The organism is Parvimonas oralis (genome assembly GCF_047608425.1).
Lineage (GTDB): Bacteria > Bacillota > Clostridia > Tissierellales > Peptoniphilaceae > Parvimonas.
Map to the genome: position 1 here is coordinate 1 of NZ_JBLKRS010000001.1, position 230,686 is coordinate 230,686.

Here is a 230,686-nt window from a genome sequence, read left to right on the forward strand (position 1 = left end):
GTTGCAGAAATGCAAGAGAGATTCGATACAGAAAATGTCGTAGATAGGTCAGAGGTGTAAAGGTGGCAACATCAAAGCTAACTGATACTAATAAATCGAAAGCTTGACCAGAAATATATACTCTTTAGTTGGAAGGGTATTAAACAGAAATATATTGAAAAGAAGAAGAAAAGTAAACAAGTATGGCTGTAAGGCTTAAGAGGCTACTCTGTTCCCATCTCGAACACAGAAGTTCATGACCTAACAGCAATCTGAGATTGCGTCGTAGGTCAGATGCTAAGAAACTCCATTTGTGAAACAAATGGTAAGTTTCGACAGTGAAAGCTCAGAGCTTAACGGCAAAGAAAAGTAAATAAATAAGTATGGCTGTGATGGCTAGGAGGATACACCTGTTCCCATCTCGAACACAGAAGTTAAGCTCTTAAACGTCGAAGGTACTAGTACATCTCGTATTGGGAGAATAGAAAACAGCCAAACTCCTAGGTAGCTCAATGGTGGAGCACCCGGCTGTTAACCGGTAGGTTGTGGGTTCGAGCCCCACCCTGGGAGCCAATTGTGCCGGGGTGGCGGAACTGGCAGACGCACAGGACTTAAAATCCTGCGATGTTAACTCATCGTACCGGTTCGATTCCGGTCCTCGGCACCAGTTGTTTTTTTATATCGCGGGATGGAGCAGTTTGGTAGCTCGTCGGGCTCATAACCCGAAGGTCGTAGGTTCAAATCCTGCTCCCGCAACCATAAGAATAATCGAAAGATTATTCTTTTTTTGTGTTTAAATTGGCTTAAACTTAATAAATATTTTATATACTATAATTGCTCAAGATTTGATTTTAAAGCATATTTGTGTTAAAATAAAACGGTAAGGAGGCAAATATGAAAGAGAATTATCAATTATTGTTAGACAATATAATAAAAGAAAATGAAAAAAATAATTATGCACCAACTCTTTTACTACATTCATGTTGTGGACCTTGTAGCAGTTATTGTCTTGAGTATTTGTCTAATTATTTTAGAATTACAATTTTCTATTATAATCCTAACATATATCCTAAGGAAGAATATTTTTTCAGGGTTGAAGAGCAAAGAAAATTGATTGAAAAAATTAATGGAAAATATCCAATAAATATGCTTGTAGGTAAGTATGATGTTGACAGATTTTATAAAATTGTAAAAGGGATGGAAAAAATGAAAGAAGGTTCCATTCGTTGCCATAATTGTTATGAATTACGATTAAGAGAAGCTGCATTATTAGCAAAATCTGAAAAATTTGACTATTTTACGACAACTTTAACAATAAGTCCACATAAAAATTCACAAATTTTAAATGAAATTGGTCAAAAAATTGCCGAAGAAATTGGAGTAAAACATCTTCCATCTGATTTTAAAAAGAGAAATGGATATAAAAGAAGTGTTGAACTTTCTTTGATGTTTGGGATGTATAGACAAGATTACTGTGGATGTATTTTTTCTAAGTTGGAAAGAGAAGAATTTAAAAAGTTAAAAGAAAGCTCATAGCCTTCTTTTCTTATGTTCTTGTAGTTAAATGGATATAACAGTCCCCTCCTAAGGGACCGTTGTGGGTTCGATTCCCGCCAAGAACGCCAAAAAGTACATTTATTAATGTACTTTTTCTTTATAAAAATATAGTAGAATAATATATAAATATTTATTTAGGAGAAAGAATGAAAAATTTTTTTAATTTTATTTTTAGTAGGATTTTTTTCATATTTTGTATGGTCTTAATTCAACTATTATTTTTAACAGTATTTTTGATATATTTTAATAGATATTTTATTTATTTATACAGTTTAAACTTAATTGTTGGAATGATTTTTACATTTATAATTATAAATGATAATATTAATCCAGCTTTTAAAATAGCATGGATATTAATTGTAGTAGTTATTCCATTTTTAGGTGGAATAATTTATCTGACTTTTGGAGAAAAAAGGCTTTTAAAATCTGTAAAAAAGAGACTTTATGGTTTTTCTATCAAATTTAAAGATTCTATGGATTTGTCAAAAGACTATGATGTAGAAAACTTAAATGATTCCGATATGAATGTCTATAGACAGGCTAAATATATCAACAGTGCAACTGGCAGTCCAATATTCTTTAATACTGAAACTAAATATTATGGTTCAGGGGAAGATAGTTTTGAAGATTATTTAAATGACTTAAAATCTGCAGAAAAATTTATTTTTATGGAATATTTTATTATTTCAGAAGGTTTTTTCTTAAATACTGTTTTAAAAATTTTGAAAGAAAAAGTTAATACAGGTGTTGAAGTTAGAATTATTGTTGATGATGTCGGAAGTATTTTGACTTTATCTAACAAAAAGTTAGCGGAGATTAGAAATTCAGGAATACAAGTTGTAGAATTTAATAAAGTAAAAGGTATTATTTTGCCAAAACATAATAATAGGACACATAGAAAAATGACAATTATAGATGGGAAAATAGCTTATACAGGAGGAATAAATATTGCAGATGAATATATAAATGTTATTGAAAAATATGGTTATTGGAAAGATTCTGTTTTAAGACTTGAAGGTCATGCGGTTTGGCAATTTATAAATATGTTTATTTCTCTTTGGGATTATTCAACAGGTGAAAACACTGATATTTCAATTTTATACGATAGAAATGATATTCAGAAGAATTCTACAATTAAAGAGGAACTAGGGGTTGTAATTCCTTTTTCTGAAACGCCAGTTATGGAATCCACTAGTGAAAATATGTATTTGAATATGATTAGACGTGCAAATAGATATATCTATATAACAACACCTTATCTAATTATAACTTGGGAAATGGAAAAAGCATTAATTAGTGCTGCAAAAACAGGGGTAGATGTTAGAATTATAACACCACATATTCCAGATAAGAAATATGTTCATTTACTTACAAGATCTTTTTATAAAAATCTTGTTGATAATGGAGTAAAGATATATGAATTTGAAAAGGGATTTATCCATGCAAAGAATTTTCTTTGTGACGATGGATTTGTTGTTATTGGAAGTATAAATTTGGATTATAGGAGTCTTTATCTTCACTTTGAATGTGCTGTTTGGACATTTGGAACTCTAATAGTAAATGATGTAAAGGCAGATTTTGAAAATACTTTAAAAGAATCTATAGAAATAACACCTGAATGGATAAAATCAAGAAAATTAATTACGAGAATTTTGCAATCATTATTAAAATTATTTGCGCCATTAATGTAAAACGGACTTTTGCTTTTTAGTAAAAGTTCTTTTTTATTTTTTAAAATTTATATAATATATTTTTAAAGTTGTATTTATTAACAACATTATGATAAAATAATAGTCTAGAATATTATAAAAATGGAGATATTTATGAGAAATATTATGCTCACAATTAGTTATGACGGGAGTTTGTTTTTTGGTTTTCAAAAGCAAGAAAATGTTGTAACTGTTCAGGGAGAGATAGAGAATGCCCTAAAGAAAATTACCGGAGAAAATATTAATATTATATCAGCAGGAAGAACGGATAGAGGAGTTCATTCTTTAAGACATATAATAAATTTTCATACTGAAAGTAATGTAGGAGTTTTGAATTTTAAAACAGCTTTAAATCATTTTTTACCTATTGGGGTTAGAGTTTTGGATTCTAAAGAAGTTTCTGAGGATTTTCATTCAAGATTTGATGCTACAATGAAAACATATAAATATATTTTAAATTTAGACGAGGTTATGGATCCTATTTACTATAATTATAAGGCTAATTTTCCGTATCCTTTAGATATTGAAAAGATGCAAAGGGCGAAAGAGCATTTCATTGGAAAAAAGAGCTTCAAGGCATTTATGGGACCTAGAACAGGTAATACTAATCCTGTTAGAGAGATTAAGTCCTTTGAAATATATAAAGAAAATAATGATTTGATTTTTTTGATTAAGGGACAAAGTTTTATCAGAAATCAAGTTCGAATAATGGTCGGAACTCTGGTCGATATTGGCAGAGGATTGATTGAAGAAGATGAGCTTGAAAAAATTTTAGATAGTGAAGACAGAACTAGGGCGGGAATAACTTTAAGTCCAAATGGTCTTTATTTAATGGAGATTTTATATGATAAATTTTAGGGATTTAGATTTTCTAGTTGAAAGTTTAAGAAAAGTAGATACTGGGAAAAATCATATTTTGATAACCGGGAATATCAAGGTGGGAAAAAGTACCCTTTTAAGAGCTTTTATTAAAAAATATTACCAAAATTCAAAGATTGACGGTATTATGACAGAGCTTGTTATTACTGATAAATTTAGAATAGAACTTTTTAGATATGGAACGGAAGAAAGATTTATCATTGGGGAAAGGGAAAAAGAAATGAAATTTTATGATGAATTTTTCTTAAAAAAAAGTTATGAATTTATGGAAGATTTTAAAGATACTGATATTCTAGTTTTTGATGAGATAGGGAATAAGGAGTTACATTTGGATGAATATTGCAATAAATTACTTTCTCTTTTCGAAAAAAATAGAATTTTTGCAGTACTTAAGAAAGGTGGGAATCCAATAGTTAAAAATTTGGATAAATTGAAAAATTTTGTAATTTTTGATTTGGATAATTTTTATGAATAGAGATGAATATTTTATGAAATTCGCTTTAAAAGAGGCGAAAAAGGCGTATGATAAGGGAGAAGTGCCAATCGGTTGTGTAATTGTTAAAGATGATAGGATAATCGCTAGAGGACATAATCAGGTTTTGAACAGAAAAAGCGGAATCTATCATGCAGAAATTATAGCGATTAAAAAAGCAGGAAAAAAACTTGGTGATTTTAGACTTGAGGGTACAGAGATTTTTATAACACTTGAGCCATGTTGTATGTGTGCGGGAGCAATTATAAATAGTAGGATAAAAAGAGTTGTGATTGGAGCTATGGATATAAAAAGAGGTTTTTGTGGTTCAATAGAGAATGTTTTAGATAGACAAGAACTTAATCATAAGTCAATTATAGAAACTGGAGTTTTAGAGAATGAATGTTTAGATATTTTACAAGAATTTTTTAAAAATTTGAGGAGTGAAAAGAAAAAATAAATGAAATTAGTAGTTTGTTTAGATGAAAATAATGGAATAAGGTTTTTTCATAAAAGACAAAGTCAAGATGAGTTACAGAGAAAAAATCTTTTTGAATTAATTGGAAATTCAAAACTTTTTGTAAGTGAATATAGCTATGATTTATATAAGGATTTTGAATTTAATTTTGAAATTATTGATGAAAAAACAAAAATTATAGAAAATTCTGTTTTTTTATATGAAGGGGATTTTTTAGAAAAATTTTTATCATTAGTAGATGAAATTATAGTCTATTTTTGGAATAGAAATTATCCTTTTGATGAAGTTTTTGAGGAATTTTTAAAAGACTGTTGGAAAGAAAAAGAAGTCTTTGAGTTTAAAGGAAAGAGCCATGATAAAATTACGAGAAAAATATTCGTAAAGGAGAACAAAGATGAATAATAAGTTAAGAATTGATAAGAAAAATATTCGTATTTTTGGATCTTTGTTACTTATTGTGCTAACATTGTTTATTTCATTTTTTACTTATAGATATATTGAAAATAAGAATAAGAATAGTAATATAATTGGTCTTGATATAAATAATTTACCGGAATATAAAGGAAAGCCTTATGTAGTAATAAATAATAATGAGCCAAATTTTGAAAAAAGTGAATTAGTTCCAAAATCTTTTGAAAAATATTCTGAGCTTGACTATCTAAAGAGATGTGGAGTTGCAGATTCAATAATAGGTAAGGATTTAATGCCAACTTCAAAGAGAGAAAGTATTTCTTCTGTAAAGCCTTCAGGATGGAAATCTATAAAATATAATGGAATCGATGGTGGAAACTTATATAATCGTTGCCATCTGATTGGTTTTCAGCTTGCAGGAGAAAATGCAAATAAGAGAAATTTAATAACCGGGACAAGATATTTGAATACTAAAGGGATGTTACCTTTTGAAAATATGGTTGCAGATTATGTAAAGGAAACTAATAACCACGTTAGATACAGAGTAACACCGATTTTTGTAGGTAACGAACTTGTCGCAAGAGGAGTTCAAATTGAAGCGATTTCTATTGAAGATAACGGGAAAGCAATTAAATTTAATGTATATTGTTTTAATGTTCAGCCAAATATAGAAATAGATTATAAAACAGGAAATTCAAGGAGAAAGTAAATTATGAAAAATTTTAAAAAATATTCAATTTTTATGATATTTTTATTATTGTTATCTTCTTGTGGAAATCAAAAAATTTCACTTCCAAAATCTAAAGATTTAGAGTATATTAAAGTAATTGAAGTTGACAAAAAAACAAAAAATGAAAAAGAAGTAATAAAGATTGAAAAAGATGATGATATAAAGAATTTTATAGATACTGTATCGTCAGCTACAAAGACTAAAAAAGAATCTATTTCAGACGAACCTACAAATATTGATAAATATTTTAAAGTAAGTTTTTATCATAAAGAAGCTAAAAATAGCCCATCAATAATGTATATTTATAAATTCAATGATTATAGTGAAGATAAATATTATTATTTTGAACAACCATATACAGGAGTATTTAGAATAAAAAAAGATAAAGTAAATAAGATAAATTGGTTAAATAATTAATGTTGATTTTTTGTCTAAAAATGTGATAAAATTAATTTGGAAAAGTTTTCAATTATTACAATTAAAACTTTTTAATATTTGATAAGGAGGTATTATAGAATGATTGAGTTTAAAAATGTATCAAAAGTTTTTTCTAAAGGTGTAAAAGCCGTAGATAATGTCAGCTTTACTATTGAAGAGGGAGAAATTTTTGGATTTCTAGGACCTAACGGAGCCGGTAAGAGTACAAGTCTAAAGATGATGGTTGGAATTTTGGAACAAACTGAAGGGAAAATCACAGTTAATGGAGTTGATACTCTAGAAAATTCTATAAAGGTTAAGGAAATGATTAGTTATGTTCCTGATAATCCGGATATTTATACTAAGATGACAGGAATAAAATATTTGAACTTTATTGCTGATATTTATGGGATAGATGAAAAAATTAGAAAAGAAAAAATTGAAGAGTATAATCAGAAATTAGCTTTAGGAGATGCAATTTACAGTACTATAGACAGCTATTCTCACGGTATGCGTCAAAAATTAGTTTTGATTGGAGCGTTGATTACTTCTCCTAAGGTTTTAATTCTTGATGAACCAATGGTTGGATTGGATGTAAAGACATCCTTTAATTTAAAAAATATTTTAAGAGAATTTGCAGATAGCGGAAATACTGTAATTTTTTCAACACATGTTATGGAAGTTGCAGAAAAAATTTGTGATAAATTAGTTATAATAAATAAAGGAAAAATTGCATTTTGTGGTAAATTATCTGAATTGAAAACAGAAGAACATTCAAATGAAGATTTAGAAAAAATATTCTTGGAGTTGACAGACAATGAAAAAATCTAAATTATGGACTTTAATAAAATATTTTGTTTCAATTGATTTTTTTGCAATTTTATCTATAAGACAAAATATAAAAACCAAAGGAAAAAGGGCAGCAAGTTTTCAAGGTGCAATGGGGATTATTTTCTTTGCTATAATGTTTATATGGGGAGCTCCTAAACTTGGAAAATTCCTTGCTAACAATTTTCAAACTGAATTTGGAAAAGCGACCTTAACTACTTTTTCTGTAGGTATATTTATAGTAACATTATTTTTATCTTTAGCAACGGCGTTTGTTTTTATAGAAAAAAACAATGAAACAGAAATATTATTATCTTTACCAATATCCGGTAGTGATATATTTTTATCTAGAATATACTCTCTAGCAATAACATTTTTCATATCTTTCTTTTTGATTTTTGTTATTGCATTTGGAGTAACAGGATATACACTTGGAAAGGGAATAGATTTTTATATTTTTACTTTTTTAGGTCTAATATTACTTAATTTGGAGGCAATCTTATTAACAGGAGTTATAATATTAATTTTTGGTAAATTGCTTAGAACAAGTAAGATATTCAACAGATTTCTAAAATTGATTTACGGATTATTTACAATAGGATTATTTGTAGTATATATGATATTTACTCAAGCTGCTTCAAATCCTGCTTTAGGAATCAACTTAGGAAAAATTGTTGTAGATTTTGACAAAAAGCTTTCATCAATATTTTTCTTTGTAGTTTGGATGAAGAAAATATTGATTTCTGATAGTATCATTATATCTATTACAAATTTAGGAATAGGCTTAATTATTTGTATAGTCCTTTCATTCTTATTGAAATATTTTGCAGATAGAAATTATCTTGAAATTTTAAGAAGTGTAAATGTAGTTTCAAAAGAAAGTAAAGCAGTTATTGAAAAGAGAAAAAAACAAGGTGTTGCTCATTCAAGACAATATAAATTAGTTGTTTTATTCAAAAAAGAATTTAACGAAATTATAACAACGCCGACATATTTTATGCAGGTAATTATGATAGACTTAATGGTTCTAATTGGAGGCGGTATTGCTGTATATTATGGACTAAAGTTCAAATCACAATTAACATTTGCTATTAATTATTTAGTATCTACTACATCAATAGGTTATTTACTTATTGCCGGATTTGGAGTAGGAGCAGGTTTAGGACTTTTTTGTGGACTTTCTTCACTTACAACAAGTTCTGTTTCCAGAGAAGGAAAATCTTTTTGGGTAATAGCTACTGCACCGATAGGAATTAATACACATATAATCTCAAGAATTTTTGCTTGCCAAGTATTACATTTTATTTCTGCTTTAATAATTATAGCATTGTCAATGATTTTATATATTTTCAATCCTCTTGTATATGTTGCCGTTATATTTGGAATGTTTTTAACTTTATTTACAAGTGGAAGTTTAAATATGATTTTAGGACTGATTAATCCATATTTTGATTGGAAAACACCAAAAGAAGCATTAAATGGTGGTGCAGGCGGAATGAATGTATTTGTTTCTATTTTAATTAATTATGGCTTATACGGATTAATCATTTTTACAACTATTAAGATGTTTAAATGGAACTACGATGTACCATATATTGTTTTAGCGGATGTGATTATAATTTTGTTGACAGCAATAATATCTTATTTGATAGACAGAAAATTATTTAGGAGATTATTAAAGAGATTATAAATAAAAATTTCATGATAATTCACGATAGGATTAGAATTAAATTTTATATAAAAAAACAGAGTGATTTAATCGCTCTGTTTTTTTGACTTTTTAGATATTTTAACTGTTTCTTTTAGTAAATTATTCTTTAGTTCCCATAAATCTTTGGAAAGATCAACCTTATAAATATGAGGATTATCAAATCTTTTAAATTCATCCCAAAGACTTTCAACTTCACTCGCACAATATTTTCTTATTTCTTCAATATCCGGAAGTTTGTAAATTAATTCTCCGTTTTTGAAAATTTGTTTTAACATAGGTCTTAGGATATAATCATCGTAAGTAGTTGTCTTCCAAGTGTAAATAGGGTGGAAAATTGAAATAGGTTTACTTTCATCAATTTTTTCATCAAATAATGTAATCAAATCAGCTTCTGCTTTATTTGTTTTTCTATCATATATTCTATATAGATTTTTAACTCCGGGTGTTGTAATTTTATCAACATTTTCTGAGACTTTTATCTTTGGAATAATCTTTCCGTCTTCTTCTATTGCTACTAATTTATAAACTCCACCAAAGACTGGATGAGTTTTTGAAGTTATAAGTCTTTCTCCGATTCCAAAGGAATTAATTTCCGCTCCTTGATGTAATAAATCTCTAATAGTATATTCATCAAGTGAGTTTGAAACTACTATTTGTGCATCTTCATATCCTGCATCATCCAACATTTTTCTAGCTTGTTTAGAAAGATATGCCAAATCTCCACTGTCAAGTCTGATTCCTTTTGGTCTTATTCCCATGGGTTTAAGAACTTCATCAAAAGTCTTTATTGCATTTGGCACACCTGATTGTAAGGTATTATAGGTATCGACAAGTAATACACAATTATTTGGGAAAGATTTTGCAAAGGCTTTAAAAGCATCCAATTCAGTATCAAACATTTGTACCCAAGAGTGAGCCATTGTTCCAAGAACCGGAATATTAAATAATTTTCCTGTTAAAACATTTGAAGTACCATCAATACCTGCAATATATGAAGCCTTTGCTCCATATACGGAAGCATCAATTCCTTGTGCACGTCTTGCACCGAATTCCATAACAGCTCTACCTTTTGCTGCTCTTTTAATTCTATTTGACTTTGTTGCGATTAAACTTTCGTGATTTATTATCAATAGAGCTATTGTTTCTATTAATTGTGCTTGAACAGCAGGTCCTCTTACAGTCATTATAGGTTCATTAGGGAAGATTACACTTCCTTCAGGAACTGACCAAATATCGCATTCAAACTTAAAGTTTTCTAAAAAATTTAAAAACTTATCATCAAAAGTATTCAAAGATTTAAAATATTCTATATCTTCCTTATTGAATTTCATTGAATTAAGAATTTCAGTTAAATGTTCTAAACCCGAAAAAATCGCATAACTTGCGTTGTCAGGATTATTTCTATAAAAAATATCAAAATATGTAATTTTATCATCCATATTTTCATTAAAATATCCTTGAGCCATAGTGTATTCATAAAAATCTGAAAGAATAGAAATATTGAATTCATTAAAATTTCTGTTCATAAAAAACCTCCATAGAAATTCTATTTATTTAATAAATATTCAAGGTCATGATCAAGAATAAAAATTCTATCATGTATTTGTTTTTGCCATTCTGTATCAAAATTACCTTCACTATTTACAAAAAAGTTGGAATCCATATAACGAATAATAATATATAGACTATTTTTTTGATCAAAACCGTTTCCCCAAGAAAAATCAATTCCATTTCCGGTATTTCTTGTAACAATTGCCTCAATTAGAGGTAAAGTAATTTCGTTACAAGGAATTCTCATATCAGGAATATTCCAGAATGTTTTTTTCTCCTTTTTGTATATTAAAAGGTTTGAAATTGTACCATTTGATGCACATTGTACTCTACGAATTTCATTAATATTTATGCTATGCTTTGCTCCGGAGATAACACCATTAGAAATACGAATAGCTTTTTCTCTCAAACTACGAGCTAAATCTATATCCAAAGTATCAAGATTATTTGGAAAATCTTTTGTAAGTTTGTATGCAGCATGAGCTAGAAGTATAGACTTAGTTTCTAAAATATTATGACAATCATTTATAATTGTAGTGTCTGATGTAAAATCAATCGGAGCTGACTTATCTTTCTTTTCAAATAATAAATTATAATTTGAATTAGAATTACAATAGCTAAGTGCTATTATATAGGAAATTTTATCAAATGAAATATCAAAACTCTTCTTTTCTTTTTTTGCATCTTCATAAGATACTCCATCTTTTCTTACAGTTAAAACACTTCCGTCTTTCCGAGTAAATTTCATATGTTGCTTTTCAAATAAAGTTTTCATAAATCCCCCTTAAATTTATTTATTATAACAATTTCTATTATAACACTTTTAATAATTTTTTTCTATTTATTTATATTATATCACATTTACATCAAATGGAAATAAAAACTATTCTTATTTATGGATTATTTTTTATTTTTGTGATACAATATTAATAATTAGAATTATTCTAATGAAATTTTAATTTTAAAAATTTCTCAAATGGGGGTACTATATGAAAAATATTTCAAAAAAAGTTTTTGGTTTAATTTTGGCAGGAACTGTGTTGATTACAGGTTGTACTGCGAAAACCGAAAAAAAAGATAATGGAGAGAATACAAAGAGTAAATTAAAGGTTGTAACTACAATTTTTCCTGAATATGATATAACAAGAGCAATTGCAAAGGATAAAATTGATTTGGAATTGATGGTAAAACCGGGAGTTGATGTTCATTCATTTAATCCGACTCCACAAGATATAAAAACAGTTGAAAATGCTGATATGTTTATCTATGGTGGAACAGATCATGATAAATGGGTTGAAACTTTGACTAAAAGTATAGATATGAAAAATAAAAAAGTCGTTAAGTTGGTTGACGGTATTAAACAGCTTGAAGAAGAAACAGTTGATGGAATGAAACATGAACATAATCATGATGAAAAAGAGCATGACCACGACCATGAACACGAAAAAGAAGAGAAACACAATCATAAAGATGAAGAAAAACATAGTCATAAAGATGAAAAGAATCATAATCATAAGCATAACGAAAAAGAAGAAAAAGAAGAACATGATAAGCATCATGAAAAAGAATTGGATCCACATTATTGGACATCACCTAAAAATGCGATTTTAATGGCGAAAAGTATAACTGATGCATTGGTTGAAAAAGATCCTGCTAATGCTGAGTTTTATAAAGAAAATGCTAAAAATTATATCAAGCAACTTGAAGATGTTGATAAAGAATTACACGATGTTGTAGATAAAGCAAAGACTAAAAAAGTTGTTATTGCAGATAGATTTCCTTTTAGATATTTATTTGCTGACTTAGGCTTAGAATATAGAGCGCTATTTTCAGCTTGTAGTGTTGAGGCAACAGCAAGTGCAGGACAAATAAAACAAATGGTTGATTATATAAAAGAAAATAAAATTCCGGTAGTATATCGTATCGAAATGGGTAAAGGTGAAATGGCTGAAACTGTTGCAAAAGATTCCGGAGCAAAGGTTAAACTTTTACATTCAATTCATACTGTAACTAAGGATGAGTTTGATAAGGGTATAACTTATATAGATCTTATGAAAAAGAATGTTGAAGCATTAAGAGAAGGACTTAATTAATGAGAGAAAAAATTTTAGTTTGTGAAAATTTAGAAATTTTTTACAAAAATAATAAAATAATTGATAATTTAAGTTTTTCCGTTGATGAGGGAGATTTCTTCCTCATCTTAGGAAAAAATGGAGTAGGAAAATCTACTCTAATGAAAGGAATTTTAGGCTTAAAAAATATTTCTTCAGGAGAAATAAAGAAAAATTTTAAAATTTGTGGATATATGTCTCAAGAAATTTTATTAAAAAAAGAATTCCCATCAACAATATGGGAATTTGTTTTATCTTCAAGAGCCGTTTATTCAAAATTTTTCTATACTTCAAAAGATAGGGAAATAGTTAAGGAGAATTTAAAAAAATTAAATATTTGGGATATTAAAGATAAGAGTATAAGCTCTCTTTCCATAGGACAAAGACAGAGAGTTTTACTTTGTAGATGTCTTTGTATATCTGAAAAAATTATATTTTTGGACGAGCCTACAAATTCTTTGGATATCAATGTTAGAAAAATGTTATATGATATTTTGGAAAAACTAAATAAAGAAGGACTTACTATTGTTATGATAAGTCATGATGAAGAGGCTTTTAAATATTCAAACAGAGCTTTGGTTTTAGGAAAAGAAAATAAAGTCATCGAAAATGTTTTGGAAAAATTTGAAAAGGGGGAAATTAAATTTGATTAGTATAATTTCAGAAATGTTAAGTTATCCCTTTATGGTAAAGGCAATAATCGTTGGACTTTTAATTTCAATAAGCTCTGCTCTACTTGGAATAACTTTAGTTTTAAAGAGATATGCAATGATAGGAGTAGGACTTTCAAATGTTTCCTTTGCCGCTCTATCAATCGCTCTTTCTTTTGATATTTCTCCAATGGAATTTTCTATGCCGATAGTAATTGTAGCGGGAATTATCCTTTTAAAATATGGAGAAAAATATAATATAAGTAGTGATACTGCGATTGCTCTTTTAAGCTGTGTTTCCGTTTCTATTGGGGTAACTTTTACTGCTGTAACCAAAGGACTAAATGTTGATGTATGTAATTACTTATTCGGAAGTATATTGATAATGAAAAGAAGTGATATGTACATCAGTTTTGTATTGGGAATTGTGGTTTTAATTTCATATATTTTATTGTATAATAAAATATATACTATTACTATTGATGAAGATTTTGCAAAGGCTAGTGGATTAAATGTAAATCTATACAATACTTTAGTTACAATTCTAATTTCTGTTACCATAGTTATTGGAATGAAATTTATGGGAAGTATGTTAATTTCATGTTTAATTATATTTCCTGCAATGACTTCTATGAGAATTTTTAAAAGCTATAAAATTGTAGTTATTTCATCAGTTATAATTTCAGTAATGGCATTATTTATAGGAATAACTCTATCATATATCTATTCTACACCGACAGGTGCGAGTGTGGTATTAGTTAATTTAGTTTTATTTATTTTATCCTGCATAGTAAGGAGGTTTATAAGTGAATAAAAAAATATTGAGTTTAGTATTATCTTGTCTATTATTATGTTCTTGTTCAAAATCTGACAGTAATAAATTTGTTACAAACAAAGAGAATAAAAATGATTTAAAAAGTGCTTTAAAGGATGACCCGGAAAATGCCGGAACCGATAAAGATAAAAAATCTACTGAAACTGATAAAAATCAAAATCCTGACGATTATAAAATAGAAAGACATAAAAATCAAGATAATTCTAATAATGAATACAAACAACCTGAAAAAAAAGATGAACTTACAAAAGACCAACTTAATGAAAAAAGAGATGCAGATTCAAAGGACGGAATAATAAATATTTCCGATGGAATATTTTTGGCTCTTGTAAATGATATTTATGTAAATAAAGATGAATATATAGGTAAAAAAGTTAGAATTTCAGGGCAAAATGTAAGATTTGAAGATAAAGATACAGGAGAGGTTATCTATGCTATTTTAAGAGAGGGACCGGGTTGTTGTTATAATGACAGCGTAATCGGATTTGAATATATTACTGATGGAAAATATCCTGAAAAGGATAAATGGTATGAAATGATTGGTGAAGTAATAGTAGATAAATATAAATCCGGAAAAGTTGTCAAACTCAAACTAATTGAGATAAAAGAAGTAGAACCGAAAGGAAAATTAATTCATTTTCAAAACTAATTGGGGATAATATCTCCAATTTTTTTGTAAATTGGGTATAAATATCAAAACAAAAAAATTAGATATAAAAAGCAATTTATGATATAATAATTATAGATTTATGCCTTATGATAAAGCTGTAATTATTTCATCATAATTACATTATTTTAATTATCAAAAAGAGATTATGATATAATAACAACAATGAATAAGTTTCTAAATAAGTTGTTATTTAAGAAAAAAACAAAAAGGATAAAAATATGGTATTAGATAATTTATATTTAATAGTTGCAATTACTGAAAAAAGTAATGCAATAGGTAAGGATAATAATTTATTGTATTTTCTAAAAGAAGATATGAATTTTTTTAAAGAAAAAACTTGTGGAAATTCTATAATTTGTGGGAGAAAAACTTTTGAAGGTTTTAAAATTAAACCTCTCCCAAAAAGAAAAAATATTGTTTTGACAAATAGTGATTTTTCTTTTGACGGAGTAATGACATTTAAAAATATAGAAGATTTGATTAATTTCATAAAAGAAAATCCAAGTGAAAAGTTTTTTGTTTGTGGAGGAATGAGTATTTATAAGCAATTAATTGGTTTTTGCTCAAGAATGTATATTACAAAATATGAAGAAAAAGAAATAATAGATGCGGATAGTCATTTTCCTGATATTGATGAAAGTATGTGGAAGATTACTGAAAAAAATGAAGGTAAAAATGAAAATCCAAAATTGACTTTCTATAATTATGAAAGGATTTAAAATATGAAAAATGAAGATATAAATATAAAAAAGGGTAGAAAAAAACAGAATAAAGCAAAAAAATGGTTTTGGAATATATTATTTGTAATATGTTTGGGAGTCTTTGCTTATTCTGCAGGACATATAATAAAAGATTATTATGGTTCATATAAGGCAGGGAAAGATTTAAACAGTTTAAAGGAAACTGTTTTTAAGGCGCCGTCGGCAAATTCAGGCGAAAAAGAAAAAAATACCGAAAAAGTTGTAAACTTGGAAGAATTAAAAAAATTAAATTCCGATTCGATAGGTTGGCTTGAAATTCCGGGAACAAATATAGATGAGCCTTTAGTTCAAGGCAAAGACAATGATTACTATTTATGGAGAGATTTTAAGAAAAACACTTATCCTGTAACAGGAACTTTATTTTTAGATATGTATAATAAGGCTGATTTTTCTGAAAGAATTACTTATATATTTGGACATAATATTTGGGATAAAACTAAATTTTATGACTTAAGAAAATTTGAAGATCAATCATTTTTAGAAAGTCATAAGACATTTTATGTTTATACAGAAAAAGGAAAGTTAGAATATGAAGTACTGGGAATTGACTTGGTGGATCCTGACACTTCACTTTATGAACTAAGTTCAAAGAGAAATGAAGATGTAAAGGCGATGAAAAAAGAATTGGCTAAACATATTCCAAAAGCTGAAGTTGATAAGATTGATGAAAATACAAAACTTCTAATGCTTGTAACTTGTAAGACACCGGATGATAATACTGCGAGAAGAATTTTGTTTGCAAAATTAAAAGAGAAGTAAATTTTTAAGGAGATTTTACATCTCCTTTGTTTTTTGTGAAAAATTGTAAATTTTAAGGATTTATAGTATAATTTGTATTGACATTAGAGTTTTTGGTCTTAATATAAAGGAGAATTATGGACAAGATAAGTATTATTGTACCTGTATATAATGTAGAAAAATATGTAAAAAAATGTTTGGAGTCAATTGCAAATCAAACATATAAGAATATAGAGATTATAATAGTAAATGATGGAGCGACAGACAATAGTGAAAATATATGTAGAGAATTTGTTCAAAGTGAAAACAGAGCAAAACTTTATACTAAAGAAAATGGCGGATTATCAAGTGCAAGAAATCATGGAATGAGGTTTGCAACTGGAAAATATGTATTATTTATAGATTCTGACGATTACATTGCAGAGGGAATGGTTGAAGAACTTTATAAAAATATAAAAAAAGAAGATGCTGATGTATCTGTTTGTGGAGTTTATAATGTCTATTCAGACAATCAATCTCCACAATGTAAGGAAGAAATTTATTTTTGTTGTGGAAAAGAAAGATTTTTAAAAGAGTATTTTATCGGAGAAAAAATTCCCGGAACTATCTGTAATAAACTCATATCCTATGAAATCGCAAGTAAGATTTTATTTCCAGTTGGAAAAATTTATGAGGATGCTTTTTATCAGTTTGAGCTTGTAAAATATGCTAAAAATTATGTTGTAACTACAAAGCCTTATTATTATTATTTTCATAGAGAAAATAGCATTACAACAAAGCCATATACTGTAAAAAATATGAATTGTATAGAGATTTATTCCAATTTTTATGACTATATAAATAGAGAAATTCCTTCTCTTTCAGAATATGCTTTTTTCAGGCTTTCCTACGCTCATTTTATGGTTTTTGATAAAATGTTATTGAGTAAAAAATATAAAGATATTTCAGAATATAATGAAGTTTTAGGATTTTTAAAGAAAAATTTTTGGAGAATTTACAAAAATAAAAATTTCAGAAAAGGTAGAAGAATTGCCGTGTTAATGCTAAAATTAAATATTAAATTATATAGATTTTTACTTTTAAAAGATTTAAAGAAAAAAGGGGTAAATGCTTAATGGAAAAAAAATATCTTTCTATGGATGAAATAAAATCCGTAGAACTTGAAATTTTAAAATATGTTCATAATTTTTGTGTTAAAAATGATATAAAATATTTTATAAATTATGGTACATTAATTGGAGCAGTAAGACATAAGGGATTTATTCCTTGGGATGATGATATAGATATTTGTATGTTTAGAAAAGACTATGAAAAGTTTATAGATTTATTTTCAAAAGATGATGGAATTTATAAGATTTTGTCTTTAGAAACTGATGACAAATACTATAATAATTTTATTAAAATTGTAAATTCAAAGACTAAAATTGAAGACGAAAGAAATTATAAAACTTATAATTCAGGAATTTTTATTGACATTTTTCCAATGGACTTTTTTGATGATTTAAGTTTAGTTGAAAAAACATATAAATTGGAAAGTTTTAAACTTCTATCTTTTTCAAAAAAAGAAAATATTCAGTATGGAGACAGCAAACTGAAAGATTTTATAAGATTGTTTTTCTGGACAATATTAAAACCTGCATCTCCAAGATTTTTTGCGAAAAAAATCAAAAAAGCTGTTGAAAGTTATTTCAAAGAAAATGGAAAGTATTTAGGAGTTGTAGGTTGTTCAAAGTGGAAATATGATGATGTGTTTGACTATAATCCGTTTGACGAACTGATAGAGATTGACTTTGAAGATTGTCATTTTTTTGCACCGAAGAAATATGATGAGATTTTGAGAAAATACTATGGGGATTATATGGAATTTCCACCTGCTGAAAAGAGAGTATATCCTCATGAAATTAAGGCTTATTATATAGATTAGGAGAATTAAGATGAAAGAAAGACTCACAGTTGATGAGCTAAAAAAATATGAATTAAATATTTTAAAGTTTATTGATTATGTTTGTAAAAAATATAATATAAAATATTTTGTAAGTTATGGAACTTTACTTGGAGCAGTTAGACATAAAGGCTTTATTCCTTGGGATGATGACATTGATGTTGCAATGTTTAGAGAAGATTATGAGAGATTTCAAAGAGCTGTTATTGAAGAAAATAATGAAAGATATACAATTCTATCCAAGGATAATAGTGATTGGTATTTTCAAAACTTTTTTGTAGTAATAGATAAACATACTCTTTTGGAAGATAGTGTAAAGAGAAATAGAAGAGATAGTAATGTTTTTGTTGATATATTTCCTATTGATAAATTTAATGACTTAAATTTTGTGAAAAAAGCTCATTTGATGGTAACTTTAAAACATATTTGTTTCATAAAGAAAAAATATATAATTCATAAAGATAGCAGAATAAAAGATTTTTGTAGAGTTGTCTTTTGGTATTTGTTGGCATTTGTAAATCCAAGATATTTCACAAAGAAAATTGATAAACTTGTTGAAAGATATTCTGATGATAATGGTATTTATGAGGCAGCTGTAGGAGTTGATAAAACAGGAATGAAGGAAGTTTTTGAAACAGGAACTTATGAAGAGCTGATAGAATTACCTTTTGAAGATATGATGGTACCAGCTCCTAAAAATTATGATAAGATTTTAACTCAATTTTATGGAGATTATATGCAAAAGCCTTCAGATGCGGAAATTGAATATAAATCACATCTATTAGATGCTTACAGAATAAAATAAGGGAGAAATAATTTTAGATATGGCAAAAAATATAAAGGTTAATGCTTTAACGAGTATTTTAGTTAGAGTTTTTAATATTCTGTTTCCTCTGATTACGGGACCATACCTTGCTAGAATTTTGAGTAAGGAGGCTTATGGGGAATTTAACGCTGCAAATTCTATATTAAATTTGTTTATTCCATTTGCTGCATTTGGAATTTATAGTTATGGAATTCGTTCGATAAGTAGAGTTAAAAATAATATGAAAGAAATAAGTAAAAATTTTACTGTTCTTTTTTCTATAAATGTAATTAGTTCTTTGAGTATTGGGATGTTGTATATTGGATATATGCTTTTAAATGTAAATTCCAATATGTATATGTTATATATCGCACTTAGTATTCAGATTTTTACACAATTTGTAACTATAGAGTGGATGAATGAGGCTTTTGAAAATTACGGTTTTATACTTTTTAAGACATTATTTATCCGTGTACTAATGCTTGTTTCGATTTTTGCATTTGTACGAAAAGCTGATGATATTGTTAATTATGCTTTTATTTTATCAATTACAAATCTTATAAATTATTTAATAAGTTTTTATTTTATAAAAAGAAAAGTAAAATTTGTAAAAATTGAATTACAAGATATCTTAGTTCATATAAAACCGTTGATTGGAATGTTGCTTTTAGCTAATTCATATATGTTATATACTGCATTAGATAGAGCTTTCCTTTCATTACTAGATGCAAAGATTTCAGTTTCATATTATACTTTTGCTTTGTCGATAGCTCAACTTATTACAAGCGTAGTTTATTCTATAATAGTAGTAAGTATTCCAAGGCTTTCATATTATCATGGAAATAGCGATGAAAAAAATTATTCAGAATTATTAAATCAAGTTGCCAAGACTTTTTTATTCTTGGTAATTCCTATGGGGATAGGATTAAGCTGTGTTGCCAATGAAGTAATGCTGATATATGCAGGTGAAAAATATTTAGAAGCTGGTTTTATTTTAAAACTGTTTTCTCTTAGAATAGTTATGTGGGCTTTGGATCAACTTCTTGCAAATCAAGTTTTATTTGTAAGGGGATATGAAAAAAATATAACTGCATTCTATTTTATAGGTGGATTTATGAACTTAATTTTAAATATAGTTTTATTTAAATTGAAAGTTGTTCAACCTGAATACTTTGTCTATACAACTTTATTTTCTGAAATTGTGGTATTGATAATTCAAGTTTACTTTATAACTAAGAGAAATATAATTTCTATAAATGGAATATTAAAATCTTATGTGAAATATGTATTATGTTCTATTCCGTTTTTTGCAATAACTTATGGAATAAATCATATTTTAAAATATTCATTGACATTGAATTTACAATTTTTTATAAGAGTTTTAGCCATTATTGTATCTTGCGTTCTATACTATTTTATAATTATGTTAATTACAAAGGACAAAATTTTATTTATTACAATTGATGGAATAAAAAGTAAATTCACAGTTAGAAAATATAAATTCAAAGCAAAAAATCATAATTCAGAGTAATAATTTTAAAGTTCTAAAATTAAATTTTTAGAACTTTTTTCTTGTTCATTTTTCTATTATATGATATAATTTATGAACAAGTTAATTAAGGAGGTATTTATGCTGACAATACAACAATTTGATATTTTAAATCTATTTTATAAAAATAAAAATAAAAAATTTACCCAAAGAGAAATATCAGATATTACAAAATTTTCTTTAGGAAAAGTTAATGAAACTTTAAAAGAATTAAAAAATAATGAATTTATAGATAAAGATTTAAATATTACTGATAAAGGGTTTGTGGCATTAGAGCCATATAAAGTTGATAATGCAATTATAATGGCTGCGGGAATGAGTTCAAGATTTGCTCCTCTTTGTTATGAGAATCCAAAAGGTCTTTTAAATGTTAAGGGAGAAAAATTAATTGAAAGAGAAATATTGCAACTAAAAGAAGCAGGAATTGAAGATATTACCTTAGTTGTAGGATATATGAAGGAAAAGATGTTTTATTTAGCTGAAAAATTTGGCATAAATATAGTAGTTAATGAAGATTATTACAGATTTAATAATACTTCTTCTCTAATTTTGGTTACTGAAAAATTAAAAAATACTTATATATGTTCTTCAGATAATTATTTTCCAAAAAATCCTTTTGAAAAATATGTTTATAGAGCATATTATTCAGCTGTTTATCAAGAAGGAGAAAGTGATGAATATTTTGCGGAATGTGATAAAAAGGGCAGAATAAAAGGAATAACAATTGGTGGAAAAGACGATTGGATAATGTTGGGACATGTATTTTTCGATAGAGAATTTAGTGATAAATTTGTAAAATTGTTAAAAGCAGAATATCACGAACCAATAGTTCGTGAGAATTTATGGGAAACTTTTTATATGCGTCATCTAAAAGAGCTTGATAATATGTATATCAGAAAATATGATGTAGAAGACATAAAAGAATTTGACTCTTTAGACGAATTAAGACTTTTTGACGAAAAATATGTTACTAATTCGGATTCTAAAATATTTCAAAATGTTTGTGGTGTTCTAAAATGTAATGAAGAAGAAATAAAGGATATTAAACCTATAAAGATGGGAATGACTAACACTTCTTTCAAATTTAGTTATAATGGGAATTCGTATGTTTATAGACATCCGGGTCCCGGAACAGAGTTAATTATAAATAGAAAAAGTGAGTTTGACTCAATGAAAATTGCAAAAGAGTTAGGTTTAGATGATACTTATATTTATATGGACGCAAATAGCGGATGGAAAATTTCGAAATTTATCGAAGATGTAAAAATTCTTGATTATGACGATAAAAAGAATGTAAAAAGGGCAATCTCTATGCTTAAGAAATTGCATACAAGTGGTAAAGAAACAGATTATAAATTTAATATCTTTGATGAAATTGAAAACTTTAAAATTAAAATAAAAAATTCACATCGTGATGATTTTGAAGATATTAATGTAATGAATGATAAAATTTATAGATTAAAATCCTTTATTGAAAAAGATGGTTTAAAAGAATGTCTTTGTCATTGCGATAGCTATGATTTGAATTTTTTAATGGACAATAGAGATGAAATGTACTTAATTGATTGGGAATATTCTGCAATGTCAGATCCCGCAGGAGATATTGGTTGTTTTATTACTTGCTCAACATACTCTTTTGATGAGGCTATGGATGTAATAAAAGAATATTTTGACGGAAATCCATCAGTTGAAGAATTAAGACATTATATTGCCTATGTCGCAGTAAGCTCATTTTATTGGTTCTTATGGGCAATTAATCAAGAAATTCAAGGAAAGAGCATTGGTGAATATTTATATATTTGGTATAACCATACTAAAGAATATGCTGACTATGCTTTGAAATTATATGAACAAGGAGAAAGTGATGAATAATCTATCTATTGAAAAAATTATTTATGAAGAAACAGAAAAAAGATTAGAAATAATGTCTAAAGAAGATTATGAATTTCCTAAAAAAATTACGAAAACAGATTGGATTCTTATTTGGGGAATTGTAATAATTTCTATATTTTTAGTTATATTATGCATGATAGGAGTAATTGAATAATGAGTGGAAAATTAAATTATATTCAACAGGAGACGGTAACAGGAGTTGTTCCTATGATGAATTCGGAAAGAAAGTATTCTTTCTTAGATTTATTTTTAACTACAAGCGGTTTTGCAATTGCAACTTGGTGTTATACGCAAGGAGCTTATGTTGCACAATTTTTAGGATTCAAACAGATGATTATAAATATTTTCTGTTTTAATCTAATATTTGTTATGATAGAATGTTTACCGGTTTTGTTTGCTGTGCGTTATGGAATAGATTTGTGGATATGGTTGAGAAGTGTTTTAGGAGAAAAAGGTGTTGCAATTTTATCGACAGTTATAAGTTTTGCCAACTTCGGTTGGTATGCGGTTGCGGCAAATCTCTTTGCATCATCTATGATTAATCTTGCATTAAGTTTTGGTGTTGAATTAAATCCTGTAATTTTTAAACCGTTACTTGGAACGGTATGTGTTGTTCTTGGAACTTTAATTGCGCTTGGAGGTCCTGAGGTTATTAAGTGGACAAACAGATTTTTAGTTATGGCTTTGCTTATAGTTGGAGTTATAATAGTTGCGATTTGTCTTTTTGCAGTTCCTCTTTCTGATATATTAAAAGTTAAACCTGTTTTAGCCGAAGGAACTACAAAATTACAAAACTTTATGTTATCTGCAGAAGGAAATATTGCATTTGCGTTTTCTTGGTCAACACAGGCTCTTGTACTGCCAAGACTTGCAAAATCTGAAAAAAGCGGATATTGGGCAACAAGTTTATCCTATGGAGCTGTAGCACCTTTCTTCGTAGCTACAGGAGGGGTTATGGCGTTGGCGATGTTTGTAAGAACAGGTGTATATGAAAGTGATCCTACAAAAATGTTATCTACTTTGGCAACTCCCGGATTTGCATTATTAAGTTTACTTTTAGTTGCTTTTGCTAATATTGGAACACAGGGAACAGGTTCTTATGTAAATTGTATGATAATAAAGAGCGGTATGCCTAAACTTAGCTACAAAAAATTAGTTATTATAGCCATGATTTATGTTAGCGGATTGACTATTTGGGGCGGAGTTGAAGAATATTTCGGTTCATTTATTTCATTGGCTGCATATATTCAAGGACCTATAATTGGAATGATAGTTGTAGATTATTTAATTGTAAGGAAAAGAATGTTATCTCTAAAATCCGCCTTTTTTATTAAGGGGCACGATGCATATAAGTTTACAAACGGATTTAACTTGGTGGGTCTTGGAGTTGTGATAATAACTTTTGCATTAGCAATGTTATTCGTTTATAATCCAATGACAGGAATGATTAAAAGCAATCTGTTCTTAGTTACAACAGGTAGTGGTTTTACGGCAATTTTTGGAGGACTTTTATATTGGATTGCAAGTTTAACTCCTTTAAAATGTTATATGTTAAAAGATAGAAATGATTTGGAAATACTATAGAATATTTTAAAGACAACTGTAAAAAAAGTTGTCTTTTTTGTCGGTTTTTTGGGTATTCAATAGTTGTTGTTATTGAAAAAAAGTATTGTTTATGTTATCATAAGTTGTTAGTGGGTGATGATTTTGAATGAAAAAATAATTGATATAAAAGATTTAAGATATGAATATATAGGAGAAGATGATAAAAAAAGTATTGCTTTAGACGGAGTTAGTTTTTCTGTAAATAAAGGAGAATTGATTTCTATTTTGGGACATAATGGAAGTGGGAAATCTACTTTAGCAAAACTTTTAAATGCACAGATTATTCCAACAGATGGGGAAATTGAAATTTTTGGAATTAATACAAAAGATGAAAATAGAATTTGGGATATTAGACAAAAATGTGCAATGGTTTTTCAAAATCCTGATAATCAACTTGTTGCGACTGTTGTTGAGGAGGATGTTGCTTTCGGCCCTGAAAATTTAGGTATTCCTTCAGAAGAAATAAGACAAAGAGTTGATGATGCTTTAAAAATTGTAGAGATGCAGGAGTATAAAAAACATTCTCCGCATATGCTTTCAGGGGGACAAAAGCAAAGAGTTGCAATAGCAGGTATTCTTTCAATGAAACCTGAAGTAATAATTTTTGATGAATCGACTGCAATGCTTGATCCTGTCGGAAGAAAAGATATTATGGATACTATTTTAAAATTAAATAGAGAAGAAAATAAAACTATTCTATATATAACTCATTATATGGAAGAGGCTGTTCTTGCTGATAGAGTTATCGTTTTAAATGAGGGAAAGATTGAGTTTGATGACAGTCCTAAAAAAGTTTTTTCAAATGTTGAAACTTTAAGGGAATTAGGACTTTCAGTACCACAGGTTACAGAGCTTGCTTATCTTTTAAAGAATGAAGGGATTGAAATTCCTTCTGATATTTTAACTAATGATGAAATGATAGAATTTTTGGAGAGAAAATTAAAATAATGGATATAAATTTTAAAAATGTAAGTTTTGTCTATGGAGAAAAAACTCCTTTTGAAAAACTTGCTTTGGATAATATAGATTTAACTATAAAAAAGGGTGAATTTGTTGGTATTATAGGGCATACAGGAAGTGGAAAGTCAACATTAATTCAACATTTTAATGGAATTTTAAAGCCGACAAGCGGAGATGTTTTTATAGGGGATATGAATACTAAAGATAAGACACTTGCTAAAAGTGGTTTGAGATATAAGATTGGATTGGTTTTTCAATATCCTGAATATCAACTTTTTGAAGAGACAATTGAAAAGGATATTGCTTTTGGTCCTAAAAATATGGGGCTTAGTGAAGCTGAAGTTACAGAAAGAGTAAAAGAAGCTATGGAGCTTGTTGGTCTTGACTATGAAGCTAAAAAGGATAAATCTCCTTTTGAAATTTCAGGAGGACAAAAGAGAAGGGTTGCGATAGCAGGAATTTTGGCTATGAAACCTGATATTCTGATTTTAGATGAACCAACTGCAGGACTTGATCCTAAAGGTAGAGATGAATTGTTTTTTCAAATTAAAAGACTTTACGAAAAAAATAATATTACAATAGTTTTGATTTCTCATAGCATGGAGGATGTTGCAAAACTTGTAAATAGAATAATTATAATGAAAAACGGACAGATTCATTTAGATAAGAGTACAAAAGAAGCTTTTAGTGATGTTGATGATTTGAAAAAAGTTGGACTTAATGTTCCGCAAATTACAGAACTTATGGATATTTTAAGAAAAAAGGGACATCATTTTAGTAAAAATATTTTAACAGTTGACGAGGCTTTTAGCGAAATAAAAAGAGAATTGAGGAAAAATTAATGGTAAAAAATATATCAATAGGTAGATTTTTTCCGGGAGACAGTATTGTTCACAGATTGGATCCCAGACTTAAACTATATTTTATTTTTATGTTTATACTTTCTATATTTTTTATAAAAAGTTTTCTTGTTTTTATACCACTTGCGATTTTTTTGTTTTCAATTATAAAAATAGCAAAGTTACCGATTTTAATGGTTTTAAAAGGTTTAAGGGGAATTTTTTATATTGTTTTATTTACAGTAATTTTAAATTTACTTTTAACACCTGGAGAGGTTTTATTTAGAATATGGATTATAAATATAACCAAAGAAGGAATTAAATTAAGTGCTTTTATGAGTGTTAGAATAATACTTTTGGTTATAGGAACAAGTCTTTTAACTCTTACTACAAGTCCTATTGTGCTTACAGATGCTTTGGAATATGTTATGAAACCTTTTGAAAAAATAAAGTTCCCTGCACATTCCGTTGCAATGATGATGACAATAGCTCTTAGATTTATACCGACAATTTTAGATGAGATGGATAAAATTACAAAGGCACAAACTGCAAGAGGAGCAGATTTCGAAACAGGAAGTATTGTAACAAGAGCTAAAAGTTTGATTCCTTTACTTGTTCCACTTTTTGTAAATGCTCTAAAACGTGCAGATGAACTTGCTGTTGCTATGGAGGCTAGATGTTATAGAGGTGGAGAAGGTAGAACCAGAATGAATGTTCTAAAATATACGAGAACAGATTATTTAGTTATGGCTTTTCTAACTGTAGTTTTTGGGCTTGTGATAGCATCAAGATATTTCTTGAATATTTGGATTTTTAAATAGAAATAAAGGAAAGAAAAATGAGTTTTGATGGAATTTTTACAAAAGCGGTTGTAGATGAAATATATCCGCTTTTATTAAATGGAAAAATAAATAAAATAAACCAACCGGATAAAAATGAAATAAATATACAGATTTACAACAAGGATAATTATAAATTACTACTTTCTTGTGCGAATAATCTTTCAAGAATTCATTTGAGTGAAAAAAGCAAAAAGAATCCGATAACAGCATATAATTTTTGTATGTTACTCAGGAAACATTTAGTTGGAGGTACTATTAAAAATATATATCAACATAAAATGGATAGGGTTGTTTGCTTTGAAATTGAAAACTTAAATGAATTAAAAGAACTTAGTAAAAAACTTTTAATCATTGAAATAATGGGGAAACATTCAAATATAATTCTTGTTGATAAGGAGAGCAATAAAATTATTGATGCAATTAAGCATATAGACTCCAGACAAAGTAGTATAAGAGAGGTTTTTCCTAATAAGGATTACTTTTTTGTAAAGGACGAAAAAGAGAATATTTTAGATGAAAATTATAAATTACCTTCTGAAATTTTGAAAAATTCAGAGCCAATTTCAATGAAAAAGTTCTTTTACTCAAATTATTTAGGATTTTCTCCAATTATTTCATACGAATTATTACATAATTCAAATGTTGATTCGGATATGAGTTCTTCTAACTTAAACGAAGAAAGTATAAAAAGAATTGATGAAAATTTTGTAAAATTAGTAGAAAATATAAAAAACAAAAATTATTTTCCGATTTTTATTAAAGATGAAATAAATAACAATAAAGATTTTTATTGTTTTGATTTGAATTTATATGAAAACAAAGAAAAAATAGATAGTTTATCCGAATTAGTAGAAAATTTTTATCATAATAATTCCTTAAGGGATAGGATAAATCAAAAGGCATCTGGATTTAAAAAGATTTTAACTACAAAGTTAAATAGACTCACAAATAAATATATTGCAATGAATGATGAACTTTTGAATAATAAAAGTAAAGAAGATTTAAAAATTTTTGCTGATTTACTTTCCATAAATATCTATAAGATAGAAAAAGGAATGAAAAAAATATCTGTAGAAAATATTTATGATAATATGAAAGAGATTGAAATTTCACTTGATGAAAGGAAATCTCCAAGAGAAAATATTGAAGCATATTACAAAAAATATAAAAAATTAAAAACTGCCGATGAAATAATAAAGGCTGAATTGCCGAAAATTGAAGAAGAAATAAAGTATATAAAACAAATTTTAGAAACTATTGAAATTATAACAGAATTAAACGAGCTTTCTGAAATTGAAGAGGAACTTATTTCTTTGGGTTATATTAGGAAAAGTAAGAAAAATAAACAAAAACTTGAAAAGTCAAAGCCCTATGTCTTTGAAACCGAGTCAGGAGCATTGATTTATGTTGGAAAGAATAATTTACAAAATGAAAATTTAACATTAAAATTTGCAAATAAAAATGATATATTTTTTCATGCACAAGATGTTCCGGGAAGCCATGTAATCTTAAGAGGTACAAACTTAACAGAAGATGACTATAAAATTGCAGGATTTTTAGCAGGATATTATAGTTATTTTAAAAATGAAGGATATGCAAATGTAGATTACACAGAAAAAAAACATATCCGAAAAGCAAAGGGAACAGGACTTGGAATGGTCTATTATGATAATTACAAAACACTATTTATAGACTTTAAAGATAAATTGTATGATAAATATAAAAAATAGAATGGTAAAAAACCATTCTATTTTTTGTTTTTCTATTTTTTTAAAACTATTAACCAACCTTCTTTGTCAAGTTTATCAAAAGATAAAATTTCATGATTATGTTCTTGACAATATAAAGGTAAAGTTCCTACAGCTTCTGGACATGTAAATTCCAATTCAATAATTTGCCCAACCTGAGCATCACTCAAAGCTTTTTTAAGCTCTACAAGTGGAAGAGGTCAATCAAGTCCATGTGTATTTACTTTTATTACGTCCATCTTAACTCCTTTGCTTAGTAACTAAAAATATTCTTGCACTTATCCAAATTCCTATCATTAAAAATATAAATGCAAACCAACCTTTCATAGATAGTTGAGCAGTGAAAACAAATCCATTTGAAATGATACATCCTTGTCCCCAAATAGCTCCAAGTGCCATTAATGCACTACCTATAATTGTGTAAAGTATTGTTTTTTTATTCGGCATAATGATTGAAAATTCTTTACTAATAAAAGATGTAAAGAAAGAGCCGAGTATAATTCCTAAAACAAACATACTTCCCCAGCCAAGACCTTGGCCATCAACGCCTCATCCTATGCCTGCAGTTTCAATTGGACAAATTTTATCTGCCCAAGTTAAAATTGGAGTTGAAATTCCAAAACTACCAACACGTCCTGTAAGGCTACTAAAATAGAAAGCAAATCCCATTAAAAGTCCTATTAAAACAACAGTAAGTTCTTTTGACCACATTTTTTCACAAAATACATGGCGAAGACCTGTAGATCTACTAGGTAACTTAAATTTTAATTTATGTGATTTATAATGTCTGAACATTAGGAAGTATAATACTAAAACTATAATTGCACATAATATAATTGGTGAAAAAGGTAATTTATCTAAAAATTCATCCGGTAAAGTCAATTTTCCTGATTCAAAATACTTTGAAATTGGCTTTAATGGTCCTTTTACAGCAATATAAGATGTGATTGTGAAGGTTACAAGAGAAATTAATCCAATAACTCTACCATCACCGCTTTTTATAAGAGTGCTTGTTAAACATCCATTACACATAATTGCACCAAAGCCGAATACAAAGCTACCAAGCGCAATTCCGATTACTGGAAATTCCGCAAAGAATGTCATAGGAACAAGATCAAAATAACGTAGTATATGATATATCAAAGCATTAGTAAAAATAATTGCTAAGAGTAAAACTAGGTTATAATATCTCTTTTCAAGATAAATATCACGAATAGTTCCTGTTGGACAAAATCTTGATCTCTTTAATAAAAAGCCAAAAAGAAAACCAAAAAGTAATCCTGTATAAATCATATTATCCTCCTTTTTTAAATATCGTCAAGTACAATTTTAACAAATTTCTGCTAAAAGGTCAATTAAATTTACTTATGGATTTACTACTTTACTTAAGTGAAATTTAGGTATATTTTACGTCATATAAACAAAAAAATATATTAAATTATCATAATAAGTCCTAATAATAAAATAATTAATACTTTGTTATTAATTGAATATATATTAATTAAGTTTTGAATTTTATTTTGTATTTTTACAGAAAAAATAGGGGTAAAGTAAAAAAAATGAGCACAAAGCCCATTTAATTTATAAAATTATATTAAAAGATTATTTCATTACATCCTTAATCACTTTTCCACTTTTTACTTCAACTATAGTTTTACTTTTATCTGTTGGCTGTAAAATTTTAACTACTATGTCGTCGTTAATATTTTTGGAAATCGTCAAAGCTGTTCCGGTAACTTCTCTTTCTCATAATTCACGAATATTATCATTAGCTCTGCCATCATTTTTAGAATCAATCATTCCTGATACATCTGAAGCAGCTTGTTCAACTAATTCAATATTAACTGTATTATTCTTTTCATCAAATGTAGCTTTCGCAAAATGTTCATTGGAATTATTAAATTCTTGTAAATATTTATTAATTTTTGCAATAGATTCACTTGAAAGAGTTTCATTTTCTGAATTTTTAATTTTTTCATTTAATTCTTTATTTTCTTTTTCCAGAGAATTATTTTTACCTTGTAACTCGTTGTTTTTCTTTTCCAAAGAATCTTTTTGCTCTTGTAACTGTTTAACAACTTTATTTTCTTCATTATTTTTATTAGAACAACTAACTAACATAATACTTATTAATAGCATAATAACAATTTTTTTCATAATAAAATCTCCCCAGTAAATTATTTCATTATATCCTTAATTACATTTCCGTCTTTTACTTCAACTATGGTTTTAGTTTTATCTAATGGTTGTAATATTTTTACTGTAACATTAATATTTTTTAAATTATTTGATGCTTCTATGGCAGTTCCAGTAATTTCTGTTTCCCATAAATCAAGAACATTTTTATTAACTTTTCCATTATTTTTATACCCAATCATTCTGGAAACATCTGATGCAGCTTGTTCAAGTAGTTGGATATTAAAAGAATTAGTTTTTTCATTGAATGTAGCAGTAGCAAACATTGTACTATTTGTATATTTAGCAGTGAAATCCTCTATATATTTGTTAATTTTAGATAATCTTTCATATTCCTTTTGAATTTCTTCCAGTTTTTTTACTTTGTCTTCCAATTCGACGTTCTTTTGTTCTAAGTTCTCTACTTTTGTTTGTAGTTCTTTTTCTTTTTGGAAATTAGAACATCCGGATAAAAATAGACAGGTAAAAACTAAAGCTAAAAATTTTTTCTTCATAATAAAATCTCCTTTAATAAATAAAAGTTCTCCTTTTCTATATTATAAACTTAAATGTAAACAAAGGCAAATATTATTAATAATATTTAGTGTAAGTATAATAGATTACATAATTTTTTAAAAATGGTATAATATAAATAGTAATATATTGATTATATAATTAAAGATACATAATATAATTAAAAGGAGAAAATAAAATAATGTTAAAATTTAACAAAATATTAGGCTATTATCGCTCGGGTGCAGTTGCTTTTTTACTTGAAGATGGGAGATATGCAATGACAAATGTTCACCATTATTCTAAAGCTTCAGGTGGTAGGGTTGAAATATCATCTACTAGTATATGTTTTCTTAGAGGAAAAGAAATTACAAATAATATTCCTGATGGTTATGAAGATAAAATTAGAGAAATTTTAAATAATCCGAATACAAAACTTAGTTTTGAATATGTAGGTGGACCTATCATAAGTCCTATTACAGTAAAAGAATATTTAAAAGATTCAAATATGAAAGATAAAGTAAAATTTAGGAGATAATTATGGATAAATTCAAAATATTATCAATGACAACGACAAAAAATAACATTGATTTAGATAAATATAAAAAAGCAGTTTTAGAAAATTTAAAAAATGAATTTAAAAATGCAAATGCAGAATTTGTTGAAAGATTAAATAAATATATAAAAACACAAGAATTTAAAGAAGATGTGCAACGTGATTATGACAACGGAGCGACAGTGAGTGCTTGTATTTACAATATATATATGTATGTTTAAAAAGGTATTATTTACTAATATAGTACCTTTTTTTATTGGACTATATACAGCTTTAATTTAACTACAAAGGCACTTTAAAAGGTGACTTTTTTAGTACATTTTTAAATTGATAATTGTAAACTTAGACAAGTTTGATCATTTGTCTTTTTTATTGTCCGTAATAACTTTAAACTACTTGGACTATGCACCTTAAACATTGAAGGTAAAGAATTTGCTTTTAACGAACGTGGAGCGTTGATAAAGGATAAAATTACTAGTAAAGATGGTGTTATAGAATAAAATAAGGGAGCCTTGTTGCTCCCTTTTTTTATTGTTTAGGTTGCCATTGGTGTGCCATTTTATATAATTTTATATAAAGTTATATAATGTTATGTAAAAACAGAATAAAAAAGTTCTTGAAAATAAGCCATTTTATAAACTTATATAACAAGAACTAATGTTTGGTGGAGATGGTGGGTGTCGAACCCACGTCCGAAAAAGCATTCATATCACTTTCTCCGAATACAGTCAATTTTTAACTTCCCAATAACCTATAAATTAACAAAATCAGTTAAAGGTATCTTATAAATACAATTACAAATCTAAGAACTTTTGTAAAGGTTGCCCACGAATTTAATGATAGAGTTTAGACTTTTGTGGGGAAAGAATAGACTCCAAATAGCTGACTAGGCAGCTAATGCAAAATTATTATTTTCTGCGTTTATATTTAATTTACCACTTTTTATGTTGATTGGATACAACAATTCGCTTATGATACTGCAACTTCCCCGTCGAAGCCAGTTCATCCCCATAATTAATAAAAGTAGCTTTATAAAGCTACTTTTATTATACCCAGATTTTATAATTATGTCAAATTTGAAATACATTTATTTATTTAATTTTTTAAACATTTTTGAAATTAATACAAAAATTATAATTACTGAAATAATTGCAAGGATAAGTAAAATTATTGTTAGTGTATCTTGATATAATCTTTTATATTTTTTGAAAAATTCAAAAACTCTAAAAATAAAAAATAAGATTATTCCTATATTTATCACTAAGAAATATTTGGTATTTCTTGTTATCAGTATTATTATAAATATAAATATAAAAATTAGAGAAATAACTAGCAAAAAGTTTTTAAATATTGTTGGATTGTGCATATATGGTTGATCGGAAGGATAACTACCTGCTGATAATTCTAAGGTTATTAGATAAAATAAAAATATTAAAAAACTAAATATTGAGTAAATTTTTTCTTTTAGTAATTTCATAGTATCCCCCTTTTTATATAAATATTAACAATTTACAACTTTATTATAAGATTTTAAAGTTTTTTTGTAAAGTATTTTTTATGAAAAATATATTTTTAAAGAAAATTATTAAATTTTCGTAACAAAGTATTGTAAAATTTTTTTGTTCGATTTATAATTTATTAATATAAAAATAATATAAATGTTTAAGGAGAAAAAGATGTTAAAATCAATGACCGGTTATGGTAGAAGTGAGTTCGTTGATGAAAATTATGATTTGTCTTTTGAGATGAAAGCTGTAAATCATAAATTTTTAGATATTCAAGTTAAACTACCATATTTTTTAAATTTTTGTGAAGAAGATATAAAAAAAGTTGTAAGAAAAAAATTGTCAAGAGGACGAGTTGATATTTTTATAAGAGGAAAACAAAAGTTTTCTGAAAGTAATTCTGCTTTAGATGTTAATTATGATTTAGCTTCTGCTTATTTTGAGGCTTATAAAAACATTTCTGAAAAACTTGGAATTGAAAGTTCTGTAAGTATAGGGCATATTGTTAGAAATGAGAATGTAGTTGATGTTAAAACTTCTGAAATAGACGAAGATTATTTGAAAAAGAATGTTTTAGAGTCTGTTGAAAAGGCGGTTGATGAGCTTGTTTCAATGAGAATTGTTGAGGGAGAAAATCTTAATAAGGATTTGTTGGACAATCTTTTGGCTTTTGAAAATTATTTAGAGAATATCAAAGAAAGAAAAGAAGATGTTTTAAATAATCAAATTGATAGATTAAAATTAAAACTTAATGAATTTTCCGGAGAATTGTCTGAAAGTGAACTTAATAGATTAAATCTTGAAGTAATTTTTTATACTGATAAACTTGATATAAGTGAAGAAATTACAAGACTTCATTCACATATTCAAAATTTTAAGAAGTTTTTAAATTTAGAAAGTCAAGTTGGTAAAAAAATTGAATTTTTATTACAAGAGATGAATAGAGAAATCAATACAATAGCAAGTAAATCAAATAATTATGCAATTTCAACTTATGTTATTGAAATGAAGGTTATTATAGAGAAACTTAGAGAACAAATTCAAAATGTTGAATAGTTTTGGAGGTAATATGAAAAAGGGATTTTTGATGGTTGTTTCAGGTCCGTCAGGAGTTGGGAAAGGTACTATTTGTGATATTTTATTAAGAGATAATAAAGATATTAAGTATTCAATTTCTGCAACGAGTAGAAATAAAAGACCTAATGAAGAACATGGAAAAAACTATTTTTTCGTCTCAAATGATGAGTTTGAAAAGATGATAGCAGATAAAAAACTTTTAGAGTACGCAAGAGTTCATGGGAATTATTATGGAACTCCTAAGGATTTTGTTTTAAATTCTATTAATCAAGGGGATGTCGTAATTTTAGAGATTGACGTTCAAGGTGCACTTCAAGTTAAGAAAAATTATCCTGATGCAGTTTTGGTTTTTGTTTTGCCACCAGATTTTGAAGAGTTAAAGAGAAGACTTGTGGAACGTGGAACGGAAGATGAAGAAACTGTAAATTTAAGAATGAATAATGCAAAAAAAGAAGTTGAATTTTTAAATGAATATAATTATTCCATAGTGAATGATTTTATAGATGAAAGTGTAGATAAAATGAAGGCGATTATTGAAGCCGAAAGATTAAAGATTAAGAAATAGGAGGAATGAAAGATGATAAATCCATCATTTAAAGAATTAGAAAAAATTGATAAGAGTAGATATGCTCTTGTTGTAATGACAAGTAAAAGAGCTAGAAGAATTGTAAACGGATCTAAAAATTTAATGGAAACAGATGCACAAAAACCAATTACTCAAGCACTTCAAGAAATAGTAGCTCAAAAGGTAACTAAAAAAGAAAAGGAAGATTAAGATGAAAAAAAATATTTTAGTTGGAGTAACTTCTGGAATTGCAATTTACAAGTCTTTAGACTTAGTAAGTATGCTAGTTAAGGCAGGATATGAAGTTAATGTTGTTATGACTGAAAACGCAACTAAACTTATAAATCCTTTGATTTTTGAAACAATGAGTCAAAATAAGGTTTATAGTGATGTTTTTGAAAGAGATATGGATAGTGAGGTTAAGCATATAAAACTTGCAAAAAATGCAGATTGTTTTGTTATTGCGCCACTTACTGCAAATACTATGGCTAAAATTGTTCACGGAATTGCAGATAATTTGATTACAAATATAGTACTTGCACATACTAAAAAAATGATTTTAGTGCCATCTATGAATGTTAATATGTACGAAAATCCTGTAACTCAAAAAAATATTGAAACTCTAAAAGAAAGACATATTGTTTTAAGTCCTGATTATGGTCGTCTTGCTTGTGGTGATTATGGAAAAGGAAAATTTCCTACAACAGAAAGAATTTTTGAGGAAATTGAAAGTTATTTTGTAAAAAAAGATTTGCTTGGGAAAAAGGTGTTAATAGGAAATGGTGCAACAGTTGAAGATATTGATCCGGTTAGATACATTTCAAATTACAGTAGTGGAAAAATGGGAAATGAATTGGCTTTATGTGCTAGAAGACGTGGAGCTGATGTAAAAGTAGTATGCGGAAAAGTTAATAGTGATTACAGAAAATTTGGAATTGAATATATTGATGTAAAAACTAATAAAGATATGTATAACTCAATAAAAGAAAATTTTGACGAAGCAGATATTTTAATTATGCCTGCTGCACCAGTTGATTTTAAGGTTAAAAACAAAAAAGATTTTAAAATCAAAAAGACAGAAAATTTTGAAAATATTGAGCTTGAAAATAATATTGATATTTTAAAAAGTATTTCAGAATATAAAAAATCACAATTTGTTGTAGGCTTTGCAGCCGAAACAAATTCAGTTAAAGATTATGCAATTTCAAAGATGAATAATAAAAATTTGGATATGATAGTTGCAAATGATGTTTCATTAAAAGATAGAGGATTTGGTTCTGATTTTAATAAGGTTACTATTATTACTAAAGATAGTGAGCTTGAAACAGAAGTTTTAACTAAGAGAGAAATTGCAGATAAAATCTTAGATGCTATTTTGGAGAAAATATGTTAGCAGAAGTTGTTGTTAAGTCTTTTTTACTATCAAGGGCTGAAAATATTTTTACTTATAAAATACCTAAAAATCTTGAAGAAGAAATACAAATAGGTAAGAGGGTAATTGTTCCTTTTGGTAAAGGAAATAAGGGAACAGTTGGACTTGTTATAAATATTTTAAATGAAAAAGATGTTGAAACAGATATAAAGTTCAAAGAAATTAATATGCTTATAGATAAAAAGGAAATTGTAAGTAAAACACAGATAAAACTTGCAAAGTTTATGAGTGAAAAATACATTACAAATCTTTCTTATTGTCTAAATTGTGTTTTACCTCCCGGAGATTGGAGTAAAATTGAAGAATTTTTTGTTTTAAATAAAGAAAAATCCAATGAATTTTCAACTGTTGAGGCTGAATTTTTTTCAAAGAGAAAAAATATTTTGGAAATTAGAGAATTTTATAATGATGATAATAGAGTAAATTATCTAATTGAAAACGAAATTTTAGTAAAAAAGTATAAATATAACAACTCAGAAAATAAATTTTTAGAAAAATTTGTTAAACTAAATGAAGATTTTGATTTTTCAAAAATTAGAAAAAATGCAGTAAAACAATCAGAACTTTTGAATTTTTTAAAGGGAAAAGACTTTGTAAGTGTTAAAGAATTAAGAGAAAATAATTTTACAAAAACTGTAATAGATTCTTTAATTTCAATGGAAGCACTTTTTTTAACTGAAAATAAAATTTATACAAATTCCGTTGAAGGAATAAAGAATTATGAAAAATTAAAGCTAAATAAAGAACAACAGGAAGTTTTAGATAGTATTTTAAATTCTGAAAATGATAAATTTTTAATTCACGGAATAACAGGAAGTGGAAAGACTGAAATATACTTGCAACTTGTTGAAAAGATGTTAGAACATGGAAAAAGCAGTATAATTTTAGTTCCTGAAATTAGTCTTACACCACAGACCATAGAGAGATTTTCAGGACGTTTTGGGAATGATATTGCAATTATTCATTCCAGACTTACAATGATTGAAAAATTAAATCAATGGAAACAAATTCAAGACAAGGATATAAAAATTGTAGTTGGTGCTAGATCTGCAATTTTTTCTCCTATTAAAAACTTGGGACTTGTAATAATTGATGAAGAGCATGAATCAAGTTATATTAGTGATCAAAATCCAAAATATTACACTCATGAAGTTGCAGAGTATTTAGTTGGATTGACTGGAGCAAAACTCGTATTAGGTTCTGCAACTCCGTCAGTAAATATTTATGAGAGGACAAATAGTGATGATATAAAGCTCTTGGAGTTAAAAAACAGAGCTACCAAAAATTCCTTACCCGAAGTTGAAATTGTTGATATGCGTGAGGAACTTTTACTTGGAAATAAAAGTATTTTAAGCAATAGCCTTTATGAAGCAATTCAAAAAACTTTGGATAGAAAAGAACAGGTAATTTTATTTTTAAATAAGCGTGGAAGAAGCTCTTTTGTTTTTTGTAGAAGTTGTGGTTATGTTCAAAAATGCGATTATTGTGATATTTCTATGACCTATCACAAAGATAATAGAAAAGATGTTTGTATTTGTCATATGTGCGGAAGAACTAAGCCAAAACCTAAAATATGTCCAAATTGTTTTAAACAATCCATAAAAGAATTCGGCTTTGGAACTGAAGCATTGGAAGAATATATTAAAAATACTTTTAAAGATGCTAAAGTTTGTAGAATAGACGCAGATACTTCAAAGGAAAAAGGAGTCTATGAAGAAGTTTATCAAAAGATGAAAAATAAGGAAATTGATATTTTAATCGGTACTCAGATGATTTCAAAAGGACTCGACTTTCCAAATGTAACTTTGGTAGGAGTTGTACTTGCTGATATAAGTTTAAATATACCATCATTTAGATCTGCTGAAAAAACTTTTCAGCTTTTGACACAGGTTGCAGGTCGTTCAGGTCGTGGAGAAAAAGAAGGAAAAGTTATAATACAGACATATAAACCAAGTCATTACAGCATTGTTAATTCTTCTGATCATAATTATGAAGAGTTTTTTAAAGAGGAAATTAATTTTAGAAGAAGTTTTCTGTATCCTCCAAAGGCTCATATTGTGAATTTTCAATTTAGAAGTAAAAGTGTTGAAAATTGTATGGAAGAATTAAAGAAGATAAGAGATTTAATTTTTGATAAATTTAAAAAAGAAATAAATTTAAAAAATATAATTATTCTAGGACCTAATCCAGATGCGATAAAATGGGTAAATATGGTGTATAGATATAATTTGACTATAAAAGTTCTAGAAGACTATGAGGTCTTTAGACAATTTTTAACAGAATTAATTTTTAATAAAAAGTATTCATTTAATACTGAAAAAAATGGGAAATTAATTTTGACGATAGATTAAGGAGGAAAAATGGCATTAAGAAATGTTAGAATTGACGACGATCCTGTTCTTAGAAAAAAGGCAAGGAAAGTTGAAGTTATTGACGATAAAATAAAAGATCTGCTTGAAGATATGGCAGAAACAATGTATAATTCAGACGGAGTTGGACTTGCATGTCCTCAAATTGGAATTTTAAAAAGACTTGTAACAATAGATGTCGGAGATGAACATGGATTACTTAAAATGGTAAATCCTGAAATTTTAGAAAGTTCCGGAGAACAAGTTGGACCTGAAGGCTGTCTTTCAATTCCTGATGTTAGAGGTTTTGTAAAGAGACCTGAAAAAGTAAAATTCAAATATACAGATATAGATGGAAATGAACAAATTATTGATGCAACAGGATTATTAGCTGTTTGCATTTGTCACGAAATAGATCACTTAAATGGAATTTTATTTACAGATTTAACTTTAGAAGGAGAAGAAGCTGAAATGTATGAAAAATTGTATTATGGTGAGGCAGAATAATGAAAAAAATAATTTTTATGGGAACTCCGGATTTCGCAGTCCCACCTTTAGAAACTTTGAATGAAAATTTTGAAGTTTCTTTAGTTGTTTCTCAAAAAGACAAACTTAGAAACAGAAAAAAATTATTACCAACTCCCGTAAAGCAAAGAGCATTGGAGCTTGGACTTGAAGTTGTAACTCCTGATAGTGTAAAGAGTGATGAATTTTTTGAAATTGTAAAAAAAATAAATCCTGATTTTATTGTCGTGGTAGCATTTGGACAGATAATTGATAAAAGATTAATCGACTTTATGCAAGGAAAAATTTTAAATATTCACGCTTCAATTTTACCTGAATTAAGAGGCTCTGCACCAATAAATTGGGCTATTGTAAACGGTCTAAAAAAGACAGGTGTTAGTATTATGTCTATAGATGTTGGACTTGATACGGGAGATGTTTTAGATATCGAAGAAACTGAAATTTCTGATTTAGATAATGCTGAAACTCTTTATGAAAGACTTTCAAAAATGGGTTCGAGTTTGATTGTTAAAACTATCAATGACTTTGAAAATAAATATGAAAATAGAGTTAAACAGGGAGATATTTTTTCTTATGCTCCAATGATAAAAAAGGAAATGGGAAAACTTAATTTTAACGATACTTCAATAAATATTTTCAACAAAATAAGAGGTTTTTACAATTGGCCTAGTACATTTTGCGAATATTTGGGAGAAAATATAAAAATTCATAGAGCTGAAATTTCTAAAGAAAATCCGAATGAAAATGTCGGAACAATTTTTAAAGTTTCAGATGATGCAATTTTTGTTAAAACTATAGACGGAAGTATAAAACTTTTAGAAATTCAATTTTCTGGTAAAAAGAGAGTTTTAGTTAAAGACTATCTTCGTGGCAATTCTATTAAAGTTGGAGAAATTTTAAAATAATGAGAAAATTTGCAGTTGAAATTCTTTGTGAAATCAAAGATGAAAATTCAAATTCAACAAATTTATTAAATAAAAAAACAAAAAATATTTCTGATTTAGATAGCAAATTTTTAAGAGAAATTGTATATGGAACTTTGGAAAATAGAATTTATCTTGATTATATAATTAAGAAACTATGTAAACTAAGAATTAAAAAGTTCAATCCATATATATTAAATATTCTAAGAATTTCTATCTATCAGATTATTTTTATGGATAAAATTCCTGAGTTTGCAATAATAAATGAGGCTGTTAATCTTACAAAAGTTTTTAAACTTAAAAAATTTTCTTCTTTTGTTAATGGATCTTTAAGAAACTTTTTAAGAAATAAAGAAGACTTTATAAAGATTGAAGCTGACTGCGTAGAGGAAGCTATCTCTGTAAAATATTCTGCAAATATTAATATTGTAAAAATATTAATTGGAGATTATGGTAGAGAAGAAACTATAAAAATTCTTGAAAATTCAATGTTCAAACCTCATTTTGCAATAAGAATTTCATCTTTTGAAAAGACGGAAGAAAAAGTTGTTAAAGATTTGGAAAAAGACGGATATAAGCTTAAAAAATCTGAAATTTCAAAACTTACTTATTTTGTAGAAAATCCTACTAACATATTGGAGACTGAAAGTTTTAAAAGAGGAGATTTTACAGTTCAAGATGTTGGTAGTATTTTAACAGGAGAAGTTTTAGCACCAAAAGAAAATTCAAAAGTTTTAGATATTTGTTCTGCACCGGGTGGAAAAACTTGTCATCTAGCTTTTCAGATGAAAAATAGTGGAGAAATCTTTGCGAACGATATTGTAAAGAGTAAATTAAAAAAGATAGAAGAAAATTGTAAAAGACTTAATATAAAAAATGTAAAATTACTAAATTTTGACGCTTCAATTTACAAAGAGGAATATAAAGAACAATTTGACTATATACTCTGTGATGTAATTTGTTCAGGAATTGGAGTTATGGATAGAAAACCTGAAATAAAATTATTCAGAAGTCAAGAAACTATTGATGAAATAATTGAATTACAGAGAAAAATTTTTGATAATGCAGTAGAATATCTAAAAGATAAAGGAGAGATAGTTTACAGCACTTGCTCTGTTTTGAAATGTGAAAATGAAGAAAATGTCAAATATTTTTTAGAAAAACATAAAAATTTAAAAATAAAAGATGTTGAATTTTTGGGTAAATCAGAAAAATTTATAAAATTATTACCTGAAAAACAAAAACATAATGGATTTTTTATAATAAAATTTGTTAAAGAGAATTAAGGGATTGAAGAGTAGTCTTCAATCTTTTTTTATAAGAAAATCGACTTGAGCAAAAATTAGTAAAGCGGAAGGAAATGAGCCAAGATGATGAACTATTTAAGGATAAAATAAGTCAAAAGAGAAATAACCTTAAAAATCTTGTACTATTTTATAGTGGATTAAAAAATATAGTTAGAAAAATGAATATTCAGCTTGATTGAATGACAAATATGGGGGGAAAGTGGTATAATAAAATGAATGAAAAATTGACAAATTAGAATTTTATGAGGAGTTTATATGGAGTTTAATAGTTTGATTCCTGAATTATCAGTTTTTGATATTGTTCAGACTAAAAATTTTTATGAAGAATTAGGATTTAAAATAGAGTACGAACGACCGGAAGTGAAATTTGTTTTTATGTCTTTTCAAGATAGTCAGTTTATGTTTGAACAAATTCATGATGATGGCTGGAATACAGGGGAACTAATCTATCCTTTAGGAAGAGGAATAAATTTTTCAATATCAGTTGATGATATTGAGAAACTATATGAATTAGTGAAAAACAAACAATTAGAGATTTACAGAGAACTGATTAGAAGTGTATATAGGGTTAACGGAATTGAAGAAATACAAATGGAGTTCCTGATTCAAGATCCTAATGGATATTTATTGAGGTTTACAAACTGATGACTCTTGATTTGAAGGGTAGGTAAACTCAGACTTGTCGCGCTAAAACAATTAAATAAAATGACAAAAAGAAAGTGCGGATATTCAACTTAAATCGAAATAATATAAAATTACGAGGAGATTATAAGATGAACAATTATATAAAATTAAATGAAGATAGATGGAATAATGTAAAAAATGACTATACTGAGCCATTGACACATGAAGAATTAGAAGAAGTTAGAAATAATCCAATTTCTGTTGCATTAACTGTTGGGAAAAAAGTTCCAAAAGAATGGTTTGAAAAAGCAAACGGAAAAAAGATATTAGGTTTAGCTTGTGGTGGTGGACAGCAGGGTCCAGTTTTTGCTATAAAAGGTTATGATGTAACCATAATGGATTTTTCTAAATCACAATTACAAAGAGATGATATGGTTGCTAAAAGAGAAGGCTTAAAAATCAACACAGTTCAAGGCGATATGACAAAACCATTTCCATTTGAAAATGAAACTTTTGATATTATTTTTAATCCGGTTTCAAATGTATATATAGAAGATTTAGAAAACATGTATAAAGAAGCCTCTCGAGTATTGAAGAAGGGGGGATTGTTAATGGTCGGATTTATGAATCCTTGGATATACATGTATGATGCTGACATCGTATGGGACAAACCCGATGAGGAATTACTTTTAAAGTTTTCAATACCTTTTAATTCAAAAGAGCTTGAAGAGGAAGGCAAGATAACCATAAATTCAGAATATGGATATGAATTTAGCCATACCTTAGAAACTCAGATTAGAGGACAACTTAAAAATGGTTTCGCTATGATAGATTTTTATGAATCATGTGATAAAAGAAATAGATTATCACGTTATGGAAATGACTATATAGCTACACTCTGCATTAAACTATAATATTATAGAACATACTTCAGGAGAATAGCCCGTTTTATTTTCCGTAAGGGTTAAAATCTAAATCTCAGTTTGTCGAAGTAAAACTATTAAATAATATCCTTAATAGAAAAGAAAATATCGGATACTTCAATAAAAATGAACTGAAACAATATAATATAAGCTGACAACAATAATGCTTGAAGTTATGTAGAAAAATGAACGAAAAGAGATAGTTTTGATTAAAAATACTTAAAAAGTAGCAATAGGAGTGATAAATTTGAATTTTATATTTAAAAAATTAAAAAAATTTATATTTTTAAGAATTTTTTTCCATTTTGTTTACATATTGGCAATAGCGAGTTTGCCGACTGTTATAAAATATATGATTGATGATAGTTACAGTAATGGAATTTATGATATTGTTAAATTAACAGGTATATTTGTTCTTCTTATTGTTATTGGAATGGGGGCACAATATATAAGTCAAAGAAGTGCTTGGAGGCTTGAAAAAGAATTTAATCTGTATTTTAGAGAAAATTTGTTTTCTGTAATAATCTGTAAAGAACCTACTGATTTTAATAAAAACAGTATAGGAGATTATAATTCAAGATTAAATAATGATATTGCTTCCTGTGCTGAATATTTAGAATATACTATGATGATATTTGAATCTTTGATTTCTTTTATTATTTATGCAATTTATATCTTTATATTAAATTATAAAATTGCAATTATAATATATTTAGTTGCTTTGATTGTCTTGTATTTACCAAATTTAACAGCCAATAAATTTTCAAAAAAGAAGAAAAAGTTGCTTGACGATACAGCTTTTTACAATTCAAAAATTATAGACTTATTAAGCGGTTATGCATTTATAAATTGTTTTACATACAAAAATATAAATAAGAATTACGAAATTTCTCTTAGTAAATTGGAAGAAAGCAGATATAATTTTGGGAAATTTAAAGCTTTTGTAAATGTTTTAAATGGGCTGGTTATGTATATGATTAATATTTCTTCATTTGGAATTATGGCGTTTTTATTATATAAAGGAGAAATTACAGCCGGAGTTGCTACTGCTACTATTGCATATATTCAAAACTTTATGTTTCCACTTCGTACTGTGATTGATGCAATAAGTCTTCGTAAATCAGTAGAAACTGTTATGAAGAATATACTTTTGGAAATTTCAGAAAATAAAAATTTGAAAGTGGAAAATGTAAAATTTACTAATAATATAAAATGCGATAAAGTAAGTTTTAAATATGATGATTATATAATTAAAAATTTTTCTTATACTTTTGAGAAAAATAAAAAATATGCAATTATCGGAGAAAGCGGAAAGGGAAAATCTACACTTTTAAATCTTATAAATGGAAATCTTTCTTGTACAGACGGTCGTATTACAATAGATGATATAGAAGTTTCTTATAGATTTTGTAATCAGTTGATAATGTATTTAACTCAAAAATCTCATATATTTTCTGAAAATTTTTGGGACAATGTAAGTATCTTTGACAGTTTTGATAAAACTATTTTGGAAATGGATAATAGATATATTCCGCGAAATAAAGTTGATATTTTATTAAAATCAAAAAACAACAACGAATTAAGTGGAGGAGAAAAACAATTAGTAAATTATTTGAGAGCAATTTTATCCGGTAAAGAAATATTACTTTTAGATGAGCCTTTCTCCGCAATGGATAAAAATATGGAAAAGTATGTTTGTAGTAAGTTATTGGAAATGGAAGATAAGACAATAATTATGATTACTCATAATGTGGAAAAAGACTTCTTGGATAAATTTGATAATATAATTTATATTTAAGATTATATAAAAATTATATAATAAACTTAAATTATTCGTACTTGAGATTATGATACAATAATTGATGAATTGTTTTGGAGAAAATTTATGGAATTTAATAAGGATAAATGGATAAAAGACGGTAAGATTCTAAATATGCCAAAAAAACAGAAAGATAAATATGAACTTTTTGTTTATTTAGCTTCTATTTGTTTTGACAAAAGAAAATATACGGAAAAAGAGATTAATGAAATTTTAAAGAAATATTATGCAGATTATTGTTATTTGAGAAGATATATGGTTGACTTTAAACTTTTAAAAAGGACTGATGATGGAAGTGAGTATTTCTTTGATAAGTCGGTATTGGATTTAATTTAGTAGGATGGTTATGATAGATATTAGAGAAATTTCTGTTAATGAAACAAATGTGTTTTGGGATAAACATATCAAGTATTTAATAGAAGATGAAATTGTTACAGATAAGGAAGAAATAGAATATTTTTCAAGTAGTGAGTATATAGATTTTTTAGAAAATCGTATGAATAATGATAAGGATAGACATTATATTGCATATTTTTTTGAAAATGATATAGAAATTGGAGCAGTTCAATTTACAATTTATAATAACAAAGATGGAAAATATTTCGGAGAATGTTTTATAATGGATTTTTGGATATATCCTGAGTTTAGAAATAAATCAAAAGGTTTGGAATGTTTTAAAAAATTGGAAAAATATACAAAACCACTTGGAGCAACACATTATGTTTTAAATTCAATGAAAGATAATTCAATCCGTTTTTGGAAAAATTTAGGATTTGTAGAAAATGGAGTTGATGAATGGGGTATGAAATTGTTTAGATTGTATTAAAGTTTACAATATAATTTATATTTAATCTATGATACAGTACTTATAATAAATAAAAAGGGGAGATAGAATGTAGAGATTATTAAATTTTTAAGATTAAAATTTAATATATGTGAGGTAAAGGATGAAAAATTTTAGAAATAAACTATTATGCTTAAAAGGTTATTACTTTTTTTCGGCTTTAGTTTTTTATGCTCCTGTAGCTCTTTTTATTAGAACTTCAAGAGGAGTAAGTATATCGGAATTTTTTATTTTACAAGCAATTTTATCCTTTTGTATTTTCATTTTTGAAATACCTTTTGGAATGATTACGGATAAAATAGGCTATAAAAATTCTATCATTATTTCACATTTCTCTATGTTGTTAGCAAGAATTATACTTTTGTTTTCTTTTTGCTTTGAGTTTTTTGTGCTTGAATCGATACTTGAGGCAGTTAGTATGGCGTTTGAGTCCGGAACTATGTCAGGTTATGAGTATGAAATCATAGGAGAAGAAAATTTTGTGGAAAAAACTTCTGTGCTTGGAAATTATTCGACTATCGGTTTTATAATTTCTACAATTAGTTTTTATTTTGTTAATAACTATTTTGGGCAGAATTTTTTAATAATTTTTACAATTATTTCTACTTTTATTTCTTTATTATTTACTTTGTTTTTTGAAAAGGAAAATAACGTTGAAAAATACGATAATAAATTTAGCTTTAAAAGTATTTTAAATACAAATCTAATTGTATTTATGATATTTAATGGAATAATAAGTATAACTTTTATTTTAATAAATTTCTTTTATGTCGTTATTTTGCAGAATATAAAATTAAGTGAAAATTATATGACTTTTATTATTTTATTATATTCTGCGGTTGGACTTTTAAGTCCAAAGATTATAAAAATTTTTGGAGAAATTAAACTAAAGAGGAATTTGTTTATATTTTTAAGTGCAAGTTCTATTTTATTTATATCGTTGATTTCAATTAAAAGCATTTTTGTAATAATACCAATGTGTTGTTTACCAATGTTAATAGGTGTTATTGAAACGTATTTTTTAAAAGTGGAAAATCAATATGTTGATAATTTAAACGAGAAAAATCGTGCTACAATTTTGTCTACATTCAGTATGGGGGCAAATTTTGTAGATGTAGGGTTTTTGTTAGTATCTTCAAAATTATCTGAAACAAGTTTGGATTATAGCTTTATTTTTATAAGTATATTACTTTTAATATTTAGTCTATTTTTTATTACGACTAAATTTACAAAAGAAAATTAATAGAGAAATGTTAAAGGAGCTTTTTATAAAGCTCCTTTGTCCTTTTTGTAGTTTATTCCTTGATATGAATTTCTTTGTTTTAGAATTTTACTAATTTCTCCAATTGTTTTAATTTTATCTTTTGACCAAAGGGGAGCAACAAGTTTTTCTTTGTCGCCATCTCCTGTGAGCCTATGAATTATTATATCTTTGTCTAAATTTTCTATTGCTATAATTAAAGCATCTATATATTCATTCCAAGTTATTACTTTGAAGCTATTTTTTAGATATTCTTTATATAGTTCACAATCGTTCTGAATATAAAGGCTGTGAATTTTAATGCCCCAAGGTTTTTGAGTATTTACATAATCAATAGTATTTTTATAATCTTTTGCTGTTTCATTTGGAAGACCGAAAATTATATGAAATATAGTTTTTATATTTAATTCTTCTAATTTCTTTACACAATTTTCAAAAGTTTCCGTACTGTAACCGATATTCATATTATTTCTTGTATTTTCATTCGAGCTTTGTAGTCCAAGTTCAATCCAGACTTCAATTTTTTTGTTAAGATCTGCAAGTAAATTATAAATATCTTTATTAAAACAATCAGCTCTTGTAGCAATGGATAGCACTTTAACATTTGGAAAATTTATTGCCTCATAGTACATTTTCCTTAGTTGTTCTACAGGTAAAAATGTATTTGTATAACTTTGAAAATAGGCTATGTATCCGCCATTCTTATCTTTTTCTTTTAAAAAGCTGATTTGGGCATTTAATTGTTCAGTTATTGACTTTCTTTTTGTTGTAAATTCTCCGCTTCCACTTTCGGAACAGAATTTACAGCCACTTTTTCCATTTTTTCTATTTGGACAAGAAAACCCTCCATCAATGGAGAGTTTTAAAAGTTTTGAACCGAATTTTTTCTTTAGATAAGAACTTAAATCATTATATCTTTGCATATTATCTCTTTCTTAATTGTTCTTTTTGTTCTAAAACATGACGTTTTAATTCGTCTAAATATTCTATTTCATCATTTGAGAAATCAACATTTTTCAAAAATCTTCCTGCACCTTTTATTACCATTAATTCAGGATTTTCCGGATTTAATACTTCTAAATGTGTTCTATCTGTTATTAATTCAACAAGTCCTGGAATTTGAGAAGTGCCTCCTGTTAAAATTAAACCTTTTTCAGAAATATCAGCAATTAATTCAGGCGGAGTTTTTTCTAAAGTTTCTGTTATTGCATTTAAAATTTTGTTTAAAGTCATCCCGATTGCATGAGAAATATCTGAATCATTTACAAAAATATGCATTGGAAGTCCATTCATTACATTTCTTCCTTTAATTTCATACATTGAACCGTCATTTGTAGGATATGCTCTTGCTGCTGATAACTTGATAAGTTCTGCAGTGTTTTCTCCAATCAACATATTATACCTTGTACGAATAAAGTCTGCTATTGCTTGATCAATAGAATTTCCACCGATATTTAAACTTTTTGCAATTATTATTTCTCCATTTGAAATTACAGAAATATCAGTTTTTCCTGCTCCGATATCTACAACCATAGTACCTGATGTCTCATTTACATTAATTCCACAGCCTATTGCAGCAGTTATAGTTTCTTCTAAAAGGACAACATTATTTGCTCCTGCAAGTTTTACTGCTTGAGTAATGGCTCTTTTTTGTACTTGTGTCAATTCACTTGCAATACAAACTAGTACATTTGGTCTAAAGAAATTCTTTCCGATAGATTTCTTAATGGCTCTTTTTATAATGGCTTCAGTTACATTAAAATCTACAATATTCCCAGCTATTACCGGTCTTTTTGCAACTACATTACCGGGAGTACGTCCTAATAATTTTTTTGCGGTTTCTCCATAAGATAATATTTTATTTTTATATGTATCCATAGTAACGACTGATGGTTCATTCACAACGATACCTTTATTTTCAACGAAAGTAACTACCTTTGATGTTCCAAAATCAATGGCAAGAGTTTTTCTAAAATATTTCATAAAAATCTCCTAAAATTTTTCTATATATTTTCCTTAAAAAATTACCCATAATAAAAACAAGGATAATTCTATTTTTAAATTTAATTTAAACATAATTTCCTTGATTAATCAATCTAAACGAAATTAATCTATTATAATTTTACACTAAAAATTACAGATAGTAAAGGGAAAATTGCATATTAAAAAAATTTGATAAAATTTATATGTTGTAGTAAAATAAGAATAATAAAATTAAAATTAATATGGAGGACTTTTATGTTTAGAATGAAAAACAAACTTAATAATTTATATAATGCAAATAAAGAAGTTAAGTTTGCCATTGTTGGAGCAGGAAAAATGGGAAAAGGACTTGTTAATCAGCTTTCAAGAATTAAAGGGCTTACAAGTTCTGTTGTAATTGATGAAAAACCTGAAAAAGCTATGGAAGCTCTTATTTCATCTGGAGTTAGAAAGTCGGATATTACTACAAGTGATAATATAAAAATAATTGAAAATTCTATAAAAAATGGGATGTATGTCGTTTCTGACGATTATTCCATTGCTTGTAAATTACAGGACATTAAAGGTATTGTTGATGCAACTGGCAATCCTCCTTTTGGAGCAATTTTAGCAACAGAAACTATTGAAAATAGAAAGCATATGATTATGCTAAATGTTGAATGTGATGCGGTTATCGGACCTTATTTATATAATTTAGCTAAAAAGAAAAATGTAATTTATACAGGCTCTGCAGGAGATGAACCGGGAGCAATTATGGAACTTGCTGATTTTGCTTTAGGAGCGGGATTTAAACTACTTGCGGTAGGAAAAGGAAAAAATAATCCTCTTAATCATTATATTACTGAAGATGATGTTAGGGAAGAAGCAATTTCAAAAGGACTTTATCCTAAAATACTTGCAGGTTTCATTGACGGAACAAATACTATGATTGAACTTACAAGTGCTGCAAATGCTTTAGGTTTTACTCCTGACGTTATCGGATGTCATGGTCCAAACGCTACACCTAAAGAACTTGGTAAAATATTCTCTTTAAAGGAACAGGGAGGAATTTTAAATAATTATAAGACTGTAGATTTTGCTTTTGGGGTAGCTCCGGGTGTTTTCGCTATCGTTACAAGTGATAGTGATGAAGTTCACGATTTAATGAAATATTTAAAAATGGGTGACGGACCGAATTATGCGATTTATAGACCTTATCATTTAACAAGTTTGGAAACTCCAATTACAATTTATAATGCAATTGTTGAAAAAGAATCAACTATTGTTCCTGCTTGTGGACAAGTTTCTGATACAATTACAGTTGCAAAGAGGGACTTAAAAGCAGGAGAAATTTTGGATGGAATTGGCGGGAAATCCGTTTTTGGAAAGATAACAAGCCATGCGTATCAAAAAAGGAAAAATCTTTTACCTATTGCTATGATTACCAAGAAAACGAAGTTAAAAGTTGATGTAAAAAAAGATGAGCTTATAACTCTTGATATGGTGGAATTAGATGAAAATCATATTATAACAAAACTTAGAAGAAAACAAGATAAATTAGGTCTTTAGGAGAAAATATGGAAATTATTTCTAAATATAAAAATAAAATTGCAATCGTAATTTCTGTTGTTGCAGTTTTTCTGTTTGTTATATTTTTAAGTTTGAAATTCTCAGGTAATGCTAATAAAGAAGTTACTTTTGATTTTTCAAAACCCTATAATAAAATAGAATTTGTAAAAGATGAAATGTTTGTTTTTGAGAAAAACAAATTTTCTCGATACAATAAAAACGGGAAATTGAAAATAGAAAAAGAAATTGTGAATAATGGTAAAATTAGAATTTCAAATGACGTAATTTATTCACTTATGCCTAATGAATTAATTATGTATAGTAAGAATTTTGATGAGATAAAAAAAATATCATTAGAAAAAGAGAGTTTAGATTTTTTTGTTGAAAATAATAAATTAATATTGGTAAATAATGCAAGTTTTAGAATTTTTGATGAAAATTTGACGGAAATATATTCGAATGATGATGTTCAAAATCCGGGATATGTAAAATTTTCAAAAAGTAATAATAATTTTGTATATTCTGATTATTTAAAATCTGAAAATGTTATTAAATCAAGGTTTCATATATTAAATGTAAAAGATAAATCGTCTATTTGTGATTTTACATTTTTTAATGAGTTTATAATAGATTTTGGATTTGTAAATGATTCAGATGATAAACTCTATGTGGTAACAAATGAAAAATTATATCTTTTTGAAAAAAATATCATTAAAAATCAATATTATATTAAAAATTTAAAGAATATTATTTATAGTTCAGGAAAAATATATTTATATTCTGAGGATTTGAAAGTTTTTAATGCTAAGGATTTAAAACTTGAAAAAACTATAGATACTGGAAATGACTATGTAAAAATGTATAATTTGACTGGAGAGATTCTTTTGGTGAAAAAAACGGGGTATGTATTAGTGGACAAATCTAGTTTTAGTATGAAAGAATTTTCTGAAGATATAATAGATTCAATAAAGAGCGAAGATTCAGTCTATTTGATATTAAAAGATAGATATAAAAAGATAAAATAGGAGGGATATTTTGAACGAAAAATATTTATTAATGACTTTTAATTCAGTTAATCATACAATGCAATTGGAAAAAGAACTTAAAAATTTAGAAAAGAAATTTAAAACAATTCCTACGCCAAGGGAAGTAAGCCGTTCTTGCGGTTTGGCTATTTTACTTGATCCAAATGAGCTTGAAACAGTTAAATCTTTAAAAAAGGCTGGAAAAAATGTTGATTATCTTTGGTTTTTTGAAAAGACACAAGATAGAGGAAATGTTGTAACGGAGATAAATATTAATGAATAAATTTTTTGAAAATTTGATTTATTCGGACTCGCTCAGAAGTTTAATTATAAAAATAGTTTTATCGGTCATAGTTTTTTTGGTTGCAAAAATTATTATTTATATTTTTACAAAGGCTTTGACGAATTTAGTTAAAACATATAAAAAGAATGATTTTAGTAATTCGAAAAAAGTAAATTCTATTGTTTCCATCTCATCAAGTGTATTGAAATATATAATTTATTTTATTGTAATAGTTATAATTTTAAGTATTTTTGATGTAAATACTTTATCTTTGATAGCTACTGCCGGAGTTGGTGGTATTATCATTGCCTTTGGAGTTCAAAGTATTATTAAAGATTTATTCAGTGGAGTTTTTATTTTATTGGATGATCAATATAATATTGGAGATGATGTAATAATAAATGGAATTTCAGGAAATGTTATTGCTATAAATATGAGAAATACTCAGATACAAGGTTATGATGGAAGTGTAAATACCATTTCAAACGGAAGTATAACAACTGTTACAAATTTAAGTAAAAATAATCAAAGATCTGTTGTTACTTTTTGTTTTCCAACTGATGTAGATGTTGAAAAAGTTAAGAAAATCATAAATGATTTTTCTCCAGAATTTTCAAAAAAATATAAAAGTGTAATTAAAGATCCGGTATTTTTTGGAGTTACTGAAACTGAAAAATATTATGTAAAGATTGCTATTGCAATTTGGAGTAAACACTCTACGCAATGGCAAAACGAAAAAAATTTAAGAGAAGAATTGTATAAAAAATTTAAAGAAAAAAATATTGAATTTTTGAAACTTGAAAAGGGTGATAAAATTGTATAAATACAAAGTATCGGACATTGTAGTGCTAAAAAAAGAACATCCCTGTGGCACAAATAGATGGGAGATTTTAAAAACGGGAATTGAAATAAAATTGAAATGTCTAGGTTGTGAAAGGGAAGTTTGGATTAAAAGAATTGATTTTGAAAAAAGACTAAGAAAAGTTGAAATCGACGGAAAACTTTTCAAAGTTGCAAATCTATAAAGGAGGTAATTATGGATTTTTTAGAATTGGCAAAAAAGAGATATTCAGTAAGAGATTTTTCAAGTAAAAAGGTTGAAAAAGAAAAGATTTTAAAAATTTTAGAAGCTGGAAAAATTGCACCAACTGCAAAAAATAGCCAACCGATAAAAATATACTATTGTACTGATGATGAAAAATTAAAACTTTTAAATGAGTCATCTCCTTGTGAATATAATTCACAACTTATGTTTGTTATAACATACAATTTGGATGAATGTTGGAACTATGAAGATGGAGTTTCAAGTGGAGTTGTTGATTCTGCAATTGTTGCAACACATATGGTTCTTGAAGCTGAAGATTTAGGATTAGGTTCAGTTATTATCAAAGCATTTAAATCTGAAATAGTTAAGGAAAAATTTGATATTCCTGAACAAAACAAAGTAGAATTACTTTTATTCATGGGATATAAATCTGATAATGCTATGCCTTCACCAATGCATGAAACTTATAAATCAGACGAAGAATTATTTGAGGAATTAAAAATAAGATAATCGGAAAGGAAAATATATGGATAAAATATTGAATGATTTATTTTCTTTTCAAGATATCGAATATAAAAATTTTAATGCTAAACTTATTCCAACAGTAGATAAAGACTTAATAATTGGAGTTAGAACTCCTGATTTAAGAAATTATGCAAAAAAATTATTTAAAGAAGATGAAAAAAGAACTTTTGAATTTTTAAATAATATTCCGCATAAATACTATGAAGAAAATAATTTACATGGATGTTTAATTGAGCAAATAAAAGATTTTGATTTAGCAATGGAATATACAGAAAAATTTATTCCTTTTATTGATAATTGGGCAACTTGCGACTTATTTTCTCCGAAAGTTTTTAAGAAATATCCAAATGAGACATATAGATATATTTTAGATTGGATTAAAGATAAAAAAACTTATGTTATAAGATATGGGGTAGGTCTTTTGCTTTCAAATTATTTGGATGAAAATTTTAAAGAAGAACATTTGAAGATTGTTTCAAAAATAAAGTCCGAAGAGTATTATGTAAATATGATGATTGCATGGTATTTTGCAACTGCCCTTGCTAAACAACAAAAGTATGCTATAAAGTTTATAGAAGATAAAACACTTGATGATTGGACTCATAATAAAGCCATTCAAAAGGCAATAGAAAGCAGAAGAATTACCGAAGAAGAAAAAGCATATCTAAGAAGTTTAAAAGTAAAAATAGTGAAGTAGAATGAAAAGAGAGAACAGCTCTTTTTCATTTAATTTAAAAATATACTTTAAAATTTGTACCTACATTATAGGGTAGTACAATCTAAAAATTGTTAAACTATATCTAGAAAGGGGAAATCAAATGAGTATAATAAAATCTTTTAATAGTACGATAGATTATATAGAAACTGTTTTAGAAGATGAAATTGATGAAAAGAAAATAACTCATTTATCCGGATATTCTTATGCGATGTTTAGTCGATTATTTTCTATTCTGACTGAAACAACACTTTCAGAATATTTGAGAGGAAGAAAATTAACAGAGGCTGCGATTGCTTTAAGAGATACGGATGAAAAAGTAATTGAAATTGCATTTAGATTTGGATATGAGTCATCAGACTCTTTTGGAACAGCTTTCAAGAATTTTCATGGATTTACTCCTTCTGAAGTAAGAAATGGAAAACCATTCAAATTGGTTTCCAGAATTCAATTAGCTTTAACAGTTAAAGGAGGAAGAAGTATGAATGTTACAATTCAAAAGAAAGGTTCATTTACAGTTGCAGGTTTCAATGAAGAAAATATTAATTCATCATTATGTCCAAAAGTTTGGAATAAATTATATGAAAAATATAGCCATGAAGAACTTGCAAGTCTAGGAGATGGAGAAAGTGTAGGTATTTGTCATGACGTAGAAAGTCCAAATGTAATAAATTACATGGCAGGATATATTGTTACGGATGTAGATAAAGCAAAAAGTATGGGACTTGATATCCTAGAAGTAGAAGAGGCTGAATATGCTATTGTTGAACTAAAAGGAGTAGTTCCTGAATGTATTCACAATGGTTGGAAGTATGTAATGGAAGTGTTTTTTCCGGAACATGGATATGTTCATTCGGGAACTCCTGACTTTGAATATTACTATGAAGGGGATATGGATAGTAAAGATTATAAAATGGAATTATGGATTCCAATTGTAAAAGCATAATATATTAAAAATAAATTAGAGCCATTGGCTCTTTTTTGTACCCTTGATCTCACATAAATTTTATCATAACACTTCCCAATTTTTTTATTGATAATTTATACGCAATAAAAATATGTTATAATATAGTTATTAAATTATGTTATAGATTTTAAAAATATTTATTTGGGAGGTTTGTATTTATATATGAATAATTTTTTTGAAGCATTGATAGGAGAAAAATCAGAAAGCAAAAATATATTTTCTCCTCTAATTGGAGAATGGGAAATTGAATGGGTTGATGGAAAAGGAACTGAAAAAGAAAGGCATGTAATAGGAGAATGGTTGTTTTCAGAGATATTGAATGGTCAAGGAATTCAAGATGTTTTCATTTGTCCTTCAAGAGTAGAAAGAGCTGTAAATCCACAACCGGATGCTGAATATGGTACAACTATAAGAATATATAACCCTAAAAAGAAAAAATGGGATATTTGCTATTCTTGTTTAGGAAAAATGGTTTGTTTGGAAGCAGAAAAAATAGATGATAAAATTGTACTAGTGAATAAAGAGAAAACAGAGGGTCTTAATCAATGGATATTTTCAAATATTACTCTCGATACATTTCATTGGGAAAGCAAGACGTCTTTTGATAATGGCAAGAGTTGGGTTACAAATGGTGAAGTATTTGCAAAGAGAAAATATTGAATATATAGATTGAATTTAATATGAAAGGTAGTGTAAAAAATTTTTTTATCTTAACACACTACCTTTTTTGTTGGACTTGACGAAAATATCTCAATAGTATAAAATTAACCGTAATTATATTTTCATTATTGAAAGTGTAGTTAATTCTATTTTTAAAATTTTTTAAAATTAGAAATGAAGTATTTTATTGTTGTCGTTGGAGGCAGTACATGATGTATTTATTTAAAGGTAAATATAAAAAACATTTTATTTTATATTTTGTTGTATGTATTTTTCTTGCATTATTAATAGTTGGAGACTCTTTTTTATTGCAATTTATTGTTGCAAATTCTTTCAATGGTTCTAAAAATTTTAGTACTATTGTATTTTTTGTTGCCATTTTTATTATTTTACAAGCTTTTGGTTATTTTTTACAAGGTTATATGAGTGAAAAAATAATTAAATTGATTAGTTCAAATTTGAGTGAAAATATATTTATAAATATATTTGATACTAAAGGGTTAACAAATACAGATGATGATATTTCACAAGAAATAGTAGCATTGACTACACAATTAGAAACTTTTGAGGTCAGTTATTTAAATACAATTTTATGGGGGGAATATTTATTTTGTCAATTTTTACTAGCAGTTATTGCAAGTTTAATAATAAAACCGGTATTTGTTATAATTATCTTAATTTTGAGTGTCCCTTCTTTATCTGTAGCTATTCTTTCAAAGAAAGCAATTTCTGAATGTAGAAAAGATGTTATTTTAAATCAAGAAAAATTTATTTCTAGTACTGTTGATTTTATTCAAGGGAGTAGAAATATAATATATTTTAATTCTAAAGATGAGATATATAAAAAATTTATTAGAAATAAAGAAAATATGTTAAAATCACAATTAAAAGGTGCTAAAGTTAATGCAAAAACGGATATGTTTAATAAATTTTCCAGTGCAATATTGTATTATGGAATATGGTTAGTCGGTTCATATTTTATAATAATCGGAAATATGAATTTAGCACAGATTATAGCATTTACACAATTAGTTAGCAGTATATCATTTCCTTTGCATATGGTTTTGGGGCTAACGAGTGATTATTATAACGGAAAGGAAGTTAAAAAATATTTAGAAAAATATATAAATTTCAATTTTGAAAGAAGAAAAAATAGCAATGAGATTGAATTTAAAGAAATTGCTATAAAAAATTTAAACTTTTCTGTAAATGATGTAAAACTTTTAAATAATGTCAATTTGTCTTTACAATTTAACAGAAAGTATGTATTATTGGGAGAATCCGGATCAGGAAAATCAACTTTCGTAAATTTATTATTTAATAATAAATCTGATTTTACAGGCGAAATTCTTATTGATGATATAGACATAAGAAAAATAGATAGAAGTCAATTATTCGATAACATTGGATATTTTCCACAAAAAAATTATATTTTTAATAATAGTATTAGAGAAAACTTAACTGTTTTTAATAATAAGATTAAAGATGAAGACTTAATTTTAGCTATAAGAAATGTAGGATTGTCAGAATGGTTTTTAAATAAAAGTTTAGATGATGTAATTAGTGAGAATTCATTTAATTTATCCGGTGGAGAAAGGCAGAGATTTTTACTTGCTAGACTATTGTTAAGAAGATATAAATTTTTGATATTGGATGAGATATTTACAGGATTAGACAAAGAGAATATATTATATATTGAAGAATTGCTGTCAAAATTAGATATAGGATTTTTAGTGATAACTCACAATAGCAAAAATTTGTTAAATTTTGTAGATGATATTTTAGAAATAAGAAAAAATAATATATTAAAAATAAATTAGAGCCATTGGCTCTTTTTTGTTGGACTTGACGAAAATATCTTAATAGTATAAAATTAACTGTAATTATATTTTTATTATTGAATTTAATTAACTCTATTTTTAAATAAAAAAGATTATATTTTATTGTTGTCGTTGGGGGAGAGATGGAAAATTTAAGCACAGTAGTCGAAAGATTAAAAAAACTGCAACAAAATTTATCAGAAATTGGTGATTCACTTTGACATTTCAAAGTTAGAGGAAGATTACAGAGATTTTGAGACTCAAACTTTCGAAGAAGATTTTTGGAATGATTCTAAAAAGGCAAAGTTAATTTTAGATAATATGAAAAATTTAAAATGTAAAATTGAAACTTTTACTTGTCTAAGTCAAAAAATTGTAGATTCTATAGAATTTTTAGAAATTTTATCTGACGAAGAATTTATGGAATATGAAAAAGAAGCGTTAAAAAATATTTATAATATCGAAAAGGAATATTTATCTTTAAAGTTAAATACCTTAATGGTTGGAGAATATGATTCAAACAATGCTATTTTAGAAATTCATGCTGGAGCTGGTGGTACAGATGCTCAGGATTGGACTGAAATGTTACAACGTCTTTATACAAGATGGATTAACAGTAAAGGTTTTTCATTTTCAATTTTGGATTATAATTCTGATACTGAAGGAGGAATTAAATCTGTTACTTTAAAAGTTGATGGCAAAAATGCTTATGGATTTTTAAAAGGGGAAAAAGGAGTTCATAGACTTGTTAGAATTTCTCCTTATGATTCGTCTAATAAAAGGCATACAAGTTTTGCAAGTGTAGATGTTTTTCCGGAGATTGAAGAAATTACCGATATTGAAATAAATCCTAAAGATTTACGGATTGATACTTATAGATCCGGAGGAGCAGGAGGACAACATGTAAATAAAACAGATTCTGCAGTTAGAATAACACATATTCCAACGGGAGTAACTGTTTCTTGTCAATCCGAAAGAAGCCAAATGTTTAATAGAGATACGGCTATGAGACAGCTTATTGCAAAACTTTTGATTATAAAGCAGGAAGAAAATAGAGAAAAAATAGAAGATATTCAAGGAAAGTATTCCCAAATTGCATGGGGTTCACAGATAAGATCTTATGTTTTTCAACCCTATACACTTGTCAAAGATCATCGTACAGGTTATGAAACAGGAAATGTCGAGTCTGTTATGAATGGGAATATTGACGAGTTTATCAACCAATATTTATGTGAGTTAGTTAAAAAAAGCAGGTGATTTTATGAAAAGAGAAACAGCAACTAGAATCGTTGCACTTGTATTGGCTTTAATGATGGTAGTTGGAGTAATACCGGCAATTATAGGGCTATTTAAGTAATGCAAGTTGTAAATATAAATTATAGTAAATCTAAAGAAGTTTTTGAAGTAGTTTTTGAAGATGAAACAAAACTTCTTTTGAATTATAATATTTTTGAAAAGTATAAAGTTTCAGTTGATATGTATTTTTCAGAAGATGAAATTTTAGAAATGAAGTATTTTTCAGATATTGAAAGAGCAAAGTCAAGAGCAATTAATTATATTTCTGGAAAATTGAAAACAAAATATGAAGTGAGATTAAAACTTAAAGAGAATGGCTTTGCAGAAGATATTATAGACGAAGTTTTGGATATTTTAGAAAAAGAGGAATATCTAAATGATAAAGTCTATTGTGAGATATTTATTGAAGATAAAAAAAAATTAAATGGATATGGGAAAAATAAAATCAAATCTTTATTAATTCAAAAAGGAATTTCTAAGAATATTTTTGAAGATTTTTTGAATGAGTTTGAATACGATGAAGAATTTGATAATGCTCTTAAAATGGGTATAAAAAAGTTGAATCTACTGTCAAATGAAGAAGATAATTTTAAAAAAAAGCAAAAGATTATAAATTATTTGACTTATAGAGGTTTCGGTTTTGATGTAATAAATGATGTTTTAAGGGAAATTTTATGATGACTTATGTTTATATGTTGGAGTGTAAGGACGGAAGTTTTTATACAGGTTATACTACTGATTTAAGAGCCAGATATGAGAAACATAATTCAGGTTGCGGTGCAAAATATACGAGAGGGAGAACTCCTGTAAAACTCGTTTATTTTGAAATTTTTGAAACAAAGTCTGAAGCACTTAAGAGAGAAATTAAGATAAAAAAGATGAATAGGTTAAGAAAAGAAAAATTAGTATTAAATTTTAATAAAAGCAAATTTTCTACTTATATGGAAGGTGATGTTTTATGATTAATGAAAATTTATATAATCAATATAATGATTTAAGAGAAAATTTAGCGGAATTATTACTTTTAAAAGAAGAAATTATTTCAATTAGAAATGATTTGGTTTTAGAAGATGAGGAAAAGTTTAAACTTTTATATAAAAAAAATATGGAAAGCCTTATAAAAATTCAAAAAACACTTGAAAGAGATGTTATGAATCTTTTTAGGGCAGGAGAAATTTTAAAAACACTTGAATTTGCTGATAATTTTGTAGATGTGAGTCAAGTTTATACAATTATAAATTTGGAAAATAGAAACAGCAAAAAATTTAATTCAAATGAGGTTAAAAATTTTGTAGGATTGTTTGATGAGCTTGACACTGATGAAAACAATACTTGTAATGATGTTTTTAAGGCCATTGCAAAGGAAATTTCTCCACAAATAAATAGTAAAAATTGGGATAAAGAACTTTGGAAAAAAACGCTAAAAGCTAAAGCTGATGACAGCAAAAGAACGATGAATAAAATTTTTAAGACGATTGAAGAAGAAAGATTGATAAAAAATCCGATAGATTTTAATGTTGATGAGTATTCAGAAAATATTCGAATTTTGGAAAATAATTTGGAATTTTTACAAAGAGAAGTGAAAAATCTTGGAGAGTCTTGTAAAGATACTCTTGATGAAAAAAAAGTAGAAAAAATGCAGAGATTATTGAAAAAAGTTGAAACTAAAAAGGCAGATATAAATCATTCAATTGAAATTTTAACAAAAATAAAAAATGGTTTGATGGACGGTTTTATTGCATCTTTACCTACAAATAAAAATGGAATGTTAAATTAGGAGGAGAATATGGAATTAAAGTATGAAATTACAGAGGAATTAGGTATCTTATCCGAAAATGAAAAAGGATGGAGGAAAGAGTTAAATTTAGTAAGCTGGAATGAAAGAGAAGCTAAGTATGATATAAGAGATTGGAATCCGACTCATGAGAGAATGTCTAAAGGGATAACTCTTACAAAGGAAGAAGCAAAAGCTCTTTATGAAATCTTAAAGGAAGAATTTGGAGAATAGTGTGAAAAAACTTTTTGGAAAATTTATTATAGGATTATCAAAATTTTTAGATAAAATTTTAGGAGCAGTAGTAAACGGTTTATCTTATATTGTAAATTTATTGAGCAGTATTTCAGTATTTTTAGTATTGATAGGAATCGGATTTCTAACTTTAGGTTCGTTTTTGCTACCTTTAGTGCTTATATTTTTGCTTTCCAGTCCGTTTTTTTGGCTAATTATATTCGTGTTTTTCATAGTTCCATTTTTAGGAAAGAAATTTATTTCTTTTCTAAGATATATTAATTATTCATTATGTGAATATTTGAATGATTATGGGAATTTTTTGTTAGGAAACAACAAGGGTTATTCATCATTTAAAGAATATAAAAGAAAATATGAAAGAGCTCAAGAAGAACAATATGAAAGAGAAAGAGAAGAAAGACAAAGAAGAGAACAGGAAGAATGGGAAAGAAGATTTAAAGCTTTTAATGAATATTTTTCAAATCAAGGCGGATACTATGGGGGATACCAAGGATATCAGGGCTATGGCTATCAAAATGCAGGTACAACTTACGATCCATATAGCGATTTTAAAAACAAATTTGAAAATGCTTGTAGGGTTTTAGAGTTTAATACTTATGATATAGATTTTTATCAAGTTAAGTTACAATATAGGAAACTTGCTAAAAAATATCATCCGGATTTGAATAGAGATAGAGATACCACAGAAAAATTTCAAGAAATTAATTCAGCTTTTGAATTTTTAACAGAAGAAAATATAAAAAGATATAATCAGATGAAAAGATAGCAGAAGATAATCGCTATCTTTTTTTAATTTTAAAAATGTGGTAAAATATATATATAATAAAATATTTGGAGGTAGTTATGAATATAGTAGATCGTTTTGTGGAATATGCAAAAATGGACACTCAATCAAATCCTAAGTCTGAAACTGTTCCTTCAACAGAGAAACAAAAAAACTTGGGAAATTTACTTGTGAAACAATTAAAGGAAATGGGAATTGAAAATGCCCATATTGATGAAAAGGGTTACGTTTATGCACATTTAAAATCAAATGTAGAAAAAAATCTTAAAAAAGTCGGTTTTATTGCACATATGGATACTGCAACAGAACTTACCGGAGCAAATGTAAATCCGCAATTTGTTGATTACAAGGGTGGAGATATAAAATTAAATGATGAATTTACTATGTCCGTAAAAGAATTTCCTTGTTTAAATGAAGTTGTAGGAGAAAGACTTATAACAACTGATGGAAATACTTTATTGGGTGCTGATGATAAGTCAGGAATTGCAATTATTATGGATGCAATTCAAAAAATTATATCAAATAATTTACCACATGGAGATATTTCAATAGGCTTTACTCCTGATGAAGAAATTGGACGTGGAGCTGACCATTTTGATGTTAAGAAATTTGGTGCAGATTTTGCTTATACAATTGACGGTGGACCTATTGGAGAACTTGAATATGAAAGTTTCAATGCTTGTAGTGCAGTTGTAGATATTAAAGGAAAAAATGTTCATCCGGGTTCAGCAAAGGATATTATGAGAAATTCACTTATGGTTGCTCATAATCTTTTATCAATGTTACCTGCAAATGAAAGACCTGAACATACTGAAGGATATGACGGTTTCTATCATTTATTGGAAATGAACGGAGATACTGAAAATACTCATATGGAATTTATCATAAGAGATTTTGATAGAGAAAAATTTGAATATAAAAAAGAATATATGAAAAAAATAGTTGAAGTTTTGAATTTCAGATATGATAATTCAATTACTTTAGAACTTAAAGATTCATATTACAATATGAGAGAAAAATTGGAAGATAGAAAAGATATAATCGACCTTGCTTATAATTCAATGGTTGAAATCGGAATTACTCCAAAAATTCAAGCAATTAGAGGAGGTACTGACGGCTCAAGACTATCTTATATGGGACTTCCTTGTCCGAATATTTTTGCAGGTGGATTTAACTTCCATGGCAGATTTGAATTTGTTCCTGTTTCATATATGGAAAAAGGATCAGAATTATTAGTTAAAATTGTAGAAAATATCGTAAAAGGAGAATAATATGAATTTAAAACCGGAAAGAGTTTTTCACTATTTTAGAGAACTTTCAGATATTCCTCGTGAATCACATAATGAAAAGGCAGTATCTGATTACATCTATAATTTTGGTAAAAAATTAGGACTTGAAACAAAGCAAGATGATATTCTTAATGTCTATATAAGAAAACCTGCTACAAAAGGTTATGAAAACAAACCGGGAATAATCCTACAAGGACATATGGATATGGTTTGTGAAAAAGCTACAAGTTCAAAACATAATTTTGCAACAGATAAAATCGAATGGGTAATTAAAGATGATTTACTTTTTGCAAATAATACTACTCTTGGAGCAGATGATGGAATTGCAGTTGCAATGGCAATGGCAATTTTGGAAGATGAAACTCTAGTTCATCCTGAACTTGAAGTGCTTATTACAGTTACAGAAGAAACTACAATGGCAGGAGCTTTAGGACTTGAAAAAGGTCTATTAAAAGGAAAATACTTTTTTAATATCGACTCTGAAGAAGAAGGTATTTTGACTCTTGGTTCCGCTGGTGGTACTTTATTTAAAACAAATTTGGAATTAAAATTTGAAAATAAGGAAGTAGAGCTTGTTAAACTTCATTTTGACGGATATCTAGGCGGACATTCAGGAATGGAAATTGGCAAGAATAGAAGAAATATGATTAAAACAATTGCTGAATTTATAAAAGAGAGCGGACTTTCAATCTCCAGTGTAAACTGTGGAAATAAAGATAATGCAATTCCTAGAGTTGGAGAAATTGTAATTGAAAATTCACCAAAATTGGATGAATTAATTGCTAAATTTACAGAAAAATACAATGGGGAAGAACAACTTACAATAGATAAAAAAGAAGTTTTCATTGGGAAGGTTTTGACAAATGCATTAAGAGATACATTAGTTGAAATTTTAGAAGAATTGCCAACAGGTGTTAATACAAAGGATGAAACTGGAATTATAAGTTCATCAAACCTTGCAATAGTTCAAACTACAGAAAATGAAATTATAATCCGCGACTCTATTCGTTCATCTTCATTGAGTATTTTAGCAGATATGAAGTCATCTTTTAGTAAAATCGGAGAAAAATTTGGCTTGAATTATGAATTTTCAGGTGGTTATCCTTCATGGGAAAAGAAAGAAAATTCAACACTACAAAAATATGCAAACAAAGTTTATAAAGAGTTAACTGGAAAAGAATTTGAAAATATTATAGTTCATGCAGGACTTGAATGTGGAGCAATTTATGAAAAATATCCAAATCTTGAATTGATTTCATTTGGACCTGACATCAGAGGAGCACATACTCCACAAGAGAATCTTTCAATTCCTTCAACAGAAAGAGTTTATGACTTTACACTAAAATTAATTGAAGAAATTGCAAAAAATTAATTTTAAATATTTAATCAAAAAAATCAGCTAATAACTTAGCTGGTTTTTTGTTGATATTTTAAGGTTTATTTAATATAATTAATATATAATAAATAAAATATTTTATATGGGGGTCTTTATGAGTGATATTGAATTTAAGTTTGCGAGTAAGTCAATCAAAAATGGAGAAAGTACAAAGTTATGTTCAATTTTAAATGTGACACCAGATTCTTTTTCAGATGGTGGAAAATACTTTGATTTGGAAAATGCTGTTAAGAGAGCAAAAGAGCTTGTTTCAAAAGGGGCATATATGCTTGACATAGGCGGAGAGTCCACAAGACCTGGAAGTAAATTAATTTCCGTAGAAGAAGAGATTGAAAGAATTGTTCCGATTATCAAAGCGATTAAGTCTGAAATGGATGTTGTTATTTCCGTAGATACTTGGAAATCTGAAGTTGCTAAGGCAGCAATAGATGCAGGTGCGGATATTATTAACGATATTACAGGTTTACTCGGTGATGAAAAAATGGTTGATGTCATTGCAAATTCAAATGTTGGATATATTATGATGTTTAATCCCGTAATCATAAGGCCAGAACATGAAGGTTCTAAAATTTTTCCAAAGTTTGGCAAAAATGCTTTTATAACGGATAAAGATTTGGAATATTTACAAAGTTTAGATATTTTAGACATGATGGAAGAATGTTTTAATAAAACTTTAAAGATTGCCATTTCAAAGGGGATAGATAAATCAAGAATTTGTTTAGATCCCGGTATCGGTTTTGCTCTTACAAAAAGAGAAAACTTAGAATTGATTAAGGGAATAGATAGAATTCATGATATGGGATATTTATCCTTTTTAGGAGTTTCCAGAAAGAGATTTGTAGTAAATATTTTAACTGAAAATAATATTGACTCAGATATAAAAACAGAAGAAGGACTTTCTAATGTAGATTTGGCATCTGCATATTTAAGTGCGATTGCATCTTTTAAAGGTGTAAATATACTAAGAGCTCATGATTTTGATAAACATTTTTCAGCAATTTTAATTGGAGATGCAATTAGAATGGCAGATAAAAGCGAAGATATTAATTTTGAAGCATATAAAAAATAGGAGGACTTATGAGTAAAGTTTGGATTGCTTTAGGTAGTAATATGGGAGAAGGTCGGAAAAATCTTGATTTAGCAATTAAGATGATGAACGAAAGAGGAGTTTTAGTTGAAAAAGTTTCAACTTATATAGAAACTGAGCCTTATGGTTATACAGAACAGGATAACTTTGTAAATGCAGTTTGTATAGCTGAGACAAAGCTTAGTCCTAGAGAGCTTTTAGAAGTTCTTTTGAAAATAGAGCTTGATATGGGACGAGTTAGAATAATCAAATGGGGGCCAAGAATTATTGACTTAGATATTTTATTCTATGAAGATTTAATAATTGATGAAGAAGATTTAAAAGTTCCACATATTGAAATACAAAAAAGATCTTTTGTTTTAGAGCCTATGAATGAGATAAGTCCGGATAAAATTCATCCTGTATTTAAAAAGACTGTTCATCAATTATTGTTGGATTTAAACTCTTGTGATATTTAGAATTTAGGCTATTATTCTTGAAAAAATAGAGTTTTTATGTTAATATTATGTAAGATAAAAGATAATTAAGGAGGTTTTTTATGACGCCACATAATAGAGCTATAGAAGGAGAAATTGCAGAAACTGTCTTAATGCCAGGAGATCCTTTAAGAGCGAAGTTTATTGCAGAAAATTTTTTAGAAGATGTTACATTATTTAATGATGTAAGAGGAATGTTAGGTTATACAGGAACTTATAAGGGTAAAAAAGTTTCAGTAATGGGAAGCGGAATGGGTGTTCCATCAATTGGAATTTATTCTTATGAATTAATCCATTTTTATGGAGTTAAGAATTTAATCAGAATCGGTTCTTGTGGAGCTTATAGCGATAAACTTAAATTATATGATGTAGTTGTAGGAATGGCTGCTTCAACAGATTCAAATTTTGCTCATCAATATAAATTAGATGGAATATATTCAGCAAACTGTTCTTGGGAACTTTTAAGAAAAACTTATGAAGTATCAAAAGAACAAAATATTGATATCAATGTAGGCAATATTTTCTGTTCAGACATTTTTTATAATGCTTCACCTGAAGATTGGAAAAAATGGGCACAAATGGGAGTTCTAGCAGTAGATATGGAAAGTTATGCTCTTTATTGTAATGCTAATTATGCAGGGGTTAATGCAATTACAATATTAACTGTTTCAGACTCATTCCATTTTAAAGAAATTACAACACCGGAAGAAAGACAAAACAGTTTTACAACTATGATGAAATTAGCATTGGAGATAGCATAATGGAATTAAATAGATATATGGATCATACTGCATTAAAGGCAGATACTACTTATGAAATGATAGACAAACTTTGTGAAGAGGCTAAAAAATATGACTTTTTCTCTGTTTGTGTAAATGGTTGTCATGTAAAAAGATGTGCTGAAAACTTAAAAGGTTCAAATACTAAAGTTTGTACTGTTGTAGGATTTCCACTAGGAGCAATGACAACAGAAAGTAAAGTTTTTGAAACTGAAAATGCAATCAAAAATGGTGCAAATGAAATTGATATGGTAATCAATATAGGAGCATTAAAATCAAATGATTTAGACTTTGTATTTAATGATATAAAGGCGCTTGTAGATGCCACAAGAGGAAAAGCACTTTTAAAAGTTATTATAGAAACTTGTCTTTTAACTGATGAAGAAATTGTAAAAGTTTCTGAACTTTGTGTTAAGGCAGGAGCAGAATTTGTAAAAACTTCAACAGGATTTAGCACTTCAGGTGCAAATGAACATGTTGTTGCACTTATGAAAAAAACTGTAGGAGAAAATGCTAAAGTTAAAGCTAGTGGAGGAATTAGAGATAAGGCTACTGCTTTAAAAATGATTGAATTAGGTGCTGACAGATTGGGTGTAAGTGCAAGTGTGAAAATAATTTCAGAATAATTTGTGGAAGTTGGAAACAACTTCCTTTTTTTTTATAATTACGATTTTTTAAATACATTTGATTGTTATTATCTTTTGGAGGGTATATTTTTTATAAAATCAGAAAGGGGATGATTTTTATGAAAAAAGTTGTAATACCTTTTATTATAGTTTGTTTTATAGTGATTGGAATTGCAATAAGATTTATGGGAAATGGTAAAAAAGGAGAGAAAGTTATGGAAAAACCAAAAGTTGATTTAAGTTCAATTAAAAATAAGGGAGAAATTTATTTAGCAGGAGGTTGTTTCTGGGGTGTTGAAGGATATTTTTCAAAAATAGAAGGCATTGCAGATACAACTGTTGGATATGCAAATGGAAATGGTTCAGAAACTAGTTATGAGAAAATTAAAAGTACTGATCACGCAGAAACGGTGCATATAGTTTATGATAAAGATAAAATTTCACTTGAAGAAATTTTGCAACATTATTTTAGAATAATTGAGCCTACAAGTGTTAATAGACAAGGAAATGATAGTGGAAGACAATATAGAACAGGTGTGTATTTTACTGATGAAAATGACAAATCAGTTATAGAAAAATTTATTGATGGACAGAGGGCAAATTTTGATAAACCTATAACCGTAGAAGTTGAAAAACTTAAAAATTTTGTAGTTGCCGAAGAATATCATCAAGATTATTTAAAGAAACATCCAAACGGATATTGTCATATTGACTTAGGTCTTGCTGATAAGCCTCTTGAAAGAAAAGACGGAAAATATAAAAAACCAAGTGAAGAAGAATTAAAAAATAAATTGAGTGACTTAGAATATAATGTTACTCAAAATGGAGCAACTGAAAGACCATTTTCAAGCAAATATGATAAATTTGACAAAAAGGGAATATATGTTGATATTGTTACAGGAGAACCACTTTTTTCTTCAAGAGATAAATATGACGCCGGCTGTGGTTGGCCAAGTTTTACAAAGCCAATAGATGATAATATAAACTTCAAAAAAGATGATAGTCACGGTCTTAAGAGAATTGAAGTAAAAAGTAAAGGAGGAGATTCTCATTTAGGTCATGTTTTTGATGATGGCCCAAAAGATAAGGGTGGAAAGAGATATTGTATTAATGGAGCTTCCTTAAGATTTATTCCTTTAGAAGACATGGAAAAAGAAGGATATGGAAAATATATTGATAAAGTTAAATAAAAATATTTTTGAGATTTAGTTGGGAAAAGGTATATAATTATGTTATTTTAATTTTATACCTTTTTTGTTTTAAAATAATATGCTTCTAAAATATTAATATTATGCAAATTGTTGAAAAAATAGACGATTTTAATCTTGTTTATCAATGATAAAATTGTAGCAAAAACTTAAAAGTTTTCCCAAAACATATTGACTTATAAATTAATAAAAGGTATAATACAAGTGACTAATTTTATAGGAGGTATTATATGAACTTATTATCTAGTTTCGTATTACTAGACGGTTCAAATCTTGTTGATACTATCAACAAAATAAACGATTTTATCGCTGGTAATATACTTATGTATGGTTTGTTATTTGCGGGATTATTCCTTTCATTTATTTTGGGCTTCCCACAAATCACAAAATTAGGAAAGGCTTTTAAATTAGTTTTTGGAGGACTTTTCAAAAAGAAAGAAGGACCTAAAGAAGAAGGTTCAATGTCTTCATTCCAAGCATTGGCAACAGCAGTAGCCGCTCAAGTAGGAACAGGTAATGTTGCAGGGGTTGCAACTGCTATTACTGCAGGTGGACCTGGAGCAATTTTCTGGATGTGGTTATCAGCATTCTTTGGAATGGGAACAATTTTCGTAGAAGCAGTTTTAGCTCAAAAGTACAGATCTAAAATTGATGGCGAATTTGTAGGAGGACCTGCATATTACATATCAAAAGGTCTTAAGAAAACCGGAGTATTTGCTAAAATTTTAGCCGGATTTTTTGCTATCGCTATAGTATTAGCTTTAGGATTTATGGGTAATGCCGTTCAATCAAACTCAATAGCATCAGGTATTAGAGGTATTCAAGGACTTGAAAATATTAATCCAGCTATTATCGGTGTTGTTATTGCTATTTTAGCAGCTTTAATTTTCATCGGTGGTATTGACAGAATTGCAAAATTTGCTGAACTTGTAGTTCCTGTAATGGCAGTAGTTTACATTTTAGGAAGTATAGTTATATTGGTTATGTTTGCAGGTGAAATTGGACCTACTTTTGCATGGATTTTCAAGAGTGCATTTAATGGAACTGCAGTAGCCGGTGGTATCGCTGGGGCAGCAGTTAAAGTTGCTGTTCAAAAAGGGGTTGCAAGAGGTTTATTCTCTAACGAAGCCGGTATGGGTTCTACACCTCATGCTCACGCAGTTGCAAATGTAAAACACCCTGCTGAACAAGGTTTAACAGCTATTATTGGTGTATTCATTGATACAGTATTAGTATGTTCTGCAACAGCACTTGCAATATTAGTAACAGGTGCTTACAATGTTAAGGGAGCTGACGGAAAATTCTTAGCTGGAGCACAATTAACTCAACAAGCATTCAGAACTGCATTTGGTTCAGGTGGAGCTATTTTCTTAGCAGTATGTTTATCATTCTTTGCATTTACTACTATCGTTGGTTGGTATTATTTCGGAGAATCAAATATTAAATATTTATTCGGTAAAGCAGGACTTTTACCATATAGAGCTATAGTTCTTATTTGTATCGTAGCCGGTTCTCTTGGAGAAGTTGCTATTGTTTGGTCATTAGCAGATATCTTCAACAGCTTAATGGTATTACCAAACTTAATTGCTATTCTTTGGTTATCATTTGAAGCTAGAGCTATTATGAAAGATTACAATCAATGTCTATTAAATAATGATATACATTATGATTATGAAGTAAAATAGTAGATTTGATTAAGATTTAAGGAGAGATTTTATCTCTCCTTTTTTTATTATAAAAATTAAGTCTTAAAATTTTGTAACAGTTTTGTAATAATTTTGTAATTTTTGTTGCTTATTTTTAGCTATTTATTGATGTTGTATGAAAAATATGATAAAATTATTAACATCAGATGGTAAATTTAAAATATTTATTAGGAGGTATTTATGAAAATAAGCAAGAAAATTTTAATTTTTTCGATGTTATTATTAAGTGTACTGATTATTAAAAATTCATACAGTAATGAAAAAAAAGTTGAAGCTGCAGAGTATAAAAATAAAATTTTTTATGGAGACGATGGAAAACCTGCAAATTGGTGGTATAACGATGGAGAAGATTGGTATTTTTTCCAAGAAGGAAAGAAATATAATGGCTATGGAAAAGATGCATCAGGAAAGAAATACTTTGATAATGGAAAATATGCAAATTGGTGGTCTGATGACGGAGAAGATTGGTACTTTTTTCAAAACGGTGTAAAGCATACAGGGTATGGGAAAGATGCATCAGGAAAGAAATACTTTGACAATGGAAAATATGCGAATTGGTGGTGTAATGATGGTAAAGATTGGTATTTTTTCCAAGAAGGAAAGAAACATAATGGATATGGGAAAGATGCATCAGGAAAGAAATATTTTGACAATGGAAAATATGCAAACTGGTGGTCTGATGATAGCAAAGGATGGTATTTTTTCCAAAACGGTGTAAAGTATACAGGCTATGGAGAAGATGCATCAGGAAAGAAATATTTTGACAATGGAAAATATGCAAATTGGTGGTATAATGACGGAAAAGACTGGTATTTTTTCCAAGAAGGAAAGAAATATACAGGCTATGGAAAAGATGCATCAGGAAAGAAATACTTTGATAATGGAAAATATGCAAATTGGTGGTCTGATGACGGAGAAGATTGGTACTTTTTCCAAGATGGAAAAAAATTTACCGGACGAGCAAAAGATGAGTCAGGATATAGAGATTTTATAAATGGAAAATATGCAAAAACAGAAAATGGCTATATAGATGGAGTATTTTATACTAAAAATGGTGAATTAGCTAATGGATGGTATGATGACGGATATGATTGGTACTTTTTCCAAGATGGAAAAAAATATAGCGGATATGGAATAGATGGCAATGGAAAAAGATATTTTTATGAAGGAAAATATACAAATGGTTGGTATGAAATTTCTAAAGTATGGTACTTTTTCCAAGATGGAGTTAAACATACTGGTTATGGAATAGATGGTAATGGAAGAAAATACTTCTATAACGGAAAATATACTAATGGATGGTATGATGATGGATATGATTGGTACTTTTTTCAAGATGGAGAAAAATTTACCGGACGAGCAAAAGATGAGTCAGGATATAGAGATTTTGTAAATGGAAAATATAAGAGAAAAACATATCAATCCGAGTTTATAGATAAGATTTCTCCTGGAGTTTTAAAATCTATTAAGGGTAAAGGATTATTCCCTTCAATAGCAGTTGCTCAAGCTTGTTTGGAAACAGGTTATGGAACTGACAGTTTATCTCCTCCACCTATCTATAATCTTTTTGGAATAAAAGCTGCTAAAGATACTCCTCCTTCAAGATATTATGAAATAAGAACTGCGGAATATAAAAACGGCAAAAAATATTATATAATAGCTAAATTTATGAAATTTACTGGATATGATGAAGCATTTGAATATTATGCAAAGTTATTTACAAAAAACAAATGGCTTACTGAATATTATTCAGGTGTTTTAGCTGCGAAAACTCCTGAAGAAGCTGCAAGGGCATTAACAGGAACTTATGCTACTGATCCAGGATATGGACAAAAGTTACTCAATATTATTGATAAACATGGATTAAGAGAATTAGATAAGCAAATTTTTCCGAACGGAGTAAAACCTTAGATGAAAAAAATTAAGAACGAATTTATTGGGCTTTCATCAGGCTTTATCTGGGCAGTAAATGGTATGGTACTATCTCTGCTTATGAAAAGCGAACTGATTAAAAACTATAATGGGAAAATTATATTTTTTCTACCTTTAGTTTTTGCGGGATTTAACGATTTATTTGCAGGATTATTTGTTCTTGGATACAATGGAATTTTAAGGAAATTGAAAATGATATTACCCGCTTTAAAAACAAATACCGGAAAATGGGTTTGCTTTGCGGGATTAATTGGAGGGCCTGTTGGACAATGCTCATATATTATGGGCATTTCTCTAGCAGGTCCTGCTTATGCGATTCCAATTTCCGCATTATGTCCAATGTTTGGAACAATTTTATCTTTCATATTTTTGAAAGAAAAAATAAATTTAAAAACATTTATATGTATTGTATGTTGTATTGTAGGAACATTTATTCTTTCATATACAAAACCTACAGGAAATTATCCATATTTTTATCTTGGAGTTTTATTTTCTTTACTTGCAAGTTTTAGTTGGGGAATTGAAGCCACTATTGTAAGTTTTGCAACTAAAGAGGAACTTGAGGAAGAAATTATTTTAAATATTAGGGAATTAATTTCTGGATTAAGTATATTATTTATAGTTTTACCTGTATCAGGTTTATTTGGTGGTTTTATTACAACAATACAAAGTTTGAATGTAATAAAATATCTGCTTTTTGCAGGATTTTTTGCTGGATTAAGTTACTTGCTTTATTATAAAGCAATGAAATTAAATGGAGTTCCAAAAGGAATGGCTCTAAATAGCACTTTTAGTTTATGGAGTGTTGTATTATCAGTAATATTTTTATCTACACCACTTACTGTAACTTTATTGATAGGTGTTGCTATTGTAACCATATCAGTAATTGCTTTATCATTTAGTGGTTAGAGATTATGCAAAAATAGATAAATTATTTTAATAATTTGATGATAAAGTATTTATTTAAAACTGAAAATGTAGTATAATAAATATATATGAAAAATAAAAGGAGGAAATTTGTATGCATCCAATGTTACAAAAAAGTGTAGACTCAGGTTATATGAAAGAAGAACATGGTCTATATATCGAAGAAGCTATTGCTAAAGGAGAAACTTTAATTATTTCAGGACATAGATCTGCCGGAATAAGACCATTTATGGCAGCTATAATGGCTGTTGCTAAAGGTTCACATAAGACTGCTCAAGTTAAAGATGAAGCTGGAATCGAAGCTGCAAGTGATGTAGATTATATTTTAATTCCTGCACTTACAGAAGAAAACTGTGAATCAATGGTTCAAGCTGCTTTCAATAAAAAAGGTATGGGAACTATTACTTTCAAAGAAACTGAACTTAAATATTCAATGATGAAAATTATGAAAGTTCAAGCTAAAGAAGTTGGTGATTTAGGTAAAGTTGTTCATTTAATTGAATGTAGAAAATTAGATGGTATTCCACATTTAATTAACTTTAGTAAAATGACTTATGATGAAAAAGGAAAAGTTAAGAGAGAAGATTTACTAAGCTGTGAAGATTACGAATAAGATTAAGAAGCAAGAATTTGATTCTTGCTTTTTTTGTGCAAAAAATACTTTATGAGAAAATTCTAAAATAATCTTAATTGAAAAAATATGTATTTTATGTTATCATATTTGATAGTATTGGAGGATTTTTTGTGATTATTTTTGGATTAGACCCCGGAATTGCAATTGTTGGGTACGGAATTATAGAGGCTATCGGAAATAGAGTGAGACTTATTGATTATGGAGTAATTGAAACAAAAGCAGGTATTCCACTTCCTGATAGACTTAAAATTATTGATGAAGAATTGAATAAATTAATTGATTTGCATAATGTTGATGAACTTGCAATCGAAGAGTTATTCTTTAATAAAAATGTTAAAACTGTAATCAATGTTGCACAGGCAAGGGGGGTTGAAATATTATCTTTTATAAAGAAAAATATTTTAGCTTATGAATATACTCCTTTACAAGTTAAGCAGGCTATTACAGGCTATGGTAGGGCGGATAAAAAGCAAATGCAGGAGAGTATTAAGATGATTTTTAAACTTAAATCTGTTCCTAAACCTGATGATGCTGCAGATGCGTTGGCTATTGCACTTTGCCATTTTTTTAGCTTAAAATTTAAAGAACAATTTAGAATGAAATAGGTGTTTTATGTACGAATATATTAGTGGAGAACTTAAATTTATTTATAATGATTATATTGTTATAGATAATGGTGGAATAGGTTATAAGATTTTTACTTCCAACAATACATTATTTAATGTATCAGTTGGAGATTTTTATACAATTTATACAGATTACATAGTTAAAGAAGATTATGTTGCTCTTTTCGGTTTTAAAACAATGGATGAGCTTTCAATGTTTAAATTACTTGTAAGCGTAAATAGCATTGGTCCAAAGGTTGCATGTGGAATATTATCCTCGATGTCTGTTGATAGTTTGAAATTGACTATTGTAAATGGAGATGCAGTTGCTCTTTCTACAGCCAAAGGTGTGGGCAAGAAAACAGCACAAAAAATAATCTTGGAATTAAAGGACAAAATTTCAATTGATAGTATCAGTAGTAAAGATATTACAGGAATGGAAACAACTGTAGATAGTGGAAAAGACTTGGAAAAGAGAGAACTTATTTCAGATGCTTTAATAAATTTAGGATTTATGAAAAATGATATTGAGAGATTTCTTTCAAGTATAAATATTGATGAAATGGAAATAGAAGATATAATTAAACTTAGTATGAAAAAATTATAGGTGTTAGTATGTTTGAAGATTATGAAGATAGAATTATAGGTACGGGTTTTTCAAGAGAAGATATTGAAATAGAGACCAGTTTAAGACCGAAATGGATTGATGAATATATTGGTCAAGAAAAAGCAAAAGAAAGACTTAAAATTTTTATTGAGGCTGCAAAAACAAGAAATGAGCCTCTTGACCATAGTTTGCTTTATGGTCCTCCAGGACTTGGAAAAACAACTCTTGCAAATATCATTGCAAATGAAATGGGCGTTAATATCAGAGTTACTTCAGGTCCAGCCATAGAAAAGCCAAGCGACCTTGCAAGTATTTTGACAAATTTAAGTAAAGATGATGTTTTGTTTATAGATGAAATTCACAGAATAAATAGAAGTGTTGAAGAAATTTTATATCCTGCAATGGAAGACTATGCACTTGATATAATAATTGGAAAGGGTCCAAGTGCGAGAAGCCTTAGAATTGACCTTGAAAAATTTACTTTGATAGGGGCAACGACAAGAACAGGACAACTTACAGGGCCACTTCGTGACAGATTTGGAATTATGTTGAGTCTTGAATTATACAGTATTGAAAACTTACAAAAGATAATTACAAGATCTGCAGGAATTTTGGGAATTGAAATTGAACCTGATGGAGCGCTAGAAATCGCAAGACGTTCCAGAGGAACACCTAGAATTGCAAACAGACTTTTAAAAAGAGTTAGAGACTTTGCTCAGGTTAAGAGAAATGGAAAAATTGATTTACAAACCAGTAAAGACGGACTTGATATTTTAGAAGTGGATTCTCTTGGACTTGACACAATAGACAGAAAAATAATAACTACAATAATAGATAATTTCTCAGGAGGTCCTGTTGGAATTGATACAATAGCTGCTTCCACAGGCGAGGAGAGAATTACAATTGAGGATGTCTATGAACCTTACTTGCTACAAATAGGATTTTTAAGTAGAACAAGTAGAGGAAGAATTGTAACTGAAAAAGCATATAAGCATTTTGGAAGGATAAAAAAGTAACGATTATTTGATTGTTACTTTTTTGTGTTTAAGAAGATGTAAATAAATTTATTTTAAAAATGGTTGTTTACTTTAAAAAAATTTGAAAAATATTGAAAAACAATATATAATATAAGCTTGTAGATGTATTTTATAATTTAATAAAAGGAAGAGTGTTAATGAATAGTTTAAAAACTGATGATTTTGATTTTGAGCTTGATGAGTCTTTGATTGCTCAGTTTCCGCTTAAGGATAGATCAAGTTCAAAACTTTTAGTTGTAAATAGAGAAAATTTTGATTTAGAACATAAAAATTTTAAAAATATTGTTGATTATATAAAAAAAGATGATGTTTTAGTAATCAATGATACTAAAGTTATTCCTGCAAGACTTTTTGGAGCAAGACCCGGTAAAGACGAGGCTATTGAAGTTTTGCTTTTGAAAAAGCACGAGGATAATACTTGGGAAACTTTGGTTAAGCCCGGAAAGAAAATGAAAATAGGCTCAAAAGTTGAGTTTGGGAATGGAAAATTACTTGGAGAAGTTGTAGGTATAAGTGAGGAGGGAGAGAGATTTGTAAAATTTTCTTATGATGGAATTTTTGAAGAAATTTTGGACGAACTTGGAACAATGCCACTTCCTCCATATATTCACGAAAAATTGGAAGAAAAAGACAGATACCAAACTGTTTATGCAAAGCATAATGGCTCGGCTGCAGCACCGACTGCAGGACTTCATTTTACAGATGAGCTTTTAAAAGAGCTTAAAGAAAAGGGAGTTAAGATTGCAAGAGTTACTCTTCATGTCGGACTTGGAACTTTTAGACCTGTTAAGGTTGATAATGTTTTGGAACATAAGATGCATGATGAATATTACGAAATTTCAGAAGAAAGTGTTGAAGTAATTAATTCTGCAAAGGAAAAAGGAAATAGAATTTTTGCGGTTGGAACAACAAGTGTAAGAACTTTGGAAACAGTTTATAAAAAATATGGAAAACTTGTAGCTTGTAAGGGGAATACAGATATTTTCATATATCCGGGTTTTGAGTTTAAGGTTGTTGATTGCCTTATTACAAATTTTCATTTGCCAAAATCAACATTAATTATGCTTGTCAGTGCTTTTGCATCAAAAGAGATAATAATGAATGCATATAATGAAGCTACGAAAAATAAATACAGATTTTTCAGTTTTGGCGACGCAATGCTTATTAAAAAGGAGAAATAATGGAATTAAAATACGAATTGATAAAAAAGTCTTCGGATTGTAATGCAAGACTTGGAAAAATATATACAAATAGGGGTGTTATCGAAACTCCGATTTTTATGCCCGTAGGAACGAGAGCGACTGTTAAGGCGATGAATGTTGATGAGTTAAAAGAGATAGGCTCACAGATAATTTTAGGAAATACTTACCATTTGTATTTAAAACCAGGTCAAGAAATTATTAGAATGGCTGGTGGACTTCATAAGTTTATGAATTGGGACAAACCGATTTTAACAGATAGTGGCGGTTTTCAAGTTTTCAGTCTTGGAGATATTAGAAAGATAACTGAAGAGGGTGTAGAGTTCAGATCTCATATTGATGGTTCAAAGCATTTTATTTCTCCTGAAAAATCAATGGAAATTCAAAATGATTTAGGTTCTGATATTATGATGGCTTTTGACGAATGTGCACCATATCCTGCAAGTTATGATTATGTAAAAAATTCTATGGAAAGAACTTTACGTTGGTTAAAGAGATGTAAGGATTATCATAAAAATACAGATAATCAGGCACTTTTTGGAATTATTCAAGGTGGAATGTTCAAAGATTTAAGAAGAGAGTCTGCACTTGCTACAATAGATATGGATTTACCGGGATATGCTATTGGTGGACTTAGTGTAGGAGAACCTAAAGAAATTATGGTTGAATATCTAAATTATACAACACAATTTATGCCTGAAAATAAGCCTAGATATTTAATGGGAGTAGGAACTCCGGATTATTTATTTGAAGCTGTTGAAGCGGGGATTGATATGGCTGACTGTGTTCTTCCTACAAGAATTGCAAGAAATGGAACTGCAATGACTTCAAAGGGTAAACTAGTTATAAAAAATGCAAAATACGCAAAGGACTTTGCTCCACTTGATGATGAATGTGATTGCTATGCTTGTAAAAATCACACAAGAGCTTATATAAGACATTTGATAAATGTTGATGAAATATTAGGGGCAAGACTTCTTTCAATCCATAATTTAAGATTTTTACTTAAAACAATGGAAAATATAAGACAAGCAATTAGAGAAGATAGATTTTTAGAATATAAAAAAGAATTCTATAAAAAGTATGGATATGAGGATTAGAAATGAATAAATTTTTAAAATTATTGTTAATTTTAGCGATTACACCTATAATTTTGGCAACAGCAGGTTTTGCTGTACTACCGTCATCAGTTTTTGCTTATATTAAAGACGGTAAAGAAGTTTTTATAGGCTCCTTTATGATTTATACATTTGCTTTGGTAAATGTAGTATTATCATTCTTTGGAATAACATATTTAAGAAGAGTTAGAAAGAAATTTAATGATGAAAATTACCCAACAGGAGTAACTGTTGTAGCTTTTGTAAATCTGCTTATTTCTATTATGTGTAATTACTTTACATTTTCAGTTTTAAAACTTATGTTAAGAAATTCAAAAATGGAAATTCCTTTTTATGTAATTAGATTAGTTTTCACTTTAATTGCAATTTTGACTACAATATATGGAATTTATTTAAGAAGAGTAAATAAAGAAAGTGAATTTGCAATAAGAAATAAATGGACAATGAATAATGATATAGTTTTCGGATTTGCAAATAAATTTTCAGGAATTGTCTTTATTGCAGGTGGAATATTTCTTTCAATAGTATCTTGGATTATTGGAAATCAAAGTAAATTATATATAACAACTTTATTTACTCTAATAATTTGTGCAATATCATCAAACTATATAAGTAGAACAATAGGTATGAAATACAAAATGATGTATAAGGAAAAAGACAAGAAAATATAAATAAAAAAAGAAGTCGTTTAAGCGACTTCTTTTAATTTATATCTTTTTATGAATATTCCTAGTAGTGTATAAAATACTATGAATACAACTTGTGATGCAACAAATAGTAAAAATTTTTCAAAATTTATTTCTTCTAAAAACTTTACAAAATAATATTGTGGCATAAATTTAGAAACATTAATTAGGGCTTGTGGTAAGAATTTCATTGGTAAAAATACTCCTGATGAAAATGCCATTATTAATGTGAAAGCTGAATTTACACCGTTTACTACTTTTACATCTTTAGAGATTGATACAAATAATTGTCCAAGTGAAATTGCAGTAAATGAAAATATAAATACTGCTAAACTCATATATACTAAATCAATTTTAGCTATTGATTCATTCACTCTTGAAATTGAAACAACTAAATAAAAACTTGATATTAATATAGATATTATTATCTGAGCTAAAAATTGTTGTAAAGTTTGAGATTTTTGACTATAAGGGGACAAAGCCATTCTTTTTAAAAGGCTTTCTTTTTTAAATTCAGCATCAATATTTATAATTATTGAAATTATACTCATAAAAACTATATAACTTAGGATTAAAAAAGTAGTTTTAAAGGCTTCTTTTCCTTTTTCTTGATTATATAATTTAGTATCTATTATCTTTACATCAATCTCTTTCTTTAATGTATTTATTACCTCTTGTTGATCAACATTTGAATTTATTGCAGACAATGTGTAATTGAGATAACTTTTTAAATCTATTTTTAAAAAGGTTATATATGAAGTTTTTGTTGGTGCTAAAATTGAAATTGCTTTTTTATTATTTAACAAATTTTGTTTAAAATCTTTATTAATTACCATATAAGCTATAATTTTATCCTCAACAATTTGTTTTCTTGCTTCACTTTCTGTAATTTTTTCTTCTTTTACATTATGTTTTTCTTTTAGATAATTTATTAAGGCTTTTGATTCTTCGCTTTTATCTTCATCATTTATCATTAAGTCCAGCTTCATAGGTTTAAATTCGACATTATTATCTTTTGAGCTGGTAAATATAATCAACATAACCATAAAAATTATGAAAGAAAATAAAACTGCTTTTATATTTTTTATAAATATTTTCATATAATTTTTAAATATCATTATACTTATGCCTCCTCAAATATATTAATGCAATTCCAAATAGAACTATAGTAAATGGAATTATAAATTTAGCCATTGTAATTAAGTAGCTATTGTCATTTGCGATATTTACACCTAATAGTGCATTTTCCATATAGAATGTTGGATTTATCTTTTTTATTATAGGGAAAGCTGAAGTTATAGCATTTGTAACACTTGAGCCCATCATTCCTGAAGTATAATTCATTAGAAGAATACATCCAAGTCCAACCATTGTTTTAGTTTCGGTTTTTGCCTTTAAAGCAACTGCAAGGAACATTCCCATAGTTATTCCAAAAATCATAATTAAAAGTATAGTGATAATTGAAGCAAAATAGTTTGTTATTAAGGTTATCCCAAATACTAGTTTCAAATAAATAATCAATATTGTAGTATTTAAACCTGAGAGTATAAGTGAAGATAATATCCCATTTATTAAATAAGTTAATTTTTTTATTGGAGAAACTAACATTCTTACCGCAAAATCAGACGAATCATATAATATATTATCTATATAGATAACGCCATCAAACATAGTATATAGACTTGTCAAGATAATTATTGAAAAAAGTATGGGTTCGACACCTGTAACACCATGGTTCTTATCTTCTATAAAGTCTTTATCTATATTTTTTATAATTTCTTCCTGATTAATTTTAGTTTCATACATTTGTTTTATTTGGTCAAGGATATTTTTAACAACCATAACTTCTGAATTAGATGATATTATTTTTAAAGATAAATCATCTTCTATAAAGGCTTTATATTCTTTGTTTTTTAGGTCTGTTTGAACATCTTCTTTTACTTCTTTAAGATTAAGATATGGTATTTGTTTTAAAATGTATTCATGGGGATTGTTTTTGTTAATTCCAACATTTACTTTATCGAAATTTTTGCCCATATTAGGAATTATAAGACAAAAAAACGTAGCTAAAATTATAGGGAAAAAAGTATTCCAAAATAAACCTAGTTTATCTCTTGTTAAATTTAACAAATTTACTTTTAAAGCAGATATAATTCCCATTATTCTCTAAGCTCCTTTCCAGTCATTTCTAAGAAAATATCTTCCAGTTTTGGTTTCTTTGAAAAAATTTCTTCATAAACTACATTATTTTCATCAAGTAGGTAGATTAATTTTTTAATATTTCCTGTATCAGTTGAATAGTTAAAAGTTACTTGATTTTCCTTTGTTTCAATATCAATTACTTCGTCTTGTTTTTCCAAAATAGAAATAATTTCGGGTTTTATAAAACCTACAACTGTAATCTTTTCTTTTACACTTACTCCATTAATTAAAGTTTGCATATCTCCGGTTAAGATATTTTTTCCATTATCCATAATAGAAATTTTATTGCAAAGATATTCAGCTTCATCTAAATAGTGAGTAGTATAAAGAATTGATGATCCATTTTCAGCTAAATTTTTAATTCCGTCTAAGATAAACTTTCTGCTTTGAGCATCTACTGCAACTGTTGGCTCGTCTAAAATTACAAGTTCAGGCTTATGTGAAATACCACAAGCGATATTTAAACGTCTTTTAAGACCACCTGATAGCTTCTTTTCCAACATTTTTTCGTGACTTTGAAGTCCTGTAAATTCAATAGCTTCATTTACAAGTCTTTTTCTTTCGTTTTTATTAGATACATATAGACCACAAAAATAGTCGATATTTTCTTTTACAGTTAAATTATTAAAAACTGCAAGTTCTTGAGGAACAATTCCAATTTTTTTCTTAATTTCATATTCATTTGAAATATCTTTTTTGCCAAAAACTTCAATAGTACCGCTGTCATATTTCAAAAGCGATAGCATACACATAATTGAGGTTGTCTTTCCACAACCGTTTGGACCTATTAGCCCAAGTACATCTCCTTTTTCAAGAGATAAATTAAAATGGTCTAAAACAATTTTTTCTTTAAATTTTTTTATTAAATCTTCTATTTTTATAATCATAATTATCACCTCACCAATATTATATCAACAAATTTTTTAAAAAATTAGTGTATTATGTAATTTTATCAATATGACAAATGTAATTTTTTGAAAAATATGGTAAAATAGTTATAATAGTTTTTAAATGATTATTGTTTTATTTATTTTAAATTAGATGGAGATATTATGGTATTTTTAAAGTATTTTTTATTAAATTTTTTGTTTTTATTTTCAGAAAAAATGAGTTTTGCTAATGTTGCAATTTTTAGCTTGATTTCATTAATCTTTGTGCTTATAGTTGAAATTAATGAAAATATATATTATAGTTTAGCTTTGTCAGTAATTTTCTTGATAATAATTTACTATTTTCCGGAGTTTAGATTTTTTATGTTCTCTTTCGTTTATGCAATTTATAGCAAGTCAATATACAATATTCCAATATTTTTTGTATTTTTAATTACAAAAGAAGTTGACTTTTTAACATTGTCTTTACTAATTGTTTGTCTATCTCAATATGATAGGGAGCTATATGAAAGAAAAGTTTTTTACCATAGAGAATTTTTAAATTTTTATAAGACAAATTATAAATTACAAAAGAACTTAAAAAGTATGTATCTTGAAGAAGAAAAAAAGAATTATGAGAGCATCTTAAAAGAAAGAGAAAAAATTTCAAAAGAATTGCATAATTCAATAGGACATACAATTTCAGCTTCTATTTTGGAACTTAGAGCATTGGAATTAATATGTGATGATGAAGAGATAAAAACTTCAGTTATAAGAATTAGGGAGAATTTATCAGGTGGATTAGTTGATATAAGAAAAATAATTCATAATATGTATAAATCTGCTTTTGACTTAGAAAGCTCTATTGAAAAAATTATAGATGTTCCAAATGTAAAGTCAAAATTAATATATAGAGTTAAAACAAAGATGAATGAAAATTTAAGTTTTGACATTTTAAGCATTGTAAAAGAGGCTTTTGCTAATTTTACCAGACATTCAAACGGAGATAGTTTTACCGTAAGAATAATAGAAAATGAAAATTCATATATCATTACGATTTTTGATAATGGAACAAATATTAATATAGAAAAAAATGACGGTCTTGGTATTTTATCAATGGAAGAAATAGCAAAAAAATATAATGGGCTATTCAATGTTATTACAGATGATGGATTTAAGATAAATATTGCAATAGATAAGGGAGAGAATAATGAAAATTTTAATGGTTGATGATGATTTATTAGTATTAAATGCTTTAAGTACCATATTGGGAAAAAGTGGTTATGAAATTGTACTTGCAACAACGGATTCTAAAAAAGCAATTGAGACTTATAAAGAAAATAAAATTGATGTAGTCATTTTGGATATCAGAATGAAAGATGTAAATGGGGTTGATGTTGCAATAGAAATTTTAGATTTTGACAAAGATGCTAAGATAATGCTACTAACAACTTTTAACGATAGGGATGATATAATTAGAGCCTTGAATAAGGGAGTTTTGGGAGTTATTTTAAAGGACAATGTTGCATCGCTAATTCCTGCAATAGAATCTGTAAGTCTTGGAAATAAAATTTTAGATAATGAACTGAATTTAAAAAATCTTTTTAATACTACAAAAAAAGATTTTGAACTCTTAACACAAAAAGAAATTGAGATTTTAGAACAAATTGCAAAGGGATTATCTAATAAAGAAATTTCTGAAAAATTATTTTTAAGTGAGGGAACAGTGAGAAATTATATTTCAGGAATTTTAGAAAAGTTAGAACTTAGAGATAGAACTCAACTTGCAATATATTATTATACGAAGTAAATAAACAAGCACACAAAAAGCCAACATTTTGTTGGCTTTTTGTCTTGAAACAAGGAGGTTTCAGATTTTTGTTATATAAAACATATAGTAAATTGCAAATTAATCATTATGTTTTGAATAATCTAATTCTTTTTCTGAATGAGCAACAACAACTGAGCAAGTTATATCTCCTAGTATATTAATTGCTGTTCTAATCATATCAAAAATTCTGTCAATTCCTGCTACCAATGCGATTCCTTCAATAGGAAGGCCAACACTTTGCAGAACCATTGTAAGCATAATTACTCCTGCTCCTGGGACTCCAGCTGTTCCAACCGAGGCAAGTGTTGTAGTAAGTACAATTACAAATTGTTGTTGCATTGATAAATTTATTCCATAAACCTGTGCTATAAATAGTGCACATACACCTTGATATATTGCAGTTCCATCCATATTTATAGTTGCACCTAAAGGCAGAACGAAACTTGCGATTGGTTTTGAAACACCCATTTCTTCTTCTGCAGTTTCCATAGAAACAGGAAGTGTTCCTGCAGATGAAGCGGTTGAAAATGCTACAAAAAATGGAGTTGACACTTTTTTAAAAAAAGTTCTAACTTTCATCTTTGTAAAGATTTTTATAGATGATGAATACACTAAAAGTGCATGAATTATACTAGCTAAATAAACTATAAAAATTACTTTAATTAAAGGTATTATAACTTTTGGACCATTATTTGCAATAACCGGAGTAATTAAACCTAATACCCCAATTGGAGCTAGTTTCATTATTCCATTTGTAATGGAAATCATAGCATTTGAAATTCCGTCAAAAAATGCAAATACAGGTCTTGATTTTGCTTCTCCTAAAGAGAGAAGTCCACTGCCAAGTATTAATGCAAATACTATAATTTGTAACATATTCCCATCGACGATTGATTTCATAGGATTTGAAGGAATTATATTGATTAGAGTATCTACAAAGTTAGGTGCTTCATTTACTTTTACTTCTTTTAAAGTTGTAGGTAGGGTGAACCCTGAACCGGGTTTTAAAATATTAGTAAATGCTAAACCTAGAATAATGGCAAAGGTAGTTGTTAAAAAATAAAATATAAAAGTTTTTAAACCAATTTTTCCAAGTTTTTTTATATCCTTTAATTCAGCAACTCCGACAACCAAAGATGAAAATACTAAAGGAACTATTACCAATTTAATTAAATTAAGAAATATTGTCCCTATAGGTTTTAGATAAGTATCAGCAACCTTTGGGTTTGATTGTAAACACAGACCTAAAGCTACACCAATGAAAAGTGCGATTATAATCTGTAAGGGTAACGAGATTTTCTTTCTTGTTTTCATGGTTATTCCTCCTATAAATAATTTATCACTATAATACAATGCACTTATATTATAACATATATTAAATCAAAATAAAATATATTTATTAATAAAATTTTCGTGATAAATTGTTTTCCTGTAATTTTTAATGAAATTTTTATAAAAAAACCAGCATATTTTTTAAAATATATAAAATTGTATAAAAATTTTTACCAAAATATTTTAATGAATATTACCTTATCTTTTTAAGCATTATAGATTAGTAAAAATATTTTATAAATACTTATTTTTAATTGAATAAATTTACAAATTTTGTTATAATACATATTAAGTGGAGGTGTATTAATTATGACAAAGAGTAAATTTGAAAACGGCAGTATTAAGATATCAAATGATATTTTCTATATGATTGCTGCAATGGCAACTAAAGAAGTTGAAGGGGTAAAATCAATTGTTGGTATTCCTGTTGAAGCTGAAAAAATTAATGCAAAAAATTCTAAGAAGGGAATTGAAATAGAATTTTTAGAAAATGGAATTCAAGTTTGTGTTAGAATTTCTGTAGAATATGGACAAAAATTTGAAGAAATAGTTAAAAAAATTCAAGAAAATATAAAATTAAAAATAGAAGTGATGACAAGTATTAAGGTTTTAGGTGTGAATATTTGTATTGAGTCTATTGAAAAGTAGAGTGTTTGTATGACTAGAAGTGAAGCACGTGAGTGGTGTATGAAGCTGATTTATCAACTTAGCATACAGAACAGTTTTAAATCTGATGAAATAGAAAGTTTTATAGAATATTTTGATTTACCTAGTAATGAGCTAAAATATATTAGGAAAAATTGCAAATCTATAATAGATCATATTGATGAAATTGATAATATAATAAAAGAAAATTTAGAAGGATGTTGGAATTACAATAGAATAGCTAAAATAGATTTGGCAATTCTTAGAGTTGCAGTTAATGAAATTTATTATTTAGACGATATTCCTGAAAGTGTTGCAATTAATGAAGCTATAGAAATTGCAAATAAGTATTCTACTGATGCTTCATATAAATTTGTAAATGGAATTTTAGGGACTATAGTTAGAGCAAAAAATAAATAATTCATTTTAGGAGGTAGTTATAATGTTAATTAATACTTTATTGTTAATTGTATTTGTTGGTATTGTTTTTTCAGGATTAGCGGTTTCAACTTATTTAGTTGGAACTGAAGGGACAAAAAGATGGATAGTTTATCCGGTTTTTAGTGCTATTTGTATTGGTATATTTTTGTTTTTTAAATATACAATGCATATAAACTTTCTACCATGGAGAAATGCATATTTGATTATTACATTCTATGTTCCTGTAGTTTGTACTCTAATGGCATTTATAGCTATTCCTAAAACATCTTTAAAAGCATTAAAAGAAAGTATATTTCCTGCAGTAAGTATATTTACAATTGGTGGTATTCTTTTAATGTTATTCTAAAATAGGAGAATTTTGATGACAACATTTAAGGTTAAAGAAGTTAGTAAGTACATTGCAAATGTACTTAGGAGGGATTCTTTTTTATCCAATATCAGTGTTGAAGGCGAAGTATCTAATTTTAAAAAATCGGGCGGACATAGTTATTTTAGTATAAAAGATGATGAAGCTATGCTTAAATGTGTAGTTTTTAAAACTGTACCGATTGCACAAAACTTAAATCTTACTGACGGACAAAAGGTTGTCGTAACAGGGACTGTTATGACTTATGAAAAAGGAAGCTACTATCAGATTCTTTGTAAAAATGTTGAAGAGGTTGGACGTGGAAATTTATATGAGCAATTTTTAGCTCTTAAAGAAAAACTTTCAAAAGAAGGCCTTTTTAATGTTGAATTTAAAAAGCCCATTCCTAGATTTCCAAAAAATATCGGAGTTGTTACAGCTAAAAACGGTGCTGCAATTCGTGATATTTTAAATACTTTGAGAAGAAGATACAGGATTGCAAATATATATTTTTATCCTGCAAAAGTTCAAGGAATTGGAGCAAGTGAAGAAATAGCTGAAGGTGTAAGATATTTAGATTCACTTGATTTTATTGATACAATTATAGTTGGTAGAGGTGGTGGTTCTTTTGAAGATTTGAATGCGTTTAATGATGAAAATCTCGTTAGAACCATTTTTAATTGTAAAAAACCTATTATATCAGCAGTAGGACATGAGATAGATACTATGCTTACGGATTTTGTTGCAGATAGAAGGGCAGCTACTCCTACAGCGGGAGCAGAGCTTTCATCTGTAAGTATGGATGAGTTAAAAGAATTTTTAAATCAAGCTGAGAAAAAACTTAATAAAAATATTTTAGAAGAAATTTCTGCTGAAAAAATCCAGTTAGAACATTTCAAAAAAGAATTGGAATATTACAATCCGGTTAATAGAATAACTACATTGAAAGAAAATCTTGATAATTTACGAAAATCTTTAGATGAAAAAATTACATCAGTTTTTAAATATAATAAACAATTACTTGATTTTAAAAGACAGTCTTTGGAGATTATAAATCCTACAAGTATTTTAGATAGAGGTTATAGCATAATTTATAACGAAAAAAATGAAATTGTAAAGGATATTAAGAATGTAAATGTAGGAGATTCTTTGAAACTTAAAGTTTCTAATGGAGAGATTATTTCCGATGTTAAGGAGATTATAGATGGCAATTAAGTTGGAAAATTATGATAAGGGAATTGAAGAACTTATAAAAATAGTAAATGCTTTAGAAAAAGAACAATTAAGTCTTGAAAAAAGTATTGAATTATATAAAAAGGGAATGAAACTTCATAAAGAATTAGTTGAAATTTTAGAAAAAGAAGAAGGCAGATTATTCTTATTTGATGAAAAAGCAGAAGATGAAGACCAAAAATTTGTAGAAAAAACATTAGAAGATGGACAAGTGAGTTTAGAGTTATAATGAGAGATTTTAAAGAATTAATTCTTAATGATAAAAGCATAATTGAGGCAAGATTAAATAAAGTTTATTCAGATAATAATGAGTTTGAAAAAATGTGTGCTTATTCTTTTTCCGTTGGTGGAAAGAGAATAAGAGCAATTTTGCTTTTAGAGGCTTTTAAAATTTATCGTGATATTTCGGATATAGCGATAGACTTTTCGATTGCTATTGAGCTTATTCATAACTATTCATTGGTGCATGATGATTTACCTGAAATGGATAATGATAAATTCAGAAGAGGCGTTTTATCTGTCTATGGTAAATATGGACAGTCAAATGCGGTTTTAGTTGGAGATGAACTTTTAAATAATGCAAATTTAATTATGTTTAAAGCTATTAAACAACTTGAAAATATTGATGAAATAAAAAACGCTATTTCTGCGAGTGAAATAATTTTAAATTCAAGCGGAATAAATGGAATGATTTACGGACAATTCTTAGATCTTGAGAATAATATAGAAAATTTAAGTGACATTGAAAAGATAAATGCTTTAAAAACTGGCGAGCTTTTTAAGGCATCAATTCTAGCAGGTGCAAAACTCGCAGGAGCAAGTGATAAAGATTTGAAGCATTTAGAAATCTATGCTAAAAATTTAGGACTTGTTTTCCAACTTCAAGATGATTTATTTGACTATGATGAGGATATTAGACTAAAGAAAAAAACTTTTGCAACAGTTTTAGGAAAGAGTGAAGTTGAAAAGAAAATTCAAGAATTAAATGGAATTTCTTTTCAAGAGATTAATAAAATTTCAGGACAAAAAGAGTTTTTTGTGGATTTTATAGATTATATGGCAAAAAGGACTTACTAATGGAAAGAGTGGATATTTGTATAGTAAATCTTGGTCTTGCAAAGTCAAGAACTCATGCTAAAAGGATTATTACAGAAAGAAGAGCCTTTTATGACGGAAAAGTTATAGAAAAAGTTTCTATGATTATTGAAAATCCGAGCTTAATAACTATAAATTCAACTTTTGAAGATAGTTATGTTGGAAGAGGAGCTATAAAATTAGACTCTGCAATTAAAAACTTTAAGCTTGATTTGAATAATTTGGTTTGTATGGATATTGGAGCATCAACCGGTGGATTTACACAAATTATGTTAAATGAAAATGCGAAAAAAGTATATGCTATAGATGTAGGTACAGACCAACTTGCAAAGAGTTTACTAAATGATGATAGAGTAGTAAGTTTGGAAAATACAAATTTTAGATATTTAGATTTTGAGGAAATTGGAGAAAAAGTTGATTTTGTTTCAATAGATGTTTCCTTTATTTCTTTAAGATACATTTTTGAAAATTTGTATAAATTTTTAAAAGAAGATAGTAAAATTGTGGCATTAATAAAACCACAATTTGAATGTGAAGGAAAAAGTTTAAATAAAAAGGGCATAGTTAAATCTGAAAAAGTTATAGAAAATGTAATTGATAAAGTAAGACTATATGCTCTTGGGAATAAACTTGAAATAATTTCCATAATTGATTCTCCGATACTTGGAGGAGATGGAAATAAGGAAAAATTAGCACTTATTAAAAGGATTTTTTAAGAGGTTTTATGAAAAAATATACAAGACAGAGAATTATTTTAGATTTAGTTGAAAATAATGAAATAAAAACACAGGAAGAGCTTTCAGAATGTTTGGAAAAAAAGGGAATTCGTTCCACACAAGCCACAGTTTCTAGAGATATAAAGGAATTAAAAATTTTAAAGGTACAAACTAAGAATGGCGAATATAAGTATAAGGTTGTTGATTCCATTTATGATTCTTTAGATGAAAGATTAAATAAAATATGTAAACTTGCAATTTTATCTATAAAGCATAATGGGGATATAGTTCTTGTAAAGACAATTCCACATACTGCCGGTATTTGCGGTTCATATATAGAAAATGCCAAGATAAAAATGGTTAGCGGAATTGTAACGGGAAATGATACTATTTTTATTGCAGTAGATGACAAAGAGTATTTAGATTCTGTTGTTGAGGATATAAGAAAACTTGTAAGGTAGGGATTTTATGTTATCTGAATTATATATAAGAAATTTAGCAATTGTTGATGAAATAAAAATTTCCTTTACTGAAGGACTTAATATTTTAACAGGAGAAACGGGAACCGGTAAATCTATTATTATCGGTGCTATTTCTTTGCTTTGTGGAGGAAGAGCAAATACTTCATCTATTGGTAAACGTAGTGATAATGCTTATGTTGAAGGAGTTTTTTTTCTTTCTGATTATGATGAAAAAATTTTAAGAGATAAATTTGAATTGCTGGATTTAGATATAGAAATTGAAGATAATATGTTGATTATTTCAAGAACAATAAGCAAAAATGGAAGATCAGTTTCAAAGATAAATAATAAAACTGTAAATAATTCTATTTTATCAGATATTATGTTAAATATTTTAAATGTATGTGGGCAACACGACAGTTATACTCTATTTAACAGAACTGATTTTGTTGGAATTTTGGACAGTTTTTGTGATGATAATTTTAGAAATAAACTTAAAGAATTAGAAACACTCTATGGACAAATAAAAAAGACAAGTTACAACTTAAAAAAATTAAAGAATAGAGTAAGTAATTTTGATGAAAATGTTGAAGAAATAAAAGCAGAAATTGAAGAGCTTAACAGTTTGGAATTAGAAACTTTGGATGAAGAATATATCGAAAATGAAATTGATAAGTTTAATAACAGCCAAACAATTTTAGGATGTTGTGGAAACTTAGTTGAGCTTTTTGACGGAGAAAATTCAGAAGTAAATGCATTTTCTATTTTAAATGAGATAAATAGAAATATTTTGCTATTGGAAGAAAATGATAAGAATGTAAAATTAAGTGAAGATTTTGAAAATATTTCTTTTGGATTAAAGGAAATTTTTAGTAAAATCCAAGGTTACTATTCTAATATTTATATTGATGAAGAAAGTTTGGATATTTTACAGGAAAAATTTAATCTTTTAAATGATTTTAAAAGAAAGCATAAAACAGATAAAAAAGGGCTAATAAAATATAAAAATTCATTAGAAGAAGATTTGTATTTACTTGAACATTCAAAAGATTTGTTATATGAGGAAAATAATAAACTTAAAAATTTAAGTGAAGATTATAAAAAACTTGCTACAGAAATTTCTAATTTAAGAAAAGAAGTCGCAAAGAGGATAGAAAAATTAATTGAAAAAGAACTTTTAGATTTGGATTTAAAGAATTCAATCTTTAAAATAGATATTAAAACTAATAATAAAATTACCAATAATGGTTTTGATGAAGTTACTTTTTTAATTTCTACAAATAAGGGCGAAAAGCTTCAAGAAATTTATAAAATAGCTTCAGGTGGAGAGCTTAGCAGAATTATGTTAGGTTTTAAAAAAGTTTTATCCGATAGAGATAAGATAGCAACTCTTGTTTTCGATGAAATTGATACGGGTATAAGTGGAGTAACTGCTCAAATTGTTGGAGAAAAACTTGCAGAAATTTCAAAAAATCATCAACTTCTTGTAATTTCTCATTTGCCACAAATTTCTGTATTATCCGATACTCATTTTATAATAAGCAAAGAAACTGTTGGAGATGTAACTTTATCAAAAGTTTTGTGTGCAAATTATGATGAAAAAGTTATGGAAATTTCAAGACTTATAGGTGGAGCAAATATTAATGAAACAACTATAAGACAATCTAAGGAAATGATTGAAATTGCAAATGAAAAAAAGGAAAGATTAAGATGTATAGAAAAGTAAAATCAGAAGAAATTTTTGAAGGTAAAATCTTAAATTTAAAACTTGAATACTTTGAAAAAGATGATAAAATTTTAAAAAGAGAAATTGTAGAGCATAAGGATGCTGTTGCAATTTTTCCTATAGATGAAGATGGATATATATATTTAGTTAAACAATACAGATTTCCAATTCAGGAATATTTTTTAGAAATACCTGCAGGACTTGTAGAAGCAGGAGAAAATTATAAAGAGACAGCTCTTCGAGAACTACAGGAAGAAATTGGATTTAGTTCAAATAATTTGGAGAAAATTTTTGAAGGCTATACAAGTGTAGGATTTTGTAATGAAAAAATAGTAATCTATAGAGCTGATAGCTTATTTTTTTCAAAATTACCTGAAGATGAGGATGAAAATTTGAGTATAGTTAAAATTCATTTTGACGATTTAAAAAGGATGTATTTTAATGGAGAAATAAAAGATTTTAAAACAGCTATAGCTATTTTAAATGAAATAAATAGGGGGTAGTATGGACTTTTTAATGGAACATTTAATGGTCGGAATTGCAGTAATGTTTGTAATTATAGTTTGTAGAGTTTTTCAAGCAAATGTTGCTTTAGCTTTGGGAGACGACACACCGAAATTAAATGGATCAACCAGCTTAAATCCTGTAAATCATATTGATTTAATGGGTTTTATTTGTTTTTTGGTTTTTAAATTCGGTTGGGCAAAACCTTTAGAAGTAAATGTATCTAAGTTTAAAAATAGATTTTGGGGTAAAATAATTTATTCTTTATCCAATGCTTTTATGTGCTTTTTAATAGCACTAATTTCAGCAATGATATATATACTTATAGGTTCTAATAGTGGCTTATTATTTATACTTTTTAGAGATATATTTACAATCAGTATAGTTTTTGGAATTATAGGATTGATGCCTTTGCCACCATTTGACGGTGCAATTTTCATAAGTGCTTTTTTATCAAGAGAAGTAGAATATGAATATTTTAAACTTTCAAATTATACTACTCTTATTTTACTTGCATTGATACTTACAAGAACTTTTGGAACATTTTTATCACCAATAGTTAGTACAGTTGGACAATTTATAATTAGAATTGCATATATGTTGGTGATGTAATGCAATTAATAGTAAATTTAGATACCTATTCAGGACCTTTGGATTTGTTGCTTGACTTAATTTCAAAACAAAAAGTTGATATTTATGATATTGAAATTAGCCAAATTACAAAACATTATCTTGAAGTAATAGAAAATTCTATTCACAGTGAAGATACAGATATTTCTGCTTTTTTGCTAATGTCGAGTACATTAGTCGAAATAAAATCCAGAAGTTTGATTCCAAAAAATACTGATGAAGATGACGATGAAATAGTTACAAAAGAGCAGTTAATTGAAAGACTTATTGAATATAGAAAGTTTAAAAAAGTTGGAGAGTACTTTAAAAACTTGGAAGCGGAAGGAAGTAAAGCATATTCAAAAATGCAGTCCGATATAACTGAATATATGGTAGAAGATAAGGAAATTATTTTAAATACGGATGTTGATGTTTTAGTTAATTTAATGGAAAATATTATAAATCAGTATCAAAACAAAAGTGATGATAATTCTTTTGATAAAATCATAGAAAAGGACTTATTTCCGATAGAAAAATATATTTCAATGATAAAGGACAAAATCTATGAAAAAAAAGAACTTTATTTTGAGGATTTAATTTTTCAAAATGGAACAAAAAGTGAGCTTATAACAATTTTTATATCTATTTTAGAGCTTGTAAAAAATAATGTTATTAAGATTTTTCAGGATAAAGATAAAAATATTAAACTTAATTTAGTGGGTGATGAAGTTGAATAGTAGAGAATATAAACAAGTTATTGAACAGTTATTGTTCGTTTACGGAGATCCTTTAAAGATTGATGATATCGCAAAAGTTTTAGATATTCCTGTAAAAGATGCTACTGTTTTAGCTGATGAACTTGTGGAAGAGTTTGAATTTCAAAAAAGAGGTCTTATTATTCAAAAAATTTCCAATCATTATCAGATAAAAACGAGAAAAGAATATCACGATATTATTTCTAAACTTTTTGAAAAAGTTACGATGAAACATTTAACTAATTCAACTTTAGAAACTTTGGCTATTATTGCTTATAAGCAACCAATTACAAGACAGGAAATTGAAGAGATAAGAGGAGTTAAATGTAACAGCTCTATTGAAACTTTGATTTCAAAGGACTTCATAGCAGAGGCTGGTAGGCTTGATAGAATTGGTAAACCTATTATTTATAAGACAACTTTAAATTTTTTAAATCAATTTAATTTAAAATCTTTAAAAGATTTACCTGATATTGAAAAATTTATTTCAGATGAAGAAAAAAATCAAATAGTTGAAGATGAAAATAATGTGGAAATAGAAAATGAGAATAAATAAATTTATTGCAAATTCTGGATATTGTTCAAGAAGAAATGCTGATTTGCTTTTAGAACAGAAAAAAGTCCTTGTAAATGGAAAAATAGCAACCAAAGGAATTGATATTTCAGAAACTGATGAAATTTTAATTGATGGTAAAAAAATCAGATTAGAAGAAGCTAAAAAATATTATCTTTTAAATAAGCCTGTTGGATATTCCAGTACAGCTAAAGCTCAATTTCAAGAAAAAATTGTTTTGGATTTAATAGATTCTAAAGAGAGAATTTATCCTGTAGGACGTTTGGATAAGGACAGCTTTGGACTTTTACTTTTAACAAATGACGGGGACTTAGCTTTTAAGCTGACTCATCCAAGTCATAATGTTGAAAAAGAGTATATAGTAAAGGTTGATAAAACTTTAAAAGAAAGTGATTTAAAAAAATTATCTTCTGGGATAATGCTTGAGGGAAGATTTACAAGAGAAGCAAGATTTGAAATTTTTGACTTTAAAAATAATATTGTAAAAGTTTTTCTAAAAGAAGGAAGAAATAGACAGATAAGAAAAATGTTTAAAACTTTAGGTTATAATGTTATTTCACTGGAAAGAGTTGCCTTTGGTAAAATTAAACTTGGAAAATTAAAATTAGGAAGTTATAGAGAACTTTGTAAAGAGGAGATAGAATATTTAAGGAGTTTATAATGATAGGTTTAAAAAATGCCACTCCTGAAGAATTTGAAGAACTATATGTCAAATATGGAATAGGTGGAAGTATGGATTTATCCATTCCAACTTTTTATTTCAGTTTAGTTATGGAAGAAGATATAATCGGATATGTAAAATTAACTTTTAGATATGAAGATTATTACTTGGAAGAAATAAAATATGATGAAGGAATGGAAAGATTTAATAGATTTTTCATAAAATGTATTGCTTATAAAGTATATACCAAGAAAAAGAAGAGTTTCTATTCTAGATTATTTTTTAAAGGAATTTCAGGAGTAACTAAAATAGAAGATGATTTATACATTTATGATGTTGAAGAAATTTTAGAACAAGGAAAGTGTTGTAGTGGCTGTAATAAATAATACAAAAAATTTAATAGAATTTTTTATGCGTAATTATGTCAAAGATGTTAAAATCGCAGTTGATATGACAGTTGGAAATGGATTTGACTCTAAAAATATTTTAGAAATTTTAAAACCGGAAAAACTATATTGCTTTGATATACAACAAGAAGCTTTGGATAATTCTAAAAAATTACTTGAGCAATATTCTAATTATGAATTGATTTTAGAAAATCATAAAAATTTTGATAAATTTGTAAAAGAAAACATTGATTTTGCAATATATAATTTGGGTTATTTACCTAAAGGGGATAAGTTTATAACAACAAATGCAATTGATGTAGAAGAAAGTTTGAAAAAATTACTGGAAAAATTAAATTCTAAAGGAACTATTTTTATAACTTTTTACATAGGTCATTTATCCGGGCAAATGGAGAGTTTGGAATTATCAAAGTTTTTGGAAAGTTTGAACCAAAAAGAATATACAATTCTTAAATTCACATTTGAAAATCAAAAAAATAATCCACCTTATGTGGTGATGATACAAAAAAATTAAAAAAACAATTTTATATTGACTAATACTTAAAAATACATTATAATATATTGGTATCTTGGAGAGCTGTCCGAGTGGTCGAAGGAGCACGATTGGAAATCGTGTAAACGTCAAAAGCGTTTCGAGGGTTCAAATCCCTCGCTCTCCGCCAGGCACTAGGCGGGGTGTTAGCAGTACCTTGTAACCTGTAATCTGCTATAGCAGGGCTGAATTCCCAAGTTAGATTTTCAAGGGGTGTAGCCGACTTTTGTAAGTGGTGTTGACAAGTGGGTCCTTACGCAATAGAGCTTTACGAATCTGGTCAGGTCTTGACGGAAGCAGCCATAAGTAAAGTACTCTATGTGCCGTAAGATTGCTTACTTAGAGCTAACTGCAAAGGCACCGTGCATTTCTTGTTAAGCGACCTTGGGTGTGCTTACATATTAAAGAGTTATCTGTAAAGATAGCTCTTTTTTTGTGAGAATCTATTTGATTTATGTTTAATTTATGATAAAATATAGTCAAGAGGTATAGCTATGATAGTAAAGGATAGTATTAAGGAATTAGTAGGTCTTAAGACCGAAATATCAGAAATAGAATATTCCAAGCATGGATTGAAACGGCATCTAGAAAAAAGAAAGCATTATGATGTTTTAAAATATTTAAACCATATTAAAGAGATAATAGAAAATCCGGATTATGTTGGACTTAATACAAATGGAAATAAAATGGCTTTAGAATATGTAAAATGTTATAAAAAGAATATTCTACTTGTTTTGAAGATTAATAAAACTAAGGATAAGTTTTTTATTATAAGTATGTACAGCATAAATGATTATAAATTAAATAGTAGAAAATTTAGTGGAAGGCTAAAAAAGGTTGACAAAAAGTAAAAAATTGGGTATACTATAGTTAAGTAAAGAGGTAGTTGAGGGCAGAAATGGTTCCTGCCGCACCTTCAACAAGGTATCTGAGATGTTGGATACACCGACCAACCGACTACTTAATTGAACTTTATGAGAGTTGGAGAAGTCTAACTCTTTTTTTGTAGGCAAATAATTTTAAACCATAGTTTAGTTTTTGAACTTTGTATTTTGAAAATTGTTTTATAAGTTGTAGAAACTACATATTAAAATTAGGAGGTAAATATGAAAAATATTAAACTTTATAATGTATTTTTTCCAATTTGGTTTTTACTGTTGTTTCCTGTAACTTGGCTTATTGCTATGCCTGTAAATTTTGTTATAGACTCAATTGTAATCCTATTATCTTTAAAATTTTTAAAGATAGATGATGCTTTTCAAAAGTATAAAAAAGTAATTCTAAAAGTATTTTTATTTGGATTTTTTGCAGATTTTGTTGGTGCAATTTTCTTGTTTTTAATGGTAACCTTGGTTGGAATGGGATATAAGACTTCCGGATTTTTTAAATGGATTAACAATAGTATTATTGAGATTATGATGGAAAATCCTTTTGGAAATATATATGCATTTGTATTAATGACAATAGCAATTGCAATATCCGGATTATGTATCTATTACTTAAACTTAAAGGTAAGTTTTAAAAATGTAGATATGGAAGAAAAAGACAAGAAAAAATTAGCATTATATATGGCAATCTTTACAGCTCCATATTTATTCTACACTCCAACAGCAATAGTTCACAAGTTTTTGGGTTAGTGCTTAAAAATAAAATATAAACATTTCCAAACAGAGTTAGACAATCTAACTCTGTTTTTGAATTTTAGATATAAATTTATAAACATTGACAAAAAGTATTAATAGCTTTATAATCTAATTGTTTTGTAATAAAAGGTTTTCTTTAAGAATATTATCAATTTGTTATTGGATGATATTTATCCAATAAAAAAACTCACTTTCGTGAGTTGACCTAAACGACTTAGGTTAGCTATCGTCAAAGCAATAGCGTTTTGAATAAATTTTTATTTGAACTCGTAATGTAATCTACATAGGTACTAATATGCCATAATATATCAAAATAAAACATTTAAGTTTAGCGATGATGCTTTATTATATAACGAGTATATGGAAGAAAATATAACAAATAGGAGCTATCAGCGCTATATCTTTATTAAAAATATCGTAAAAATTAAATAATCAAGTCTAAAAGTAGGACTTATGAGATGTAGAAATATTTAGTGTTTATATATCGACCTTTCTAGTGCTAAGATATTATATGCATATTTGTTAGAAATTTCAAACTTATCATTCAAATTGATTGAGTTTACAAGTAATTTAAATTTTACATTATGTTTACTTTTTAAGAAATCATGGATATATTAAATAAGTTCAATAAAACCGCAATAAAGATTCTAAATAGTTATGAAGAAGATAAAAAGATAATTGTATTGATTGAGATAAAATGGTATGAACTTGGAAAGTCAAATATTATTAATGATAAATACTTTATGAATATGTTTTTATTAAAGTGTAGAAATACATCTTAAAAGTGAAGAATATATGTACTAGTAATATTTAATATAAATAACATTTATTATAGAAATGGGCAAACTCATCATAGAACATTTCAAAATTTTTTCTTATGGAAAAAGAAATAAAAGAATTGAAATAAATATTAGACTATTTAGTGAGCTTATAAACTAAGGAGATAGAATAGTGTGGGAAAGTATTCTTTAGAATATGATGAAGGCATTGAGTATATAGAAACGAAGAATCAATTCATATTTACTATGTCGAGATGGTAAAATTGAACAAAGTTATAGTGGAAATAGAAAGATTTTTTATAATCAAAGTATAGTATACGTACTTATAAATAAGATAATATAATATGAACAAATCGTTAACAACTGTGGACTATTGTCAGAACAAGTGTTATAATAAAATAGATTATGATTGAGGAGGAATACTATGGATTTGATGTTAATATTAACTGCAATAGGAACTGTTGCAACTGTGATTTCAACTATTATTGCTATAAAATCAAAAAATGAAGCAAAGGATATTTTAAAGCAAATAATAGAAGAACGTAACAGAAATATTGATAACAAAGGTAATATAAAGGTAAAAAATAACGGAAACAATTCTGGAATTATGAGTGGAATTAATTCAGGAGAAATATATAGATGAAAAATAATGAATTTAAAGCTGAAAATAGTGGAGACAACCGCGGAATAATTGTAGGACAAAATAGCGGGACTATTAATTTATCAATGCAAAGTGTTTGTAAGCTTTCTTCTTTGATAGCTAATTTAGTTAAGGAATTTGGTGAAATGTGTAATGAAATGGATTATAACGTTAATGAAGATAATCTTCAAGAATATAAACTTGATATAAAATTAGATTATAATTCTGTAGTTAAATATAAGGAAATTATCAAAGAGTTTTCTGCATATTATTCAATTTGTGAGGATTGTTTGAACGTTTATGACAACTCAAATATAGGTAGTAAAGCTAAGATTTTAAAATGTATTCACCTCTGGTATTTAGAAGAAAAAGGAGAAATACTTTCAAAAAAAAAGCAAACTGGGGAAATTGATATAGATGTAGTTAAACACAATTCAGACGAAATTATTAACAAGGTAATGATAAAAATTAGAAAAGTAGTTGAAGAATCACCAGAATTTGGTAATTTGTATAGAGAAGATATAGAGATAGGAATAGTGTGTTTTACTTGTTTTTGTTTTATGGAATGTAAGATATTGGAGAGACCTATATGATTTTAAATATTCAAAGACATCCAGATTTTTCATTGTACTCTTTAGGTGGAATATTGTTAGAAATTTTAGAGCAGGTAAAAGTTATACCCATTGAAAAATTGTTGGAAGAAGTACAGCAACGTGTAAAGAAAAGAGTACATGTTGATTTCATTTATTATGCATTAGATTGGTTGTATTTATTAGAACTTGTTAAAATTGAGGAAGGAGAGGTGTATTATGAAAATAAAAAAATTAATAGTAAGCAAAAAGATACCTTATGACGAAGTTATACGTGAAATTTCGTTTAATGAGAATGGGCTGAACTTAATTGTAGATGATACTCCAGAGAATCTTCATGAAAGTGGCAATAGTGTAGGGAAATCTACTGCAATAAAAATAATAGATTTATGTTTGGGAGCAAAATCTGTTCGTGAATTATATTATGATTCAGATACAAGCAGTGAAAATGTGGATATAAAGGAATTTCTAAAAGAACATAAAGTTCAAGCTGAGTTGATTTTGATAGATAATAATAAAAAAGAATATTCAATAAGGAGAGATTTGTTTTCAAGAGGGAAAAGATATATTTTTGACGAATCTTGTATTGAAAAGGAGTTTTGGGATAAATTAAAGAAAATAATTTTTGATTTGAACGAACCAAGACCTACATTTAGACAGCTAATACCTAAATTTGTAAGAGTAGAGAGTACAGCTGAAGATAGAATGATTAATTTTTTACCAATGATGACAGGAAATGACACTTATGATACAATATATTGTTTTTTATTTCAGATATATAGTGATGAATTGTTAAGTAAAAAGGAAGAAATTAAAGAAAGGTTATCAGAATGTCAAAAAACAATTCAAGCATTGGAAAAGAGCAAGAGTATACCTTCTTTAAGTGTTTTGAAACAATCTTTAAAGATAATTAATTCAGATTTAAATGATTTATATGGTAAGAGAACTAAATTTTCTTATATGGATGAATATAGAGAAGAATTAGATTCGAAGAGAAAACTTACTTTGAAGATTTACAATTTACAAGAAAAGATGGAATTAGTTGAGTTCGAAATTGAGAACATCAAAAATAGTATATTGAAGTTATCAAAGGAACAGTCGGAAATTGATATTCAAATACTACAGTCAATCTATCAAGAAGCTAAAAGTTATATTCCAGAATTGCATAAAAGTTTTGAAGATATGATTGATTTTCATAATGCCATGATTCAAAATAGAATTGATTTCATAAAAGAACAAATGGATGTAAAAAAAGAATTATTAGAGCAGTATTCCTCACAATTGGCGAATGTTTTAGAGCAAAAAGAAAAGATAACAATTGAGGTATTAGATGAAGGGTTATTAGATGAATTAAATATGCTTAATCGTAAAATTGAAGATTTATCATTAAAGAAAGGAGAGATACAACAGTCTATTCAGTTGCTAGAAGAACAAGAAATAGTTAGACAGGATTTAAATGAAGATTTATTAGATATTCAAAATAGGATGAAAAATGATGGTATAGAAGAAAAAGTAAATAAGTTCAATCGATTCTTTTCTGATTATTGTGATAGACTATATGGCGAGAAATATTTGTTAGCATATAATAAAAATTGGAATGAAGAGAAAAAATTTCCGGTTAGTATTGCTTTGCTTGGCGGAAATGTTGGAACAGGAAAAAAGAAAGCTGTTATTGTGGCGTTTGATTTAGCATATATGCAATACAGTATTCGTATGGGAATAAAAGTTCCTCAATTTGTAATCCATGATAAGATGGAAAATACTCATATTAATCAGATAAAGACTATTTTTGAAATATGTGAAGAGATTGACGGACAGTATATAATTCCTATTTTAAGGGAAAGAATTGATAAAGTGGATCAAAAATATGTAGAAAAAGCAACAATTTTGAAATTAAGTACAAATAATAAGTTTTTTGGAATATAGGCAATATAGAAAATTCAATTGGATTTCAGTAACATTAAAATTAATCGGTTTTATGTTTTTAGCTATAATGTAGGAAATTTTAAAGTAACAACGAGTAGCACAAATAAATTGTTAGCTGTGATAGTTATCTTAGTTTTGTATTAGTTTGAAGAAATAAGCTATATATAACAAAAAGTTAAAAGTGTCGCTAGACAAATAATATTAGTCAAATAGAGTCAAAATATTGAGCTATAATATAAATAGTTTTTTAAAATATGAGTACAATCTAAAAATGTATTTAGGTACTTTTTAACTCTTTTTTGTAAATTATATTGTTTGAGAGTAATATAATCTGAATTGATACTAAAATATAAATTACTATTTATTTTCTCTAAAAGAGTTGACTTTTTTGTGATTTGTGGTATTATATAGTTGAGATTATAATTCTTTAGAGGTCGAATTCATCTCACATAATAGAATGTAAATAAAAAAGCAAGGTTGGCAGACCTTGCTTTTTATGTTGATTATTTAAAATTCTTTAGCAATTTTAATAACGCAATCAACAACGTTAATAAAATTATAGCATCAATAGAGGTCAATAGCTTCACCTCCTTACATATAGAATGCAAAATAATTATATAATAATATAAAGTTTAAGTAAACAGTTAAAAACAGAGTTATACAATCTAACTCTGTTTTTTATTGAATATAAGATAAAAATTATAAATATTGACAAAAAGTATGTATAGATTTATAATTTAGTTGTGTTACTATATTAAAATTGATTTAATTTTTACAATAGTATTATAATTGGAGGTTAACATTGTGAGAGGATTAAGTAGATTAATTGCTAACTCAATAGCAAATAGCATAGAAAATAGTAAATATAGAGATCATATTTGGTTTGCTTTTTCTATTGTTGTGTCTTTGATTCTTATTTATACAATTTATTATAATTTTACTAATGGTGAAATGGATACTACTAAAATTATAGGAATTGTACTATGCAGTTTTATTTTAATTATAATGTTATTAGGTGCTTTTGTTTTTTTAAAAAAGATTAGAGAAAAATAGTTTAATACTGTAATTATGATTTCAAAAAATTTAGGGAGGGAGATAGAGTTCTTACCTCCTTACTTATATACTATTAAATATTTTAACAATTAATATATTTTGATTTATAAATTTGGAGGAAATAATGAATATAAATTGGTATCCGGGTCATATGAAAAAGACTATGGATAATATAAGAGTGTCATTGAAATTGGTTGATATTGTTGGAGAGATTATTGATTCAAGAATTCCGATAAGTAGTAAAAATCCTGTTATTGATGATGTTTTAAAGGATAAGCCTAGAATTATGATTTTAAATAAATCGGATATGGCTGATGAAAATGAGACTAAGAAGTGGCTTAGTTATTATAGGAAAAAAGGTTATGGAGCTGTTGTCGTAGATGCACTTCATTCAAAGGGTTTAGATAAGATTTATTCAGTTGCTAAAGAGATGTTGGCTGATAAATTTAAAAAGCTTGAAGAAAAAAATCTTTCTTCAAAGACAATTAGAATGATGATTGTAGGAATTCCTAATGTAGGAAAATCTACTTTTATTAATTCCATTTCAAAGAGAAAGAGTGCAAAAATAGGAGATAGACCCGGTGTTACAAAACAGGTGCAATGGATTAAGACAAAGAATGATTTAGAGCTTTTAGATACTCCGGGAGTTCTTTGGCCTAAGTTTGAAGATGAAAGAATCGGTTTGCACTTGGCTTTTACCGGGGCAATTAAGGATGAGATTATGGATATTGAAAATTTAGCTTTTCGTTTTATTGATGAGTTAAATAAAAGAGATGTAAATATTCTTAAAAATAGATATAATCTATCTGAAGATTCTTATGAGGATACATTGTATTTAATGGATGAAATCGGAAGAAATAGAGGAGCAATTTTAAAGAAGAATGAAATTGATTACTTTAAGGTTGCAAATTTAGTTTTAGATGATTTTAGAAAAGTAAAACTTGGAAGAATAACTTTAGAAACTGTGGAAGATATTGAAAAATTTGAGGAAGATAATGGAAATTAGAGAAGAACTGGAAAATATCTACAAAAAATATAATTTAATTATCGGTGTTGATGAAGTTGGAAGAGGCTGTCTTGCCGGTCCTGTCGTTTCTTGTGCAATTATTATGAAAAAATATAGTAAGATTGAGGGAGTAACGGACAGTAAGAAACTTTCTAAAAAGAAAAGACTGGCACTTTATGATAAAATTTTAGAAGAATGTGTAGGCTATGGAATTGGAATTGTAGATAATGTAAAAATTGATGAAATAAATATAAAACAGGCAAGTAGGCTTGCTATGAGGATTGCCATTTCAAATATAAAGGATTTAGACGGAAATAAAGTTTCCGGCGATTTTTTGATAACTGATGCAGAAAAAGTTGATGTTGATATTCCACAGATTAATTTGATTCACGGAGATGAGCTTTCTTATGTGGTTTCCTGTGCTTCAATAATCGCAAAGGAATACAGAGATAGTATGTTCGTTGAGTATGAGAAAAAGTATCCGAACTATAATTTTATAAAGAATGTAGGATATGGAACAAAGGCTCATTATAAGGGAATTGATGAAAATGGGGTTACTCCTATTCATAGAGTAACATTTTTGAAGAAATATTTTGAAAAGAAAAAAGATTATGAAAGCTAAAGATATTGGGAATTTAGGGGAAGATATAGCTGTTAAATTTCTTTTAGAAAAGGGCTATGAAATTATTGAGAGGAATTTTTTAAAACCTTTTGGAGAGATTGATATAATAGCAAAGGATAAAGATTTTTTAGTTTTTATTGAGGTTAAGGCTAGAAAAAATGTAAATTTCGGCTTTCCAAGAGAATTTGTAAATGGAAGTAAAATAAAAAAGATACAAGACGTTGCTCAGATTTATATGATGGAGAAAAATTTATTTGGAGCAAAAATTCGATTTGATGTTATAGAAATAATTTTTGACAATCATAAAATTACACATATAGAAAATGCTTTTTAGGAGGATTTATGTTTACTGCTTATGTAATTACCGTTTCTGACAAGGGGTCAGTCGGAGAGAGAGTTGATACTTCAGGAGAAGTAATTGTTGAGATATTAAAAGAAAATAATTATGAAGTTATTGATAAGATTATTATTCCGGATGATCAAGCAACAATAGAAAAAAAGTTAAAATATGCCTGTGATATTTTAGAAGCTGATTTAATTTTAACAACAGGTGGAACAGGCTTTAGTAAGAGAGATGTTACACCTGAAGCAACTTTGAATGTTGCAACTAAAAACGCATTTGGAATTTGTGATTCTATTAGACAATACAGTTTGACAATCACTAAGAGGGCAATGCTTTCAAGAGCTGTTTCAGTTATTAGAAACGACAGCTTAATTATAAATTTACCCGGTAGTCCAAAAGCTGTTAGAGAATCTTTGGAGTATATTATAGATTCTGTAGAGCATGGACTTCAAATACTTTTGGGAACGGCATCCGAATGTGCTAGAAAGTAGGTAAGATATGTATTCAAAGACTAAGACTTGTGTGTTAAATGGATTAAATGGTTATGATATTGATGTTGAAGCAGATTTATCAAGTGGACTTCAGGCTTTTAATATTGTAGGGCTTCCTGATTTATCTATAAAAGAATCTAAGGAAAGAGTAAAATCTGCAATTTCAAATAGTGGATTTTCAATTCCACCAGGGAGAGTTACAATAAATTTAGCTCCTGCAAATTTAAAAAAAGACGGCTCTCAAATTGATTTGGCAATAGCTGTGAGTATGTTACTTGCTATTGGAGTTATTGAGTATTTACCTGATGAAAAAACTGTTTTTTTAGGTGAGCTTTCTCTTGACGGAAGAGTTATAACTTTTGACGGAGCTTTACCTATGATTATCTCTTTAAAAGAACTTGGTTTTAAAAAGTTCTTTATTCCTAATGCTATTAAAAATGAAGTTAATATAGTTCAAGGAATAGAGATTTATCCAATTTCACATTTAAAAGAATTAGTTGATTGTTTAAATGGAGTTATCGAAATAAAAAAAGAAGAAATAGCAAAGGTAAATTTAGATGAGGAAATAAAGTATGATATAGATTTTTCAGATATAAAAGGTCAGGAAAATTTAAAGAGAGCAATGGAAATTTCTGCTGCGGGAGGACATAATTTGCTGATGGTTGGCCCTCCAGGGAGCGGAAAAACTATGATTGCCAAAAGATTACCGACAATTTTACCCAAATTAACTTTTGATGAATGTATTGAATGTACAAAAATATATTCAATAGCTGGAAAACTTAAAAATAATAAATTGGTTACTCAAAGACCTTTCAGGTCTCCACATCATACAAGTAGTCCTATTTCTCTTGTTGGTGGGGGTAAAATTCCAAAACCCGGGGAAGTTTCTCTTGCACATAATGGAGTTTTGTTTTTAGATGAATTTCCTGAGTTTTCAAAACAGGCTATTGAAGTTTTAAGACAGCCTATGGAAGATGGAAAAGTTACTATTTCAAGGGCTAATTCATCAATTACTTATTATTCAAATTTTGTAACTATTTGTGCATTAAATCCTTGCCCTTGTGGGAATTATGGATCACAAACCGAAAAATGCACTTGTTCACAGTTACAAATCCAAAGATATTTGAGCAAAATTTCAGGTCCAATACTTGATAGAATTGATATTCAAGTTGAAGTTGAACCTGTGAAATATGACGATTTATCTTCAAAAGAAGTTTTAGAAACTTCTTTTGAAATTAGAAAAAGAGTTGAAAAAGCTAGAAAAATTCAACTTGAAAGATATAAAAATGAAAAAATATATAATAATGCAAATCTTTCAGCTAGACAGATTAAGAAATATATTATTTTAGATGAAAAACTTGAAAAAATTATAGAATTTGCTTTTAAAAAGTTTAAGTTTTCAGCAAGATCTTTTAATAAAATTTTGAAGTTGACAAGAACAATTGCAGACTTGGATGGAAGTGAAGAAATCAAGGAAGAACATCTGTTAGAAGCTATCAGATATAGAAGTTTGAGTAATAAATATTGGAGTTAGTTATGAGAAATGAAGATGCTTTGTTATTTTTAAGTTATTTGAATTTTGATTATAAAATTAAAGATGAATTATTAAATCATTTTACTTTGGAACATATTGAGGAGATTTTTGATTTATCCGGAGACTATTTTAAAGAAAATAAACTTTTAACTAAGAATAATATTGAAAAATTAGTTGAAGAGAGAGAAAAATTTAATTCAGATGCTTATAGAGATTATTTAGAGAAAAAGAAGGTTAATTATGTAAGTATTTTGAGTGAAAATTATCCAATTAATCTAAAAGATATTGAATATATTCCACAAGTTATTTACTATAAGGGAGATATTTTACCTGAAGATGAATTTGCTCTCTCAATTGTAGGCTCTAGGAAATGTACCAATTATGGAGCTTGGGCAACTGAATATTTTGCAAGGTCAATTTCAGAACTTGGAATAAGAATTGTTTCAGGAATGGCTTTGGGTATTGATTCCATTTCACATAGAGCTGCTTTAAAATCAGGGGGGAGAACTATAGCCGTTTTAGGTTGTGGAGTTGATATAGCCTATCCTAAAACTAATTACAGATTGTATGACGAAATTATAGAAAATGGTGCAATTATGAGTGAATTTCCTATAGGAATGCCACCTTTAGCTCATAATTTTCCTGTTAGAAACAGAATTATTTCAGGACTTTCAAAAGCATTATTGGTTATCGAGGCACAAGATCGTTCAGGTACACTTATAACTTCAAGATTTGCAAATGAACAGTCAAAAGAAATTTTTGCACTTCCTGGAAATATTAACAGCCTATATAGTAAAGGAACGAATAAATTGATAAAAGATGGAGCATTGATTGCTACGGATTATCAGGATATTATAGATGGAGTTATTGATTTTTCCGAATTTATTTTGAATAAAAATAAAGAGGAAAAAGATTTGGATATTTTGGATGCAAAAGAACTTTTAATTTATAATTTAATAAATGAAGAACCGAAATCTCAAAATAAAATTTCAACTATAACAGGTTTTTCAATCATAGAAACAAATACAATTTTAACTGCATTGGAACTAAAGGGATTTATAAAGGAGCTTAATGGAGGAATTTTTGTAGTTGATTAGTTTTAAGAGATGATGTTCATCTTTTTTTGATGAGGTAATTATGAATATAGATAGAGAATATGCTATGATTTTATTGAATGAAGCCAATAAATTAAATTGTGGTAGGTGGTTTGAACATTCTTTAAATGTTGCAAAATGTGCGGAGATTATCGCAAAAAATACTGAATATTTAGATTCTGAAAAAGCATTTGTACTGGGATTGTTACATGATATTGGTAGAAGATTTGGATTTTCACATATAAAACATGTATATGATGGAATGATTTTTTTGGATGAAAAAAATTTTTATGAAGGTGCAAGAATTTGTTTAACACATTCATTTCCTATTAAAACTATATATTGCTATAATGGAAAATTAGATTTACCCAAAGAAAAGTTGGATTTTCTTGAAAACAAATTGAAAGAAATTATTTATGATGATTATGATAGATTGATTCAACTCTGTGATGCTTTAGGAGCTGCTGAAGGATTTGTAAGATTGGAAATTAGGCTGTTTGATGTTGCAATCAGAAATGGAATAAACGAGTATACTATTGAAAAATGGAAAAAGTTTTTAGAACTAAAAAGATATTTTGATGAAAAATGTAATATTGATATATACAAACTTTTAAATATAGAATAGGTGAATTATGAATTATATAGTTTTTAACAGTCCAATTGGAGAAATAAAAGTTGTTGAAGATCAGGAGAAAATAATTGAGATAAAATTTGTAAAAGATGAAAAAGTTATTAATCCTGAAACTGAAATTTTAAAATTGGCAAAAAAAGAATTGGAAGAATATTTTTGTGGGAAAAGAAAAAACTTTACGTTCACATTTAAAGTGGATGGAAGCGAGTTTGCATTAAAGGTATATAAGGCTTTAACGGAAATTCCTTATGGAGAAACTTGTAGTTATAAAGATATTGCAAGAAAAATTGGAAATGAAAATTCGCAAAGAGCAGTAGGCGGAGCGAATAATAAAAATAAATTACCGATTGTAATTCCATGTCATAGAGTTATAGGAAGTAATGGAAAACTTGTGGGCTATGCTGATGGAATTGAAATAAAACAAAAACTTTTGGAGTTGGAAAGAAAAAATTTAAAATAAAATATTTTAAAATCATAAATTTAGTATAAAAAAACAATAAAAATTCAAAAAAATGTAAAAAAATTCAAAAAAATCGCAAAAAAAGTGAAAAAAATTGAAAAAAGTTTAAAAAAAGTGTTGACAAATGTATTTTTATGGGGTATAATATATTTAACAAACAAGATAACGCGTTAAATAGTTTGAAGACTGGAGGTAAGACCAATGAAAGTATTAAAAACAATTTCATCAGAGTTGCTGAATCATTGGTTTTTAGAAAAGACTTACGATTCCAGCAACTTGAACAGCAGATAATATATTTTGTGAATGTAAAGATTGGAAAATAGTATAATTAACTTTATTTACTTTTATTAAAAACTAATTGAAAAAAATCACTGTATTAAGTTGTATGATAGGATAATATAAAATTAAGTATAATTAAATATAAGGATATCAGATAATTTAAATATTTATAAAATTAAGTTTGAAGATATTGGAGTATTCAAATATTTATAAAATTAAATATAAGAGAATTGAAATATTTAAATATTTATAAAGTTAAATCTAAAAGTATTAAGTTGTTTGAATATTTATAAGATTAAATATAAGAGAATTGAGATATTTGAGTAGTTACAATATAAAATCTAAAATCGTTAAAGTATTGTTATATTTGTTGAATTAGATATGATAATATAAGATATAGATATTTGTACGGAATGCTTAGATGTTAAGAAATTTGCATATTTATAAAATTAGATATAATAATATAAAACTTTTAAGAATTTATAAAATTAAATATAAGAGTATTAAGAAATTTGCATATTTATATAATTAAATATAAGAGTATTGAAATCTTTGATTATTAATAAGATTAAATATAATAATGTAGGGATATTTAAGTATTTAAAAAATATATTAATTTTAAAATCGTATAGACTGATACTAAAGATTAAAGATTAGTGAAATTAGATTATACTAAAGATACAATGTGAAGTAATATAGAACACAAAAGATATTACACGCAATGTGGTTGTAAATTTATCATAAGATTGTATGTATATAGTATGGAAAGACAGAGAAGGTTATTGATATAAAAGTTTATCGGTGATTAGCTAGTTTATGCTAAAGTATTATTAAATTGATAGATTTACAAAAACTAAAATTGGAGTTCAAGTGTAAAGAAATTTGGATTTCGCTAAAACTAAAATTAAATATTTAGATATAAAAAGTGCATCATTTTATAATTTGATGCACTTTTATTGCGTATCAACAAGGTTCACGGGTACCCACCCGATGCGAAGCATCGTGGAAGGGTGGAGTTCTTATTTTTATATTTTACCTATCATCTTTAGAGCGTTATATTTACAAATTTTTTCAGCTTCTTCTTGTGAAAAATCCATTTGTTCCAATATTTCAAAATATTTATCATAAATTTCGTTTGGTTTTAAGCATCTGCTGTCAGGATAATCTGAAGCAAAAATTAATTTATCCACACCGAATGATCGTAATATCCTATTCGTTTTTTCTATTCCTAATTTATTAACCATATCGGGCAAAATTGCTGACATATTAAAATACGCATTTAGCCCAATTAATTCTTCATATTGAAAACCGCCTAAATGTGCTATTGATAGTCTTAAATTCGGATATTTACTAAGAATATTTTTTATTCTGCTTGGAGAACATACATCATCTGACAAATGGTCTCTGGGATAAGAATGAATTTCTATTAAAATATTATTTTTACTTGCGTATTCAAATATTTTTTCATAATAAAAACCATCAACAGGGTAATAAGTATTCGTTGAGTGAATTTTTATCCCTATAAATTCTTCAAGTTTTAAGACTTTTTCTATTTCTTTAATTGTGTCTTTTATATTTTTTCTAATGTCAATATCAGCAAAACAATAAAATTTTGAATTCTTATCTTTTATCATTTTTGAAAGATTTTTATGAGACGTTTCTACTGTGAAATCCATAGATAACATATATGGGTCATTGAATGGCATAATAAAAGCGCATTCTATATTATATTTTTTCATTATTTCAATATAATCATCAATAGAACCGTTTGTAATAAATACATCGTCATATTCGATATTTGCATCTATTACATCTTGTGGAGTTAGATGAATATGAGCATCAATTTTGGGAAGCTGTTTCCAATTAATTATATTTTCTCCTTTGTAAAATTTTTAATTCGTCAAACTTATCATTTGTTATTTTTATAAATTTCATATTATCCATACTTTATTTTCCTGAAAAAATAATTATCCGATTTATCTATTATTTGCTTTTTGTTTTAATTCTCTTAAATATGTTACTGTATCTCTATCCAATTCTTTGGCATAGTCAAATCTTAAATTAATTGCTATTTGAAGAGAAATTTTTCTGAAAAGTCCACAGATATTAAATAGGGCAACCCATAGAGAATCTAATTCCAATTTTGAATAACAATTTAGATACATTTCAAAAATTTCAGTATCAACATAATTAAATACTAATTTATTTTCTTTTCCTAATTCTATAAGGTATTTGTTTTCAGATAGAACATAGTGTTTTAAATGATCGTCTAGTAAAGACAAAACTTTTCTATATTCTTGCGATATATTCAAAAATTCTTTTGTGTATAGTTTGTTTCCGAATTTTAAAATATTCCAGAAAAATTCACAAGTGTTTACTAAAAATTCATCTTCAGTAAGTTTATTTATTTTTCTGTCAATATATACTCCACTTTTTTTGTTTTCATCTTTATTAAGTACACAAATATATTTTTCTTCAAGTTCTTCTAAAACATCTATTGATTTTTTAGATACAATTCTAAAAATACCTTGAGTAAAGTTTTCATAAATTATTCTATATTCTATTACATTTTCATTTTCTGTGTTTTCAAACATAGTTAAAACATCACCAAAATGTTCGATGAATTCAAATGAAGCATCATCAAAAGATAAATCTTTTACTAAATATAAAATATTAAAAAAGTTTACATCACTTGACATGCTTTGTGTTTCAAGTTGTTCTATGTAAAGTTTTTCAACTCTATCATCATCCATTGCGATTTTTTTTGCTATTTCTTTAAGTTCATTAAATGTTAAAATATTTTTCAAAATAAACCCCTCCTAAATCTCTTGTACTCTAAATCCTCTACCTTTAACTTCATAAGCGTCGGAAATTATTAAAAATGCAGCCGGATCGACTTCGTTCAATATTCTCTTAATAGTTACTACTTGTCTAGTACTAACAATACAATATATAACATTTTGTTGTTTATGTGTAAAAGCCCCCTCTCCATGAAGAAGTGTAACACCTCTATGAAGATCGGATAAAATTTTGTCTGTAACTTCTCTTTGCTTTGCTGTCATTATCATGATTTGTTTTGTATCTCCAAAACCCATTTGTATTTTATCAAGCATTTTGTATGCTACATACATTGCTACAATGGTTAAAAGACCTCTCTCAAGACTGAAGATATAAGATGCAACTCCTATTATAAGTGCATTTATAGCCATTAAAGATGATCCAATATTTACATTAAGTTTTGTTTTAAAGATAGTAGCTAAAATATCAAGTCCACCTTGACAAGCACCATGCTTGAATAGAACTCCCATTCCAAGACCATTAATAAATCCACCAAAAACTGCATATAACATATTATTTTCAAGATTGAAATTAATAGGGATTTGACGCATAGCAATTAATATAAATGAATAAATGAAAGTTGATAAAAAAGCATAAGTCATAAATTTTTTATTTAAGAAAAATGCCCCAACAATCATCATAGGTAAATTCAAGACAAATACTGAAACCCCTGTAGGAAGTCCTGTTAAGTATTCTATCATAAGTCCTATACCACCAAGTCCACCGGAAAGTAGTCCGGCAGGAACTAAAAATTTAACTACTGCAAATGAGCAAATTAAATCACCTAAAAGGATATAAAAAATAGTTCTAAAGAAGTACTTTTTATCTCCAAAAAAAGATTCTAACATAAACACCAACCTCTTCTAATGTATTTAGTTAATAATAACAATATAATTATATCATAATTTTACTTTATATGATATAATTATATTGATTATATCAGATTTTTCTTATAAATAATTAAATTAAGATAATTAAAGTTTTAGGAGATGAGTATATGTATTTGTTTTTGTTTGTTTTAATAATATCAATTTATATTTTATTGCAATTTTCATGTTTTAAAAAAGAAAAAAAGGCAAGGAAAATTTTTAAAAATGGTGATTTCCCACTTGTTTTTGCACATAGAGGATCAAGTAATTTATTTCCTGAAAATACAGAATTGGCTTTTATAAAATCTTTTGAAATGGGTGTTGATGCTTTTGAAACAGATATAAGACTTACAAAAGACGGGAAAATAATAACTCAACACAATGAGGATATTGATGAAACAACTGACGGAACAGGAAAGGTAATAGACTATACCTTTGAAGAAATTAAAGAGTTTAATTTCGGATATAGATTTAAAGATATTTATGGGAATTATCCTTATGCTGAAAATAGAGTAAAGGGATTATATCCGATGGAAGTTTCTTCACTTTTTGAAAAATTTGGTGATTCTGTTATTTACAGTATAGATGTTAAGGACGATGGAGAAGTAGGCTTAAAGTCTGCAGAACTTTTGTATAAATGTGTAAAAGAATATAAGCTTGAAAAAAATGTAATTTTTTCAAGTTTCAATGAAGAAAATCTTAAATATTTAAGAAAAATAAGTAATGGAGAAATAATTATATCCGGTTCTATGGAGAAGACTAAAGAAGTTGTATTTGCATCATATTTTGGATATGACAGTTTTAAAAAGTTTAATACTCATGCAATGATGATTCCAAGATTTGAAAAACTTCCTTTAGATACAAAATACTTAATTTATAAATTCCATAAGCATAATATTTCTGTTTGTTATTGGACAATAAATACTGAAAAAGATATGAGACAACTTATAAATAAAAAAGTTGATGGGATTATAACTGATAGAGTTGACTTGCTTTTAAAAATAAAAGAAGAAAAGTCTAATTAAAATATTGACTTTTTCTTAATAATTTAGTATCCTATTATAAATGAATATATATGTTGAAAAGGAAGAGAAACAACGATTTGTAGAGAGATGTTGTCTGGTGAAAAACATCAAGTTGAAGGTGCATCCTTGGAGTATTGTTTGCTACTTTATAGCAATTTAAGTGGATTTTTTCAATTAGAGTGGAACCGCGGAATTTTTTCGTCTCTTGTTTTTTCAAGAGGCGTTTTGTTTTATATTAAATAATCTAAGTAGTAAAATACTATGAAAATTAAAAATAAGAGAGGTGTAATATGAAGATTTACAACACATTAACAAGAAAAAAAGAAGAATTTAAACCTATACAACCGGGCAAGGCGTTGATTTATGTTTGTGGTCCAACAGTTTATAATTATATTCATATTGGTAATTCAAGGCCAATGATTGTTTACGATACTTTAAGAAGATATCTTTTATACATTGGTTATGACGTAAAATTTGTAAGTAATTTTACAGATATTGACGATAAAATTATAAATAGAGCAAAAGAAGAAAATGTTCCTTTTACAGATATTACAAAAAAATATATTGAGGCCTATCTTGAAGACAGTTATGGTTTAAATCTTTTTGAAAGTCATACAATTCATCCAAAGGCTACTGAATGTATTGATGAGATGATTGAATTTGTAAAGATACTAGAAGAAAAAGGCATTGCATACAATGTTGACGGTAATGTATATTTTGATATTACAAAAGCCAAAGATTATGGAAAATTATCCAGAAAAAATATTGATGATTTAAGAGCCGGAGCAAGAATTGATATTTCTGATGAAAAGAAAAATCCGCTTGATTTTGCACTTTGGAAAAAAAGAAAAGATGAAAGTGAACCAGCTTGGGAAAGTCCTTGGGGAATGGGTAGACCGGGTTGGCATCTTGAATGTTCTGTAATGGCAAAGAAATTCTTAGGAGATACAATAGATATTCATGCGGGTGGAGAAGATTTGCAATTTCCACATCATGAAAATGAAATAGCTCAGTCCGAATGTTGCAATGATAAAGTTTTTGCTAATTACTGGATGCATAATGGAATGATTAATGTTGACAATGAAAAGATGAGTAAATCAAAAGGAAATTTCTTTACAGTTAAAGATATTCAAAAAGAATATAACTTGGAAGTGATTAGACTTTGGATTTTATCAACTCATTATAGAAATCCATTAAATTTCAGTCGAGAAGTTATGGAACAAACTAAAAACGGGCTTGAAAGAATGTATAATGGAAAGGAACATTTGGAAAGACTTCTAGAAATTTGTGAAGAAAGAGAAGATGGAGATATTTCTAGATTAGTTGAGCTAAAAAAAGAATTTTTAGAGTCTATGGATGATGATTTGAATACTGCAGATGCAATTTCTAAAGTTTATGAGCTTATTCGTTATACAAATACATTTGATGAAAATACTGATTTGAAAGTTGTAAAAGGAGCTGTTAAGTTGCTATCTGATTTTGCTTCAGTTTTAGGACTTCTTTATAAAGAGGAAGATGATAATTTAGATGAAAAAGTTGAAAAACTTATTGAAGAAAGAGAAGAAGCAAGAAAGAATAAAGATTTTAAAAGAGCGGATGAAATTCGTGATATTTTAAAAGAAATGAATATTGAATTAAAAGACACTAGAAATGGTGTTGTTTGGAAAAGGGTGTAATATGAGCGACTATATATTCGGAAGAAATGCTGTATTAGAGGCATTAGAAAGCGATAGAAAAGTAGAGAAAATATATATTTTAAAAGGTGATTTAAAGGGCTCAATAAATAAAATAATAGGAAAAGCAAAGGCAAATGGTATTTTAATTTCAGAAATTGATAAAAACAAATTGGAAAATATGGCTGACGGAGTTGTTCATCAAGGAGTTTGTGCCTTAATTTCAAGTTTTGAGTATTCAACTATTGAAGAAATATTACAAAGTGCAAAAGATAAAAATGAAGATTTGTTTTTAGTAATTCTGGATGAGATTGAAGATCCACATAATTTTGGAGCAATAATTCGTACTTGTGAAGCTGTTGGTGTTCATGGAATTATAGTTTCAAAGAGAAATCAAGCACCTGTTACATCAATTGTTCAAAAATCATCTGCCGGAGCTGTAAATCATATTAAAATAGCAAAAGTTGCAAATATTGCAGATACAATTTTAAAATTACAAAAAGAAAATGTATGGGTTTATGGCGCTTGTGGAGAGGCTGAAAAAATTTATACAGATATGGATTTTAAAGGAAATATTGCAATAGTAATTGGAAATGAAGGAAATGGAATAGGTCAACTTATAAGAAAGAGATGTGACTTTTTAACCAAACTTCCAATGAAAGGTAAAGTTTCAAGCCTTAACGCATCAAATGCTTGTGCAATTTTAGTTTATGAGGCATTAAGACAGAGAGATGAAAACTAAAAAATTAATTATAATTGACGGTTACAATATTTTAAATGCTTGGGAAAAATACAAACCATTTTTAAATTTGAGTTTTGAAAATGCAAGACATGAGCTAATATATGATATGGGAGAATATTCAAAACTTGTTGGAATAGATTTGCTACTTGTCTTTGATGCATATAAGATTAACTTCAAAGGTACTTCAGAAGTTATAAAGGGAATTGAAGTTGTCTATACAAAACAGAATGAAACCGCAGACCAATATATTGAAAAAAAATTGGATGAAATTGGAAGAAAAATTTTGGTTTCTGTCGGAACAGACGACACTCTTATTCAAAAACTCGTAACACAAAGAGGTGGAATTGTACTAACCGCAAAAGAATTATTGTATCGTTACGAAAATTTGAAAAACAAAAGTAATCGTTATGAAACTAAAAACAGAATTACAAACAAAAGCTATTTCAACACTCTAGATGACAAAGCAATAAATCAACTAGATGAAATAGAGAAAAAATTATTTGGAAAGTAGGATAAAGTTTTGAGTGAAATTTTTGACAATAACGCAAAACCATTTTTAAAATGGGCAGGCGGGAAAACTCAAATTTTAAATGAAATAAGAAAATATTATATTTTTGACAGTAATATAACAAAATATGTTGAGCCATTTATAGGTGGAGGAGCTGTTTTATTTGATATTTTGAATCAATATGATTTAAAAGAAGTTTATATTAGTGATATAAATGCAGATCTTATAAATGCATATTCTTGTATAAAGAATAACGTTGAAGAATTGATTTTAATTTTAGAAAATATAGAAAAAGAATTTTTGAAATTAGATATTGAAAATAGAAAAGAATATTATTTATCAAAAAGGGAAGAGTTTAATAACATTGAAATTAGTTCTTATAAACATATTGTAAAAAAATCAGTATTGATGATTTTTTTAAATAAAACTTGTTTTAATGGACTATTTAGAGTAAATAAATCTAATAAATTTAATGTGCCTTTTGGAGATTATAAGAACCCTAAAATATGCGATACTGTTAATTTAATGAATATTTCAAAAAAATTAAAAAATGTAAATATAGTTTGTGATGATTATAAAAAATCATTTAATGTTATAGATAGTAATACATTTGTATATATTGATCCACCATATAGACCAATATCGTTGACATCAAGTTTTACATCGTATAGTAAAGATTCTTTTGACGATAAAGATCAGATAGAGCTTTCAGAGTTTATAAATCAGATAAATAAGATTGGTGCAAAATTCTTATTGAGCAACTCTGATCCAAGAAATAATAATTCTAATGATAATTTTTTTGATGATTTATATTCTAACTATAATATTAATAGAATATTTGCAAATAGAAGTATTAACTCAAAAGGTAGTTTAAGAAATAAAATAACAGAACTTTTAATTTCAAATTTTTAGGAGAAAAAGTATGGAACGTAATTTTAAAGAATGGATATCAAATTTAAGAGCTAATATAGTAGACTATAGTTATTATACAGATTTTAAAAAAGTCTATAAAAATGTTGATGAACTAAAGGTTGAATTAAATATTTTAAATTCATTGATAGGTTCAAAAAATATAGAGACAGATTTTGAAAATATATTAAGAAAGTATCCTGAAGTTTTGAAATGTATTCCGATATTAATTGCAGTAAGAAAAAAAGAAATTTATGCTATTGATGAAGAGGGAGAATTTAACTATTCTTTTAAGAAAACAAATGTACCAATAGAACAATATAGTGTTTTTATGAGAAAAACTGGATTGTTTGATTTAATTCAAAATCATATAATTACAAATTTAGTAGATTATGTAACTGGAGTGGAAACAGGGTTAGACTCAAATGCGAGAAAAAATCGTGGAGGTCATGTTATGGAAAATATAGTTGAAAAATTTATCATAAATGCTGGATTTGTTAAAGATATTAATTATTTTAAAGAAATGTATATAAGTGATATTACTAAGAGATGGAATATTGATTTATCTGCAATTTCCAATGCTGGGAAAACGGAAAAAAGATTTGATTTTGTAGTTAAAACTGAGCGTGTGATTTATGTTATAGAAACAAACTTTTATAGTAGTGGAGGAAGTAAACTTAATGAAACAGCTCGTAGTTACAAAAATTTAGCAATAGAATCTAATAATATAAAAGGACTGAGATTTGTATGGTTTACTGATGGAAAAGGTTGGGATAGTGCAAGACATAACCTTGAGGAAACTTTTGATATTATGGAACATTTATATAATTTAAATGATTTAGAAAACAATGTTATGAAAGAAATTTTTATTTAGATAAAAGGATATCGCTATGAAAAAAGAAAAAAAGTGGGAGCCTGAAGATTTTGAATTAGAAATGACTACACATTGGTCTTTTCCAAATAGGGGAAATTGGGCAACTCATGATGCAAAGTGGAGAGGAAACTGGTCACCTTATATACCAAGAAATATAATTCTTAGATATTCAAAAGAAGGAGATATTGTTTTGGATCAATTTGCTGGAGGTGGGACAACTCTTGTTGAAGCAAAATTATTAAATAGAAATATAATTGGTGTTGATGTTAGTGATATAGCATTACAAAGATGTCAAGAAAAAGTAAATTTTGATTATAATAAATCCAATAGTAAAATTATAATAAAAAAAGGAGATGCTAGGGACTTGTTTTTTCTTGGAAATGAAAGTATAGATTTGATATGTACACATCCTCCTTATGCTAACATCATAAAATATAGCGAAGATATTGAAAATGATTTATCTAGATTAAATATAAAAGATTTTTTAATACAAATGGAAAGAGTTGCAAATGAAAGTTATAGAGTGCTTAAAAAAGGAAAATTTTGTGCTATATTAATGGGGGACACAAGGCAAAAGGGTAATATGATACCAATGTCTTTTAAAGCTATGGAAATTTTTAAAAAATCTGGATTTACTTTAAAAGAAATTATAATAAAAGAACAACATAATTGCAGAGCTACCGGATTTTGGAAAACTAATAGTGTAAAATATAACTTTTTATTAATAGCACATGAATACTTATTTATTTTTAAAAAATAAATAACTATTAAAATGATTAAATAGTGAAAGTAGGAGGGAATATGAGAAAACCTTGGAACGAATATTTTATGGATTTGGCGAAAATGGTCGCAACTAGAGGAACTTGTGATAGGGCTTATGTTGGTTGTGTTTTAGTTAATAAGGATAATAGAATTATCTCAACGGGATATAACGGTTCAATTTCAGGAAATCCTCAATGTGATGAAATAGGGCATACAATGAGAGATGGACATTGCATTGCTACAATCCATGCAGAACAAAATGCACTTTTATATTGTGCAAGAGAAGGTATAAAAGTAAAGGGCTGTACTTGTTATGTAACTCATTTTCCTTGTTTAAATTGTACCAAGGCATTAATTCAAGCAGGAATTTCAAAGATTTACTATGAAAATAGTTATAGAATGGATGAATATGCGATAGAATTGTTGGAAAGAAATAAAGTAGAATATATTAAAATTGGAGAATAAATTATAAAAATTTATCAATTGAACAAAAAAATAGAGTTGGTTTCAACTCTATTTTTTAATTCTTATAATAATTGCTCAATATATTCAAATTGAATATCTTCGTCTTTTTTAGCATAAGCCATATCTCTTTCTTTTGTAACTGCAATATCATCTACAAAAAATGGTTTAACAGTTTCAGTATTAGTTTCTTCATTTACTATTTTTACCTTTACAATCTCAGATAGAGTATAACTGTCTACAATAATACCTTTACCTTCGTTTGTTATTACATAAGTTCCACAAGGTGGTATTTTTTTTAACTTTTCTTCATAGACATTTTGTTCATATTTCAAACAACACATAAGTCTTCCACAAGTTCCTGAAATTTTATTTTGATTTAAAGATAAGGACTGATCTCTTGCCATTTTGATTGTTACAGGAGCAAATTCTCCTAAAAATCTTTTACAACAGCATACTTGACCACAAGAGCCAATAGCACCAATAATTTTTGCATGGTCTCTAACTCCTATTTGTCTAAGCTCTATTCTGTTTTTAAATATATATGCAAGATCTTTAACTAATTCTCTAAAATCAATTCTATTATCAGAAACAAAGTAAAAAATTACTTTTTGATTGTCAAATGTATATTCACAATCAACTAATTTCATATCTAAGCCGTGTTCATTTGCTTTTATTTTGCAAATTTCGATAGCATCTTTAGCCTTTTTCTTGTTTTCTTGATGGATATAATTATCCATACTGTCGGCAATTCTCAAAACAGGTTTTAATGAGGAAACGAGTTTTGATTCTTCAACTTCTCTCGGTTCGATGGCTACATTTCCATACTCTATTCCACGAGAAGTTTCCACGATTACATTGTCATTTTTATTTATACTAAAATTGCAGGGATCGAAGTAATATATTTTTCCGGCTTCTTTAAATCTTATCCCAACTACTTTTTTCATAGTTCCTCCTAAAAATTATACAACCATATTATATCATAATTTTCTGCTGAATACTAGATATATAGACTTAATAAAGGGAAAACCGTTGGGACAAAATATTCAAAAAAATAACGGACAAAAAGTCCGTCAATTTTTTAAAATTAGGATACTTGACTTATGCTAAGTATCATATAAGGTTTTGTATTTCTATTCTCTGTTTTTTAAAACTTCACTGAAATTCATTTTTGATATTCTATAAAATTGTAATGTACTTACAAATATATATGTTGTAATAGTAATTAGAATTGATAATATTACTATTTTTGGAGAGATATAAAGCTCTAAATATCCTGAAAATTTAAGCATAGAGTAGTACATTATTTCTTTTACCGCATATAATTCAAGAGGAATTAAACCTAGCAAACTTATTAAGACTGTTATAGTTATCGGTCTTATATAAATTTTTGAAATTTCTCTATTAGTATATCCGAAGATTTTTAAATAGGCTATTTGTATAGTATTTTTATCAGTTATTATTTTCATAAGGCTATATATAAAACCCGCCAAAAATACTGCAGATAAAAATATAAAAGTATTTATAAGAGGTTCCATAATTTCAGATAATTGTTTGGAAACATCGGTCATTGAATTTTCATCAATTGTAGTTGCGATGTATTTTTCATCAATATCTAATTTTTCCTTGCTGAAATATCCATTAAAGAATTCCTTTTTTTGTTCTATTTCTTCGTTTAGGAATTCTTTTTTTACAAAAGCTGAAAGAGTAGAAGATTTTTTGTAAATACCAACTATTTTATAAGTTTTTTCTTTATCTAACAATTTGCTTTTTATAGTTATTTCATCTCCTACATATTTTCTAAGTTTTTTTGAAAGATATTCACTTACAATGATTTCATTTTTATTTTCCGGCAGTTTTGTATTTTGAAAATACTTTGAATTTTCACTAATTCCTAATAACAATATATCATCATCTGCTTTTCTTATAGGGTGATAAACACTTGCAGATATTGTTGTATATTTTTCAGCCGTTTTATCTTCTATTTCTATGGGTGCTTTTAAGACATATTGATACTTGCAAAACAAATTCTCCTTTAAGTTATTTCCATAGTTGTCAAATGTTGGCTTTGCAGAAAAACCGAAAATAAATAAGATTGAAGTAATAAAAATTCCAAGTATTATAGCTACATAATCACCTCTATTGGATTTTATAATAGATTTTCTAAAAGACCCCAAAAAATTTTTCTTTATCTTCAATTCACTTTCAGATTTTAATTTTCTTTTATTTTTATAATGTTTTAAATTTTTTCTCAAAAAATCTAAAGGTGTAAAATTTAATTTCCTATAGATATATAAATAATTAAAAATTAAAATTATAGAAATTGGAATTATAGTTGTAATTATCAGCGCTTCAAAGTTGAAATTAGGGGTAAAGTTAGGCAAGTTAAATGATTTGTAGTAAACATCTTTGAATGAATCTGTAAAATATGTGTAACCTAAAATATTACCTAAAACTGCCGCCAAAAAAGTTATTATTACTGAATTTGCAATATAATTTAAAACGAGTTCCGATTTTTTATATCCGTTTGCAAGTAGTATTCCGATTATTTCAGATTCTTCCTGTATTTTACTTACAATTGAAAGTGCGAATATAAAACTTAGTAAAATTACCATAAGACATAGCATTACAATCATCATAGGTCTATCTCCACCCATATCGTCTATCAAATAACTTATAGCATTATTGTCTTTTTTTGTAATCTGCTCCAAAACTGTTTTTGATTTATTTGCTGATTTTACTATATCTTTATTCTTTTCGTCAATTTCTTTTTCACTTAAGTTCCTATCATTAAATCTATAAGAAACTTGATATTTTAATTTGCTTTCATTAAAAATATCTTTTTCTTCTTCAGATATCAATCCTGTTCCGAAATCTGTTGCATTAAATATTAAATCGCTATGTTTTTGAAAGGATGAATTATAATCCGGAAGAGTGGCAAATCCGACTATTTTAAAAGTATGTTCCTTATTGTCTTTAAAAAATTCTTTTTGAAATGTTATAGTATCGCCGATTTTTAAATTATTTTTTTCAGCGAATAATTTGTTTATGGTGATTTCACCCTTTTTTGTCGCAAGAACACCTTCATTTATAACTGGAAGATTTATATTTTTTCTATTTGTATAAAGCCTAATTGTCCTTTCGTCTTTATTATACTTATTTTCCTTAATTTTTGCATCAACATAAGTAGCTTTTTCGACTTTTACATTTTCATCTTCAATAGATTTTATAATTTCATCTGTAGGGTCAAAGGCAAATAATAATTTTCCGTCTTCTACAATTCCTTTAGACATAAGTTCATAATATATAGTTTTTATACTTCCTGATGCAACTAACATACCTGAAGTTATGGAAATCATAGAACACATAAGGATAAAAAGCAATAAATTTTTTGACCATTGAGTTTTTAAACTTCGAAAAATTCTTTTATTTAAGTTTCTCATACTACCACTCCAATTCTTGTGCATCCAATACCTTTTCGTTTTCTATTTCTTGAGATATAATACCGTCCTTAAGTCTTATAATTATATTAGACATCTTCGTTATTTCTTCATTATGAGTTGCAAGAATGATTGTAGTTTCATACTCTTTGTTTATTCTTTGAAGTAGGGATAAAATATCTTTTGAAGTTTTGTAATCAAGAGCACCTGTAGGTTCATCACAAAGCAGTATTTCAGGCTTTTTTATTAAAGCACGTCCTATTGCACATCTCTGCTGTTGTCCACCTGATAATTGTCTTGGATATTTATTTTTGTGTTCCCATAAACCTAAATCTTTTATTAATTTTTCAATATCCATAGGGTCATTGTGTATAAAAGAACCCACTTGAATATTTTCCGTTACGGTTAAGTCCGGAATTAAATTGTAAAATTGAAAAATAAAGCCTAAATATTTTCTTCTAAAATTTGAAAGAGCATTTTGTTTTAAACTGGAAATTTCACATTCATTTATTATGATAGATCCGCTGTCAATTTTTTCAAGTCCGCCAATAGCATTAAGTAAAGTTGACTTTCCAGAACCTGAAGGTCCCAATAGAGTACAAAGTGCTCCTTTTTCTAAAGAAAAATTTATATCTTTTAAAACGGAAATTTTATTTTCATTTGTTCCATAAGATTTGTTTAAATTTTTTACAACTAAAAACATAAATACCTCCATAAAAATTTATTTAACTATAAACCAATTATAGCACTTTTGATATACATTATCAACAATAAAATTTTATAACAGAAAGTATTTTTTAATTTGATTATTAAATAAATTTTTGCGGTATATTAGTTATGTTATAGATGAAAAATATAGTATAATATAGATGAATTATTTTTAATATAAAAAATTTTATTTAATATATAAATTGGAGTACATTATGGAGTTTGTTTTAAATTCAAAATTTAAGCCTACGGGAGATCAACCTGAGGCTATTGAAAAAATTTCGGAATCGATTAAAAAAGGAAATAAAGAAATAATTTTAAAGGGCGTTACGGGTAGCGGAAAGACTTTTACAATGGCAAATATTATAGAAAAAGTTCAAAAGCCAACACTTGTGATTGCGCATAATAAGACTTTGGCTTATCAGCTTGCGAGTGAATTTAAAGAATTTTTTCCTAACAATGCTGTTGAGTTTTTTGTGTCCTATTATGATTATTATCAACCTGAAGCCTATGTTCCACAATCCGATACTTATATAGAAAAAGACAGCTCAATAAATGATGAGATAGATAAACTTAGACACTCCGCTACAATGTCTCTTTTTGAAAGACGAGATGTAATCATTGTTGCTTCCGTTTCTTGTATTTACGGTTTAGGTGATCCAATAGACTATGAAAATTTAGTTGTTTCATTAAGACCGGGAATGATAAAAGATAGAGATGAAGTTATAAGAAAACTTGTGGATATTCAATATGTAAGAAATGATATTAATTTTATTCGTGGTACTTTTCGTGTAAGGGGAGACAGTTTAGAAATATTTCCGGTTTCTTCTTCTGAAAATAGTATTAGAGTAGAATTTTTTGGAGATGAAATAGATAAAATTTCAGAAATTGATGCCTTAACAGGAAATGTTATCGGAACTCGTGAGCATGTTGCAATTTATCCTGCTTCTCACTTTGCTACAAGTGCGGAAAAAATAGAAAGAGCTGTTGGTACAATTTCAAAAGAATTGGAAGAAAGACTTTTAGTTTTAAATCAAGAAAATAAATTAGTTGAAGCGCAAAGACTTGAACAGAGAACAAAATATGATTTGGAAATGTTACAAGAAATTGGATTTTGTAGTGGAGTAGAAAATTATTCTGCTCATTTAAGCGGTAGAGAAAGAGGTTCAAGACCTTATACTTTGATTGATTATTTTCCTGATGACTTTTTAATTATTGTAGATGAAAGTCATGTTACTGTTCCACAAATTGGTGCAATGTATGAAGGAGATAGAAGTAGAAAACAAAATTTGGTAGATTACGGTTTTAGATTGCCTTCTGCTTTGGATAACAGACCATTAAAATTTACAGAATTTGAAAGTATGGTAAATCAAATCTTATATGTATCTGCAACTCCTGGCAAGTACGAAAAAAGTCATAATTTAGAAGAAGTTGAACAAATTATAAGACCTACAGGACTTTTGGATCCTTTAATTGAAGTTAGAAAGACAGAAGGACAAATTGATGATATAATTGGGGAAGTGAATTCAGTTATTAAAAAAGGTGAACGTGTTTTAATTACAACTTTGACTAAAAAAATGGCTGAAAACTTAACGGACTATTTAAAAAATGTAGGAATAAAAACAACTTATTTGCATAGCGATATTGATACGATTGAACGTATGGAAATAATTAGAGATTTGCGTGTTGGAAAGTTTGACGTTTTGGTTGGAATAAACTTGTTAAGAGAAGGACTTGACTTGCCTGAGGTAAGTATGGTTATAATTATGGATGCAGATAAGGAAGGTTTTTTGCGTTCTGAAACTTCTATGATACAAACAATCGGACGTGCTGCAAGAAATGTAAACGGAAGAGTTATTATGTATGCAGATAGAATTACAAAGTCAATGGATGTGGCAATTAAGGAAACAAATAGAAGACGTGAAATTCAAAATAAATACAATATAGAGCATAATATTACTCCGAAGAGTGTTAAGAAAGATATTAGAGAGATTATTCAAGCTACAAAGGTTGCTGAGGATAATGTGGATTATAAAACAGAAGATGTTGAAATTACAGATTATGAAAGTTTCATTGAAGATTTGAAAAATGAAATGTTATCTGCTGCTGATTCTTTAGATTTTGAAAGAGCAGCATCAATTAGGGATGAAATAAAGAGATTAAAGGAAATGTGGGGATTAGATGTCTAAAAATACAATTAGAATTAAAGGAGCAAAAGTAAATAATTTAAAGAATATAGATTTGGAAATTCCAAGAGATAAAATGGTTGTTTTTACAGGACTTAGTGGAAGTGGAAAATCATCTTTAGCTTTTGATACAATTTATGCCGAAGGGCAAAGAAGATATGTTGAGAGCTTATCAAGTTATGCAAGACAATTTTTAGGTCAAATGGATAAACCTGATGTTGAATATATTGATGGACTAAGTCCGGCAATTTCTATTGATCAAAAAACTACAAATAGAAATCCAAGATCTACAGTTGGAACAGTTACAGAAATTTATGATTATTTGAGATTGCTTTTTGCAAAAATTGGAATTCCAAAATGTCCAATATGTGGAACCGAGATAAAAAGTCAAAGTATCGACCAAATGGTTGATAGAGTTATGAAACTTGAAGAGAGAAGTAAGATATTTGTGTTAGCTCCTGTAATTCGTGGAAAAAAGGGAGAGCATAAAAAACTTTTAGAAAATATAAAAATTCAAGGTTTTGTTCGTGTAATTATCGATGATAAAGAATTTGAACTTACAGAAGAAATTGAATTAGATAAAAATAAAAAACATAATATTGATATTGTAGTTGATAGACTTGTTGTAAAAGAAGGGATTGAGTCAAGACTTACAGAGAGTTTAGAAACCGCTTTTAAATTTAGTGATAGTATTGTAAAAGTTAAAGTTGTTGATGGAGAAGAAATTTTATTTTCTGAAAAAATGTCCTGTCCTAACGGGCATATTTCATTTGATGAAATTGAACCTAGAACTTTTTCTTTTAACAGTCCTTTTGGAATGTGTCATGATTGTAATGGACTTGGAAGCCATAAAATTATAGATCCGGATTTAGTGATTCCTGATAAGAATAAATCACTCTTAGATGGAGCTATTGAATGCTACAATATGACTACCGGAGAAGATGGATACTATTATAAAATATTTCACGAAATCATAAAATATAACGGTTTTGATGAAAATACTCCTTTTAAAGATTTAAGTAAAGAAACTATAGATGAACTTCTTTATGGGACAGGATCAAGAAATATAAAATTTAGGTTTGAAAGTAAGTTCACAAATGAAAATAAAACTTTTAATAAACCATTTGAAGGAATAGTAAAGAATTTGGAAAGAAGATATGCTTCTTCTCCAATGTCTTCTATGAGAGAAAAAATTGAAACAGTGATGTCTGAAATGGAATGTGAAACTTGTAAAGGAAAAAGACTTAATGAAAAAGCTCTTTCAATTTTTATAAGAGATAAAAATATTTCAGATGTTACTGCAATGTCCGTTCAAAAATTAAATGAATGGTTTAATGATTTAGAATTAACAGAAACTGAAAGTATTATTGGTGAAAGAATTTTAAAGGAAATTAAAGAAAGACTTAAATTTTTAAAAGATGTAGGTCTTGAATATTTAACTTTGGCAAGAAGTGCAGGAACTCTTTCAGGAGGAGAAAGTCAAAGAATTAGACTTGCAACTCAAATTGGTTCTGGGCTTGTTGGAGTTGTTTATGTTTTGGATGAACCAAGTATAGGTTTACATCAAAGAGATAATGAAAAACTTTTAAATGCTTTAAGAAATTTAACAAATCTTGGAAATACATTGATTGTAGTAGAACATGATGAAGATACTATTCGTTGTGCCGACCATATTGTAGATATTGGACCAAGAGCAGGTATTCATGGTGGAGAGGTTGTTGCACAGGGAACTCTTAAAGATATTATGAAGAGTAAAAAATCTATTACAGGTGCATATCTTTCAGGAAAAAGTAAAATAGAAGTTCCTAAACAAAGAAGAAAATACACAGATACAATTAAAGTTTTTGGAGCAAGAGAAAATAATTTAAAAAATATTGATGTTGAATTTCCTATCGGTGTTTTTACTTGTGTAACTGGTGTTTCCGGAAGTGGAAAGAGCAGTTTGGTAAATTCAATTTTAAATAAAGAATTGTCAAACAAATTAAATAGGAGCAAACAAAAAACAGGAAAATTTGATAGGATTGAGGGCTATGAAAAGCTTGATAAAGTTATTGAAATTGACCAAAGTCCAATAGGTAGAACTCCGCGTTCAAATCCTGCAACTTATACTAAACTTTTTGATAATATAAGAGATGTCTTTGCTATGACTACAAAGGCAAAAATGAAAGGATATAGTAAAGGTAGATTTAGTTTTAATGTTCATGGTGGCCGTTGTGAAGCTTGTAAAGGAGACGGAACAATAAAGGTTGAAATGCACTTTTTACCTGATGTATATGTACCTTGTGAAGTTTGTGGTGGTAAAAGATACAATAGAGAAACTTTGGAAGTAACATATAATGGAAAAAATATTTCAGATATTTTGGAAATGACTGTTGAAGATGGACTTAAATTCTTTGAAAATCATCCTTCAATAAAAAGAAAATTACAAACTTTATATGATGTAGGATTGGATTATATTAAGATTGGTCAAAGCTCAACAGAACTTTCAGGTGGAGAGGCTCAAAGAGTTAAACTTGCATCTGAACTTGCTAAACGTGGAACGGGACAAACTGTTTATATTTTAGATGAACCAACTACAGGATTACACATTGATGATATAAAAAAATTGATTGAAGTTTTAAATACCTTAGTTGAACAAGGAAATACTGTTATTGTAATAGAACATAATTTAGATATGATAAAAATTGCAGATCATATAATTGATTTAGGTGTTGAAGGTGGCGACGGTGGAGGAACTATTGTCGTAACAGGAACTCCGGAGGAAGTTGCAAAATGTGAGAAGTCATATACGGGTCAATTTTTAAGAAAAATATTAGGAGGGCAAAATGGATAAATATATTTTAATTTTAACAGATACTTTTGAAGAAGTTGAAGCGCTCACTCAAGTTGATTATCTTAGAAGAGCGGATATTAAGGTCGATATGATTTCAATTACAGGAAAACTTCAAGTTACAAGTAATAGAGGAATAACTGTTTTAGCTGATGATTTGATTGAAAATATAAATTTAAAAGAATATGCAGGTATTATTATTCCTGGTGGACTTCCTGCTGCTTTTGACATCAGAGAGGATAAAAGAGTTTTAGAAATAATAAAGAAATTTGACGAAGAGCATAAATTGATTTCTGCAATTTGTGCAGGACCTTCAGTTCTTGCAAAAGCAGGTGTTTTATCTGGAAGAAATGCAGTAATTTATCCTGGAATGGAAGATGAATTGCTTGATGCAAATGTTAAAGAAGATGCAATTTGTGTTGACGACAATATAATTACGGCAAGAGGAGCAGGACTTGCAGGAGAACTTGCTTATACATTGATTAGAAAAATAAAAGGGAAAGTTCAAGAAAAACAAGTTCGTTTTATGTCTGTTGATTATTTGTTGAGGGATTTTATTCTAAAGGAAGAAAAGAATGAAAAATAAAAAAATAGAATTTAACTCTTTGAAAATTGAAGAGCTTGAAGATTTATTTTTGAGTTTGGGAGAAAAGAAGTTTAGGGCTGAACAATTTTTTAGATTTATGCACCAAAAGAAAAACTTTGAAATAGAAAATTGCAAACAACTGCCTAAAGTTTTAATTGAAAAACTAAAGGAAATAGGATATATAAATACTTCTTCAATTTATACAAAATATGAATCAAAGCTGGATAATACAAAAAAATATTTGATTAAATTATATGATAATAGAATAATTGAAACTGTATTTATGGACTATGGAAGTTATTGTACTGTTTGTATTTCAAGTCAAGTAGGCTGTAGAATGGGCTGTACATTTTGTGCGTCAACAAAAGAAAATTTCAAAAGAAATTTAACTTCTGCTGAAATGTTAAATCAAATTTATCTGATAGAGAATGATTTGAATTTAACTATAAATAATGTTGTTATTATGGGTATTGGAGAACCACTTGATAATTATAATAATGTAATAGGATTTTTGAAAATTATAAATTCTGAAAAAGGTAAAAATTTAAGTCTTAGGAATATTACAATTTCAACATGTGGGCTTGTCCATAATATTTATAAATTAGCTGATGAAAAATTACCCGTAACACTTACAATTTCGCTACATAATCCATTCCAAAAGGAAAGAAGAGAGATAATGCCTATTTCCGACAATTTTTCAATTGATGAAATATTAAAGGCTTGTAAATATTATTTTGATAAAACTTCAAGAAGAGTGAGTTTTGAATATACAATAATCAAAGGACAAAACGATTCAAGAGAACATGCATTAGAGCTTAAAAATATTCTAAAGGGCTTAAATTGCCATATTAATATAATTCCTTTAAATTCAATAAAAGAGTTTGATGGAGTTGCACCAAGTACAAAGTATATTTACTCTTTTAAGTCAATGCTTGAAAATTATGGAATAAATGCCACGATAAGAAAGAAACAGGGCGATGATATAAACGGAGCTTGTGGGCAACTTAGACAAGGTGTATTAGAAGAGGAGAATTAACTGACTGTGAAGTCAGTTTTTTATTGTAAAACAACAAGGTTCTCTGGACCCCACCCGATGCGAAGCATCGTGGAAGGGTTGGGTTCTTATTAAAAAAATTTCTAATAAAATATTTAGAACAATCAATATTCATTATTAAAAGTTTTTATAATTTGATAATTTTATTATTTGTAAATTTCAATATTTACTAAAATTAATTATATAAAAAATTTATATATATGTATTTTATATAATAAGTAATATTTATTGATAAACGCTTATAAATATTGAAATTTCAATAAATTATAAAATAAGAAAAAATTATTTAGACTATCAAATCAAATTTTTAAAAATGATTATTATTATGCTATAATGGGCAAACATTTAATAATCTTTAATGATTATAAAGATTGTTTATATTTTAAAATTGGAGGTTAGTATGAGTAAGTTTTATGAAGATGCATTATTATTTGCTAAGGAACATATTTTGCCTTATGCAAAAGAGATTGATGAAAAGATGGAATTTCCTGTTGAATCTTTTAAAGAAATGGGAAAAGCTGGATATTTCAAATTGATGATTCCTACTGAACTTGGGGGATTAGGAAAAGGAATGACAGAGCATTCTGAAGCATGTATGGCTTTTGCTAAAAGTAGTGCAACAGCCGGACTTTGTTATATGATGCATAATGTTTGTTTAAGTATTGTTTTGAAATATGCTAGCGATGAGCTAAAAAGCAAAATTGTTAAAGATGTTGTTGAAAATAATAAGTTTTTAGGATTTGCTTATTCAGAGTTTGGATCAGGGACAAATTTTTATCGACCTGATATTAAAGCTGAGTTTAATGATAAAGAAGTAATTTTAAATGGAACAAAGAGTATGGTTACATCTGCTGGACAAGCTTCTTATTATCTATTGCTTTCTTCTTCAGAATCAGGTGAAGGAATTGATAACTGGATTGTTCCTATTGAAACTGAAGGTGTTGAATTTAAGCAAAGCGAATGGCAAGGTTTAGGAATGAGAGGAAATGTTTCTTGTCCTATGGAATTTGTAGATGCTCATTTGTCGAAATCATATAGAATAGGTAAAATTGGAGATGCTATGACTCATATTTTTGAAGTTGTTGCACCTTTCTTTATTACAGGTTTAGCTTCAGTTTATACAGGTGTTTGTGAAGCTGTTCTTTCAGAAGCGTTAAGTCATGCAACAAATAGGAAACATACTTTTGGTTCTAAACTTGCAGAATATGAAACTGTACAAACACATATTTCAAGAATATATTCTCAAACTAATGCTGCAATCTTAGGAACAAAAGAAGCAGCCAGAGCTGCTGATGCTGGAGAAAGTGATGCTATAGTGAAAATTATATCAGCTAGAATTTTTGCGTCAGAGGCCGCTATTGAAGTTGCAAGATTAGGAATGAGAGTTGGAGGTGGAAAAGCTTATAATAAAATGGGAATAATGGAAAGACTTTTAAGAGATTCTTATGCCGGACAAATTATGGCACCAAGTGTTGATGTTTTAATTCTTTGGTTGGGAAGAGCTCTTTTGGGACTACCTTTAATCTAAATTTCAATTTTTTAATAAATAGGCTTTTTTGCTTAAATTTATCTTAAATATTTACAAAATAGGAGGAACATATATGAATAAATTAAAAGTTGGAGCAGTAGTTTATGCACCTAGAGTTACTGTTATTTGGGGGATAATTGCCGATTTCTTCAAAGAAGAAGGTTTTGAAATTGAACCGATTTACTACAAAGACTATAGATCACAAGTTGACGGACTTATGAAAGGAGAAATTGATGTTGCTTGGAATTCTCCTCTTGCGTGGTTAGATGCTAATTTAAGAACTAATGGGAAAGCACTAAATGGTTCTATGAGAGATACAGATAATGATCGTTCAACTTATTTGGTTGTAAAAAAATCTTCAAATATAAAATCTATAGAAGATTTAAAGGGAAAAATGATAGGATTTGGTGCTATTGATTCTCCTCAAGCCAGACTTATACCTATATATAATTTATATCAACATGGTCTTGAATTTAATAAAGATTATGTTGAAAAAAGATTTGATATAGGAATTGGACTTCATGGAGATCATGTCGGTGGAGAATTGGATTCAGCAAAAGCTATGCTTAATGGCGAAGTTGATGCTACTTGGATGTTGGATTTGAATTATGATGCATGGATACAAGACGGAACTATTGATAAAAATCAAGTTGATATAATTTATAAAACTCCGTTTTTTGATCATTGCATTTTTTCAGGAAGACCTGATCTTAAAGTTGAAAAATTTGAAATGTTTGCAAAAATTTTACACAAAATGGATTACAATAACCCTGAACATAAAGAAATGATGGATATGGAAGGGCTAAAAAAATGGGTTATTGGTCGAACAACAGGATTTGAACAAATTAAAAATGCAAATGAATATATTAATTTTTTAGAAACTTTTTATAAGTAGGTATGAGATGAAAAAAACTTTTAAACCATTTACAACTTCTCTTATAGGAAGTCTGCCAAGAAGTAAAGAGATAATGGCTTTGAAGAGAAGATTAAAATCTGATGTAGATTTCAAAAAGAAATATGATGAATTAATAAAAATCGAAACGGAAAAATTGGTTAAACTTCAAGAAAAATATTCAATAGATATAATAACTAATGGAGAATTGGCAAGAGATAATTATGTTTCTTTTGTAGCAGATAGGATAGATGGAGTTGTTATGATGAATATGGGTGATATGCTTGAATATATAGACGATAAACAGGCGTTCGAACAAATCTTGGAAACACTTGATGTTCCATCTGTTAGTATAAAAAATGCTATTTGTAACGGTGTTTTGAAATATAATAAAAGTTTAGTTTCCGATGAGATAAAATTCTTGAAAAAAATTACAACTTCTTCTGTAAAAGCAACACTTCCGGGTCCCTATCTTATGACAAGATCTATGTGGCTTCCTGCTCTTAGTAAAAAATTTTATAATAGCAAAGAAGAATTAGGTAAAGATGTAGTAAAAATTTTAAAACAAGAGATTGACAATTTAATAGAAGCTGGTGTTGATATAATCCAGTTCGATGAGCCTGTACTTACAGAAGTTGTTTTTTCTGAAGGAAAAACAAGATCTTTTATGTGTGCTGCTCTTTCTGAAAGAAAGGATCCTACAGAGGAATTAATATTTGCTACTAATTTAATAAAATGTGTTATGGATTATATGAAGGATAAACCTGTACTTAGTTCACTTCATGTTTGTAGAGGAAACTGGAGTAAGGATGAGAGTATTTTGCTTAAAGGACCATATACACCTCTTGTTCCTCTTTTTGAAGAAACATCTCCAAATATTTTGACGCTTGAATTTTCAACTCCTCGTGCAGGAGAGCTTGATTCTCTATTATCAAGTGAAAAAATTAAAGAAAATTCAATTCTTGCGCTTGGAGTTATAAATCCTAGAACGGATGTTATTGAAACAGCACAATCAATAATTGACAGAGCTAGAGAAGCGTTGAAATTTATATCTAAAGAAAGACTTTGGTTAAATCCTGATTGTGGCTTTGCTACTTTTTCAAATAGACCTGTAAGTACATTTGAAATAATTGAAAAGAAGTTTGAACAATTACAAATAGCTAAAAATGCTTTAAGAGAAATGTATGAGTAGTTTATATGAATCATATAATTATGACGCTTCCTACAGAGCAGTTTTAAGTTCTAATGATGTTGTAAAAGTTTTTACAGAAAAAGACTTTATTGAAGTGAATTCTCAGATAAGTTTTGATATAGAAGATAGCAATAAAACTTCTTTTAATTATTTTGCAAGCTCAATTATTTCAGGGATAATTCATAATTTAATTTTTGTTTCAAAAAAACTTAATATAAAATTAGAGGATATTGAAGGGAAAATTAAAATAAAACTAAAAAATCCGCTGACAGTATTAGCTGTTAAAGGCTATTCTGAAGAAGCAAAAATTGATAGTTGTGATATCACAGTATATTTGTTTTCAGATCTTGAAGATGATGAATTAATTGAATTTTGCAAAAAATCTTTGAATAGTTGTTTTATTTATAACACACTTAAGGATTTAATGGATATTAATATAAAATTTATTCCAATATTATAAAACTTTTATTTATAGACCTAAATTATTAATTGAAAAGTTAATGATTTTAGGTCTATTTTTATATATTTTCCAAGACTGACAGAAATACTAAAATATTTTTAAAAAGGTATTGAATTGTTTTCATAATAATGGTAAAATATAATTGGTTTAGATATTAATATAATTTAGGAGGCGTATTATGGTAGAAAAAAACGTTATAATAAAAAATGAAACGGGATTACACGCAAGACCTGCTGCATCTTTAGTTCAGTTTGTTAAGAAATTTGATGAAAGCATTGAAATTATTTTGGATAACAAAGTGGCTGATGCGAAAAGTATTTTTAATGTTATGAGTTTAGGCATTTCTAAAGGAACTGAAGTAACATTGAGAGTTGATGGAGAAAATGAAGAAAAAACTTTAGGAGAAGTTGTAAACTTCATAGAAAATTTAGCTGATTAATTTTAAGGATAGCTTCTCGAAAGAGGAGCTTTTTTGGTGTGTTATTATGAGAATATATAATGGTTTTTCTGTTTCGGACGGAATTGCATATGGCAAAGCTATAACTTTGTTTTATGAAAAGAATTTTATTAAAGATAATATATCTGATGATGAAAAAGAAAAGGAAATAAAAAGATTTGAAAATTTGTTTTCAACTTATTTAGATGCTGATAGAATTAAAGCAGAAGATGAAAAACTTGAAAACTTACTAAATGTTCATACTGAATTGATTGATGATCCATTTTTAAAAGATACAATAAAGAATAAAATATTAAAAGAAAATAAGTCTTTAGAAAAAGCAATAGAGGAAACTTTTGCTCATATTTGTTATGAGTTAAATAATCTTGACTCCGACTATATGAGAGATAGAATTTATGATTATATTTCAATTCAAGAAGAATTTATGAAAACTTTAAATTCTGTTGAGGATGTTAAAATTTTTGAAAATAAATTTATACTTTTTACAGAAAATTTATCTCCAAAGATTATTGATAAATATAAAGAACAATTAGTGGGAATTGTTTCAAAAAATGGGGGAAAAACTTCTCATGCTTCTTTATATGCAAAAAATTTGCAAATTCCGTATATTATCTGTGATTCTTTAGATTTGGAAGAATTAAAAGATAAAAACTTTGATTGTATTTTAGACTGTGTTGAAGAAAAATTAATTTTAAGTCCTGATGAAGAAATGATTAATTCGTATAAAAAATTATTAAAGTCTTCACAAAAAGAGTTTTTAGATAATAGTATAGTAAGGACAAAAAATAATAGATATATAAGAGTCTGCAGTAATATCTCAAGTTTTGAAGAATTTGAAGTTTCTCTAAAGAACGGAACGGATGGTTGTGGATTGTTTAGAACTGAATTTTTATATATGTCCGATGATTCGCCAACTGAAGAATATCAATTTGAAGTTTTTAAAAAACTAGCAGAGAGTACAGATAAGCCTATTATAATTAGAACTTTTGATATAGGAGCAGATAAAAAGTCAAAATTTTTCAGATTGGATGAGGAAAAAAATCCATTTTTGGGACTTCGTGGATTTAGAATTTATAAAGAATTCCATAAAGAGTTAAGAAAGCATCTAAGAGCCATTTTAAAAGCTTCAGCTTATGGAAATATAAAAATTATGATTCCAATGATAACAACATTAGATGAGGTATTATGGATTAAAAATGAAATTTTGAAAATTAAAGATGAATTGAGAGAGGAAAGAATAGATTTTGATGAAAATATTGAATTTGGAATAATGATAGAAACTCCCGCTTCAGTTTTTCTTTTTGATATTTTAGTTAAAGAGGTTGATTTTGTAAGTATAGGGACAAATGATTTAGTTCAATATATGTTGGCTTGTGATAGAGAAAATTCCAAAATGCAACAACTTTATGACTGCTATAGTCCGTCAGTTATTCGTTCTATTCATCGTGTAGTGGATATTGCACATAGAAATGGAAAAGTAGTTTCAATGTGTGGTAATTTCGCTAGTGAATTAGACGCAGTTGAATTATTAATTTTACTTGGAATTGATGAATTTAGCGTTACTAATGATGTATTGCAAAGAATAAAGAAAAGAATAAAATTATTTGACCATAATAATTATTTAGACTTTTTTGATAATATAAATAAATTTAAAACCGGTAGATCAGTTATAAATTATTTTGATAACAAATAGAAAAAGATAAATGTTAATTTTTTGTAATATTATTGTAATTATTTTGTAACTTTTTATGCTTTTTTTACTACATTTTGTAAATTTTATGTTATAATAGTCCTGATAGTTATATATAATAATAATTGAGGTGATAATTTGTTAGAATTTATAGAAGTAAATAAAGTTTATAAAAACGATGTTTGTGCTTTGAAGGATCTTAGTTTCAAGGTTGAAGACGGAGAGTTCGTCTTTTTAATAGGAGCCAGTGGCGCCGGTAAAACAAGTATTATAAAAATGCTTTTAAGAGAAATAAAACCTACAACAGGTGAAATAATCGTTGATAATGTAAATATAGTCAAGTTAAGAAATAGAAAAATTCCTCAACTTAGAAAAACAATGGGCATTGTATTTCAAGATTTTAGATTATTAGAAGGAAAAACAGTTTTTGATAATATAAAATATCCATTACAAATTTTAGGAGTTTCTAAAAAAGAGATAAATAAAAGAGTTAAAGAAATTTTGGAATTAGTAGGATTGTCTGATAGGGCAGATTCTTTTCCAAACCAATTATCCGGTGGAGAACAACAAAGAGTTTGTATTGCAAGGGCTCTAATAAATAGACCGAAATATTTAATTGCAGATGAACCTACAGGAAATTTAGATCCGAATACTTCAGAGGAAATTATGAAGCTACTTTTAGATGTAAATGCTAAAGGTACTACAGTTATAGTTTCTACTCATGATAAAGATATAGTTAATAAACTTAAGAAGAGAGTTATTAGTATGGATCATGGTGCAATGATTAATGATGAGGAACGTGGAGGTTATTTCGATGAGTTCAATTAGAAGATTTTTTTCTGCAATAGGAGAAGGCTTAGTTGGTCTTTGGAGAAACAAATCTATGGGTGTTGCTTCAATTGTTTCTATTTGCTCAATGCTTTTAATTCTTGGAGGAATTACTTTTGGGGTTTTTGTAGCAAATAATGTAGTAGAAGATATGAAGACAAAGGTTGACCAAATTGATGTTATTTTGGAACCGGAAGTTACATCAGAAAGAGTTTTTAAAATTAAAGAAGAGTTAAAAAGAATTGAAAATGTAAAAGAAGTAAATTATGTTTCAAAGGAAAAAGCTTTAGAAAAAATGAAAGAACAGTGGAAGGAGAATTCATTTTTATTAGACGGAATGGAATCAGCACTTCCTGAAAGTTATGAATTAAAAGTTGAAAATATTGAAAATTCAAATACAGTTGCATCTAATATATATAATATTAAAGGTGTTGAAAAAGTTGTATATTATAAAGATATAGTTGATAAAATAACAAAGATGTCAGAAATGGTTAAATATGTAGGAATTACATTAGTTGGTGTTTTGTTATTGGTAAGTTTCTTTATAATGTCAATAACTATTAAACTGACAGTTATTGCAAGAAGAAAAGAAATAAGCATAAAGAAATATATAGGGGCGACAAATATGAGTATCACGGGACCTTTCATTGTAGAGGGTATGGTTCTCGGGTTGCTTGGTGCAGGGATATCTTTTGCGATGATATTCTTTGCTTATAAATATGTTTATAATAGCTTTGCTTGGGGAGTAAATAATTTATTTTCTAATTATCTTTTACCTGTTAATGTTTTCGGGTTTTATGTTGCAGTAGCATATTTTGGAATAGGTATTGGAATTGGAATTTTAGCATCAATATTCTCAAGTAGAAAATATATGAAGGTTTAGGTGGTTTTGTATGAAAAAAAGAAGATTTATAGCGTTAATACTTTTGTTTTCAATGTTAGGTTCAGGAATGATTTCTCATGCTGACAAAGTTGATGATTTGAAGAAAGAAAAACAAAATCAAGAACAAAACTTAGAAAGCAAGAAAAAATCTATTAAAGATATGACTACTCAAAAAGATTCAGCTTTTAAGGAAATTGTTGAAAAGCAAAAAATTATTGATCAGTTAGATAAAGATCTTACCGATTTAGAAGATTTAATTACTAAACTATCTGAAGAAATTCAAGCTTCAAAAGAAAAAATAACAATTTTAGAAGATAGAATCTACGAAAAACAAGAACTTTTTAAGAAGAGAGTTCGTGTAATGTATGGTAATAAAGATTTGAATTCTATTGAAGTATTATTCTCTGCATCAGATATAAGAGATTTTATATCAAGATATTTTATGATGCAATCAATTGCTGATTATGATAAAAAGTTAATTACAAGTTTAAAAAACGATAAGCTTGCTTTAGTAAAAGAAAAAGAACAACTTGAAGCAAGAAAAGAAGAAAAAGTAGTTAAGAAAAAAGAAATGGAAGTAAAATATCAAGCTTATACTGAAGAAGTTGAAAAGAATAAACAACGTATTGCAAAATTGGAAGAAAGCATAGAGTTTACAAAATCAGAAGTTGATAAATTACAAAATAAAGTTAAGAATTTAGACGCAAATATAAGTTTTGAAGAAAAAGTAAAAGCGGATATTTTAAGAGGAATGAACGAAAAGAAGATTCAAAAAGATATTGATGACGGTAAAATAGATGCTCGTCCATCAAATGGAGAAATGATGTGGCCACTTAAAGGTTACCATAGAATTTCCAGTCCATTTGGTTGGAGAAATGCACCGATTGGTAGTGGTGGAGAAAGACATAGGGGAATTGACATTCCTGCTCCTACGGGTACTCCTGTGTATTCTGCAACTGATGGTGTTGTAATTTCATCAGGTTGGAATGGAAGTTACGGTAATGCTGTTATGATAAAATATACAAATAATATTGTTATTGTATATGGACATAATTCTAGTTTAGTTGTTTCAGCAGGACAAAGAGTAAGTAAGGGACAAGTTATTTCTTTAGTAGGTTCTACAGGAAATTCAACAGGACCACATTTACATTTTGAAGTAAGATATAATGGATATCCAGTTGATCCTCTAAAATATTTGAATCACTAGGAGCAATAATTTATGATAAAAAACAAAAAAATTACGATTTTTTTAGTCTTGATGATATTTTTAAGTTCATTTATATCATTCAAGGCTGGACAGAATTCTTCAGTTGTAACAATACAGAATACAAAGAGTGGAGAAACTGCTGATTATGGTAGTTTTAAATCATTTGTAGATGCAATAAAAGATAAATATTATTTCGATATTGATTATGAAAAAATGAATACTGAAATAAAAAAAGCAATATTTTCTTCTTTAGGAGATCCTTATACTCAATATATGACTGAAAAGGATATGAAGGAACTTCAAAAGACTAGTACTGGAAAATTCATTGGGATAGGTGTTCAGGTTAGTGTTAATGATAAAGGAGAAGTAGTTGTAGTAGCTCCTATAAAAGGAGGTCCAAGTCAAAAGGCGGGTATTCAGTCTGAGGATGTTATAGTAAAAATTAATGACGAAGAGTTAAATAAAAATGATTTAGAATCAGCTGTTAAACTTATGAGAGGAAATGAGCAAATAGGTTCAGAGGTTAAGGTTACAATTAAAAGAGTTGTAGATTCTGAAGAAAAGATTATTGATTTTACTATAAAAAGAGAAGAAATAACTACTGAATCTGTAATTTCAAAACTTTTAGATAATGGAATATTATATGTTCAAATTACTAATTTTGCTGAAAAAACGGGAGCGGATTTTGAAAAAGCTATAGATGAAGGTCTAAGTAAAGGAGCAAAATCTTTAATAATTGACCTTAGAAATAATCCGGGAGGATTGTTAACAGCGGTTAAACAAGTTGCAGACAAACTTTTACCTGATTCTACAATTATGAAAATTGTAGATAGCAAAGGAAAAGAAACTGTTGAAAAGGCAAGTGGAAAAGGAATTGATATTCCTATAGTAGTTTTGATTAATAGAGGCTCAGCTTCTGCATCTGAAGTATTAAGTGTTGCACTTCATGATAATAAGAAAGCTACATTAGTTGGAGAAAAGTCTTTCGGAAAAGGAATTATTCAATCAATCTTTCCTATAAGTAATGGTGGAAAGACTGAAGGAATAAAAATGACTGTTGCTGAATATTTTGGACCTAATGGAACAAAAATTCATAAAGTCGGATTGGAACCTGATTATAAGGTTGAACAAAGTAATAATTCTAAAATTGGAATAGAACATTTAGATACAGATTCACAATTGAAAAAGGCAATAGAATTGTTGAAGTAATATTTTGGATTTTAAAAAAGCAACTGTAATTTTTTATAGTTGCTTTTTTGTACAAAAATAAAGTAAAATTTATAAAATAATTATATTGATGTTTTTAGTTAATTTTTTATAAATTATTAATTTTTTAGCGTTGATAGAAAAATTATTTCAAAAAATTTTAAATAAAGATATTGAAATATCAACATTAAAAAATTCAAACTTGACTTATTGAAATATTTAGAATATAATATTTTTATGGAAACTAGATGTTTTCATATAGTTTTTTTAAGGAGTGTTTTATGTCTTTTTATATGAATTCAGATAAAGGAAATGTTAGAAAAAATAATGAAGACAGTTTTCTTTTTGAACAGTTTGAAAAATTGAATATATTAATTCTAGCTGATGGTGTAGGAGGACATGAACATGGAGAAGTAGCATCAGAAAAAGCAGTTAATGTAGTTATGAAATACATAAAAGATAATTATAAACTGTATTCTAATTATTCTCATTTATTAGTAGACGCATTTTGCGAGGCTAATAAAATTATATATGAACTTAATTTAGAAAAAATTTCCGGAGAAGATGAAATTTCTAAAAGACTTATGGGGACTACGCTAGAAACACTTCTAATAGATGGGGATACTTTGTATTTTGCTCATGTTGGGGATAGTAGAATATATATAAAAGATGTAGATTTTAGAATGTTAACAAAGGATCACTCCTTGGTTCAATATTTATATTCAAGTGGAGCATTGACAGAAGAGGAAGTAAAAAATTATAATGATAAAAATTCCATATTAAGAGCAATTGGAATTGAAAAATATGTAGAAGTTGATGTTGACTCAATTAGAATTAAGCCAAGAGATATTTTGCTTGTTTGTTCTGATGGGCTTACAAACGAACTGGATGATGAAGAAATTTCAAAAATGTTAGATTTTAAATATAGTGCAAAAGAAATGGTAGATAATATTATATTTACTGTTAAGAATGGTTTAGCAAGAGATAATGTTACTGTAGGAATTTTTAAAAATGATGAGGAGATTTTATGTTAGGATCAATTTTAAATGGCAGATATGAAATAATTGAAAAAGTTGGAATTGGCGGAATGGCCATTGTATATAAAGCTAAAGATATTTATTTAAAAAGAATTGTTGCTGTTAAGGTTTTAAAGGAACAATATCTTGAAGATAAAGAATTTATCAAAAAATTTGTTATAGAAGCTCAATCTGTTGCTAATTTAAATAATCAAAATATTGTTAAAATTTATGATGTAGGACAACATATAGAAGATGGTAAAACACATAACTATATTGTTATGGAATATATAAAAGGAAAAACTTTAAATGAATTAATAAAGGACAAAGGTAGATTAAATTCCAATGCTGTGGTTTCTATTTCTAAACAAATAGCAAATGCTTTAGATTGTGCACATAAACATCATATAATACATAGGGATATAAAGCCACATAATATTATTATAGATGAAAATTTGAATGTTAAAGTTACTGATTTTGGAATTGCAAGAATTGCTACAAGTTCAACTATAACTTACACTTCATCAGTGCTTGGAACTGTACATTATATTTCACCTGAACAGGCAAAGGGGAAATTTATTGATGAAAAATCAGATATTTATTCTCTAGGTGTTGTTATGTATGAAATGGTGACAGGTAAAGTTCCTTTTGATACTGATAATGCTGTTGGAATAGCGATGCAACATATAAATGAACCACTGGTTGAGCCGATTAAGTTTGTGCCAAATTTAGAGTCTTGGTTGAATGCAATTATTGTTAAATGTATGGAAAAAAATCCGGAAAATAGATTTGAAAGTGCTGAAAGTTTAATCAAAGCATTAGATGATAAGCGTATTGAAAATAATCAAAAGGTTACTTTTAATGATAATTCTAATAGAGCACTATATAAGGAGTCTGTTTATAAAACAAGTAAAAATAAAGATGTTAATAAACCGATTATAAAAAATAATAATAAAAATAGAGAACAGTTAAATAAGAAAAAAGGAATTTTTGACTATACTGTAACTTATGTTGTTCTAGCTTTATTAATAATTGCTTCTGTATTCTTTATTTACAGATTAGCAGTTTCCAACAAAGCTACAAACACTGTAAAAGTACCGGCAGTTATTGGTTTGGATAAAGATGAAGCTATAAAATTATTAAAAGAAAAGAAGCTTAATGGATTAATCGTAAAGACTGTTAATGATGACTCTGTTGAAGCCGGAAAGATTGTTCAACAATCTCCTAATCCTAATGCCGAAGCAAAAGAGGGAACTAATGTTGAATTAACTGTAAGTGTAGGAAAAAATAAAACGATAGTTCCAAACCTATCAAATGTTGAGTTTGAAAAAGTTGAAGAACTGTTGAAGAAGAGTGATTTGACATTGGGTAAAGTTGAAAGAAAATATGATGATAAAGTAGATGAAAATAAAGTAGTAAGCCAAAGTGTAAACTATGGTGAAGAAGTTGAAAAAGGAACTAAAATTGATATTGTAGTAAGTAGAGGTAAAGAAGATAAAAAGGTAGAAGTGCCTGATTTAATTGGAAAAACTGAAGCAGAGGCAATTAAGGCTCTTTATGATAGCGGTTTAGCTGTTGGTAGAACTGAAAAGAAAGCAGATTCCCAAAAAGCAGGAACTGTAATTTGGCAATCTTATGGAAAAGGAGTAAAGGTTGATGCAGAAACTAAGATTGACATCGTTGTAAGTTCAGGAAAATCAAATACTGATAATGTATTAAATTTAACTTCTTATAGCGAATCAGATTCTGTTACAAAAAAATATACTATAAATGAGCCAAGTAAGAATTATCTTTTATTAGTTACTAAAAACACTGAAAATGGTGAAACTAAGTTATATGAGAAAACAATGGTTACCGGTGGAGGAAAGCTGACAATAAATATAAAGGCTAAATCTACCGATAAATTCAATGTTTATGTAAACGGAGAACTTATTTTATCAGGTGAGAATTAATATGTTTGAAATAGGAGTGATATTTGATATTTCAAAAGATTTATATTATGTAAAAACTTATAGTGGAAAGTATATGTCAAAGGCTAGAGGAGTTTTTAGAAACAAAAAATTATCTCCAATGGTTGGGGATAATGTTAAGATTGAAATCTTTGAAGATGATACAGCTTATATAGTAGAGGTGTTTGAAAGGAAAAATGAAATCTTAAGACCACCGGTTGTAAATGTTGATCAAGCTATTATAGTTTTTTCAATGAAAGAACCTGAAATTTCATATAAAATTATCGATAGATATATAATGTATTATGAAATAATGAAAATTCCAATAGTTTTGTGTTTGAATAAATGTGATTTGATTGATAAAGAATTGGAAATAGATTTTAAAAATACTTATGAAAAACTTGGATATAAAATAATTTTTAATAGCATAAGTTTGGATAACAAAAAATTGTTTGAAGAAATTTGTAAGGATAAAATTTCAGTTATTACAGGACCGTCTGGTGTTGGTAAAAGTACAATTTTAAATTTTCTTAATCCTAAATATAATATATGGGTTGGAGAGATAAGTAATAAGACAAAAAGAGGTAAACATACTACAAGAGCGGCAACTTTATATGAATTTTTTGATAATTCATTTATTATAGATACTGCGGGTTTTACTTCTCTTGACTTGACAAAGTTTATAGATAACGAAACTCAGATTAGGGATGCCTTTGTGGAGTTTGAGTTAGGTTCTAAATGTAAGTTTTCTGATTGTAAGCATATAAATGAACCGAATTGTTTTGTAAAAAATGAATTAGAAAAAGGAAATATAAGTAAAAGTAGATATGACAGTTATATATTTTATTTAAATGAGTATTTAAAAAACAGGAGGTATTAAATGTTAGAATTATCACCATCATTGTTATCAGCTGATTTTACAAATTTGAAATCAGATATTGAAGTTTTAGATAAAAACGGAGTTAAATATTTACATTTAGATGTAATGGATGGAATGTTTGTTCCAAATATTTCTTTTGGGCCTATGATAATTAAACAGTTGAGACCTTTAACGGATATGGTTTTTGATGTTCATTTAATGATAGAAGATCCTGATAGATATATTCAAAACTTTAAAGATGCTGGAGCTGATATTTTAACTGTTCATTATGAAGCTTGTAAGCATCTTCATAGAACTATTTCTTATATCAAATCATTGGGAATGAAAGCCGGAGTTTCATTAAATCCTGCAACTAATATTGACGTTTTGGATTATGTGTTGGAAGATTTAGATTTAGTTTTAATTATGAGTGTAAATCCCGGATTTGGTGGACAAAGTTTTATTCCTTCTGCTCTTGATAAAATAAAAAATTTAAAGAAAAAAATAGAAGAAAAAAATTTGAATGTTATAGTTGAAGTTGACGGTGGAGTAAAAACTACAAATGTTAAAGATGTAATTGAAGCTGGAGCGGAATTGATAGTTTCAGGTTCAGATATTTTTGCTGATAAAGAAAATAGAATTAAGGCTTATAAAGATATTTTTAAAAGTTTTGAAAAATAATTATGAGCTATAATAAAAAAGATTGAGTTCTCAATCTTTTTTGTAATTAAGAAAGAAAAAGAGGTAAATATGTTTATAGATATTGCAAAAATAGAATTAAGAGCAGGAAAAGGTGGAGATGGCTGTGTTTCTTTTAGAAGAGAAAAATACGAACCGGATGGGGGACCTTATGGTGGCGACGGCGGAGATGGAGGAAGTGTAATTTTTATATCCGATGAGGGAGTAAGAACTCTTATGGATTTTAGATATAAAAAACACTACTTTGCTCAAAATGGAGAAAATGGGAAAACTAAAAGACAATATGGTAAAAAAGGTGAAGATTTAATCGTAAAAGTACCCGTTGGAACATTAATTAAGGATTTTGAAACTAATAGGGTTATTCACGATTTTAAAGTTAAGGATGATAAATTTATAGTTGCTAAAGGAGGTAGAGGTGGTAAGGGAAATGCAAGATTTGCTACTAGTACAAGACAAGCACCTCGTTTTGCACAACCCGGAACAAAGGGAGAAGAAAGAACAATAAAATTGGAATTAAAACTGATTGCTGATGTTGGACTTGTTGGACTGCCAAATGTTGGGAAATCATCTTTGCTTTCTGTTTTGAGTGATGCAAAACCTAAAATTGCAAATTATCATTTTACAACTTTAGAGCCGAATTTAGGAGTTTGTAGAGTTGAAGAAAATAAATCCTTTGTAATAGCTGATATTCCAGGTTTAATTGAAGGAGCAAGTGAGGGAATAGGACTTGGTTTTGAATTTTTAAAACATGTCGAAAGAACTAGACTTTTAGTTCATGTCTTAGATGTTTCAGGAATAGAAGGAAGAGATCCGATAGAAGATTACAATACAATTTATAAGGAATTAGAGCTCTATAATGAAAATATTAAAAATAAGAAAGAAATAATTGTTGCTAATAAAATAGATTTATTAACTTCTGATGAAAATTTAAAAAGAGTAAAAGAATACTTCAAAGATAGAACTGTATTAGAAATTTCAGCAGTGACTCAAAAGGGAGTAAAGGAATTAAAATATAAAATATTTGAAGAATTATCAAAAATTGAAATAGATTATGAAACTTTTGATGAAGAATATGAATATATAGAAGAAGTTGAAAAAGAGGCATATGAAATTTATAGTGAAGATGGAACATTCTATGTTGAAGGACCTCTTATTGACTATTTAGTTTATATAACTAATTTTGAAGATTATGACTCATTAAAATATTTCCAAAAAGTTTTAACTGATAAGGGTGTAATTGAAGATTTAAAACAAAGAGGAGTAGAAGAAGGACAAACAATTGTTATAGGAGAAATGGAATTTGAATTTTTTGAATAATAAGGAGATAATATGATAAACCCAAAACAAAGAGCTTTTTTAAAGTCTTTAGCTCATAATATGGAACCTGTTATGAATATTGGAAAATATGGTGTAAACGATGAAACTATAAGACAATTAGATTTAGCTTTAGAGAAAAGAGAACTTATAAAAATAAAAATATTAAATAATAATTTAGATGACAATAAAGAAATAGTTGACCTAGTTTTACAAAAAACTAGAGCAGAATTTGTTCAACATATAGGAAATAAATTTGTTATCTATAGAAGAAAAAGAAAAGATGAAAATAGAATAGAGTTGCCATAAAATGAAAAAAATTGGAATTTTAGGTGGAAGTTTTTCACCTATTCATAATGGACATTTACAAATTGCCGAGGACTGCTTATTGGAAATGGGACTTGATAAAATTATTTTTCTTCCGAATTCAAATCCGCCACATAGATTTGTTGAAAAATTTTCTTTTGATACGAGAGTTGAAATGTTAAAATTAGCATTAGAAGATAATGAGAATTTTGAAATTTCACTTGTTGAAAGTGATTCAAACAAGGTTCATTATTCGTATAATACAATTAGAGATAATTTTTGTAATTGTGAAGATAAATTTTATTTTATTATGGGAGATGATGAATTCTTAAGTATTAAGTCTTGGAATGAATATGAAAAATTTTTAGAGATTACTTCAATTATAGTTTTTTTAAGAAAATTTGATTTAAATTATATTTTAGAGAAAAATAGTGAAATAATAGAAAAATATGATATAAATATTATTAAAAATTCTGTTATTCCTATTTCTTCAACAGATATTAGAAATAGAATGAAAGAAAAAAAATCTATAAGATATCTTGTTCCTAATAAGGTAAGTAAATATATTTATGAAGAGCTTAATTACTTTGATATAAAAGGTATAAAAAAAGATTTAAAAGATAAACTTTCAAAAAACAGATATGAACATTCCTTAAGAGTCGCTGACTACTGTAAAAGACTTGCTAAAATATATAATGCTGATGAAAATAAGGCTTATTTATCAGGTCTTGTTCACGATTGTGCAAAGAATTTGGAAGAGTATTATATGTTGAATAAAAATCTTAATTCTGATATAATATTTGATGATGATGAAAAGAATAGTAAAAATATTCAACATGCACCGATAGGTGCGGCTGTTTGTAAAAATTTGTATGGTATTTCTGACGATGAAGTAATTTCAGCAGTTCGTTATCATACGACAGCAAGAGAAAATATGTCTTTAATCGAAAAGATTTTATTTATATCAGATAAAATTGAGCCTAACAGAAAGTATGATACAGTTGAGGAACTTAGGAAAATTGCAGATTATGATATTGACAAGGCTATAATTAAGTTTTTAAATGATAGTTTTGAATATTTAGAAAAAAAATCTCAAAAAATTCATCCTTTATCTGTTAAAGCAAGAGATTATTTGGAAAATATGAGGTGATTTTATGGAAAAACTTGACGTTATTTTAAAAGCATTAGATGATAAGATTGCAGAAAATGTTGTAAGCATTGATTTAAGAGGAAAGTCCTCAATCGCTGAATATTTTGTTATTGCAACAGGAAATGTAGTTAATCATAATCAAGCTATTTGTGATGAAATTGAATTCCAATTAAAAGAGAATGATATGGACTTTTTAAGTACAGAAGGATATAAAGAAGGAAATTGGATTTTATTGGACTGTGGAGATATTATAGTTCATATTATGACAAAAGATTATAGAAGCTATTACAATCTTGAAAGATTGTGGGCATAGATTTAGGAGGGAAAAAATGAGCGTAGAATTTTTAAAAACTGATAAGGCTCCTGCAGCAATCGGACCTTATTCACAAGCTGGAAAAGTTGGTAATTTAATATTTGTTTCAGGACAATTACCAATAACAAACGGAGAATTACAAACTGAAATAAAGGCAGCAACACTTGCAAGTTTAACAAATGTTTTAGAAATTATTAAAGCAGGTGGTGGATGTTTAGAAAGTATTGTAAAAGTTAATGTTTTTGTAAAAGATATGAATGACTTTGAAGCAATTAACGGAGTTTATGCAGAATTCTTTGGTGATCATAAGCCAGCAAGAGCATTGGTTCAAGTTGCTAAATTACCAAAAGATGCTTTAATTGAAATTGAAGCAGTAGCTGCTGTTTAAAAATTTTTATACTGATGTTTAAATACATCAGTATTTTTTTGTCTAAAAATGAGTTGATTATAAGTAATCTTTAATTATTTTAATAAATATTTAACAGATTTGTGTTTTATATGTATTTTTGGGGTTTTATTTTTACTGTAATTTTGTTATAATATAATTCGTAAAATTATAAAATTATAATAGAAAATAAGTTATTATTTATTTTAGTTTTATTTAAAGTTTATGTTTTAAAATATAATGGTCCTATTATGTTTCATTTTGTATTAAATTATTTTAATAATAAATTAATTTCATTAAAATAGGATAAAGTTTAGTATAAATAAATTTATAAAATATTTAATGATTGGGAGGATTTTTTGTGAAGTATTTAGAAACATTTAATAGTTATAAAAATTCAGAAAAAATTGCTTATATTTGTAATGAAAGCTCTATTACATATAGAGAACTTATGCTATATTCAGATAGACTTGCAAAATATATTTTGCAAAATTTTGGAATCGGTAATAAAGATGCGATTGCCGTTTATGGACATAAGGATTTTTTAATGTTAGTAAGCTTTTTAGCTTGTACAAAGTCAGGACATCCTTATTGTCCTATGGATATTTCTTTTACTAAAAATAGAGTTGAAGATGTATTGAGTATAACAGATTCAAAATTTTCAATATTTACAGAAGATTTGACAGTTGATGACAAATTTAATATATTGGATAAAAAAGAAATTTTAGATATTATTTATAATGAAAAATATGATGATATTTCTAATGAAGGACTATATGAAATTGAACCTGAAGATATTGTATATATAATCTTCACTTCAGGAAGTACCGGAAAGCCTAAAGGGGTTCAAATAACATATGACAATTTGAATAATTATATTGATTGGATACATAATGTAGTAGGAAATGGAAAGAATAAAGTTTACTTAAATCAAGCTCCTTTTTCTTTTGATTTATCTGTGATGGATTTGTATTTATCTTTGTATTCTGAATCCACTTTATTTGCGATAACTAAGGAAGATCAACAAGATTTTGCTAAACTTTATGAAAATTTAGAAAAATCAGGTATTACAAATTGGGTTTCTACACCGTCATTTGCGGATATGTGTTTGTCTATGAAGGAATTTAATTCTGAAAATATTAAAAATATAGAGTATTTCTTATTTTGCGGAGAAGTTTTGACAAAGAAGACTGCTCAAAGATTAAATAACAGATTTCCAAATGCAAAAGTAATTAATACTTATGGACCTACTGAATCAACAGTTTGTGTTACAGATATTTTGATTACAGATGAGGTTATAGAAAAATATGAGACTCTTCCACTTGGAGATGTAAAAAAGGGAAGTAGAATCGAAATAAGAGATGAAGATAAAATTCTTGATGATGGCGAAATTGGTGAGATTGTAATAATTGGAGATACGGTAAGTAGTGGATATTATAAAAATCCTATTCAAACTGAAAAAGCTTTTTTTGTTACTGAAAATAATGAAAGAGCTTATAGAACAGGAGATTTAGGATTTTATAAAGAAGGACAATTGTTTTTCTCAAATAGAAAAGATTTTCAAGTTAAGTTAAATGGATATAGAATTGAACTTGGAGATATTGAGAGCAATCTTTTAAATATTAGTGGAATAAGCTCCTGTTGTGCATTGCCAAATTATGATTCGGACAATAAAGTAAAGAGTATTACTGCTTTTGTTGTAAGTAATGAAATCAAGGATGAGAAAGAATATACAAAATTTTTAAAAGAAGAGTTACAAAAATATGTTCCTAGTTATATGGTACCAAAAAAATTCAAATTTTTAGATAAATTACCAATGAATAATAATGGAAAAGTAGATAGAAAAGAATTACAAAAAATATTAGAAAAAAGGTAGGAAAATTATTATGAGAGAAAAGGTATTTGAAATTTTAGAAGATATTTGTGAAGAGGATTTAAGAGATACTCCGGATGTTAATATATTTGAAGAAGGTCTTATGGATTCGCTAGGACTTGTTAGATTTATTGTTGAAGTAGAAGAACAACTGGGAATTACTTTAGGAATAATGGAATTAGATAAGGAAGTAGTTAATACACCAAACAAAATAATAGAATTTTTAAACAGTAGGGATTAAAAATGGAGTTTTTTAGTGGCTTAAATTTTTGGTTGGTGCTTATTTTAATGACCATACCAGCGATATTTCTAGGCATTAAAGAAAAGAAAAGTAAATATTATATTCTTGTAACTTCATTAGTTTTTTGTTTTTTAGTATATTCAAAAAATATAAATTCACTAATATCATTAATTATTTTTGTAATATATGAGTTCGTGTTGATAAAAATATATTTAAAGTTGAAAATTGAGAAAAATTTTGACAGAGTTTCTATATTTATAATTTTAAGTTTATTACCACTTATTCTAGCTCGTATATTACCTTTTACAAAAATTAATTATAAATTGGGTTTTCTAGGGATATCATATATAACTTTTAAAGTAATGCAAATGCTTATAGAGATAAAAGATAAGTTGATAAAAGAGGTAAAATTTGTCGACTATCTATCTTTTATGATATTTTTTCCAACACTTTCATCAGGTCCGATTGACAGAAGTAGAAGATTTTTTAAAGATTTGGAAAAAACAATTAGTAAAAATGAATATTTGGACAATTTAGGAAAAGGGATAGAATATATCTTACAAGGGCTTGTTTATAAAATGATTTTATCACAATTAATTTTTGATAAGTCAAGTGCTATTTTAGATGCAAGCTATACAATTCCTAATATGTTAATGTATATGTATCTATACGGATTTTATTTGTTTTTTGACTTTGCCGGATATAGTTTAATGGCTGTTGGAGTTAGTAAAATATTTGGAATTGAAACACCAATGAACTTCAATAAACCGTTTTTAGCAAAAGATATGAAAGATTTCTGGAATAGATGGCATATCAGTTTATCACATTGGTTTAGAGATTTTATTTTTAGCAGACTTGTTTTTGCTATGTTTAAGAAAAAAATTATAAAAAGTTCTTTAATAACAGCAATGGTTGCATATATAGTTAATATGACAGTTATGGGGATATGGCACGGATTAAACTTAAGTTATCTTTTATATGGTTTATATCATGGGATTATTCTTGCATTTACTGAGTATTTCCAAAAAACTAAATTTTATAAGGCTAATAAGAGTAAAAAATGGTTTGAGTACTCATCTATCTTTGTTACCTTTAATTTAGTTATGTTCGGATTTTTTATATTCTCTGAACAATTTGTATATATTTTAAAAGTATTAAGAGGTAGATTATGGTAAAAAAAGAAACAAAGGAATTTATATTTAGAGTTGCATTTTATACATTAATGATTTCCTCACTAATTATTTTTAGTGTATTGTATGATTTTAATGTTGTAAAAGATTTTATATATAGTAATTTTTAATGATAAAATTTAAGGTTGAGTTTTTCAAATTTTCAACCTTTTTTATTGTGAAACAACAAGGTTCCCGGGAACCCACCCGATGCGAAGCATCGTGGAAGGGTGGGGTTCTTATTATTAAATAAGAATATTCTTAGAAACTCACTGGACGTAAAGAATAGTGTAATGTCAAGTTATTCTATTTTTTGTAAATTTTCACTTGAAAAAGGAGTAAATATAATATTACTCCTTTATCTTAATTTTATTTGTTAAATTCTAGTAAATCTTTTTGTAATTGTATAAAACCTAATCTTCCCAAATGCATTATATCGTTAAAAAAATACGGTTTATATGAATACATACTATAATCTGTAAGATGTACTTGATTTTCTTTCACTATTTGTTTTATTTTATCATAAAATTCTTCTATGGATTTTTTTGGTATTCCAGTATAATCTGCCCAATATCCTTGCAACGGAATCATTATTATATTCACTTCAAATCCAAGTTCTTTTGCTATTTCAATAAATAATTTCAAATCATCATATTCAGGACTTTCCGAATAATTCTGGTTACTCATATAACCTTCATATTTTTTTAAATCATTTCTTATATATTCATTATAATATTTATTTTCTACGTAAAATTTGTTATTATCTGTTTCTTTTTCTGCTCTTTTAGTAGCTTCTTTTTCTAAAGTTTCCCAATTTATTTCTTTGAATTCTAATTTATTTATAGAATTATCATATTTATATTTTTTTACAAAGTCTCTTTTTTCTTTTAAACTATATTTATATTTCAAAATAGGATTTATAAATTGATATAAATAATTAGGTTTATAAACATTTTCAACATTTGATAGTATAAAACTTGTTGAATCAGTCAAATCCTTTATTCTATTATAAAGTTTTTCTTTGGTATTTTTTGAAATATCTTTATTTTCAAAGAAATGGTAAAGATGATCTAATGAAACTCTACTTTCAAAAGCTTCTTTTTCTAAACCTTTTTTTTCGAACCACTGCATAGATATTATTAAATTAACTTTTTTTACTGGTATATTATTTCCTATTGAACCTAAAATAATAGCTTGCAATAAACTTTGGTAATGACCTCCACCTATTTGCATAATATTCTTATCAGAGTAATTTAATAATTGTTTTGGGTGTTCCTCATTTTCCAATGTTGCTACAAGTTCTGACGATCCCATAAGTAAAATTGTATTTTTATCTATATTTTTTGTCAATACATCATAAGAATTATACTTTGAATACAAAGTATTATATTTTATACTATTATTTTTCACAATTATATTTTTCTCAATATTTTTTGAATAAAATATTAGTATGGAAGAAGAAATAAAAATAGATAAAATTAGTGAAATTGCTAATGCTTTTAATCTTTTCATAATGTCTCCTAATAGTTGTCATATACAAATTTTTATATAAAATTAAATTCATATATTATGTAAAAAAATACAGTTTTTTTAAGTTTCATATACTTAAAAAGTAGCTAAAAAACCTAAAATACTCCATAATCAACGGATAAATTATATCATATAGGTTGTTTTTTTTCAACATATATTATTGAGTTTAAATATTATCATATCAAATTGTAAGAGTTACTTAATATTGATTTTTTGCTTTTTTATGATTTTGTGATATAATATTATTCTCAAAAGAGAGTTTCATTCTTGTTTTTTAAGGTAATTTAATTATACAGATGGTATTCTCTATTTATATGATTAATAGTATTCTAATAATTTTTTAGTTTTATTTAAAGTTTCTACTGTAAAATTATTTAGGATAATTTTGTGGAGTTTTTAAAAATTTTAATATTTATATAGATTTTTTAAAAATCTATAATTTTTTTGAGTATTGTACGATGTTAATGTCGTAAATTAATATATAATAATTTTTAGGGGTGTTTATGAAGAGATTAAAAGCATTAAGTGTAGCAATAATTTTATCTTTAGTTATTTCTTCTACATTTTTACATTTTTATACTAAAAAGGAGAAAAAGGAGTTTGATGAGTTATCCGTTCAGAATAATTCTATAAGATATAATGATTCTCCAAATAAATATAAATCTCATGATGCTATAATAAAAAATATAGGAAAAGGGACTATAATACTTTTAGGTTCTTCTGAACTTATAGTAACAAATGATTGGAAGGAACATCCAAAACAATTTTTGGATTATTCAGATAGAAATATTATGCAAATTGGTGAGGGATTTTATCAATCTATAATTCAAGCTATAACTTTGGGTTCAATTGGAGAAAAATCACCGGTAAAAACTGTTAATTTAATATTATCTATGCAATGGTTTGAAAAAAATGGAATGAGCCCTGAAGCTTTTCAACCTAGATTTTCAATAGATCATTTGTATAATTTATATAAAAACAAAAAGATTTCTAAAGAAACAAAAGAGAAAATCTATAATAGAATTTTGGAGCTTTCAAAAAATAATAATATTGTAACTGGAATAGTTGAAAGATTAAAAAGAGATAATCCTGTGGATAAGACAATAAACAATGCTAATGCTGAAAAGTACAAATTGATTGCAAATAGTAAGTTTTTAAAATCATATCATAGAGATGACAGTGTAAATGATAAAAAAGCTCCTGAAAGATTTGACTGGGAAAAACTTAGAAAAGAAGCACTAGATACTGCAAAAGAAGAATCTAATGAAAATAAATTTTTTATGTATAATAAATATTTTGATAAGAATTTCAGAAAAAATTTTGCAAAGTTAAAAAACTCTGCAAAGAATACAAAGTATAGAAGTGAAGAAGAATATAGAGATTTACAATTGTTCTTGGATGTTGCAAGAGATTTGGGCTTTAAAGTTAATCTTATTTTAGTTCCGCTTCAAGGACATTGGGCTGACTATACAGGTGTTCCAAAGGATGAGATAGAATACTTTTATAAAAGAATTAGAGATATTTCAGCAAAAAATAATGTAAATTTAATTGACTATAGTAAATATTCTTATACAAAATATTTTTTCAAAGATGCTACACATTTAGGAAGGCTTGGACTTTTACAATTACAGGAAGATTTATTAAAATATAATAATGATTAATAGAAATATATTTTAATTCAATAAATTCTCCTAAATTATTGCAAAAAAAGTTAAAATGTTATATAATGAGTAGCCAACATAAATTTAGGAGGAAATTATGGATTTAAAATCAAAGATTAGAGTTATAGATGGTTTTCCAAAAGAAGGAATCAGTTTTAAGGATATAACTACTTTAATTAGTGATGCAGAAGCTTTTAAAGAAGCTGTAAATATTATGAAAAAACATTTAGAAAATAGAAATATAGATTATATAGTAGGACCGGAAGCAAGAGGTTTTGTCTTTGGCTCTGCTGTAGCTTATGCTCTAAATATAGGATTTATTCCAGTTAGAAAACCCGGTAAATTACCTGGAGAAACTGTATCTTTTGAATATGCATTAGAATATGGAACAGATGTTCTTGAAATTTGTAAAAATGCATTGAAAAGTGGAGATAGAGTTGCAATAGTTGACGATTTGCTTGCTACCGGTGGAACAATTAATGCTTGTGCAAAATTGATTGAGTCTCAAGGAGCGGAAGTTGTTTCAATGCAATTTTTAATGGAATTGACAGACTTGAAAGGTAGAGAAAGAAATAAAGAATATCAAATAGATGCTGTTTTGGAGTATAATATTTAATGAGAATCGATAAATTTTTAAAAAATTCAAGACTGATTAAAAGAAGAACTATTGCAAAAGAGGCTTGCGAAAAAGAAAGAGTTTTTAGAAACAGTAAAGCTATGAAACCTTCCGATGAAGTTAAAGTTGGAGATATTATAGAATTGAAATTTGGAAATTCTGAAGTTAAAATTAGAGTTTTAGATATAACTGATAGCCAAAAGAAAGAAGATGCACAGAAAATGTATGAAAATCTGTGAAAGTATTGAAAAATTATAGTGTTTGTTATATAATTTATAGTAGAAAGAGGTGATGACTTGATGAATAAGAGAAATAAAAATAGAATTAGATTTTATAGTTTAATATTTTTTACATTTTGTCTCGTTTTTGGAAAAACTTTTATTTATCAAGTTAAGGAAAAAAACAGACTAAATAGTAAAATTCAAACTTTAACAGAGAGAAAAGAAAAGCTGGATGCTGAAATTACAGAAGCAAAAGATAATCTTAAAAAAGTTGATAGTGAAGAATTTATTAAAAAAGTAGCTAGAGAAAAACTTAGGATGATAGAAAAAGACGAAGTAGTAGTAAAGTATAAGGATAACGATTAGTTTAATTTAGTAAAGAAAGGAGCCGAGTTTTTACTCGGTTTTTTAATTTTTATGAAAAATAAATTTTTTAAAAATTTAAAAAACTTTAATCTTGATAGTTCTAGAATTTTACTTGCCATATCAGGTGGAAAAGATTCTATGACTATGTTGGATTTGTTTAATGCTTTTAAAGATGAATTAAAATTAAACTTAGTAGTTTGTCATTTTAACCATTCTTTAAGAGATGATGCTGATAGAGATGAAACATTTGTTAAATCTCAATGTGAAAAATATGGTTTAAAATTTTATTCTAAAAAGGAAGATGTTCTTCTTTTTTCAAATGAAAACAAATTGTCTATTGAAGAAGGGGCAAGAACTTTAAGATATAAATTTTTTGATCAAATAAAAAGAATTGAAGATCTTGACTATATTGCAACAGCTCATAATAAAAACGATTTGGCAGAAACTGTTATTATGAGAATTTTAAGAGGAACTGGGATTAATGGGCTAATAGGAATTCAATCCGAAAGAGGAGATTTAATTAGACCAATTTTGGATTTTTCAAGGGATGAGATTGAAAACTATATAAAAGAAAATCAAATTCCTTTTGTTGAAGATAAAACAAATTTTGAAGATATGTATTTAAGAAATAAAATTAGATTAAATTTATTTCCGATATTAAAAAATGAATATAATCCTAGAATTCTTGACTCCCTTTCAAGACTTTCAAATATTGCTTTTGACTATAGTAATATTTCAAGAGAATATATTGCTTCAAAAGAAGGAATTCTTTGGGAATTTAATAAAGAAAAAATATTGGTTGATATAGAAAAATTAAAACATCAATCTAAGTCCTTTAGAAATATTATGTATAGGGAATTTTATGAGTTTATTAGTAAAGATCCGGATGGTATAAATTATAAAATAATTGAAGAAATTGACAATTTGATTTTTACAAAAACGGGTAAATATATAGAGATAAAAAATGTAATCTTTAAAAATGAATATAATAAACTTCTTATCTATGATAAAAATGTTTTTATAAATTTGAAAACAGATTTTTATTATGAAAATTTAGATTTTTCTTTGTATTCTACTAAGTTTTTTGATATAATTATAGAGCAGTCATGTTTTGAAGAATTTAATAAATTAAAACAAAACAAGGATATGCTTTTTATTAATAAAAGATATCTTAAATTGTTGAAAATCAGAAATAGAAAAAATGGAGATTTTTTAGAATTTGAATTTGGAAAGAAAAAATTAAAAGATATATTTATTGATGAAAAAATTAGCAAGGATATGAGAGATAATATACCTGTTTTTGAAATTGATAATAATATTATTTGGCTTCCTAATATTAGAAGAGCCAATAAGTATTTAGTCGATAATCAGGATGATATTATAAAAATTAGAGTTTTATCAAAGGAGATTTTATGGAGAGATTAGATTGTGTCGTTAAGTCAGATATGAAAGAATTGTTATTTGATGAAGAAACTATAAAAAATAGAGTTGAAGAACTAGGGACAGAAATAACTAAATATTATGAAAACGATGAAGCTGAACTTGTAGTAGTTGGTATTTTAAGGGGGTCTACTTTATTTTTTGCTGATTTAATCAGATTTGTAAATTTACCTATTTCAATAGACTTTATGGCAATTTCATCTTATGGGAATTCATCTCAAAGTGGGATTGTAAAAATTGTAAAAGATTTAGAGGCAGATGTTACAGGAAAGAATATTTTAATAGTTGAAGATATTATAGATACCGGAAAAACTTTAAAATATCTATTACATTATTTTCAAGAAAGAGGAGCGAAAACTGTTAAAGTTGCAAGTATGTTAGATAAGCCTGAAAGAAGACTTGTTGAAATTTCAGGTGACTTTGTAGGTTTTGAAGTTCCAAATGATTTTATAGTTGGTTATGGACTAGATTATAATCAGTCATATAGAAATTTACCATATATTATTTCTTTGAAAGAAGAAGTTTATAAATAAAATAATAGGAGGGAAAGCGTGAATAAAAAAACAAAAGCGTATCTTATATATTTGATACCAATCTTGTTTTTAACTGCATATTTCTTTGTCATAAAAACTTCAGCTCCTGTAGTTAAGGAATATACAGTTACAGAGATTGTATCAAAAATAAAGAATGATGAAGTTTCTGAGATAACAACTCAGGGTTCATATATAACTGGAAAATTAAATGATAAAAATAAAACAGAATTTAAAACTTATCTACCACAAGAATTTAGACTACAATTTTATGAAAATTATTTAAAAGCTAAGGTAGATAATAATACTTTAAAATATAATGGAAAAGCTGAGCCCACAAAGCCTTTTTATCTGGAAATATTACCAACTCTTATAATTTTAGTAGGACTTGGAGTCCTATGGTTCCTATTTATGAGACAAGCTCAAGGTGGGGGCAAGGTAATGAATTTTGGAAAGAGCAAGGCAAGACTTCATAAGGATAAGAAAAATGAAGTTACATTTAATGATGTAGCAGGTCTTGAAGAGGAAAAGGAAGAATTACAGGAAATAGTAGATTTTTTGAGATCTCCTAAAAAATATAGCGATATAGGTGCTAGAATTCCAAAAGGTGTTTTGCTTGTAGGTCCTCCGGGAACTGGTAAGACTTATCTTTCAAGAGCTGTTGCAGGTGAAGCAAAAGTTCCATTCTTTAGTATAAGTGGTTCCGACTTTGTTGAAATGTTTGTTGGGGTTGGAGCTTCAAGAGTTAGAGATTTGTTTGAGGAAGCTAAAAAGAATGCTCCTTGTATTATTTTCATTGATGAAATTGATGCTGTTGGTAGAAGAAGAGGTGCAGGACTTGGCGGTGGACATGATGAAAGAGAGCAAACATTAAACCAATTGCTTGTTGAAATGGACGGTTTTGGTGTTAATGAAGGAATCATAGTTATGGCTGCAACAAATAGACCTGACATTCTGGATCCGGCTATTTTAAGACCGGGTAGATTTGATAGACAAATTTATGTAGGTATTCCTAATGTAAGAGAAAGAGAAGCAATACTTATGGTTCACACTAGAAATAAAAGATTGGATCCGGATGTTGATCTTAAGGCTATTGCTAAACATACAACAGGATTTACTCCTGCAGATCTTGAAAACTTGTGTAATGAAGCGGCTCTATTATCTGCAAGACAAAATTTAAAGAGTATTCCTATGAGAATATTTGAAGAAGCAGCTATAAAAGTTGTTGCTGGACCTGAAAAGAAATCTGCTGTTGTAACTGATAGAGATAGAAATATTACAGCTTATCATGAAGCGGGACATGCTATTGTTTCAAGATTTGTACCATTATCAGATCCTGTTCAAATGATAACTATTGTTCCAAGAGGAAGAGCCGGTGGATTTACAGCTTATTCTCAAGATGAAGATAGTCAATATATGACTGTAAAAGCTATGAAATCTAGACTTGCAATGATGCTAGGTGGCCGTTCAGCAGAACTTATAATTTTTGAAGATTTTACAACAGGTGCATCTAATGATATTGAAAGAGCAACTAAACTCGCAAGAAGTATGGTTACAACTTACGGAATGAGTAGTAAAATTGGACCTATAAATTACGATATGGGAGAAGAAGAAACTTTCTTAGGCAGAGATTTTGGAAAAGGAAGAACTTATTCTGAAGATATTGCAAAACTTATTGATGAAGAGGTTAAGGATTTACTTGATGAGGCTTATGAAACTGCACAAGGAGTTTTAAGAGATAATATCGAATTTTTACACATAATAGCTAAAAAACTGCTTGAAGTGGAAACTATTAGTGGAAAAGACTTTGAAACTATGTATAATAAATATATGGGTATTGAAGAAGAAAAGGAAGAAACTCAAGAAGAAATAGTTTTTGAAGAACAAAATAAAGTTGAAGAACAAAATGTGGTTGAAGAAGTAGTTTCCGCTGAAGAAATTATTGAAGAAACTACTACAGAAACTACTGAAGTAGAAAAAACTGAAACAGAGGATAATTAAAATTAAGTAGAAGCTTGCTTCTACTTAATTTATATGGAGGATTTTATGGGGAGTAATGATTTTTTATTAATAGTATTTGGTATAATTTTAATATATGTAATTAAAAAAATAGTAGCGATTTTTCAAACTAGAAAAAAATTAACCGGGGAAATAACAACTATGAGTCTTAGGGGTAGAAAAGTATTATTCGGACTATCTATAGCATTAGTTGGTTTTGGAATTGTATATGCAGTAAAAATTCAAGATTTATATAGTATAGTATATGTTTTGATAGGTGTAACTTATTCTATAGTTTCTCTTGATAAATTATATATAGGGGAAAATGGATTCTGCTTTGACGGAAAATTTGGAGAATTTAAAAAAATTAAAAAATGGGGAGCTATAAGTGATAAATTTTATGAAGTTGTAGTTTCAGGAGATTTAAAAGATGAAGTTCTAACTATTCCTCTAGATAAGGAAAATGTTGAAAAATTATCTGCAATTATTAAACAACATAAATCTAAGACAAAGGCGAAAAAATAATGAAACTTTATGAAAAAGATAATTTAGTAATTTTAGAAAATGTTGAAAATTTTGATGCAAAAGCTATTTTTACTTGTGGACAGGCTTTTAGATGGTATGAAGAAACAGATGGAAGTTTTACAACAGTACATTTAGGCAGAGTTTTAAATGTTTTAAATGATGATAATAAGGTTATATTTAAAGGCACTAATTTGGAAGAATTTAACGAAATTTGGATGGATTACTTTGACTTGAATACAAACTATAAGGAGATAAGAAAAACATTGTCAAACAACGAAATTTTGGCAAATGCAATGGATTATGGAAAAGGAATTAGGATATTAAATCAAAATCATTTTGAAATGTTAATAAGTTTTATAATTTCAGCTAATAATATGATTCCAAGAATAAAAAAATCTATTGAAGTAATCTCTATGAGATATGGAAAATATATCTGTGAAGATGAAAATAGAAAATACTATTCTTTTCCAACTATTGAAGAATTAAGTAAGGCTACTGTAGAAGACTTAAGAGAATTCGCAAAAGTTGGCTTTAGAGATAAGAGAATTTTTGATACTGTAAATATGATTTTAAATGAAAAAATTGATTTAGATAATTTTGAAAATTTAGAAACAGATACTTTAAGAGAAGAATTATTAAAATTCGCAGGCGTTGGTAATAAAGTTGCTGATTGTATAATGTTATTCTCATACAAAAGGGGAGAAGTTTTTCCGGTTGATATTTGGATTAAAAGGGTGATGGAAGAATTATTTATAAAAGAAGAAACTCCAGTAAAAAAAATTTCAAAAGAAGCTGATAGAATATTTGGCAAATACGCAGGTTATGCACAACAATATCTTTTTTATTATGGAAGAGAAGAAAAAATAGGGAAATAGAAAATTCTAAATGAAGAGGAGACTCTTCATTTTTTATTGTGAAACAACAAGGTTCCCGGGAACCCACCCGATGCGAAGCATCGTGGAAGGGTGGGGTTCTTATTTAATTCTGAAAAATACTTGACAATATATATATAATAATATGCGTAAAATGTTATTTACAAAGGAGGAAGAAATGAAAAAGAAATTTCTATTAAATATGATTCTATTTGCACTTACTTTGTCAAGTGTTGGAATTGTAAAAGAAAATGCAAAAACGTCATTTGCAGAGGAAAAGGAAAAGATTACTGTAAATTACAACGGTAATGAAAAATGGTTTATTAACTTAGACGAGGTTTTAAAGCATTTTAAAGGTGGAGATGTTAGAATAGCTGTAAAAAAATATTTGGTTATTAATAATGAAAGTTATAAGCTAAAAAAAGTTTTTTTCAATGGAGAAGAGATGTATCTTAGAGATACAGATAGAGATAATGGGCTTATTGAAGATTCTTATGAAATCTCATATAGACCAAAAGAACGGATTGATGTTGTTATTGAGACTGAAAAAGTAGATAAAAAAGTTACTATTGAAATTACTGAAAGAGCAAAAAAATTTGTAGAAGATATTAAGGTAGTTTATGATGGAAAAGAACATAAATATAAACCGGGAGAAAAATATCCTGTAGGTAGTGAAGTCTATACGGTAGTTGGATTTTTAGAAAAATTTAAACTATTTGACAGTAAAGGTAATGAGATGCTTTTTCAAGGAAGTGGAGCATATATTTATAATACATGGTTTAAATTAACAAATTCAGAAAAAGTAATTCTTGATATTAATTATGATGAAGGAAATTTTGAAACTGTTAGTGGTGGAAAAAAGTTCAGAAAGAAAAGCGGAGAATATGCTATTGGATTAAATTTAATAAATGGAGACATCTATTTCTTTGATACTAAAACTAATCTTATGAAGACAGGATGGCAAAAACTTGAAGAATATATGTATTTTAATGAAGAAGGGAAGCTTCAAAGAAATACTTGGATAGATGGATATTATGCAGATTTTTGGGGATTTGGACTTTATAAGCCAGGTGGAGATAGTATAACAGATAAAGATATTCAAAAAATAGGTGATAAAAATAAAGATAAACAAAAAAACAATCACATATTAACTGATAAAAATGGAAATAAGGTTGAAAGTAAAACTTTTGATTTTAAGGATTTAAAATTTAATGTTGAAAAGTTAAATGAAAAAGTAAATAAGCTAAATGGAAAAGTTTATAACTTATTTGATATTAGTTTTAAAAATAAAGACGGAAATAATAATAAGTTACCAAATGGAGAGTATTTTGTAACTTTACAAAAAGAAAATGGAAAAGAAGTTGAAAAAGTATATTATGTAGATGATAATGGAAATATTGAAGAAAGAGAATTTACACAAACAGAAAAAGAAGTAACATTCAAAACAAATCATTTTTCAAAGTATGCAATTTTATATAAAACAACAGTAAAAAAACCTATTATAGAAAAAACTAAAAATAGAAGTTCATTACCAAGAACAGCAATATCAAGTTATTCATTAGTTTTAACTGGACTTGCTTTAATTGGAACTGCTTTTACATTTAAAAAAAGAAATAAATAATGAAAAAGACAGAAATTTTAAAAATTTCTGTCTTTTTTAAAAAATTTATTTTTTAACTCTCTTACTAATAGTTAATGTACCTAATAGAATAGCAGATAGTGCAAATAATAATAATAATATTGAACTATTAGAAATCCCTGTTTTTACTAATTTGTTCTTGTTTTTATTATTATCAATTTTATTATTAGGTTTATGGTTAGGTCTGTTAATATTATCATTGTTATTATTATTGTTATTATCACTTGGTACATCATCTTTTTTAACCATTGTTAAAGATGTTTCTATTTTACCTGTAATAAATTCAAATACTAGTTTATGTGTACCAACTGCTAAAGTAGGGGCAAAATTATCATTGAATTTTATAACTGTACTTCCTTTTGTAGCTGAATAAAACTCTTTACCTAATTCTTTTCCGTCAACTAAAACTCTAACAAATTTTGAAATATCTTCGCTGATCTTAATATCAGATATTTTTCCTCCAACAGTAACAGTTTGATTATCTCCATATTGGAATTCTATTTTGTTTGGAGTTTCATCCGGATTTTGAGGTACTTCTTTTTTAGAAATTGAAATAGTATCTTCTGCAGTTTTATCTTTTGTAAGTTCAACTTCAATATTGTTTTTATCAACATTGTAGTTTTCGTTTAATTCTACTTTTATTTTATATTTTCCAAGTAAAACAGCCTTTTCAAAAGAATTACCTTTGTTTTCAAGTTCAATTTCTTCTCCTGTAATTAAATTAATAGCTTTTATTTTTAAATCTTTTGGAATATCATCGCCATTAACCTTAATTTTAATTACATAACCCATTGTTGCTTTAGCATTTTCAATATCTTTTATAGCAGTTTCAAGTTCATTTAGTTTGAAATTTACTTTTAATAAGTTTTTAGCATTTTCAATGGCTTCTAAATATGCTTCATTATCTTCTTCATTAGAATTTACATATAGATGTCCATCAGTAATTGAATCTTTTTCAGCAATTAAATTATTAAGTTTCTTAACAAGTTTTGCATAAGGTTTATCTCCGTCTAAAGAATCTTTTGCAAGTTTAATATCTTCTACAGCCTTCTTAACTGTAAATTCATTTCTACTATTTTCGTTGTCAATTAATTCTTGTCCCGCTTTTATTGAATTATCATATAATTCTTTCAATTCATCAATAGCATTTAGATATTTTTCGGATTCCTTGATTTGTTTGCTTTCTCCTACTAAGGCTTTCAATTCTGTAATATCTATACTGCTTGATTTTCTTTTAATTTTGAAATTAAATACTTGATCAGGATTTTCCAAGCTTAAATTAAAATTATTTACTGCATTAGGGGAGATTTCATAGTCTGAAATTTTTCCGTCAATATCTGTAATTTCAAGTTTATGTTCTCCGATTGAAACAGGCATTTTATTTCCTGATAGGGAAATTTCTTTTCCATCAAGTTCAATTTTGCTTAATTTATTAGCTGTATCAATAAATTCAAGTTTAATATCAATGCTTCCTTTTTTAATTTTTTCAAGATTTACTACAATTTCACCAGTGTCTTTTGTAATTTCAATTTCCTTATCTATATTTTTACCTTTATAACTTTCAGGACTTACTATTTCTACTTTATATTTACCTAATTCAACTATATTCTTTCCGGATTTAAAGTCCAATTCATTTAATTTGAATTTTACATTTGGAACTTGCGTATCACCGGCTTTAAACTTAAAATCTATTTCTTTTCCATCAATAACTTCTTTAGTAATATTTAAATTTATTGGATGTCCTTCCGCACCGAATACCCAAGCTTCTCCATTAGGACAAGTATATCCACTAGCTAAATTTGTTACAACTACATCATATCCTGAACCGCTTGGAATAAGTACTGAATGAGTATTCTCATCTGATTGTTTGTAAGTATGTTTTACAACAACTTCATTTGAATTCTTCTTTCTAATTTCCAATTTAAGCTCATCATTTGGATAGTTTTCAGGAATATTTACATTAATTTTTCTTGGATATTTTTCAACAAAGTTATTTTCGTTATTTTTTCCCCAAGTAAATCCTATAGTAATATTTTTCTCTCCTCTTTTAACTTCTATGACTTTTTCTTTTAAGTTGTAAGTAGGAGTAGGTTCATTAGCTTGAGCTTTATATTCTCCATATTCTTCTTCTTGAGCTTCTATACAATACCAACCCGGGTTAAGTTTCATACCAGGAGTATAATCTAAACTAACTTTTCCTTTTTCAAAATTAAATCTTTCGTTATAGTTATAAATCTTATACTTTGTAGTTATTCCTTTTTCATTTCCATTATCTTGAATTAATAGCGAAAATTTATCTTCTTCAGTTTCTTTAAAATATTCAAAAACAACTTCTTGCACAGGGTTTTCCTCTGTTAGTTTTACAGTTTGCATACCCGGAACAACATAATATCCTTCCGGAATCTCTTTAGGAACTATTTCTGAACGTCCTCTACCAATGCTTCTAATATTAACAGGTTGGCCAACAGAAAGATTCATTCCCATATAATCAATATGTCCATCATATCCTTTTGTAATTGGAACAACTTTAAATTTACTTTCTGAGAATAGCAGGTCTATTCTGTTGTTAAGTGAATTTTCATCTATTGTTATTTCTGAAATATTTTTTTGATTTTTTGTACTAAGTTCATAATCATATTTTAAAGCTTTATTTGGATTTGTAATATCAACATTTATCTTATATTTTCCATAAGGAGCATTTAAGAAAAATTGAGGTGTATCTTCAACTTCTTGCTTTAATTCAAATTTTAATTTTGGATTATCTACATTGGTAGCGGTGATTTTAAAATCTTTATAAGATAAATCTCCTGTACCTCTTACAAGAACCATTTTTTGTCCTATTTTTTGCTTTTCAAATTTTAACTCTATTTTTTTATTCAAGTTTTCGTCATTTATTTCAAATTCTTGATCTGTATTTTCTCCAATCAATTTGTATTCGATAGAGCAGAATTTATATACAAAAGTATATTTGCCGTTTCTAAGCTTTTTAGTGTTCTTTACTATTTTATTATTTTGGTCATAAAGGTCATAATTTATAGGTACATTTTCTCCATCTTCTGTTGTTGCAACAACCTCAAGTTTACCAAGTTTAGTATTAGAAGTCATAATCTCACAGTCTTCAGTATATTCATTATAGGCAATATCTGTCGCTGTAACTTGAATATCTTTTAAATTAGTGTCATCTTTTAATTGGATTTCGTATTTATTTTCTCCAATTTCCTTAACTTCGAGTTCAACTTCTTTTGGAACTTTATAATCAGGAAAAGATGGGTAAGGTGCTACCATTTCTATTCCTGTTGCTTTTACAGATTTAATATCATTAGCATCTTCTACTGTGAAAGTAAATTTCTTACTTTCACTATCAAATTTAGCATCTTTAAATTTAGGTGCTTCTTTATCTATTGAAAATTTAATAGAATGCTTTTGCTCTTTTGCACCTTCAATTGTTGGTTTAGCTATTATATTAAGAGTATAATCTCCATCTTTTTGATTGCTTAGATTTCCAATGTCAATATTAGTATATCCTAAGAAGTTTTCATTTAAATCTTCTTTATCTGCCCAGTCGGAAATATTTTTTAGGAAAAATTTTGAATCTTTTTGTTCTGATACTATTTTATTTTCTGAATTTCTAATTTCATATCTTGCATCAGCATTTCTAGTAAAAACAGAGTATAAGCTGATTTCATCCAATTTTCCATCTCCATTAGGGCTGATTACTAATTTTTTGCTAAATTTCGGTTTTATTTCTGTATCTTTTTGTGCCTTCTTTAATTCGTTTAATTCATCAAAATTATCCATACCTAATACGGTTGGTTTACCATCAATTTTGCTTTCAATATGAGTCATGAATCTGTGCCAAGCATTTGATATTGGTTTTAAATTCCAGAACATTGGATTTTCTTTATTAAAATCAAATTCATAAACCGGTTTTTCAATTACAGAAAGATTATTAAAATCTCCTTTAAAAGTAACAAATGGGAAATTAGCTTTTTTGCCATCATTACCTGACAAAGTTAAAAATCCTTCAATAAAAGCACCTTTTTCAAAATCTTTAAGTTTGTCTAAATTTTCAACCGGAATAGTTATTTCTTTTTCTATCTCTTGATTAGCTCCTACTGTGAATTTTTGATCTTCTAATGTTTTAGTAAATAATTCTGTAGGTTTTAATAAATTTTTCTTTCCTTTATGTTCATCAATAGTTACAATTACAGATGGTGTAATTTCTTTTGAATGATTAGAATAGTTTTTAATCTTTAATTTTAAAGTAATGGTATCATTTATTCCTTTAATAAAAGTTGAAGGAACATTAGTATTTTTATCTACAACAGTAAAATCTAATTCTACAGCAGATTTCATATCAACTACACCTGCCCCTTGTTGTCTAGGGGAAACAGGTACATTATTTTCTTTATCATTTAGAGGCTTTGCTGAATTCATAAGTATTGTCTTAATTAATTTTCCTCTATTAGCAATACTTAAGTTTTTAAATTCGGGTCTTTCTTTTAAACTTTGTGAAACTAGAGCAACTGCACCGGAAACATGAGGAGTAGCCATTGAAGTACCACTCATTTCTACAAACCCGGAGCCGTTTTTTGCAGAGTATATATGACCGCCCGGAGCAGTTAAATCAGGCTTTAGGATTCCGTCAGAAGTAAGTCCCCAATTTGAAAAACTGCTCATTCTTCCTTCTAAAGGATTTTTTACTAAATCTTCTTCATTTGAAATATTAATTTGTGTTGGAGCTTTCGCCTTTAATTTTTCTCCGTCTTCCATAGAAATTCCAATTGCCGGAATTGTTGAAGAATTATCTAAAGACATTGAAAAAGAACCTAATACGTTGTTATAAATAATAACACCTATTGCTCCGGCATCTTCTAATCTTTTAATTTTATTATTAAAAGTATCGCCACCACGTTTAACGAGAGCTACTTTTCCATTAACATTTGGAAGATTATCATCTTCTAATGCTTCGCCACAATCAACTATATTAAAAGTATTATTAGAAAAAGTTCTATCTTTAACTTCATAATAAGGAATTTTTTCATTACCTATGGATAAATATTTTGCTATATATGAATTGTTTTCCACAGAAGCTACTGTTATAGCACTTTGTTGAATACCGGGAGAGGCGATAGTTCCAAAGTCGGGATGATCTGTAGAAATATCTCCTTGATATTCACCTTCGTTACCACCGGCAATAACAACATTTGTACCGACAGAAGTCGCTCTATCAATTATTTCAGCTACACTTTTATCTTTTGCATTATGAGTTTTTACTGTTCCTTTAGGTTTTCCAAGACTCATATTTATTGCAGATGCTCTTAAATATACAGCGTCACTTATGGCTTTTATATAATAAGTTGAGGATGTTCCTTCGTTCACAAAACAGTTCATCATTAAAAGTTGTGAATTCGGAGCTACTCCTCGCCAATCGTATTTATTATTGATTTTAGTTTGGCTTCCACCAATAACAGCGGAGACATGTTGTCCATGTCCTTCTTCTGTTTTTTCAGGATTTAAGTTTGAATTTTCATTTACATAATGATATGCTAATGGAACTTTTGAATTAAAGTACACTTTATCTTCAGTGAAATTTTTATCTTCTCCATTTTTATGTTTTACAAGTTTTTTAATATCTTCCTTTGTTATAGCAGGGTTAATATTATTATCCAATTTGAAAACTTCATGAGTCGGATCAAAATTTGTATCAATAACTCCTACAACTTCTCCACGCCCGTCATATTTTTTAAAAAGTTCATCATCAATACCTATTAATTTTGTTGCATGTGCTGAACTACGAGGGGTAGGTCTTGCAATATTAGGTTTTAAATCGACTTTATATTCAGTATCTTGTTCAATACTATTAATAAAGTCTAAATCTTTTAACTTGGCTATTTGAGCCTTAGTTGCTTCGAATGAAATAAATGGTAGAAGAAACTCGTCTCTAGAAAGTTCTTTAAAGTCTCCTATAACTTCATATATTTTTTCTTTTGCAATATTTAGAGAATTTGAATTAATTTCTTTTACCTTTTCGTATTCTCCGTTTTTTAAAAGTGTATCAACGTTTTTCCCGGAAATCTTGGAAGTGTTGATTGTTAGAATGATTTTACTGGCTTTATCTTCAGCTTTAGTTATAAAATTAGTGGTAAATATTGATAAAACTAAACATAATGCCAAAAAACCGGAAAAAATTTTTTTCATACAATCCTCCTGTAAAAATAATTTATAAAATATTTTAATATTTTTATTAAAAACATTAAAAATAAAATATAAGAATATTATAAACCATAGTGATTGGTTTTACAATATTAATATCAAAAACATTTAATTAATTATTCTAATAAATATAAGCTTTTAGATTAGATTTTCTAATAATATTTTTTAAATAATACAATTTTTAAAATTTTTAGAAATAAAAGTGTTTAATATTTTAAAATTTTTATAAAAAATTTTAAATTTTCAATAAAAATCTATTGAATAAAGATTTATTTGTGATATAATATTTATTGTTTAATATAGAGATATTATTTGTTTAATATAGTGTTATAAAAATAGGAGAAAGAAAATTGGATATTGGAGAAAAAATAAAAAATTTAAGAACTATTTTGGGACTTACACAAGAAGAACTTGCAGAGAGAGCAGAGCTTACTAAAGGCTTTATTTCTCAACTTGAAAGGGGACTTACATCTCCTTCAATTAGTTCTTTAGAAGATGTTTTAGAGGCGCTTGGAACAAATATTTCAGATTTTTTTAAAGAAGAGAAAGAAGAAAAATTTGTTTTTCAAAAAATTGATGCTTTTGAAACTATTTTTGAAAATGGAAATAGTAAATTAGAATGGATTGTTCCAAATGCACAAAAGAATTCAATGGAACCGATAATAGTAACTTTAAACGGGCATAAAAGTTATTCAAGGACTTATGAACCTTTTGAAGGAGAAGAATTCGGTTATGTTTTAAAGGGTAAAATTGAGCTTCACCTTGGTACAAAGACATATATTTTAAATGAGGGTGAATGTTTTTATACAAGTGGTCAATTCGAAAGAAGTATAATAAATTTATCTAAAAAAGAATCAAAAGTTTTGTGGATTACAAATCCACCAAGTTTTTAGGAGGAAAATATGGGGAATCATGCTGTTGAATTAGTTAATATAAATAAGAGATTTGGAGATAATATCGTTCTTGATAATATAAATTTATATATAAGAGATAAAGAGTTTTTAACTCTTTTAGGTCCATCAGGCTGTGGTAAGACAACTACATTAAGACTTATTGGAGGTTTTGAAACTCCTACAAGTGGAAAAATCTTATTTGAAGGGAAAGATATTTCAAATGTTCCTCCTTATGAGAGAAATATAAATACAGTTTTTCAAAAATATGCACTTTTTCCGAATATGAATGTTTATGAAAATATTGCTTTTGGACTTAGAATAAAGAAAATGTCAGAAAGTATAATAAATGAAAAAGTTAAAGAAATGTTAAGACTTGTAAATTTAAAAGGATATGAAAAAAGATCTATTTTATCTTTAAGTGGGGGGCAACAACAAAGAATTGCAATTGCAAGAGCTTTAGTAAATGAACCAAAAGTTTTGCTTTTAGATGAACCACTTGGAGCATTGGATTTACAGCTTAGAAAAGACATGCAAGTTGAACTTAAAAATATTCAAAAGAGAGTAGGGATTACATTTGTTTATGTAACTCATGATCAGGAAGAGGCTCTAACAATGAGTGACACAATTGTGGTTATGAACGATGGTAAAATCCAACAAGTTGGAACTCCGATAGATATTTATAATGAACCTAAAAATGCATTTATAGCTTCATTTATAGGAGAAAGTAATATTTTAGACGGAGTTATGAATGAAGATTTTGTTGTAAGTTTTTCAAATAGAAAGTTCAAATGTGTTGATAAGGGTTTTATACCAAATGAAGAAATTGATGTAGTAATTCGTCCTGAAGACTTAGAACTTGTTGATGAAGAAGATGGAATGTTAGTTGGTATTGTAAAGTCAGAGATTTTTAAAGGGGTTCATTATGAATTACTTGTAAAGGTTGGGGATTTTGATTATATGGTTCATTCCACAATTACAAAGCCTATAGGATCAAAAGTTGGACTTAGAGTTATACCTGATAATATTCATATTATGAAAAAAGGAGCTAAAGAAATATAGATGAAATTTAAGAGGTTTGCATATCCATACGTTGTATGGTTAGTAATTTTTATTGTTGTTCCTCTGGTTTTCATAGCAAAATATTCTGTTGACTATGGAGGAGAAAACTTTATTTTCTCAATGGAACATTATCAAAGATTTTTTAATCCGACTTATATAAAAGTTTTGTTGAGATCTTTAAAAATGGCAGTTTTATCTACGATTTTGTGCCTTATAATCGGTTATCCTTTTTCATATTTTATTACAAAGTTTAAGCTTAAAACAAGAAATATGATGATTTTGTTGGTTGTAATTCCAATGTGGATGAACTTTTTATTAAGAACTTATTCTTGGATTAGTATTTTAAGTAAAAATGGTCTTTTAAACTCCATTTTGAAATTTTTTGGATTACCTACTGTAAATCTTATGTATTCCAATACATCCATTTTAATAGGAATGGTATATAACTTTTTACCATTTATGATTTTACCGATTTATACGACATTGATTAAGATAGATAAAGAATACATTGAAGCATCTCATGATTTGGGTGCAAATAGAGTAAAAACTTTTACAAAATTGATATTTCCTATGAGTTTACCTGGTGTTATAACAGGAATTACAATGGTATTTATTCCTGCAATTTCTACTTTTGAAATTTCCGCTCTACTAGGTGGAAATAAAGAAAACTTAATCGGAAATATTATTGAGCAACAATTTAGAGTAACAGGAAATTGGAATTTTGGATCATCAATGAGTATGGTGCTTTTAGTTATGATTTTAGTATCGCTTTTCGTAATGAATAAGTTTGATCCTGAGTATTCAAAAGAGGTGGAAAATGGAAAATAAATTTAGAAAATTATATATTTCACTTGTATTTATATTTATCTATGCACCTATTCTTGTGCTTATATTGTATTCATTCAATGATTCTAAACTTCGTGGTTCTTTTACAGGAATTACTTTTAAATGGTATGTTGAATTATTTAATGATAAGGAGGTTTTGACAGCTCTTTATTATACAATATTGATTGCGGTTTTAACTACTATAATTGCAACTTTTATAGGAACTGTTGCAGCTATCGGGATATATTACATGAAAAAAAGTGAAAAGTTTGTAGTTTTAAATTTAAACTATATTCCTGTTTTAAATCCTGATATAGTAATAGCCATTTCTTTAATGGTATTATATAAAGTTTTCAATATTGATTATGGATTTTTGACATTGCTTGCTTCACATATAGTGCTTGCAACACCTTATGTGATACTTTCGGTTTATCCAAAGATGAAACAGATGAATAAATTTTTACCTGAGGCTGCAATGGATTTGGGAGCAACACCTTTTTATGCTCTAAGGAAAGTAATTTTACCTGAAATAAAGCAAGGTGTTTTTGCGGGAGCATTACTTGCATTCACTCTTTCATTGGATGACTTCGTAATTGCTTATTTTAATAGTGGAAACGGGGTTGTTAACCTTAGTACACAAATTTATTCTATGGCTAGAAAAGGAATAAATCCGTCAATAAATGCTCTTTCAACATTGATGTTTATTGCAATGCTAGTTCTTTTACTAATTATAAATAAGAAAAGTGAGGATGGTATTTTATATGACTAGAAAGAATATATTTTTAAATGTACTTTTTTCACTTTGTATGATATTTCTACTTTCGTCTTGTAATAAAAGAGAAGGTAATGTTGTAAATATGTATAATTGGGGAGAGTATATAGATAAAGAGGTTTTAGATGAGTTTACAAAGGAAACCGGAATAAAAGTTAATTACGAAACATTTGTTACGAATGAGGATATGTATTTAAAGATAAAACAAGGTGGAAGTAATTACGATATAGTTGTTCCTTCAGATTATATGATTGAAAAGATGATTAAAGAAGATATGTTGGAACCTATAGATAAAAGTAAGATTTCGAATTATAAAAATATCGATAAGAAATTTTTAAATAAGGATTATGATCCTGAATCAAAATATTCAATTCCCATGTATTGGGGAACATTGGGTATTTTGTATAATAAAAATTTAGTAGATGGTGAGATTAATTCTTGGGCTGATTTGTGGGATGCAAAGCATAAGGACAAAATTGTTATGTTGGACAGTTCAAGAGACAGTTTAGCAGTGGCACTTTTAAAAAATGGATTTTCGATGAATTCAAGAAATAAAGAAGAATTAGAAATTGCAAAAAAAGATTTAATAAAACAAAAAAAATCTATACTTGCATATTTAGTTGATGAAGCAAAAGATAATATGTTAGCTGAAAATGCGGCAATTGCAGTAATGTATTCAGGAGATGCAACTGAACTATTAGATGCAGATGAAAAGTTCGAATATGTAAAACCTAAAGAGGGAACAAATCTTTGGTTTGATTCGATGGTTATTTTAAAAAATGCAAAAAATAAAGAGAATGCACACAAGTTGATTGATTTCTTAATCAGAAAAGAAATTTTATCAAAAAATATGGAGTACACATATTATGCAGTTCCAAATCAAGAAGTAATTGATGAAAATGAATTAATAAAATCAGTAACAAAAATTGACGATAAATATTTCAAAAAAATGGAAGTTTTTAAAGATCCATCAGATTTTATAAAAGAATATGATAATATCTGGACAGATGTAAAAGCTGATTAAAAAATAAGGCATAGATTTAAAATCTATGCCTTTAAATTTTTATTTAGAATTTATTTAGCTAATAAATATTCTATCATTAATTTACAAGTATTTTCGATACCTAAGATATGAGTTCTTTCATAACTATGGCTTGCATCAACACCAGGTCCGATTAATGCACAACGAATATCGTGTCCTGCTCTAAGTGCAGCAGTTGCATCTGATCCATAATGAGGATAAATATCAATTCTATAATCAATTTTCTTTTCTTCAGCAATCTTTCTCAATTTATTTCTCATTCCTAAATCATAAGGTGTTGAAGAATCCATTGCACAAATAGTTACAGCTCTTTCATCAGATTCTTGTCCAACTCCGGGTGCTGCCATATCTACAGCAAAGAATTCAACAGTATTTTCAGGAATAAAGCTTGAACCATGACCGATTTCTTCATAATTACTTATAAAGAAATTAATTGTATTTTTAGGTTTGATTTTATTATCAACTAAATATTTTGCAACTCCCATCATAGCAGCTATACAAGCCTTATCATCTAAATGTCTTGATTTAACAAAACCGGATTCATAAATTCTACATCTTGCATCTAAATAGATGAAATCTCCAACAGAAATGCCAAGTTTTTTAACGTCTTCTGCATTTTCAACAACTTCATCAATTCTTACTTCCATATTTTTTATAGAACGTTGAGCAGTTGTTGTAGTATCATAAACGTGAACTGATGCTTCGTTATATAGAACAGTTCCCGGAATTAACTTTCCGTCAAAAGTTTTGATAAATACATTTTCAGTTTCAACACTTGTTGGAGAAAAACCACCAACTAAGCTAAAAGCTAAGCGTCCATTTGATTTTATTTCTTTTACCATTAAACCTAATGTATCAACATGACCTGAAAAAGTTATAGCTTCTTTTTCTTCACCTTCTATTGTTGCAATAAGCGCATTCTTATTTGTTCTTCTCGTAGGAATATTTAATTCTCTAAACTTTTTTTCCATAAACCAAATTGCATTTTCAGTATCTCCAGTAGGGCTGTAGATATTTAATAACCCTTCAAGTAAATTTGTAACATAATTTCTATCCATAACAACCTCCAAATTTATTTTATATGTTTATTATACACGATATTAAAACTATTGTAAATTATTCTCAAATTGACAATGAAAAAATAAAATGTTATACTTTCCTTGATTTCTAATGAATGAGGGGATATTATGAATTTATTTGTTTATAGAAAATTAAATTTAGTGGTAAATGTATTAATTGTAGTTATTTGTATTTTAATGTTAGTATTTTTGAAAACAGATTTTTTTAAAAAAATTATAATTGCAACTATTTTAATTTTAAAATTATTTAGTATTTTAGATCATTTTAAAAATAAAAAAAATCAAGAAACTAAAAATTAGAACCCCACCCTTCCACTATGCTTCGCATCGGGTGGGTACCCGGGAACCTTGTTATTTCATAATAAAAAGGGAGCAAAATAATGCTCCCTTTAAATTTTAATTTTTTAGGCGTCAGATCTTGAAAAACCATTTTTCATTTCACAGCTTGCTGTGTAAAGAACTTTACCTAATACATCAATTGTTTGTTTTCTTAATTCTGTTGCAATTTCTTCATTTGCATTTTCACAAAATTCAACAACTTTTCCTTTAGCTATTTTTTTACTTAAGAATTTATTGTCATATTTATTTAAAATTTCAGTACATTTTGATTGAATAGACAATTGATAACGTTCAATATGAGAACTGCAAGATGCATAATGAGCATCTGCTAAAGCTGCTATTAAACGATTTGTCCAATAGAAATCTTCTGTTGTAAGTTCCCCTGTAGTATTTGCAAGATATTCTGGTGTCTTATCTATATTTACATAGAAAGGAATCATTGCATTAAATACATTTGAACCAAGAGCAAGCCATTCAATACTTCTGATTGCTTCAGGCATGTCAGGTCTTATTTGAACAAGTCCTAAGAAATTATTTCTATTAATACCAATTGGTCTGAATTTTCCTTTTTCATCTGCAAATTTTCCATAAGGATCATAAGGAGTTCCTTGGAAATGATTAGAAAGTGCATATTTAATATCTTCAACAGTTATTTTTTTGTCCGGAGTTCTGCACCATGGAATATCATCTGATTCAGGAACATAATCTGCTTCCATTCCATCCCAATAATTTGTAAGTGAATTGAAATATCTTTGTAAAACCCAAGCACGAGGAGTATTATAAGTATGATCTGCATCAGAGTGGCTACCAAAAGCATCTCTAGGATTTAAATTTCCGTCTAGAGAAAGATCTAAATGATATCTGTTTATAAATTCTCTTAAATCTGCAGAACACATATATTCTTTTTGTTCTCCAAAAGCATCTTCCAAGTCAAAATAATCAAGACCAAGTTGGTTTGGCATAATTACATAACAATCATCCGGAACACGTCTTGCAATCCAATGATGACCTCCGATAGTTTCCAACCACCAAATTTCATTTACATCTTGAAAAGCTATACCGTTCATTTCATAAGTGCCATATTTTTCTAAAATTTCTCCAAGTCTAATTACACCTTCACGAGCGGATTTGATATATGGTAAAACTAAAGTAACCATGTCTTCTTCACCAATTCCACCAACTTTTTCAGGAACATAATCTTTGTCTCCTTCTTTTCCAACAGCAGGAATGAAATTTACAAGAGGATCAGCACCCAAAACTCTTTCATTTGAAGTTAGAGTTTCTGTTGCAGTCATAGAAATATTTAACTCATTAACACCACAAGCACCCCAAACTCCTGATTCATCAACTGCATTAGGCATACAAGTATAACGCATAGGATTAGTAGGCAAATCAATTTCAACATGAGATAAAACTGATTTATATTTCACAGGTTGTTCCTTTGGATGAACAACTATAAATTTCTTTTCACAAAATTGACCTGATGGAGAGTCCTCGTTACGAGCAACCATTGTTGATCCATCATAAGTAGCATTTTTTCCAACTAAAATTGTAGTACAAGCCATAATAAAATCTCCTTTCAAAATATAATAGTTTGCATAAATTGTGTAACATTTTTACTCATATTACAATTATATTATACTCCGAAAAAAACAAAAAGTAAATATATTTAATAATAAATATCAAAAAGAGCAAAAAATAAATTTAATATTTTTTAAATTCCTCTTTCAGCCATAATTATTTCAATTTCATTTTCGTTTATTCCTACCATAGCTTCTCCTAGATTTTCAGAAACTTTTGCAATAACCTTAGGATCATTATAATGTTTAACAGCTTCAACTATTGCCTTAGCTCTTTGTTCAGGATTTCCTGATTTAAAAATACCCGAGCCTACAAAAACACCTTCAGCACCTAATTGTCTCATAAGCGCTGCATCTGCTGGAGTTGCAACTCCACCTGCTGAAAAATTGACAACAGGAAGTTTTCCGTTTTTGTGAACATATTTTAATAATTCATAAGGAACTTTAAATTCTTTTGCTTTTTCAAATAATTCATCTTCTGCCATCGCAGTTACTTGACGAATTTCACCTTGAATTTTTCTCATATGTGAAACTGCTTGAACAACATCTCCTGTACCTGCTTCTCCTTTTGTACGAATCATTCTTGCACCTTCTTGAATACGTCTTAGAGCTTCTCCTAAATCTCTTGCACCACATACAAAAGGTGTATCGAATTTTGTTTTATCAACATGATGAATATTATCTGCAGGGGATAAGACTTCACTTTCATCAATATAATCTATTCCTATTTCTTGCAATATTTGAGCTTCTACAAAATGTCCGATTCTACATTTTGCCATAACAGGAATTGAAACAGCTTCCATTATACTTTTAATCATTGCAGGATCGCTCATTCTTGAAATCCCTCCGGCAACACGAATATCTGCAGGAATTCTCTCTAATGCCATTACCGCAACTGCTCCTGCTTTTTCAGCTATCTTTGCTTGTTCGGGTGTAGTAACATCCATTATAACTCCGCCTACGAAATTTTGTGTTAAATCTTTCTTTTTCATAATATTCCTTTCTCCTTAAATATATTTTATATAAACAGTATAATATATTTTTGATACTAGAGAAAGGGTCAAAACCTATATAAAAAATAGTATCAGATTAAGATTTAATTACACATAAAATCTTTCCTTTTTCAAAAGATATTTTTGCAGAATTTGATTCTATAATATTGCTTATACAAAGAGAATCTCCCTTTTTAAGATCAATATTTTTCACATCATATTTAAAACCGGACAATGTCAAATTTTTTATTTCTTCTGAAAAAGGTATAAAAGAAATTTTTGTATTTAATAGATTATTAAATTCAAATTTTCTTTCTATTTTAAAAAGTATTTCAGTCTCTTTTAAAAAATATAAATTATCATATTTAAACATTAAATTAATATTTGTAAGTTCATGATCTAAATTTCCACCTAATGCACCTATACAATATATTTTATCGTAATTTTTATCTTTAATGAATTTTAAAATTAATTCTGAATCTGTAAAATCTTTATCTTTAGAAAATTCTTTTATAATTACATTTTTTACTTTATAGAAATTTAAAATATCTTTATTGATTGAGTCTAAATCTCCCCAAATTTCATTTGGAATTAAATTCAGTTCATAGCAGAGATTTGTTCCACCGTCTGCACAGTAGATATCACCCTTATTCATCATAAAGAAATTTTTAAAATAATTTTTATTTCCTAAAAGTTTTCCATTAAAAAATATATAAGCAATTTTCATTATTTTTCTCCTAATTTTTTTAATTATATTTTAACATAATTTTAAAATTTTTAAACTATTGAATAATTTATTTGTTAATAGTATAATTTAATAAATTGAAGTTAAAATTTTACATAAAAGGAGGAGATGCTATGTATTTAGAAAAAATCAATTCACCAAGTGATGTAAAAAAATTATCTATTGATGAATTAAAAGAGTTAGTCGTAGAACTTAGAACATATTTACTAAAAAGACTTAGTGAAAAGGGAGGACACATAGGTCCTAATCTTGGATCATTGGAGTTTACAGTTGCACTTCATTATGTTTTTGACTCTCCAAAAGATAAGATTGTATTTGATGTTTCCCATCAAACTTATGTTCATAAAATGTTGACAGGAAGAAAAGATGCTTTTATGATTCCTGAAAAATATGAATCAGTTACAGGATTTACTTCTCCAAAAGAAAGCAAACATGATTTATTTACAATAGGTCATACTTCAACTTCTATAAGTCTTGCTTGTGGTTTAGCAAAGGCTAGAGATTTAAAAGGAGATAATGAAAATATTATAGCTGTTATAGGAGATGGCTCATTAGGTGGAGGAGAAGCTCTTGAAGGGCTTAATAATGTTTTTGAACTTAAAAGTAATATGATTGTTGTTATAAATGATAACGACCAATCTATTGCGGAAAATCATGGCGGCCTTTATAAAAATCTTTATGATTTAAGAAAAACAAAAGGAAAGGCAGAAGATAATCTTTTTAAAGCAATGGGTCTTGATTATATCTATGTTGATGATGGTAATGATATTGAAGAATTAATTTCAGCATTTAAGTCAGTTAAAGATTTAAAAAATCCTATTGTAGTTCATATTTCAACAACAAAGGGAAAGGGATTTAAGCCTGCAGAAATTAATAGAGAGAAATTTCATTATGGAGCGCCTTTTGATATTGAAACAGGGGATTTTAAAAATTTTGGAAATGGACAAAATGTAGAAAACTATAAAAACTTGACTGTTGATTATTTATTGAATGCTATTAAAAAAGATAAAACAGTTGCTGTTTTGAATGCTGGAACACCAGGGGCTTTTAGATTTTCTAAGGAAATAAGAGAAAAAATGGGTAAGCAATATATTGATGTTGGAATTGCTGAAGAACATGCGGTTGCAATGTCTTCAGGACTTGCGAAAAATGGGGCAAAACCAGTTTTTTGCGTATATAGTACATTTATGCAAAGAACTTATGACCAAATTTCTCATGATTTGTGCTTAAACAATAATCCTGCATTAATGTTGGTTTATGGAGCATCCATTTATGAAGAAAGTGATGCTACACATCTTGGATTTTTTGATATACCAATGATTTCGAATATTCCAAATTTAGTATATCTTGCACCTACAAACAAAGAAGAATATTTTAAGATGCTGGATTGGGGATTAAATCAAATAGAACATCCTGTTGCAATAAGAGTTCCTGTAGTTGATGTTGTATCAACTGGTGAAGCAGATAAAACTGATTATTCAATTTTAAACAAATCTAAAGTAACTAAAAAAGGAAAAGATGTAGCTATTATAGCTCTAAGTAATTTCTATAATTTAGGAAAAGAAATAGCTGATGAATTAGGGGATGTTACTCTAATTAATCCGGTATATATTACAGGTTTAGATGAAGAATTACTTGAAGAATTAAAAGAAAGTCATAAATTGGTAATTACTTTAGAAGATAGTGTTATAGAAGGTGGTTTTGGAGAAAAAATTGCAAGATTTTTCGGAACATCTGATGTAAAAGTTAAAAATTATGGAATTAAAAAGAGTTTTCCCGATAGATTTATTGTGGAAGAATTTCTTATAGAAAATGGAATTTCAAAAGATTTAATCATCAATGATATCAAGGAAATATTGAATAAATAGGAGATAGGAGGTACTGGTTATGAGTAGAAAATTAGTTGCATATTTCAGTGCAAGTGGAGTAACAAAAAAACTTGCAGAAAGAATTTCAAAAATTGCAGGAGCGGATTTACACGAAATTGTGCCTAAGGAAATTTACACAGATGAAGATTTAAACTGGATGAATGAAAATAGTCGTAGCAGTATCGAAATGAAAAACAAATCATTTAGACCTGAAATAGCAAACAAGATTAATAATATTGATGACTATGATACTATCTATGTAGGATTTCCTATTTGGTGGTATGTTGCACCTACAATCATAAATACTTTTTTAGAAAGTTATAATTTAACAGGAAAAACTATTATTCCTTTTGCGACTTCAGGAGAAAGTTTAATGGGAAATACTAACAAAGAATTGAAAAATTCCTGTAAGGGTTCAGTTCTAAAAGAAGGAAGAAGATTTGACATTAAAGATAGTGATGAAATAATTAAAAATTGGATTGAAAGTTTATAAAATGTTAGCCGACTTAATTTCAAGTCGGCTATTTTTGTATAGAAGAACCTCATCCTTCTACGATATTTCACATTGAGAGGAAATGCGGAAACCTGTTATTGTACAATAAAAAAAGAGATTTCGTTTGAAATCTCTTAATATTTTAATTAACATCCACAACCACAGCCGCAGCCACAAGATTCAGGATTTCTTTTTTGGTATCTTGCTTCAACTATATCCCAGTTTACAACTTTCCACCATTCTTTTAGGTATTCAGCTCTTCTGTTTTGGTATTTTAAATAATAAGCATGTTCCCAAACATCATTTCCTAAAAGAATAACTTTTCCACAAGAAATTGGACAATCTTGGTTAGGAGTTGCAATTATTTCGATATTTCCTTCTTTATCAGATACTAACCATACCCAACCTGAACCAAATTGTCCTGCACCTTTTTTGTTGAACTCTTCTTTAAAAGTTTCAAAATCTCCAAATTTTTCAGCAATTTTTTTAGCAACTTCACCAACAGGTTCTTTAGATCCACCCGGTGTCATGCTTTCCCAGAATAAATTGTGGTTGAAAACTCCACCAACATTATTTTTAATTCCATTCTTTTTGTCTTCTGGAGCATGTTCTAAATGAGTTAAAATTTCTTCTAATGTAGCTTCTTCAAAAACTGTGTCTTTAATGAAGTTGTTTAAATTGTTTACATAAGTTTGGTGGTGCTTGCTATGGTGAATTTCCATAGTTTCCTTATCTATTACAGGTTCTAATGCATCATAAGCATAATTTAATTTTACTAATTCAAATGCCATTTTATTCCTCCTAAAATTATAAAATATTAAAAACTTATTTGTTTTTCAAATCTATTTTACCCATAGGAATATTTTTAAAACTTTAATAATAAATATCAATAATTGAATAATTATTTTATAAAAATCGTCTCTATTGAAGTTTTTTTAAAATATGATATACTATGAGCTGGAGGTATTTATGAAAATTATAATTGTTGGAGCCGGTAAGGTTGGAGAGTATTTATTTACTGATTTAAATACAGAAGATAATGATATTATTTTAATAGAAAAAAGACAAGAAATTTTAAACGAAATGCTATCTAAGTATGATATTATGGGGATTTCCGGAAGTGGAACTAACTATGATCTTTTAGAAGAAGCAGGAGTAGAAGATAGTGATATTTTTATTTCCGTTACTGAAAGTGATGAAGTAAATATTATATCTTGTATTTTTGCAAAAAATATGGGAGCAAAATATACTATTGCACGTGTTAGAAATCCTGAATATTATGCTAAATATGATTTTGTAAAAGACGCATTGGGAATTGATTTAGTTATAAATCCAGAATTTGTTGCAGCAAGAGAAATTTCAAGAGGATTAAAGTATCCTTTTGCTCATTCTGTTGAAACTTTTGTTGATGGTAGAGTAAAACTTATTGGACTTTCTGTTGGAGAAGATAGTCCTTTAAAAGATGTTAAAATTAAGGATTTGCAACAAAAATTCAATATAAAAGTTTTAATTGGAATCGTTGAAAGACAGGGTGAAATTTTTATTCCTTCGGGTGAATTTATTATAAGAGAAGGAGATAAGGTTCATTTTACAGGAACTGATGAATTTGTATATAAATTCTATAATATGTTAAAAGTTGGAGAGAAAAAAATAGAATCTGTATTTATTATAGGTGGTAGTAGAATTTCTCATTATTTAATTTCAAATTTAATTAAGGAAAATATAAAGGTAAAATTAGTTGAAGTTAATCGTGAAATAGCAACATCATTTAGCGAAAAATTTCCTTCAAAAGTTAAGGTAATTTGTGCAGATGGTTCTGATTCTGATGTTATTGATGAGGAAGGATTGAAAAATTATGATGCTTGTGTAGCATTAACAGGAATTGATGAAGAAAATATTATGTTAGGAATGTTTGCAAAAAAACTTAATGTTAAAAAATCAGTAGCAAAAGTTAGTAGACTTTCTCTTTTAAATATTATTCCTCCTACAGATAGTTTTTCCTTTGTTACACCTAAAAAATTGGTTTCAGATATAATAATAAGTGTAGTTAGATCAATTATCAATAGTGAAGGATCTAATATAGAAACTTTACATAGATTATCAAATAATGTAGAAGCTTTAGAGATAAAAGTAAACAAAAAATCAAGGGCAATAGAGACTCCTCTAAAAGATTTGGATATCAAGGAAAATGTACTTATAGCTTATATTATTAGAGATAACAAACTAATTTTTCCTTCCGGTAGTGATTTTATTATGGTTGGAGATACTGTAATTATTATTTCAAAGGCAAATTTGATACAAAATATAGATTCAATCTTAGTATAGGTGTATTATGAATAATAAAATTATAAGATATATTTTAAGTAAAATTTTATATATTGAGGCAGGATTTTTACTTTTACCTGTTATAGTTTCTCTCATATATAAAGAAAATTATAGTAATATTTTAAGTTTTTTAGTAACAATATTTTTATTATTGTTGAGTGGTTATTTACTAGGATATAAATCTGATGCAAGTGGAGCTTTTTATGAAAAAGAGGGCTTTATAATAGTTTCATTATCTTGGATACTTTTATCTGCCTTTGGGGCTTTGCCATTTGTTTTCTCAGGTTCAATTCCTAATTTTATTGATGCATTTTTTGAAACTTCAAGTGGATTTACAACTACAGGAGCTAGTATTTTAACCAATGTTGAAGAACTTAGTCATTCAATGCTATTTTGGAGAAGTTTTACACATTTGATTGGAGGTATGGGAATTTTAGTTTTTGCACTTGCGATTTTACCTCGTTCAAATAGAAATTCTCATATTATGAAAGCAGAAGTTCCTGGACCGATTTTTGGAAAATTTGTTGCAAAAATGAGTTATACTGCTAGACTTTTGTATAAAATTTATTTTGCTATGACAGGAATTTTGATAATTTTACTAATTTTAGTTGGTCATCCTGTTTTTGATTCTTTCGTTCATGCTTTTGGAGCTGCGGGAACTGGTGGTTTTGGAATAAGGGCAAATTCAATTGCATATTATAATAGTCCTATAGTTGAGATGATTTTGGCAACTGCAATGATAATTTTTGGTATTAATTTTAATTTATTTTATGTAATTTTAATAGGAAAAGCAAGAGACGGATTTAAGAGTGAAGAATTAAGATGGTATTTGCTTATAGTCTTTGGAAGTGTTGTTTTAATATTCTTCAATATAAGACATAATTATACTTCATATCTTACTGCTGTAAAAGATATATTCTTTACAGTTTCTTCAATAATATCGACTACCGGATACGCTACTGTTGACTTTGGAAAATGGCCTACTTTTTCTCATGCGATTTTGTTGTTCCTGATGTTTACAGGTGCCTGTGCGGGATCAACTGCAGGTGGTTTGAAGATTTCAAGATTTATAATTTTGGTTAAGTCATCTATTTTACAATTTAGAAAGGCTATAAATCCAAAAAGAGTTTTAAGTGTAAAAGTAGATAATAAACTTGTTGGAAATGAAGTATTGGAGGAGGTAAAGGGTTACTTTGTAATTTATATATTTTTAATTATAATTTTTACAGTTTTAATATCCTTTACTGTTCCGGATTTCTTAACTGCATTTTCAGCAGTAATGGCAACTTTTAATAATATTGGACCGGGACTCTCTGTTGTAGGGCCTACAGGAAGTTATGCAAGTCTTACTTATTTTAATAAAATAGTTTTGTCACTTGCAATGCTAGCAGGGAGACTTGAAATATTTCCAATACTAATTTTATTCTCATCAACAACTTGGAAAAAGAAATAGGAGGAGTTATTTTTGGCGAAAAAATATTATGCTGTTAAGGTTGGAAAAACAAAAGGAGTTTTTAATAATTGGGAAGACTGTAAAAAACAAGTTACAGGTTTTTCGGGAGCAATTTATAAATCTTTTCCAACTTTCGAAGAAGCTAAAGAATATTTGAATAATGAAAGCAACGAAATTGAAAGTAAAAATATTACTTTTGAAGATGTTGCAGATGATGAAATCCTAGCCTATGTTGACGGTTCTTATAAAAAAGATACTTTAGAATATGGTTATGGAGTTGTTCTCATTTTAAAGGATGATATTATTGAACTTTTTGGAAAGGGAGAAAATCCTGAAGTTGCGAAGAGTAGAAATGTAACAGGAGAACTTTTTGGCTCAATTAGAGCTATAAGTGAGGCAATAAAGTTAAGAAAGAAAAAGATAATTGTTTTTCATGATTATCAAGGAATTTCATCTTGGGCTAATGGTGAATGGAAATGCAATTTGCCCCTTACTATAGGATATAGAGATAAGATTAAAGAGTTTAGAAAGGAAATAGAGATTTTATTTGTAAAGGTTAAGGCACATTCAAATGATAAATATAATGACCTTGCAGACCATTTGGCAAAAAAATCTTTGGGAATTGAAAAATAGTTTATGACTGAAATATTAAAACCGACAAAAGAAAATATAGAAAAATCTGCAAATTTAATATTAAATGATGAAATTGTTGCGATTCCAACTGAAACTGTATATGGTTTAGGAGCGAATGGATTATCAGATATTGCAGTTTCAAAAATTTTTAAGGCGAAAAATAGACCACAGGATAATCCTTTAATATTGCATATTTCAGATTATGAAATGATGGAAAAATTGGTTTATGAATTAAATGATGATATAAAAGAATTTTTAAATTATTTTTGGCCTGGACCACTGACTGTTGTTATGAAAAAGAAAGATATAATTCCTGACGCTGTCAGCTGTGGACTTGATACCGTTGCTATTAGAATGCCGAATAATGAAATTGCAAGAAGTTTTATAAAACAATGTGGAGTTCCAATTGCTGCACCTTCTGCAAATATTTCTGGAAAGCCGTCACCAACGACTGCAGAAGATGTTTTTACTGATATGAATGGTAAAATATCTGTAATATTAGATGGTGGACTTTGCAATATAGGAATAGAATCAACAGTTTTGGATTTGACTAAAAAACCATATACGATTTTAAGACCTGGTTTTTATACAAAGGAAGATTTTTTGAAATATGAAGATGAAATTTTAATTGATGATGCCATTGTAACAGAAAATACAATTCCAAAATCACCTGGGCAAAAGTATAAACATTATGCACCAAAGGCAAAAGTTGTGGTAATTTCAACTAAAGATAGGAAAAAATCATCAATGGAAATTGAAAAAATAATAAAAGAAAATAAAGGCTTAAAAATTGGAATTTTTAAGTTTGACGAAACATTTTTAAATGTGGAAAGTGAAAATATTTTATCATTGGGTTCAGTTTTTGATTTAAAAGAAATGTCAAAAATATTATTTAGAGGGCTTAGAGAATTCGACGAAAAAAATGTTGATTTAATTATTGTTGAGGGTTGTGATGAAAATGGACTCGGATTTTCAATAATGAACAGACTAAAAAAATCTGCAAGTGGAAATATAAAATACATTGATTAAAGAGCTAAGGCTCTTTTTTGTTAAATTGTTGTTTTTAGAATTTTAATATGTTATACTATTTAAAATTTATCAGGAGGTTTTTATGGATAAGGATTTAAGTTTTTATGAGGTAATGAATATAGATGATGATTTACAGAGAAATGAGATGTTGTATAAATTTTTTGATGAAGATTCAAGATTGAAAAGTAAATTTGGAATGGTGGAAAAATTAACTACAATAAGAGAGATAGACAAAGTGATAAATCTAAATACTAAGATGCTTGATATAGGAGCAGGTACGGGAGTTTATACTATAAATTATGCTGATAAAGTTTCTGAAATATATGCTTTTGAACCTTCTGAAAATAATTTTTTAAAATTAAATGAAAATTTGAAAAATTACAATTTTAAAAATATTATAACAAAGCAATTAAATTCTTTAGAGCTTGAAATATTACCTGATAACTATTTTGATGTTGTACTTTTATTTGGACCCCTATATCATTTATCCAACAAAGAGGATCAACTGAAAACTTTAAATGATGTAATTAGAGTTTGTAAAAATGGAGCACATATTTTTATAGCATTTATAAATCATGATATGGTACCTATTACGGAAACAAACTATAATTTTAATTATTTTGAAAATGGTGCATATAATAAAGAAACACAGAGGGTACGGAACAGACCTTTTATATTCTTTACTATTGATGAAAGTAAGAGTTTAGTAGAGGAATCAGGACTAAAGATAGAAAGTATAATTGCATCAGATGGCTTTTCTGAATTATTATCTGAAAAAATTGAAAAAATGAGCGATGTAGCTTATGAAAATTATCTACAATGGCATTTTAATCATTGTAAAAATAAAGAACTTTTAGGAGCAACAAATCATTTGTTATTTGTTACGAAAAATATAAAATAGTAAATTTAAAGGAGTTAATAATTTGAAAGAATTGATTATTAAAGAAATTGTTGATATTAAAGAAAAGGAAAAAATATCGAGAGAAATATTAAATGATCTTCCTGAATGGTTTGGTATGCCAGAAAGTACGGAAGAATATATAACAGATTCACAAGACAAACCGTTTATTGCCTGTTTTATGGATAATGAGGCAGTAGGTTTTGTGGTATTGAATGCTACAAGTGAGGATTGTGCAGATATTTTTGTTATGGGAATTAAGAAAAACTATCATAGAATGGGAATAGGAACAAAGTTAAATGATGCTTATGAAGAATTGGCCAAAAAACTTGGTTATACTTATACTCAAGTTAAAACTGTTCAAAGCGGTCATTATAAAGAATATGATATAACAAATAATTTCTACAAATCTGTAGGATATAAGGAATTGGAAGTTTTTCCAACTCTATGGGATAAATGGAATCCTTGCCAAGTTTATATTAAATATATTGGAGATTAGTATTGTTGATATAAAAATTAAATAATTGAATATGAGATGAAAGGCAGTAAACAAAAGTACTGCTTTTTTATTGTTCAAATTATGATATAATAATTATAGATTTATGCCTTATGATAAAGCTATAATTATTTCATCATAATAACCTAAATATAATTATCAAAAAGGAATTATGATATAATAATTATGAATTTATGCCTTATGATATAATAATTATGTATTGAAAAATGATTTATGATTTTGTATTTGGAGGAAGTATGAAAAGAAATGTTATTTTTTATCTGATTTCCTTAATATGTGGAATTTTATTTTGTTATTTTTTGAAAATTGAACATTTTACAAAATTCTATATTTTTTTAATTTTTACATTTGCTTGTATATTTTCATATATTTTTAGATTCAATAAATTAAAATTATTTTTTTTGATGTTTTCTTTGGGATTTTTAGCAAGTTTTTTTGCTGAAAAAGAGAGCAATTTAAAACAATTCTTTGACCAAAAAGTCTCTTTGACAGGAGAAGTTTTAAATTCAACTGTTCGTTCTGATGGAAATGGATTTAAGCATGAAATTAAATTAAAAAACATTAAAAATATAGAAAAATCAGAGAAAATTCTACTTTTTACAAATCATAAACAGTTTGAAATTGGAGATATTGTAAGTGTAACGGGAAAACTTCGAGAAATAAGGTCAAATGGTAATCCAAGACTTTTTAATTATAAGAGATTTAATTTAAAAAAGAATATATATTCAAATATTTATTCTGATGATGTGAAAAAAATTGGAGAGAATAAAAACTTAAAGGGAGCTTTTCATAATTTTGTTGAGAATGTCTTTGATACTTCTCTTTCATCTGAAAATTCGGATATTATGAAGAGGATATTTCTTGCAAATAATTATGATACGGCTTTTGAAAATGATATTAGAGAAATTGGACTTTCACATATTTTAGCCGTTAGTGGTCTACATATTGGAATAATATATTTAATTTTAAGTAAAATTTTAGTCATTTTACCAATAAAAAGAATTTTTAGAGAAGTTATAATTCTATTTTTTATATTTTTATATTCATATTTAATTGGCAATCCTGCAAGTGTTTTAAGAGCGGAAATATTTTTGCTTATTTCTATATTTTCGTCGCTTTATGGAAAAGTTAAAGATAGATTAAATGACCTTTTATTGACTATTTTTGTCATTTTATTGATAAATCCATATATGATTTTTGATGTAGGATTGTATTTAAGTGCGTTTTCTGTATTTGGAATTATAAAGATTTTACCATATTTTTCAAATAAGAGAGATGGTTTTGTACTTAAATCTTTAAAACTTACTTTTTCGGTTATGCTTATAATTTTACCTATTATTTTATATACTTTTGGGAAGTTTTCAGTTATTACCTTCTTTAGTAATTTAGTATTAACACCAATTTTTGTAATTTGCATAGTTATTTCGTTTTTTATTTTGTTATTTGGTTTATTTAGTTTAAAAGTTTGTGTATTTTTGGGATTATTAGTTAATAATTTATTAAATCTTATAAGATTAAATGTTGATTTTTTAAAGGATATAAATATAAATATCACTTTTTACGAATATAATATAGTATTTGTGATTTTTACATATTTTTTACTTCTAGTTTATTTTAAGAAGAGAAATTTGAAGTATTTTACATTTGATAACTTTAAATTTTTTATACTTTCTGTTATGATTCTATTTGTTTCTACAAATATTTATAACATTTATAAAAATGAGGTAAATATAAATTTTATAGATATAGGTCAAGGAGATGCCTGTTTAATAAGAGGAAAACAGAATAATATTCTAATAGATACAGGTGGAATTACTTTTGGAAAAGGAGATAACGGAAAATCCGTTTTAATTCCATATCTACAGAAAAGTGGAGTAAAAAAACTAGATTTTGTGTTTATTTCACATTTAGACGCAGACCATTGCAAAAATTTGAGTTATTTATCTAAAGAAGTGGAGATTAAAAACTTATTTTTTAGAAAAGACGGATACAGAGATTTTGTGAAAAAATATGGAGAAGTTAAGGCTAAAAATATTTATAATATTGAAAATAATTTAAAATTAAATTTAGAAGATGTAGATTTGGAAGTTTTAAAAGCCAAAGATTCTACGGAAGAAAATGAAAGATCTATAATTGTTAGAGTTATAGCAAATGGGAAGAAAATACTTTTTACTGGAGATATTGGAGCTTTTACTGAAAATCAGCTTATAAAAAATGATATAGACTGTGATTATCTCAAAGTTGCTCATCATGGGAGTAAAAATTCTAGTTCTTCTGAATTTTTATCAGCTTCAAGTCCAAAAACTTCTATAATTTCTTGTGGTTATAAAAATAGATATAATCATCCGCATAAAGATGCTTTAGATAGAATAAAATCTGTAGGAAGTGATGTTTATAGAACAGACTTACAGGGAAATATTATGCTTAGTATTAATAAGTTTGAAGAAAAAATTACAGGTTTTAGAGAAATTGATAGTAATTTATTTGGGTTTTTGAAATTCTATTTTATGGATATTTTAAATATTATAATGTATCTATTTGCTTTTTTAGTATTAGTTAAAATAAATAATGATTTAATAATAGATTTAGACTTTATTAAGGAGGAACTATGAATTATATACAAGCTATGAAGTTGCTAGATAATGGGGAACTTAATGGTATATATGTTTTGAGTGGAGAAGAAATTTTTTTGATAGATAGGTTTGTTGAATTATTTAAGGAGAAAATTGTTTCAAAAGATTTTTTTGATATGAATTATATTGAATATGATTTTTCAAAAATTGATTTGCAGAAGTTAAAGATTGATTGTGAAACAGCTCCATTTTTCAGTAATAAAAGACTTATCATTGTAAATGATGTAAATCTTTCAAAAAATGGAATTTCTATGTATAAAAACTTTTTTGAGGAAATGTATGATTATATAGATAAAATTCCAAATACAACAGTTCTTCTTTTTGTGATGAAAGGAAGTCTTGCTTTTCGCGGTAAATTTTATAAACAAATTTCGATTTTAGGACATAATATTGAACTTATAAGATTTAATGAGATTGAACTTTTTAAATTTATTAAAAAAAGATTTGTTTTAAAAAATATCGAAATTAAAGATAATGTATTGAAATATATTATTGATAGAATTGGGTATTTAGATAGTAGTCGAGAAAAAAATCTTTATGATGTAGAAAATGAAGTAAACAAACTACTTAATTCCTTTTCCAGAAATGTTTTAGATTTTAAAGATGTTGATGAAATTCTAGTTGATAAATTTGAAAATAGCATTTTTAAATTGCTGGATACAATTTCTAAAAAAGATTATAAAAATTCTATTAAGATTTTGGTTGAGCTTAAAAAATCAGGAGAAGACTCTTTTTCTACATTTTATATGATTGTTAGATATATAAGAAATCTTTTAGGAGTAAAAGTTTTGAAACTAAAACAAAAACATATAGATTATATTTCAAAAGAGTTAAAAATTTCAAACTATGAATGTAAAAAATTGTATTCAGTTTGTGATAATTTTTCAGTAGAAACTCTTTGTAATTATATTGATTTTACATATTCTGTCGAATCGGATATTAAGACAAAAAATAGAGATATAGATTTATTGTTAGAGATTTTAATTTCAAAAATGTCGTTAGGAGGCGATTTAATTGAGTAAAAAGGTTAATATTTTTGTTGATGGAATGACTTGTCAAGCCTGTTCAATGAAGGTTGAAAAGGGGCTTTCAAAACTTAAGATTGTAGAGGATGTTTCTGTAAATCTTATGAGTAAAACAGTTACGGTTTCCGTTGAAGATGGAGCAAAAGTTGAAGGCCTTATTGGAGTTATAAAAAGACTTGGATATAAACCAAAAAGAGATGAATTGAAAATCGAAAAGAGTAGTCTTAAAGCAGAAGATATAGAAAAAATCATTTCTGAGTTAAAAGAAAAAGATACTGTTTTAGTAAAAGATGAAGATGACATTTTAAAAGTAAAATACTTAAAAGATGTTGTTTCTTTAGATGAAATAAATTCAATTTTAGAGAAATATAAAATTTCGGTTAAAAAAGAAAAAAAGGAAAGACAAAATATATATGAAGATGAAATTAAGGACTTAAAAAAAGACTTAATTATTTCTATAGTATTTAGTGTGCCACTTATGGTTTCAATGTTTTTCCATATGTTTAATGTGCACAAGTTTATGTTAAATGGATATATTCAATGGGCTTTTGCAAGTGTTGTTCAATTTTATGTAGGGAAAAGATACTATATAAATGCTTATAGAAATTTAAAAAATAAAAGTACTAATATGGATGTTTTAATAGCTTTCGGAACTTCAATGGCATATTTTTATTCAGTTTATAAAGTTCTAATCGGAAGTGTTGATGTTTATTTTGACAGTTCAGCAATGATTATAACATTAATCTTACTTGGTAAATTTTTTGAAGCAAATGCAAAGTCAAATACTTTCGGTGCAATTATGAAATTAATGGACTTAAAAGCTGACTATGCAATTGTAATCGAAGGAGATAGGGAAGTCAAAAAGAGTATTGAAGATGTAAAAATTGGAGATATTGTTTTAGTTAAACCTTATGAAAAAATTCCTGTTGATGGTGTTATTATTTCAGGGAATAGTTCTGTAAATCAAGCTATGATTACGGGGGAATCCGTTCCTGTTGAAAAAAGTATCGGAGATACCGTTATTGGAGCGACAAATAATATTGAGGGGATTTTAAAAATTGAAGTAAAGAGTACAGTTGAAAATTCTGTACTATCTAAAATACTAGATTTAGTTCAAAATGCACAGACTAAAAAAGCTCCGGTACAAAGACTTGCAGATAAAATTTCAAGTTATTTTGTACCTGGTGTAATTTTGTCATCATTTGCTACTCTTGTAATTACTTATATTGTTACAAAAGATTTTACAACAAGTTTATTAAATAGCTGTGCAGTAATGGTTATAGCTTGTCCTTGTTCACTTGGTTTGGCAACGCCAACAGCGATTATGTCGGGTACAGGTGTCGCTGCACAAAATGGTATTTTAATAAAGAGTGGCGAAGTTTTAGAAAAAATTCATAAAATGGATAGTATTATTTTTGATAAAACGGGAACACTTACAACAGGAGAATTAAAAGTTATCGAAATAAAAAATAATACTGATTTATCAGAAGAGGAGTTCTTAAGTATAATTTATTCTTTAGAAAAAAATACTGACCATCCTATTGCTAAATCTATCGTAAACTTCTGTAAAGAAAAAAATATAAAAGAATTGGATATTTCAGACTTGAAAGTAATTGCAGGAATGGGAATTCAAGCAGTTTATAATGATAAAGAAATTCTAATTGGAAAGAGAAAATATATCGAAGAAAAACTTGGAAAACTGGAATTAAATATAGAAAATGAATTATTGACAATCTTTATATCAATAGGGAGTGAATTTGCAGGTTTTGTTGTTTTAGAAGATGAAATTTCAAAAAATGCATTTGAAATAATTAAGAAATTAAAAGAAAAAAATATTGATGTTTATATGATAACTGGAGATAGTGAAGTTGTAGCCAGAAAAGTTGCAACTAAACTTGGAATAGATAATGTGCTTTATGAAGTTATGCCAAATGAAAAATCTCAAAAGGTTTTAGAATTGCAAAAACAGGGAAAGATTGTTGCGATGGTGGGGGACGGAATCAATGATGCTCCAGCTCTTGCAAGTGCAGATATAAGTTTTGCAATGGGAACTGGAACAGATATTGCAATGGAAACATCAGATATTACTTTGATGAATGGTAATTTAAACACACTTTTAAATTCTATAAATATAAGTGAACAAACACTAAAAATAATAAAGCAAAATCTATTTTGGGCATTTTTCTATAATATAATTGCAATTCCATTTGCAGCATTCGGATACTTAAATCCAATGCTTGCAGGATTTACAATGAGTTTTAGTTCAGTAAGTGTAGTTTTGAACAGTTTAAGATTAAAAAGATATAAATTTTAGCAAAAATGGTATGCCATAAAAGGCATACCATTTTTAAATTCTTAATTATTTTTTATTGTATTTTTTTACAAAATTGTAAAGTGTTTTTACCGGAGTACCGCTTGCTCCTTCAGGATTTGTTCCCCAAGCTGAACTTGAGAACGAAGGACCTGCAATATCTAAATGAACCCAAGGAGTATTTTCAACGAAATGTTCTAAGAAAACTCCGGCAGTAATTGCACCACCTGTTCCCGGTCCGGTTGCATTTAGTAATTCTCCAACTTTTCCTTTTACGCTTTCTTTATGTTCTTCATAAACAGGGAATCTCCATAAATATTCACCCATAAAGTCTGCTGATTCTTTAATTTTTGCATAAACTTCATCATTATTACTTACAGCTCCGATAACTCTTGAACCTAAAGCTTGAATACAAGCACCTGTTAAAGTAGCAACATCAACTATGCATTCAGGATTTAATTTTGAAGCTCCATAGTAAATAGCATCAGCTAAAGTCAATCTTCCTTCGGCATCAGTATTAACTACTTCAATAGTTGAACCCTTCATTGAAGAAATTATATCTCCATTTCTATAAGCATGTCCATTAATCATATTTTCACAAGATGCAACAAGGGCTATTACATTTCTTTGAACATTCATTTTTCCTACTGCATACATTGTTGAAATAACGGAAGCACTTCCACCCATATCAGTTTTCATAGTAACCATTCCTGTAGCAGGTTTGATTGCATATCCACCTGAATCATAAGTTAAACCTTTACCAACTAAAACAATAGGTTTTTCATCTTTGTTTGGTAAATGTTTCATAATTATAAATTTAGGTGGTAGGTCACTACCTTGTGCAACTGCTAGAAAAGCATCCATTTTTAAAGATTCTATTTGTTTCTTTTCTAAAACTTCAACTTCTACTCCAACTTTTTCAAGTTCTTCTTTTGCAAATTTTGCCAAAGTTTCCGGATAAATATCATTTGCAGGTCTATTCACAAGATCTCTACACATAAATACTGCTTCCATTATCGCTTCAATTTCTTTAATTCCATTTTCTACAATTTCTTTTTTGTCTTCTAAAACATCAAAGAATACTTCACATTCGAATTTATCTTTCTTTTCTTTTAAGAAATTATCAAAAGCATAAGTAACATTTATAATACCTTCAATCATCGCTTGAGCAGTTAATTTATAACAAATACCGTCAAATTTTTTGATTTCTATATTACAAGATTTTACATTGTTAGCTTTTAAAGTTTTTCCAAGAGAAAGGTAAGATCTTCTGATGTTTTCTAAAGAATTTTCTTCTTCTTTTCCTAATCCCAATAAAATTATATTTTCTGTGTTTGGACCAAGATTAGAAAAAACTTCGCCTCTTTTTCCGTTAAAAAGTTTGTTTTCTTTTACATAAGATATTAACTCTTTACTTATTCCGCAAATATCGTTTCCTTCAAAGAATGAAAAAACCTTAACTATTCCGGAATTGCCAATTTTAAATTCCATACATTACCTCCAAATTTATATTAGATAATAAATATCTTATATATATAATAACTAAAATTTGGATTTTTTGCAATAGAAAAGGACAACATAGTTGTCCAATTTAAAAAATATTAAAACTTATTGTTGCCATAATTATTCCTGAAAGAACTAATCCCATTATAGCTGCTAATAAACTTGTTTTAAAATCAATATCTAAGATACTTGCGGCGAGCATTCCGGTATATGCACCCGTTCCCGGAAATGGAATACCTATAAAAATTGCAAGGGCAATTAAAATTCCACTTTTACCTGACTTCTTTAAAATTTTTTCTCCGGCTCTATGACCTTTTAATAAAAGTTTTTTACAAAACTTTCCAATATATCTTTTATGTTCTCCCCATAATAAAAAATTTTTTGCAAGAAAGTAAACAAATGGAACAGGAATTAAATTTCCTATTATTGCAGTTATATATGAATTTAAAATCGGAAGTCCCATTGCTTGTGAGTATGGAATGGCACCCCTTAATTCAATTACCGGTACCATTGAAATAAGTAAAACTAAAAAATATTTTATCATTATCTCTCCTTAATCTATTTTAATAATGTATATATTTTACCATAAAAATTAAATAAAAGAAATACGAAAAAATTGTAAAAAAAGTATTGCATTTATTTTAAAATATGGTATAATATATGTGTTAATTTTATAGGCTACCCAAGACCGTAGGGACATCAGTTTAAAAATCCTACATAGGTGGAAATACTTTATTATGTATTTTATCTCTACTCTTGGTAGAGATTTTTTAATATGTAGCCTTTGGTGGAGGTGAAAAGATGAAAGATTTTGTTTTAGAACAAAAACAAGCTGTTGTATCAGAAATTAGAGAAAAGATTGAGAAATCAGGTTCTTTAGTTTTAGTTGATTACAGAGGTTTAACTGTTGAACAAGTAACGGCTTTAAGAAATAAGTATAGAGAAGCCGGTGTTCAATATAAGGTTTATAAGAATACTATGATGAAATTAGCTTTCAAAGAATTAGGCTTTGAAGATTTCAATCAATATTTAGAAGGACCTAGTGCAGTTGCATTCTCAGGAGAAGATTTAACAGCAGCGGCAAGAATTACTAATGAATTTGCAAAGACAAATGACAAATTAGTTATAAAAGCAGGTATTTTAGAAGGAAAAATTTTAGACAACGAAGGCGTTAAAGCTGTTGCAAACATCCCTTCAAGAGAAGTACTTATTGCGAAATTACTTGGAAGCTTCAGAGCTCCGGTATCAAATTTTGTGTATATGTTAGATGCACTAAGAAAGAAAAAAGAAGAAGAAGCAGCTTAATGGTTGCGTAAAATTTTAGGAGGTATATTATGGATTTCGAACAAATATTAGAAGCAATTGAAAAATTATCAGTTCTTGAATTAAATGAATTAGTTAAAGCAGCAGAAGAAAAATTTGGAGTTTCTGCATCTGCACCTGTAGTAGTTGGAGCAGTAGCTGGTGGAGAAGCAGCTGCAGCAGTAGAAGAAAAAACTGAATTTGATGTAATTTTAGCATCAGTTGGAGCAGAAAAAATGAAAGTTGTTAAAGCTGTTAAAGATTTAAGTGGCTTAGGATTAAAAGAAGCTAAAGAAGTAGTTGACAATGCTCCAAAAGCTGTTAAAGAAGGAGTTTCTAAAGAAGAAGCTGAACAAATGAAAGCTAAATTAGAAGAAGTAGGAGCTACTGTAGAATTAAAGTAGTAAATTACTTCTGATTAGGTTTAATATTAAAAGTGGATTTATATCCACTTTTTTTTATGAAAAATTTTAATATTTATGCTACAAATATTTTTAATAATGATTATTAAGTGTTGATTTATTTTGTTTAAAAATATATAATAAATAGGTAATACTATTTAAGAGGGAGTACTTTTAGTTTTTACTAGAAGAAAAGATATATGAAGGTAAAAAGAGGAGATATTTTTTATGCTGATTTAAGTCCGGTTGTAGGTTCTGAACAAGGAGGCGTAAGACCTGTACTAGTTGTTCAAAACGATGTTGGAAATAAATATAGTCCTACTGTTATTATTGCAGCTATAACTTCTCAGATGAATAAAGTCAAACTTCCAACACATGTCGAAGTTTCTGCAGAATTTGGGCTTCCCAAAAATTCTGTAGTATTGTTGGAGCAAATAAGAACCATAGATAAAAAAAGACTTAGAGAAAAGGTTGGCTATACAGATGAGTTCTTTATGAAAAAAGTTAATGAGGCGCTATTAAAATCTGTTGGAGTTTAGTACATAGAGGGAAAATATGCTTGAGTTGGTAAAAAACATAGAATTTGTAAAAAAAAATAAATTAAAAGTAAATAAAATAAGTGAAAAAGAATTTATTTTGGAAAATAAAAAAGAAAAGTATATTTTAAATCTGTTTCCTTTTGGTAAGTTTTCTAAAATAAGTAAAATTTTTGATTGTTTAAATAAATTATCTGAAAAGTTTTCTAATATTTCTTATGAAGATATTGGAATTTTAAATGACAAGTTTTGTTATAGAATTATTCCTTTTATTATTGATGAAAAAAATAATTTGACTGATGAAGAGTCTTATAATATAGGCTTTAAAATTGGAAAATTTATTTTTGAATATCATAAAAGTTTTCAAGGCTGTGATTGTGGTAGATGGAATAAGCATTACAATTATAGGATAAATAAATTTTTGCATAAATATGGTCTTGGTCAGTATAGAGGAAATCTTGATTATGTTCTTTTAGATTTTTTGGAAAGAAATAAATATTGCTTAAAAGATAGGACTTGTACTACTATTATAGGACTTAACGGCCTTGAGGATATTAAAATTACAAAAGATGGAAAATTTCAAATTGTAGAGGAATATAAAATTTTAAGATCAGATTCTTATTTTGAGTTTAGGAATTTGAATTTATATTATAATAATACAAATTTATTAACTGGAATTGTTGACGGATATTTTGACAATAATGTTCCCAGAATGTTTTTCAAGCTTTTGGGTGTATATACTATAATTGAAAATTTATATGATATTTTTGTTGAAAATAAAGATGTAGATGATGAAATTATAAATGAAAAGATAAAAAAGATTAATGATATTTATGACGGATTTTCGAGTATATATCCTATTTGGTATTTGAAAAACAAAAAATTTTAATAGAAGTTGGAGAAATATGAAGAGATTTAATAGAAGTGTTATAGGATTGTTATTATTTTGTTTGGTTTTTGGAGCTTGTTCAAAACAAAGTAAAGACGTAGATTCTAAAAATGAGATTAAAAAGAATGAGAGTACAAGTTTTAAGAAATTCTCAAAATCTTTTTTTGGCGTTTTTGATACAGATATAGCATTTAGTGCTTATTGTGAGAATGAAGAGGAATTTAATAAATATTTTAAAGTATTGGAAGAAGATATGAAAAGGTATCACAACCTTTACAATTCTTTTGAAAATGCAAGCGAAAATAATATAAAATCTATAAATGACAATGCCGGAAAAGAACCTGTAAAGGTTGATAAAGAGATTATAGAGCTGTTGGAATTTTCTATTGAAAATTACAAAAAATTATCTGATAAAAATAATATTGCTCTAGGAAGTATAACAGAGCTTTGGAGAGCTGAAAAAGATTCTGCAGTTAATCTTAAAGGAAAACTTCCTGATGAAAACAAAATAAAAGAGGGATTAAAACATACAGATATTAATAATATTGTAATTGATAAGGAAAAGAGTACGGTTTTTATAAAAGATAAGGATATGAAGCTAGATGTTGGGGCTATTGCAAAGGGTTATTCAGTTGAAAAAGTTATGAATAAATTAAAATCAATGGGATTAAAATCTGCAATAATTTCAGCTGGAGGAAATGTAAAAGCAATTGGAAGTCCTTTAGAAAAAGATAAAAATAAATGGGGAATAGGAATTCAAGATCCAAAGTTTGATTCTGACAAAGTTGATATTAAAGAGGTTATTTATACTGATGAAACTTGTGCAGTAACGAGTGGTGATTATCAAAGATTTTATTTTGTAGGAGATAAAGCATATAATCATATTATTGATCCAAAAACCGGTTATCCTAAAGATAAAATTAAAAGTGTAACAGTTTTATGTAATGATTCCGGTCTTGCAGATTTTCTATCAACTAGTTTATTTTTAATGGATGTTGAAGAAGGAAAAAAACTTTTGGAAAAAGTAAATGGAGCAGAGGCTTATTGGATACTTTCTGACGGAAGTGTACATTATACTGAAAAAATGGAAAAATTGTTAAAAAGTAAGGGAGCTACAAATAAATAAAGTTAATTATATATCAAAGTTAGGATTCTTTCCTAGCTTTTTTTATGTTTGAATTAATAATAAGGTTTTTACAATAAGAGCATAAAAATAATAAAAAAATTTTAAAAAAAGTATTGAACATTGTTCATAAAAGTGCTATAATATTCAATGTAAAAATAATGAACATTGTTCAGTTTATAAAAAGGAGAGAATTATGACTAATATTAAAGATAAAAAAATGAGTAAAGAATATAAAATTATTCAAGCCGCACTTGATATATTTCAGGAAAAAGGATATGAGAAAACGACGATTAGAGATATTATGTTAAAAACTGAGTTTGGGTTGGGAACTTTTTATTTATATTTTAAAAGTAAACAAGATTTAAAAGAAAAAATAATTTTAGACAAAGCAATGGATTTAGTTGTTCATGCTGAAAATAAATGTATTCATACTGATTCTGTTGAAAGATATATTTGTTTTTTAAATTATATTATTGATTATTTGATTGAAAATCCATTCGATTTAGAGCTAATATCTCAAAATATTAATTGGACTTTATATACAAAGATTGAAAATGATAAAAGATTTATAGAGGCTGATACAACTTTAAAGTTTATACTTAGTAAGTATGAGAAGTTGTTTTCACATAAATATTCTTATTCACAAAAGTTATATATCCTTTCATTAACCATAGAAATAGTAATTTCTACTTGTAAGAGTGCAATTATGAAAGATTCTATTTTATCAATTGATGAAATGAAAGCTGTTTTATTTGAAGTAATAAAAAAAATATTGATAAGTAATGGAGATTAATATGAGAAAATTTACAAAATTTATTTCACACCATCCAAGACTTGTGTTATTAATAATGACAATGTTATTGATTCCGTCAATAATAAGTTACAAAAATACGGGAGTAAATTATAATATTCTTTCATATTTACCTGCTGATTTAAAATCTACTCAAGGACAAAATATTTTAGATAAAGATTTTAAAAATGCAGCTACAGTAATGGTAATTTTAGATGGTAGTGATAGAGATGCTGAAGAGTTAAAAAAAGAAATAATGAAAATAGATGGTGTAGAAGATGTTATTTCAAGAACATCAATAATTGGAGATTCTATTCCCAGTGATTTTTTACCGGATAAAATTAAGAATATTTTTTATTCCAAAGGAAGTACATTGATGATGGTAAAGTTTAATGAACCGGCTTCATCATTCAAAACTATGAATGCTATCGAAAGCATAAGAAATATTCAATCAAATAAAAAATATTTGAGTGGAGTAAGTTCACTAGTCAAAGATACAAAGGATTTAATAGATAAAGAGACTGTTATTTATGTCGGGCTAGCAATTGTTTTAGGCTTGATTATATTGAGTATTACTAATGAATCTACTGTTATTCCTTTTGTGTTTATGTTAACAATAGGATATGCGGTTATTTATAATTTTGGAACTAATATATTTTTGGGAGAGATATCGTATTTAACCAAAGCTATTGCAGCTGTTCTTCAATTAGCAGTAACAATGGATTATTCAATTTTTTTATATCACAGGTATGTTGAAGAAAAGAAAAAAAGAAATAGTCGTAATGAAGCTATGGATAGGGCAATTCAAAATACATTCACTTCCTTATTTTCATCTTCACTTACAACAATTGCCGGATTTTTGGTTTTGATTTTAATGAGATTAACATTAGGAAAAGATATTGGACTTGTAATGGCTAAAGGAGTTCTAATCGGTTTGTTATGTACAGTAATTGTACTTCCACCGATGCTTTTAATTGCGGAAAAAGCTGTAAATAGATATAATCATAAGGTTTTGTTACCTTCATTTAATCGATTAGCTGATTTTGATATTAATAAAAGAAAAATTTTAGCATTAGTATTTATATTGCTTTTTATACCTGCTATTATAGGTTCTAATAATACAAAACTTTATTACAATCTTGATAGATCTTTACCACAAGATTTAGATTCAATTATTTCGCTAAATAAAATGAAAAAAGATTATAATATGGCAAGTACACATTTTATTATTGTTAAAGAAGATTTATCAAACTCAAATTTAACTTCTATGATTGATGAATTAGAAAAAGTAGATGGAATTAATAGTGTATTGAGTACACATTCTGTAACTGGAGTTACTTTACCTGCTGAGTTTTTGCCTGATAAATTAAGAGATAATTTTGTGAAGAATGGCTATCAAATGATAATGATAAATTCGGAATATCAAACCGCATCACCTGAAGTTAATAGACAAATAGAAAAAATCAGAAATATTATTTCAAAATATGATGATGAAGGATATCTAACAGGAGAAGCGGTATTGACCGATGATTTGACAGAAGTTTCAGAAAAAGACTTCAAAATGGTAAATATTGCTTCCATAATTACCGTATTTATAATTATAGCAGTTGCATTTAAGTCTATTGGAATACCAATTATCTTAATATCTGCAATAGAATTGGCTATTCAGATTAATATGGCTATTCCTTATTATTTAGGTCAGACTATTCCATTTATCACATCAATAATAATAGGAGTAATTCAATTAGGATCAACTATAGATTATTCAATTTTGATGACTGACAGATTTTTACATGAATATAGAAAGACAAAAGATTTAAATAATTCTTTGAGAGTTTCTGTAAAAGAAACTTCCAAGTCAATAGTAACAAGCGCATTATCTTTTATGGCTGCAACTATTGGAGTAGGACTTTATTCAAAAATGGAAATAGTATCTACAATATGTATGTTTTTAGCCAGAGGTGCTATTATAAGTATGTTAGTAATAATAATTTTATTACCGGCTATATTGAGTGTAACTTTTCCATTTATTAAAAAAACAACAAAAAATTTAGTATAGAGGAGAGGATGATAATGAATAAAAAATTTCAAAAAATTGTAGCATTAAGTTTGCTTTTTTCAATGGTTATTGTGAATGTTTCATTTGCACAAGAAAATAATGTAATTAAGAAAAGCGAAACGGTTTATGTAACAGTAGATGGAAATGAAGTCAAAGATAAAACAGTATCAGTTTGGTTAAATTCCAATAAAAATATAAAAGTAAAAGATAAATCCAATTTAAAAGAGGTAAAAAATTTAAAAACAGATGAAAAAGTTTTAGGAAAAAATGGATATTTAAACTGGAACGAAGATAAAAAAGATATATATTATCAAGGAAAAACCGATAAAGATTTACCTGTAGAGTTGACTGTAAAATATTATTTGGATAATAAAGAAATTAAAAATTCTGAATTAGAAGGAAAAACCGGACATTTAAAGATAGTTTTAAGTTCTAAAAACAATAGATATGAAACAAAAAATATAAACGGAAAAAATAAAGAGGTATATTCACCATATATCGTGGCAACAGCTATGATTTTTAGTGATGATAAAGTAAGCGATATAAAATCAGATGATGTAAAAATAGTTAAAGATGGTAAAAATCAAATAGTAACATCAATTTTAACTCCCGGATTGAAGCAAAATTTTGAAGATATTTTAAAAGAAAAAGATTTAAAGCTATTTAAAGACACAATTTCATTGGAAATGGAAATAAAAAATTACAAACCGATAGAAATCTATTCAGTTATTACAAATGAATTATTCCAAGAAAAGAAAAATATTGATTCACTTGATAAATTAAAGGATGGGATAAAACAATTAGAAGATAATTCACAAAAATTATTTGATGCTTCTGTTAAGTTAGCCGAAGGGCAAGACAAATTGAATAATGGAATTGGTCAAATGCAAAGCGGAGTAAAAAAACTCTATTCAGGAACAGAAAAATTATCTGATTCAATGAAAGCGATTAAGAGTAAATTTGATTCTCTAGAACCAAAAGTTGGAGTAATTCAAAAGTATATTTCTGAAATGTATGAAGGCAGTGTGAAACTATTTAACGGAGTAAATATTTATACAGGAGCTGTAGGTGAAATAAATAAAAATGTTGAAAAAATTCAATATGGAGCAACTCAACTTGCTAAAGGCTCAAGTGATTTAGATAATGGAGTTGGAAGGTTAAAATATGCTACTGGAAAAATGAAAGTTGGAACTAAAAAACTTGATAATATAATTGCTCAAAAGGATGAATTATTAAATAAGTCATCACAATTATCTCAAGGATTGACTAATTTAGGAAGTAGCTATGGAACATTAGTCTCCGGAATCGAACAAATTTCAAAAAAATCTACTGAATTAAAAAATTCAACTCAAGAATTTAATAGTAAATTTCACCAAGTTGAAAATTCAATAAAAAACTTAAATTCTAATATTTCTTTAGAAAATGATATTAAATATTTAGAAGCAAAAGCTAATAATATTCAAAAAGTCATTGATGATTTATCAAACAAAAATAAAGATGGAAGTTTGACATCTGAAATATCCATTTTAAATAAAACAAAAAATGATTTGTTAAATGAATCAAAAACTTTAAAATCAAAACAATCAGCTTTAGCTAAAGTAAATACTTTAGGACAAACTATGTCAAAACTGGTAACTAATTCAGATATGCTACTAAAAGGCAATACCGATTTATCAAATGCTTTATCAAATGTTTATGAAAAGATGAATGAGACAAAATCACAATTGGAAAAATCTTCTTTAGAATTAAACAAAGGACTTTCAAAAATAACAGAAAGTTTGAAAGGCGATGACTTGAATATTTTAAAATCATCAATTGAACAATTAGATGGAGCAACCGGAAAAATTAAAACTGGAACTGAAAGTTTAAAATCAGCTACTAATCAAAATAAAGTTGCAATGGGAATGTTACAATCAGCGATGAGTAAATTAGATGAAAATTCTAATTCTTTAAAGAATGGTTCTGGGCAATTAGCTAATGGATTAGGTGAATTTAAAACACAATCTCAAATTTTAAACTCATTATCTAAATTCAAAGAACAAGCTATTATTCCATTTTCAAATGCTATTAATTCACTTAATGAAGGACTTAAAAAAATGGATTCAAGTACTGATCAATTAAAAGAAGGTAGTGATAAATTGACTTCATCACAAAAAGAATTTAATTCAAAATTAGGAGAATTTAAACAAAAGGGAATTGATGAATTGGGAAGCAAAACAAAAAATATAATCACATTCAAAGATATTATAGATGTAATGTTTGGGATGTCCAAACAAAATGCATCACTTACAGGAACAGATGATAACTTTGACACAAAATCTAGAATTATAGAAAAAATAAAATAAAAGTTATAATAAAAAATGAAAACCCCTAAAAACTTATAAAAAGGATTAGGGGTTTTTTATATAAAAAAATTTTTTATATTCTTTTCAATTATTTGTGTTTTAAAAGTGGAATAATTTTATATAAAATTTATTTATAATTTATTATAAATTTGAAAAAATATTTATAAGAGTCAGTATTCATCAATCTTAGTAAATTCAAATAATACTTCAACTGAGAATATTTACTTATATCTATTATTTTTTAAATTAAAATTAAATAGTTATAATACAAGATAAAATAACTAATAAATTGACAAAGAATTTCTACTATGATAAAATTCCTTTTAAGGAGGATATTAAAATGAAAATCAAAAAAATTTTATCTTATGTAGCATTACTTTCGATTTTATTGACTGTAATGCCAATTAGCAGTTTTGCTAATGAACCGGTGTCGGTTGTTAGAAACTATACTGACGAAAGTAAATTTGTATTTGACGAAAATACAAATACAATAACGAAATTTACAGGCGATGAAACAGATATAGTTATACCTGCAAAAATCAATGGTGTAGATGTTAAAGCCATTGGTAAAGTGGCTTTTAAAGGGAAAAAAATAAAGTCAGTTGTTTTAAATGAGGGAATGGAAATTATAGGTAATGGTGCTTTTGCAGGTGTTACAACTTTAGAAAAAATAAATTTCCCATCAACTTTAAAGAAAATTGATGATATGGCTTTTGTAAAAACATCATTGAAAGAATTGAAATTAAATGAAGGTTTGCAAGTAATAGGTAAAAGAGCATTTTCGAATTGTTCTTCTTTACAAAAAATTAATCTTCCTAATTCTTTGACTAAAATTTCCGATAATGCCTTTGAAAAATGTAAAATCTCTAATGATGTTGTATTTGGAGAAAATTTAGGACATGTAGGACATAAAGTTTTTTCCGGTAATGGTAATGATATAAATATTAGTATTTCAAAGAATGGAAATAAATTATTCCTACACGATGAACTATTCTTGAAAAATCAAAATGAGTTAAATATTCCGCACGGAAGAGAAATTATGCTTTTTGTAAGAGCTTTTTGTGATGGCTCTTGTAGTAGTTCTAGAAAAATAACTTTAGATTGCGGAGAAATAAAAGTTAATGAAAGTGACTCTAAAGAAGAAATAATTAAAAAATTAAAAGATAAAATTAAACTTACATCTGGATTTGTAAAAATAGGTGGTGCAAGTGATGGTTCTTTGGATGAGTATTTTGAAACAGAAATAAATTATGATGTCAATGAAAGCATATCTGATGGTTCAATTATTTCAGGCAAATTCAAAAAGTTTAAAGATGGAGCTTATGTAAAAGCAAATCAAAACAAAGAATTAATAGAATCTGTATTGGATAGATACGAAATAAAGGTAAAAGTTAAAGTTATTTCTAATAATAAAGAATTTAATGCTGAAGACTTTAATTATGAAGATGTAAAAAGTAAAATAATTTCAAAAAGAAGTTACTTTGGAATTTCAGGTTTTTCAGAAAAAGGTCTTGAAAAATTAAAGACAAATAAAGATTTGGTAATTCCTAAAACTGTTATAATTAAAGAAAATGGTGCTGATGTTGAGAAGAGAATAGAAGGTATTTGTTCTAAGGCGTTTGAAAATAAAGAACTTAATTCAGTTAAGATAAATATTTCAGAAGGATACAATGAATACATAATCGATACGGGAGCTTTTCAAAAGAATAATTTAAAAGAGTTTGAAATTCCTGATGGTGTTAAATTTATAGAATCCTATGCTTTTAAGAATAATAAAATTAAAAAACTATTTATTCCACAAACTGTTGTAAAAGTTGGAAATGAAAGCTTTGCGTATAATGAGATTGAAGAGCTTAAAGTTTCAGATAGTGTATCTCTATTTCAATTTGACTCTTTCAGTTTTGCTCACAATAAAATTAAAGAGGTAGATTTGCCATTTAGTATATTTAAACTTCTTCAAAATGTATTTGTTGAAAATACCGGAAATGAAGACGGAAAAGTCATTTTATACACAAGAAATAAAAAACATTTGGAAACTTCTACTTATATCAATCCACATAGTGATTATCATAGATTTGTTTTAGTTGGTAAAGATGTTAACCGTAATAGACTTCAAAAAATACTTGAAATAGCTAAAGAGTTGGATAAATCGGACTATGAAGCTACAAGTTTTGAAAAATTAGAAAATATTTATTCAGAAGCGAAAGCTATTATGTTAAATCATAATTCAACACAAAAAGATATTGATGAAATAACAAAAAGTTTAAGTAAAGCAATCGAAAATTTGGTTCCAAATGGTGCAAATAAAAAGGCATTAATAAAAAATATTTCAAGATTAAGTAATATTAATAAAATTCTATATACAGAAGACTCATATAATAAGTTTATAGAAGAACTTGAAAAAGCAAAGCTTGTAGTAAAAGATGCTTCAGCTAAACAAGATGATATTGATAAAGCACTATTGGAGTTATTAAAAGCGGAAGGAAAACTTGTTTTAAGTGAAGAAGCAAAATATAATAAGAATGATTTTATTTTTGAAGGAACTAAGATAGTTGGTTTTTCAGAGCTTGGTAAGGAAAAATCAGAATACAATAAAAATTTAGTTATTCCTAATCAAAACAAAAATGGAGAGGCTATAACGGAAATTGGCGACAATGCTTTTGAATATACAGGAGAGTATGAATATACAACAGATACCGGAGAATCTTTAAATGGTCTTTTAAGTGTTGAAATTCCAAAAACAGTAAAGAAAATAGGTAAAAGTGCTTTTCAAAAGAATAAGTTAAAGGAAGTTATCTTACCTGAAGGATTGGAAGAAATAGGAACTCTTGCATTTAATGGTAATGAATTGATAAGCATTGAAATACCGGATTCAGTTGTTAAAATGGGAGAGGGAACTTTTTCATTAAATAATATTTCTTATGCAAAACTTTCAAAAAATATGAAAACTGTACCAAATGGTATTTTTTCAAGAAATCTTAATTTGAAAAACATAGATATTCCTGATGGTGTAGAAACAATCGGTCAATCAGCTTTTTCAGGTTGTCCATTGGAAAGCATAAATATTCCAAACACCGTAAAAACAATAGGAAGATATGCATTTTTATCACATAGAATTACAACTCTTGAAATACCATCATCAGTTGAAACTATTGAAGATCAAGCTTTTGCTTCAAATAAAAAATTCAGATATTTAAAAAATTTGATATTAAATGAGGGACTCAAAACAATAGGAAAAGACGCATTCAAAAGTTGTCTAATTGAAGAAGTTGTTATTCCATCAAGTCTAACATTTTTAGACAAGAATGCTTTTAATGACAATATGGATAGTGAAAAAAATGTTATTAAAGTTAAAGTTTACACTTATAATAAAGAACATCTAAAATTTGAACAAAGCAAACATCATAAAATTATATTAAAAAACATAGAACTTGAAAATTTAAAAACGGAAATAGAAAAAGCAAAAACTATTAAGAATTCTGATAAATATATTTATTCAGAGGAAAATATAAAATCAGATTTTGATAAGATTCTTAAGGATTGTGAAGAGGCTTTAAATAATCCTATAAGTCAAAAAAATATTGACAGTTTAACAAAAGCTTTAAGTGAAAGTTTGTCAAAATTAAATGGTGTTAAACCGTCTAATCCTGAAGAAAAACCTGAAGATGACTTGATTACAACATTAACTGATCCAAAAACTAATATTTCAGTTTCAGGGAAAAGATTATCAGACTTTATACTTGTTGTTGAAAAAATAAATGGAGAAGACTTCTTAGCATTTAAAGGTAAAGATGTTTCAATCTTTGACATCTCATTTGTAAATAAGATAACTAATGAAAAAGTTAAAATTAAAGATGGTGATTATACAGTTTCAATTCCTAGAGAAAAAGGTAAAACGGTAAATAAGGTTTACTATATTGACAAAAAAGGAAATCTGGAAGAAAAAACTTTTACTCAAAATGAAAAATCTATAATATTTAAAACAGGACATTTTTCAATGTATGCAGTTGAGTATAAAAAAGGAAATAATGAAAAAGATAAAATAATAGATAAGGATAAAGTTATAGATAAAAACAAAACAAATAAAAAATTACCAAAAACAAATATCTCCAGTAATTCGATATTAGTTCCGACTTTGTTAGGAATAGCGAGTATAATAATAAAAAAGAAAAAATATAAGTAATTAAAAGAAAAAACCTAATCTATTTTGTGTAGATTAGGTTTTTTATATAAAATTTACTCTAACTTTTTTTAATTTCTTCATGTTTACAATGTGGACAAATTACTTTTATCTTTCCTTTTCCCCTTGGAATTCTAAGTTCCTGTCCGCAATTTTTACATTTAAAATACTTGTAATTTTTTCTGTCTTTGGATGAAAATTTTAAAAGTCTTGAGTATATTGGAGAAATTAGATTAAAAAATTTCACTTGCTCCATAGCTCTTTTTCTCTTGTTTTTTGAGAACATCCTAAACATAGCAATAGAAAATAAAATTAATGAAGTTATTGCTAAAATATCACTTTTCTTAAAAAGATTTACAATAGCAAATCCCAGTGAAAGGTAGATTATAATATTATTTAAAACATCTCCGCCATATCTATCTTTCATAAAGTTAAAAAATTTTTGTTTCATAACATTCTCTCCTTAAAAAATCATATTAACTGATTTTATTATACCACAAAAGAGAGTCCTAATAACAGTTTGATATTGTTTGAAATTTGTGATAAAATAAATGAGTATGATGTGATTTTATATAGAGGTGTTTTATGAAAAATTTTGGTATAAGCATTAAATTTCAATATGATATAGACGGATTTTTAGAAAAAATTGATGAATTTGCTGAAGATGATAATTATGGATATTCACTTGAAGAAATTGATGGTTCTATAGTTTTAAATTTTGAAATTCTTCCTTATCTTTCTTGTAATTTTAAAATTGATGAAGAAATTGAAATGAGAACAGAAACTTGCTATTACGGAATGGGTTATCATTTGTTAGTTATTGATTTCGTTAATGAACTTTTTGAATTTTTAGGTTGTAAATTTGAAATTAAAGATGACACGGGATTCTATACAGATAATGATATTAAAAAACTTAAAGAAAAGTTTGTTCTTTGGTTTAAAGATAGAGCGGATTTAATTTTAAATAACAAAGAAAATATTAGAATTAAGTCTATTTTTATGGATAATAAAAAATCATTTCCTATAACTACTGATGATTATATTTGTACTTATACAGGAGTAATTTCTCTTTCGGAGTTTGAAGAATTATATAAAAAAGATTTTGAAACAATCTATAGAAGAGTTTTCTTATTTAGTGAAAAAGTAATTGATCCTTATTGTGATGAAAATTATTTGCTTTACCATGTTTGGAATAATTTAAAAGATTTGACATTAGTTGATGATTTTGATGAAAGATTATCTATGGTTATGTTTATGTTTGAAAACTTAATTGAAAATAATGTACAAATACATTTGCCACAAAAATATTGTAGAGAAATATATAAATATTTGGGAGTTGATAAATTCTCATCATCAAATTTTGTATATAGAAAAGTTAGATATGAAGTTGGATATCATTTTTATGATAAATTTTTGAAAGATGTAGACTTTTCGTTGAGAATTCCTAGTTGGTTTGAATATAATGAAAAGTTAAAAGGCTATTTGACAACTGATAATGCCATATTTTTAAGTGAATATATAAGCTTTGAAGGTTTTGATTATGATGAAAAATATTTATCTGAAAAAAGCTCAGAAGATTTTAAAATTTTAATATTTGATACAATAAATAAAAACAATTACTTTTTAGGTTTTGAAAGTTTAGATGATGAATATGGTTATATTTCAATAAAAGAGCAAAATAATATGAATTGTGAAGAAACAAATTGTCAAATTATTGATGTAAAAAGAAATAAAATGTATGAAATTAGTGTTTTAGGAACTGAATCTATGGATATAACAAAACATATGATTGAATTAATTTAGGAGATAGATGGTTTTTAGGATATGATTTTTATGATAATATACCACATTATACAACATATGGACAAAATTACAAGAGAAGATTTAAGGAAACAGATATATTTGAAAAGATATTTGTAAATATATTAAGTCAAGCAGAGAAACAAGGCTTTGTAGATGAAAAGATACAATTTGTAGATTCAACACATGTAAAAGCACATGCAAATAGACATAAGAATATAGAAGTAAAGATAGAAAAGAAAGCAAAGAAGTATCATAGTCAGTTAAATGAAGAGATAAAAAAAGATAGAGAATTAAAAGGGAAAAAGGAATTAAGACCCACCAATGGAAAAGAAATAGTAAAAAAAGTAGAAAGTACAACAGATAAAGAAAGTGGATTATTCCATAAAGGAGAACATAAAGAGGTTTTTGCATATAGTGTACAGACAAGTTGTGATAAAAATGGCTGGGTATTAGCTTGTAGAAGCTATGCAGGAAATTTACATGATAGTGAAACATTTATGGATTTTTACGAAAAGGACTTAAAGAAATTCGAAGTAAGAAAAATAGTAATGGATGCAGGATATAAAACACCGGCAATAGCAAAGATGTTGATAGATGATAAAATACAACCTGTATTACCATACACAAGCCCAAAAGGAAAGAGAAAAGAAGGATTTTATCCAAGAGATTATGTATATGATGAATATTATGATTGTTACATCTGCCCGGAAAATGAGATAATAAAATATAGTACGACAACAAGAGAAGGATATAGAGAATATAGAAGTGATAGGAAAAAATGTAGTAAGTGTAAGAATTTAGAGAAATGTACAGAAAGTAAAAACAAACAAAAAGTAATAACAAGACATATATGGAAGAGTTACTTAGAAGAATGTGAAGAATACAGATATACAAAGAGAGGAAAAGAAGAATATAAAAGAAGAAAAGAGACGATAGAAAGAACATTCGGAACGGTAAAAGAATATCATGGATTTAGATATACAAATGAAAAAGGGAAAGCAAAAATGCAAATAAAAGCTCTCCTAACTTTTGCGTGTCTAAATATGAAAAAATTAGCAAATATGATGAGTAGATTAGGTAGAAAGAGACCTAATTTTTTAATTTTCAGAGAAATTTATATAAAATTTAAGATTTTGAGAAATTTTCATATAATTTTTAATTAAAAACAAAAATACATAAAAAAAGCACAGACAAAATTTATGCTTTGTCTGGACTCTGAAACTCAGGGTTTTTAAAATCCTGAGTTTTTTGTTATAAAAAATTAGTTTTAAAGTTTATTAATTTTCTTTAAATATCATATCATTATTTATTTTTGTATAGAATAATTTTTTTACTGTTTCAAAATCATTACCAAAATTTCCTAAAATCCACATTATTTTTGTAACTGTTGCTTCTGTTGTCATATTTTGGGATTCTAAGTAAGAGATTGAACTTATTCTTTTTCCGACTTCATAAACTCCAACATCAGAACCCTCTTGTGGAACTTGTGTTGTCATTATTATAGTTTTTTCGTTGTCGTATTCTAATATTAATCTCTTCAGTTCTGTTTCTATTGTTTTTGGAATTCCACCAACGCCGAAACTTTCAATTATTATTGCATCATAGTTTTTGAAAATTTCAGGTAGTATTTTAGCAGTCATAGAAGGAATTAATTTTAATACAAAAACATTAGTATTTAATGAGTCATAAAATTTAACTTCTTTTTCATTTTCTTCACAGTTAATATATCTATAAATTTTTTCATCTTGCATAATTGCTAGGAATGGGAAGTTTACAGATGAAAAAGCATCAAAGCTTTTTGATCTTTCTTTTCTGGCTCTTGTTCCTGCAATTACTTTTCCATCAAAAACAATGCTAACACCTTTTGAATTGCTTTTTGAGGCATATAAAAGGCTATTTAATAAATTATTTTTTGCATCTGTTATATGCATATCTATTGATTTTTGTGAACCGGTTAAAACTATTGGCTTTTGACTGTTTTGTATTAGATATGATAGAGCTGAAGCTGTATATGCCATTGTATCAGTACCATGTGTAATTACAAAGCCATCATATTTTTCATAATTTTTTTGAATTTCATCTTTTATCTTTAACCAATGTTCCGGTTGCATATCTGTTGAATCTACATTTAAAAGATTTACTGTATCTATTTCAAAATCAAGTTTTGTAAAATTTAAGTATTCAAGTAGCTTTTTTGAATTTATTTTTGGGGTTAATCCTTCATCGGTTGGCATTGATGCGATTGTTCCACCTGTTGAAATTAATAAAATTTTTTTCATAACCTAAACTCCTATATTTGTAATTTTTACATCAGCTATATTATATCACAAAAAATTAATAATTAAATATTAATTTTTATTGTAGAATAACAATGTTCTAAAAGCGAAGCATCTTAGAAAAAGAGATTTTTAGTGTTTTAATAAATTTTTTATTAATAATAGTCCATTTGGATTTATATGAAGTCCTTGTATATTATTATGAACAAGAACAGAAAATGAACGTTTATATAGTGGGAAAATAAGATTATCTCTTTGTATATCTTCAATAGAAGTGTACATTTTTGAGAAGTCATCATTTTGTAAAAAGTGATTAATATAGTATTTTATATCCAAATCATCGGTAGTTCCAATATTAAAGATTGAATGTGTTATTTCTGAAGTTCCGTCGTTTTTTATACTTACTTTAATTTTATATTTATCAATCCACTCTTTTGATAGAGATGCCAAAATTCTTTCAGATAATTTTGTTCCATTACCGCTTAAGGTAAGAACCTCATTTTGTAAATTTGAAGATTTTAAAATTTCCTCAACTTCATTTTTTAATTTTGAAATTTGTTCTGAAACTAAATTTTCTCTTTGAATCATAGGGACTGAATTATTATACAAAATGAATTCAGCTAAAAATTTAGAATCTATTAAATCATTCAAATTTTTCCTTAAAGTATCATTTTTTAATATTTTATTGTTTGTGTCTAATTTTAAAAATTCAAAAATATTAGTTTTAAAGTTTAGAAGTTCCGGCTTTTTACTGGAATCCAGTCGTCTTTCATAAGGAATTTCATAAAATGGAAGGCCAAAGAAATCTAATTGTTTTAAGTCGAAAAGCTGATAAGCCAGTATTTCATTTTCAACTAATTTTAAAGTTACTTTTTTTATTTTTGTATTTATATTATCCCAATAGTTTTCGTTTTGTTCTAAAATTATTTCTTCATCATTATAGCTTTTTAATTTAAAAGCACTATTAGTTATAAGATTCTCTTTATTTATCTTAGTACCTTTTTTAGTAGGAAACATAAAGACATTTGAAAGTATTTCATCGAAATTTTTAACAGGATATTCCATAGTTACTTCTATTGTTTTTTTGTTTAAAATTTTAATCCCATCAAATTCCTTGAGTTTTGCTTTTCCATCGTATAGTTTTTTTGCGTCTTTAATAAAAAATAGTTTAAAAGCATTAGGATTTTTATTTTCATAATTTAAAATGCTCATCCAAGACTCTACATAATCTTCTGCAGTAATATCTGATCCGTCAGACCATTTTAAATTATCTCTAAGAGTAATAGTCCACTTTTTAAAATCTGCACTTTTTTCTATGCTTTCAGCTTGGTTTAAGGCTATTTTTCCATGAGATGAATATTCAGTAAGACCTTCAAAAAGTTGAGATACCACTGAATCATTATTTAGGCTGTCTGATAATTTCGGATCCAAATTGTACTCTTGTTTTTTAATTGCTGTTACTATTTCTGTATTTGAAGTTTTTGAATTATCGCTTTGTTTGTCTTTCTTATTATTTGAACATGACACTAGAAGAAAAGTCATTAATATTAAAAATATTTTTAAAAATTTTTTCATAATATTCTCCTTTAAAATTTTTCTAACAGATATATTTTATCATAATTGGATAAAAAATAAAATGATTACAAAAAAGTAATAAAATAATTAAAGATTATAGTGATTTGAATCACAATTATTGTGTTTCTAAAATTTTATTGTTAAAAAATTAAATAAGTTTTGATATATCTTATTAATATGAGGTAAATAGAAAATACAAAATAAAAATTTTGATATAAAATTTTGGAGGTTTGTTGTGAGTAATTCAAAAAAATTAACAAAAAAAGAACTTTTAGAAATGTATGATAAAATGTTGCTTATAAGACATTTCGATATGGAACTTAGTAAATTATATTCAAGAGGATTTATACATGGAATGACACATTATTCTGTTGGGGAAGAAGCTGCGAATGTAGGTGCTATTTATCCAATGAGAAAAGAAGATTTAATGTATTCAAATCATAGAGGACATGGTCAAACAATTACAAAAGGTATTGATATAAATAAAATGATGGCAGAAATTTTGGGAAAATCTACTGGTCAATGTAAAGGTCGTGGAGGCAGTATGCATCTTTACAATTTGGAAGTAAATAATATGGGATGTAATGGTATTGTTGGCGGTGGACATGGTTTAAGTACTGGTGCAGCTCTTGCTCAAAAAATGAAAAAGACAGGAAATGTTGTTGTTTGTTGTATGGGTGAAAGTGCTACAAATGAAGGAAGTTTTCATGAATGTTTAAATATGGCATCAATATGGAAATTACCTTTAATATTTTATGTAATAAATAATAAATATGGTATTTCAATGTCTCAACAAAGATCAATGACTGTTGAAAGAGTTGTTGATAGAGCAGAAGCCTATAAAGTAAAATCATTTTATGTTGAAGATGGAAATAATGTTTTAGATGTTTATGATGCTATGAGTGAAGCTATTGAATATGCTAGAGAAGGTAATGGACCTGTTTTGGTTGAAGCGAAAAGCTATAGATGGTTTGGTCACTCTGCTTCAGATGCAGGAAAATATAGAGATAAAAAAGAAGTTGACGAATGGAAAGAAAAAGATCCAAATGTTGCATTTAAAAAATATTTGGTTGAAAATAAAATTGCGACTGAAAGTGAACTTGATGAAATGGAAGAAAGTGTAAAGAAAGTAATCGCTGATGCAATAACTTTTGCTAAGGAATCACCTTTAGCAGATGAAAAAGATGCTTGTACTGACAATTATGCTTAATATTATTTAATAGGAGAAGATTATGGCTAGTGAAATAAAAATTATGACTTTGCGTGAAGCAATAAAAGAAGCAATGTCCGAAGAAATGCGTAGAGATGAAAATGTATTTTTAATGGGAGAAGATGTTGGTATTTTCGGAGGAGATTTCGGAACTACTGTCGGAATGCTTGAAGAATTTGGAGAAGAAAGAGTTAGAGATTGTCCTATAAGTGAAGCTGCTATAGCAGGAGCTGCCGCAGGTGCAGCGTCTGTTGGAATGCGCCCTATCGTTGATTTAACTTTTATGGATTTTGTTACAATAGCAATGGATGCTATAGTAAATGAAGCTGCTCCAATGAGATATATGTTAGGTGGAGAAGTAAGTGTTCCAGTTGTTTATCGTTGTGCATCAGGTTCAGGTACTGGAGCCGCTGCTCAACACTGCAAGGCTCTTGAATCATGGTTCTGTCATATTCCCGGGTTAAAAGTTGTTGCACCCGGAACAGTGAATGATGCTTATGGAATATTAAAAGCATCAATAAGAGATAATAATCCAGTAATTTTCATTGAATCCAAAGCCCTTTTTGGAAGAAAAGGAGAAGTTAAGGTTGGAGAAATTGTTGAAATCGGAAAAGGGGAAGTTAAAGTCGAAGGTAAAGATGTAACTTTAGTTTCTTGGGGAAGAATGTTAGAAAGGGCTTTACAGGCCGCTGAAGAATTAAAAGCTGAAGGAATTAGTGTAGAAGTTGTTGACCCAATAACATTAGTACCTTTAGATGAAGACTTGATAGTTGAATCTGTTAAGAAAACAGGAAGACTTGTTCTTTGCCATGATTCATTTAAAACAGGTGGATTTGGTGGAGAAATTTCAGCTAGAATTGCTGAAAGTGATGCTTTTGATTATTTAGATGCGCCAATTTATAGACTTGCTGGAGCCGACACAAATATACCTTCTGCTAAAAACTTAGAGGCAGTAATTGTACCAAGTGTTGAAGATATTAAAAATACAATTAGAAAAGCAGTTAATAGATAGGAGGAAATTATGTCTGATATAAAATTAAGAGCAACACCTGCTGCAAGATTTTTATCTAAGCAAAATAATATCGACTTATCATTGCTAAAAGGAACAGGCCCTAAGGGAAGAATTCAAAAAGAAGATGTTTTAAATTTTAAAAATTTTGGAATTATTAAAGTTTCTTCTCTTGCGAAAAAAATTGCAGAAGTTGAAGGTGTTGATTTAACTAAGGTAACTGGAACTGGAGTTAATGGTAAGATTTTAAAGGAAGATGTTTTAGAATTCTTAGCAAACAAAGATGTAATTTCTACAGAAAAAGCTGTTGAAGAACAACAAGTTGAAACTCAAGAAGTTAAAAAATCATACGGTGAAGTTGAAGAAGTTCCAATGTCAATGATGAGAAGAACTGTTGCTAAGAGAATGAGCGAAAGCTACTTCACAGCACCTGTTTTTGTTGCAAATATAGAAGTTGATATGACTGAAGTTAAAAACTTAAGAGCTAATATTATGCAACAATTAATTGATGAAACAGGATATAAACTTACTATTACAGATATAATTTCTTTAGCTACTGTTAAGAGTTTAGTTAAACATCCATATGTAAATTGTAGTTTATCAGCAGATGGAACTAAAATTTTACTTCATAAATATGTAAATCTTGCTATGGCTGTTGGTCTTGAAAATGGACTTTTAACTCCGGTTGTTAAAAATGCTGAGAAAATGAATTTAAGAGAACTTATGATTTCATTAAAGGACTTAACTAAAAAAGCTGTTGAAATGAAATTAGAGTCAGAAGAATTAGAAGATAGTACATTTACTATTAGTAACTTAGGAATGTTTGGAATTGATTCTTTTGCTCCTATTATAAATCAACCTAATAGTGCTATTTTAGGTGTAAGTGCAACTGTTGATAAACCGGTTGTTCTTAATGGAGAAATAATTGTAAGACCTATTATGAAATTATCAATTACTGTTGATCATAGGGTTGTTGATGGAATGGAAGCAGCGAAGTTTTTAAATACTTTGAAAAATTATTTAGAAAATCCTATTTCAATTTTAGTTTAGTGTGAGGAGAAAATTATGTTAACAGAAGTAATAATGCCAAAAGCTGGTAGTGAAATGGAAGAAGGTCAAATTGTAAAATGGCTTAAAAAAGAGGGAGACAAAGTTGAAGCTGGAGAAATAATTCTAGAAATTATGACTGATAAGGTTAATATGGAAATTGAAGCTGAAGCTTCAGGAACTTTGCTTAAAATTTTAAAACAAGATGGAGAAATTGTTCCGGTTATAACAACTATTGCATATATAGGAGATGAAGGAGATGTTATTCCTGAAACTGCTTCAGCACCAGCTAAAGAAGAAGTTAAGGAAGAAGTTAAAGCACAACCTGAAGAAAAAGTTGTTGAAGTTAAAGCTGAAACTAAAAAAGAATTAAAAGACGGTGAATATGATGTTGTTGTAATTGGTGGAGGCCCTGCAGGTTATTATTCAGCAATTAAAGCTGCTCAAAAAGGAGCAAAAGTTGCAATAGCAGAAAATAACAAATTTGGTGGTACTTGCTTAAATAGAGGATGTATTCCAACAAAAACATATTTACAAAATGTTGAAGATATAGAAAGAATTAAATCATCAAGCAAAAGAGGAATTATTTTAGAAAATGATAATGCTACTATTGATGTTGCAAAGGCTTTAAAATTCAAAAATTCTATAGTAAAGAAACTTACTGCTGGTGTTGAATTCTTATTAAAGAGCAATTCAGTAGAAATGTTTAAAGAAACAGCTTATATTAATTCAAATGGAAATGTTACTTTAGAAAGTGGAAAAGAACTTGTATGTGGTTCTGTAATTTTTGCTGGTGGTTCTAAATGTGTTAAAAATATTAAAGGTTCAGAAAATTCAAATGTTATAGACACTGATGAAGCTTTAGATTTAAAAGAAGCACCAGAATCTTTAGTAATAATCGGAGCAGATTATATTGGAGTTGAAATGGCTCAAATATTCAGCTCTTTTGGAAGTAAAGTAACTGTTGTTGAAAGAAAAGAATCAGCAATTAAAGTTGTAGATTCAGAAGTTTCTTCAATTTTAATCAAGTCTTTAGAAAAATCAGGAATTAAATTTATATTTGGTAAAGAAATTACTGAAATTTCAGGAGAAAAAGTATTAGCAGGTTCAGAAGAAGTTGCTAGTGCAAAAGTAATTTTACTTACAACTAGAGAAGCTGATTTAACTGCATTAAAAGATGTAAAACTTGAAGTTTCAAATGGGAATGTTGTTGCAAATGATAAAATGCAATCAAGTTTAAAGAGTGTTTATGTTCCTGGAGATGTTAATGGTAAAAATCTTCTTGCTCATGCTGCTTTTAAAATGGGAGATATTGTTGCATCTGAAATTGTTGAAGGTAAATCAGACAAGTACAATAACAATATTATTCCAAGGGCAATTTACACATATCCTGAAATTGGTAGTGTAGGTTTAACTGAAGAAGAAGCAAAGAAATCTTATGATGTAAAAGTTGGTAAATTTAACTATGGTGCAAATGGTAGAGCTTTAGCTCACGGAGATTCATCAGGAATGGTTAAAATTATTTCAGATGCAAGATATGGAGAAATCTTAGGAGCTCATATTGTTGGACCTAGAGCATCCGAGTTGATTAATGAAGTTTCGGTTTTAATGCAATCTGAAGTTATTGTTGAAGAAGCAATTAAAATGGTATTTGGACATCCAACTTTCTCAGAAGCAATTTATGAAGCAATTGCTGATGTAGAAGGAGTTAGTGTACATTTGCCTAAAAAATAAAATAAATATAAATATTGAAAAAGGATAGAAATTCTATCCTTTTTTTATTGAATATGATAAAATAGTTTTGATACTTTTGGAATTGAGGAGAAATTATGATTTTTATTAAAAATAAAAATACAGATGTGTATTTTAATTTAGCTATGGAAGAATACTTTTTTGAAAAATTTAAGAAAGATGAAGTTTTTATGCTTTGGATAAATGAACCATCTGTAGTTATTGGAAAACACCAAAATTTAATAGAAGAATTGAATATGAAATACTGTTTTGAAAAAAATATCAAGATTGCAAGAAGAATTTCGGGTGGGGGGACTGTTGTTCATGATTTTGGAAATCTAAATTATACTTACATAACAAATACTACAGGAGATACTGCATTGGATTTTAAGGAATTTTTAAAACCGATGTATAAAGCTCTTTTGAATTTGAAAATAAATGCTAATATTTCTCCAAGAAATGACTTTAGAGTTCTGGAAAAGAAAATTTGTGGACATTCTCAATTTATGAGAAAGAAAAGAGTTTTACATCATGGGTGCATTCTTTTTGATAGTAATTTAGATAATTTAAGAAATGCTTTGAATGTAAAAAACAAAAAAATTATTTCAAAATCTGCAAAATCTGTAAAGAGCAGTGTTGCAAATTTAAAAGAAATTTCAAAACTGGATTATGAAATTTCAGATTTTTTAGAAAAATTAAAAAATGAAATTTTAAAAACTCAAGAGAATTTTGAAATTTACGAATTAACAAAAGAAGATATTTTAAATATAGATAAAATAAAATCTGAAAAATATGTTACAAAAGACTGGATATATGGACAATCTCCTAAATGTACTTTTTTCTTAGATGAAGAAAGAGATTATACTGTTGAAATTGATGGTGGAAAAATAGAAAAAATCAATATGGGAGACGATAATAAACTTGACAGTTTAATAGGATTATATTTTGAATATGAAGAAATAAAAAATAAAATAGCTGAGTTAAATATAAAAAATGATTATGCTAAAAAACTTATAGAAATTTAAGGTGATTATATGTTATTTTTAAAAGAGATAAATTTTGAAGATGCAAAGAAAGAATATATTGCAATAACTTCGATTCCTGAGGATGAGAATGGATTTGTAAATAAATTTTATAATGTTTCATTTGAAGAATTTGTAAATGAGGTAATTCCAAATTGTGAAAAACAATCTAAGGGAATTGACTTAAAACCTAATAGAGTTCCTCAAAACTATTATTTTTTGTGGGATGATGATGAAATTGTAGGACTTTTTAAAGTTCGAAAAAAGCTTAATGACTCTTTAAGAGAGGGTGCAGGACATATTGGTTATGGAATTATAAAAAAATATAGAAAAAGAGGCTATGCAACTAGGGGGCTTAAATTAGTAATCGAGCTTATAAAAGATGAAATTGAAGAAGACGAAATTTATATGAGTGTAAATAAGAATAATCCATACTCTTTAAAAACTCAGCTAAACTGTGGGGCTTACATATTTACCGAAAATGAAGACCAATATTTTACTAGAATAAAAATTTAAGATTTATATTTATAATTGGCAATTCAAAATGGGATTGTCTTTTTTGATAAAAAGGCATAAAATCAATCAAAAATTTTACTTTTTGATGTATATATGCTATAATTAATTGTTATGCATTGGATATATAATATAGAAAGGAAAGTATATGAGAAATATTGAAAATATAAGAAATGTTGCGATTATAGCACATGTTGACCATGGTAAAACTACTTTGGTAGATTGTTTATTAAAAAGTAGCGGTGTTTTTAGAGAAAATCAAGATGTAAAAGAAAGAGTAATGGACTCAAATGATATAGAAAGAGAAAGAGGAATTACAATTCTTTCAAAAAATACTGCCATTGATTATAATGGAATAAAAATTAATGTAATTGATACACCGGGACATGCTGATTTTGGTGGAGAAGTTGAACGTGTTTTAAAAATGGCAAATGGAGTTATTCTTGTAGTTGACGCTTTTGAAGGTCCTATGCCTCAAACTAAATTCGTTTTAAGAAAGGCTTTTGAACTTAAATTACCAACTATTATTTGTATAAATAAAATTGATAGACCTGAAGCTAGATGTGAAGAAGTTGTTGATGAAGTTTTAGATTTATTTATCCAACTTGACGCATCAGAGGATTATTTGGAAAGTCCTTTTGTTTTTGCATCTGCAAGATCGGGATATGCAACTATGGACTTTAACAAAAAGACTGAAGATATGAAAACTCTTTTAGATGTTATTGTTGACTATATTCCTGCACCAAAAGGAGATGAAAATGCGCCTTTTAAATTACTTATTTCTACTACTGATTATAATGAGTATGTAGGAAGAATAGGTATTGGTAAAATAGAAAGCGGTAGTGTTAAGCTTGGAGATGATGCTGTAATTGTAAATTATAATGACAGCAGTATAAATAAAAAAATAAAGATTACTAAAATATATGAATTTGAAAATTTATCCAGAAAAGAAGTTGAAAGTTCGTCTGTAGGAAATATTATTGCAGTAACAGGAGTTGAAGGTATTAGCATAGGTGATACTCTTTGTGCTTTAGAAGATGTAACACCTCTTCCATTTGTAAAGATTTCCGAACCAACTCTTGCCATGAATTTTATAGTTAATAACTCTCCTTTTGCAGGTAAAGAAGGAAAATTTGTTACAAGTAGACAAATTCGTGCAAGACTTTATAAAGAATTAGAAACGGATGTAAGTTTAAGAGTTGAGGATACTGCTTCAACAGACAGCTTTAGAGTTTCAGGAAGAGGAGAACTTCATCTTTCAGTTTTAATTGAAAATATGAGAAGAGAAGGTTATGAATTCCAAGTTTCAAAACCCGAAGTTTTATACAAAAAAGACCAAAATGGCAAATTATTAGAACCAATAGAAACTGTAACTATAGATGTAGATCAAGAATTCGTAGGTACTGTTATAGAAAAATTGGGACAAAGGAAAGCTGACTTAGTCAATATGAATCCTTCACAAGCAGGATATACAAGACTTATATTTAATATTCCTGCTAGAGGACTTATAGGATATCGTTCAGAATTTTTAACAGACACTAGAGGAAGTGGAACTCTAAATACTGAATTTAAAGGTTATGAACCCTTTAAGGGTGAAATTCCAAAGAGAAATGTTGGCTCTTTAATTTGTTTTGAAACAGGAGTTGCAACAGCTTATGGATTAAATTCAGCTCAAGAGAGAGGAACATTATTTATATCTCCTCAAGCAGAAGTTTATGAAGGAATGGTTGTAGGTTCTAATGCTAAAGGACTTGACATTGAAGTTAATGTTTGTAGAAAGAAACAACAAACCAATATTAGATCTTCAGCTTCTGATGATGCTTTAAAACTTAGTCCTCCAAAGATTATGAGTTTGGAAGAAATGTTGGAATTTATAGAAAGTGATGAATATATTGAAATAACTCCTAAGAGTTTAAGAATGAGAAAGAAGATTTTAGACTCACAATTGAGATATAAATCTAAGAAAAACAATAAATAGTTTAAAAATACACTATAAATGTGGTATAATATTTATAAATTTATATATTATAAGAAAAAATTTATTTTTACCATAATAAATTAAATTTATTGATTAAAAAATAAAATAATGTGTTTAATAAAAAAATATTTTGGAGGGATTTGTTTGCCTAAGATATTAGTAAAAAAGAGTGCTCCTTTAGAAGGAACAGTAAAGATAGACGGAGCAAAGAATGCGGCGCTTCCTATTATAGCTGCTTCGCTTTTGGGAACGGAACCTATAGTTTTAGAGGATGTACCTAATTTAGTAGATGTTAAGATAATTTTAAAAGTTTTAGAGAGTTTGGGTGCAAAAGTAAAATTTTTATCTGAAAATAGAGTTTCTATTGATTCAAGTAATATAAATTCTTTTGTAACTGATAGAACTTTAATGGAAAAGATGAGGGCTTCATTTTTGGTAATGGGTCCGTTACTTGCAAGATTTGGAAGAGCGGATGCGTTTTTACCGGGTGGTTGTGCAATAGGTTCTCGTCCTATTGATTTGCATTTAAAAGGATTTAAAATATTAGGTGCATTAATTGAAGAAGAGCCTGATAAAATTTCTGCTAGATGTGAAAGACTTTATGGAGATACAATTTATTTGGACTTTCCTTCAGTAGGTGCAACTCAAAATATAATGATGGCTGCAACTTTAGCTAAAGGTGAAACTATAATTGAAAATGCTGCAAGAGAACCTGAAATTGTAGATTTAGGAAACTTCTTAAATAAAATGGGAGCCAAAATTTCAGGAGCGGGGACTTCCACTATAAGAATTATAGGAGTTGAAAAATTAGGTGGTACGGTTCATACAATTATTCCTGATAGAATAGAAGCTGCTACTTTTATGTTAGCTGCTGCAATTACCGGTGGAAAAGTTGTAGTTCAAAATTGTATTTCAAATCATATCAAACCTGTTATAGCAAAGTTGAAAGAAACAGGAGCTTATGTTGTTGTAAATGAAGATGAAGATTCAATTTTTGTAAAGGGAAGCGATAAGATTAAGGGTACAGATATTAAAACTTTACCTTATCCGGGTTTTCCAACAGATGTTCAAGCTCAATTTATGGCTTATCTATGTGTTTGTGAAGATCAGGCAAAAGTTACAGAAACTGTTTTTGAAAATAGATTTATGCACGTTGATGAGCTTAATAAAATGGGTGCTATTATTGCAACAAGTGGAAAAGAAGCTAGAATTGCAGGGGTTAGAAAACTTGTCGGTGCAGAAGTTAATGCTACTGATTTAAGAGCAGGAGCTGCCCTTGTTTTAGCAGGTCTTGTTGCAGAAGGTACAACAACAATAGGAAATATTTATCATATAGATAGAGGTTATAATGATTTTGTAGGCAAAATGAAATCATTAGGTGCAAATATTGAAAGAATAGAAGATTAATTTTTTAGGAAACTAGTTATAGTTTCCTAAATTTATATACAGGAGAAGTTATGAAATTAACAGGAGAAGTTATAAAGGTCAGATATGTAAATGAGGAAAATGGATATTCTGTTTTTGACTTAAATACAAGTGATGGTGAAATCAAAATTGTAGGAATTTTTGATTCTGTTAATGTCGGAGAAAGTTTAGAAGTTGAAGGGGAGTTTACATACGATAACAAATATGGGGAACAGCTTAATGTAACTTCCTATCAAAAAAAATTGCCTAGTTCTATTATAGAAATTGAAAGATATCTTTCTAGTGGGATTATTTCTACAATTGGGTCTAAAAATGCAAGTTATATTGTTGAAAAATTTGGGAAAAAAAGTTTAGATATAGTTTTTGATGAAACTGACAGATTGATAGAAGTTAAAGGAATCGGAAAGAAAAGTATCGAAAAAATAAAAAAATCAGTTGAGGAATTAAGATTTAGCAAAAATATATTATTTCATCTTAGCGGACTTGGGATAAGTTTAAGTTTATCAAAAAAAATTTATAACATCTTTAGAGAAGATACTTTAGAAATTATTAATGAAAATCCGTATAAGCTGATAAAAAATGTAAAGGGGATTGGCTTTTTAAAAGCAGATGAAATAGCTTTAAAGAATAATTTAGATAAAAATAGCCCTTATAGAATTGAGTCTGCAATTCTATATGTACTAAATCAAAAAGCTATAAATTTTGGACATGTTTATTATCCAAAAGAAAAACTTACTGATGAAGTTTCTAAACTTATAAAAGTGGAAAAAGAACTTATAGAGCCTGTATATATGAATTTACTTTTATCTTCAGAAGTTGTTATAGACAATTCATTTGAAGAATCAAATATTTATTTGGATTATTTATATATTTCTGAAAGCTATATTGCAAGTAAACTTGCAAAAATGGCATTAAATGAAGATTTCAAAATTTTATTTGACATTGAAAAGGAAATAAAGGAAGCAATTAAAAGTTTGTCTATAAAATTGTCAGGAATTCAAATAGATGCAATAAAATCCTGTTTTAAAGAAAATATATCAATTATAACAGGTGGACCGGGTACTGGTAAAACCACAATAATAAATACAATTGCTAAGATATATTTAGACAATGGATATAATATTTCTCTTTGTGCTCCAACAGGTAGAGCTGCAAAAAGAATTGAAGAAACTACCGGAATAGAAGCTAAAACTATTCACAGAATGTTAGGATATATTCCAAGTAGTTATGATGATATTGGACATTTTGAATATAATGAAGATAATCCTTTAGAAACAGATTTAATTATAATTGATGAGATGAGTATGGTTGATGTGGTCCTTTTTGAGAAATTGTTAAGAGGAACAAAGGACAATACGAGATTAATCATTGTTGGGGATGTTGATCAGTTACCAAGTGTTGGAGCGGGAAATGTTTTAAGTGATTTAATAAATTCTGAAAAGATAAAATATACAAAACTTGTTGATATTTTTAGACAATCTGAAAATAGTAATATAATTGTTAATGCTCATAAAATTAATAATGGGCAAGAGCCGATTTTAAATGAAAAAAATAGTGATTTTTTCTTTTTAAAAACTGAAACTCCTGCAATTACCAGAAATGTTGTAGTTGATTTGATTAGTAAAAGACTTCCGAAAGCCTATGGCTATGATTTTTCTAGAGATATTCAAATTCTTACTCAAAGTAGAAAAGGAATTTGTGGGGTTTTTGAATTAAATAGATTGTTACAAGATATTTTAAATCCAAAAAATGAAGAAACTGATGAAATATTAGTTGGTAATAAACTTTTTCGTGTAAATGATAAAGTTATGCAAACTAAAAACAATTATAATCTTTCTTTTGTTGATTCTGATGGCGAAGAAAATTTTGGAGTATATAATGGAGATATGGGACATATTATTTTTATTGATAAATCAAGTAAGAAATTGACTGTTGAAATGGATGATAAAAGGCTTATAGATTATACTTTAGAAGATTTGGATAATTTGGAATTAGCTTATGCAATAACTATTCATAAGTCTCAAGGTTCTGAGTTTAAATCTGTTATCATTCCAATGTTTGATGGATATAAACTACTTCAAACTAGAAATTTATTATATACTGCAATTACAAGAGCTAAGGAAAATATTGTACTAGTTGGAGATAAGAATGTTATGAACAATATGATTAGAAATAACACTATAAATAGCAGATATTCAAATTTGGAAAATAGAATTAAACATTTTTACGGTCTTGTTGAGGAATTGTTGTAATGATAAAAAAATTTTTAAAAAGTTTCTTTTTTAATGAAGATTATTGTTTTTTCTGTAAAGATAATATTGTAAAAGATTTTTATTTGTGTGAGGATTGTATATCCAAAATAAGAAAATATGACAAGGAAATTTTTAATGATTATGGAGAAGAATATTTTAAAAAAGATATTTTATTCTATTATTCTGGAATACTAAAGATAAAAATTAAGGAATTTAAGTTTGAAAATGGAGTGTATTTAAAAAATCCTTTTGGAAAGTTGATATATGAAAATTTGGATAAATCTTTGCTTGAAAAGATGGATTTTATTGCTTATGTTCCTTCAAGTAAAAAGAAGATGAAACTCAGAGGATATAATCATTCAAAACTTCTTGCAGAGGAAATTTCAAAGTATTCTAATATACCATTATTTGATAATCTTCGTAAGATAAAAAATACAAAATCACAACATTTTTTATCCCTTGAAGAAAGAAGTGTAAATTTACAAAATTCCTTTTTAGTTGATTGTGATTTAAGTGGAAAAAATATTTTGCTATTAGATGATATACACACAAGTGGTGCAACAATTGATGAATGTTATAAAGAACTTAAAAAGGCAAATTGTAATTTTGTTTGGGCTGTTTGTCTATGTGGAGTATTCTAATGTTCTAAATTAAGCGAGTTTGGGTGACTCGCTTTTTTGTTATTAAAATTTAGAAAATTTATTAATATAATTCAAGTATAAAAAAATATTAAAAAACTTGAAAAAAAGTCATATTTCTAATTGTAAACGCTTATTCAAAATGATATAATATAAGGGCAAATCATACAATTTATGTTTCACTAATATATAGGGGGAATTATGAAAATATTTAAAAGAATTTTAATTTCATCTTTGGCACTTGTTTTAAGTGCCGGACTTCTTGTGGGCTGTGGCTCTAAAAAAGAAGAAAAAAAATCTGCTGATGGAAAAACTACTATTGAAAAACTTACAATTGGTTTTGTACCTTCAAGAGAACCATCAGAAATAGTTACTGCAACTGAACCTTTAAAAAAATTATTAAAGGAACAATTGGCTAAAGAAGGCTTTGATGTTAAAAATGTTGATATAACAGTTGGAACAAGTTTTGAAGCTGTAGGTGAAGGTCTTAATGCCGGAACTTTAGATGTTGGATTTATTCCAGCTGGAACTTATGTTTTATATAGAGATGGAGCAGAAGTTCTTTTAACTGCTACTAGAAAAGGTCTTTCTATAAATGATGATTCTGCTAAAGTTTGGAATGACCAAAAACCAACAAAGAAAACTGATGAACAAGTTACTTCTTATAGAGCATTAATGATTGCCGGACCTTCTGAAAAAGGACAAGCAATAGCTAAAAAAGTAAATGCAGGAGAAAAATTAACATGGGATGATGTTAAAGATTTAAAATGGAGTGTTATGAATCCAACTTCTCCTGCTGGATATATTTATCCAACTCTTTGGTTAAATGAAACTTTTGGAAAAACTATTAAAGATTTAGGAAATAATGCAATTTTAAGTGATTCTTACGGCTCTGCATTTGCAAGACTTGCTTCAGGACAAGTTGATGTACTTTGTACATATGCTGATGCAAGACTTGATCAAGAAAAGAAATGGACTGAAAATTACGGAAGAAAAGCATCTATTTGGGAAGAAACAAATCTTATAGGTGTAACTGCTCCTATTTATAATGATACTGTAAGTGTTTCTAAGAAGTCTAAAAATGTAACACCTGAATTCAAAAAAGCTTTAGAAAAAGCATTGATTGAAATTGCTAAAACTGAAGAAGGTAAGAAAGTTATATCAGTTTATAGTCATGAAGGTTATCAACCGGCAAAAGATGCTGATTATGATAACGAAGCAAAAGCTCAAGAAATTGTAAAAAAATTAAAATAATGATGAATTAATTAAATTGTGTGAGAATTAGGGAGAGAGAAATCTCTCCTTTTTTAACAAAATATATGGAGAAAAGAATGATAGAATTTAAAAAAGTTAGCAAAGTTTATCCTAATGGAACAAAGGGATTAATTGATATAGATTTACAAATTGAACAGGGAGAGTTTGTAGCTATTATAGGACTTTCCGGTTCCGGAAAATCTACATTAATAAGATGTGTCAATAAGATGCATGAAATTACTTCAGGAGAATTAATTGTAAATGATGTCGATGTAAAAAAATTAAGTGGATCAGATATTAGAAAATTTAGAAGAAAAATTGGTATGATTTTTCAATCTTTTAACTTAGTTACTAGAACTACAGTTATAAAAAATGTTTTAACTGCATTTGTTCCGGATTTAACAGGTTTTAGAAAATTTTTTGGAATATTTCCAAAGGAATGTAAGATTAAATCTTTAGAAGCTCTTGATAAAGTAGATATGTTGGAAAAGGCGTATGTAAGAGTTGACCAACTTTCAGGGGGACAGCAACAAAGAGTTGCATTGGCAAGAGCTTTAGGTCAAAATCCACAAATAATTTTAGCAGATGAACCTGTTGCCGCTCTTGACCCTGTAACTTCAAATCAAGTTATGGAAGATTTTAGAAAAATCAATAAAGAAAATAAAATTACTATTTTAATAAATATTCACGATGTTGATTTAGCTTTAAAATATTGTGATAGAGTTATCGGTATAAACAAAGGTAGAATTGTTTATGATGGAAAATCAAGTGATATTACAAAGGAAATTTTAGATAAAATTTACCAAAAAGATTTATTTGTAACTGGAGAATAATATGAAAAATATATTTGATACTGTATTTCCAAAAGAAAAGATAACTTTAGACAATGGAAAAGTGGTTTTTAGACCACGTTCAAAAACTCCTTTAATTACAATCATTGTAATTTTATTGATGTATATTTCAATAAAGGTTACAGGATTTAATTTTGAAGTTTTTAATAATTTTGGAAACTTTTTTAATATTTTAAAAGGTATGATTCCGCCTGATTTTAGTTATTCAAAAGATGTTTTAACTCCACTTTTTGACACTATAAAAATGTCATTAATGGGTTCGTTTTTAGGAGCACTAGTTTCATTACCGGTTGCTATATTAGCTTCCAGCAATATAACTAAAAATAAATTTGTAAATGGATTTTTTAAATTGTTTTTAAGTATTTTAAGAACTCTACCATCTCTTGTTTGTGCTTTAATAGCTACTTATATATGGGGTCTTGGTACTTTTGCAGGAACTGTTGCAATCTTTATTTTTTCATTATCTTATGTTGGAAAATTATTGTATGAGTCAATTGAAACTGTTGATATGGGTGCTTTTGAATGTATGGAATCTATGGGATTTACTAAATTCTATGCTTTTAGATATGCTATATTACCGGTTGTTTTACCTTCATATATTTCAACAGCACTATTCAACTTTGAAGGTAATGTTAGATATGCAGCAATTTTAGGTTATGTTGGTGCAGGTGGTA

226 protein-coding genes, 5 tRNA genes, 2 rRNA genes, 2 other RNA genes, 2 pseudogenes and 1 other annotated feature (1 of these 238 cut by a window edge) are annotated in these 230,686 nt (G+C 27.4%); of the genes and pseudogenes, 205 read left to right on the forward strand and 32 right to left on the reverse strand.

The window, feature by feature from the left end:
* The 16 genes from ACMX2D_RS00005 to ACMX2D_RS00080 all read left to right on the forward strand — a co-directional run.
* Positions 1-111 (forward strand): 23S ribosomal RNA (locus ACMX2D_RS00005); the annotation flags it as partial.
* A gap of 250 nt (positions 112-361) precedes the next feature.
* Positions 362-477, forward strand: a 5S ribosomal RNA gene (gene rrf / locus ACMX2D_RS00010).
* A tRNA-Asn gene (locus ACMX2D_RS00015) sits at positions 478-552 on the forward strand. It abuts the rRNA gene before it with no gap.
* Positions 553-557: 5 nt separating this feature from the next.
* A tRNA-Leu gene (locus tag ACMX2D_RS00020) sits at positions 558-646 on the forward strand.
* A gap of 15 nt (positions 647-661) precedes the next feature.
* Positions 662-738: transfer RNA gene (locus ACMX2D_RS00025), tRNA-Met, on the forward strand.
* 135 nt (positions 739-873) lie between these two features.
* Positions 874-1,515, forward strand: coding sequence for an epoxyqueuosine reductase QueH (locus ACMX2D_RS00030; RefSeq protein WP_414972235.1), 642 nt, complete (start codon positions 874-876; stop codon positions 1,513-1,515).
* A gap of 14 nt (positions 1,516-1,529) precedes the next feature.
* A tRNA-Arg gene (locus tag ACMX2D_RS00035) sits at positions 1,530-1,604 on the forward strand.
* A 78-nt stretch (positions 1,605-1,682) separates the two neighbouring features.
* Positions 1,683-3,227, forward strand: a complete 1,545-nt coding sequence (gene cls, locus ACMX2D_RS00040; RefSeq protein ID WP_414971110.1) for a cardiolipin synthase — start codon at positions 1,683-1,685, stop codon at positions 3,225-3,227.
* Between the two features lie 132 nt (positions 3,228-3,359).
* On the forward strand, positions 3,360-4,103 hold the full coding sequence (gene truA / locus ACMX2D_RS00045) for a tRNA pseudouridine(38-40) synthase TruA (protein WP_414972236.1): 744 nt from the start codon (positions 3,360-3,362) through the stop codon (positions 4,101-4,103).
* Complete coding sequence (locus ACMX2D_RS00050) at positions 4,090-4,599, forward strand: nucleoside-triphosphatase (protein ID WP_009448409.1); 510 nt, start codon at positions 4,090-4,092, stop codon at positions 4,597-4,599. The genes truA and ACMX2D_RS00050 overlap by 14 nt, the downstream gene beginning before the upstream one ends.
* Positions 4,592-5,056, forward strand: a complete 465-nt coding sequence (gene tadA, locus ACMX2D_RS00055) for a tRNA adenosine(34) deaminase TadA (RefSeq protein ID WP_414972237.1) — start codon at positions 4,592-4,594, stop codon at positions 5,054-5,056. The genes ACMX2D_RS00050 and tadA overlap by 8 nt, the downstream gene beginning before the upstream one ends.
* Complete coding sequence (locus ACMX2D_RS00060) at positions 5,057-5,476, forward strand: hypothetical protein (RefSeq protein ID WP_414972238.1); 420 nt, start codon at positions 5,057-5,059, stop codon at positions 5,474-5,476.
* On the forward strand, positions 5,469-6,194 hold the full coding sequence (locus tag ACMX2D_RS00065) for a DNA/RNA non-specific endonuclease (RefSeq protein ID WP_414972239.1): 726 nt from the start codon (positions 5,469-5,471) through the stop codon (positions 6,192-6,194). Before ACMX2D_RS00060 ends, ACMX2D_RS00065 begins: the two co-directional genes overlap by 8 nt.
* A gap of 3 nt (positions 6,195-6,197) precedes the next feature.
* Positions 6,198-6,632 carry a DUF5301 domain-containing protein gene (locus ACMX2D_RS00070; RefSeq protein WP_414972240.1) on the forward strand — a complete coding sequence of 145 codons (435 nt, stop codon included), beginning with the start codon at positions 6,198-6,200 and terminating at the stop codon, positions 6,630-6,632.
* 99 nt (positions 6,633-6,731) lie between these two features.
* Positions 6,732-7,463, forward strand: coding sequence for an ABC transporter ATP-binding protein (locus tag ACMX2D_RS00075; protein WP_414972241.1), 732 nt, complete (start codon positions 6,732-6,734; stop codon positions 7,461-7,463).
* Positions 7,450-9,150, forward strand: coding sequence for a hypothetical protein (locus ACMX2D_RS00080; protein ID WP_414972242.1), 1,701 nt, complete (start codon positions 7,450-7,452; stop codon positions 9,148-9,150). Before ACMX2D_RS00075 ends, ACMX2D_RS00080 begins: the two co-directional genes overlap by 14 nt.
* A gap of 65 nt (positions 9,151-9,215) precedes the next feature.
* On the opposite strand, the gene ACMX2D_RS00085 is transcribed toward ACMX2D_RS00080, so the two are convergent.
* Positions 9,216-10,697 (reverse strand): nicotinate phosphoribosyltransferase, encoded by a 1,482-nt coding sequence (locus ACMX2D_RS00085; protein ID WP_414972243.1) that lies wholly within the window; start codon positions 10,695-10,697, stop codon positions 9,216-9,218.
* A 20-nt stretch (positions 10,698-10,717) separates the two neighbouring features.
* Positions 10,718-11,497, reverse strand: coding sequence for a hypothetical protein (locus ACMX2D_RS00090; protein ID WP_414972245.1), 780 nt, complete (start codon positions 11,495-11,497; stop codon positions 10,718-10,720).
* A 214-nt stretch (positions 11,498-11,711) separates the two neighbouring features.
* Between ACMX2D_RS00090 and ACMX2D_RS00095 the strand changes: the two genes are divergently transcribed.
* The 17 genes from ACMX2D_RS00095 to ACMX2D_RS00175 all read left to right on the forward strand — a co-directional run bounded on the left by ACMX2D_RS00095 (position 11,712) and on the right by ACMX2D_RS00175 (position 28,652).
* Entirely contained in the window at positions 11,712-12,815 is a 1,104-nt protein-coding gene (locus tag ACMX2D_RS00095; RefSeq protein WP_414972246.1) for a metal ABC transporter substrate-binding protein, read from the forward strand.
* The gene (locus ACMX2D_RS00100) at positions 12,815-13,486 is read left to right on the forward strand and encodes a metal ABC transporter ATP-binding protein (protein WP_414972248.1); all 672 of its coding nucleotides are present in this window, start codon (positions 12,815-12,817) and stop codon (positions 13,484-13,486) included. Before ACMX2D_RS00095 ends, ACMX2D_RS00100 begins: the two co-directional genes overlap by 1 nt.
* A complete protein-coding gene (locus ACMX2D_RS00105; protein WP_009448099.1) occupies positions 13,479-14,297 on the forward strand; it encodes a metal ABC transporter permease in 819 nt (272 codons plus the stop codon). Before ACMX2D_RS00100 ends, ACMX2D_RS00105 begins: the two co-directional genes overlap by 8 nt.
* Positions 14,290-14,967 carry a TIGR03943 family putative permease subunit gene (locus ACMX2D_RS00110; protein ID WP_414972249.1) on the forward strand — a complete coding sequence of 226 codons (678 nt, stop codon included), beginning with the start codon at positions 14,290-14,292 and terminating at the stop codon, positions 14,965-14,967. The genes ACMX2D_RS00105 and ACMX2D_RS00110 overlap by 8 nt, the downstream gene beginning before the upstream one ends.
* A 239-nt stretch (positions 14,968-15,206) precedes the next feature.
* The gene (locus ACMX2D_RS00115) at positions 15,207-15,707 is read left to right on the forward strand and encodes a dihydrofolate reductase (RefSeq protein WP_414972250.1); all 501 of its coding nucleotides are present in this window, start codon (positions 15,207-15,209) and stop codon (positions 15,705-15,707) included.
* A 3-nt stretch (positions 15,708-15,710) separates the two neighbouring features.
* On the forward strand, positions 15,711-16,508 hold the full coding sequence (gene srtB / locus ACMX2D_RS00120) for a class B sortase (protein ID WP_414972251.1): 798 nt from the start codon (positions 15,711-15,713) through the stop codon (positions 16,506-16,508).
* A 116-nt stretch (positions 16,509-16,624) separates the two neighbouring features.
* Positions 16,625-17,602, forward strand: coding sequence for a glycosyltransferase family 2 protein (locus tag ACMX2D_RS00125; RefSeq protein WP_414972252.1), 978 nt, complete (start codon positions 16,625-16,627; stop codon positions 17,600-17,602).
* On the forward strand, positions 17,602-18,411 hold the full coding sequence (locus tag ACMX2D_RS00130) for a LicD family protein (RefSeq protein WP_414972253.1): 810 nt from the start codon (positions 17,602-17,604) through the stop codon (positions 18,409-18,411). The genes ACMX2D_RS00125 and ACMX2D_RS00130 overlap by 1 nt, the downstream gene beginning before the upstream one ends.
* Positions 18,412-18,421: 10 nt before the next feature.
* Positions 18,422-19,234, forward strand: coding sequence for a LicD family protein (locus ACMX2D_RS00135; protein WP_414972254.1), 813 nt, complete (start codon positions 18,422-18,424; stop codon positions 19,232-19,234).
* Positions 19,235-19,253: 19 nt separating this feature from the next.
* Complete coding sequence (locus tag ACMX2D_RS00140) at positions 19,254-20,765, forward strand: oligosaccharide flippase family protein (RefSeq protein ID WP_414972255.1); 1,512 nt, start codon at positions 19,254-19,256, stop codon at positions 20,763-20,765.
* A gap of 99 nt (positions 20,766-20,864) precedes the next feature.
* The gene (locus ACMX2D_RS00145) at positions 20,865-22,655 is read left to right on the forward strand and encodes a phosphotransferase (protein WP_414972256.1); all 1,791 of its coding nucleotides are present in this window, start codon (positions 20,865-20,867) and stop codon (positions 22,653-22,655) included.
* The gene (locus ACMX2D_RS00150; RefSeq protein ID WP_414971087.1) at positions 22,648-22,830 is read left to right on the forward strand and encodes a hypothetical protein; all 183 of its coding nucleotides are present in this window, start codon (positions 22,648-22,650) and stop codon (positions 22,828-22,830) included. The genes ACMX2D_RS00145 and ACMX2D_RS00150 overlap by 8 nt, the downstream gene beginning before the upstream one ends.
* A complete protein-coding gene (locus tag ACMX2D_RS00155; protein WP_414972257.1) occupies positions 22,830-24,260 on the forward strand; it encodes a cytosine permease in 1,431 nt (476 codons plus the stop codon). Before ACMX2D_RS00150 ends, ACMX2D_RS00155 begins: the two co-directional genes overlap by 1 nt.
* Before the next feature lie 117 nt (positions 24,261-24,377).
* Complete coding sequence (locus tag ACMX2D_RS00160) at positions 24,378-25,229, forward strand: energy-coupling factor transporter ATPase (protein ID WP_414972258.1); 852 nt, start codon at positions 24,378-24,380, stop codon at positions 25,227-25,229.
* The gene (locus ACMX2D_RS00165; protein WP_414972259.1) at positions 25,229-26,083 is read left to right on the forward strand and encodes an energy-coupling factor transporter ATPase; all 855 of its coding nucleotides are present in this window, start codon (positions 25,229-25,231) and stop codon (positions 26,081-26,083) included. Before ACMX2D_RS00160 ends, ACMX2D_RS00165 begins: the two co-directional genes overlap by 1 nt.
* Complete coding sequence (locus ACMX2D_RS00170; RefSeq protein ID WP_414971084.1) at positions 26,083-26,901, forward strand: energy-coupling factor transporter transmembrane component T family protein; 819 nt, start codon at positions 26,083-26,085, stop codon at positions 26,899-26,901. The genes ACMX2D_RS00165 and ACMX2D_RS00170 overlap by 1 nt, the downstream gene beginning before the upstream one ends.
* Before the next feature lie 17 nt (positions 26,902-26,918).
* Positions 26,919-28,652 carry an Rqc2 family fibronectin-binding protein gene (locus tag ACMX2D_RS00175; RefSeq protein ID WP_414972260.1) on the forward strand — a complete coding sequence of 578 codons (1,734 nt, stop codon included), beginning with the start codon at positions 26,919-26,921 and terminating at the stop codon, positions 28,650-28,652.
* Positions 28,653-28,684: 32 nt separating this feature from the next.
* Here ACMX2D_RS00175 and ACMX2D_RS00180 read toward each other — a convergent pair.
* The 4 genes and pseudogenes from ACMX2D_RS00180 to ACMX2D_RS00195 all read right to left on the reverse strand — a co-directional run.
* Positions 28,685-28,858, reverse strand: a pseudogene (locus tag ACMX2D_RS00180) (sulfurtransferase TusA family protein); the annotation flags it as partial.
* Between the two features lie 52 nt (positions 28,859-28,910).
* Positions 28,911-29,963, reverse strand: a pseudogene (locus ACMX2D_RS00185) (YeeE/YedE family protein).
* 453 nt (positions 29,964-30,416) lie between these two features.
* Positions 30,417-30,827, reverse strand: a complete 411-nt coding sequence (locus tag ACMX2D_RS00190; RefSeq protein ID WP_414972261.1) for a hypothetical protein — start codon at positions 30,825-30,827, stop codon at positions 30,417-30,419.
* A gap of 20 nt (positions 30,828-30,847) precedes the next feature.
* Positions 30,848-31,360, reverse strand: coding sequence for an outer membrane protein assembly factor BamD (locus ACMX2D_RS00195; protein WP_414972262.1), 513 nt, complete (start codon positions 31,358-31,360; stop codon positions 30,848-30,850).
* Between the two features lie 200 nt (positions 31,361-31,560).
* Between ACMX2D_RS00195 and ACMX2D_RS00200 the strand changes: the two genes are divergently transcribed.
* Together ACMX2D_RS00200 and ACMX2D_RS00205 are read left to right on the forward strand one after the other, a co-directional pair.
* Positions 31,561-31,896 carry a hypothetical protein gene (locus ACMX2D_RS00200; protein WP_414972263.1) on the forward strand — a complete coding sequence of 112 codons (336 nt, stop codon included), beginning with the start codon at positions 31,561-31,563 and terminating at the stop codon, positions 31,894-31,896.
* A gap of 2 nt (positions 31,897-31,898) precedes the next feature.
* Complete coding sequence (locus ACMX2D_RS00205) at positions 31,899-32,135, forward strand: hypothetical protein (RefSeq protein WP_414972264.1); 237 nt, start codon at positions 31,899-31,901, stop codon at positions 32,133-32,135.
* Positions 32,136-32,576: 441 nt separating this feature from the next.
* On the opposite strand, the gene ssrA is transcribed toward ACMX2D_RS00205, so the two are convergent.
* Both ssrA and ACMX2D_RS00215 read right to left on the reverse strand, forming a co-directional pair.
* Positions 32,577-32,924, reverse strand: a transfer-messenger RNA (tmRNA) gene (gene ssrA / locus ACMX2D_RS00210).
* 77 nt (positions 32,925-33,001) lie between these two features.
* The gene (locus tag ACMX2D_RS00215; protein ID WP_414972265.1) at positions 33,002-33,391 is read right to left on the reverse strand and encodes a hypothetical protein; all 390 of its coding nucleotides are present in this window, start codon (positions 33,389-33,391) and stop codon (positions 33,002-33,004) included.
* 199 nt (positions 33,392-33,590) lie between these two features.
* Here ACMX2D_RS00215 and ACMX2D_RS00220 point away from each other — a divergent pair, with 199 nt between their 5' ends.
* From ACMX2D_RS00220 to ACMX2D_RS00290, 15 genes are all read left to right on the forward strand, one after another.
* Positions 33,591-34,475, forward strand: coding sequence for a YicC/YloC family endoribonuclease (locus ACMX2D_RS00220; protein ID WP_414972267.1), 885 nt, complete (start codon positions 33,591-33,593; stop codon positions 34,473-34,475).
* 13 nt (positions 34,476-34,488) lie between these two features.
* Positions 34,489-35,061 carry a guanylate kinase gene (gene gmk, locus ACMX2D_RS00225; RefSeq protein WP_029949837.1) on the forward strand — a complete coding sequence of 191 codons (573 nt, stop codon included), beginning with the start codon at positions 34,489-34,491 and terminating at the stop codon, positions 35,059-35,061.
* Positions 35,062-35,073: 12 nt separating this feature from the next.
* On the forward strand, positions 35,074-35,271 hold the full coding sequence (gene rpoZ / locus ACMX2D_RS00230; RefSeq protein WP_004832943.1) for a DNA-directed RNA polymerase subunit omega: 198 nt from the start codon (positions 35,074-35,076) through the stop codon (positions 35,269-35,271).
* 1 nt (position 35,272) lies between these two features.
* Entirely contained in the window at positions 35,273-36,454 is a 1,182-nt protein-coding gene (gene coaBC, locus ACMX2D_RS00235) for a bifunctional phosphopantothenoylcysteine decarboxylase/phosphopantothenate--cysteine ligase CoaBC (protein WP_414972268.1), read from the forward strand.
* Entirely contained in the window at positions 36,448-38,844 is a 2,397-nt protein-coding gene (priA, locus tag ACMX2D_RS00240) for a primosomal protein N' (RefSeq protein ID WP_414972269.1), read from the forward strand. Before coaBC ends, priA begins: the two co-directional genes overlap by 7 nt.
* A 9-nt stretch (positions 38,845-38,853) precedes the next feature.
* Entirely contained in the window at positions 38,854-39,348 is a 495-nt protein-coding gene (gene def, locus ACMX2D_RS00245) for a peptide deformylase (protein WP_414972270.1), read from the forward strand.
* Positions 39,348-40,271, forward strand: coding sequence for a methionyl-tRNA formyltransferase (gene fmt, locus ACMX2D_RS00250; protein ID WP_414972271.1), 924 nt, complete (start codon positions 39,348-39,350; stop codon positions 40,269-40,271). Before def ends, fmt begins: the two co-directional genes overlap by 1 nt.
* Entirely contained in the window at positions 40,271-41,575 is a 1,305-nt protein-coding gene (gene rsmB, locus ACMX2D_RS00255; protein WP_414972272.1) for a 16S rRNA (cytosine(967)-C(5))-methyltransferase RsmB, read from the forward strand. The genes fmt and rsmB overlap by 1 nt, the downstream gene beginning before the upstream one ends.
* A 74-nt stretch (positions 41,576-41,649) precedes the next feature.
* Positions 41,650-41,775, forward strand: coding sequence for a hypothetical protein (locus ACMX2D_RS00260; RefSeq protein ID WP_414972274.1), 126 nt, complete (start codon positions 41,650-41,652; stop codon positions 41,773-41,775).
* Between the two features lie 76 nt (positions 41,776-41,851).
* A complete protein-coding gene (locus ACMX2D_RS00265) occupies positions 41,852-42,241 on the forward strand; it encodes a bleomycin resistance protein (protein ID WP_414972275.1) in 390 nt (129 codons plus the stop codon).
* A gap of 128 nt (positions 42,242-42,369) precedes the next feature.
* Positions 42,370-43,134, forward strand: a complete 765-nt coding sequence (locus ACMX2D_RS00270) for a class I SAM-dependent methyltransferase (protein ID WP_414972277.1) — start codon at positions 42,370-42,372, stop codon at positions 43,132-43,134.
* Between the two features lie 256 nt (positions 43,135-43,390).
* Positions 43,391-44,941: an ATP-binding cassette domain-containing protein gene (locus tag ACMX2D_RS00275; RefSeq protein ID WP_414972278.1), complete on the forward strand. Its 1,551-nt coding sequence runs from the start codon at positions 43,391-43,393 to the stop codon at positions 44,939-44,941.
* A gap of 87 nt (positions 44,942-45,028) precedes the next feature.
* Positions 45,029-45,298 carry a DUF2087 domain-containing protein gene (locus ACMX2D_RS00280; protein ID WP_414972279.1) on the forward strand — a complete coding sequence of 90 codons (270 nt, stop codon included), beginning with the start codon at positions 45,029-45,031 and terminating at the stop codon, positions 45,296-45,298.
* 10 nt (positions 45,299-45,308) lie between these two features.
* Entirely contained in the window at positions 45,309-45,788 is a 480-nt protein-coding gene (locus ACMX2D_RS00285) for a GNAT family N-acetyltransferase (protein WP_414972280.1), read from the forward strand.
* Positions 45,789-45,909: 121 nt separating this feature from the next.
* Positions 45,910-47,049, forward strand: coding sequence for an MFS transporter (locus ACMX2D_RS00290; RefSeq protein WP_414972281.1), 1,140 nt, complete (start codon positions 45,910-45,912; stop codon positions 47,047-47,049).
* A 23-nt stretch (positions 47,050-47,072) separates the two neighbouring features.
* Here ACMX2D_RS00290 and mnmL read toward each other — a convergent pair whose 3' ends face one another.
* Together mnmL and ACMX2D_RS00300 are read right to left on the reverse strand one after the other, a co-directional pair.
* The gene (mnmL, locus tag ACMX2D_RS00295) at positions 47,073-47,990 is read right to left on the reverse strand and encodes a tRNA modification radical SAM protein MnmL/YtqA (protein ID WP_414972282.1); all 918 of its coding nucleotides are present in this window, start codon (positions 47,988-47,990) and stop codon (positions 47,073-47,075) included.
* Between the two features lies 1 nt (position 47,991).
* On the reverse strand, positions 47,992-49,050 hold the full coding sequence (locus ACMX2D_RS00300) for a rod shape-determining protein (protein ID WP_009448070.1): 1,059 nt from the start codon (positions 49,048-49,050) through the stop codon (positions 47,992-47,994).
* Positions 49,051-49,305: 255 nt separating this feature from the next.
* On the opposite strand from ACMX2D_RS00300, the gene ACMX2D_RS00305 reads away from it, so the two are divergent.
* The 33 genes from ACMX2D_RS00305 to ACMX2D_RS00465 all read left to right on the forward strand — a co-directional run bounded on the left by ACMX2D_RS00305 (position 49,306) and on the right by ACMX2D_RS00465 (position 79,044).
* Entirely contained in the window at positions 49,306-50,598 is a 1,293-nt protein-coding gene (locus ACMX2D_RS00305) for an NAD(P)H-dependent oxidoreductase (protein ID WP_414971063.1), read from the forward strand.
* Between the two features lie 8 nt (positions 50,599-50,606).
* Positions 50,607-51,623 carry a hypothetical protein gene (locus tag ACMX2D_RS00310; protein ID WP_414972283.1) on the forward strand — a complete coding sequence of 339 codons (1,017 nt, stop codon included), beginning with the start codon at positions 50,607-50,609 and terminating at the stop codon, positions 51,621-51,623.
* Positions 51,624-51,633: 10 nt separating this feature from the next.
* Positions 51,634-51,906 (forward strand): putative Se/S carrier protein, encoded by a 273-nt coding sequence (locus ACMX2D_RS00315; RefSeq protein WP_414971060.1) that lies wholly within the window; start codon positions 51,634-51,636, stop codon positions 51,904-51,906.
* The gene (locus ACMX2D_RS00320) at positions 51,899-52,729 is read left to right on the forward strand and encodes a mechanosensitive ion channel family protein (protein ID WP_278478609.1); all 831 of its coding nucleotides are present in this window, start codon (positions 51,899-51,901) and stop codon (positions 52,727-52,729) included. The genes ACMX2D_RS00315 and ACMX2D_RS00320 overlap by 8 nt, the downstream gene beginning before the upstream one ends.
* A complete protein-coding gene (locus tag ACMX2D_RS00325; protein WP_009372460.1) occupies positions 52,722-52,931 on the forward strand; it encodes a DUF951 domain-containing protein in 210 nt (69 codons plus the stop codon). The genes ACMX2D_RS00320 and ACMX2D_RS00325 overlap by 8 nt, the downstream gene beginning before the upstream one ends.
* Before the next feature lie 11 nt (positions 52,932-52,942).
* Positions 52,943-53,461 carry a nitroreductase family protein gene (locus ACMX2D_RS00330; RefSeq protein ID WP_414972284.1) on the forward strand — a complete coding sequence of 173 codons (519 nt, stop codon included), beginning with the start codon at positions 52,943-52,945 and terminating at the stop codon, positions 53,459-53,461.
* A gap of 16 nt (positions 53,462-53,477) precedes the next feature.
* A complete protein-coding gene (locus tag ACMX2D_RS00335; RefSeq protein ID WP_414972285.1) occupies positions 53,478-54,173 on the forward strand; it encodes a DNA alkylation repair protein in 696 nt (231 codons plus the stop codon).
* Positions 54,174-54,294: 121 nt separating this feature from the next.
* Positions 54,295-55,137 carry an AraC family transcriptional regulator gene (locus tag ACMX2D_RS00340; protein WP_248110779.1) on the forward strand — a complete coding sequence of 281 codons (843 nt, stop codon included), beginning with the start codon at positions 54,295-54,297 and terminating at the stop codon, positions 55,135-55,137.
* A gap of 183 nt (positions 55,138-55,320) precedes the next feature.
* The gene (locus ACMX2D_RS00345) at positions 55,321-55,818 is read left to right on the forward strand and encodes a hypothetical protein (RefSeq protein ID WP_118059040.1); all 498 of its coding nucleotides are present in this window, start codon (positions 55,321-55,323) and stop codon (positions 55,816-55,818) included.
* Between the two features lie 212 nt (positions 55,819-56,030).
* Entirely contained in the window at positions 56,031-57,638 is a 1,608-nt protein-coding gene (locus tag ACMX2D_RS00350) for an ATP-binding cassette domain-containing protein (protein WP_414972286.1), read from the forward strand.
* A 143-nt stretch (positions 57,639-57,781) separates the two neighbouring features.
* Positions 57,782-58,895, forward strand: a protein-coding gene (gene prfB, locus ACMX2D_RS00355; RefSeq protein WP_414972287.1) for a peptide chain release factor 2 whose coding sequence is annotated in 2 segments (ribosomal slippage) — positions 57,782-57,856 and positions 57,858-58,895 — 1,113 coding nt in all. Because the reading frame shifts where the segments join, the coding sequence is not laid out codon by codon here.
* Between the two features lie 99 nt (positions 58,896-58,994).
* Positions 58,995-59,612 carry a regulatory protein RecX gene (locus ACMX2D_RS00360; protein WP_414972288.1) on the forward strand — a complete coding sequence of 206 codons (618 nt, stop codon included), beginning with the start codon at positions 58,995-58,997 and terminating at the stop codon, positions 59,610-59,612.
* A complete protein-coding gene (locus ACMX2D_RS00365) occupies positions 59,609-59,896 on the forward strand; it encodes a GIY-YIG nuclease family protein (RefSeq protein WP_414972289.1) in 288 nt (95 codons plus the stop codon). The genes ACMX2D_RS00360 and ACMX2D_RS00365 overlap by 4 nt, the downstream gene beginning before the upstream one ends.
* A complete protein-coding gene (locus ACMX2D_RS00370) occupies positions 59,893-60,711 on the forward strand; it encodes a hypothetical protein (protein WP_414972290.1) in 819 nt (272 codons plus the stop codon). Before ACMX2D_RS00365 ends, ACMX2D_RS00370 begins: the two co-directional genes overlap by 4 nt.
* A 9-nt stretch (positions 60,712-60,720) precedes the next feature.
* Positions 60,721-60,942 (forward strand): YdbC family protein, encoded by a 222-nt coding sequence (locus ACMX2D_RS00375; protein ID WP_009448329.1) that lies wholly within the window; start codon positions 60,721-60,723, stop codon positions 60,940-60,942.
* Between the two features lies 1 nt (position 60,943).
* Positions 60,944-61,729, forward strand: a complete 786-nt coding sequence (locus ACMX2D_RS00380) for a J domain-containing protein (RefSeq protein WP_414971048.1) — start codon at positions 60,944-60,946, stop codon at positions 61,727-61,729.
* Positions 61,730-61,806: 77 nt separating this feature from the next.
* Positions 61,807-63,018, forward strand: a complete 1,212-nt coding sequence (gene pepT / locus ACMX2D_RS00385) for a peptidase T (RefSeq protein WP_414972291.1) — start codon at positions 61,807-61,809, stop codon at positions 63,016-63,018.
* A 1-nt stretch (position 63,019) separates the two neighbouring features.
* Positions 63,020-64,408, forward strand: coding sequence for a beta-Ala-His dipeptidase (pepD, locus tag ACMX2D_RS00390; RefSeq protein WP_414972292.1), 1,389 nt, complete (start codon positions 63,020-63,022; stop codon positions 64,406-64,408).
* 118 nt (positions 64,409-64,526) lie between these two features.
* Complete coding sequence (gene folP, locus ACMX2D_RS00395) at positions 64,527-65,501, forward strand: dihydropteroate synthase (protein ID WP_414972294.1); 975 nt, start codon at positions 64,527-64,529, stop codon at positions 65,499-65,501.
* 8 nt (positions 65,502-65,509) lie between these two features.
* Positions 65,510-65,977 carry a 2-amino-4-hydroxy-6-hydroxymethyldihydropteridine diphosphokinase gene (gene folK / locus ACMX2D_RS00400; protein WP_009447938.1) on the forward strand — a complete coding sequence of 156 codons (468 nt, stop codon included), beginning with the start codon at positions 65,510-65,512 and terminating at the stop codon, positions 65,975-65,977.
* An 80-nt stretch (positions 65,978-66,057) separates the two neighbouring features.
* Positions 66,058-66,756, forward strand: a complete 699-nt coding sequence (gene deoD / locus ACMX2D_RS00405; RefSeq protein ID WP_414972296.1) for a purine-nucleoside phosphorylase — start codon at positions 66,058-66,060, stop codon at positions 66,754-66,756.
* Complete coding sequence (gene deoC, locus ACMX2D_RS00410; protein WP_414972297.1) at positions 66,756-67,400, forward strand: deoxyribose-phosphate aldolase; 645 nt, start codon at positions 66,756-66,758, stop codon at positions 67,398-67,400. Before deoD ends, deoC begins: the two co-directional genes overlap by 1 nt.
* Before the next feature lie 119 nt (positions 67,401-67,519).
* Positions 67,520-68,590, forward strand: coding sequence for a peptide-methionine (R)-S-oxide reductase MsrB (msrB, locus tag ACMX2D_RS00415; protein WP_414972298.1), 1,071 nt, complete (start codon positions 67,520-67,522; stop codon positions 68,588-68,590).
* A 248-nt stretch (positions 68,591-68,838) separates the two neighbouring features.
* On the forward strand, positions 68,839-70,293 hold the full coding sequence (locus tag ACMX2D_RS00420; RefSeq protein ID WP_414972299.1) for an alanine/glycine:cation symporter family protein: 1,455 nt from the start codon (positions 68,839-68,841) through the stop codon (positions 70,291-70,293).
* 201 nt (positions 70,294-70,494) lie between these two features.
* Positions 70,495-72,225: a glucosaminidase domain-containing protein gene (locus ACMX2D_RS00425; RefSeq protein ID WP_414972300.1), complete on the forward strand. Its 1,731-nt coding sequence runs from the start codon at positions 70,495-70,497 to the stop codon at positions 72,223-72,225.
* Positions 72,226-73,155: a DMT family transporter gene (locus ACMX2D_RS00430; protein ID WP_414972301.1), complete on the forward strand. Its 930-nt coding sequence runs from the start codon at positions 72,226-72,228 to the stop codon at positions 73,153-73,155.
* A gap of 112 nt (positions 73,156-73,267) precedes the next feature.
* On the forward strand, positions 73,268-73,786 hold the full coding sequence (locus ACMX2D_RS00435) for a hypothetical protein (protein ID WP_414972302.1): 519 nt from the start codon (positions 73,268-73,270) through the stop codon (positions 73,784-73,786).
* Between the two features lie 131 nt (positions 73,787-73,917).
* A complete protein-coding gene (gene ruvC / locus ACMX2D_RS00440; protein ID WP_414972303.1) occupies positions 73,918-74,412 on the forward strand; it encodes a crossover junction endodeoxyribonuclease RuvC in 495 nt (164 codons plus the stop codon).
* A gap of 7 nt (positions 74,413-74,419) precedes the next feature.
* Entirely contained in the window at positions 74,420-75,019 is a 600-nt protein-coding gene (ruvA, locus tag ACMX2D_RS00445; RefSeq protein ID WP_414972304.1) for a Holliday junction branch migration protein RuvA, read from the forward strand.
* An 8-nt stretch (positions 75,020-75,027) separates the two neighbouring features.
* A complete protein-coding gene (ruvB, locus tag ACMX2D_RS00450) occupies positions 75,028-76,035 on the forward strand; it encodes a Holliday junction branch migration DNA helicase RuvB (RefSeq protein ID WP_009447872.1) in 1,008 nt (335 codons plus the stop codon).
* 158 nt (positions 76,036-76,193) lie between these two features.
* Entirely contained in the window at positions 76,194-77,237 is a 1,044-nt protein-coding gene (queA, locus tag ACMX2D_RS00455; protein ID WP_414972305.1) for a tRNA preQ1(34) S-adenosylmethionine ribosyltransferase-isomerase QueA, read from the forward strand.
* The gene (gene tgt / locus ACMX2D_RS00460) at positions 77,237-78,355 is read left to right on the forward strand and encodes a tRNA guanosine(34) transglycosylase Tgt (RefSeq protein WP_414972306.1); all 1,119 of its coding nucleotides are present in this window, start codon (positions 77,237-77,239) and stop codon (positions 78,353-78,355) included. Before queA ends, tgt begins: the two co-directional genes overlap by 1 nt.
* 2 nt (positions 78,356-78,357) lie before the next feature.
* The gene (locus ACMX2D_RS00465) at positions 78,358-79,044 is read left to right on the forward strand and encodes an SdpI family protein (protein WP_414972308.1); all 687 of its coding nucleotides are present in this window, start codon (positions 78,358-78,360) and stop codon (positions 79,042-79,044) included.
* 17 nt (positions 79,045-79,061) lie between these two features.
* Here ACMX2D_RS00465 and ACMX2D_RS00470 read toward each other — a convergent pair whose 3' ends face one another.
* Genes ACMX2D_RS00470 through ACMX2D_RS00480 form a run of 3 tightly spaced genes read right to left on the reverse strand, consistent with a single transcriptional unit; the run spans position 79,062 to position 82,148 of the window.
* A complete protein-coding gene (locus tag ACMX2D_RS00470; protein ID WP_414972309.1) occupies positions 79,062-80,177 on the reverse strand; it encodes an ABC transporter permease in 1,116 nt (371 codons plus the stop codon).
* Positions 80,167-81,219: an ABC transporter permease gene (locus ACMX2D_RS00475; RefSeq protein ID WP_414972310.1), complete on the reverse strand. Its 1,053-nt coding sequence runs from the start codon at positions 81,217-81,219 to the stop codon at positions 80,167-80,169. The genes ACMX2D_RS00470 and ACMX2D_RS00475 overlap by 11 nt, the downstream gene beginning before the upstream one ends.
* Entirely contained in the window at positions 81,219-82,148 is a 930-nt protein-coding gene (locus ACMX2D_RS00480) for an ABC transporter ATP-binding protein (protein ID WP_414972311.1), read from the reverse strand. The genes ACMX2D_RS00475 and ACMX2D_RS00480 overlap by 1 nt, the downstream gene beginning before the upstream one ends.
* Before the next feature lie 165 nt (positions 82,149-82,313).
* On the opposite strand from ACMX2D_RS00480, the gene ACMX2D_RS00485 reads away from it, so the two are divergent.
* On the forward strand, positions 82,314-83,360 hold the full coding sequence (locus ACMX2D_RS00485) for a sensor histidine kinase (protein ID WP_414972312.1): 1,047 nt from the start codon (positions 82,314-82,316) through the stop codon (positions 83,358-83,360).
* Positions 83,341-83,940: a response regulator transcription factor gene (locus tag ACMX2D_RS00490; protein WP_009447953.1), complete on the forward strand. Its 600-nt coding sequence runs from the start codon at positions 83,341-83,343 to the stop codon at positions 83,938-83,940. Before ACMX2D_RS00485 ends, ACMX2D_RS00490 begins: the two co-directional genes overlap by 20 nt.
* A gap of 99 nt (positions 83,941-84,039) precedes the next feature.
* On the opposite strand, the gene ACMX2D_RS00495 is transcribed toward ACMX2D_RS00490, so the two are convergent.
* Positions 84,040-85,275, reverse strand: coding sequence for a dicarboxylate/amino acid:cation symporter (locus ACMX2D_RS00495; RefSeq protein WP_414972313.1), 1,236 nt, complete (start codon positions 85,273-85,275; stop codon positions 84,040-84,042).
* A 327-nt stretch (positions 85,276-85,602) separates the two neighbouring features.
* Here ACMX2D_RS00495 and ACMX2D_RS00500 point away from each other — a divergent pair, with 327 nt between their 5' ends.
* From ACMX2D_RS00500 to ACMX2D_RS00665, 34 genes are all read left to right on the forward strand, one after another.
* Positions 85,603-85,941 carry an Asp23/Gls24 family envelope stress response protein gene (locus ACMX2D_RS00500; RefSeq protein ID WP_414972315.1) on the forward strand — a complete coding sequence of 113 codons (339 nt, stop codon included), beginning with the start codon at positions 85,603-85,605 and terminating at the stop codon, positions 85,939-85,941.
* Positions 85,942-85,950: 9 nt separating this feature from the next.
* Positions 85,951-86,358 carry a transcription antitermination factor NusB gene (gene nusB / locus ACMX2D_RS00505; RefSeq protein WP_414971025.1) on the forward strand — a complete coding sequence of 136 codons (408 nt, stop codon included), beginning with the start codon at positions 85,951-85,953 and terminating at the stop codon, positions 86,356-86,358.
* A 22-nt stretch (positions 86,359-86,380) separates the two neighbouring features.
* A complete protein-coding gene (locus ACMX2D_RS00510) occupies positions 86,381-86,725 on the forward strand; it encodes a hypothetical protein (RefSeq protein WP_414972316.1) in 345 nt (114 codons plus the stop codon).
* A gap of 15 nt (positions 86,726-86,740) precedes the next feature.
* A complete protein-coding gene (gene xseA, locus ACMX2D_RS00515) occupies positions 86,741-87,940 on the forward strand; it encodes an exodeoxyribonuclease VII large subunit (protein WP_414971023.1) in 1,200 nt (399 codons plus the stop codon).
* Positions 87,930-88,187, forward strand: coding sequence for an exodeoxyribonuclease VII small subunit (xseB, locus tag ACMX2D_RS00520; RefSeq protein ID WP_414972317.1), 258 nt, complete (start codon positions 87,930-87,932; stop codon positions 88,185-88,187). The genes xseA and xseB overlap by 11 nt, the downstream gene beginning before the upstream one ends.
* Positions 88,187-89,035 (forward strand): polyprenyl synthetase family protein, encoded by an 849-nt coding sequence (locus ACMX2D_RS00525; RefSeq protein WP_414972318.1) that lies wholly within the window; start codon positions 88,187-88,189, stop codon positions 89,033-89,035. The genes xseB and ACMX2D_RS00525 overlap by 1 nt, the downstream gene beginning before the upstream one ends.
* The gene (locus tag ACMX2D_RS00530) at positions 89,035-89,769 is read left to right on the forward strand and encodes a TlyA family RNA methyltransferase (RefSeq protein WP_414972320.1); all 735 of its coding nucleotides are present in this window, start codon (positions 89,035-89,037) and stop codon (positions 89,767-89,769) included. Before ACMX2D_RS00525 ends, ACMX2D_RS00530 begins: the two co-directional genes overlap by 1 nt.
* Before the next feature lie 8 nt (positions 89,770-89,777).
* Complete coding sequence (locus ACMX2D_RS00535) at positions 89,778-90,230, forward strand: arginine repressor (RefSeq protein ID WP_009447810.1); 453 nt, start codon at positions 89,778-89,780, stop codon at positions 90,228-90,230.
* Between the two features lie 7 nt (positions 90,231-90,237).
* A complete protein-coding gene (gene recN / locus ACMX2D_RS00540) occupies positions 90,238-91,956 on the forward strand; it encodes a DNA repair protein RecN (protein ID WP_414972321.1) in 1,719 nt (572 codons plus the stop codon).
* Positions 91,941-92,459 (forward strand): NUDIX hydrolase, encoded by a 519-nt coding sequence (locus tag ACMX2D_RS00545; RefSeq protein ID WP_414972322.1) that lies wholly within the window; start codon positions 91,941-91,943, stop codon positions 92,457-92,459. Before recN ends, ACMX2D_RS00545 begins: the two co-directional genes overlap by 16 nt.
* A 1-nt stretch (position 92,460) precedes the next feature.
* Entirely contained in the window at positions 92,461-93,072 is a 612-nt protein-coding gene (locus ACMX2D_RS00550) for a site-2 protease family protein (RefSeq protein WP_414972323.1), read from the forward strand.
* Complete coding sequence (locus ACMX2D_RS00555; RefSeq protein WP_414972324.1) at positions 93,072-93,806, forward strand: segregation and condensation protein A; 735 nt, start codon at positions 93,072-93,074, stop codon at positions 93,804-93,806. The genes ACMX2D_RS00550 and ACMX2D_RS00555 overlap by 1 nt, the downstream gene beginning before the upstream one ends.
* Complete coding sequence (gene scpB / locus ACMX2D_RS00560) at positions 93,793-94,380, forward strand: SMC-Scp complex subunit ScpB (protein ID WP_414972325.1); 588 nt, start codon at positions 93,793-93,795, stop codon at positions 94,378-94,380. Before ACMX2D_RS00555 ends, scpB begins: the two co-directional genes overlap by 14 nt.
* A complete protein-coding gene (locus ACMX2D_RS00565) occupies positions 94,367-95,059 on the forward strand; it encodes a pseudouridine synthase (RefSeq protein WP_414972326.1) in 693 nt (230 codons plus the stop codon). Before scpB ends, ACMX2D_RS00565 begins: the two co-directional genes overlap by 14 nt.
* A complete protein-coding gene (locus ACMX2D_RS00570) occupies positions 95,059-95,445 on the forward strand; it encodes a hypothetical protein (RefSeq protein WP_414972327.1) in 387 nt (128 codons plus the stop codon). Before ACMX2D_RS00565 ends, ACMX2D_RS00570 begins: the two co-directional genes overlap by 1 nt.
* Positions 95,429-95,980 (forward strand): tRNA 5-(aminomethyl)-2-thiouridylate-methyltransferase MnmM, encoded by a 552-nt coding sequence (mnmM, locus tag ACMX2D_RS00575; protein ID WP_414972328.1) that lies wholly within the window; start codon positions 95,429-95,431, stop codon positions 95,978-95,980. Before ACMX2D_RS00570 ends, mnmM begins: the two co-directional genes overlap by 17 nt.
* A 57-nt stretch (positions 95,981-96,037) precedes the next feature.
* Positions 96,038-96,128, forward strand: a tRNA-Ser gene (locus tag ACMX2D_RS00580).
* Positions 96,128-96,394, forward strand: an RNA gene (gene ffs, locus ACMX2D_RS00585) — signal recognition particle sRNA large type. Before ACMX2D_RS00580 ends, ffs begins: the two co-directional genes overlap by 1 nt.
* 98 nt (positions 96,395-96,492) lie before the next feature.
* The gene (locus ACMX2D_RS00590; RefSeq protein WP_414972329.1) at positions 96,493-96,849 is read left to right on the forward strand and encodes a PBECR3 domain-containing polyvalent protein; all 357 of its coding nucleotides are present in this window, start codon (positions 96,493-96,495) and stop codon (positions 96,847-96,849) included.
* 255 nt (positions 96,850-97,104) lie between these two features.
* On the forward strand, positions 97,105-97,635 hold the full coding sequence (locus tag ACMX2D_RS00595) for a hypothetical protein (protein WP_414972330.1): 531 nt from the start codon (positions 97,105-97,107) through the stop codon (positions 97,633-97,635).
* A gap of 611 nt (positions 97,636-98,246) precedes the next feature.
* A complete protein-coding gene (locus ACMX2D_RS00600; protein WP_414972331.1) occupies positions 98,247-98,423 on the forward strand; it encodes a hypothetical protein in 177 nt (58 codons plus the stop codon).
* 421 nt (positions 98,424-98,844) lie between these two features.
* Positions 98,845-99,063 carry a hypothetical protein gene (locus ACMX2D_RS00605; protein ID WP_414972332.1) on the forward strand — a complete coding sequence of 73 codons (219 nt, stop codon included), beginning with the start codon at positions 98,845-98,847 and terminating at the stop codon, positions 99,061-99,063.
* The gene (locus ACMX2D_RS00610) at positions 99,060-99,653 is read left to right on the forward strand and encodes a hypothetical protein (protein ID WP_414972333.1); all 594 of its coding nucleotides are present in this window, start codon (positions 99,060-99,062) and stop codon (positions 99,651-99,653) included. Before ACMX2D_RS00605 ends, ACMX2D_RS00610 begins: the two co-directional genes overlap by 4 nt.
* Positions 99,650-99,913, forward strand: coding sequence for an ABC-three component system middle component 6 (locus ACMX2D_RS00615; RefSeq protein WP_414972334.1), 264 nt, complete (start codon positions 99,650-99,652; stop codon positions 99,911-99,913). The genes ACMX2D_RS00610 and ACMX2D_RS00615 overlap by 4 nt, the downstream gene beginning before the upstream one ends.
* A complete protein-coding gene (locus tag ACMX2D_RS00620; protein WP_414972335.1) occupies positions 99,870-101,576 on the forward strand; it encodes a DUF2326 domain-containing protein in 1,707 nt (568 codons plus the stop codon). The genes ACMX2D_RS00615 and ACMX2D_RS00620 overlap by 44 nt, the downstream gene beginning before the upstream one ends.
* Positions 101,577-102,380: 804 nt before the next feature.
* The gene (locus ACMX2D_RS00625; protein WP_414972336.1) at positions 102,381-102,629 is read left to right on the forward strand and encodes a hypothetical protein; all 249 of its coding nucleotides are present in this window, start codon (positions 102,381-102,383) and stop codon (positions 102,627-102,629) included.
* 124 nt (positions 102,630-102,753) lie between these two features.
* Positions 102,754-103,635: a ribosome biogenesis GTPase YlqF gene (ylqF, locus tag ACMX2D_RS00630; RefSeq protein WP_414972337.1), complete on the forward strand. Its 882-nt coding sequence runs from the start codon at positions 102,754-102,756 to the stop codon at positions 103,633-103,635.
* A complete protein-coding gene (gene rnhB / locus ACMX2D_RS00635) occupies positions 103,625-104,257 on the forward strand; it encodes a ribonuclease HII (RefSeq protein ID WP_414972338.1) in 633 nt (210 codons plus the stop codon). The genes ylqF and rnhB overlap by 11 nt, the downstream gene beginning before the upstream one ends.
* On the forward strand, positions 104,247-104,591 hold the full coding sequence (locus ACMX2D_RS00640; protein WP_041954986.1) for a YraN family protein: 345 nt from the start codon (positions 104,247-104,249) through the stop codon (positions 104,589-104,591). The genes rnhB and ACMX2D_RS00640 overlap by 11 nt, the downstream gene beginning before the upstream one ends.
* Before the next feature lie 8 nt (positions 104,592-104,599).
* Positions 104,600-105,091, forward strand: a complete 492-nt coding sequence (locus tag ACMX2D_RS00645; protein ID WP_009448265.1) for a MogA/MoaB family molybdenum cofactor biosynthesis protein — start codon at positions 104,600-104,602, stop codon at positions 105,089-105,091.
* Positions 105,092-105,098: 7 nt separating this feature from the next.
* Positions 105,099-106,625: a YifB family Mg chelatase-like AAA ATPase gene (locus tag ACMX2D_RS00650; RefSeq protein ID WP_150263149.1), complete on the forward strand. Its 1,527-nt coding sequence runs from the start codon at positions 105,099-105,101 to the stop codon at positions 106,623-106,625.
* Positions 106,626-106,627: 2 nt separating this feature from the next.
* A complete protein-coding gene (dprA, locus tag ACMX2D_RS00655; RefSeq protein ID WP_414972339.1) occupies positions 106,628-107,722 on the forward strand; it encodes a DNA-processing protein DprA in 1,095 nt (364 codons plus the stop codon).
* Positions 107,723-107,762: 40 nt separating this feature from the next.
* Positions 107,763-108,344 (forward strand): HD domain-containing protein, encoded by a 582-nt coding sequence (locus tag ACMX2D_RS00660; RefSeq protein WP_414972340.1) that lies wholly within the window; start codon positions 107,763-107,765, stop codon positions 108,342-108,344.
* Between the two features lie 7 nt (positions 108,345-108,351).
* Positions 108,352-108,810, forward strand: a complete 459-nt coding sequence (locus tag ACMX2D_RS00665) for a methylated-DNA--[protein]-cysteine S-methyltransferase (protein ID WP_414972341.1) — start codon at positions 108,352-108,354, stop codon at positions 108,808-108,810.
* Positions 108,811-110,114: 1,304 nt separating this feature from the next.
* Here the strand turns inward: ACMX2D_RS00665 and ACMX2D_RS00670 are convergent.
* The 3 genes from ACMX2D_RS00670 to ACMX2D_RS00680 form a co-directional block, all read right to left on the reverse strand.
* Complete coding sequence (locus tag ACMX2D_RS00670; protein WP_414972700.1) at positions 110,115-110,960, reverse strand: amidohydrolase family protein; 846 nt, start codon at positions 110,958-110,960, stop codon at positions 110,115-110,117.
* 105 nt (positions 110,961-111,065) lie between these two features.
* Positions 111,066-111,896, reverse strand: coding sequence for an aminoglycoside 6-adenylyltransferase (locus ACMX2D_RS00675; RefSeq protein WP_414972342.1), 831 nt, complete (start codon positions 111,894-111,896; stop codon positions 111,066-111,068).
* 12 nt (positions 111,897-111,908) lie between these two features.
* Positions 111,909-112,775, reverse strand: a complete 867-nt coding sequence (locus ACMX2D_RS00680) for a YitT family protein (protein ID WP_414972343.1) — start codon at positions 112,773-112,775, stop codon at positions 111,909-111,911.
* Positions 112,776-112,924: 149 nt separating this feature from the next.
* Between ACMX2D_RS00680 and ACMX2D_RS00685 the strand changes: the two genes are divergently transcribed.
* The 8 genes from ACMX2D_RS00685 to ACMX2D_RS00720 all read left to right on the forward strand — a co-directional run bounded on the left by ACMX2D_RS00685 (position 112,925) and on the right by ACMX2D_RS00720 (position 119,754).
* Positions 112,925-113,821 carry a glycerophosphodiester phosphodiesterase family protein gene (locus tag ACMX2D_RS00685; protein ID WP_414972345.1) on the forward strand — a complete coding sequence of 299 codons (897 nt, stop codon included), beginning with the start codon at positions 112,925-112,927 and terminating at the stop codon, positions 113,819-113,821.
* Positions 113,822-114,111: 290 nt separating this feature from the next.
* A complete protein-coding gene (gene cysS, locus ACMX2D_RS00690; RefSeq protein WP_414972346.1) occupies positions 114,112-115,497 on the forward strand; it encodes a cysteine--tRNA ligase in 1,386 nt (461 codons plus the stop codon).
* Position 115,498: 1 nt separating this feature from the next.
* On the forward strand, positions 115,499-116,236 hold the full coding sequence (gene rlmB, locus ACMX2D_RS00695; RefSeq protein ID WP_414972348.1) for a 23S rRNA (guanosine(2251)-2'-O)-methyltransferase RlmB: 738 nt from the start codon (positions 115,499-115,501) through the stop codon (positions 116,234-116,236).
* Positions 116,226-116,747, forward strand: a complete 522-nt coding sequence (locus ACMX2D_RS00700) for an NYN domain-containing protein (protein WP_414970992.1) — start codon at positions 116,226-116,228, stop codon at positions 116,745-116,747. The genes rlmB and ACMX2D_RS00700 overlap by 11 nt, the downstream gene beginning before the upstream one ends.
* A gap of 9 nt (positions 116,748-116,756) precedes the next feature.
* A complete protein-coding gene (locus tag ACMX2D_RS00705; protein ID WP_414972349.1) occupies positions 116,757-117,656 on the forward strand; it encodes a DNA adenine methylase in 900 nt (299 codons plus the stop codon).
* A 10-nt stretch (positions 117,657-117,666) separates the two neighbouring features.
* Positions 117,667-118,527: a type II restriction endonuclease gene (locus ACMX2D_RS00710; RefSeq protein WP_414972350.1), complete on the forward strand. Its 861-nt coding sequence runs from the start codon at positions 117,667-117,669 to the stop codon at positions 118,525-118,527.
* Between the two features lie 16 nt (positions 118,528-118,543).
* Positions 118,544-119,287, forward strand: coding sequence for a TRM11 family SAM-dependent methyltransferase (locus ACMX2D_RS00715; protein ID WP_414972352.1), 744 nt, complete (start codon positions 118,544-118,546; stop codon positions 119,285-119,287).
* A 41-nt stretch (positions 119,288-119,328) separates the two neighbouring features.
* Positions 119,329-119,754 carry a deoxycytidylate deaminase gene (locus ACMX2D_RS00720; protein WP_269722465.1) on the forward strand — a complete coding sequence of 142 codons (426 nt, stop codon included), beginning with the start codon at positions 119,329-119,331 and terminating at the stop codon, positions 119,752-119,754.
* Positions 119,755-119,816: 62 nt separating this feature from the next.
* Here the strand turns inward: ACMX2D_RS00720 and ACMX2D_RS00725 are convergent, their stop codons facing one another.
* The 3 genes from ACMX2D_RS00725 to ACMX2D_RS00735 form a co-directional block, all read right to left on the reverse strand.
* The gene (locus ACMX2D_RS00725) at positions 119,817-120,698 is read right to left on the reverse strand and encodes a PSP1 domain-containing protein (RefSeq protein WP_150263133.1); all 882 of its coding nucleotides are present in this window, start codon (positions 120,696-120,698) and stop codon (positions 119,817-119,819) included.
* Positions 120,699-120,884: 186 nt separating this feature from the next.
* Positions 120,885-123,194 carry an ABC transporter permease gene (locus tag ACMX2D_RS00730; RefSeq protein ID WP_414972353.1) on the reverse strand — a complete coding sequence of 770 codons (2,310 nt, stop codon included), beginning with the start codon at positions 123,192-123,194 and terminating at the stop codon, positions 120,885-120,887.
* Position 123,195: 1 nt separating this feature from the next.
* Positions 123,196-123,894, reverse strand: coding sequence for an ABC transporter ATP-binding protein (locus ACMX2D_RS00735; protein ID WP_414972354.1), 699 nt, complete (start codon positions 123,892-123,894; stop codon positions 123,196-123,198).
* A 220-nt stretch (positions 123,895-124,114) separates the two neighbouring features.
* On the opposite strand from ACMX2D_RS00735, the gene uvrB reads away from it, so the two are divergent.
* The 27 genes from uvrB (at position 124,115) to ACMX2D_RS00870 (ending at position 152,303) form a co-directional block, all read left to right on the forward strand.
* Positions 124,115-126,088, forward strand: a complete 1,974-nt coding sequence (gene uvrB / locus ACMX2D_RS00740) for an excinuclease ABC subunit UvrB (protein ID WP_414972355.1) — start codon at positions 124,115-124,117, stop codon at positions 126,086-126,088.
* On the forward strand, positions 126,081-128,918 hold the full coding sequence (uvrA, locus tag ACMX2D_RS00745; protein ID WP_414972356.1) for an excinuclease ABC subunit UvrA: 2,838 nt from the start codon (positions 126,081-126,083) through the stop codon (positions 128,916-128,918). The genes uvrB and uvrA overlap by 8 nt, the downstream gene beginning before the upstream one ends.
* Positions 128,911-129,501 carry a DJ-1 family glyoxalase III gene (locus tag ACMX2D_RS00750; protein WP_414972357.1) on the forward strand — a complete coding sequence of 197 codons (591 nt, stop codon included), beginning with the start codon at positions 128,911-128,913 and terminating at the stop codon, positions 129,499-129,501. The genes uvrA and ACMX2D_RS00750 overlap by 8 nt, the downstream gene beginning before the upstream one ends.
* Positions 129,491-130,537: a dual-specificity RNA methyltransferase RlmN gene (gene rlmN, locus ACMX2D_RS00755; RefSeq protein ID WP_414972358.1), complete on the forward strand. Its 1,047-nt coding sequence runs from the start codon at positions 129,491-129,493 to the stop codon at positions 130,535-130,537. Before ACMX2D_RS00750 ends, rlmN begins: the two co-directional genes overlap by 11 nt.
* A 418-nt stretch (positions 130,538-130,955) precedes the next feature.
* Positions 130,956-132,083, forward strand: coding sequence for an acyl-CoA dehydrogenase family protein (locus ACMX2D_RS00760; RefSeq protein ID WP_029948604.1), 1,128 nt, complete (start codon positions 130,956-130,958; stop codon positions 132,081-132,083).
* Positions 132,084-132,156: 73 nt separating this feature from the next.
* Positions 132,157-132,978, forward strand: coding sequence for a phosphate/phosphite/phosphonate ABC transporter substrate-binding protein (locus ACMX2D_RS00765; RefSeq protein WP_004833077.1), 822 nt, complete (start codon positions 132,157-132,159; stop codon positions 132,976-132,978).
* Positions 132,979-132,985: 7 nt separating this feature from the next.
* Positions 132,986-134,167 (forward strand): 5-methyltetrahydropteroyltriglutamate--homocysteine methyltransferase, encoded by a 1,182-nt coding sequence (locus ACMX2D_RS00770; protein WP_414972359.1) that lies wholly within the window; start codon positions 132,986-132,988, stop codon positions 134,165-134,167.
* Complete coding sequence (locus ACMX2D_RS00775; RefSeq protein WP_029948606.1) at positions 134,160-134,627, forward strand: OsmC family protein; 468 nt, start codon at positions 134,160-134,162, stop codon at positions 134,625-134,627. The genes ACMX2D_RS00770 and ACMX2D_RS00775 overlap by 8 nt, the downstream gene beginning before the upstream one ends.
* A gap of 178 nt (positions 134,628-134,805) precedes the next feature.
* Positions 134,806-135,066, forward strand: coding sequence for an HPr family phosphocarrier protein (locus ACMX2D_RS00780; RefSeq protein WP_414972360.1), 261 nt, complete (start codon positions 134,806-134,808; stop codon positions 135,064-135,066).
* Between the two features lie 46 nt (positions 135,067-135,112).
* Positions 135,113-136,777, forward strand: a complete 1,665-nt coding sequence (ptsP, locus tag ACMX2D_RS00785) for a phosphoenolpyruvate--protein phosphotransferase (protein ID WP_414972361.1) — start codon at positions 135,113-135,115, stop codon at positions 136,775-136,777.
* Between the two features lie 135 nt (positions 136,778-136,912).
* On the forward strand, positions 136,913-137,602 hold the full coding sequence (gene ftsE / locus ACMX2D_RS00790; RefSeq protein ID WP_009447864.1) for a cell division ATP-binding protein FtsE: 690 nt from the start codon (positions 136,913-136,915) through the stop codon (positions 137,600-137,602).
* Positions 137,589-138,485, forward strand: coding sequence for a permease-like cell division protein FtsX (ftsX, locus tag ACMX2D_RS00795; protein ID WP_414972362.1), 897 nt, complete (start codon positions 137,589-137,591; stop codon positions 138,483-138,485). The genes ftsE and ftsX overlap by 14 nt, the downstream gene beginning before the upstream one ends.
* Before the next feature lie 10 nt (positions 138,486-138,495).
* Positions 138,496-139,692 (forward strand): murein hydrolase activator EnvC family protein, encoded by a 1,197-nt coding sequence (locus ACMX2D_RS00800; protein WP_414972363.1) that lies wholly within the window; start codon positions 138,496-138,498, stop codon positions 139,690-139,692.
* Positions 139,693-139,704: 12 nt separating this feature from the next.
* Positions 139,705-140,901, forward strand: coding sequence for a S41 family peptidase (locus tag ACMX2D_RS00805; protein ID WP_414972364.1), 1,197 nt, complete (start codon positions 139,705-139,707; stop codon positions 140,899-140,901).
* A gap of 278 nt (positions 140,902-141,179) precedes the next feature.
* Positions 141,180-141,932, forward strand: coding sequence for a PP2C family protein-serine/threonine phosphatase (locus ACMX2D_RS00810; RefSeq protein ID WP_414972365.1), 753 nt, complete (start codon positions 141,180-141,182; stop codon positions 141,930-141,932).
* Positions 141,926-143,866: a Stk1 family PASTA domain-containing Ser/Thr kinase gene (gene pknB, locus ACMX2D_RS00815; protein ID WP_414972366.1), complete on the forward strand. Its 1,941-nt coding sequence runs from the start codon at positions 141,926-141,928 to the stop codon at positions 143,864-143,866. The genes ACMX2D_RS00810 and pknB overlap by 7 nt, the downstream gene beginning before the upstream one ends.
* Position 143,867: 1 nt before the next feature.
* Positions 143,868-144,743 (forward strand): ribosome small subunit-dependent GTPase A, encoded by an 876-nt coding sequence (gene rsgA / locus ACMX2D_RS00820; RefSeq protein WP_414972368.1) that lies wholly within the window; start codon positions 143,868-143,870, stop codon positions 144,741-144,743.
* Complete coding sequence (rpe, locus tag ACMX2D_RS00825) at positions 144,744-145,403, forward strand: ribulose-phosphate 3-epimerase (protein WP_414970972.1); 660 nt, start codon at positions 144,744-144,746, stop codon at positions 145,401-145,403.
* 69 nt (positions 145,404-145,472) lie between these two features.
* The gene (obgE, locus tag ACMX2D_RS00830) at positions 145,473-146,738 is read left to right on the forward strand and encodes a GTPase ObgE (protein ID WP_414970971.1); all 1,266 of its coding nucleotides are present in this window, start codon (positions 145,473-145,475) and stop codon (positions 146,736-146,738) included.
* Between the two features lie 12 nt (positions 146,739-146,750).
* Complete coding sequence (gene yhbY, locus ACMX2D_RS00835; RefSeq protein ID WP_009447733.1) at positions 146,751-147,044, forward strand: ribosome assembly RNA-binding protein YhbY; 294 nt, start codon at positions 146,751-146,753, stop codon at positions 147,042-147,044.
* A gap of 1 nt (position 147,045) precedes the next feature.
* The gene (gene nadD, locus ACMX2D_RS00840) at positions 147,046-148,191 is read left to right on the forward strand and encodes a nicotinate-nucleotide adenylyltransferase (protein ID WP_414972369.1); all 1,146 of its coding nucleotides are present in this window, start codon (positions 147,046-147,048) and stop codon (positions 148,189-148,191) included.
* A 4-nt stretch (positions 148,192-148,195) separates the two neighbouring features.
* Positions 148,196-148,504 carry a ribosome silencing factor gene (rsfS, locus tag ACMX2D_RS00845; RefSeq protein ID WP_009447725.1) on the forward strand — a complete coding sequence of 103 codons (309 nt, stop codon included), beginning with the start codon at positions 148,196-148,198 and terminating at the stop codon, positions 148,502-148,504.
* 16 nt (positions 148,505-148,520) lie between these two features.
* Entirely contained in the window at positions 148,521-148,892 is a 372-nt protein-coding gene (locus ACMX2D_RS00850; protein ID WP_233055351.1) for a RidA family protein, read from the forward strand.
* Between the two features lie 358 nt (positions 148,893-149,250).
* Positions 149,251-150,765, forward strand: a complete 1,515-nt coding sequence (gene dltA / locus ACMX2D_RS00855; RefSeq protein WP_414972370.1) for a D-alanine--poly(phosphoribitol) ligase subunit DltA — start codon at positions 149,251-149,253, stop codon at positions 150,763-150,765.
* A 10-nt stretch (positions 150,766-150,775) separates the two neighbouring features.
* Positions 150,776-151,003: a D-alanine--poly(phosphoribitol) ligase subunit DltC gene (gene dltC, locus ACMX2D_RS00860; protein ID WP_414970963.1), complete on the forward strand. Its 228-nt coding sequence runs from the start codon at positions 150,776-150,778 to the stop codon at positions 151,001-151,003.
* 2 nt (positions 151,004-151,005) lie between these two features.
* Positions 151,006-152,178 carry a D-alanyl-lipoteichoic acid biosynthesis protein DltB gene (dltB, locus tag ACMX2D_RS00865; RefSeq protein ID WP_414972371.1) on the forward strand — a complete coding sequence of 391 codons (1,173 nt, stop codon included), beginning with the start codon at positions 151,006-151,008 and terminating at the stop codon, positions 152,176-152,178.
* Positions 152,172-152,303, forward strand: a complete 132-nt coding sequence (locus ACMX2D_RS00870; RefSeq protein ID WP_414970961.1) for a hypothetical protein — start codon at positions 152,172-152,174, stop codon at positions 152,301-152,303. Before dltB ends, ACMX2D_RS00870 begins: the two co-directional genes overlap by 7 nt.
* Before the next feature lie 238 nt (positions 152,304-152,541).
* On the opposite strand, the gene dltD (ACMX2D_RS00875) is transcribed toward ACMX2D_RS00870, so the two are convergent.
* The gene (gene dltD, locus ACMX2D_RS00875) at positions 152,542-153,684 is read right to left on the reverse strand and encodes a D-alanyl-lipoteichoic acid biosynthesis protein DltD (protein WP_414972372.1); all 1,143 of its coding nucleotides are present in this window, start codon (positions 153,682-153,684) and stop codon (positions 152,542-152,544) included.
* Between the two features lie 521 nt (positions 153,685-154,205).
* Here dltD (ACMX2D_RS00875) and dltD (ACMX2D_RS00880) point away from each other — a divergent pair.
* The 10 genes from dltD (ACMX2D_RS00880) (at position 154,206) to ACMX2D_RS00925 (ending at position 163,552) form a co-directional block, all read left to right on the forward strand.
* Complete coding sequence (gene dltD, locus ACMX2D_RS00880) at positions 154,206-155,363, forward strand: D-alanyl-lipoteichoic acid biosynthesis protein DltD (protein WP_414970959.1); 1,158 nt, start codon at positions 154,206-154,208, stop codon at positions 155,361-155,363.
* Between the two features lie 97 nt (positions 155,364-155,460).
* Complete coding sequence (locus ACMX2D_RS00885; RefSeq protein WP_414970958.1) at positions 155,461-155,979, forward strand: adenine phosphoribosyltransferase; 519 nt, start codon at positions 155,461-155,463, stop codon at positions 155,977-155,979.
* Complete coding sequence (locus tag ACMX2D_RS00890; protein ID WP_414972373.1) at positions 155,979-156,218, forward strand: RNA-binding S4 domain-containing protein; 240 nt, start codon at positions 155,979-155,981, stop codon at positions 156,216-156,218. Before ACMX2D_RS00885 ends, ACMX2D_RS00890 begins: the two co-directional genes overlap by 1 nt.
* 60 nt (positions 156,219-156,278) lie before the next feature.
* On the forward strand, positions 156,279-156,566 hold the full coding sequence (locus ACMX2D_RS00895) for an FtsB family cell division protein (protein WP_009447698.1): 288 nt from the start codon (positions 156,279-156,281) through the stop codon (positions 156,564-156,566).
* 51 nt (positions 156,567-156,617) lie between these two features.
* Complete coding sequence (tilS, locus tag ACMX2D_RS00900; protein ID WP_414972374.1) at positions 156,618-157,991, forward strand: tRNA lysidine(34) synthetase TilS; 1,374 nt, start codon at positions 156,618-156,620, stop codon at positions 157,989-157,991.
* Positions 157,979-158,539 carry a hypoxanthine phosphoribosyltransferase gene (gene hpt, locus ACMX2D_RS00905; protein WP_009448302.1) on the forward strand — a complete coding sequence of 187 codons (561 nt, stop codon included), beginning with the start codon at positions 157,979-157,981 and terminating at the stop codon, positions 158,537-158,539. Before tilS ends, hpt begins: the two co-directional genes overlap by 13 nt.
* 18 nt (positions 158,540-158,557) lie before the next feature.
* Positions 158,558-160,537 (forward strand): ATP-dependent zinc metalloprotease FtsH, encoded by a 1,980-nt coding sequence (ftsH, locus tag ACMX2D_RS00910; protein ID WP_414972375.1) that lies wholly within the window; start codon positions 158,558-158,560, stop codon positions 160,535-160,537.
* A gap of 45 nt (positions 160,538-160,582) precedes the next feature.
* On the forward strand, positions 160,583-161,059 hold the full coding sequence (locus tag ACMX2D_RS00915) for a DUF5673 domain-containing protein (RefSeq protein ID WP_414972376.1): 477 nt from the start codon (positions 160,583-160,585) through the stop codon (positions 161,057-161,059).
* On the forward strand, positions 161,059-161,934 hold the full coding sequence (locus ACMX2D_RS00920) for a DNA-3-methyladenine glycosylase family protein (protein WP_414972377.1): 876 nt from the start codon (positions 161,059-161,061) through the stop codon (positions 161,932-161,934). Before ACMX2D_RS00915 ends, ACMX2D_RS00920 begins: the two co-directional genes overlap by 1 nt.
* Positions 161,935-162,109: 175 nt before the next feature.
* Positions 162,110-163,552 carry a hypothetical protein gene (locus tag ACMX2D_RS00925; protein WP_414972378.1) on the forward strand — a complete coding sequence of 481 codons (1,443 nt, stop codon included), beginning with the start codon at positions 162,110-162,112 and terminating at the stop codon, positions 163,550-163,552.
* A gap of 45 nt (positions 163,553-163,597) precedes the next feature.
* On the opposite strand, the gene ACMX2D_RS00930 is transcribed toward ACMX2D_RS00925, so the two are convergent.
* Positions 163,598-169,771 (reverse strand): S8 family serine peptidase, encoded by a 6,174-nt coding sequence (locus ACMX2D_RS00930; RefSeq protein WP_414972379.1) that lies wholly within the window; start codon positions 169,769-169,771, stop codon positions 163,598-163,600.
* Positions 169,772-170,136: 365 nt separating this feature from the next.
* Between ACMX2D_RS00930 and ACMX2D_RS00935 the strand changes: the two genes are divergently transcribed.
* From ACMX2D_RS00935 to ACMX2D_RS00955, 5 genes are read left to right on the forward strand one after another with little or no spacing between them, the layout of a single operon-like run.
* The gene (locus ACMX2D_RS00935) at positions 170,137-170,679 is read left to right on the forward strand and encodes a helix-turn-helix domain-containing protein (protein ID WP_414970950.1); all 543 of its coding nucleotides are present in this window, start codon (positions 170,137-170,139) and stop codon (positions 170,677-170,679) included.
* A gap of 9 nt (positions 170,680-170,688) precedes the next feature.
* On the forward strand, positions 170,689-171,738 hold the full coding sequence (gene potA / locus ACMX2D_RS00940) for a spermidine/putrescine ABC transporter ATP-binding protein (RefSeq protein WP_414972380.1): 1,050 nt from the start codon (positions 170,689-170,691) through the stop codon (positions 171,736-171,738).
* A complete protein-coding gene (locus ACMX2D_RS00945) occupies positions 171,739-172,566 on the forward strand; it encodes an ABC transporter permease (protein WP_414972381.1) in 828 nt (275 codons plus the stop codon). It begins immediately after the preceding gene.
* Positions 172,556-173,332, forward strand: a complete 777-nt coding sequence (locus ACMX2D_RS00950) for an ABC transporter permease (RefSeq protein WP_414972382.1) — start codon at positions 172,556-172,558, stop codon at positions 173,330-173,332. The genes ACMX2D_RS00945 and ACMX2D_RS00950 overlap by 11 nt, the downstream gene beginning before the upstream one ends.
* Entirely contained in the window at positions 173,325-174,359 is a 1,035-nt protein-coding gene (locus ACMX2D_RS00955; protein ID WP_414972383.1) for an ABC transporter substrate-binding protein, read from the forward strand. The genes ACMX2D_RS00950 and ACMX2D_RS00955 overlap by 8 nt, the downstream gene beginning before the upstream one ends.
* Positions 174,360-174,409: 50 nt before the next feature.
* Here ACMX2D_RS00955 and ACMX2D_RS00960 read toward each other — a convergent pair whose 3' ends face one another.
* Entirely contained in the window at positions 174,410-175,435 is a 1,026-nt protein-coding gene (locus ACMX2D_RS00960; RefSeq protein ID WP_414970944.1) for a M42 family metallopeptidase, read from the reverse strand.
* A 129-nt stretch (positions 175,436-175,564) separates the two neighbouring features.
* On the opposite strand from ACMX2D_RS00960, the gene ACMX2D_RS00965 reads away from it, so the two are divergent.
* Positions 175,565-175,756 (forward strand): hypothetical protein, encoded by a 192-nt coding sequence (locus ACMX2D_RS00965; RefSeq protein WP_414970942.1) that lies wholly within the window; start codon positions 175,565-175,567, stop codon positions 175,754-175,756.
* 104 nt (positions 175,757-175,860) lie between these two features.
* Here ACMX2D_RS00965 and ACMX2D_RS00970 read toward each other — a convergent pair whose 3' ends face one another.
* The 3 genes from ACMX2D_RS00970 to ACMX2D_RS00980 form a co-directional block, all read right to left on the reverse strand.
* The gene (locus ACMX2D_RS00970) at positions 175,861-177,360 is read right to left on the reverse strand and encodes a C69 family dipeptidase (RefSeq protein ID WP_414970941.1); all 1,500 of its coding nucleotides are present in this window, start codon (positions 177,358-177,360) and stop codon (positions 175,861-175,863) included.
* A 149-nt stretch (positions 177,361-177,509) separates the two neighbouring features.
* The gene (gene pdxS, locus ACMX2D_RS00975; RefSeq protein ID WP_009448132.1) at positions 177,510-178,367 is read right to left on the reverse strand and encodes a pyridoxal 5'-phosphate synthase lyase subunit PdxS; all 858 of its coding nucleotides are present in this window, start codon (positions 178,365-178,367) and stop codon (positions 177,510-177,512) included.
* Between the two features lie 97 nt (positions 178,368-178,464).
* Positions 178,465-179,094, reverse strand: coding sequence for a thiamine diphosphokinase (locus ACMX2D_RS00980; protein WP_009448286.1), 630 nt, complete (start codon positions 179,092-179,094; stop codon positions 178,465-178,467).
* Positions 179,095-179,225: 131 nt separating this feature from the next.
* On the opposite strand from ACMX2D_RS00980, the gene ACMX2D_RS00985 reads away from it, so the two are divergent.
* Together ACMX2D_RS00985 and ACMX2D_RS00990 are read left to right on the forward strand one after the other, a co-directional pair.
* Positions 179,226-180,980, forward strand: coding sequence for a 1-deoxy-D-xylulose-5-phosphate synthase (locus ACMX2D_RS00985; RefSeq protein WP_414972384.1), 1,755 nt, complete (start codon positions 179,226-179,228; stop codon positions 180,978-180,980).
* 19 nt (positions 180,981-180,999) lie between these two features.
* Positions 181,000-181,473 (forward strand): flavodoxin, encoded by a 474-nt coding sequence (locus ACMX2D_RS00990; RefSeq protein WP_278478270.1) that lies wholly within the window; start codon positions 181,000-181,002, stop codon positions 181,471-181,473.
* 146 nt (positions 181,474-181,619) lie between these two features.
* Here ACMX2D_RS00990 and ACMX2D_RS00995 read toward each other — a convergent pair whose 3' ends face one another.
* Positions 181,620-182,264 (reverse strand): superoxide dismutase, encoded by a 645-nt coding sequence (locus ACMX2D_RS00995; RefSeq protein ID WP_414970935.1) that lies wholly within the window; start codon positions 182,262-182,264, stop codon positions 181,620-181,622.
* A 178-nt stretch (positions 182,265-182,442) separates the two neighbouring features.
* Between ACMX2D_RS00995 and trkA the strand changes: the two genes are divergently transcribed.
* From trkA to ACMX2D_RS01040, 9 genes are all read left to right on the forward strand, one after another.
* Positions 182,443-183,798, forward strand: a complete 1,356-nt coding sequence (trkA, locus tag ACMX2D_RS01000) for a Trk system potassium transporter TrkA (RefSeq protein ID WP_414972385.1) — start codon at positions 182,443-182,445, stop codon at positions 183,796-183,798.
* 7 nt (positions 183,799-183,805) lie between these two features.
* Positions 183,806-185,251 (forward strand): TrkH family potassium uptake protein, encoded by a 1,446-nt coding sequence (locus tag ACMX2D_RS01005; protein ID WP_414972386.1) that lies wholly within the window; start codon positions 183,806-183,808, stop codon positions 185,249-185,251.
* A gap of 12 nt (positions 185,252-185,263) precedes the next feature.
* Complete coding sequence (locus ACMX2D_RS01010; protein WP_414972387.1) at positions 185,264-185,884, forward strand: ribonuclease H1 domain-containing protein; 621 nt, start codon at positions 185,264-185,266, stop codon at positions 185,882-185,884.
* Positions 185,885-185,887: 3 nt separating this feature from the next.
* On the forward strand, positions 185,888-186,913 hold the full coding sequence (locus tag ACMX2D_RS01015; protein ID WP_414972388.1) for an L-threonylcarbamoyladenylate synthase: 1,026 nt from the start codon (positions 185,888-185,890) through the stop codon (positions 186,911-186,913).
* An 82-nt stretch (positions 186,914-186,995) separates the two neighbouring features.
* Positions 186,996-187,814, forward strand: a complete 819-nt coding sequence (locus ACMX2D_RS01020) for a class I SAM-dependent methyltransferase (protein WP_414972389.1) — start codon at positions 186,996-186,998, stop codon at positions 187,812-187,814.
* A gap of 22 nt (positions 187,815-187,836) precedes the next feature.
* Positions 187,837-188,310: a GNAT family N-acetyltransferase gene (locus tag ACMX2D_RS01025; protein ID WP_414972390.1), complete on the forward strand. Its 474-nt coding sequence runs from the start codon at positions 187,837-187,839 to the stop codon at positions 188,308-188,310.
* A gap of 254 nt (positions 188,311-188,564) precedes the next feature.
* Entirely contained in the window at positions 188,565-190,940 is a 2,376-nt protein-coding gene (locus ACMX2D_RS01030) for a DNA internalization-related competence protein ComEC/Rec2 (protein ID WP_414972391.1), read from the forward strand.
* A complete protein-coding gene (holA, locus tag ACMX2D_RS01035) occupies positions 190,937-191,983 on the forward strand; it encodes a DNA polymerase III subunit delta (RefSeq protein ID WP_414970926.1) in 1,047 nt (348 codons plus the stop codon). Before ACMX2D_RS01030 ends, holA begins: the two co-directional genes overlap by 4 nt.
* Positions 191,976-194,300, forward strand: coding sequence for a heavy metal translocating P-type ATPase (locus ACMX2D_RS01040; RefSeq protein ID WP_414972392.1), 2,325 nt, complete (start codon positions 191,976-191,978; stop codon positions 194,298-194,300). Before holA ends, ACMX2D_RS01040 begins: the two co-directional genes overlap by 8 nt.
* 45 nt (positions 194,301-194,345) lie before the next feature.
* On the opposite strand, the gene ACMX2D_RS01045 is transcribed toward ACMX2D_RS01040, so the two are convergent.
* Both ACMX2D_RS01045 and ACMX2D_RS01050 read right to left on the reverse strand, forming a co-directional pair.
* On the reverse strand, positions 194,346-195,788 hold the full coding sequence (locus ACMX2D_RS01045) for a leucyl aminopeptidase (RefSeq protein ID WP_414972393.1): 1,443 nt from the start codon (positions 195,786-195,788) through the stop codon (positions 194,346-194,348).
* 100 nt (positions 195,789-195,888) lie between these two features.
* The gene (locus tag ACMX2D_RS01050) at positions 195,889-196,344 is read right to left on the reverse strand and encodes a COG2426 family protein (RefSeq protein ID WP_414972394.1); all 456 of its coding nucleotides are present in this window, start codon (positions 196,342-196,344) and stop codon (positions 195,889-195,891) included.
* A 119-nt stretch (positions 196,345-196,463) separates the two neighbouring features.
* Positions 196,464-196,581: a sequence feature (ribosomal protein L10 leader region), on the forward strand.
* 20 nt (positions 196,582-196,601) lie between these two features.
* Between ACMX2D_RS01050 and rplJ the strand changes: the two genes are divergently transcribed.
* From rplJ to ACMX2D_RS01095, 9 genes are all read left to right on the forward strand, one after another.
* Positions 196,602-197,105, forward strand: a complete 504-nt coding sequence (gene rplJ, locus ACMX2D_RS01055; RefSeq protein WP_414972395.1) for a 50S ribosomal protein L10 — start codon at positions 196,602-196,604, stop codon at positions 197,103-197,105.
* 29 nt (positions 197,106-197,134) lie between these two features.
* Positions 197,135-197,506, forward strand: a complete 372-nt coding sequence (gene rplL, locus ACMX2D_RS01060; protein WP_414970922.1) for a 50S ribosomal protein L7/L12 — start codon at positions 197,135-197,137, stop codon at positions 197,504-197,506.
* A gap of 197 nt (positions 197,507-197,703) precedes the next feature.
* On the forward strand, positions 197,704-198,042 hold the full coding sequence (locus ACMX2D_RS01065) for a type II toxin-antitoxin system PemK/MazF family toxin (RefSeq protein WP_414972396.1): 339 nt from the start codon (positions 197,704-197,706) through the stop codon (positions 198,040-198,042).
* A 16-nt stretch (positions 198,043-198,058) separates the two neighbouring features.
* A complete protein-coding gene (locus tag ACMX2D_RS01070; RefSeq protein WP_414972397.1) occupies positions 198,059-198,928 on the forward strand; it encodes a hypothetical protein in 870 nt (289 codons plus the stop codon).
* A 16-nt stretch (positions 198,929-198,944) separates the two neighbouring features.
* Positions 198,945-200,054, forward strand: coding sequence for an FAD:protein FMN transferase (locus ACMX2D_RS01075; RefSeq protein ID WP_414972399.1), 1,110 nt, complete (start codon positions 198,945-198,947; stop codon positions 200,052-200,054).
* Between the two features lie 193 nt (positions 200,055-200,247).
* Positions 200,248-200,847, forward strand: a complete 600-nt coding sequence (locus ACMX2D_RS01080) for a TetR/AcrR family transcriptional regulator (protein WP_414972400.1) — start codon at positions 200,248-200,250, stop codon at positions 200,845-200,847.
* A 1-nt stretch (position 200,848) separates the two neighbouring features.
* Positions 200,849-202,903: an efflux RND transporter permease subunit gene (locus ACMX2D_RS01085; protein WP_414972401.1), complete on the forward strand. Its 2,055-nt coding sequence runs from the start codon at positions 200,849-200,851 to the stop codon at positions 202,901-202,903.
* 14 nt (positions 202,904-202,917) lie between these two features.
* Positions 202,918-205,248 (forward strand): hypothetical protein, encoded by a 2,331-nt coding sequence (locus ACMX2D_RS01090; RefSeq protein WP_414972402.1) that lies wholly within the window; start codon positions 202,918-202,920, stop codon positions 205,246-205,248.
* Positions 205,249-205,588: 340 nt separating this feature from the next.
* Entirely contained in the window at positions 205,589-209,431 is a 3,843-nt protein-coding gene (locus tag ACMX2D_RS01095; RefSeq protein ID WP_414972403.1) for a leucine-rich repeat domain-containing protein, read from the forward strand.
* Positions 209,432-209,489: 58 nt separating this feature from the next.
* On the opposite strand, the gene ACMX2D_RS01100 is transcribed toward ACMX2D_RS01095, so the two are convergent.
* Positions 209,490-209,879 carry a hypothetical protein gene (locus ACMX2D_RS01100; RefSeq protein WP_414972405.1) on the reverse strand — a complete coding sequence of 130 codons (390 nt, stop codon included), beginning with the start codon at positions 209,877-209,879 and terminating at the stop codon, positions 209,490-209,492.
* Between the two features lie 134 nt (positions 209,880-210,013).
* Between ACMX2D_RS01100 and ACMX2D_RS01105 the strand changes: the two genes are divergently transcribed.
* Both ACMX2D_RS01105 and ACMX2D_RS01110 read left to right on the forward strand, forming a co-directional pair.
* Positions 210,014-211,231 carry a hypothetical protein gene (locus ACMX2D_RS01105; protein WP_414972406.1) on the forward strand — a complete coding sequence of 406 codons (1,218 nt, stop codon included), beginning with the start codon at positions 210,014-210,016 and terminating at the stop codon, positions 211,229-211,231.
* Positions 211,222-212,394 carry an IS1182 family transposase gene (locus ACMX2D_RS01110; protein WP_414972701.1) on the forward strand — a complete coding sequence of 391 codons (1,173 nt, stop codon included), beginning with the start codon at positions 211,222-211,224 and terminating at the stop codon, positions 212,392-212,394. Before ACMX2D_RS01105 ends, ACMX2D_RS01110 begins: the two co-directional genes overlap by 10 nt.
* Before the next feature lie 114 nt (positions 212,395-212,508).
* Here the strand turns inward: ACMX2D_RS01110 and ACMX2D_RS01115 are convergent, their stop codons facing one another.
* Both ACMX2D_RS01115 and ACMX2D_RS01120 read right to left on the reverse strand, forming a co-directional pair.
* Positions 212,509-213,510 carry an asparaginase gene (locus tag ACMX2D_RS01115; RefSeq protein ID WP_414972408.1) on the reverse strand — a complete coding sequence of 334 codons (1,002 nt, stop codon included), beginning with the start codon at positions 213,508-213,510 and terminating at the stop codon, positions 212,509-212,511.
* 129 nt (positions 213,511-213,639) lie between these two features.
* Positions 213,640-215,082 carry an ABC transporter substrate-binding protein gene (locus ACMX2D_RS01120; RefSeq protein WP_414972409.1) on the reverse strand — a complete coding sequence of 481 codons (1,443 nt, stop codon included), beginning with the start codon at positions 215,080-215,082 and terminating at the stop codon, positions 213,640-213,642.
* A 235-nt stretch (positions 215,083-215,317) separates the two neighbouring features.
* Here ACMX2D_RS01120 and ACMX2D_RS01125 point away from each other — a divergent pair, with 235 nt between their 5' ends.
* The 13 genes from ACMX2D_RS01125 to phnE all read left to right on the forward strand — a co-directional run.
* Entirely contained in the window at positions 215,318-216,292 is a 975-nt protein-coding gene (locus ACMX2D_RS01125; RefSeq protein WP_217198177.1) for a thiamine pyrophosphate-dependent dehydrogenase E1 component subunit alpha, read from the forward strand.
* Between the two features lie 22 nt (positions 216,293-216,314).
* The gene (locus ACMX2D_RS01130; protein ID WP_269720398.1) at positions 216,315-217,304 is read left to right on the forward strand and encodes an alpha-ketoacid dehydrogenase subunit beta; all 990 of its coding nucleotides are present in this window, start codon (positions 216,315-216,317) and stop codon (positions 217,302-217,304) included.
* Between the two features lie 9 nt (positions 217,305-217,313).
* The gene (locus ACMX2D_RS01135; protein WP_414972410.1) at positions 217,314-218,351 is read left to right on the forward strand and encodes a dihydrolipoamide acetyltransferase; all 1,038 of its coding nucleotides are present in this window, start codon (positions 217,314-217,316) and stop codon (positions 218,349-218,351) included.
* 15 nt (positions 218,352-218,366) lie between these two features.
* Entirely contained in the window at positions 218,367-220,082 is a 1,716-nt protein-coding gene (gene lpdA, locus ACMX2D_RS01140; protein WP_414972411.1) for a dihydrolipoyl dehydrogenase, read from the forward strand.
* A gap of 95 nt (positions 220,083-220,177) precedes the next feature.
* Positions 220,178-221,104, forward strand: coding sequence for a lipoate--protein ligase (lplA, locus tag ACMX2D_RS01145; RefSeq protein WP_414972412.1), 927 nt, complete (start codon positions 220,178-220,180; stop codon positions 221,102-221,104).
* A 9-nt stretch (positions 221,105-221,113) separates the two neighbouring features.
* Complete coding sequence (locus ACMX2D_RS01150; protein WP_414972414.1) at positions 221,114-221,617, forward strand: GNAT family N-acetyltransferase; 504 nt, start codon at positions 221,114-221,116, stop codon at positions 221,615-221,617.
* 145 nt (positions 221,618-221,762) lie between these two features.
* Positions 221,763-223,592, forward strand: a complete 1,830-nt coding sequence (gene typA / locus ACMX2D_RS01155) for a translational GTPase TypA (RefSeq protein ID WP_414972415.1) — start codon at positions 221,763-221,765, stop codon at positions 223,590-223,592.
* A 144-nt stretch (positions 223,593-223,736) separates the two neighbouring features.
* Positions 223,737-224,999, forward strand: a complete 1,263-nt coding sequence (gene murA / locus ACMX2D_RS01160) for a UDP-N-acetylglucosamine 1-carboxyvinyltransferase (protein ID WP_009448140.1) — start codon at positions 223,737-223,739, stop codon at positions 224,997-224,999.
* Positions 225,000-225,049: 50 nt separating this feature from the next.
* Complete coding sequence (gene recD2 / locus ACMX2D_RS01165) at positions 225,050-227,269, forward strand: SF1B family DNA helicase RecD2 (protein ID WP_414972417.1); 2,220 nt, start codon at positions 225,050-225,052, stop codon at positions 227,267-227,269.
* Positions 227,269-227,910, forward strand: a complete 642-nt coding sequence (locus tag ACMX2D_RS01170) for a ComF family protein (protein ID WP_414972418.1) — start codon at positions 227,269-227,271, stop codon at positions 227,908-227,910. Before recD2 ends, ACMX2D_RS01170 begins: the two co-directional genes overlap by 1 nt.
* A gap of 198 nt (positions 227,911-228,108) precedes the next feature.
* Positions 228,109-229,161: a phosphate/phosphite/phosphonate ABC transporter substrate-binding protein gene (locus ACMX2D_RS01175; RefSeq protein ID WP_414972419.1), complete on the forward strand. Its 1,053-nt coding sequence runs from the start codon at positions 228,109-228,111 to the stop codon at positions 229,159-229,161.
* 77 nt (positions 229,162-229,238) lie between these two features.
* Positions 229,239-229,994: a phosphonate ABC transporter ATP-binding protein gene (phnC, locus tag ACMX2D_RS01180; protein ID WP_414972420.1), complete on the forward strand. Its 756-nt coding sequence runs from the start codon at positions 229,239-229,241 to the stop codon at positions 229,992-229,994.
* A gap of 1 nt (position 229,995) precedes the next feature.
* Positions 229,996-230,686 carry the 5' portion of a phosphonate ABC transporter, permease protein PhnE gene (phnE, locus tag ACMX2D_RS01185; protein WP_009448304.1) on the forward strand. Its footprint extends 131 nt past the window's final position, so only the first 691 of its 822 coding nucleotides appear in the window; it begins with the start codon at positions 229,996-229,998; the stop codon falls past the right edge of the window.

Excerpts from the sequence above, each read along its gene's own strand:
- ACMX2D_RS00030 (WP_414972235.1), top strand. The coding sequence starts at position 874 with ATGAAAGAGAATTATCAATTATTGTTAGACAATATAATAAAAGAAAAT.
- cls (WP_414971110.1), top strand. The coding sequence starts at position 1,683 with ATGAAAAATTTTTTTAATTTTATTTTTAGTAGGATTTTTTTCATATTT.
- truA (WP_414972236.1), top strand. The coding sequence starts at position 3,360 with ATGAGAAATATTATGCTCACAATTAGTTATGACGGGAGTTTGTTTTTT.
- ACMX2D_RS00050 (WP_009448409.1), top strand. The coding sequence starts at position 4,090 with ATGATAAATTTTAGGGATTTAGATTTTCTAGTTGAAAGTTTAAGAAAA.
- tadA (WP_414972237.1), top strand. The coding sequence starts at position 4,592 with ATGAATAGAGATGAATATTTTATGAAATTCGCTTTAAAAGAGGCGAAA.
- ACMX2D_RS00060 (WP_414972238.1), top strand. The coding sequence starts at position 5,057 with ATGAAATTAGTAGTTTGTTTAGATGAAAATAATGGAATAAGGTTTTTT.
- ACMX2D_RS00065 (WP_414972239.1), top strand. The coding sequence starts at position 5,469 with ATGAATAATAAGTTAAGAATTGATAAGAAAAATATTCGTATTTTTGGA.
- ACMX2D_RS00070 (WP_414972240.1), top strand. The coding sequence starts at position 6,198 with ATGAAAAATTTTAAAAAATATTCAATTTTTATGATATTTTTATTATTG.
- ACMX2D_RS00075 (WP_414972241.1), top strand. The coding sequence starts at position 6,732 with ATGATTGAGTTTAAAAATGTATCAAAAGTTTTTTCTAAAGGTGTAAAA.
- ACMX2D_RS00080 (WP_414972242.1), top strand. The coding sequence starts at position 7,450 with ATGAAAAAATCTAAATTATGGACTTTAATAAAATATTTTGTTTCAATT.
- ACMX2D_RS00085 (WP_414972243.1), bottom strand. The coding sequence starts at position 10,697 with ATGAACAGAAATTTTAATGAATTCAATATTTCTATTCTTTCAGATTTT.
- ACMX2D_RS00090 (WP_414972245.1), bottom strand. The coding sequence starts at position 11,497 with ATGAAAACTTTATTTGAAAAGCAACATATGAAATTTACTCGGAAAGAC.
- ACMX2D_RS00095 (WP_414972246.1), top strand. The coding sequence starts at position 11,712 with ATGAAAAATATTTCAAAAAAAGTTTTTGGTTTAATTTTGGCAGGAACT.
- ACMX2D_RS00100 (WP_414972248.1), top strand. The coding sequence starts at position 12,815 with ATGAGAGAAAAAATTTTAGTTTGTGAAAATTTAGAAATTTTTTACAAA.
- ACMX2D_RS00115 (WP_414972250.1), top strand. The coding sequence starts at position 15,207 with ATGGTATTAGATAATTTATATTTAATAGTTGCAATTACTGAAAAAAGT.
- srtB (WP_414972251.1), top strand. The coding sequence starts at position 15,711 with ATGAAAAATGAAGATATAAATATAAAAAAGGGTAGAAAAAAACAGAAT.
- ACMX2D_RS00125 (WP_414972252.1), top strand. The coding sequence starts at position 16,625 with ATGGACAAGATAAGTATTATTGTACCTGTATATAATGTAGAAAAATAT.
- ACMX2D_RS00130 (WP_414972253.1), top strand. The coding sequence starts at position 17,602 with ATGGAAAAAAAATATCTTTCTATGGATGAAATAAAATCCGTAGAACTT.
- ACMX2D_RS00135 (WP_414972254.1), top strand. The coding sequence starts at position 18,422 with ATGAAAGAAAGACTCACAGTTGATGAGCTAAAAAAATATGAATTAAAT.
- ACMX2D_RS00140 (WP_414972255.1), top strand. The coding sequence starts at position 19,254 with ATGGCAAAAAATATAAAGGTTAATGCTTTAACGAGTATTTTAGTTAGA.
- ACMX2D_RS00145 (WP_414972256.1), top strand. The coding sequence starts at position 20,865 with ATGCTGACAATACAACAATTTGATATTTTAAATCTATTTTATAAAAAT.
- ACMX2D_RS00150 (WP_414971087.1), top strand. The coding sequence starts at position 22,648 with ATGAATAATCTATCTATTGAAAAAATTATTTATGAAGAAACAGAAAAA.
- ACMX2D_RS00155 (WP_414972257.1), top strand. The coding sequence starts at position 22,830 with ATGAGTGGAAAATTAAATTATATTCAACAGGAGACGGTAACAGGAGTT.
- ACMX2D_RS00160 (WP_414972258.1), top strand. The coding sequence starts at position 24,378 with ATGATTTTGAATGAAAAAATAATTGATATAAAAGATTTAAGATATGAA.
- ACMX2D_RS00165 (WP_414972259.1), top strand. The coding sequence starts at position 25,229 with ATGGATATAAATTTTAAAAATGTAAGTTTTGTCTATGGAGAAAAAACT.
- ACMX2D_RS00170 (WP_414971084.1), top strand. The coding sequence starts at position 26,083 with ATGGTAAAAAATATATCAATAGGTAGATTTTTTCCGGGAGACAGTATT.
- ACMX2D_RS00175 (WP_414972260.1), top strand. The coding sequence starts at position 26,919 with ATGAGTTTTGATGGAATTTTTACAAAAGCGGTTGTAGATGAAATATAT.
- ACMX2D_RS00190 (WP_414972261.1), bottom strand. The coding sequence starts at position 30,827 with ATGAAAAAAATTGTTATTATGCTATTAATAAGTATTATGTTAGTTAGT.
- ACMX2D_RS00195 (WP_414972262.1), bottom strand. The coding sequence starts at position 31,360 with ATGAAGAAAAAATTTTTAGCTTTAGTTTTTACCTGTCTATTTTTATCC.
- ACMX2D_RS00200 (WP_414972263.1), top strand. The coding sequence starts at position 31,561 with ATGTTAAAATTTAACAAAATATTAGGCTATTATCGCTCGGGTGCAGTT.
- ACMX2D_RS00205 (WP_414972264.1), top strand. The coding sequence starts at position 31,899 with ATGGATAAATTCAAAATATTATCAATGACAACGACAAAAAATAACATT.
- ACMX2D_RS00215 (WP_414972265.1), bottom strand. The coding sequence starts at position 33,391 with ATGAAATTACTAAAAGAAAAAATTTACTCAATATTTAGTTTTTTAATA.
- ACMX2D_RS00220 (WP_414972267.1), top strand. The coding sequence starts at position 33,591 with ATGTTAAAATCAATGACCGGTTATGGTAGAAGTGAGTTCGTTGATGAA.
- gmk (WP_029949837.1), top strand. The coding sequence starts at position 34,489 with ATGAAAAAGGGATTTTTGATGGTTGTTTCAGGTCCGTCAGGAGTTGGG.
- rpoZ (WP_004832943.1), top strand. The coding sequence starts at position 35,074 with ATGATAAATCCATCATTTAAAGAATTAGAAAAAATTGATAAGAGTAGA.
- coaBC (WP_414972268.1), top strand. The coding sequence starts at position 35,273 with ATGAAAAAAAATATTTTAGTTGGAGTAACTTCTGGAATTGCAATTTAC.
- priA (WP_414972269.1), top strand. The coding sequence starts at position 36,448 with ATGTTAGCAGAAGTTGTTGTTAAGTCTTTTTTACTATCAAGGGCTGAA.
- def (WP_414972270.1), top strand. The coding sequence starts at position 38,854 with ATGGCATTAAGAAATGTTAGAATTGACGACGATCCTGTTCTTAGAAAA.
- fmt (WP_414972271.1), top strand. The coding sequence starts at position 39,348 with ATGAAAAAAATAATTTTTATGGGAACTCCGGATTTCGCAGTCCCACCT.
- rsmB (WP_414972272.1), top strand. The coding sequence starts at position 40,271 with ATGAGAAAATTTGCAGTTGAAATTCTTTGTGAAATCAAAGATGAAAAT.
- ACMX2D_RS00260 (WP_414972274.1), top strand. The coding sequence starts at position 41,650 with ATGAGCCAAGATGATGAACTATTTAAGGATAAAATAAGTCAAAAGAGA.
- ACMX2D_RS00265 (WP_414972275.1), top strand. The coding sequence starts at position 41,852 with ATGGAGTTTAATAGTTTGATTCCTGAATTATCAGTTTTTGATATTGTT.
- ACMX2D_RS00270 (WP_414972277.1), top strand. The coding sequence starts at position 42,370 with ATGAACAATTATATAAAATTAAATGAAGATAGATGGAATAATGTAAAA.
- ACMX2D_RS00280 (WP_414972279.1), top strand. The coding sequence starts at position 45,029 with ATGGAATTTAATAAGGATAAATGGATAAAAGACGGTAAGATTCTAAAT.
- ACMX2D_RS00285 (WP_414972280.1), top strand. The coding sequence starts at position 45,309 with ATGATAGATATTAGAGAAATTTCTGTTAATGAAACAAATGTGTTTTGG.
- ACMX2D_RS00290 (WP_414972281.1), top strand. The coding sequence starts at position 45,910 with ATGAAAAATTTTAGAAATAAACTATTATGCTTAAAAGGTTATTACTTT.
- mnmL (WP_414972282.1), bottom strand. The coding sequence starts at position 47,990 with ATGCAAAGATATAATGATTTAAGTTCTTATCTAAAGAAAAAATTCGGT.
- ACMX2D_RS00300 (WP_009448070.1), bottom strand. The coding sequence starts at position 49,050 with ATGAAATATTTTAGAAAAACTCTTGCCATTGATTTTGGAACATCAAAG.
- ACMX2D_RS00305 (WP_414971063.1), top strand. The coding sequence starts at position 49,306 with ATGTTTAGAATGAAAAACAAACTTAATAATTTATATAATGCAAATAAA.
- ACMX2D_RS00310 (WP_414972283.1), top strand. The coding sequence starts at position 50,607 with ATGGAAATTATTTCTAAATATAAAAATAAAATTGCAATCGTAATTTCT.
- ACMX2D_RS00320 (WP_278478609.1), top strand. The coding sequence starts at position 51,899 with ATGAATAAATTTTTTGAAAATTTGATTTATTCGGACTCGCTCAGAAGT.
- ACMX2D_RS00330 (WP_414972284.1), top strand. The coding sequence starts at position 52,943 with ATGGATTTTTTAGAATTGGCAAAAAAGAGATATTCAGTAAGAGATTTT.
- ACMX2D_RS00335 (WP_414972285.1), top strand. The coding sequence starts at position 53,478 with ATGGATAAAATATTGAATGATTTATTTTCTTTTCAAGATATCGAATAT.
- ACMX2D_RS00340 (WP_248110779.1), top strand. The coding sequence starts at position 54,295 with ATGAGTATAATAAAATCTTTTAATAGTACGATAGATTATATAGAAACT.
- ACMX2D_RS00345 (WP_118059040.1), top strand. The coding sequence starts at position 55,321 with ATGAATAATTTTTTTGAAGCATTGATAGGAGAAAAATCAGAAAGCAAA.
- ACMX2D_RS00350 (WP_414972286.1), top strand. The coding sequence starts at position 56,031 with ATGTATTTATTTAAAGGTAAATATAAAAAACATTTTATTTTATATTTT.
- ACMX2D_RS00360 (WP_414972288.1), top strand. The coding sequence starts at position 58,995 with ATGCAAGTTGTAAATATAAATTATAGTAAATCTAAAGAAGTTTTTGAA.
- ACMX2D_RS00365 (WP_414972289.1), top strand. The coding sequence starts at position 59,609 with ATGATGACTTATGTTTATATGTTGGAGTGTAAGGACGGAAGTTTTTAT.
- ACMX2D_RS00370 (WP_414972290.1), top strand. The coding sequence starts at position 59,893 with ATGATTAATGAAAATTTATATAATCAATATAATGATTTAAGAGAAAAT.
- ACMX2D_RS00375 (WP_009448329.1), top strand. The coding sequence starts at position 60,721 with ATGGAATTAAAGTATGAAATTACAGAGGAATTAGGTATCTTATCCGAA.
- pepT (WP_414972291.1), top strand. The coding sequence starts at position 61,807 with ATGAATATAGTAGATCGTTTTGTGGAATATGCAAAAATGGACACTCAA.
- pepD (WP_414972292.1), top strand. The coding sequence starts at position 63,020 with ATGAATTTAAAACCGGAAAGAGTTTTTCACTATTTTAGAGAACTTTCA.
- folP (WP_414972294.1), top strand. The coding sequence starts at position 64,527 with ATGAGTGATATTGAATTTAAGTTTGCGAGTAAGTCAATCAAAAATGGA.
- folK (WP_009447938.1), top strand. The coding sequence starts at position 65,510 with ATGAGTAAAGTTTGGATTGCTTTAGGTAGTAATATGGGAGAAGGTCGG.
- deoD (WP_414972296.1), top strand. The coding sequence starts at position 66,058 with ATGACGCCACATAATAGAGCTATAGAAGGAGAAATTGCAGAAACTGTC.
- deoC (WP_414972297.1), top strand. The coding sequence starts at position 66,756 with ATGGAATTAAATAGATATATGGATCATACTGCATTAAAGGCAGATACT.
- msrB (WP_414972298.1), top strand. The coding sequence starts at position 67,520 with ATGAAAAAAGTTGTAATACCTTTTATTATAGTTTGTTTTATAGTGATT.
- ACMX2D_RS00420 (WP_414972299.1), top strand. The coding sequence starts at position 68,839 with ATGAACTTATTATCTAGTTTCGTATTACTAGACGGTTCAAATCTTGTT.
- ACMX2D_RS00425 (WP_414972300.1), top strand. The coding sequence starts at position 70,495 with ATGAAAATAAGCAAGAAAATTTTAATTTTTTCGATGTTATTATTAAGT.
- ACMX2D_RS00430 (WP_414972301.1), top strand. The coding sequence starts at position 72,226 with ATGAAAAAAATTAAGAACGAATTTATTGGGCTTTCATCAGGCTTTATC.
- ACMX2D_RS00435 (WP_414972302.1), top strand. The coding sequence starts at position 73,268 with ATGCATCCAATGTTACAAAAAAGTGTAGACTCAGGTTATATGAAAGAA.
- ruvA (WP_414972304.1), top strand. The coding sequence starts at position 74,420 with ATGTACGAATATATTAGTGGAGAACTTAAATTTATTTATAATGATTAT.
- ruvB (WP_009447872.1), top strand. The coding sequence starts at position 75,028 with ATGTTTGAAGATTATGAAGATAGAATTATAGGTACGGGTTTTTCAAGA.
- queA (WP_414972305.1), top strand. The coding sequence starts at position 76,194 with ATGAATAGTTTAAAAACTGATGATTTTGATTTTGAGCTTGATGAGTCT.
- tgt (WP_414972306.1), top strand. The coding sequence starts at position 77,237 with ATGGAATTAAAATACGAATTGATAAAAAAGTCTTCGGATTGTAATGCA.
- ACMX2D_RS00465 (WP_414972308.1), top strand. The coding sequence starts at position 78,358 with ATGAATAAATTTTTAAAATTATTGTTAATTTTAGCGATTACACCTATA.
- ACMX2D_RS00470 (WP_414972309.1), bottom strand. The coding sequence starts at position 80,177 with ATGATATTTAAAAATTATATGAAAATATTTATAAAAAATATAAAAGCA.
- ACMX2D_RS00475 (WP_414972310.1), bottom strand. The coding sequence starts at position 81,219 with ATGGGAATTATATCTGCTTTAAAAGTAAATTTGTTAAATTTAACAAGA.
- ACMX2D_RS00480 (WP_414972311.1), bottom strand. The coding sequence starts at position 82,148 with ATGATTATAAAAATAGAAGATTTAATAAAAAAATTTAAAGAAAAAATT.
- ACMX2D_RS00485 (WP_414972312.1), top strand. The coding sequence starts at position 82,314 with ATGGTATTTTTAAAGTATTTTTTATTAAATTTTTTGTTTTTATTTTCA.
- ACMX2D_RS00490 (WP_009447953.1), top strand. The coding sequence starts at position 83,341 with ATGAAAATTTTAATGGTTGATGATGATTTATTAGTATTAAATGCTTTA.
- ACMX2D_RS00495 (WP_414972313.1), bottom strand. The coding sequence starts at position 85,275 with ATGAAAACAAGAAAGAAAATCTCGTTACCCTTACAGATTATAATCGCA.
- ACMX2D_RS00500 (WP_414972315.1), top strand. The coding sequence starts at position 85,603 with ATGACAAAGAGTAAATTTGAAAACGGCAGTATTAAGATATCAAATGAT.
- nusB (WP_414971025.1), top strand. The coding sequence starts at position 85,951 with ATGACTAGAAGTGAAGCACGTGAGTGGTGTATGAAGCTGATTTATCAA.
- ACMX2D_RS00510 (WP_414972316.1), top strand. The coding sequence starts at position 86,381 with ATGTTAATTAATACTTTATTGTTAATTGTATTTGTTGGTATTGTTTTT.
- xseA (WP_414971023.1), top strand. The coding sequence starts at position 86,741 with ATGACAACATTTAAGGTTAAAGAAGTTAGTAAGTACATTGCAAATGTA.
- xseB (WP_414972317.1), top strand. The coding sequence starts at position 87,930 with ATGGCAATTAAGTTGGAAAATTATGATAAGGGAATTGAAGAACTTATA.
- ACMX2D_RS00525 (WP_414972318.1), top strand. The coding sequence starts at position 88,187 with ATGAGAGATTTTAAAGAATTAATTCTTAATGATAAAAGCATAATTGAG.
- ACMX2D_RS00530 (WP_414972320.1), top strand. The coding sequence starts at position 89,035 with ATGGAAAGAGTGGATATTTGTATAGTAAATCTTGGTCTTGCAAAGTCA.
- ACMX2D_RS00535 (WP_009447810.1), top strand. The coding sequence starts at position 89,778 with ATGAAAAAATATACAAGACAGAGAATTATTTTAGATTTAGTTGAAAAT.
- recN (WP_414972321.1), top strand. The coding sequence starts at position 90,238 with ATGTTATCTGAATTATATATAAGAAATTTAGCAATTGTTGATGAAATA.
- ACMX2D_RS00545 (WP_414972322.1), top strand. The coding sequence starts at position 91,941 with ATGTATAGAAAAGTAAAATCAGAAGAAATTTTTGAAGGTAAAATCTTA.
- ACMX2D_RS00550 (WP_414972323.1), top strand. The coding sequence starts at position 92,461 with ATGGACTTTTTAATGGAACATTTAATGGTCGGAATTGCAGTAATGTTT.
- ACMX2D_RS00555 (WP_414972324.1), top strand. The coding sequence starts at position 93,072 with ATGCAATTAATAGTAAATTTAGATACCTATTCAGGACCTTTGGATTTG.
- scpB (WP_414972325.1), top strand. The coding sequence starts at position 93,793 with ATGAAGTTGAATAGTAGAGAATATAAACAAGTTATTGAACAGTTATTG.
- ACMX2D_RS00565 (WP_414972326.1), top strand. The coding sequence starts at position 94,367 with ATGAGAATAAATAAATTTATTGCAAATTCTGGATATTGTTCAAGAAGA.
- ACMX2D_RS00570 (WP_414972327.1), top strand. The coding sequence starts at position 95,059 with ATGATAGGTTTAAAAAATGCCACTCCTGAAGAATTTGAAGAACTATAT.
- ACMX2D_RS00590 (WP_414972329.1), top strand. The coding sequence starts at position 96,493 with ATGATAGTAAAGGATAGTATTAAGGAATTAGTAGGTCTTAAGACCGAA.
- ACMX2D_RS00595 (WP_414972330.1), top strand. The coding sequence starts at position 97,105 with ATGAAAAATATTAAACTTTATAATGTATTTTTTCCAATTTGGTTTTTA.
- ACMX2D_RS00600 (WP_414972331.1), top strand. The coding sequence starts at position 98,247 with ATGGATATATTAAATAAGTTCAATAAAACCGCAATAAAGATTCTAAAT.
- ACMX2D_RS00605 (WP_414972332.1), top strand. The coding sequence starts at position 98,845 with ATGGATTTGATGTTAATATTAACTGCAATAGGAACTGTTGCAACTGTG.
- ACMX2D_RS00610 (WP_414972333.1), top strand. The coding sequence starts at position 99,060 with ATGAAAAATAATGAATTTAAAGCTGAAAATAGTGGAGACAACCGCGGA.
- ACMX2D_RS00615 (WP_414972334.1), top strand. The coding sequence starts at position 99,650 with ATGATTTTAAATATTCAAAGACATCCAGATTTTTCATTGTACTCTTTA.
- ACMX2D_RS00620 (WP_414972335.1), top strand. The coding sequence starts at position 99,870 with ATGAAAATAAAAAAATTAATAGTAAGCAAAAAGATACCTTATGACGAA.
- ylqF (WP_414972337.1), top strand. The coding sequence starts at position 102,754 with ATGAATATAAATTGGTATCCGGGTCATATGAAAAAGACTATGGATAAT.
- rnhB (WP_414972338.1), top strand. The coding sequence starts at position 103,625 with ATGGAAATTAGAGAAGAACTGGAAAATATCTACAAAAAATATAATTTA.
- ACMX2D_RS00640 (WP_041954986.1), top strand. The coding sequence starts at position 104,247 with ATGAAAGCTAAAGATATTGGGAATTTAGGGGAAGATATAGCTGTTAAA.
- ACMX2D_RS00645 (WP_009448265.1), top strand. The coding sequence starts at position 104,600 with ATGTTTACTGCTTATGTAATTACCGTTTCTGACAAGGGGTCAGTCGGA.
- ACMX2D_RS00650 (WP_150263149.1), top strand. The coding sequence starts at position 105,099 with ATGTATTCAAAGACTAAGACTTGTGTGTTAAATGGATTAAATGGTTAT.
- dprA (WP_414972339.1), top strand. The coding sequence starts at position 106,628 with ATGAGAAATGAAGATGCTTTGTTATTTTTAAGTTATTTGAATTTTGAT.
- ACMX2D_RS00660 (WP_414972340.1), top strand. The coding sequence starts at position 107,763 with ATGAATATAGATAGAGAATATGCTATGATTTTATTGAATGAAGCCAAT.
- ACMX2D_RS00665 (WP_414972341.1), top strand. The coding sequence starts at position 108,352 with ATGAATTATATAGTTTTTAACAGTCCAATTGGAGAAATAAAAGTTGTT.
- ACMX2D_RS00680 (WP_414972343.1), bottom strand. The coding sequence starts at position 112,775 with ATGTTAGAATCTTTTTTTGGAGATAAAAAGTACTTCTTTAGAACTATT.
- ACMX2D_RS00685 (WP_414972345.1), top strand. The coding sequence starts at position 112,925 with ATGTATTTGTTTTTGTTTGTTTTAATAATATCAATTTATATTTTATTG.
- cysS (WP_414972346.1), top strand. The coding sequence starts at position 114,112 with ATGAAGATTTACAACACATTAACAAGAAAAAAAGAAGAATTTAAACCT.
- rlmB (WP_414972348.1), top strand. The coding sequence starts at position 115,499 with ATGAGCGACTATATATTCGGAAGAAATGCTGTATTAGAGGCATTAGAA.
- ACMX2D_RS00700 (WP_414970992.1), top strand. The coding sequence starts at position 116,226 with ATGAAAACTAAAAAATTAATTATAATTGACGGTTACAATATTTTAAAT.
- ACMX2D_RS00710 (WP_414972350.1), top strand. The coding sequence starts at position 117,667 with ATGGAACGTAATTTTAAAGAATGGATATCAAATTTAAGAGCTAATATA.
- ACMX2D_RS00715 (WP_414972352.1), top strand. The coding sequence starts at position 118,544 with ATGAAAAAAGAAAAAAAGTGGGAGCCTGAAGATTTTGAATTAGAAATG.
- ACMX2D_RS00720 (WP_269722465.1), top strand. The coding sequence starts at position 119,329 with ATGAGAAAACCTTGGAACGAATATTTTATGGATTTGGCGAAAATGGTC.
- ACMX2D_RS00725 (WP_150263133.1), bottom strand. The coding sequence starts at position 120,698 with ATGAAAAAAGTAGTTGGGATAAGATTTAAAGAAGCCGGAAAAATATAT.
- ACMX2D_RS00730 (WP_414972353.1), bottom strand. The coding sequence starts at position 123,194 with ATGAGAAACTTAAATAAAAGAATTTTTCGAAGTTTAAAAACTCAATGG.
- ACMX2D_RS00735 (WP_414972354.1), bottom strand. The coding sequence starts at position 123,894 with ATGTTTTTAGTTGTAAAAAATTTAAACAAATCTTATGGAACAAATGAA.
- uvrB (WP_414972355.1), top strand. The coding sequence starts at position 124,115 with ATGGAGTTTGTTTTAAATTCAAAATTTAAGCCTACGGGAGATCAACCT.
- uvrA (WP_414972356.1), top strand. The coding sequence starts at position 126,081 with ATGTCTAAAAATACAATTAGAATTAAAGGAGCAAAAGTAAATAATTTA.
- ACMX2D_RS00750 (WP_414972357.1), top strand. The coding sequence starts at position 128,911 with ATGGATAAATATATTTTAATTTTAACAGATACTTTTGAAGAAGTTGAA.
- rlmN (WP_414972358.1), top strand. The coding sequence starts at position 129,491 with ATGAAAAATAAAAAAATAGAATTTAACTCTTTGAAAATTGAAGAGCTT.
- ACMX2D_RS00760 (WP_029948604.1), top strand. The coding sequence starts at position 130,956 with ATGAGTAAGTTTTATGAAGATGCATTATTATTTGCTAAGGAACATATT.
- ACMX2D_RS00765 (WP_004833077.1), top strand. The coding sequence starts at position 132,157 with ATGAATAAATTAAAAGTTGGAGCAGTAGTTTATGCACCTAGAGTTACT.
- ACMX2D_RS00770 (WP_414972359.1), top strand. The coding sequence starts at position 132,986 with ATGAAAAAAACTTTTAAACCATTTACAACTTCTCTTATAGGAAGTCTG.
- ACMX2D_RS00775 (WP_029948606.1), top strand. The coding sequence starts at position 134,160 with ATGAGTAGTTTATATGAATCATATAATTATGACGCTTCCTACAGAGCA.
- ACMX2D_RS00780 (WP_414972360.1), top strand. The coding sequence starts at position 134,806 with ATGGTAGAAAAAAACGTTATAATAAAAAATGAAACGGGATTACACGCA.
- ptsP (WP_414972361.1), top strand. The coding sequence starts at position 135,113 with ATGAGAATATATAATGGTTTTTCTGTTTCGGACGGAATTGCATATGGC.
- ftsX (WP_414972362.1), top strand. The coding sequence starts at position 137,589 with ATGAGTTCAATTAGAAGATTTTTTTCTGCAATAGGAGAAGGCTTAGTT.
- ACMX2D_RS00800 (WP_414972363.1), top strand. The coding sequence starts at position 138,496 with ATGAAAAAAAGAAGATTTATAGCGTTAATACTTTTGTTTTCAATGTTA.
- ACMX2D_RS00805 (WP_414972364.1), top strand. The coding sequence starts at position 139,705 with ATGATAAAAAACAAAAAAATTACGATTTTTTTAGTCTTGATGATATTT.
- ACMX2D_RS00810 (WP_414972365.1), top strand. The coding sequence starts at position 141,180 with ATGTCTTTTTATATGAATTCAGATAAAGGAAATGTTAGAAAAAATAAT.
- pknB (WP_414972366.1), top strand. The coding sequence starts at position 141,926 with ATGTTAGGATCAATTTTAAATGGCAGATATGAAATAATTGAAAAAGTT.
- rsgA (WP_414972368.1), top strand. The coding sequence starts at position 143,868 with ATGTTTGAAATAGGAGTGATATTTGATATTTCAAAAGATTTATATTAT.
- rpe (WP_414970972.1), top strand. The coding sequence starts at position 144,744 with ATGTTAGAATTATCACCATCATTGTTATCAGCTGATTTTACAAATTTG.
- obgE (WP_414970971.1), top strand. The coding sequence starts at position 145,473 with ATGTTTATAGATATTGCAAAAATAGAATTAAGAGCAGGAAAAGGTGGA.
- yhbY (WP_009447733.1), top strand. The coding sequence starts at position 146,751 with ATGATAAACCCAAAACAAAGAGCTTTTTTAAAGTCTTTAGCTCATAAT.
- nadD (WP_414972369.1), top strand. The coding sequence starts at position 147,046 with ATGAAAAAAATTGGAATTTTAGGTGGAAGTTTTTCACCTATTCATAAT.
- rsfS (WP_009447725.1), top strand. The coding sequence starts at position 148,196 with ATGGAAAAACTTGACGTTATTTTAAAAGCATTAGATGATAAGATTGCA.
- ACMX2D_RS00850 (WP_233055351.1), top strand. The coding sequence starts at position 148,521 with ATGAGCGTAGAATTTTTAAAAACTGATAAGGCTCCTGCAGCAATCGGA.
- dltC (WP_414970963.1), top strand. The coding sequence starts at position 150,776 with ATGAGAGAAAAGGTATTTGAAATTTTAGAAGATATTTGTGAAGAGGAT.
- dltB (WP_414972371.1), top strand. The coding sequence starts at position 151,006 with ATGGAGTTTTTTAGTGGCTTAAATTTTTGGTTGGTGCTTATTTTAATG.
- ACMX2D_RS00870 (WP_414970961.1), top strand. The coding sequence starts at position 152,172 with ATGGTAAAAAAAGAAACAAAGGAATTTATATTTAGAGTTGCATTTTAT.
- dltD (WP_414972372.1), bottom strand. The coding sequence starts at position 153,684 with ATGAAAAGATTAAAAGCATTAGCAATTTCACTAATTTTATCTATTTTT.
- dltD (WP_414970959.1), top strand. The coding sequence starts at position 154,206 with ATGAAGAGATTAAAAGCATTAAGTGTAGCAATAATTTTATCTTTAGTT.
- ACMX2D_RS00885 (WP_414970958.1), top strand. The coding sequence starts at position 155,461 with ATGGATTTAAAATCAAAGATTAGAGTTATAGATGGTTTTCCAAAAGAA.
- ACMX2D_RS00890 (WP_414972373.1), top strand. The coding sequence starts at position 155,979 with ATGAGAATCGATAAATTTTTAAAAAATTCAAGACTGATTAAAAGAAGA.
- ACMX2D_RS00895 (WP_009447698.1), top strand. The coding sequence starts at position 156,279 with ATGAATAAGAGAAATAAAAATAGAATTAGATTTTATAGTTTAATATTT.
- tilS (WP_414972374.1), top strand. The coding sequence starts at position 156,618 with ATGAAAAATAAATTTTTTAAAAATTTAAAAAACTTTAATCTTGATAGT.
- hpt (WP_009448302.1), top strand. The coding sequence starts at position 157,979 with ATGGAGAGATTAGATTGTGTCGTTAAGTCAGATATGAAAGAATTGTTA.
- ACMX2D_RS00915 (WP_414972376.1), top strand. The coding sequence starts at position 160,583 with ATGGGGAGTAATGATTTTTTATTAATAGTATTTGGTATAATTTTAATA.
- ACMX2D_RS00920 (WP_414972377.1), top strand. The coding sequence starts at position 161,059 with ATGAAACTTTATGAAAAAGATAATTTAGTAATTTTAGAAAATGTTGAA.
- ACMX2D_RS00925 (WP_414972378.1), top strand. The coding sequence starts at position 162,110 with ATGAAAAAGAAATTTCTATTAAATATGATTCTATTTGCACTTACTTTG.
- ACMX2D_RS00930 (WP_414972379.1), bottom strand. The coding sequence starts at position 169,771 with ATGAAAAAAATTTTTTCCGGTTTTTTGGCATTATGTTTAGTTTTATCA.
- potA (WP_414972380.1), top strand. The coding sequence starts at position 170,689 with ATGGGGAATCATGCTGTTGAATTAGTTAATATAAATAAGAGATTTGGA.
- ACMX2D_RS00945 (WP_414972381.1), top strand. The coding sequence starts at position 171,739 with ATGAAATTTAAGAGGTTTGCATATCCATACGTTGTATGGTTAGTAATT.
- ACMX2D_RS00950 (WP_414972382.1), top strand. The coding sequence starts at position 172,556 with ATGGAAAATAAATTTAGAAAATTATATATTTCACTTGTATTTATATTT.
- ACMX2D_RS00955 (WP_414972383.1), top strand. The coding sequence starts at position 173,325 with ATGACTAGAAAGAATATATTTTTAAATGTACTTTTTTCACTTTGTATG.
- ACMX2D_RS00960 (WP_414970944.1), bottom strand. The coding sequence starts at position 175,435 with ATGGATAGAAATTATGTTACAAATTTACTTGAAGGGTTATTAAATATC.
- ACMX2D_RS00965 (WP_414970942.1), top strand. The coding sequence starts at position 175,565 with ATGAATTTATTTGTTTATAGAAAATTAAATTTAGTGGTAAATGTATTA.
- ACMX2D_RS00970 (WP_414970941.1), bottom strand. The coding sequence starts at position 177,360 with ATGGCTTGTACTACAATTTTAGTTGGAAAAAATGCTACTTATGATGGA.
- pdxS (WP_009448132.1), bottom strand. The coding sequence starts at position 178,367 with ATGAAAAAGAAAGATTTAACACAAAATTTCGTAGGCGGAGTTATAATG.
- ACMX2D_RS00980 (WP_009448286.1), bottom strand. The coding sequence starts at position 179,094 with ATGAAAATTGCTTATATATTTTTTAATGGAAAACTTTTAGGAAATAAA.
- ACMX2D_RS00985 (WP_414972384.1), top strand. The coding sequence starts at position 179,226 with ATGTATTTAGAAAAAATCAATTCACCAAGTGATGTAAAAAAATTATCT.
- ACMX2D_RS00990 (WP_278478270.1), top strand. The coding sequence starts at position 181,000 with ATGAGTAGAAAATTAGTTGCATATTTCAGTGCAAGTGGAGTAACAAAA.
- ACMX2D_RS00995 (WP_414970935.1), bottom strand. The coding sequence starts at position 182,264 with ATGGCATTTGAATTAGTAAAATTAAATTATGCTTATGATGCATTAGAA.
- trkA (WP_414972385.1), top strand. The coding sequence starts at position 182,443 with ATGAAAATTATAATTGTTGGAGCCGGTAAGGTTGGAGAGTATTTATTT.
- ACMX2D_RS01005 (WP_414972386.1), top strand. The coding sequence starts at position 183,806 with ATGAATAATAAAATTATAAGATATATTTTAAGTAAAATTTTATATATT.
- ACMX2D_RS01015 (WP_414972388.1), top strand. The coding sequence starts at position 185,888 with ATGACTGAAATATTAAAACCGACAAAAGAAAATATAGAAAAATCTGCA.
- ACMX2D_RS01020 (WP_414972389.1), top strand. The coding sequence starts at position 186,996 with ATGGATAAGGATTTAAGTTTTTATGAGGTAATGAATATAGATGATGAT.
- ACMX2D_RS01030 (WP_414972391.1), top strand. The coding sequence starts at position 188,565 with ATGAAAAGAAATGTTATTTTTTATCTGATTTCCTTAATATGTGGAATT.
- holA (WP_414970926.1), top strand. The coding sequence starts at position 190,937 with ATGAATTATATACAAGCTATGAAGTTGCTAGATAATGGGGAACTTAAT.
- ACMX2D_RS01045 (WP_414972393.1), bottom strand. The coding sequence starts at position 195,788 with ATGGAATTTAAAATTGGCAATTCCGGAATAGTTAAGGTTTTTTCATTC.
- ACMX2D_RS01050 (WP_414972394.1), bottom strand. The coding sequence starts at position 196,344 with ATGATAAAATATTTTTTAGTTTTACTTATTTCAATGGTACCGGTAATT.
- rplJ (WP_414972395.1), top strand. The coding sequence starts at position 196,602 with ATGAAAGATTTTGTTTTAGAACAAAAACAAGCTGTTGTATCAGAAATT.
- rplL (WP_414970922.1), top strand. The coding sequence starts at position 197,135 with ATGGATTTCGAACAAATATTAGAAGCAATTGAAAAATTATCAGTTCTT.
- ACMX2D_RS01065 (WP_414972396.1), top strand. The coding sequence starts at position 197,704 with ATGAAGGTAAAAAGAGGAGATATTTTTTATGCTGATTTAAGTCCGGTT.
- ACMX2D_RS01070 (WP_414972397.1), top strand. The coding sequence starts at position 198,059 with ATGCTTGAGTTGGTAAAAAACATAGAATTTGTAAAAAAAAATAAATTA.
- ACMX2D_RS01075 (WP_414972399.1), top strand. The coding sequence starts at position 198,945 with ATGAAGAGATTTAATAGAAGTGTTATAGGATTGTTATTATTTTGTTTG.
- ACMX2D_RS01080 (WP_414972400.1), top strand. The coding sequence starts at position 200,248 with ATGACTAATATTAAAGATAAAAAAATGAGTAAAGAATATAAAATTATT.
- ACMX2D_RS01085 (WP_414972401.1), top strand. The coding sequence starts at position 200,849 with ATGAGAAAATTTACAAAATTTATTTCACACCATCCAAGACTTGTGTTA.
- ACMX2D_RS01090 (WP_414972402.1), top strand. The coding sequence starts at position 202,918 with ATGAATAAAAAATTTCAAAAAATTGTAGCATTAAGTTTGCTTTTTTCA.
- ACMX2D_RS01095 (WP_414972403.1), top strand. The coding sequence starts at position 205,589 with ATGAAAATCAAAAAAATTTTATCTTATGTAGCATTACTTTCGATTTTA.
- ACMX2D_RS01100 (WP_414972405.1), bottom strand. The coding sequence starts at position 209,879 with ATGAAACAAAAATTTTTTAACTTTATGAAAGATAGATATGGCGGAGAT.
- ACMX2D_RS01105 (WP_414972406.1), top strand. The coding sequence starts at position 210,014 with ATGAAAAATTTTGGTATAAGCATTAAATTTCAATATGATATAGACGGA.
- ACMX2D_RS01115 (WP_414972408.1), bottom strand. The coding sequence starts at position 213,510 with ATGAAAAAAATTTTATTAATTTCAACAGGTGGAACAATCGCATCAATG.
- ACMX2D_RS01120 (WP_414972409.1), bottom strand. The coding sequence starts at position 215,082 with ATGAAAAAATTTTTAAAAATATTTTTAATATTAATGACTTTTCTTCTA.
- ACMX2D_RS01130 (WP_269720398.1), top strand. The coding sequence starts at position 216,315 with ATGGCTAGTGAAATAAAAATTATGACTTTGCGTGAAGCAATAAAAGAA.
- ACMX2D_RS01135 (WP_414972410.1), top strand. The coding sequence starts at position 217,314 with ATGTCTGATATAAAATTAAGAGCAACACCTGCTGCAAGATTTTTATCT.
- lpdA (WP_414972411.1), top strand. The coding sequence starts at position 218,367 with ATGTTAACAGAAGTAATAATGCCAAAAGCTGGTAGTGAAATGGAAGAA.
- lplA (WP_414972412.1), top strand. The coding sequence starts at position 220,178 with ATGATTTTTATTAAAAATAAAAATACAGATGTGTATTTTAATTTAGCT.
- ACMX2D_RS01150 (WP_414972414.1), top strand. The coding sequence starts at position 221,114 with ATGTTATTTTTAAAAGAGATAAATTTTGAAGATGCAAAGAAAGAATAT.
- typA (WP_414972415.1), top strand. The coding sequence starts at position 221,763 with ATGAGAAATATTGAAAATATAAGAAATGTTGCGATTATAGCACATGTT.
- recD2 (WP_414972417.1), top strand. The coding sequence starts at position 225,050 with ATGAAATTAACAGGAGAAGTTATAAAGGTCAGATATGTAAATGAGGAA.
- ACMX2D_RS01170 (WP_414972418.1), top strand. The coding sequence starts at position 227,269 with ATGATAAAAAAATTTTTAAAAAGTTTCTTTTTTAATGAAGATTATTGT.
- ACMX2D_RS01175 (WP_414972419.1), top strand. The coding sequence starts at position 228,109 with ATGAAAATATTTAAAAGAATTTTAATTTCATCTTTGGCACTTGTTTTA.
- phnC (WP_414972420.1), top strand. The coding sequence starts at position 229,239 with ATGATAGAATTTAAAAAAGTTAGCAAAGTTTATCCTAATGGAACAAAG.